178 protein-coding genes, 3 tRNA genes and 3 pseudogenes (1 of these 184 running past the window's edge) are annotated in these 198,376 nt (G+C 71.6%); 61 read left to right on the top strand and 123 right to left on the bottom strand.

Annotated elements, in window-relative coordinates; translation table 11 throughout:
- From ASG96_RS09595 to leuC, 3 genes are all read right to left on the bottom strand, one after another.
- Window positions 1-429: HU family DNA-binding protein (locus ASG96_RS09595; protein ID WP_200962670.1), on the bottom strand; the 429-nt coding region annotated here is incomplete at its 3' end.
- A gap of 286 nt (window positions 430-715) precedes the next feature.
- Window positions 716-1,309 (bottom strand): 3-isopropylmalate dehydratase small subunit, encoded by a 594-nt coding sequence (gene leuD / locus ASG96_RS09590; protein ID WP_056753761.1) that lies wholly within the window; start codon window positions 1,307-1,309, stop codon window positions 716-718.
- Window positions 1,310-1,312: 3 nt separating this feature from the next.
- Window positions 1,313-2,758, bottom strand: a complete 1,446-nt coding sequence (leuC, locus tag ASG96_RS09585; RefSeq protein ID WP_057587815.1) for a 3-isopropylmalate dehydratase large subunit — start codon at window positions 2,756-2,758, stop codon at window positions 1,313-1,315.
- A gap of 154 nt (window positions 2,759-2,912) precedes the next feature.
- Between leuC and ASG96_RS09580 the strand changes: the two genes are divergently transcribed.
- The 3 genes from ASG96_RS09580 (at window position 2,913) to fgd (ending at window position 5,934) form a co-directional block, all read left to right on the top strand.
- On the top strand, window positions 2,913-3,665 hold the full coding sequence (locus ASG96_RS09580; RefSeq protein WP_020142814.1) for an IclR family transcriptional regulator: 753 nt from the start codon (window positions 2,913-2,915) through the stop codon (window positions 3,663-3,665).
- A 178-nt stretch (window positions 3,666-3,843) separates the two neighbouring features.
- The gene (locus tag ASG96_RS22640) at window positions 3,844-4,845 is read left to right on the top strand and encodes a L,D-transpeptidase family protein (RefSeq protein ID WP_082588540.1); all 1,002 of its coding nucleotides are present in this window, start codon (window positions 3,844-3,846) and stop codon (window positions 4,843-4,845) included.
- Window positions 4,846-4,926: 81 nt separating this feature from the next.
- A complete protein-coding gene (gene fgd / locus ASG96_RS09570; RefSeq protein ID WP_057587814.1) occupies window positions 4,927-5,934 on the top strand; it encodes a glucose-6-phosphate dehydrogenase (coenzyme-F420) in 1,008 nt (335 codons plus the stop codon).
- Here fgd and ASG96_RS09565 read toward each other — a convergent pair.
- Complete coding sequence (locus ASG96_RS09565) at window positions 5,927-6,463, bottom strand: DUF4188 domain-containing protein (protein ID WP_057587813.1); 537 nt, start codon at window positions 6,461-6,463, stop codon at window positions 5,927-5,929. The two genes, fgd and ASG96_RS09565, sit on opposite strands and share 8 nt — an antisense overlap.
- Before the next feature lie 72 nt (window positions 6,464-6,535).
- Here ASG96_RS09565 and ASG96_RS09560 point away from each other — a divergent pair, with 72 nt between their 5' ends.
- Window positions 6,536-7,186 carry a MerR family transcriptional regulator gene (locus ASG96_RS09560; protein ID WP_057587812.1) on the top strand — a complete coding sequence of 217 codons (651 nt, stop codon included), beginning with the start codon at window positions 6,536-6,538 and terminating at the stop codon, window positions 7,184-7,186.
- A gap of 50 nt (window positions 7,187-7,236) precedes the next feature.
- Window positions 7,237-9,402, top strand: coding sequence for a bifunctional lysylphosphatidylglycerol flippase/synthetase MprF (locus ASG96_RS09555; RefSeq protein WP_056753746.1), 2,166 nt, complete (start codon window positions 7,237-7,239; stop codon window positions 9,400-9,402).
- Between the two features lie 96 nt (window positions 9,403-9,498).
- Here ASG96_RS09555 and ASG96_RS24470 read toward each other — a convergent pair.
- From ASG96_RS24470 to ASG96_RS09520, 8 genes and pseudogenes are all read right to left on the bottom strand, one after another.
- Window positions 9,499-9,900, bottom strand: a pseudogene (locus tag ASG96_RS24470) (alpha/beta-hydrolase N-terminal domain-containing protein); the annotation flags it as partial.
- A 130-nt stretch (window positions 9,901-10,030) separates the two neighbouring features.
- Window positions 10,031-10,103, bottom strand: a tRNA-Glu gene (locus ASG96_RS09550).
- A 91-nt stretch (window positions 10,104-10,194) separates the two neighbouring features.
- Window positions 10,195-10,266, bottom strand: a tRNA-Gln gene (locus ASG96_RS09545).
- A gap of 57 nt (window positions 10,267-10,323) precedes the next feature.
- A complete protein-coding gene (locus tag ASG96_RS09540) occupies window positions 10,324-11,079 on the bottom strand; it encodes an HAD family hydrolase (protein WP_056753744.1) in 756 nt (251 codons plus the stop codon).
- Entirely contained in the window at window positions 11,076-11,732 is a 657-nt protein-coding gene (locus tag ASG96_RS09535) for a GNAT family N-acetyltransferase (RefSeq protein WP_056753740.1), read from the bottom strand. Before ASG96_RS09535 ends, ASG96_RS09540 begins: the two co-directional genes overlap by 4 nt.
- Before the next feature lie 11 nt (window positions 11,733-11,743).
- A complete protein-coding gene (gene gltX / locus ASG96_RS09530) occupies window positions 11,744-13,369 on the bottom strand; it encodes a glutamate--tRNA ligase (protein ID WP_255359555.1) in 1,626 nt (541 codons plus the stop codon).
- A gap of 33 nt (window positions 13,370-13,402) precedes the next feature.
- The gene (locus ASG96_RS09525) at window positions 13,403-14,182 is read right to left on the bottom strand and encodes a fumarylacetoacetate hydrolase family protein (protein ID WP_056753735.1); all 780 of its coding nucleotides are present in this window, start codon (window positions 14,180-14,182) and stop codon (window positions 13,403-13,405) included.
- A 41-nt stretch (window positions 14,183-14,223) separates the two neighbouring features.
- Window positions 14,224-15,684 (bottom strand): hypothetical protein, encoded by a 1,461-nt coding sequence (locus tag ASG96_RS09520; protein WP_057587811.1) that lies wholly within the window; start codon window positions 15,682-15,684, stop codon window positions 14,224-14,226.
- Between the two features lie 70 nt (window positions 15,685-15,754).
- Here ASG96_RS09520 and ASG96_RS09515 point away from each other — a divergent pair, with 70 nt between their 5' ends.
- From ASG96_RS09515 to ASG96_RS09505, 3 genes are all read left to right on the top strand, one after another.
- Complete coding sequence (locus ASG96_RS09515; RefSeq protein ID WP_057587810.1) at window positions 15,755-16,639, top strand: hypothetical protein; 885 nt, start codon at window positions 15,755-15,757, stop codon at window positions 16,637-16,639.
- Between the two features lie 45 nt (window positions 16,640-16,684).
- Window positions 16,685-16,969, top strand: coding sequence for a hypothetical protein (locus ASG96_RS09510; protein ID WP_057587809.1), 285 nt, complete (start codon window positions 16,685-16,687; stop codon window positions 16,967-16,969).
- An 80-nt stretch (window positions 16,970-17,049) separates the two neighbouring features.
- A complete protein-coding gene (locus ASG96_RS09505) occupies window positions 17,050-17,367 on the top strand; it encodes a hypothetical protein (protein WP_057587808.1) in 318 nt (105 codons plus the stop codon).
- Between the two features lie 668 nt (window positions 17,368-18,035).
- On the opposite strand, the gene ASG96_RS09495 is transcribed toward ASG96_RS09505, so the two are convergent.
- From ASG96_RS09495 to ASG96_RS09480, 5 genes and pseudogenes are all read right to left on the bottom strand, one after another.
- Window positions 18,036-19,652 (bottom strand): hypothetical protein, encoded by a 1,617-nt coding sequence (locus ASG96_RS09495; RefSeq protein WP_057587807.1) that lies wholly within the window; start codon window positions 19,650-19,652, stop codon window positions 18,036-18,038.
- Window positions 19,653-19,791: 139 nt separating this feature from the next.
- Window positions 19,792-19,958: pseudogene (locus ASG96_RS24155) on the bottom strand (transposase); the annotation flags it as partial.
- A gap of 204 nt (window positions 19,959-20,162) precedes the next feature.
- Complete coding sequence (locus ASG96_RS09490; protein ID WP_082591706.1) at window positions 20,163-21,683, bottom strand: HNH endonuclease signature motif containing protein; 1,521 nt, start codon at window positions 21,681-21,683, stop codon at window positions 20,163-20,165.
- 81 nt (window positions 21,684-21,764) lie between these two features.
- Entirely contained in the window at window positions 21,765-22,154 is a 390-nt protein-coding gene (locus tag ASG96_RS09485) for a VOC family protein (RefSeq protein WP_057587805.1), read from the bottom strand.
- 186 nt (window positions 22,155-22,340) lie between these two features.
- Entirely contained in the window at window positions 22,341-22,898 is a 558-nt protein-coding gene (locus ASG96_RS09480; protein ID WP_057587804.1) for a TetR/AcrR family transcriptional regulator, read from the bottom strand.
- Window positions 22,899-23,022: 124 nt separating this feature from the next.
- Between ASG96_RS09480 and bioB the strand changes: the two genes are divergently transcribed.
- From bioB to bioD, 4 genes are read left to right on the top strand one after another with little or no spacing between them, the layout of a single operon-like run.
- Window positions 23,023-24,099, top strand: coding sequence for a biotin synthase BioB (gene bioB, locus ASG96_RS09475; RefSeq protein ID WP_057587803.1), 1,077 nt, complete (start codon window positions 23,023-23,025; stop codon window positions 24,097-24,099).
- Window positions 24,092-25,432 (top strand): adenosylmethionine--8-amino-7-oxononanoate transaminase, encoded by a 1,341-nt coding sequence (gene bioA / locus ASG96_RS09470; RefSeq protein ID WP_057587802.1) that lies wholly within the window; start codon window positions 24,092-24,094, stop codon window positions 25,430-25,432. The genes bioB and bioA overlap by 8 nt, the downstream gene beginning before the upstream one ends.
- Window positions 25,429-26,727 carry an 8-amino-7-oxononanoate synthase gene (locus ASG96_RS09465; RefSeq protein ID WP_057587801.1) on the top strand — a complete coding sequence of 433 codons (1,299 nt, stop codon included), beginning with the start codon at window positions 25,429-25,431 and terminating at the stop codon, window positions 26,725-26,727. Before bioA ends, ASG96_RS09465 begins: the two co-directional genes overlap by 4 nt.
- Complete coding sequence (bioD, locus tag ASG96_RS09460; RefSeq protein ID WP_057587800.1) at window positions 26,720-27,442, top strand: dethiobiotin synthase; 723 nt, start codon at window positions 26,720-26,722, stop codon at window positions 27,440-27,442. Before ASG96_RS09465 ends, bioD begins: the two co-directional genes overlap by 8 nt.
- Here bioD and cimA read toward each other — a convergent pair.
- The 13 genes and pseudogenes from cimA to ASG96_RS09395 form a co-directional block, all read right to left on the bottom strand.
- Entirely contained in the window at window positions 27,421-29,001 is a 1,581-nt protein-coding gene (gene cimA, locus ASG96_RS09455) for a citramalate synthase (protein WP_157610763.1), read from the bottom strand. The two genes, bioD and cimA, sit on opposite strands and share 22 nt — an antisense overlap.
- 343 nt (window positions 29,002-29,344) lie before the next feature.
- The gene (locus tag ASG96_RS09450; protein ID WP_056753695.1) at window positions 29,345-30,076 is read right to left on the bottom strand and encodes a gamma-glutamyl-gamma-aminobutyrate hydrolase family protein; all 732 of its coding nucleotides are present in this window, start codon (window positions 30,074-30,076) and stop codon (window positions 29,345-29,347) included.
- A gap of 47 nt (window positions 30,077-30,123) precedes the next feature.
- Window positions 30,124-30,891, bottom strand: coding sequence for a 3-oxoacyl-ACP reductase (locus ASG96_RS09445; RefSeq protein WP_057587798.1), 768 nt, complete (start codon window positions 30,889-30,891; stop codon window positions 30,124-30,126).
- 65 nt (window positions 30,892-30,956) lie between these two features.
- Window positions 30,957-32,330: an aldehyde dehydrogenase gene (locus ASG96_RS09440; protein WP_056753690.1), complete on the bottom strand. Its 1,374-nt coding sequence runs from the start codon at window positions 32,328-32,330 to the stop codon at window positions 30,957-30,959.
- Entirely contained in the window at window positions 32,327-33,694 is a 1,368-nt protein-coding gene (locus ASG96_RS09435; RefSeq protein ID WP_057587797.1) for a glutamine synthetase family protein, read from the bottom strand. Before ASG96_RS09435 ends, ASG96_RS09440 begins: the two co-directional genes overlap by 4 nt.
- Window positions 33,695-33,713: 19 nt before the next feature.
- A complete protein-coding gene (locus ASG96_RS09430) occupies window positions 33,714-34,442 on the bottom strand; it encodes a FadR/GntR family transcriptional regulator (RefSeq protein WP_255358548.1) in 729 nt (242 codons plus the stop codon).
- 31 nt (window positions 34,443-34,473) lie between these two features.
- Window positions 34,474-36,966 (bottom strand): FAD-dependent oxidoreductase, encoded by a 2,493-nt coding sequence (locus ASG96_RS09425; protein WP_057587796.1) that lies wholly within the window; start codon window positions 36,964-36,966, stop codon window positions 34,474-34,476.
- On the bottom strand, window positions 36,963-37,817 hold the full coding sequence (locus ASG96_RS09420) for a choline kinase family protein (protein WP_235506425.1): 855 nt from the start codon (window positions 37,815-37,817) through the stop codon (window positions 36,963-36,965). Before ASG96_RS09420 ends, ASG96_RS09425 begins: the two co-directional genes overlap by 4 nt.
- Before the next feature lie 98 nt (window positions 37,818-37,915).
- A complete protein-coding gene (locus ASG96_RS09415) occupies window positions 37,916-39,508 on the bottom strand; it encodes an amino acid permease (protein WP_056754674.1) in 1,593 nt (530 codons plus the stop codon).
- Window positions 39,509-39,701: 193 nt separating this feature from the next.
- Window positions 39,702-40,519 (bottom strand): annotated as a pseudogene (locus ASG96_RS09410) (HAD family hydrolase).
- A gap of 18 nt (window positions 40,520-40,537) precedes the next feature.
- Window positions 40,538-41,635, bottom strand: a complete 1,098-nt coding sequence (locus ASG96_RS09405) for a branched-chain amino acid aminotransferase (RefSeq protein WP_056753676.1) — start codon at window positions 41,633-41,635, stop codon at window positions 40,538-40,540.
- A gap of 130 nt (window positions 41,636-41,765) precedes the next feature.
- The gene (locus ASG96_RS09400) at window positions 41,766-42,830 is read right to left on the bottom strand and encodes a 3-isopropylmalate dehydrogenase (protein ID WP_056753673.1); all 1,065 of its coding nucleotides are present in this window, start codon (window positions 42,828-42,830) and stop codon (window positions 41,766-41,768) included.
- Window positions 42,831-42,972: 142 nt separating this feature from the next.
- Window positions 42,973-43,053 carry a 3-isopropylmalate dehydrogenase gene (locus ASG96_RS09395; RefSeq protein ID WP_081633825.1) on the bottom strand — a complete coding sequence of 27 codons (81 nt, stop codon included), beginning with the start codon at window positions 43,051-43,053 and terminating at the stop codon, window positions 42,973-42,975.
- Between the two features lie 304 nt (window positions 43,054-43,357).
- On the opposite strand from ASG96_RS09395, the gene ASG96_RS09390 reads away from it, so the two are divergent.
- Window positions 43,358-44,647, top strand: coding sequence for an AI-2E family transporter (locus tag ASG96_RS09390; RefSeq protein WP_057587795.1), 1,290 nt, complete (start codon window positions 43,358-43,360; stop codon window positions 44,645-44,647).
- 39 nt (window positions 44,648-44,686) lie between these two features.
- Here the strand turns inward: ASG96_RS09390 and serA are convergent, their stop codons facing one another.
- Entirely contained in the window at window positions 44,687-46,270 is a 1,584-nt protein-coding gene (gene serA / locus ASG96_RS09385) for a phosphoglycerate dehydrogenase (RefSeq protein ID WP_056753667.1), read from the bottom strand.
- A 304-nt stretch (window positions 46,271-46,574) separates the two neighbouring features.
- On the opposite strand from serA, the gene ASG96_RS09380 reads away from it, so the two are divergent.
- The gene (locus ASG96_RS09380; protein ID WP_056753665.1) at window positions 46,575-47,339 is read left to right on the top strand and encodes an SDR family oxidoreductase; all 765 of its coding nucleotides are present in this window, start codon (window positions 46,575-46,577) and stop codon (window positions 47,337-47,339) included.
- A 73-nt stretch (window positions 47,340-47,412) separates the two neighbouring features.
- Here the strand turns inward: ASG96_RS09380 and ilvC are convergent, their stop codons facing one another.
- The 3 genes from ilvC to ASG96_RS09365 are packed head-to-tail and all read right to left on the bottom strand — an operon-like array spanning window position 47,413 to window position 50,882.
- Window positions 47,413-48,441, bottom strand: a complete 1,029-nt coding sequence (ilvC, locus tag ASG96_RS09375; protein WP_056753662.1) for a ketol-acid reductoisomerase — start codon at window positions 48,439-48,441, stop codon at window positions 47,413-47,415.
- A 57-nt stretch (window positions 48,442-48,498) separates the two neighbouring features.
- A complete protein-coding gene (gene ilvN / locus ASG96_RS09370) occupies window positions 48,499-49,011 on the bottom strand; it encodes an acetolactate synthase small subunit (protein ID WP_056753659.1) in 513 nt (170 codons plus the stop codon).
- A gap of 2 nt (window positions 49,012-49,013) precedes the next feature.
- A complete protein-coding gene (locus tag ASG96_RS09365) occupies window positions 49,014-50,882 on the bottom strand; it encodes an acetolactate synthase large subunit (protein ID WP_057587794.1) in 1,869 nt (622 codons plus the stop codon).
- Window positions 50,883-51,206: 324 nt separating this feature from the next.
- Between ASG96_RS09365 and ASG96_RS09360 the strand changes: the two genes are divergently transcribed.
- The 3 genes from ASG96_RS09360 to ASG96_RS09350 are packed head-to-tail and all read left to right on the top strand — an operon-like array spanning window position 51,207 to window position 53,311.
- Window positions 51,207-51,890, top strand: coding sequence for a GNAT family N-acetyltransferase (locus ASG96_RS09360; RefSeq protein WP_057587793.1), 684 nt, complete (start codon window positions 51,207-51,209; stop codon window positions 51,888-51,890).
- On the top strand, window positions 51,887-52,879 hold the full coding sequence (locus ASG96_RS09355) for a GNAT family N-acetyltransferase (protein WP_057587792.1): 993 nt from the start codon (window positions 51,887-51,889) through the stop codon (window positions 52,877-52,879). Before ASG96_RS09360 ends, ASG96_RS09355 begins: the two co-directional genes overlap by 4 nt.
- A 9-nt stretch (window positions 52,880-52,888) precedes the next feature.
- The gene (locus tag ASG96_RS09350) at window positions 52,889-53,311 is read left to right on the top strand and encodes an SRPBCC family protein (protein ID WP_057587791.1); all 423 of its coding nucleotides are present in this window, start codon (window positions 52,889-52,891) and stop codon (window positions 53,309-53,311) included.
- A 124-nt stretch (window positions 53,312-53,435) separates the two neighbouring features.
- Here ASG96_RS09350 and ASG96_RS09345 read toward each other — a convergent pair whose 3' ends face one another.
- A complete protein-coding gene (locus ASG96_RS09345) occupies window positions 53,436-54,254 on the bottom strand; it encodes a phytanoyl-CoA dioxygenase family protein (protein WP_056753643.1) in 819 nt (272 codons plus the stop codon).
- Window positions 54,255-54,381: 127 nt separating this feature from the next.
- Here ASG96_RS09345 and ASG96_RS09340 point away from each other — a divergent pair, with 127 nt between their 5' ends.
- Complete coding sequence (locus ASG96_RS09340; protein ID WP_056753639.1) at window positions 54,382-55,212, top strand: AraC family transcriptional regulator; 831 nt, start codon at window positions 54,382-54,384, stop codon at window positions 55,210-55,212.
- A gap of 110 nt (window positions 55,213-55,322) precedes the next feature.
- Here the strand turns inward: ASG96_RS09340 and ilvD are convergent, their stop codons facing one another.
- From ilvD to ASG96_RS09320, 4 genes are all read right to left on the bottom strand, one after another.
- Window positions 55,323-57,023: a dihydroxy-acid dehydratase gene (ilvD, locus tag ASG96_RS09335; RefSeq protein WP_056753635.1), complete on the bottom strand. Its 1,701-nt coding sequence runs from the start codon at window positions 57,021-57,023 to the stop codon at window positions 55,323-55,325.
- A 78-nt stretch (window positions 57,024-57,101) separates the two neighbouring features.
- On the bottom strand, window positions 57,102-57,635 hold the full coding sequence (locus ASG96_RS09330; protein ID WP_235506424.1) for a histidine phosphatase family protein: 534 nt from the start codon (window positions 57,633-57,635) through the stop codon (window positions 57,102-57,104).
- Between the two features lie 46 nt (window positions 57,636-57,681).
- Window positions 57,682-59,745, bottom strand: a complete 2,064-nt coding sequence (locus ASG96_RS09325) for a YhgE/Pip domain-containing protein (protein WP_056753630.1) — start codon at window positions 59,743-59,745, stop codon at window positions 57,682-57,684.
- Window positions 59,742-60,350: a hypothetical protein gene (locus ASG96_RS09320; RefSeq protein ID WP_157623047.1), complete on the bottom strand. Its 609-nt coding sequence runs from the start codon at window positions 60,348-60,350 to the stop codon at window positions 59,742-59,744. The genes ASG96_RS09325 and ASG96_RS09320 overlap by 4 nt, the downstream gene beginning before the upstream one ends.
- Window positions 60,351-60,458: 108 nt before the next feature.
- Between ASG96_RS09320 and ASG96_RS09315 the strand changes: the two genes are divergently transcribed.
- Window positions 60,459-61,088 (top strand): TetR/AcrR family transcriptional regulator, encoded by a 630-nt coding sequence (locus ASG96_RS09315; RefSeq protein ID WP_082588537.1) that lies wholly within the window; start codon window positions 60,459-60,461, stop codon window positions 61,086-61,088.
- Between the two features lie 29 nt (window positions 61,089-61,117).
- Here the strand turns inward: ASG96_RS09315 and ASG96_RS09310 are convergent, their stop codons facing one another.
- Genes ASG96_RS09310 through ASG96_RS09300 form a run of 3 tightly spaced genes read right to left on the bottom strand, consistent with a single transcriptional unit; the run spans window position 61,118 to window position 63,485 of the window.
- Window positions 61,118-61,414: a MoaD/ThiS family protein gene (locus tag ASG96_RS09310; RefSeq protein ID WP_056753624.1), complete on the bottom strand. Its 297-nt coding sequence runs from the start codon at window positions 61,412-61,414 to the stop codon at window positions 61,118-61,120.
- A 17-nt stretch (window positions 61,415-61,431) separates the two neighbouring features.
- Window positions 61,432-62,514, bottom strand: a complete 1,083-nt coding sequence (locus tag ASG96_RS09305; protein WP_056754667.1) for a sialidase family protein — start codon at window positions 62,512-62,514, stop codon at window positions 61,432-61,434.
- A gap of 14 nt (window positions 62,515-62,528) precedes the next feature.
- Window positions 62,529-63,485, bottom strand: a complete 957-nt coding sequence (locus ASG96_RS09300) for a 2-hydroxyacid dehydrogenase (protein WP_056753621.1) — start codon at window positions 63,483-63,485, stop codon at window positions 62,529-62,531.
- Window positions 63,486-63,559: 74 nt separating this feature from the next.
- Between ASG96_RS09300 and ASG96_RS09295 the strand changes: the two genes are divergently transcribed.
- From ASG96_RS09295 to ASG96_RS09285, 3 genes are all read left to right on the top strand, one after another.
- Window positions 63,560-64,219, top strand: coding sequence for an MOSC domain-containing protein (locus tag ASG96_RS09295; protein ID WP_056753619.1), 660 nt, complete (start codon window positions 63,560-63,562; stop codon window positions 64,217-64,219).
- 40 nt (window positions 64,220-64,259) lie between these two features.
- On the top strand, window positions 64,260-65,438 hold the full coding sequence (locus tag ASG96_RS09290) for a sorbosone dehydrogenase family protein (protein ID WP_056753616.1): 1,179 nt from the start codon (window positions 64,260-64,262) through the stop codon (window positions 65,436-65,438).
- A 107-nt stretch (window positions 65,439-65,545) separates the two neighbouring features.
- The gene (locus tag ASG96_RS09285) at window positions 65,546-66,256 is read left to right on the top strand and encodes a DUF937 domain-containing protein (RefSeq protein WP_056753613.1); all 711 of its coding nucleotides are present in this window, start codon (window positions 65,546-65,548) and stop codon (window positions 66,254-66,256) included.
- A gap of 140 nt (window positions 66,257-66,396) precedes the next feature.
- Here the strand turns inward: ASG96_RS09285 and gatB are convergent, their stop codons facing one another.
- The 3 genes from gatB to gatC form a co-directional block, all read right to left on the bottom strand.
- The gene (gatB, locus tag ASG96_RS09280) at window positions 66,397-67,944 is read right to left on the bottom strand and encodes an Asp-tRNA(Asn)/Glu-tRNA(Gln) amidotransferase subunit GatB (RefSeq protein ID WP_056753610.1); all 1,548 of its coding nucleotides are present in this window, start codon (window positions 67,942-67,944) and stop codon (window positions 66,397-66,399) included.
- A gap of 1 nt (window position 67,945) precedes the next feature.
- Window positions 67,946-69,475, bottom strand: coding sequence for an Asp-tRNA(Asn)/Glu-tRNA(Gln) amidotransferase subunit GatA (gene gatA, locus ASG96_RS09275; protein ID WP_056754665.1), 1,530 nt, complete (start codon window positions 69,473-69,475; stop codon window positions 67,946-67,948).
- A gap of 118 nt (window positions 69,476-69,593) precedes the next feature.
- Complete coding sequence (gene gatC / locus ASG96_RS09270) at window positions 69,594-69,890, bottom strand: Asp-tRNA(Asn)/Glu-tRNA(Gln) amidotransferase subunit GatC (RefSeq protein WP_056753607.1); 297 nt, start codon at window positions 69,888-69,890, stop codon at window positions 69,594-69,596.
- A gap of 193 nt (window positions 69,891-70,083) precedes the next feature.
- Here gatC and ASG96_RS23780 point away from each other — a divergent pair, with 193 nt between their 5' ends.
- From ASG96_RS23780 to ASG96_RS09255, 3 genes are all read left to right on the top strand, one after another.
- Complete coding sequence (locus ASG96_RS23780) at window positions 70,084-70,725, top strand: hypothetical protein (protein ID WP_200962669.1); 642 nt, start codon at window positions 70,084-70,086, stop codon at window positions 70,723-70,725.
- Window positions 70,726-70,803: 78 nt separating this feature from the next.
- Window positions 70,804-72,048, top strand: coding sequence for a glycosyltransferase (locus ASG96_RS09260; RefSeq protein WP_056753606.1), 1,245 nt, complete (start codon window positions 70,804-70,806; stop codon window positions 72,046-72,048).
- 52 nt (window positions 72,049-72,100) lie between these two features.
- Complete coding sequence (locus ASG96_RS09255) at window positions 72,101-72,760, top strand: TetR/AcrR family transcriptional regulator (protein WP_157610761.1); 660 nt, start codon at window positions 72,101-72,103, stop codon at window positions 72,758-72,760.
- Window positions 72,761-72,840: 80 nt separating this feature from the next.
- On the opposite strand, the gene ASG96_RS09250 is transcribed toward ASG96_RS09255, so the two are convergent.
- The 6 genes from ASG96_RS09250 to ligA all read right to left on the bottom strand — a co-directional run bounded on the left by ASG96_RS09250 (window position 72,841) and on the right by ligA (window position 80,284).
- A complete protein-coding gene (locus tag ASG96_RS09250; RefSeq protein ID WP_157610759.1) occupies window positions 72,841-73,860 on the bottom strand; it encodes a branched-chain amino acid ABC transporter permease in 1,020 nt (339 codons plus the stop codon).
- Complete coding sequence (locus ASG96_RS09245) at window positions 73,857-74,726, bottom strand: branched-chain amino acid ABC transporter permease (protein ID WP_056753604.1); 870 nt, start codon at window positions 74,724-74,726, stop codon at window positions 73,857-73,859. Before ASG96_RS09245 ends, ASG96_RS09250 begins: the two co-directional genes overlap by 4 nt.
- Before the next feature lie 141 nt (window positions 74,727-74,867).
- The gene (locus ASG96_RS09240) at window positions 74,868-76,112 is read right to left on the bottom strand and encodes an ABC transporter substrate-binding protein (RefSeq protein WP_056753601.1); all 1,245 of its coding nucleotides are present in this window, start codon (window positions 76,110-76,112) and stop codon (window positions 74,868-74,870) included.
- A 144-nt stretch (window positions 76,113-76,256) separates the two neighbouring features.
- Complete coding sequence (locus tag ASG96_RS09235; protein ID WP_200958551.1) at window positions 76,257-77,051, bottom strand: ABC transporter ATP-binding protein; 795 nt, start codon at window positions 77,049-77,051, stop codon at window positions 76,257-76,259.
- Entirely contained in the window at window positions 77,044-77,808 is a 765-nt protein-coding gene (locus ASG96_RS09230; protein WP_235506423.1) for an ABC transporter ATP-binding protein, read from the bottom strand. Before ASG96_RS09230 ends, ASG96_RS09235 begins: the two co-directional genes overlap by 8 nt.
- 328 nt (window positions 77,809-78,136) lie before the next feature.
- Window positions 78,137-80,284 carry an NAD-dependent DNA ligase LigA gene (gene ligA / locus ASG96_RS09225; protein WP_056753596.1) on the bottom strand — a complete coding sequence of 716 codons (2,148 nt, stop codon included), beginning with the start codon at window positions 80,282-80,284 and terminating at the stop codon, window positions 78,137-78,139.
- 128 nt (window positions 80,285-80,412) lie between these two features.
- Here ligA and ASG96_RS09220 point away from each other — a divergent pair, with 128 nt between their 5' ends.
- Both ASG96_RS09220 and ASG96_RS09215 read left to right on the top strand, forming a co-directional pair.
- Window positions 80,413-81,924 carry a long-chain fatty acid--CoA ligase gene (locus tag ASG96_RS09220; protein ID WP_056753593.1) on the top strand — a complete coding sequence of 504 codons (1,512 nt, stop codon included), beginning with the start codon at window positions 80,413-80,415 and terminating at the stop codon, window positions 81,922-81,924.
- Window positions 81,925-82,139: 215 nt separating this feature from the next.
- The gene (locus ASG96_RS09215; protein ID WP_235506422.1) at window positions 82,140-83,372 is read left to right on the top strand and encodes an Ig-like domain-containing protein; all 1,233 of its coding nucleotides are present in this window, start codon (window positions 82,140-82,142) and stop codon (window positions 83,370-83,372) included.
- Window positions 83,373-83,455: 83 nt separating this feature from the next.
- On the opposite strand, the gene ASG96_RS09210 is transcribed toward ASG96_RS09215, so the two are convergent.
- Complete coding sequence (locus tag ASG96_RS09210; RefSeq protein ID WP_056753587.1) at window positions 83,456-84,436, bottom strand: methionine synthase; 981 nt, start codon at window positions 84,434-84,436, stop codon at window positions 83,456-83,458.
- A 121-nt stretch (window positions 84,437-84,557) separates the two neighbouring features.
- On the opposite strand from ASG96_RS09210, the gene ASG96_RS09205 reads away from it, so the two are divergent.
- On the top strand, window positions 84,558-85,445 hold the full coding sequence (locus ASG96_RS09205; protein WP_235506421.1) for a GNAT family N-acetyltransferase: 888 nt from the start codon (window positions 84,558-84,560) through the stop codon (window positions 85,443-85,445).
- Here the strand turns inward: ASG96_RS09205 and ASG96_RS09200 are convergent.
- Genes ASG96_RS09200 through ASG96_RS09190 form a run of 3 tightly spaced genes read right to left on the bottom strand, consistent with a single transcriptional unit; the run spans window position 85,420 to window position 88,655 of the window.
- Window positions 85,420-86,343 carry a GNAT family N-acetyltransferase gene (locus ASG96_RS09200; protein ID WP_057587790.1) on the bottom strand — a complete coding sequence of 308 codons (924 nt, stop codon included), beginning with the start codon at window positions 86,341-86,343 and terminating at the stop codon, window positions 85,420-85,422. The genes ASG96_RS09205 and ASG96_RS09200 overlap by 26 nt on opposite strands.
- A gap of 18 nt (window positions 86,344-86,361) precedes the next feature.
- Entirely contained in the window at window positions 86,362-87,468 is a 1,107-nt protein-coding gene (gene mnmA / locus ASG96_RS09195; RefSeq protein ID WP_056753582.1) for a tRNA 2-thiouridine(34) synthase MnmA, read from the bottom strand.
- Entirely contained in the window at window positions 87,465-88,655 is a 1,191-nt protein-coding gene (locus ASG96_RS09190; protein WP_082591705.1) for a cysteine desulfurase family protein, read from the bottom strand. Before ASG96_RS09190 ends, mnmA begins: the two co-directional genes overlap by 4 nt.
- Window positions 88,656-88,843: 188 nt before the next feature.
- Here ASG96_RS09190 and ASG96_RS09185 point away from each other — a divergent pair, with 188 nt between their 5' ends.
- Complete coding sequence (locus tag ASG96_RS09185) at window positions 88,844-90,355, top strand: S8 family serine peptidase (protein WP_056753577.1); 1,512 nt, start codon at window positions 88,844-88,846, stop codon at window positions 90,353-90,355.
- Window positions 90,356-90,423: 68 nt separating this feature from the next.
- Window positions 90,424-90,897: a hypothetical protein gene (locus ASG96_RS09180; protein WP_056753573.1), complete on the top strand. Its 474-nt coding sequence runs from the start codon at window positions 90,424-90,426 to the stop codon at window positions 90,895-90,897.
- A gap of 95 nt (window positions 90,898-90,992) precedes the next feature.
- On the opposite strand, the gene ASG96_RS09175 is transcribed toward ASG96_RS09180, so the two are convergent.
- Together ASG96_RS09175 and ASG96_RS09170 are read right to left on the bottom strand one after the other, a co-directional pair.
- The gene (locus tag ASG96_RS09175) at window positions 90,993-91,967 is read right to left on the bottom strand and encodes an electron transfer flavoprotein subunit alpha/FixB family protein (protein ID WP_056753570.1); all 975 of its coding nucleotides are present in this window, start codon (window positions 91,965-91,967) and stop codon (window positions 90,993-90,995) included.
- Window positions 91,968-92,003: 36 nt separating this feature from the next.
- On the bottom strand, window positions 92,004-92,795 hold the full coding sequence (locus tag ASG96_RS09170) for an electron transfer flavoprotein subunit beta/FixA family protein (protein ID WP_056753567.1): 792 nt from the start codon (window positions 92,793-92,795) through the stop codon (window positions 92,004-92,006).
- 248 nt (window positions 92,796-93,043) lie between these two features.
- Between ASG96_RS09170 and ASG96_RS09165 the strand changes: the two genes are divergently transcribed.
- The gene (locus ASG96_RS09165; protein WP_056753565.1) at window positions 93,044-93,838 is read left to right on the top strand and encodes an SDR family oxidoreductase; all 795 of its coding nucleotides are present in this window, start codon (window positions 93,044-93,046) and stop codon (window positions 93,836-93,838) included.
- A gap of 37 nt (window positions 93,839-93,875) precedes the next feature.
- On the opposite strand, the gene ASG96_RS09160 is transcribed toward ASG96_RS09165, so the two are convergent.
- The 3 genes from ASG96_RS09160 to ASG96_RS09150 all read right to left on the bottom strand — a co-directional run bounded on the left by ASG96_RS09160 (window position 93,876) and on the right by ASG96_RS09150 (window position 95,597).
- Window positions 93,876-94,223: a hypothetical protein gene (locus ASG96_RS09160; RefSeq protein WP_056753559.1), complete on the bottom strand. Its 348-nt coding sequence runs from the start codon at window positions 94,221-94,223 to the stop codon at window positions 93,876-93,878.
- 82 nt (window positions 94,224-94,305) lie between these two features.
- On the bottom strand, window positions 94,306-95,085 hold the full coding sequence (locus ASG96_RS09155) for an enoyl-CoA hydratase/isomerase family protein (RefSeq protein WP_056753556.1): 780 nt from the start codon (window positions 95,083-95,085) through the stop codon (window positions 94,306-94,308).
- A complete protein-coding gene (locus ASG96_RS09150; protein WP_056753554.1) occupies window positions 95,085-95,597 on the bottom strand; it encodes a hypothetical protein in 513 nt (170 codons plus the stop codon). The genes ASG96_RS09155 and ASG96_RS09150 overlap by 1 nt, the downstream gene beginning before the upstream one ends.
- Before the next feature lie 78 nt (window positions 95,598-95,675).
- Between ASG96_RS09150 and glgX the strand changes: the two genes are divergently transcribed.
- On the top strand, window positions 95,676-97,841 hold the full coding sequence (gene glgX, locus ASG96_RS09145; protein WP_056753552.1) for a glycogen debranching protein GlgX: 2,166 nt from the start codon (window positions 95,676-95,678) through the stop codon (window positions 97,839-97,841).
- Between the two features lie 127 nt (window positions 97,842-97,968).
- Here the strand turns inward: glgX and glgP are convergent, their stop codons facing one another.
- Window positions 97,969-100,557 carry an alpha-glucan family phosphorylase gene (glgP, locus tag ASG96_RS09140; protein ID WP_057587789.1) on the bottom strand — a complete coding sequence of 863 codons (2,589 nt, stop codon included), beginning with the start codon at window positions 100,555-100,557 and terminating at the stop codon, window positions 97,969-97,971.
- A 308-nt stretch (window positions 100,558-100,865) separates the two neighbouring features.
- Between glgP and ASG96_RS09135 the strand changes: the two genes are divergently transcribed.
- From ASG96_RS09135 to ASG96_RS09110, 6 genes are read left to right on the top strand one after another with little or no spacing between them, the layout of a single operon-like run.
- A complete protein-coding gene (locus tag ASG96_RS09135; protein WP_057588375.1) occupies window positions 100,866-102,884 on the top strand; it encodes an alpha-1,4-glucan--maltose-1-phosphate maltosyltransferase in 2,019 nt (672 codons plus the stop codon).
- Between the two features lie 3 nt (window positions 102,885-102,887).
- Window positions 102,888-104,594, top strand: coding sequence for a maltose alpha-D-glucosyltransferase (treS, locus tag ASG96_RS09130; RefSeq protein WP_056753542.1), 1,707 nt, complete (start codon window positions 102,888-102,890; stop codon window positions 104,592-104,594).
- On the top strand, window positions 104,594-106,021 hold the full coding sequence (locus ASG96_RS09125) for a hypothetical protein (RefSeq protein WP_057587788.1): 1,428 nt from the start codon (window positions 104,594-104,596) through the stop codon (window positions 106,019-106,021). The genes treS and ASG96_RS09125 overlap by 1 nt, the downstream gene beginning before the upstream one ends.
- On the top strand, window positions 106,018-108,300 hold the full coding sequence (gene glgB, locus ASG96_RS09120; protein WP_056753538.1) for a 1,4-alpha-glucan branching protein GlgB: 2,283 nt from the start codon (window positions 106,018-106,020) through the stop codon (window positions 108,298-108,300). Before ASG96_RS09125 ends, glgB begins: the two co-directional genes overlap by 4 nt.
- A complete protein-coding gene (gene pgm / locus ASG96_RS09115; protein ID WP_057587787.1) occupies window positions 108,297-109,943 on the top strand; it encodes a phosphoglucomutase (alpha-D-glucose-1,6-bisphosphate-dependent) in 1,647 nt (548 codons plus the stop codon). The genes glgB and pgm overlap by 4 nt, the downstream gene beginning before the upstream one ends.
- Window positions 109,940-110,431 carry a hypothetical protein gene (locus ASG96_RS09110; RefSeq protein ID WP_057587786.1) on the top strand — a complete coding sequence of 164 codons (492 nt, stop codon included), beginning with the start codon at window positions 109,940-109,942 and terminating at the stop codon, window positions 110,429-110,431. Before pgm ends, ASG96_RS09110 begins: the two co-directional genes overlap by 4 nt.
- A 32-nt stretch (window positions 110,432-110,463) precedes the next feature.
- On the opposite strand, the gene ASG96_RS09105 is transcribed toward ASG96_RS09110, so the two are convergent.
- From ASG96_RS09105 to ASG96_RS09070, 8 genes are all read right to left on the bottom strand, one after another.
- Window positions 110,464-110,901 (bottom strand): hypothetical protein, encoded by a 438-nt coding sequence (locus tag ASG96_RS09105; protein WP_157610757.1) that lies wholly within the window; start codon window positions 110,899-110,901, stop codon window positions 110,464-110,466.
- Between the two features lie 217 nt (window positions 110,902-111,118).
- The gene (locus ASG96_RS09100) at window positions 111,119-112,066 is read right to left on the bottom strand and encodes a tetratricopeptide repeat protein (protein WP_057587785.1); all 948 of its coding nucleotides are present in this window, start codon (window positions 112,064-112,066) and stop codon (window positions 111,119-111,121) included.
- A gap of 14 nt (window positions 112,067-112,080) precedes the next feature.
- Window positions 112,081-113,073, bottom strand: coding sequence for a hypothetical protein (locus tag ASG96_RS09095; RefSeq protein WP_235509121.1), 993 nt, complete (start codon window positions 113,071-113,073; stop codon window positions 112,081-112,083).
- Between the two features lie 222 nt (window positions 113,074-113,295).
- Window positions 113,296-113,799, bottom strand: a complete 504-nt coding sequence (locus tag ASG96_RS09090) for a GNAT family N-acetyltransferase (protein ID WP_057587784.1) — start codon at window positions 113,797-113,799, stop codon at window positions 113,296-113,298.
- The gene (locus ASG96_RS09085) at window positions 113,792-114,106 is read right to left on the bottom strand and encodes a thiamine-binding protein (RefSeq protein WP_056753523.1); all 315 of its coding nucleotides are present in this window, start codon (window positions 114,104-114,106) and stop codon (window positions 113,792-113,794) included. Before ASG96_RS09085 ends, ASG96_RS09090 begins: the two co-directional genes overlap by 8 nt.
- Before the next feature lie 50 nt (window positions 114,107-114,156).
- Window positions 114,157-115,173 (bottom strand): GNAT family N-acetyltransferase, encoded by a 1,017-nt coding sequence (locus tag ASG96_RS09080; protein WP_057587783.1) that lies wholly within the window; start codon window positions 115,171-115,173, stop codon window positions 114,157-114,159.
- A 55-nt stretch (window positions 115,174-115,228) separates the two neighbouring features.
- The gene (gene meaB / locus ASG96_RS09075; protein ID WP_056754640.1) at window positions 115,229-116,194 is read right to left on the bottom strand and encodes a methylmalonyl Co-A mutase-associated GTPase MeaB; all 966 of its coding nucleotides are present in this window, start codon (window positions 116,192-116,194) and stop codon (window positions 115,229-115,231) included.
- 19 nt (window positions 116,195-116,213) lie between these two features.
- Complete coding sequence (locus ASG96_RS09070) at window positions 116,214-117,419, bottom strand: acetyl-CoA C-acetyltransferase (RefSeq protein ID WP_057587782.1); 1,206 nt, start codon at window positions 117,417-117,419, stop codon at window positions 116,214-116,216.
- A gap of 137 nt (window positions 117,420-117,556) precedes the next feature.
- Between ASG96_RS09070 and mce the strand changes: the two genes are divergently transcribed.
- The gene (mce, locus tag ASG96_RS09065) at window positions 117,557-117,997 is read left to right on the top strand and encodes a methylmalonyl-CoA epimerase (RefSeq protein WP_056753518.1); all 441 of its coding nucleotides are present in this window, start codon (window positions 117,557-117,559) and stop codon (window positions 117,995-117,997) included.
- Window positions 117,998-118,006: 9 nt separating this feature from the next.
- Here mce and ASG96_RS09060 read toward each other — a convergent pair whose 3' ends face one another.
- Window positions 118,007-118,810, bottom strand: a complete 804-nt coding sequence (locus ASG96_RS09060) for a polysaccharide deacetylase family protein (protein ID WP_082588531.1) — start codon at window positions 118,808-118,810, stop codon at window positions 118,007-118,009.
- A 46-nt stretch (window positions 118,811-118,856) separates the two neighbouring features.
- Complete coding sequence (locus ASG96_RS09055; protein ID WP_057587780.1) at window positions 118,857-119,516, bottom strand: DUF998 domain-containing protein; 660 nt, start codon at window positions 119,514-119,516, stop codon at window positions 118,857-118,859.
- 302 nt (window positions 119,517-119,818) lie between these two features.
- Between ASG96_RS09055 and ccrA the strand changes: the two genes are divergently transcribed.
- Together ccrA and ASG96_RS09045 are read left to right on the top strand one after the other, a co-directional pair.
- A complete protein-coding gene (ccrA, locus tag ASG96_RS09050) occupies window positions 119,819-121,159 on the top strand; it encodes a crotonyl-CoA carboxylase/reductase (RefSeq protein ID WP_057587779.1) in 1,341 nt (446 codons plus the stop codon).
- Between the two features lie 113 nt (window positions 121,160-121,272).
- Window positions 121,273-122,667 carry an AI-2E family transporter gene (locus tag ASG96_RS09045; protein WP_235509120.1) on the top strand — a complete coding sequence of 465 codons (1,395 nt, stop codon included), beginning with the start codon at window positions 121,273-121,275 and terminating at the stop codon, window positions 122,665-122,667.
- On the opposite strand, the gene ASG96_RS09040 is transcribed toward ASG96_RS09045, so the two are convergent.
- The gene (locus tag ASG96_RS09040; protein ID WP_082591800.1) at window positions 122,664-123,668 is read right to left on the bottom strand and encodes an NAD(P)-dependent oxidoreductase; all 1,005 of its coding nucleotides are present in this window, start codon (window positions 123,666-123,668) and stop codon (window positions 122,664-122,666) included. The genes ASG96_RS09045 and ASG96_RS09040 overlap by 4 nt on opposite strands.
- Window positions 123,669-123,712: 44 nt before the next feature.
- Between ASG96_RS09040 and ASG96_RS09035 the strand changes: the two genes are divergently transcribed.
- On the top strand, window positions 123,713-124,291 hold the full coding sequence (locus ASG96_RS09035) for a TetR/AcrR family transcriptional regulator (RefSeq protein WP_057587777.1): 579 nt from the start codon (window positions 123,713-123,715) through the stop codon (window positions 124,289-124,291).
- Between the two features lie 83 nt (window positions 124,292-124,374).
- On the opposite strand, the gene ASG96_RS09030 is transcribed toward ASG96_RS09035, so the two are convergent.
- Window positions 124,375-124,683, bottom strand: a complete 309-nt coding sequence (locus ASG96_RS09030; protein ID WP_057587776.1) for a hypothetical protein — start codon at window positions 124,681-124,683, stop codon at window positions 124,375-124,377.
- 16 nt (window positions 124,684-124,699) lie between these two features.
- A complete protein-coding gene (locus tag ASG96_RS09025) occupies window positions 124,700-126,478 on the bottom strand; it encodes a 3-hydroxyacyl-CoA dehydrogenase family protein (protein ID WP_057587775.1) in 1,779 nt (592 codons plus the stop codon).
- Between the two features lie 84 nt (window positions 126,479-126,562).
- Here ASG96_RS09025 and nucS point away from each other — a divergent pair, with 84 nt between their 5' ends.
- Window positions 126,563-127,258 carry an endonuclease NucS gene (gene nucS, locus ASG96_RS09020; protein WP_057587774.1) on the top strand — a complete coding sequence of 232 codons (696 nt, stop codon included), beginning with the start codon at window positions 126,563-126,565 and terminating at the stop codon, window positions 127,256-127,258.
- Window positions 127,259-127,313: 55 nt separating this feature from the next.
- Here nucS and ASG96_RS09015 read toward each other — a convergent pair whose 3' ends face one another.
- From ASG96_RS09015 to murA, 5 genes are all read right to left on the bottom strand, one after another.
- The gene (locus ASG96_RS09015) at window positions 127,314-127,997 is read right to left on the bottom strand and encodes a DNA alkylation repair protein (RefSeq protein WP_235509119.1); all 684 of its coding nucleotides are present in this window, start codon (window positions 127,995-127,997) and stop codon (window positions 127,314-127,316) included.
- A gap of 5 nt (window positions 127,998-128,002) precedes the next feature.
- Window positions 128,003-128,350 carry a hypothetical protein gene (locus ASG96_RS09010; protein WP_056753493.1) on the bottom strand — a complete coding sequence of 116 codons (348 nt, stop codon included), beginning with the start codon at window positions 128,348-128,350 and terminating at the stop codon, window positions 128,003-128,005.
- 20 nt (window positions 128,351-128,370) lie between these two features.
- The gene (locus ASG96_RS09005; protein WP_057588374.1) at window positions 128,371-130,389 is read right to left on the bottom strand and encodes a protein meaA; all 2,019 of its coding nucleotides are present in this window, start codon (window positions 130,387-130,389) and stop codon (window positions 128,371-128,373) included.
- Between the two features lie 103 nt (window positions 130,390-130,492).
- Window positions 130,493-130,852, bottom strand: a complete 360-nt coding sequence (locus ASG96_RS09000; protein ID WP_056753491.1) for an STAS domain-containing protein — start codon at window positions 130,850-130,852, stop codon at window positions 130,493-130,495.
- A gap of 194 nt (window positions 130,853-131,046) precedes the next feature.
- Window positions 131,047-132,333, bottom strand: coding sequence for a UDP-N-acetylglucosamine 1-carboxyvinyltransferase (gene murA, locus ASG96_RS08995; protein WP_056753489.1), 1,287 nt, complete (start codon window positions 132,331-132,333; stop codon window positions 131,047-131,049).
- 66 nt (window positions 132,334-132,399) lie between these two features.
- On the opposite strand from murA, the gene ASG96_RS08990 reads away from it, so the two are divergent.
- Window positions 132,400-133,044, top strand: a complete 645-nt coding sequence (locus tag ASG96_RS08990; RefSeq protein WP_057587772.1) for a cob(I)yrinic acid a,c-diamide adenosyltransferase — start codon at window positions 132,400-132,402, stop codon at window positions 133,042-133,044.
- A 204-nt stretch (window positions 133,045-133,248) separates the two neighbouring features.
- Window positions 133,249-133,941, top strand: coding sequence for a hypothetical protein (locus ASG96_RS08985; protein WP_057587771.1), 693 nt, complete (start codon window positions 133,249-133,251; stop codon window positions 133,939-133,941).
- Window positions 133,942-134,145: 204 nt separating this feature from the next.
- Here the strand turns inward: ASG96_RS08985 and ASG96_RS08980 are convergent, their stop codons facing one another.
- Window positions 134,146-134,583: a DUF2550 domain-containing protein gene (locus tag ASG96_RS08980; protein ID WP_056753484.1), complete on the bottom strand. Its 438-nt coding sequence runs from the start codon at window positions 134,581-134,583 to the stop codon at window positions 134,146-134,148.
- Between the two features lie 8 nt (window positions 134,584-134,591).
- Window positions 134,592-134,867: a F0F1 ATP synthase subunit epsilon gene (locus ASG96_RS08975; RefSeq protein WP_056753482.1), complete on the bottom strand. Its 276-nt coding sequence runs from the start codon at window positions 134,865-134,867 to the stop codon at window positions 134,592-134,594.
- Window positions 134,868-134,985: 118 nt separating this feature from the next.
- Here ASG96_RS08975 and ASG96_RS08970 point away from each other — a divergent pair, with 118 nt between their 5' ends.
- Complete coding sequence (locus ASG96_RS08970) at window positions 134,986-135,423, top strand: hypothetical protein (RefSeq protein WP_200962668.1); 438 nt, start codon at window positions 134,986-134,988, stop codon at window positions 135,421-135,423.
- A gap of 90 nt (window positions 135,424-135,513) precedes the next feature.
- On the opposite strand, the gene ASG96_RS08965 is transcribed toward ASG96_RS08970, so the two are convergent.
- The 15 genes from ASG96_RS08965 to ASG96_RS08885 all read right to left on the bottom strand — a co-directional run bounded on the left by ASG96_RS08965 (window position 135,514) and on the right by ASG96_RS08885 (window position 151,737).
- Window positions 135,514-136,893, bottom strand: coding sequence for an NAD(P)/FAD-dependent oxidoreductase (locus ASG96_RS08965; RefSeq protein ID WP_057587770.1), 1,380 nt, complete (start codon window positions 136,891-136,893; stop codon window positions 135,514-135,516).
- A 1,944-nt stretch (window positions 136,894-138,837) separates the two neighbouring features.
- The gene (atpD, locus tag ASG96_RS08950) at window positions 138,838-140,298 is read right to left on the bottom strand and encodes a F0F1 ATP synthase subunit beta (protein WP_056753470.1); all 1,461 of its coding nucleotides are present in this window, start codon (window positions 140,296-140,298) and stop codon (window positions 138,838-138,840) included.
- A 27-nt stretch (window positions 140,299-140,325) separates the two neighbouring features.
- On the bottom strand, window positions 140,326-141,264 hold the full coding sequence (locus ASG96_RS08945) for a F0F1 ATP synthase subunit gamma (protein ID WP_056753468.1): 939 nt from the start codon (window positions 141,262-141,264) through the stop codon (window positions 140,326-140,328).
- A gap of 104 nt (window positions 141,265-141,368) precedes the next feature.
- On the bottom strand, window positions 141,369-143,000 hold the full coding sequence (gene atpA / locus ASG96_RS08940; RefSeq protein WP_056753466.1) for a F0F1 ATP synthase subunit alpha: 1,632 nt from the start codon (window positions 142,998-143,000) through the stop codon (window positions 141,369-141,371).
- Between the two features lie 69 nt (window positions 143,001-143,069).
- Window positions 143,070-143,882 carry a F0F1 ATP synthase subunit delta gene (locus ASG96_RS08935; RefSeq protein WP_056753463.1) on the bottom strand — a complete coding sequence of 271 codons (813 nt, stop codon included), beginning with the start codon at window positions 143,880-143,882 and terminating at the stop codon, window positions 143,070-143,072.
- A complete protein-coding gene (locus tag ASG96_RS08930) occupies window positions 143,882-144,484 on the bottom strand; it encodes a F0F1 ATP synthase subunit B (protein WP_057587767.1) in 603 nt (200 codons plus the stop codon). The genes ASG96_RS08935 and ASG96_RS08930 overlap by 1 nt, the downstream gene beginning before the upstream one ends.
- A gap of 56 nt (window positions 144,485-144,540) precedes the next feature.
- The gene (atpE, locus tag ASG96_RS08925) at window positions 144,541-144,750 is read right to left on the bottom strand and encodes an ATP synthase F0 subunit C (protein WP_020142944.1); all 210 of its coding nucleotides are present in this window, start codon (window positions 144,748-144,750) and stop codon (window positions 144,541-144,543) included.
- A 126-nt stretch (window positions 144,751-144,876) separates the two neighbouring features.
- Window positions 144,877-145,659: a F0F1 ATP synthase subunit A gene (gene atpB, locus ASG96_RS08920; RefSeq protein ID WP_056753459.1), complete on the bottom strand. Its 783-nt coding sequence runs from the start codon at window positions 145,657-145,659 to the stop codon at window positions 144,877-144,879.
- Window positions 145,660-145,807: 148 nt separating this feature from the next.
- A complete protein-coding gene (locus tag ASG96_RS08915) occupies window positions 145,808-146,074 on the bottom strand; it encodes an AtpZ/AtpI family protein (RefSeq protein WP_200958549.1) in 267 nt (88 codons plus the stop codon).
- Window positions 146,075-146,088: 14 nt separating this feature from the next.
- Window positions 146,089-146,598 carry a hypothetical protein gene (locus ASG96_RS08910; protein WP_056753457.1) on the bottom strand — a complete coding sequence of 170 codons (510 nt, stop codon included), beginning with the start codon at window positions 146,596-146,598 and terminating at the stop codon, window positions 146,089-146,091.
- Window positions 146,599-146,742: 144 nt separating this feature from the next.
- Window positions 146,743-147,840: a glycosyltransferase family 4 protein gene (locus tag ASG96_RS08905; RefSeq protein WP_056753455.1), complete on the bottom strand. Its 1,098-nt coding sequence runs from the start codon at window positions 147,838-147,840 to the stop codon at window positions 146,743-146,745.
- 45 nt (window positions 147,841-147,885) lie between these two features.
- Complete coding sequence (gene glyA / locus ASG96_RS08900) at window positions 147,886-149,163, bottom strand: serine hydroxymethyltransferase (protein WP_057587766.1); 1,278 nt, start codon at window positions 149,161-149,163, stop codon at window positions 147,886-147,888.
- Between the two features lie 48 nt (window positions 149,164-149,211).
- Entirely contained in the window at window positions 149,212-150,129 is a 918-nt protein-coding gene (locus tag ASG96_RS08895) for an L-threonylcarbamoyladenylate synthase (RefSeq protein WP_056753450.1), read from the bottom strand.
- 65 nt (window positions 150,130-150,194) lie between these two features.
- Window positions 150,195-151,046: an SDR family oxidoreductase gene (locus ASG96_RS08890; protein ID WP_082591799.1), complete on the bottom strand. Its 852-nt coding sequence runs from the start codon at window positions 151,044-151,046 to the stop codon at window positions 150,195-150,197.
- Between the two features lie 13 nt (window positions 151,047-151,059).
- Entirely contained in the window at window positions 151,060-151,737 is a 678-nt protein-coding gene (locus ASG96_RS08885) for an NADPH-dependent F420 reductase (RefSeq protein WP_057587764.1), read from the bottom strand.
- A 132-nt stretch (window positions 151,738-151,869) separates the two neighbouring features.
- Here ASG96_RS08885 and ASG96_RS08880 point away from each other — a divergent pair, with 132 nt between their 5' ends.
- A complete protein-coding gene (locus ASG96_RS08880) occupies window positions 151,870-152,460 on the top strand; it encodes a TetR/AcrR family transcriptional regulator (protein WP_057587763.1) in 591 nt (196 codons plus the stop codon).
- A 1-nt stretch (window position 152,461) separates the two neighbouring features.
- Complete coding sequence (locus ASG96_RS08875) at window positions 152,462-152,644, top strand: hypothetical protein (RefSeq protein ID WP_057587762.1); 183 nt, start codon at window positions 152,462-152,464, stop codon at window positions 152,642-152,644.
- Window positions 152,645-152,675: 31 nt separating this feature from the next.
- On the opposite strand, the gene prmC is transcribed toward ASG96_RS08875, so the two are convergent.
- The 3 genes from prmC to rpmE all read right to left on the bottom strand — a co-directional run bounded on the left by prmC (window position 152,676) and on the right by rpmE (window position 154,934).
- Entirely contained in the window at window positions 152,676-153,545 is an 870-nt protein-coding gene (gene prmC / locus ASG96_RS08870; RefSeq protein WP_057587761.1) for a peptide chain release factor N(5)-glutamine methyltransferase, read from the bottom strand.
- Complete coding sequence (gene prfA, locus ASG96_RS08865) at window positions 153,542-154,630, bottom strand: peptide chain release factor 1 (protein ID WP_057587760.1); 1,089 nt, start codon at window positions 154,628-154,630, stop codon at window positions 153,542-153,544. Before prfA ends, prmC begins: the two co-directional genes overlap by 4 nt.
- A gap of 88 nt (window positions 154,631-154,718) precedes the next feature.
- Window positions 154,719-154,934, bottom strand: a complete 216-nt coding sequence (gene rpmE / locus ASG96_RS08860) for a 50S ribosomal protein L31 (RefSeq protein WP_026863931.1) — start codon at window positions 154,932-154,934, stop codon at window positions 154,719-154,721.
- Between the two features lie 241 nt (window positions 154,935-155,175).
- Between rpmE and ASG96_RS08855 the strand changes: the two genes are divergently transcribed.
- The gene (locus tag ASG96_RS08855; protein WP_157610753.1) at window positions 155,176-156,159 is read left to right on the top strand and encodes a hypothetical protein; all 984 of its coding nucleotides are present in this window, start codon (window positions 155,176-155,178) and stop codon (window positions 156,157-156,159) included.
- Here the strand turns inward: ASG96_RS08855 and ASG96_RS08850 are convergent.
- The 11 genes from ASG96_RS08850 to ASG96_RS08800 form a co-directional block, all read right to left on the bottom strand.
- Window positions 156,116-158,383 carry a cell wall metabolism sensor histidine kinase WalK gene (locus ASG96_RS08850; protein WP_057587759.1) on the bottom strand — a complete coding sequence of 756 codons (2,268 nt, stop codon included), beginning with the start codon at window positions 158,381-158,383 and terminating at the stop codon, window positions 156,116-156,118. The two genes, ASG96_RS08855 and ASG96_RS08850, sit on opposite strands and share 44 nt — an antisense overlap.
- A complete protein-coding gene (locus tag ASG96_RS08845; RefSeq protein ID WP_057587758.1) occupies window positions 158,380-159,828 on the bottom strand; it encodes a glycosyltransferase family 2 protein in 1,449 nt (482 codons plus the stop codon). The genes ASG96_RS08850 and ASG96_RS08845 overlap by 4 nt, the downstream gene beginning before the upstream one ends.
- Complete coding sequence (locus ASG96_RS08840) at window positions 159,825-160,883, bottom strand: HEAT repeat domain-containing protein (protein WP_057587757.1); 1,059 nt, start codon at window positions 160,881-160,883, stop codon at window positions 159,825-159,827. The genes ASG96_RS08845 and ASG96_RS08840 overlap by 4 nt, the downstream gene beginning before the upstream one ends.
- Window positions 160,884-160,896: 13 nt before the next feature.
- Window positions 160,897-161,298 carry a response regulator transcription factor gene (locus ASG96_RS08835; protein WP_056753414.1) on the bottom strand — a complete coding sequence of 134 codons (402 nt, stop codon included), beginning with the start codon at window positions 161,296-161,298 and terminating at the stop codon, window positions 160,897-160,899.
- Between the two features lie 116 nt (window positions 161,299-161,414).
- Window positions 161,415-163,562, bottom strand: coding sequence for a transcription termination factor Rho (rho, locus tag ASG96_RS08830; protein ID WP_057587756.1), 2,148 nt, complete (start codon window positions 163,560-163,562; stop codon window positions 161,415-161,417).
- Window positions 163,563-163,833: 271 nt separating this feature from the next.
- Window positions 163,834-164,811 carry a homoserine kinase gene (locus ASG96_RS08825; protein ID WP_056753408.1) on the bottom strand — a complete coding sequence of 326 codons (978 nt, stop codon included), beginning with the start codon at window positions 164,809-164,811 and terminating at the stop codon, window positions 163,834-163,836.
- 4 nt (window positions 164,812-164,815) lie between these two features.
- Window positions 164,816-165,910 (bottom strand): threonine synthase, encoded by a 1,095-nt coding sequence (gene thrC / locus ASG96_RS08820; RefSeq protein ID WP_057587755.1) that lies wholly within the window; start codon window positions 165,908-165,910, stop codon window positions 164,816-164,818.
- Window positions 165,910-167,226 carry a homoserine dehydrogenase gene (locus tag ASG96_RS08815; protein ID WP_200962667.1) on the bottom strand — a complete coding sequence of 439 codons (1,317 nt, stop codon included), beginning with the start codon at window positions 167,224-167,226 and terminating at the stop codon, window positions 165,910-165,912. The genes thrC and ASG96_RS08815 overlap by 1 nt, the downstream gene beginning before the upstream one ends.
- An 85-nt stretch (window positions 167,227-167,311) precedes the next feature.
- Window positions 167,312-168,730: a diaminopimelate decarboxylase gene (lysA, locus tag ASG96_RS08810; protein WP_057587754.1), complete on the bottom strand. Its 1,419-nt coding sequence runs from the start codon at window positions 168,728-168,730 to the stop codon at window positions 167,312-167,314.
- A 2-nt stretch (window positions 168,731-168,732) separates the two neighbouring features.
- Window positions 168,733-169,527, bottom strand: a complete 795-nt coding sequence (locus ASG96_RS08805) for a DALR anticodon-binding domain-containing protein (protein WP_056753399.1) — start codon at window positions 169,525-169,527, stop codon at window positions 168,733-168,735.
- A 140-nt stretch (window positions 169,528-169,667) separates the two neighbouring features.
- Window positions 169,668-169,739: transfer RNA gene (locus tag ASG96_RS08800), tRNA-Arg, on the bottom strand.
- A gap of 108 nt (window positions 169,740-169,847) precedes the next feature.
- On the opposite strand from ASG96_RS08800, the gene ASG96_RS08795 reads away from it, so the two are divergent.
- The 3 genes from ASG96_RS08795 to ASG96_RS08785 all read left to right on the top strand — a co-directional run bounded on the left by ASG96_RS08795 (window position 169,848) and on the right by ASG96_RS08785 (window position 172,141).
- Window positions 169,848-170,675, top strand: a complete 828-nt coding sequence (locus ASG96_RS08795) for a class I SAM-dependent methyltransferase (RefSeq protein ID WP_200962666.1) — start codon at window positions 169,848-169,850, stop codon at window positions 170,673-170,675.
- 37 nt (window positions 170,676-170,712) lie between these two features.
- Window positions 170,713-171,438: a class I SAM-dependent methyltransferase gene (locus ASG96_RS08790; protein WP_157610751.1), complete on the top strand. Its 726-nt coding sequence runs from the start codon at window positions 170,713-170,715 to the stop codon at window positions 171,436-171,438.
- A gap of 85 nt (window positions 171,439-171,523) precedes the next feature.
- Window positions 171,524-172,141 (top strand): hypothetical protein, encoded by a 618-nt coding sequence (locus ASG96_RS08785; protein WP_057587752.1) that lies wholly within the window; start codon window positions 171,524-171,526, stop codon window positions 172,139-172,141.
- 29 nt (window positions 172,142-172,170) lie between these two features.
- Here ASG96_RS08785 and ASG96_RS08780 read toward each other — a convergent pair whose 3' ends face one another.
- Window positions 172,171-173,208: a hemolysin family protein gene (locus ASG96_RS08780; protein WP_057587751.1), complete on the bottom strand. Its 1,038-nt coding sequence runs from the start codon at window positions 173,206-173,208 to the stop codon at window positions 172,171-172,173.
- Complete coding sequence (locus ASG96_RS08775; RefSeq protein WP_057587750.1) at window positions 173,205-174,596, bottom strand: hemolysin family protein; 1,392 nt, start codon at window positions 174,594-174,596, stop codon at window positions 173,205-173,207. The genes ASG96_RS08780 and ASG96_RS08775 overlap by 4 nt, the downstream gene beginning before the upstream one ends.
- Window positions 174,597-174,842: 246 nt before the next feature.
- Here ASG96_RS08775 and ASG96_RS08770 point away from each other — a divergent pair, with 246 nt between their 5' ends.
- From ASG96_RS08770 to ASG96_RS08755, 5 genes are all read left to right on the top strand, one after another.
- Complete coding sequence (locus ASG96_RS08770; RefSeq protein WP_235509118.1) at window positions 174,843-175,904, top strand: ABC transporter ATP-binding protein; 1,062 nt, start codon at window positions 174,843-174,845, stop codon at window positions 175,902-175,904.
- Window positions 175,901-176,704 carry an ABC transporter permease subunit gene (locus ASG96_RS08765; protein ID WP_056753380.1) on the top strand — a complete coding sequence of 268 codons (804 nt, stop codon included), beginning with the start codon at window positions 175,901-175,903 and terminating at the stop codon, window positions 176,702-176,704. The genes ASG96_RS08770 and ASG96_RS08765 overlap by 4 nt, the downstream gene beginning before the upstream one ends.
- A 214-nt stretch (window positions 176,705-176,918) precedes the next feature.
- Complete coding sequence (locus ASG96_RS08760) at window positions 176,919-180,815, top strand: multifunctional oxoglutarate decarboxylase/oxoglutarate dehydrogenase thiamine pyrophosphate-binding subunit/dihydrolipoyllysine-residue succinyltransferase subunit (RefSeq protein WP_057587748.1); 3,897 nt, start codon at window positions 176,919-176,921, stop codon at window positions 180,813-180,815.
- 180 nt (window positions 180,816-180,995) lie between these two features.
- Entirely contained in the window at window positions 180,996-181,172 is a 177-nt protein-coding gene (locus tag ASG96_RS23775; protein ID WP_020142973.1) for a DUF6104 family protein, read from the top strand.
- A gap of 4 nt (window positions 181,173-181,176) precedes the next feature.
- Complete coding sequence (locus tag ASG96_RS08755; protein ID WP_057587747.1) at window positions 181,177-182,016, top strand: GDSL-type esterase/lipase family protein; 840 nt, start codon at window positions 181,177-181,179, stop codon at window positions 182,014-182,016.
- Here the strand turns inward: ASG96_RS08755 and ASG96_RS08750 are convergent.
- Complete coding sequence (locus ASG96_RS08750) at window positions 182,009-182,437, bottom strand: hypothetical protein (protein WP_235506417.1); 429 nt, start codon at window positions 182,435-182,437, stop codon at window positions 182,009-182,011. The genes ASG96_RS08755 and ASG96_RS08750 overlap by 8 nt on opposite strands.
- A gap of 346 nt (window positions 182,438-182,783) precedes the next feature.
- Between ASG96_RS08750 and ASG96_RS08745 the strand changes: the two genes are divergently transcribed.
- Complete coding sequence (locus ASG96_RS08745; RefSeq protein WP_020142976.1) at window positions 182,784-183,032, top strand: WhiB family transcriptional regulator; 249 nt, start codon at window positions 182,784-182,786, stop codon at window positions 183,030-183,032.
- Window positions 183,033-183,146: 114 nt separating this feature from the next.
- On the opposite strand, the gene ASG96_RS08740 is transcribed toward ASG96_RS08745, so the two are convergent.
- Together ASG96_RS08740 and ASG96_RS08735 are read right to left on the bottom strand one after the other, a co-directional pair.
- The gene (locus ASG96_RS08740; RefSeq protein ID WP_056753370.1) at window positions 183,147-184,634 is read right to left on the bottom strand and encodes a sensor histidine kinase; all 1,488 of its coding nucleotides are present in this window, start codon (window positions 184,632-184,634) and stop codon (window positions 183,147-183,149) included.
- Window positions 184,635-184,899: 265 nt separating this feature from the next.
- The gene (locus ASG96_RS08735; protein WP_235509117.1) at window positions 184,900-190,068 is read right to left on the bottom strand and encodes an NAD-glutamate dehydrogenase; all 5,169 of its coding nucleotides are present in this window, start codon (window positions 190,066-190,068) and stop codon (window positions 184,900-184,902) included.
- A 199-nt stretch (window positions 190,069-190,267) separates the two neighbouring features.
- Here ASG96_RS08735 and ASG96_RS08730 point away from each other — a divergent pair, with 199 nt between their 5' ends.
- From ASG96_RS08730 to ASG96_RS08720, 3 genes are all read left to right on the top strand, one after another.
- Entirely contained in the window at window positions 190,268-190,579 is a 312-nt protein-coding gene (locus ASG96_RS08730) for a hypothetical protein (protein ID WP_056753367.1), read from the top strand.
- Window positions 190,576-191,067, top strand: a complete 492-nt coding sequence (locus ASG96_RS08725) for a hypothetical protein (RefSeq protein ID WP_057587745.1) — start codon at window positions 190,576-190,578, stop codon at window positions 191,065-191,067. The genes ASG96_RS08730 and ASG96_RS08725 overlap by 4 nt, the downstream gene beginning before the upstream one ends.
- An 85-nt stretch (window positions 191,068-191,152) precedes the next feature.
- Entirely contained in the window at window positions 191,153-191,650 is a 498-nt protein-coding gene (locus tag ASG96_RS08720; RefSeq protein ID WP_057587744.1) for a DUF2505 domain-containing protein, read from the top strand.
- Window positions 191,651-191,740: 90 nt separating this feature from the next.
- Here ASG96_RS08720 and pruA read toward each other — a convergent pair whose 3' ends face one another.
- The 8 genes from pruA to ASG96_RS08680 form a co-directional block, all read right to left on the bottom strand.
- Window positions 191,741-193,369 carry an L-glutamate gamma-semialdehyde dehydrogenase gene (gene pruA / locus ASG96_RS08715; protein WP_056753359.1) on the bottom strand — a complete coding sequence of 543 codons (1,629 nt, stop codon included), beginning with the start codon at window positions 193,367-193,369 and terminating at the stop codon, window positions 191,741-191,743.
- Window positions 193,370-193,475: 106 nt separating this feature from the next.
- Complete coding sequence (locus ASG96_RS08710; protein ID WP_056753356.1) at window positions 193,476-193,874, bottom strand: DUF4870 domain-containing protein; 399 nt, start codon at window positions 193,872-193,874, stop codon at window positions 193,476-193,478.
- A gap of 149 nt (window positions 193,875-194,023) precedes the next feature.
- Entirely contained in the window at window positions 194,024-194,737 is a 714-nt protein-coding gene (locus tag ASG96_RS08705; RefSeq protein ID WP_057587743.1) for an SGNH/GDSL hydrolase family protein, read from the bottom strand.
- 60 nt (window positions 194,738-194,797) lie between these two features.
- A complete protein-coding gene (locus tag ASG96_RS08700; RefSeq protein ID WP_057587742.1) occupies window positions 194,798-195,739 on the bottom strand; it encodes an alpha/beta hydrolase in 942 nt (313 codons plus the stop codon).
- 120 nt (window positions 195,740-195,859) lie between these two features.
- Entirely contained in the window at window positions 195,860-196,462 is a 603-nt protein-coding gene (locus ASG96_RS08695) for a TetR/AcrR family transcriptional regulator (RefSeq protein ID WP_056753347.1), read from the bottom strand.
- 62 nt (window positions 196,463-196,524) lie between these two features.
- The gene (locus ASG96_RS23605; protein WP_162260182.1) at window positions 196,525-197,832 is read right to left on the bottom strand and encodes a phosphotransferase; all 1,308 of its coding nucleotides are present in this window, start codon (window positions 197,830-197,832) and stop codon (window positions 196,525-196,527) included.
- Between the two features lie 9 nt (window positions 197,833-197,841).
- Entirely contained in the window at window positions 197,842-198,282 is a 441-nt protein-coding gene (locus ASG96_RS08685; RefSeq protein ID WP_056753345.1) for a hypothetical protein, read from the bottom strand.
- Window positions 198,282-198,376: the final stretch of a wax ester/triacylglycerol synthase family O-acyltransferase gene (locus tag ASG96_RS08680; RefSeq protein ID WP_056753343.1), read on the bottom strand. It continues 1,327 nt past the right edge of the window; the window shows 95 of its 1,422 coding nt (coding positions 1,328-1,422); its start codon lies beyond the right edge, outside the window; it ends in the stop codon at window positions 198,282-198,284. Before ASG96_RS08680 ends, ASG96_RS08685 begins: the two co-directional genes overlap by 1 nt.

Raw genomic sequence — 198,376 nt, 5'->3', positions numbered from 1 at the left:
CGCAGCAGCCTTCGTCGTCGTCTTCTTCACCGCAGCCTTGGCCGGAGCGGCCTTGGTCGCCGTCTTCTTCGCCGTCGTCCTCGTGGCCGGAGCCGCGGCCACCGAGGTTCCGGCAGAGGCGCGCGAGGCGGCCGACTCGGTCTTCGACAGCTTCTTGGCGCCCGACACGACCTCCTTGAAGTTCGTGCCCGAACGGAACTTGGGGACGCGGGTCTTCTTGATCCTCACGGTCGCCCCCGTCTTCGGGTTGCGGCCGGTGCGCGCGGCGCGGTCGGCCCGCTCGAAGGTGCCGAAGCCGGTGATGCCGACCTTGCCACCCTTGGCGACCTCGCGGATGACGACGTCGAGGAACGCCTCCAGCGCGTCGGATGCGACCTTCTTGCTACCGAGCTTGATCTCGAGCGCGTCGATCAGTTCTGCCTTGTTCACGTCTTCCCCTCCAGAGGACTGTCGGCGTCAGGCGACCCGACGATGAGCGTCCGGAACCGGTCCGGCTACCTCCTGACGTTAGGCCGCTGCGCGAGGCACGTCCATCACCGGTCGGTGGGTTTTTCGTTGTGTCGCAAGGAGTTTGACGGGTTCTGAGCGGATCCTGAGGGCCTGGGGGACGCCATGGACCGCGCCCGAATCGTCCGGATATGGAAACGGATCCCCTTGTCAGACAAGGGGATCCGTGGACCATCACACGTCTCAGGGGCGCCGGCGAGGCCGCCCGTCAGGCCGGGGTGGTGACCGGCTTGTGGCTCGGGCGGTGCGACTCGAAATCCGCGACGAGATCCTCGTGTCGCAGGGTCAGGCCGATGTCGTCGAGGCCCTCGAGCAGCCGCCAGCGGGTGTAGTCGTCGATCTCGAAGGGTGCCACGATCTCGCCGGCGTGGACCGTGCGGCCCACGAGGTCGACCGTGATCTCGGCACCGGGACTGTTCTCGAGGTACTTCCAGATCAGCTCGACGTCGTCCTGCGACACGATGGCGGTGAGCAGGCCCTGCTTGCCGCTGTTGCCCCGGAAGATGTCGGCGAAGCGGGAGCTGATGACGACCCGGAAACCCCAGTTCATCAGGGCCCACACCGCGTGCTCGCGGCTCGACCCCGTACCGAAGTCGGGACCGGCCACGAGGACCGAGCCGTCGGCGTACACCGGGTTGTTGAGGACGAAGGACTCGTCCTTGCGCCAGGCGGCGAAGAGCCCGTCCTCGAAGCCCGTGCGCGTCACGCGCTTGAGGTACTCGGCGGGGATGATCTGGTCGGTGTCGACGTTGCTGCGTCGCAGCGGGACACCGACGCCGGTGTGGGTCTCGAACGCGTCCATGGCTCAGGCCTCTCCGGTGGTGGCGGATGCCAGCTCGCCCTGCGGTCGGCCGGCGGTCTCGAGGTCGGCAGGGCTCGACAGGGTGCCCCGGACCGCGGTGGCGGCCGCGACGAGCGGGCTGACGAGGTGGGTGCGGCCTCCCTTGCCCTGCCGCCCCTCGAAGTTGCGGTTGGAGGTCGAGGCGCTGCGCTCGCCCGGGGCGAGGGTGTCGGGGTTCATCCCGAGGCACATCGAGCAGCCGGGGAGGCGCCACTCGGCGCCGGCCTCGGTGAAGACCTTGTCGAGACCCTCGGACTCGGCCTGCAGGCGCACCTTGGCCGATCCGGGGACCACGAGCATGCGGACTCCGTCGGCGACGCGGTGGCCCTGGACGACGGTGGCCGCTGCCCGGAGGTCCTCGATGCGCCCGTTGGTGCACGAGCCGACGAAGACCGTGTCGACCTTGATGTCGCGCAGCGGCGTGCCCGGCTCGAGGCCCATGTAGGCCAGGGCGTTGGCTGCGGCGAGCCGGTCGCTCTCGTCGGCGAACTCCTCGGGGTCGGGCACCGAGGCGGAGAGCGGCAGGCCCTGGCCCGGGTTCGTCCCCCACGTGACGAAGGGGGTCAGGGCGGACGCGTCGAGGTCGACCTCGGCGTCGAAGACGGCGTCGTCGTCGGTGCGCAGCGCGGTCCACTCGGCGACCGCGGCGTCCCAGTCGGCGCCGGTCGGGGCGTGCGGGCGCCCCCGGAGGTAGTCGAACGTCGTCTGGTCGGGCGCGATCATCCCGGCGCGCGCGCCGGCCTCGATCGACATGTTGCAGACCGTCATCCGGGCCTCCATCGACAGCGCCTCGATGGCGTCGCCGCGGTACTCGATGACGTAGCCCTGGCCACCGCCGGTGCCGATCTTGGCGATGACGGCCAGGACGATGTCCTTGGCCGTGACACCCTCGGGCAGCGCGCCGCCCACGTTGACGGCCAGCGTCCTGAAGGGCTTGAGGGGCAGGGTCTGGGTGGCGAGCACGTGCTCCACCTCGGACGTGCCGATGCCGAAGGCGAGCGCCCCGAAGGCGCCGTGGGTCGAGGTGTGGCTGTCGCCGCAGACGACCGTCATGCCCGGCTGCGTCAGGCCGAGCTGGGGGCCGACGACGTGCACGATGCCCTGGTCGGCGTCACCCATGGGGTAGAGGCGGACACCGAACTCCTCGCAGTTGCGACGGAGCGTCTCGACCTGGATCTTCGACACGGGGTCGGTGATCGGGCCGGGCGTCGTGGGGACGTTGTGGTCCTCGGTCGCGAGCGTGAGGTCGGGTCGACGCACGGGCCGGCCGGCGAGGCGCAGCCCGTCGAACGCCTGAGGGCTGGTGACCTCATGGAGGAGGTGGAGGTCGATGTAGAGGAGGTCGGGCTCCCCCTCGGCGCGACGGACGACGTGCGCGTCCCAGACCTTCTCGGCGAGTGTCCCTGCCATGACTTCCCTCTGACTTCCCTCCGCGGCGGCGTTTCCGGTGGTCGAGCGCGTGCGCCATCAAGGACCTGGTCGCGACATCGCTCTTCCGTCAGCGTGGACCTTTTGTGGGCCCGGTGGATTGACGTCTCAGTGCCTGAGACGTCAGTATCAGTGCATGGACAACTCTTCAGGGGTCGGTGTTCTCGACAAGGCCGCCACGGTGCTCGGCGCACTCGAGGCCGGTCCGGCCACCCTCGCCCAGCTCGTCGGAGCCACCGGGCTCGCCCGCCCCACGGCCCACCGCCTGGCGGTCGCTCTCGAGCACCACCGCCTCGTCTCGCGTGACATGCAGGGACGCTTCGTGCTGGGCCCGCGCCTCGGCGAGCTCGCCTCGGCCGCCGGTGAGGACCGGCTGCTCGCGGCCGCCGGCCCGGTGCTCGGCGCCCTGCGCGACCACACGAACGAGAGCGCGCAGCTCTTCCGCCGCCAGGGCGACCAGCGCATCTGCGTCGCGGCCGCCGAACGGCCCGTCGGCCTGCGCGACTCGATCCCGGTGGGCGCGACGCTGTCGATGCTGGCCGGCTCGGCCGCACAGGTGCTGCTCGCGTGGGAGGAGCCCGACCGGCTCCACCGCGGCCTCCAGGGCGCGGCCTTCACGGCGACCGCGCTGTCCGGCGTCCGCCGCCGCGGGTGGGCCCAGAGCGTCGCCGAGCGCGAGGCCGGGGTCGCCTCGGTCTCCGCGCCGGTACGCGGCCCGTCGGGTCGCGTCGTCGCCGCGGTGTCGATCTCCGGACCCATCGAGCGCCTCTCGCGCCAGCCCGGTCGGCTGCACGCCGCGACGGTCGTCGCCGGCGCCAACAAGCTGACCGAGGTGCTGCGTCGCCACCACGCGATGCAGCAGCAGCAACAGCAACAGCACAACGCCTGACCCCTCCTGACCCCGCTCGCCTCCCGACAACGTCGTCGGGACCGGCCGGCCGTGCACAACGGATCGGTCACGATCCGGATCCACACCCCGTCTCGGACAACCTTTCCGGGGGTGTTCGCGTCACCCTCAGTGCAGTGCACCGTCGCACGGCACGTCGCATTCCGGACAAGGGGTCACGATGCAGACAGCCACCTCGCCGCTCCAGTCGCCCCCGAGGCGACGGACCTCGGGCGGCCAGCGCCGCGCCCTCCTGGTGAGCGCCGCCGTCGCCCTCGTGGCCGCGACGACGGCCTGCGGCCCGGACCAGGGCACGGGCGTGGCGGGCACCGACGTCAACGAGGCCGTCGTGGGGTCCAGCTCGTCGGGCACGCCAGCCCCGACGACGAGCGAGCAGGCCGCCGAGACCACCACCGGGACCCCCACCGTGGGGTCGAGCGCCACCCCCTCGTCGACCCCGACCACCGTCACGCCGACGGCTCCCGCGCAGACGGCCAAGCCGACCGTCGAGCCGAAGCCCACCCCGGTGCCCGTCATCGTGCTCCGCGCCGGCGACACCGGCCCCAAGGTGCGCTCCCTGCAGGCGCGGCTGCGCCAGCTGCGCTGGTTCGACGGCGACGTCAGCGACCGCTACGGCTCGAGGACGACCGCCGCGGTGCGCGGCTTCCAGGCCAAGCGCGGCTTCGACGCCACCGGCACCCTCGACGAGCGGACGTGGGACAAGCTCGTCTCGATGACGCACCGCCCGACGGCCGACGAGCTCGCCAACGTCAAGCCGAAGCCGGCCGAGCCCACCGGATCGATGAGCTGGGACGTCGACGAGCGCTGCCTGACCGGTCGCGTCATGTGCGTCAGCAAGTCGACCAGGCACCTCACCTGGGTCGTCGACGGCGTACCGCAGTACGGCTTCGACGTGCGCTTCGGCAGCGACGAGCTGCCCACCCGCGAGGGCGTCTTCTCCGTCTACCTCAAGAAGGTCGACGTCATCTCGAACCTGTACCACACGCCCATGCCGTACTCGATGTTCTTCTCGGGCGGCCAGGCGGTGCACTACTCCTCGAACTTCGCCCGCCTCGGCTACACCGGCGCCTCGCACGGCTGCGTCAACGTGCGCAACAAGCCGCTGCTCGTCCAGCTCTACGGCGAGGTCCGCATCGGCGACAAGGTCGTCGTCCACTGGTGACGCGTCCGGACCGCCCGGAGCGCCACGAGCGGCCGGTCGTAGGCTGACGGGGTCACTCCCCCACGGCCCGAAGGAGTCGGTGTGCTCAAGGTTGGTTGGAAGGCGTCCGCGGAGCAGTTCGGTCCGCGCGACCTCGTCACGTTGGCCACCCGGGCCGAGCAGGTCGGGCTCGACTCGGCCTTCATCTCCGACCACTCCCAGCCGTGGCGCCACCAGCAGGGGCACGCCCCCTTCGCGATGAGCTGGCTCGCGGCGGCCGGCGAGCGCACGGAGCGGATCCAGCTCGGCACGTCGGTCATGACGCCGACGTTCCGCTACAACCCCGCGGTCGTGGCGCAGGCCTTCGGCACGCTCGGCGCGCTCAACCCGGGCCGCATCGTCCTGGGCATCGGCACCGGAGAGGCCCTCAACGAGGTCGCCGTCGGCGCCGCCGGCTCCCCCTGGCCGGAGTTCAAGGAGCGTTTCGCACGGCTGCGCGAGGCCGTGACGCTCATGCGGAGGCTGTGGACCGAGGAGCGCGTCGACTTCGAGGGTGACTACTACCGGACCCACGCGGCGACGGTCTACGACCGCCCCGAAGCGCCGATCCCCGTCTACGTCGCCGCGGGCGGCCCCCTCGTCGCGAGGTATGCCGGCCGGTCGGGTGACGGGTTCATCTGCACCTCCGGCAAGGGCCGCGAGCTCTACGAGGACAAGCTGCTGCCCGCAGTCGACGAGGGACTGGCCAAGTCGGACCGCACCCGCGACGACATCGACCGCATGATCGAGATCAAGCTGTCCTACGACCGGGATGCCGAGCAGGCCCTGCACAACGTGCGCTTCTGGGCGCCGCTGTCGCTCAGCGCCGAGCAGAAGCACGGCGTCGACGACCCGGTCGAGATGGAGCGCCTGGCCGACGAGCTGTCCGACGAGGAGATCGCCAAGCGCTGGATCGTGACGAGCGACCCGGCCGAGGCCGTCGACGCCGTGCGGCAGTACGTCGACTGGGGCTTCAACCACGTCGTCTTCCACGCACCCGGCCACGACCAGGCCCGGTTCCTCGAGCAGTTCTCGGCCGACGTGCTCCCCGGGCTGCGCGAGCTCAGCTGACGGCGCCCTCCGGAGTGGTGCCGCCGGCGGCGACGTCGCGACGGGCGATCCGGGCGTGCCGGCGTCGGCTGCGGTCCTCGGTCAGGCCGAAGGCCTTGCCGAGCCCGGTGGGCGGCATCCCGACGTAGAGGCTCTCGTGCGCGCCGGCCGGCACGGCATACGTCTCGTGCCAGATGCCGACGGCGCCGGTGGCCCTGCGGCTGCGGCGGTAGAACGCCGTCCACGCGGGTCGGTGGCGGCGCTCGGGGTCGTTGGCATAGGCGTACACGGACTCGACGTCGCGCCAGTACTGCACGAGCGTGGGGCCTCGTGCCCCGATGAGGGTGCGGGCCTCGAGGAAGCCGAGGTCCGGACCCTCCCCCCGCGCCGCGGCGGCCTTGGCGGCATACAGCTCGGTGAGCATGCCGGGCATGGCGGCGAACACCGGGCCCCAGAGGTCGGGGCGCCAGGGGTGGTTGACCCGCATCCCGATGAGGAAGACGGCGAGGTCGCCGTCGTGGGTGTGGCTGGTGTGGACGAAGCCGGTCATGACACGCCTCTCGGATAGTGATGCTATCCAAGTTTGGACAGTCATACTATCCAAAGTCAAGGAGGAACTCCCATGCGCATCTCAGAGCTGGCCGAACGCACCGGCGTCAGCATCCCCACGCTGAAGTACTACCTGCGCGAGGGCCTGCTCCACGCCGGCGAGGCGCAGGGCGCCACGCGTGCGACCTACGACGCGAGCCACGTCGACCGGGTCCGCCTGGTGCGCACTCTCGTCGACGTGGGCCGTCTCTCGATCGACCGGGTGCGCGAGGTGGTCCGGTCCCTCGACGAGCCGCCGGCCAGCCGGCACGACCTCCTCGGCGCAGCCCACGAGGCGCTCCGTCCCCACGTCGCGGCCGCGGACCCGACACCGGAGGCGCTCGACCGGGTGCGCGCCCTCGGCCCACCCGGGTGCGAGCACTCCCCTGCCGGCCTGCAGCTCGCCCAGGCGCTCACGGCCGCCGGCGCCGCCGGGTGGAGCATCGACGACGCGACACTGTCCACGTGGCAGCGGGCCATGCTCTCCGTCGCCGAGACGGACGTCGCCCCGTCGCTCGCCTCGGCCCCACCGGAGGAGGCTCTGCGCTACGCCATCGTCGGCACGGTCCTGACCGACCCGGTGCTGCTCGCACTGCGCCGCGTGGCGCAGGAGTCGGTGAGTGCCCGGCGACTCGGACCCGGGCCCCCGGCGTCGCGCGGGCCTGCGACGAGCCCCGCGCACTAGCATCGCACCAGGTCCACCGCGGACCGGAGACCCGGGAAGGGGCCCCGCGCGTGACGACAGCTTCGACCGACCACGACTCGGACCCGGATCGCGCGGCCCGAGCTCTCGCCCTCGCCCGCCGCCTGCCCTTCACGCTCGCGGTGGTCGGCACCATGCTCCTCGTCGGGGTGGCGACCAGCACGCTGTGGAGCGCGCTGGAGGACCGAGACCTGCTCCACCACGTGGCCTACGGCCTCCCCGCCCTCCAGGACGGCCGCTGGTGGACCCCTGTCACGGGCGCTTTCTTCGCGCTCACCCCGGCGCAGTACCTCCCCGTGGCCGGCGGCGCCCTGCTCATGGTCGGCTGGTCGGAGTGGCGGCTCGGGACCCGTCGGGTCGCCGTCGCCGCCACCACCACCCACCTGGCCGGCGTCCTGCTCGCCTCGCTCTTCCTGCTCGTCGTCGGCGACACCGGATGGGAGTGGGCCGCCCGCCTCGCCGCGGAGCTCGACGCGGGGTTCAGCGCGGGCGCCCTCGGCGCGGTCGCTGCGGCGAGCGCCACCCTGACCCCGCCCTGGCGTGGGCGCCTGCGAGCCGTCGTGTCGCTCTACGCGGTCGTGGCCCTGCTCTACGTCGGTCGCCTCTGGGACCTCGAGCACGCCATCGGCATCTCGGTCGGGCTCGCCCTCGGGCCGGTCCTGCTCGGCCGCCGGCCCTCGCTCGCGCTGCCACGCTTCAGCCGACACGAGTGGAGGGTCGTGTCGTCGACCTTCTACGTCGTCAGCGCGCTCGTGCAGATCCTGCTCTACTTCACCCCGTCCGACGGGCCGCTCGGCGCGACGTCCGACGACACGGACGCGTTCGGCGTCCTCATCAGCGCGGCGATCTCGCTCCTGCTCGCCGACGGTCTACGGCGAGGGTCGCGTCGGGTGTGGTTCCTCGCGGGCGGCCTCGCGACCCTCTCCCTCCTGGCCCAGTCGCTGCTCATCGTCGTCGAGATCGTGGCCCCCGAGCAGCTCAACGGCGACGGTCAGGTCGCGACCTCCATCCCGGAGCTCGTCCTCAGCGTGCTCATCACTGTGCTGCAGCTCGCCGTCCTCGTGCTCGGCCGTTCCGCCTTCCAGGCCCGGTCACGCCGCAAGCGGCGCGCCCAGCTGGCCACCGGGGCCGACGACCGTGACATCGCGGTCAGCCTGCTCAAGGAGCACGGCGGGACGACCATGTCGTGGATGGGTACCTGGCCCGACAACCACTGGTACGTCCACCGGGACCCGTCCGGCGCGCCCGTGGGCTACGTCGCGTTCCAGGTCCACCGGGGCACGGCCATCGCTCTGGGGGACCCCGTCGCGGCCGACGCGCCGACGCGCGCCGTGGTGCTGCAGGGGTTCGTCGACGAGCAGGAGACGCACGGTCTCATCGTGTGCTTCTTCTCCGTGACGCAGGAGGTCGCCGACTGGGGAGAGTCCCACAGCCGCCGCGACGTGCTCGTGGCCGAGGAGGCGATCATCGACCTGCCCGGGCTCGAGTTCAAGGGCAAGTCCTGGCAGAGCGTCCGCACGGCCCTCAACCGCGCCACGAAGGACGGGATCACCTACCGCGAGGGGCGGCTCGCCGAGATGCCGAGGGGCCTGCTGACGCAGGTGCGCGCCATCTCCGAGCTCTGGGTGTCCGACAAGGGCCTGCCAGAGATGGGCTTCACGCTCGGGGGCGTCGACGAGGCCCTCGACCCCGACACGCGGGTCGGGCTGGCCGTCGACGCCGACATGACGGTGCACGGTGTCACGTCCTGGCTGCCGGTCCACTCCCCGGGCGGTGAGGTCCGCGGGTGGACGCTCGACGTCATGCGCCGGCTGCCCGACGGCTTCCGGCCCGTGACCGAGTTCCTCATCGCGAGCGCCTGCCTGTCCTTCCGTGAGCAGGGCGCGTCGTTCGTCTCCCTCTCGGGTGCCCCGCTGGCGCACTCCGGCGACGGCACTGTCGAGCGAGCCGCGCTGGAGCGCCTGCTCGACCAGCTCGGTGAGGCGATGGAGCCCCTCTACGGCTTCCGGTCGCTCGACAGCTTCAAGCAGAAGTTCCGGCCCAGGCACGAGCCGGTCTACCTCGTCTTCCCCGACGAGGCCGCGCTCCCGCGCATCGGGCTCGCGCTCACGTCGGCGTACCTGCCCGGAGCCTCCCTGCGCGACCTGGCGCGGGCCGGCCTCCAGTCCCGCAGGGACGATGCTCAGGCGTCCTTGTAGGGGCGCTTCTCGAGGACGGACGACAGCGCCGCCGTCTGCTCGGGAGTCCAGTCGGGTGGGTTCGTGACGGCGACCCACGACTCGAGGTTGGCCGTGGCCGACCATGCCGTAGAGGGCGCGGATCTCGTTCTGCCAGCCGACCTGGCGCCAGCCGGTGAAGACCGCCGCCCAGAAGCCGAGCCCCACGAAGATCGCCACGAGGACGCGGCGGGCGCGCCCGCGCACGCTGGGGATCCCCAGGTGGCGCCAGATGGCCTGGGTGCCGGCGCCGATGCCGTAGCCGATCATCACGGTGACACCGGAGGCCACCCCTTGCGCCATCGCGCCACGCGGCAGGAGCGACGGCAGCAGGGACAGCGCGAAGAACCACGCCGCCACGGTGAGGCCGACCCCCGAGAACGTCGGGTCGAAGACCCGGCGCGGAGTGCCGAGCGCCGGTCGCCACGACCGGTGTCGGGCGGTAACCGCCGGAGGGGCGACGACGGTCGGTGCGGTCATGCGGCTGCTGCTTGCTCGGCGTGCCCAAGACGAGCGTCAGCATAGGTGGGCCGACCGCGGGCCCCCTGACATGCAGGAAGACCCCGGTCCGTGTGGACCGGGGTCTTCCTCTGCTCTCTCGAGCATCACGTAGCCCCGACGGGATTCGAACCCGCGCTACCGCCTTGAGAGGGCGGCGTGCTAGGCCGCTACACAACGGGGCCGTGAGCGGTGCCGAGCGGACTCGGCACGAGAAGAAACCTTACCGTGAAGGCGGGATTTCTCCGAATCGGCCCACGTTGCCGTGAACCAGAGCTGGGGTACCAGGACTCGAACCTAGAATGACGGAACCAGAAACCGTAGTGTTGCCAATTACACCATACCCCAAGGGGTTTCACTCCGAGCCTGCCTCGCGGCCGGTACGGGGTGAACCGAATGGGAATACTACCGGTCCGTGAGCGGTGGCCCAAATCGGCGCTCGAGCACCACCGCGACCTCGTCCAAGCCACGCACGCGGGCGACCGCCTCGGGCGTCCCCCGCCCGGCCCGGTCGAGCCACACGGCACGCAGGCCGGCGGCCTGGGCACCGAGGACGTCCCACTCGATGCTGTCGCCGATGCAGACCACCCGCTCGGGCTCGGAGCCGAGCAGCCGGCACGCCTCGAGGTAGACGCGGGGGTCGGGCTTGCCGAAGCCCAGGGTGTCGGTCGTCACGACGACGTCGAACCGCTCGACGAGGTCGAGGGCCTCGAGCTTGATGCGCGTCGGCGCGTGCGCCGAGTTGGTCAGCAGGGCGACCGGCAGGCCCTGCCCGTCGGCCGCGGCCAGCAGTCCCGGCACGTCGGGGAAGAGGCGCTGCGAGCTGCGGAAGGCCGGGGCGTAGGCGTCCTCGAACGACCGGTGGGCCCCGTCGGGGACCTCGAGCCCGAACGCCACGGCCACCTCGGCCAGCCGGCCCGAGCGCATCGCGTCGAACGGGACGTCACCGGACGCGTAGCGCGGGAACCATCGCTCCGGGTCGTCGTAGTAGCGCTGGGCCATGGCGCGGTGGTCCCCGACGGGCCGGTGCGGCCAGATCGCGGCGGCCGCCTCAGTGCCGGCCGTGACCATCGCCTCCTGCGTGTCGACGATGGTGTCGTCGACGTCGAGCAGCACGGCGTGCACGCCGTCGAGGACAACGGCGAGGGACGGCGGGTTCACGGTTGGGGTCCTTCCACGGGGTCGAGCCCGAACAGGGGCAGCGCCGGCCGCACCCCGTCGATGCCGACCTCGCGGGCCCGGCCCGCCGCCTCCCAGGCCGCCCGCTCGAGCCGGACGTGCTGCAGCGTCTCACCCGAGTGCTCGAGCACGGAGCGACGGGTGTCGCGGTAGCCCAGGGCCCGCGAGACGCCCAGCGACGCGGCGTTGCCGACGACCGCCGAGCTGATCGCCGCCGTGGCTCGCAACGGACCGAAGGCCAGCGCGAGCACCGCCGCCCGCATCTGCGTTCCGAGGCCCCTCCCCCGCGCCGTGGCGACGAGCCACGACGACGAGTCGACGATGCGGTCCGCGCGCCAGTCCGGGCCCTCGAGCCACTGGGCACCGACGACGTCTCCGTCCGCGCGCACGACGAAGGGCAGCGCCCAGTCGTCGGGCGACCACATGCCGAGGGCGCGCCAGTAGCCCTGCGAGAGGACGGCCCGACGGTTCGCGGCGCCGTCGAGACCGGCATACGTCGTCGCGTGCGGGTTCAGCTCGAGGTCGTCGGGCAGGAGCGAGCACAGGGTCGGCAGGTCGGCCTCCGTCATGACGGTGAGGTCGAGGTCGGCCGTGCGCAGGCGGATGCCGTGCAGCGGCCAGGCCACCCTCTCCACCCGCACCCTCCTCAGAGCGAGTCGCGCAGCGACCGGAGACGGTTGAGCGTCGACGTCTTGCCGAGGATCTCCATCGACTCGAAGAGCGGCGGCGAGATGCGCGCACCCGAGACGGCCGTGCGCAGCGGACCGAACGCGAGGCGCGGCTTGATGCCGAGCCCGTCGACGATCGCCGCACGCAGCGCCGCCTCGATCCCCGCGGCGTTCCACGGGCTCCCCGTGCCGAGCACGCCCGTGCCGTGGTCGTCGATGTCGCCGAGCACCTTGAGGGCCGCGTCGAGGACGGCCGGGGCATCGTCCTTGAGCTGGGCGCGCGCATCCTCGTCGATGACGAGCTGGTCGTCGGCGACGAAGAAGGGGCGCACGAGCGCCGGCGCCTCGGTGAGCAGGGCCATGCGCGTCTGGATCAGCTCGGCGACGGACTTGAGACGCGCCAGCTCACCGAGCGACTGCGTCTCGCCGAGGACGCCGTCCGCGACGAGGTACGGCAGCAACCGGCTCGCGAACTCGCCCGCGCCGAGCGACCGGATGTAGACGCCGTTGAGCCAGTCGAGCTTCTTGAGGTCGAAGATCGGGCCGATCGGGTTGACCTTGCCCCAGTCGAAGGTGCGGCTGAACTCGTCGAAGGTGAAGACCTCGACGTCCGCACCCTCGGCGTCCTGCTGCGGCGGATAGGCAAGCAGCGCAAGGAAGTTCACGAGCGCCTCGGGGAGATAGCCCTGCTCGCGGAACCACGTGAGACGGGCGGCGGGGTTCTTGCGCTTGGAGATCTTGGACTTGTCGGTGTTGCGCAGCAGCGGCATGTGCGCGAACGCCGGCGGCTCGAGGCCGAGCCAGCGGTAGAGCAGCACGTGCTTCGGCGTCGAGCTGATCCACTCCTCACCGCGCACGACGTGGGTGATGCCCATGAGGTGGTCGTCGACGACGACGGCGAGGTGGTAGGTCGGGAAGCCGTCGGCCTTGAGGATCACCTGGTCGTCGGGGCGCGGCGCCGAGACCTTGCCGCGGATGACGTCGTCGAAGACGAGCGGTACGTCGTCGGGCACGAGCATGCGCACGACGGGCGTCTCGCTGAAGCCGGGCAGCGCTGCGCGCTCCTCGCGGGTCTTGCCCACGCACAGGCGGTCGTAGCCGGTCGGCTGCTTCGTCTTCTGCTGGACCTCGCGCATCTGGTCGAGGCGCTCCTTGGAGCACCAGCAGTAGTAGGCGTGGCCGTCGGCGAGGAGGCGCTCGACGTAGGGCCGGTAGGTGTCGAGGCGCTCGGACTGCCGGTACGGCGCGAACGGCCCACCGATGTCCGGGCCCTCGTCCCAGTGCAGCCCGAGCCACGCGAGGGTGTCGTAGAGCTGCGCCTCCGAGTCCTCACGGAAGCGCGCGCGGTCGGTGTCCTCGACCCGGAGGACGAACTGGCCACCCTGCTGCCGGGTGAAGGCGAGGTTGAAGAGCGACATGTAAGCCGTGCCGACGTGCGGGTCACCGGTGGGTGACGGCGCGACGCGCGTGCGCACCGGGCCGGAGCCGTCGGACGTCGAGACGCGAGGGGCCTCCTCGGTGCGGATCTCGACCTGGTCGCCGGCGTCGCCCTCGACGCTGACGGAGGAGGACGGCATACGTGTGCTGGTGCTGTTGTCGCTCATGGTGCGACCCAGCCTAGTGGGAGCCTGAAAGGGTCAGCGACGCACGAAGGTGTTGGTCAGCGACCCGATGCCCGCGATCTCGACCGTGACCTGCTGGCCCGCCTCGACGAGCCCGACGCCGGCCGGCGTACCGGTCAGGATGACGTCGCCGGGCAGCAACGTGAAGGCCGCCGAGGCGTACTCGATGATGGTCGCGATGCCGTGGATCATGTCGGCGGTCGTGCCGTCCTGCTTCACCTCGCCGTCGAGCGTCGTGACGATCGACAGGTCAGCGGCGTCGAGCTCGGTCTCGACCCACGGTCCGAGCGGGCAGCTCGTGTCGAAGCCCTTGGCACGGGCCCACTGTCCGTCGGTGCGCTGCCAGTCGCGCGCCGTCACGTCGTTGGCGATGGTGTAGCCGTAGATGCACTCGGCGGCGTCCTTCGCCCTGACGCCCTTGGTGATCGTCTTGATGACGACGGCGAGCTCGCCCTCGTAGGAGATCTCGCTGCTGCCGGCCGGTAGGACGACGGGGTCGAAGGGTCCGACGACGGCGGTGTTGGGCTTGAAGAACATCATCGGCTCGGCCGGGGCCTCGCCGCCCATCTCCTTGGCGTGGTCGGCGTAGTTCTTGCCGATCGCGACGATCTTGGAGCGCGGGATGACGGGTGCGAGCAGGCGGACGTCGTCGAGCATGACGGGCGGTTGCCCGCTCGGCTGGAGGCCGACGTAGAGCGGGTCGCCGGCCAGCGGCGTGATCACCTCGCTGCCGGGGTCGCCCTGGACGATGCCGTATGCCGGGTCGTCCCCGGTCGTGAACCTCGCGATGCGCACGCGCCCACCCTACGACGGGAGCCGCTCCCCGCGGAGGGCGGTCAGCGCGGCCAGACGATGGTGACGTCGGCAGGCGAGCCGGGCTGCCCGCTGGGGCGGGTGCGGTACTCCGGCACGCCCACGCAGGTCCACAGCAGTCCGGCGACGTCGCTGCCCAGCAAGTGTGCGAGGTCGGAGTCGCGGAAGGTCATGCCCGACGCGGCCGCGCCCAACGCGTACGCCATGAGGTGGAGGCGGCCCTCGGCGAGGCCCGCGAGCAGCTGGGCCTCGCGGTAGCCGTGGTCGTCGAGGTCGGCCAGGCGCGCGCCGCTCATGGCGACGAAGGCCGCGTCGCGGGCGAGTCCCTGCTCGAGGGCGGCCCTGAACAGCTCGTCGCGGACGGACGGCTCGTCGAGCGGGCGCACCGGCGAGGAGAGGTCGGGCCACCGGTGGATGCCGGTCGGCACATCGCCGACGGCGCTGACGCCGAGCCAGTGCGGCACGTCGATCCCGCGCAGCGAGGCGCCCATCGCGTCGACGAGGACGTGGCGCGGCAGGGAGCGATCCGGGTGCAGGCGGCGGATGGAGCCCTTGCTGACGACGACGGCGTCGGTGCTCGGGCCACCCTCGGAGGTGAGCTCGACCGGCGCGCCGCGCCCGAGCTCGGCGCCGAGGGCGCGCTGCTCCCCCGCGCGCTGGGCGGCCGTGACGAGCGGGAACTCGAGGCCGTCGGCGTCGTGGTGGCCGGACATCGGGTCGCCGGTCAGGTGGACGGCCGGGTTGCCGGGGCCGAGGGCCACGAGGGCGACGGGGAACTCGTGCACGCGGTCGGCGCCGACGAGGGCAGCCACCTCGGCGTCGGGGAAGGCCGTGAACAGGCGCGCGGTCACGCCGGCCGAGTCGGCAAGGGCGAGCGTCTGGGAGAGCATGGTGCCGGCGTCCCAGTAGACGTGGCGGAAGCCGCGCTCGCGGTAGCGCCAGCCGGTGCGCCACGGCACCCCCGTGACGACGACGGTCACGGCGTCGCCCGACGGCGGGGGGCCGAGGACGACGAGGGCGTGCGCCTCCGGGTCGTACCAGTGCAGGCCGGGTGCCAGGCCCTCGATCCGGGCGCCGCGCGGGACCGCGACGTAGAGCTCGAGCGGGAACCGCGCGCCCGCAGACCCCGCGGCGCGGAAGAGCATGAGCCCGCCGTCCGGGCGCGTGGTGCGCCGCGTGACTCCGGACGAGAGGTAGAGCAGGCGGGCCAGCGCGGGGAGGTCGAGGCCGCTCGGCTCGACGTCCGCGGTGCCGGCGAGCACGGCCGTGGCAGGGGCCGTGGACGCAGGGAGGTCGGTCGGCAGCAGGACTCGGCGGAGGTCGTCGTCGTAGCGCTTGTAGGACTGGGGGCGCCGCGTCAGGTCGTTGGGCACGAGGTCCTGCACGAGCCGGTCGTCGTCGGGGACCTCCATCCACTCCCGCTCCGGGGTGTAGCAGGTCAGGCGGTGCAGCAGGTGAGTGGGCCGCTCGGCGTCCGGTGCCATGAGGCCATCCTGCCCTCGCGGTGCTGGTGCGCGGTGGGGTTCGCCGCCGCGAGTCGCCTACCCTCGTGGGGTGCAGGTCCTGGACGAGCCGGAGTGGCGGGAGCGGACGGCGGCGCACGAGGCGCACGTCGACTCCGCGACAGCGGCGCACCTGGCCCGCCGCCGCGACCATCGCAAGCACCCCGTCGAGGACTTCCTCTTCACCTACTACTCCTTCAAGCCCGCTCAGCTGCGTCGCTGGCACCCGGGGGCGGGGACCGCACTCGGCGGAGCGGCTCAGGCTCCGCACACCGGCTGGCGCTTCTACGCCGAGGAGGCGGGCCTCGTCCACGTGGACGTCGAGGCCTTCACGGCGGCGCGGGGCGACACGCTGCGCTTCGTCCGCGAGCTGCTCGTGCGCACGGCAGGACGGTCGGCCCGCTTCGGCTGCTTCGGTCTGCACGAGTGGGCCATGGTCTACCGGCTCGACCCGTCCGACGTGCGGCACTCGGGATGGCCGCTGCGTCTCGGCGCCTCGGGCACCGACGCCGTCGTCGAGAGCCATCAGGTGGCCTGCTCGCACTTCGACGCATACCGCTTCTTCACGCCCGCCGCCCAGCCGCTCAACGCGCTGGCGCCGACGCGTGAGACCCAGACCGCCCTCGAGCAGCCCGGCTGCCTGCACGCCGGCATGGACCTCTACGGTCGCGTAGGAGTCAATTTGGTGCCGGCCATTTCCAGCGACCTACTGATGGACTGCTTTGAGCTGGCCCGCGACATTCGCTCTTTGGACATGCGTGCTTCTCCATACGACCTGCGCGATCTCGGCTACGAGCCGGTGTCCATCGAGACCGCAGAAGGCAAGGCCACCTATGTCGCGGAGCAGCGTGCGTTTGCCGAACGCGGCCAGGTACTGAGGGAGCGCTTGATCGCTGTGTGCGACGACATCTTGCAAACCGCCCGAGACGGGACTTGATCGCAATGCGGCATGAGAGTGCGGTTCGTGGATTAGCCTCGCGACGTGGCAAACGAGTATCGGTGCTTCCACTCGCGCACTCCCGAGGAGCAAGAGCCCGACGGCATCGATCCGGACATGATCCTGGAAGGCGTTGTCGCCTGCCAGCACGTCTACGGCATCGGCGTGTACGTCCCTGAGCAGGAGGTATGGGGCCACGTAAACGTCACTGCGATGGGTGTTGCCCGCGTCCGTGAGAACTTCGTGGACCACCCCGCGATCGGGACGCACCTCCGGCTGCAAGTCCTGGGCAGGACCCCCAACGGACAGCTCCGCCTGGCGGTCATCTAGCAGCACGCTCTTCGTCCCGGTCGCACGGGGAGCGGCATGATCGAGCGACCGCGTGATCCGGTCGAGGCTACGATCCCGTCATGGCGGCGAAGGGGTACTCGGCCGAGAAGGATCCGATGTGGGCTCAGCTGGGCATCACCAACCCTTCGACGCTGGCAAACATCACGCTGAGCGCGAAGAGGGACCGGCGGGTTGCAGCCACCATCGCAGCTGGTTTCTACAACAACGTCATTGTGTTCTTCGACATGCTAAGCAGCCGCGACCGCAACAACCTTCCGCCCATGAATCTGGACGGCCCATTGCTCGTCGACGGTTACAGCGAGAACCCGGACATGCCGAAGCCTGTCGACGCTTCGTATGCCAAGGCCGCCCTGGAGCGGCTGCGCGAGAGGCGCTGAGTCAGAGTCCAAGGCCGATGTCCGCACATCGGCATGAGGGGACGACTCCTTCCACGAGTTGTGCCTCCGGAATGCACGCCAGGATGGACCTCTACAAGTGGGCTCACAAGCTCGTGCCGGCAGTGTCGAGCGACATCGTCATGGACTGCTTCGAGCTGGCCCGCGACATCAGGGCCCTCGACATGCGGGCGGCGCCGTACGACCTGCGCGAGCTNCTACGAGCCCGTGCGGATCGAGACCGCCGAGGGCAAGGCGGAGTATGCCGCCGCGCAGCGCGGCTTCTCCGTCCGCGGTCAGGTGCTGCGGGAGCGTTTGATCACTGCTTGCGACCGCATTCTGCAAACCCCCTGAGATTCGACGCGATCGCGCAACGGGGCAGGACCGGACGATGGGTCTTCGGCCGTCAGGACTGGCAGTCCACCGCCACGACGCGGGGGCCGGACCCGAAGCGGCCCTCGTCAACCGCCACGGTGGCGAACTGGATGGGTACCACCGGTGACCGCGAGGGGTGGCGCTCGGTAGGTGGCAGTAGGCAGTCCGGCCATCCTCCGTCGTGGCTGTCCCCTCCAGCGTCGACCCAGCGCGGGACGTAACCGCGTGCGCAACGGTTCAGCGAGCCAGTGAATACGCACGCCTAAAACCCGCGCTCGAACGCTGGGAGCCGGGGCCTATCTCACCCCGGGGTGCTTCTCCCGCCAGGCGGCGGAGGCCGGTGTCGACAGCCATTCCTCGGAAGGGATCAATTGGTCGACGCCGTAGTAGACCGCGGCGCAATTGCCGGCCCAGTCAGGAGAGGTGGTGTAGCGGAACGGCTCGGTCGAGCCGGCAATCGGAGTAGGTGTGAACCGGACGATGCGCTTGCCCTCGCTGATCTGTCGCTCGACGGCTTCGTTGTTCGTGTCCCAGGCCTCGGCGCGGACGGTCATCTCGTGTACGAGCGCGGTGTTCCGCGGCACGATGGACCCCAACCACACCGTGCTGAACAGGGCCGACCCCCCGAGTAGCGCCGCCATGGCCGGAACCGCCAGGTTCCGCTGGCCGCCGCTGACGCGGCGGCCCAGCCAGTAACCGGCCGCGGCACCGTAGAGGGCGGCGGTCACGATGGCGGGGATCAGGAAGCTCGTCCAGGCGCGCTCGTACGTCCAGCCGTTGGGTCCGTAGCCATGCCGCAACCCGGCGATGACGCCGAACGATGCGATCACCACCAGGACGGCCGGAAGCATCACCACGAGCAGCTTGCGCAGAAGGGTCCACGAGCCGCCGGCGAACGGCAGCGACGTCCTGCGCAGAGCCGCGCTGCTGGCGAGCAGACCGACCATGAGCCCGGCGACGATCGCTGCGTAGTACGCGGGCTGGGACAGGATCATCTCCCAGGTGTTGAGCCATTGATGAACGGCCCCCGAGAGGCCGCGGACCGACAACAGCGACGGCTGTTCGTGCTTGTACGTCCCTTCGGTCCGCATGCGCTGGCCGGGCGAGAAGTACAGGACGGCGAATCCGGCGAGCATACCCATGAGCCACACAGCGATCCACGTGATCGGGAAGCGCGTCCGGCGGTCGCGCCACCCCAGCAGGGCAAGCAGCAGTGCCGTCCCCGCATAGACGCCGCTGACCACGAAGAACGCCTCGCCGAGCGATCCGATCACGAAGCCCATCAGCAACGCGAGCACGACCGCCGTGACTCGCACCCACCGCCGCGGGCTGCGTGCCGCGACCATGAGGATGATGACGTTCCAGATGCCCAGGATCGCCGGGAGCGTGTGCGTGACGGTGGCAGCCGGCCAATAGAGGATCTGGTACACCACGTTGCCGGCGAAGAACGTGAGCGCCGACACGACGACCGCCAGGAGCCCAGCCGCCGCCGCGGGCCATCGCCACTGCAGGTGGCGCAGCGCCAGGTACAACATGGTGAAGATCCCGACTGTCAGCGTGACGATCAGGACGAACGGCAGCACGCGAGCGCCACGGAGCCCGTCCGCGAAGAGCAGAACCTGGCCCACGTGGTAGGCCAGCCGGCCGTTCACCTTGAAGTAGTAGTAGTCGATAAACCCTAGTGAGCCGTAATCGCGGATCCGTGCCGCCGCGCACCAGTCATCCGCCGCCAGGCGAACGGCCGGGCTGGCGAATGCGCCCAGCGCGAGCAAGTGCACCGCGACGATGGCGGGCGGAAGCATCAGCAGCGCCCACAGCCACGGCTGCCGCCGGCTTCGGCCGGATGACCGCTCGTCGTGGGCGACCGACGTTTCTGTGGCGCGCTCGGCCTCGGCAGAGGCGGAAGAACTCATCAGATCGGGACCCCATCGACAGACTTGCGGCATCGAGCAGGACGTGACGGACGTGAACCGGCGGACATGTTACCCCACAGCGAAACCGGCTCATCCGGATTGAGGGTGTAGCGAAGGCATCGTGAAAGGAAACGCGGAACTAGGGCGTGTCTCCCGGTTCTCGTAGCCAGGTGATGATCCCGCTGAGGACGGCGCCGCCGCGGTAGGTCGGGGCGAGCTTGTCGTACCTTGTGGCTAGGCCGCGCCACTGCTTGAGGACGTTGAAGATCGCTCGATGACGTTGCGGCCCTTATCCGCCTCAGGGTCGAAATGACGAGCATTCCGTCTGCGTCACTCAGCGACACGGTCTCTCCAGGCGTGGCGATCACGACGTCACACAAGACGTGCCTGTCCCTCGACATGCGGGCGGCGCCGTACGACCTGCGTGAGCGNCTACGAGCCCGTGCGGATCGAGACCGCCGAGGGCAAGGCGGAGTATGCCGCCGCGCAGCGCGGTTTCTCCGTCCGCGGTCAGGCGCTGCGCGCCCGACCCGTCGAGGCGATCGACCGTGCCACCCCGGCCGAGACCGCTCCCCGGTCCTGACCGGGGAGCAGGGGTGGGGCGTGAGAGGTGTAGGTGTGCCCGGTCGGTGTGGTGGTGCGTACGGCGTGGGGTGCGCCGGGTTGGCAGGTGGGGAGTGTCTCGGCCGTGAAGCCGGGGAGCTGCTTGGTGTGGTTGCACCGCACGCACACGCCTTGGCCGTTGGTGTCGGTGGTGGGTCCGCCCTGGGCGTGGTCCCGGACGTGGTCGACGTGCCGGGCGGGGGCGTCGCACCAGGGGGTGCGGCAGGTGCCGACGTCGCGGGCGAGCAGGTAGCGGCGCAGCCCACCGTCGAAGGTGCGGCGGGTGGAGTCCATCGCGACGAGGGTCCCCGTGGCGGGGTGCGAGTAGAGCCGCCGCAGCCAGACCTGCGCCTCGTCCGAGCCTTGGGCGTGGCCTGGACCTGATCCGACGAGCAGGGTGCGGGCCCAGGCGGCAGGGACGGTGCCGTAGCCGGCGAGCTGTGCGGGGGTGGCGTCCCCGGCGAGCAGGGCCCGATCGCTCATGACGAGCTGGACCTCGACCGGCACGGCGTCCGCGGCAGCCTGCCCGGTGATGCGGGTGACGAAGGTGTCGGCCATGACCTGGCCCTTGCCGCGCTCGTCCCCGGCCGCGCGGGCGGTGTCGGCGGCAGCGGTGAGCGCGGCGTGCGCGGCGACGGCCTGCGCGACGGGGAGCAGCGCCGTGACGTAGGCCATCGTGTCCGGCGCGGGGCGGATCGTGACGCGTCGCTCGGACTCGGCCCTCACGGCGCGGGCCATGACGGAGGCAGCGTCGACCCGGTACGCGACAGCCCGGACCCGCCGGGCGAGCTCGCGGTCGCCCAGGGACCCGACTCTCCCAGCCGTCCCACCCGTGTCACTCAACGGTCCGACGACCTCCGCGTCGACGAGAGAGCGCTGCTCGCTGGTCAGGCTCGCGGTCTCGTTCACGACGAGCTGCGCCCGCCACTCGCTCAGCTCGCCGGCCTCGAGTGCGGCCAGAGTGTGAGGCAGGTCCCGGGTCAACGTCAGAGCGAGCCGCACGTGCGCCGCTCCGCGGACCGGTGACTCGTGCCGGGCGAGCGCGACCTGCGCCGCCACCCCCGTCATCCCCGACGGCCGCCGACTGCGCCGTGGCGCTGCCGGCTGCCGGCCGCTGTGACCAGTGCCGTCGTCGTCGAAGGACGCCGCAAGCGCCTGCGCCCGCGCTGCCCGCCACCCGTCGAAGTCACCGGCGTCGGAGCACTCTCGGGCCCGCTCCCGCCACGCCTGCGCGACTCGCTCCTGGGAGTCCACGAACGCCGCGGTGACGCGCACCTGAGCCGCTGCCACCGCGGACTTCACCCGCTCGAGCACGGCGAGCTGGTCGACCCGCTCCTGGTCCGAATCACCACCGGCCCCGACCCGTGACAACACCGGAAAGAGGGCCTCCAAGCCCTCCGCCGTCACTGCCGCTGCATCATCGAACATGGGTTCGATTCTACGCGATTCCGACCCCCGGCCCCAGGTTTTCTACAGCGCCAATTCGACTGACGCCGAACGAAATCCACGTCAGTCGGAGTCGTCGACATAGAGGCAGAACGGGTGGCCCGCGGGGTCGAGCAGGACGCGCACGTCCTCCTGCGGCTGGAACTCGGCGAGCTCCGCCCCGACCTCGACGGCATGCGCCACGGCGGCCTCGAGGTCGTCCACCTCGAGGTCGAGGTGGAGCATCATGATCGGCTTGCCGGGCTCGCTCGGCCAGATCGGCCGCACGTAGTTCGGCTCCGTCTGGAACGAGAGGTTGTAGCCGGCGGTCTCCGAGGGCGCGAGCGTGGCCCACGCAGGGTTGTCCTTGTAGAGCGTCCAGCCGAGCAGGCGCTGGTAGAAGTGCGCCAGCTCGGAGGCAAGCGGGGCGTCGAGCACGACGCCGAACCAGTGCTTCGTCGTTCGTAGCGGCATCGGACCAGCATGCCAAGACCGAGGCCACAGGAGCCGCGAAGAAGCCCGAGAACGGTGTATCAGCGGTGCCGCCACCGACTCTGAGGGGTGTCGGCGAAGGTCCAGGCACGCGCGTCGACGATCCCCACCCTTCAGGGGTGGTGCTGGGCGGGGCCTGGACCGCCCAGCACTTGCCGGCCCCGGCGCTCAGCCGGACGCCGCGAGGCCCCGGACGATCACGGAGAGCCCGACCTCGAACGCCTTGGCCTCGGTCGTCGCATCAGGGGCCGGGAGGTCCGGGTCGACGGAGGCTGCAAGAGCCCGATCTTGCTGTCCTGCAACAGATCCCAGGATGTGGTGCACCACGAGGGCCGCCACCTCGTCGCGCTCGGCAGCGGGCGCTCCGGCGTCGTGGACGAGGCGCGCCAGGTCACGGAGGGCTCGAGCGGCACCCGGCTCGACGGCATACGCGAGCCCGACGACGTCGGCGGCGTCGGGCACCTGCACGAGCGCCTCGCGCACGGCCACGGCGAGACCGACGAGCGCCTCGGCCGGCGGCCGGTCGACCGGCACGGGTGGGATCTCGGCGAGCAGCACGTCGGACACCTCGACGAGGAGCTCCTGCTTGTTCGCCACGTGCCAGTAGAGCGCGCCCGGCGCGACGCCGAGCTCGCGGGCGAGACGGCGCATCGACAGGTCGCCGAGGCCGTAGCGGCGCAGGAGGTCGACGGCGGTCGCGACGACCTGGTCCCGGCTGAGTGCCACGCGCTCCCCCGCCCTCGGCGCACGAGCCCCCTGCGGACCCGCGTTGACAGCCGAGCCGAGCGACTCGGCATACTGAACACCGTTCAAGTTGAACACCGTTCAACGCCGCGCGCAAGGAGCCCGCATGACCCGCCGATTCGACGACCTCGCCGACGCCGTGCTCGCCGGCACCCCGGTCACCACCGACGACGCCCTCGACGTCCTCCGCGCCACGGACGACGAGCTGCTGGCGGTCGTCGCGGCAGCAGCACGCCTGCGCCGCAAGCACTTCGGCAACACCGTCAAGGTCAACTACCTCGTCAACCTCAAGTCGGGCCTCTGCCCCGAGGACTGCCACTACTGCTCCCAGCGTCTCGGCTCGCAGGCCGACATCCTCAAGTACACCTGGCTCAAGCCCGACGAGGCGATCGAGCAGGCCTCCGCCGGACTACGCGGCGGCGCGACGCGGATCTGCATGGTCTCGAGCGGACGCGGCCCGACCGACCGCGACGTCGAGCGCGTGGCCGGGATGGTCGGCGCGCTCAAGCAGGAGCACCCCGATGTCGAGGTCTGCGCCTGCCTCGGCCTCCTCAAGGACGGCCAGGCGGAGCGGCTGCGCGACGCGGGCGTCGACGCCTACAACCACAACATCAACACGGCCGAGTCGCACCACGACGACATCGTCACGAGCCACACCTACGCCGACCGCGTCGACACCGTGACGAAGGCCAAGGACGCCGGTCTCTCGCCGTGCTCCGGCCTCATCGCCGGGCTGGGCGAGACCGACGAGCAGCTCGTCGAGGCGCTCTTCGCGCTCCGGGAGCTCGGATCGGACTCGATCCCCGTCAACTTCCTCATGCCCTTCGACGGCACCCCGCTCGAGGGCACGTGGGACCTCACTCCGGGACGCTGCCTGCGCATCCTCGCCATGGCGCGGATCGTCTGTCCCGACAAGGAGATCCGCATCGCCGGAGGTCGCGAGATGCACCTGCGCTCGCTCCAGGGCCTGGCCCTGCACGTCGCCAACTCGATCTTCCTCGGTGACTACCTGACGTCCGAGGGCCAGGCCGCGGAGGCCGACCTCGAGCTCATCCGCGACAACGGCTTCGTCGTCCTCGGCGCCGACGAGCCCTCGGCCGACCCGGCCCGTCCCGCGGCGACCACGCACGACCCGGCCAAGCGGCGTCGGGGGGCCGGGACGGACCTCCCCGCCAATGCCTGAACCGCTCGGCTCGCCGCTCGCGGCCCGCGACCGCGGGCTCGTGTGGCATCCCTACGCACCGCTCGACGGACCCGAGCCGTATGCCGTCGAGGGGGCCTCGGGCGTTCGCCTGAGGCTCACGTCGCCGGCCGGCGAGCGTTTCGAGGTCGTCGACGCGATGGCGTCGTGGTGGTGCGCCGTGCACGGCTATCGGAACCCGGCCCTCGACGCGGCCGCGCACGAGCAGGTCGACCGCTTCAGCCACGTCATGTTCGGGGGGCTGACGCACGAGCCGGCGGTCCGGCTCGCCGAGCGCCTCACGGCGATGGCGCCCGGGCCCATGGCACACGTCTTCTTCGCCGACTCGGGGTCGGTCTCGGTCGAGGTCGCCCTCAAGCTCGCGCTGCAGTACCAGGCGGCCCGTGGACGTCCGAACCGCCAGCGGTTCCTGACGGTCCGCGGCGGCTACCACGGTGACACGTTCGCCGCGATGAGCGTGTGCGACCCCGTGGACGGCATGCACTCGGCCTTCCCCGGCATCCTGGCCCGCCAGGTCTTCGCCCCGGGGCCGCCCGCCGCCCGCCTCGCCACGACGGCCACCGGCGAGGAGCACTGGGAGACAGACCGGTCCGCGCTCGACGCGTGGGCGTCCGAGGTGCGCCACCTCGCCCGGACGCACGGCGACGAGCTCGCGGCAGTCGTCGTCGAGCCCGTGCTCCAGGGCGCCGGAGGCATGCACGTCTACCACCCCGACTGCCTCCGACTGCTGCGCGACGTGGCCGACGAGCACGGCCTGCTCCTCGTCGTCGACGAGATCGCGACGGGCTTCGGTCGCACCGGGCGGCTCTTCGCCTCCGAGTGGGCCGACGTCGCTCCGGACGTCATCTGCGTCGGCAAGGCCCTGACCGGTGGATACCTCTCTCTCGCAGCGGTGCTCACGACCAGCGCCGTCGGGGAGGCGATCACGCGGTCCGCCTTCCGGGCCCTCCTGCACGGGCCCACCTTCATGGCCAACCCGCTCGCCTGTGCGGTGGCCAACGCATCCGTCGAGCTCGTCGAGAGCACCTGGAAGGACCACGTCCCCCGCGTCGGACGCCTGCTCGCCGAGCACCTCCTGCCCGCTGCTGCCCTCCCCCAGGTCGCCGACGTGCGCACCCTGGGCGCGGTCGGTGTCGTGCAGCTCACGTCCCCCGTCGACGTCGTCGGCGTCACCCGTGCCGCGCTGCAGCGAGGCATCTGGGTCCGCCCGTTCCGTGATCTCGTCTACACGATGCCTCCCTACGTCTGCACCAACGACGACGTCCGGCTCATCGCCCAAGGCGTCGTCGAGGCCGTCGCGGAGGTCCACGGATGAGCGACTGGGACGCGTGGCTGGCCGAGCGCTCCGACCTCCGGGCCGAGCGCGGCACCGAGCGCTTCGACCCCGTGCTCCGTCTGGGCGGGCGAGGCGCCGGTTCGCGTGACCCGCTCGACCTCGCCTCGAACGACTACCTCGGGCTGTCCCGTGACGAGCGGGTCGTGGCGGCTGCCCGTGAGGCGCTCGACCGGTACGGGACGTCGGCGACCGCCAGCCGGCTCGTCACCGGCACGCTTCCCGTCCACCGTGACCTCGAGGCCGCCCTCTGCGGGCTCACCGGCCAAGCGAGCGCGCTCGCCTTCTCCACCGGGTATGCCGCAAACCTGGGGGTGCTCACGGCGCTCAGCGGGCGGGGGGCCGAGATCCTGCTCGACGCCCACGCCCACGCCTCGCTCCACGACGCGGCCCGCATGTCGCGCTCGCCCTACTCCACGTTCGCCCACAACGACGCTTCAGCGCTCGAGCGGGAGCTCGCTGCCCGGCCGGACCGGCGGGTGGTCGTCGCGGTCGAGTCCATCTACTCTGTCCTCGGTGACGCCGCGCCCCTGCGGGCTCTCGTGGAGGTCTGCCACCGCCACGGCGCCCTGCTGGTCGTCGACGAGGCGCACGGCATCGGGGTGGCCGGGCACGGGCGCGGACTCGTCCACGAGCTCGGTCTCGTCGGGGCCCGGGACGTCGTCGTGACGCTGACCCTCTCCAAGGCTCTCGGCTCGCAGGGCGGCGCGGCGCTCGGGTCGACCACCGTGCGTCACCACCTCGTCAACACCGCGCGCAGCTTCATCTTCGACACGGGCCTCGCGCCCGCCTCCGCGGCTGCGGCCCGCGCGGCCGCGGACCTCGTCGCCGACGACCCGGCTCTGGCGGCCTCGGTCCGGGCCAACGCCGGCACCATCGCGACGATCTGCGGCATCGAGCAGGCGGCCGGCGCCGTGCAGTCCCTGCCGATGCCGTCACCGAAGAGCGCCGTCGCCGCGGCCCTCGACCTGCGGGCCCAGGGTGTCCTCGTCGGATGCTTCCGACCACCGAGCGTCCCCGACGGCGTGTCCCGGCTCCGCATCACGGCGCGCGCCGACCTCGCCGGGGACGACCTCTACCAGGCGGCGCGACTCGTGGCCCGAGCCGCCGCGATTCACGGCGGACCACCCGTCGCCGGTACCGTCGAGGGGCCACGGGCAGGGGACGCTCCCTCCCCCGTCCGTGGCCTCCCGTCGGTCGCGGCGGTCGAGGGCACGCAGGGGCCGGTGCCCCCGTCCCCGCTCGCGTCGATCCCACCGCGCGGCGACGATGACTGAGCCCCTGCCGGCGGGGCAGGCCCGACGGCCCCGGGTCCTCGTCGTCACGGGCACCGACACCGACGTGGGCAAGACCGTCGTGACGGCGGCGGTCGTCGCCACGGCACGAGCAGCGGGACTGGGCGTGACGGCATACAAGCCCACGCAGACGGGCGTCGCACCCGGCGAGCCGGGCGACATGGCCGAGGTGGAGAGGCTGACGGGCGTCACGACGGTCGAGGGAGTGCGCCTTCGGGCACCCATGGCGCCGAGGCCGGCCGCCGCCCTCGAGCACGCCGTCCTGCCCACGCTGGCCGAGCACGTCGCACGCGTCGCCCACCTGGCGGCCGGGCACGACCTCGTCGTCGTCGAGGGCGCGGGTGGCCTGCTCGTCGAGCTCACGGACGACGGCGAGACGCTGGCCGACCTCGCCGCAGCTGTCCCCGACAGTGGCGTGGTCGTCGTGGCGCGGAGCGCCCTCGGCACCCTCAACCACACCATGCTGACGCGAGAAGCGCTGTCACACAGAGGAGTCCGTCAGCTCGGGATCGTCATCGGCGCGTGGCCCGAGCACCCCGATGTCATCGAGACGACGAACCGCGACTACCTCGGCGCCCTTCCCGAAGGGCTCCTCGGCGCCGTCCCCCTCGGCGCCCCGCAGCACGACGCGCCTGCGTTCGGCGCAGCTGCCCCTGGCTGGCTCCCCGGACTGGCTCAGCGCCTCGGCACACCCTGACGAAGCAGGCCGTGCACGATCCCGTCGGTGAGGGCGCGCCACGACGCGGCGAGGATCGAGCCGGCGACACCTATGGTGTCCCACGACGTCTCGCCGTCGGACGTCTCGATGAGCACGCGCGTCACGGCGTCGGTGCCGTGCGAGGCGTCGAGGATGCGCACCTTGAAGTCGATGAGCTCGATCTTCTCGATCTCGGGGTAGGCCCTTGCCAGCGCCTCGCGGAGGGCGTGGTCGAGGGCGTTGACCGGGCCGTTGCCCTCGCCGGTCGCGATGAGGCGTGAGCCGTCGGCGCGCAGCTTGACGGTCGCCTCCGACGTGGCGTCGCCCTCGCCCGACGAGTCGGTGATGACCCGCCACGACTCGACCTCGAAGTAGTCGGTGCAGCCCGGCTCGAGGGCCTCGCGGAGCATCAGCTCGACGGTGGCGTCGGCGGCGTCGAAGGTCCACCCGCGCAGCTCGAGGTCCTTGACCTCGGCGAGCACGGCGGCGACGACGTCGGGCCGGTCCGACAGGTCGAGGCCGGCCTCGCGGGCCTTGAGCTCGATGCTCGCCCGCCCCGCCATGTCGGAGACGAGGGTGCGCATGCCGTTGCCGACGAGCGCCGGGTCCATGTGCTGGTAGAGGTCGGGGTCGACCTTGAGGGCGCTGGCGTGCAGCCCCGCCTTGTGCGCGAACGCGCTGGCGCCGACGTACGGCTGGCGGCTGTAGGCGGGGACGTTGGTCACCTCGCTGATGGCGTGCGCGATGTGCATGGCCCGGCGGAACGAGTCGCGCTCCATGGCCTCCAGTCCGAGCTTGAACTGGAGGTTGGCGGCCACGGTGAGCAGGTCGGCGTTGCCGGTGCGCTCGCCGTAGCCGTTGACGGTGCCCTGCACGTGCGTCGCACCGGCGCGCACCGCGGCGACGGAGTTGGCCGCCGCGCAGCCGGTGTCGTTGTGGCAGTGGGCGCCGACGCGGGCGCCGGTCGAGGCGATGACGTCGGTGACGACCTCCTCGACCTGGTGCGGAAGCATGCCGCCGTTGGTGTCGCAGAGCACGACGACCTCGGCCCCCGCCTCGTGCGCGGTGCGCACGACCGACAGGGCGTAGTCGCGGTCGAGGTGCCAGCCGTCGAAGAAGTGCTCGCAGTCGAGGAAGACGCGGCGCCCCCCGCCGACGAGATGGCTGACCGTGTCGCGGACCATCTCGAGGTTCTCCTCGAGCGTCGTGCGCAGCGCCCGCTCGACGTGGCCGGTGTGGGACTTCGCGACGAGGCACACGACGGACGCCCCCGAGTCGACGAGGGCACGCACGAGGGGGTCCTCCGCCGCGACCCCGCCGGCGCGACGGGTGGCCCCGAAGGCGGCGAGGGTCGCGCGGCGCAGGTCGAGCTCGGTCCGTGCCCGCTCGAAGAACTCCGTGTCCTTCGGGTTGGCACCGGGCCAGCCGCCCTCGATGAAGTCGACCCCGAGATCGTCGAGCAGCCCGGCGATGGCGAGCTTGTCCGACACCGAGAGGTTGAGCCCCTCCTGCTGGGCGCCGTCGCGCAGGGTGGTGTCGTAGACGTGCAGCGCTTCCATGGCCTTCATTGTCCTCGATCTCGGGGGTTCGGCCGACCGCCTGTTCTGGGGGCGGGCGACGCGGGTGTGGTGTGCGGCCCGGTCTCTTCTCGTGGTCGCGGCAGCCGGGGTGGTGGCCTTCGCGGTGTCTCCGTCGGGGTGGTTCGGGAAACAAAAAGACCCCCCAGGGTTGGGAGGTCTGCGCGACGAGGGGTGCTCGTCGCGCTATTCGATAATGAGGGTGCCGGTGGGCACGGGTCGCTTCATCACACGCTCACGGTAGGGCTCGCGAAACATCGGCGAAACACCACGTCCGGATCGTGGACCGGGTGTCTCACCCGGAGGGCACCAGGGCACCCGGCCGTCAGGGTGACGGGCGCCGCTGCCGGGTGACGACGGCGGCCTCGACCAGGGCCCGGAAGAGCCGCAGGTCGGTGCCGACCTCCGGGTGCCACTGGACCGCGAGCCGGAAGAAGGCGCTCGGGTCCTCCATCGCCTCCAGCGTGCCGTCGTCGGCCCAGGCGGACGCCTCGTAGCCCGGGTGGGTCAGGACCGACTGGTGGTGGTAGCTCGGCACGTCGGCCTCCTCGCCCAGGATCGCGGCCAGCCGGGTCCCCGCGACGGTGCGCACGGGGTGGATGCCGTACGTCGCGGGCGCGGGCGAGTGGTCGTGGTGGCCGACGCGGTCGGGGACGTGCTGCTCGAGCAGACCGCCCGCCCCGACCGCCATGACCTGCATGCCCCGGCAGATGCCCAGGAGCGGCACGTCCACCAGGGCGGTCGCCCGCGCGATCGCGAGCTCGGTCGAGTCCCGGTCGGGTCGCGACGCCTGCACCGAGGAGTGCCGCTCGTCGGCGTACAGCTCGGGTGCCACGTCGACGCCGCCGGCGAGGATGACGCCGTCGAGGCGCTCGACGATCTCGATGGCGGTCCCGTCGTCGGCGTCGGGGCGCGGCGGGATGACGACCGCGATCCCGCCCGCGTCCTCCACCTGCCGGACGTAGCGGTGCGGCACGAGCGTCCCGGGCACGTCGACCCAGCGGCCCCACGAGGCCCGCTCGACGTATGCGGTGATCCCGATGACCGGACGACCCATGACGACGACCTCCTACGCAGCCTCCGACAAGTCTCTCTCAGTGCCTCTCAGAGCGGCGTGACATAGGCGCCCGAGATCCCGCCGTCGACGAGGAAGGTCGAGGCGGTGACGAAGCTCGACTCGTCGGAGGCGAGGAAGAGCACGGCGTTGGCCATCTCCTCCGGCTCGCCGAAGCGGCCCATCGGCACGTGCACGAGGCGCCGTGCGGCGCGCTCCTCGTCCTTGGCGAAGAGCTCCCGGAGCAGCGGCGTGTTGACCGGGCCCGGGCACAGGGCGTTGACGCGGACCCCCTCGCGGGCGAACTGCACGCCGAGCTCGCGGGACATCGAGAGCACGCCGCCCTTGCTCGCGCTGTAGGAGATCTGCGACGTGGCGGCGCCCATGACGGCGACGAACGAGGCCGTGTTGATGATCGAGCCCTTGCCCTGTTCGAGCATGTAGGGCAGGGCGGCCTTGCAGCAGAGGTAGACCGACGTGAGGTTGACCTCCTGCACCTTGCGCCAGGCGTCGAGGTCGGTGTCGAGGATGGAGTCGTCCTCGGGCGGGCTGATGCCGGCGTTGTTGAAGGCGATGTCGACCGAGCCGTACGTCTCCTTGGCCGTGCGGAAGAGCGTGTCGACGTCCTCCTTGCTCACGACGTCGACGCGCACGAAGGTGCCGCCCACCTCCTCGGCGATGCGGGTGCCGTTCACCTCGTCGAGGTCGCCGATGACGACCCTGGCGCCTTCCTCGGCGAAACGCCGCACGGTTGCGAGACCGATGCCCGAGCATCCGCCCGTGATGACCGCAACCTTGCCGTCGAGCCTGCCTGCCATGTGGATGTCCTTCCAACCAAGTGGATCTGCGTGATGAGTGGGTCGACCGCCGGCCGGTCTGCCGTTCAGTCGGTCGAGATGAAGACGTTCTTGACCTCGGAGAACGCATCGAGCGCGTCGGGGCCCAGCTCGCGCCCGATCCCGCTCTGCTTGAACCCGCCGAACGGGGTCGAGTAGCGCACGCTGCTGTGGGAGTTCACCGAGAGGTTGCCGGCCTCGACCCCGCGCGCGACCCGGAGGCCCCGGCCGATGTCGCGGGTCCAGATGGACCCCGAGAGACCGTATGCCGTGTCGTTGGCCTTGGCGACCGCGTCGGCCTCGTCGTCGAACGGCATGACCGCGACGACCGGCCCGAAGACCTCCTCCTGCCAGACCCGGTCGGTCGTCGAGCGCGGCAGGACGACGGTGGCGGGGTACCAGTAGCCGCTGCCGTCGGGGGCGTCTCCCCGGAAGGCGACGTCGACGTCCTCGGTGGCGTCCTCGACGTAGGAGCGCACGGTGTCGCGCTGGCCGGCGCTGATGAGCGGACCCATCTCCGCGGCCTCGTCACGGGGGTCGGTGACGACGACGCCGCGCACCGCGGTCTCGAAGTGCTCCATGAAGGTGTCGAAGACCGTGCGCTCGACGAGGATGCGGCTGCGGGCGCAGCAGTCCTGGCCCGCGTTGTCGAAGACCCCGTAGGGGGCCCGCGCGGCGGCCAGCTCCAGGTCGGAGTCGGCGAAGACGATGTTGGCGCTCTTGCCGCCGAGCTCCAGGGTGACGCGCTTGACCTGGTCGGCGGCGCCCCTCATGATCCGCTGGCCGACCGCCGTCGATCCGGTGAAGCAGACCTTGCGCACGTCGGGGTGCGTGACGAACCGCTCGCCGACGACCGTGCCCTTGCCGGGGACCACGGTGAAGACACCCTCGGGGATCCCGGCCTCGAGGGCCAGCTCGCCGAGCCGGACGGCGGTGAGCGGCGTCAGCTCGGCAGGCTTCAGGACGACCGTGTTGCCGGCGGCCAGGGCCGGCGCGAAGCCCCAGCCGGCGATCGGCATGGGGAAGTTCCACGGGACGATGATGCCGACGACGCCGAGCGGCTCGCGGAACGTCACGTCGATGCCGCCCGCGACCGGGATCTGTCGGCCGAAGTGCCGCTCGGGGGCCCCGGAGTAGTACGCGAGCACGTCGCGGACGTTGCCCGCCTCCCAGCGCGCGTTGCCGATGGTGTGCCCGGCGTTCTCGACCTCGAGCAGGGCGAGCTCCTCCTGGTGCTCGCCGACGAGGTCGGAGAAGCGGCGCAGCAGGAGCGAGCGGTCGGCCGGGCTCACGGCCCGCCAGGCGGGGCTCGCGGCCGACGCCCCGGCGATGGCGGCGTCGGTCTGCTCGAGCGAGGCCAGTTCGACGGTGCGGACGACCTCCTCGGTCGCCGGGTTGATGACGTCGTGCGTGGTGGTCACAGTCGCTCGAATCCTCTCCTGCGCTCCCAGTCGGTGACGGCGGCGTTGAAGGCCGTGATCTCGACGTCGGCGGCGTTGACGTAGTGGTCGACGACCTCGTCCCCGAAGGCCGCCCGGGCCACGGTCGACCCGGCGAGCAGGTCCCGCGCCTCCTGCAGGGTCGTCGGCACGCGCGGCTTGTCCGACGTGTACGCGTTGCCCTCGAGGGCCGGCTCCAGCTCGAGCTCGTTCTCGATGCCGTGCAGCCCACCGGCGAGCATGGCCGCGACGGCGAGGTAGGGGTTGAGGTCGCCGCCACCGACACGGTTCTCGACCCGCAGGCCGGCGCCGTGACCGACGACGCGCAGCGCGCAGGTGCGGTTGTCACGCCCCCAGGCGACCGCGGTCGGGGCGAAGCTCGCCGACGCGAAACGCTTGTAGGAGTTGATGTTCGGTGCGTAGAAGTACGTCAGCTCGCGCTGCGTCGCGAGGATGCCGGCGAGGAAGTGCTCGAACATCGCGCTGTGCCCGTGCTCACGGTCGTCGTCGACGAAGACGGTCTCGCCGTCGAGGCCGCGCAGCGACAGATGGATGTGGCACGAGCTGCCCTCGCGCTGGTCGAACTTGGCCATGAAGGTCAGCGACTGCCCGTGGTGGGCCGCGATCTCCTTGGCGGCGTTGCGGTAGACGACGTGGTTGTCGCACGTGCGCACCGCCTCGTCGAACAGGAAGCCGATCTCGTGCTGGCCGTAGTTGCACTCGCCCTTGGCGCTCTCGACGACGGCGCCCGCGGCATACATCTCGTTGCGGATCTCGCGCAGCAGCGGCTCGACGCGGTCGCCACCGAGGATCGAGTAGTCGACGTTGTAGCGGTTCGCCGGCGTCAGGCCGGTGTAGTTCGCGTCCCACGCCTGCTCGTAGGACTCCTGGAAGACGATGAACTCGAGCTCGGTGCCGCAGTGCGCCGCCATCCCGAGGTCCGCGGCCCGGTCGACCTGCGCCTTGAGCACCGACCGGGGCGACTGCGCGACGGCGCCGCTGCCGTCGAGCCACGTGAGGTCGCACTGCACGGTCGCGGAGTGAGGACTGCCGGGAGTGCGGCGCAGCGTGTCGAGGTCGAGGTCGAAGAACATGTCGCCGTAGCCGCGCTCCCACGAGGAGATGGCGTAGCCGTCGACGGTATTCATGTCGACGTCGACGGCCAGCAGGTAGTTGCAGCCCTCGGTGCCGTCCTCGAGCACGTGGTCGAGGAAGTAGTGGCCGTGGAGGCGCTTGCCCTGCAGGCGGCCCTGCATGTCGGTGAAGGCGACGACGACGGTGTCGATGTCGCCCGACTCGATCTCCTCGCGGAGCCGGTCGAGCGTGAGCGTGGGTGTGGGCGCCATGTCGTGCCTTCCTGTCGTCTCAGCCGATGAGGCCGCGGAGCAGTGCGGAGGTGGCATCGCAGTGCTCCTCCATGACCGCCCTGGCTCGTTCCGCGTTCCCGCCGAGGATGGCCCCGACGATCTGGTCGTGCTGGGCGTTGGAGTGCTCGATGTTGCGCCGGAGCACCGGGATCGCCATGAGCATGTCGTGCAGGGCCGCCTGCGACCGTGTGACGGCGTCGATCAGCATCGGCGAGCCCGAGAGCGTCGCGACCGCCAGGTGCAGTCGGGAGTCGGCGACGCGGTGCGCGGCAGCGTCGAGGGCCTGGTCCACCTCGGCGAGGCAGTCGGTGAGCCAGGCCCGCTGGTCACCGGCGAGCGGCTGCGTGGCGGCGAGCCAGGCGGCGCCGGGCTCGACCACGCGGCGGAAGGTCAACGCGTCGCGCATCGCCGCGCCGCTGCGCACGAACGCTCCGGTCGTGCTCGACGGGAGCTCGGCCGCATCGGTGACCCAGGTGCCGCCGCCACGACCGCGTCGGGTCAACACCAGCCCCGAGTCCCGCAACGCGGCGATGGCCTCGCGCAGGGTGTTGCGACTGACGCCGAGACGTTCGGCCAGCTCACGCTCGGGGGGCAGCTGCTCACCTCGGGCGAAGACCCCGAGCCGGATGGCGGTGGCGAGCTGCTCGACGGTGCCCTCGAAGACGTTGCCGGACGCGGGGCGCAGCACGACGTCCGGCAGGGACGGCTGTCGTTCGGCTGCGCTCACGTGTCGATCCAATACCGTCACCTCCACCTCGTCAATGGTCTGAGAAAGAACCAAAGTGCGTGTCGGACGCCGCCCGGCCGAGTCGTAGCCCGTGCGGGTCGAGCGGCGGTCGGAGGCCGACCGTGAGGGGGTGGCGATCCCCTGCCACGTCGACCGTCCACTCCCCCGTGCGTACCCACTCGCCCGTCGCCTCGCCCGCCTGCCGGTCACCCACGAGCGCCAGCCCGACGCCGGCCCCGACGGTGGCACCCCAGGCAGCGCTCGTCACCTGGCCCACGGGCCGCCCGTCTCGCAGCACGAGCTCACCACCCCACGGGTATGCCGTCGGGTCCCCCACGACGAACGACACGACACGTCGCGGCGGGGTCACGGCCCGGGCGGCCTCGACGGCCGTGCGTCCGAGGAAGTCGACGTCCGTGGCGAGCTTGCAGGCGAAGGTCAGCCCCGCCGCCACCGGGCCGGTCTCGGTCGTCAGCTCGCGCCCGAACGCGCGGTAGCCCTTCTCGAGCCGCATCGCCTCGATGGCGTAGTAGCCGGCGGCCCGGATGCCGAGGTCGGCCCCGGCCCGGAAGAGCTCGTCGTACACGCCGGCCGCGAGCTCGGTGGGCACGTAGAGCTCCCAGCCGAGCTCGCCGACGTACGTGATGCGCGTGGCCCGCACGAGAGCCGACCCGAGACGCACCTCGCGGCTCGTTCCGAACGGGAACGACCCGTCGTCGAAGGGGTCGTCCGACACCGTGGACAGCAGGTCGGCCGAGCGCGGTCCCATGACGCCCAGGACGGCATACGCGCTCGTGACGTCGACGACGCTGGCATCGACACCGACGGGCACGTGACGCCTCATCCAGTCGAGGTCACGCACGGTGGTCGCCGCGCTGCTGACGACGAGGAACTCCCGCTCTCCGGTGCGCGTCACGGTGACGTCCGACTCGTAGGTGCCGCCCTCGTTGAGCATCCCGGTGTAGACGGTCCGGCCCACCGGCACGGCGACGTCGGCGGTGCAGATCCACTGCAGCGCACTCTCGGCGTCCGCGCCGACGACGACGTACTTCGAGAAGGACGTCTGGTCGAAGACGGCGACCGCCTCGCGCGTCGCCCGCTGCTCCGCGACGCACCAGTCGACCCAGGTCGGCCGCTCCCACGAGTAGTCGATCGCTGGCGAGTCACCCTGGGGCGCAAAGACGTTGGCCCGTTCCCAGTGGTTGCGGGTGCCGAGGACGGCGCCTTGCGCGACGATCCTGTCGTGCAGCGGCGAGAGCCGCTGCGGGCGCCCCGTCTCGGGCTCGCGGTTCGGCCAGGGCACGGCGTAGTGCAGGCCGAGCATCTCGACGACCCGCTCTCGGAGCCAGGCGTCGTTGCCGGCGAGCGGCGAGAAGCGCCGGATGTCGGCACCGATGAGGTCCAGGGTCGGACGCCCCTCGACGACCCACTCGGCCAGGGCCCGGCCGGCTCCTCCCGCAGTCGCGATCCCCACCGAGTTGAAGCCCGCACCGACGAAGAAGCCCGGCAGCTCCGGCGCCTCCCCGATGACGAACTGGTTGTCGGGCGTGAAGCTCTCGGGACCGTTGTAGAACTTGCGGATCCCCGTCTCGGCGAGCACCGGGAGTCGGTGGACCGCACTCTCCATGAGCACCTCGAAGTGCTCCCAGTCCTCGTCGAGCAGCGCGAACTCGAAGGGGTAGGGGATGCTGTCGGGCGACACCCACGGCTTCGCAGCGGGCTCGAAACCGCCGACGAGGAGGCCACCGACCTCCTCCTTGACGTAGGTGTACCCGTCAGGATCCCGCAGCACCGGCAGGTCGCGGTGGACTCCCTCGACCGGCTCGGTCACGACGTAGAAGTGCTCCGCCGAGTGCAACGGGACGTTGACCCCGGCCATCGCGCCGACGGCCCGGGCCCACTGACCGGCGCAGTTGACGACGACGTCGGCCTCGACGTCGTCGTGGTCGGTGCGCACACCGGCGGCGCGGCCGTCGCGCGTCAGGACGCCGGTGACGCGGACCTGTTCGGCGATGCGCACCCCGAGCTGCCGTGCCCCCTTGGCGAGGGCCTGGGTCAGGTCGGTCGGGTTCGCCTTGCCGTCACCCGGGAGCCAGATGGCCCCGACGAGGTCGTCGACCCGGATGAGCGGGTAGCGCTCCCGGGCCTGCTCGGGCGTCAGCAGCTCGCAGTCCAGGTCGTATGCCGCCGCACTGGCCGCCGTGCGCCGCAGCGCGACCATGCGCTCCGCCGTGCGGGCCACGGTCAGGCCGCCGCAGACCCGGTAGCCGGTGCCGAGCCCGGTCTCCGCCTCGAGGCGCGAGTAGAGGTCGGTCGAGTACTGGACCAGGCGGGTGCCGGCCTCGCTCGCCCGCAGCTGCCCGACGAGTCCGGCGGCGTGCCACGTCGTGCCGCACGAGAGGCTCCCCTGCTCGAGGAGCAGCACGTCGGTGCGGCCGAGATGGGCCAGGTGGTAGGCGACGCTGGCGCCGATCACACCGCCGCCGATGACGACGATCTCTGCGCGAGAAGGGATCTGGGTCATCGCCGCGCTCCCGGGTCGTCACCCGCGCCGGCGTCGAGGAGATCGTCGAGACGACGGCTCGTCAGCAGGGCCGCGGCGGGCTCGAAGCGCTCCGTCGTGAACGCCCAGAAGTCGGCGTCGAGGTCGGACACCCCGTGCTGGATGGCGCCCCAGAGGGTCCAGGCGTACTGGCCGGCGAGCCCCCAGAGCTCGGCCCGCGCGAGCAACCGGTCACTGACACGGCCGTGGTAGGCCTCCACGAGCTCGACGAGGTGGTCGTGCCCGAGCCGCGACTCGCCCACGAGGTTGCCGAGCTCGAACGCGGCCTCGTTGGTGCCGGAGTACTCGTAGTCGATGATCCGGACGTCACCGCCGTCGTCGAGGAAGTTCGCGGCGAGCAGGTCGTTGTGGCACGGCACGAGCGGGTCCGGATGGACCCGCAAGGCCTGCTCGACGCGCCCCGCCGCGCTGTCCAGCAGCCAGTACCCCTCGGGGACCCGCAGTCGCCGCTCACGGACGATGGCGGCATACGACCGCTGGATGTCGAACATGTCGAAGCGCGAGGCGAACCGCGGGCCGGCGTGCAACCGCCGCAGGGACGCCGCGATGCGGCGCAGGTTGGCACCCACGTCCGCGGCGGCGTACGTGCGCCCCGGGAGGAACCCGACGACGAGGATCCCCTCTCCGGGGACGTAGTCGACGACCGGCGCACCCACGCCGGCCTGCGCCGCCGCGATCGAGTTGAGCCACTCGTGCTCGTGGTCGACGGCGAGGAGGGCGCTCGTCGGGGACGAGACGCGCACGACGACGTCGAGGTCGCCCGATCGCACCCGGTAGTTGTGGTTGGTGAGCCCACCGGGCAGTTCCGTCACCTCGCTCGGCTGTCCGGCGTGAGACAGCCGAGCGAGGGCGGTGGCGAGCTGGTCGGCCGGGCCGGGAGCGGGGCCAGGCCGTGCCCGCGGCTTCGTCGTCACTCGCTGAACGCGTCGACGACCTCGGGGTCGATGTTGGTCTTCGGACCCTTGAACCAGTGGCGGGCCGAGATCTGCCACCACACGCCGAGCACGAGGAGAGACCCCAGCGTGAGGATCGGCGCGTAGTTGACGAACTTCCACTCGAAGCCCTCGCTGAAGGGCACACCACCCGGCACGAACGGCAGGATGAAGTAGACCGAGATGATCGCGATCTCGATGACGGCGACGAGGTTCATCCACTTGTACTTGGATCCGTTGGTCCACGACCCGGGCACGAAGTCGTCGCCCATCTTCCAGCGCAGCCAGATCGGGATGAGGAACGCCAGGTAGAGGCCGATGACGGCCACCGAGACGACGGCGTAGAAGGCCGTGGGCACGATGAGCGGGGCCTCCTCGGTGCCCACGTTGACCTCGACGAGGGCAGGCAGCGTGATGATCGCGCTCACCACGCCGACGAGCATGACCGCGTTGGCCGGTACCTTCGCGCCGGTCAGCGTCGACCACAGGCGAGAGCCCGGCACGGCGCCATCGCGACTGAAGGCGAACGTCATGCGCGAGGCACTCGTCATGCACGACGTCGAGCAGAAGAACTGCCCGACCGCGGAGATCGTGAGGATCGCCGCCGCCCACTTCGAGTCCATCGCGTGCGTGAAGATGTAGGCCACTCCCCCGCCGCCCACGCCGGCGTTGTCGGGCTCGCCGTCCGCGCCGTCCGGAACGGCGAAGAGGAAGCAGAGCAACAAGATCCAGCCGCCGATGGCGGAATAGAAGATCGAACGCCAGATCCCTTGTGCCGCAGCCTTCGACGCGGCGGCCGTCTCCTCCGACAGGTGCGCGGAGGCGTCGAAGCCGGTGATCGTGTACTGCGTCAGCAGCAGACCGAACGGGACGACGAGGAGCCAGTACGTCGGTGAGCTCGTCGAGCCGTCGGCGTAGCCGGAGTTGTTGAACCTCTCGGTGAAGACGTAGGAGAAGCTCTGGTGGTTGTCGGGCACGACGATGAGGATGAGGATGATCGCCGCGGCGCCGACGACGTGCCACCACACCGAGACGTTGTTCATGATCGCCATGAGGTGGCCGCTGAAGATGTTGAGGACCGCGGCCGCGACGAGCACGACGAGGAAGATCCAGAAGACACGCGTCAGCGAGTAGCCGTCGGCATATCCCTTGGACCACGTGCTGAGGGCCAGGTCGATGAAGGTCGCACAGCCGTAGGCGACGGACGCCGTGACGGCGACGAGGCCGATGAGGTTGAGCCATCCGGTGAAGAAGCCGGCGCGTGCGCCGCCCATCTTGCTGGCCCACCAGTAGATGCCGCCCGAGGTGGGGTAGGCCGAGACGAGCTCGGACATCGTCAGACCGATGACGAGGATGAAGGCGGCCACGATCGGCCAGCCCCACGAGATCGCGATCGGGCCGCCGTTGTTGAAGCCCTGGCCGAACGTCGTGAAGCACCCGGCGAGGATCGAGATGATGGAGAAGGAGATCGCGAAGTTCGAGAAACCCGACCACGAACGGTCGAGCTCCTGCTTGTAGCCGAGTTCCGCCAGGCGGCGTTCGTCGTCGGAGAGACCAGTTGCCTGAGCCATGCCCTGCACTCCCATCTTCGGTATGAAGTTGGACCGATGCTAGCGCCGCGCATGGCGACCGAACAGACTTCGGAACGACCTCTTCTGTGCTGGGACAGGCGCATTTCCGACGCGTTTCACAGCGGTGACCGCCCCAAAGGAGCCACAACAGACCATTCGGACAGCAGACCCTGGCGCGGGAGACGTCGAGGCGTCAGAGACCGAGGGCCCACTCCAGGGTCCGCGCGACTCCGTCCTCGTCGTTGGACGCACACGTGCGTGTCGCCGCCGCGCGGACGTCGGGGTGGGCGTTCGCGACGGCCCACCCGACTCCGGCCCACTCGAGCATCGGGATGTCGTTGGGCATGTCTCCGAAGGCCCACACGTCCTCGGCCCGGATGTCGGCAGGCCGCACCACCGCACGAGTCCCGCCGCCTTGGTCACGCCCGGGGCCGAGATCTCGGCGAGGCCGCCGGTGCCCGAGTGCTGCACGAGGGCGCGGTCACCGAGCACCTCGGCCACCCGCGGGATCACCTCCTCCTCGGGCAGGTGATCGGTGCGGGCGAGCAGCTTGCCGACCACGGCCTCCGGCGGCAGGTCGTCGATGGGCGCGGGCACGAGGTCGGCCGGCACCCAGCGCGGGTGCAGCTCCGGGTAGTTCGGCTCGGTGTGCACACCGTCGCGGAGCTCGGCGCTGAAACCGATGCCCGGCACGGCGGCCCGCAGGTCCGCGACGATCTCGAGCAGCAGCGCTCGCTCGAGCGGGTAGGACGCGATGACGGTGCGCGTGCGCACGTCGTAGTCGAAGGCGCCGTTGGCACTGATGACGGTGCCGTCACCGCCGACGGCGTCGGCGAGCGGGTCGAGCCACCGCGGTGGACGTGCCGTGACGAAGACGACGCCGATGCCGGCGGACTCGACGTCGCGCAGCGCGGCACGCGTCCGCGGGGAGATCGCGCCGTCGGAGCGCAGGAGCGTCCCGTCGAGGTCCGTGGCGACGAGCCGCGGCCTCCGGACCGGGCTGTCATGCACGAACGCCGCTCCTGCTGCTCAGACGAGCTGGGTCAGCCAGCCGTGGGAGTCCTCGGTCCGGCCGTACTGGATGTCGAGGAGCTTGGCGCGGACGGCCTCGGCGTAGCGGTCCTCGTGGCCGTCGCGCCGGTGGTCGACGGAACCGCCTTCCCAGCGCAGCTCGCCGACCGGGGTGACGACGGCAGCCGTGCCGCACGCGAAGATCTCGACGATGTCGCCGCTCGCCGCGCCCTCCTTCCACTCCTCGATCGGGATGCGCCGCTCCTCGGGCTCGAGGTCGAGCTCCTTGGCGATCTCGAGGATCGAGCTGCGGGTGACGCCCTCGAGGATCGTCCCGGTGAGCTCGGGCGTGATGATGCGCCCGTCCTTGGTGACGAGGAAGAGGTTCATGCCCCCGAGCTCCTCGATGTACGTCTGGGTCGAGGAGTCGAGGAAGACGGCCTGGTCGCAGCCGTGCTCGATGCCCTCGAGCTGGCCGGCGAGCGAGCTGGCGTAGTTGCCGCCGCACTTGGCGGCTCCGGTGCCACCCTCACCAGCACGGGCGTAGTCGGTCGAGATCCAGAGGGTGACGGGCTTGAGGCCACCGGAGAAGTACGCGCCGGCCGGGGAGGCGATGACCGAGTACGTGACCTGCTGGGCCGGTCGCACGCCGAGGAAGGCCTCCGAGGCGAACATGAAGGGGCGCAGGTAGAGGCTCTTCTCCCCCGCGTCGCCGGCCGGCACCCAGGCCTGGTCGACGCCGACGAGCTGGCGCAGGGACTCGATGAAGTCGGCCTCGGGCAGCTCGGGCAGCGCGAGACGGCGGGCCGAGCGGGCGAAGCGGGCCGCGTTGGCCTGAGGGCGGAAGGTCCAGATCGAGCCGTCGGCGTGACGGTAGGCCTTCATGCCCTCGAAGATCTCCTGGGCGTAGTGGAGCACCGCCGCGGCCGGGTCGAGCTGGAAGGGACCGTAGGGGCGGACCTGCGCGTCGCCCCAGCCGCCGTCGGCGGTCCAGGTGGCGACGACCATGTGGTCGGTGAAGGTCTTGCCGAAGCCGGGGTTCTCGAGGATCTCGGCGATGCGCTCGGGCGACGTGGCGTCGTCGCGGCGCGTCACCTCGAAGGACAGCTGGGTCATGACAAACCTCCAGGAGCAAAATCAGCGGTGATCCGAATGTCAGGCTATCGCCCACATCGTGAGACGCAGAAGTGGCCCCTCCCCGACGGGGAGGCGCAGGTTTGCCTTCCGGCCGGCCCGGGCGCCCCCGTCAGAGGCGCGAGACGACCGCGTCACCGACGGCCGTGGTGCTGCGGGCGGCGGCGCCTCGCTCGGCCAGGTCGGCGGCGACGGCGGCGTCCACGCGGGCGGCCTCTGCGTCGAGGCCGAGGTGGGCGAGCAGCATGCCGACCGAGAGGATGGCCGCGGTCGGGTCGGCCTTGGACTGGCCCGCGATGTCCGGGGCCGAGCCGTGGACGGGTTCGAACATGCTCGGGGTCGTGCGAGCCGGGTTGATGTTGCCCGACGCGGCGAGCCCGATCCCGCCGGCGATGGCGGCGGCGATGTCGGTGAGGATGTCTCCGAAGAGGTTGTCGGTGACGATGACGTCGAAGCGCCCGGGGTCGGTCGCCATGAAGATCGTCGCTGCGTCGACGTGCTGGTAGGCGGTCTCGACGTCGGGGAACTCGGCACCGACCTCCTCGACGGTGCGGCGCCAGAGGTGCCCGGCATACGTGAGGACGTTGTGCTTGTGCACGAGAGTCAGGTGGCGACGCGGTCGGGCCTGGGCGCGGGCGAAGGCATCGCGGACGACGCGCTCGACGCCGTAGCGGGTGTTGACGCTGACCTCGGTCGCGATCTCTGCCGGTGTGCCGACGCGGAGGGCGCCGCCGTTGCCGGTGTAAGGCCCCTCGGTGCCCTCGCGGACGACGACGAAGTCGATGCCGTGTGGCGCGACTCGCGCGACGTCCAGCGGGCTCGAGACCCCGGGGAAGAGCTTGGCCGGGCGCAGGTTGACGTAGTGGTCGAGGGCGAAGCGCAGCGGCAGCAGCACGCCCCGCTCGAGGACCCCGCTCGGGACGGTCGGGTCGCCGATGGCGCCGAGGAGGATCGCGTCGTGGCCGCGCAGCTCCTCCAGGACCGAGTCGGGCAGCGTCTCCCCGGTGGCGTGCCAGCGGCGGGCACCGAGGTCGTACTCGGTCGTCGCGAACGACGGACCGCCCTGACCTGTGACCGCCTCGAGGACCTTGAGACCTTCGGCGACCACCTCGGGACCGATGCCGTCCCCGCCGATCACGGCGATGGAGTACGCGTCCTTGACCAGCGTCTGTGCCATGCCGTCAGCCTAGAACTCGTCTTGTGATGTGGAATCTACGTCTCATTTGTTGAACGCATGACGAAGGCCCCTGCCGGTTCGGCAAGGGCCATCGTCATGAGTCGCGTTGCGGCCCAAGGGAACTCACATGGACTGGTGGAGCTCAGTCCTCGGTGTGACCCTGGTCGCGCAGGTCCATCGACTCCTGCAGGGCCTGACGGGCGGCCTTGGCGTCTTCGCTCATGGTGATCACGTTCTTTCGAGTTGCGTGCGTCTGGGTGGTCTCAGGTGGCTCCAGCCCGGGTGGGCGAACCGGTCAGCAGGAGGGTGCGCGGGATCTCCGCGGCGAGGTGCTGACTACCTGGACTCGCCGCGGCTGGGAATAAGTACGACCTGCCGCGTCATGCGTTTCACGGTACGCCGGGCTACCCATCGGTAAAGGGGGTTTCCACTGGATGAGACGCGGTGTCCGCCATTCGTCCGGACCACCCCCGCGGATCGTGTCGCGCATCCCCCGCTCGTCCTGCCCGTGGCCGTAGGCTCGCCGCGTGAGCGCCGACCACCCCGACGCGACGGCCGCCCCCTCCGGCAGCACCGCTCGCCACCACGCCGAACACCCGGACCACCGGGCCGCCGCCTCGCGCGCCCGGCACACCAGCCACGCCGTGCCCGGGGTGCCCTTCGACGACGGGGCGCGGTGGATCGCGATAACGCCCGGCAACGCCCGCCGCATCATCGTCACGGTCTTCGTCGCGATCGTGCTGCTCTCCGTGGCGACGTGGGCCTTCCACGCGATGGGCAGCTTCCTCTTCCTGCTGCTGCTCGCCTGGCTGCTGTCGATCGCGATGGAGCCGGTCGTGCTGTGGCTGAGCAAGCGCGGCATGAAGCGCGGGCTCGCCACCGGGCTGACGATGCTGGGGATGCTCCTGCTCTTCGCCGGCCTCGCCGAGCTCTTCGGCCAGGTCTTCGTCTCGCAGCTCTCCCAGCTCGGGTCGCAGCTCCCCTCGGCGATCACCTCGGCCATCGACCGGATCAACTCCACGTTCGGCACGCAGTTCGACATCGAGCAGATCCAGAAAGCGGTGAGCCTGACCCCCGACAAGCTCGGCGAGCTGGCGGGCAAGTACGGCGGCGGCATCATCGGGATCTTCGGCTCGGTCATCACCTTCCTCTTCGACGCCCTGACGATCCTCGTCTTCGCCTACTACTTCTCCGCCGACAGCCCGCGGCTGCGCCAGACCATCGGGTCGTGGCTGCCCCAGCGCTACCAGCGCGTGTTCATCACCGTGTGGACGATCTCGGTGGAGAAGACCGGCGGCTACGTCGTCTCCAAGCTCGTCCTGGCCTCGCTCTCGGCCGTCTTCCACGTCGCGTTCTTCTGGTTCATCGACGTGCCGTTCTGGCTGCCCCTCGGCATCTTCGCCGGCATCGTCGGCCAGTTCATCCCGACGATCGGCACGTACATCGGCGTGGCGCTGCCGGCCCTCTTCGCCCTCCTCGACAAGCCGATCAACGCCGTGTGGATCGCCGCCTTCGCGACCGTCTACCAGCAGCTCGAGAACTACGTCTTCACCCCACGCATCAGCCGCCGCACCATGGACGTGCACCCGGCCGTCGCGCTCGGGTCGGTCATCGCCGGTGCCGCCCTCTTCGGGCCGATCGGCGCCCTCATCGGCATCCCGATCGCCGCGGTCGCGCTCGCCATCGTCGACACCTTCAGCAAGCGCCACGAGCTCGTCCCCGAGCTCGCGGGCCTCGAGGCCGCCGACGAGGACGACGAGGACGACGAGGACGACGACGAGCCCGCCGACGACACGGACGCCGCGCGCCGCAGCTGACCGCCCCCACCTCGCGCCGGCGCGGCCGGCGGCCGTGGCTCAGTCCTGCAGGCCGATGACCGAGAAGGTCTTGGCCTCGATGACCTCCGAGAGCTCGGCCGCCAGTGCGGCAGGGACGGCGCTGTCGACGTTGAGCACGCCGATGGCCCGGTCGTCCTGACGCGAGACCTGCATGCCGCCGATGTTGATACCGGCGTCGCCGAGGATGCGGCCGACGGCGCCGATGACGCCCGGACGGTCGGAGTACTCGAAGACGAGCATGTGGTCCGAGAGCGGGACCTCGAGGTCGTAGCCGTTGACGCCGACGAGCTTCTCGACCATCTTCGGGCCGGTCAGCGTGCCCGAGACCGAGACGACCGAGCCGTCGGCGAGGGTGCCGCGCAGCGTCGTGACGTTGCGGAAGTCGCCGGAGTCGGGGTCGGTGACGAGGCGCACGACACACCCGCGCTGCTCGGCGAGGACGGGGGCGTTGACATAGGTCACGGGGTCCTCGACGACGTCGGTGAACAGGCCCTTGAGGGCGACGAGCTTCCACACGCTGACGTCGTGGGCCGTGATCTCGCCGCGGACGTCGACGTCGAGCTGGGCCGGCACGCTGCCGGACACGGCCGTGAAGATGCGACCGAGCTTCTCGACGAGCGGGATGCCCGGGCGGACCTCCTCGGCGATGAAGCCGCTGCTGACGTTGACGGCATCGGGGACGAGCTCGCCACCGAGGGCGAGGCGCACCGACCTGGCCACGGCGATGCCCGCCTTCTCCTGGGCCTCGTCGGTCGACGCGCCGAGGTGCGGCGTGACGACGACGGACTCGTGCTCGAAGAGCGGCGACTCGGTGGTCGGCTCGGTGGCGAAGACGTCGATGCCGGCGCCGGCCACGCGACCCTCGGCGATGGCCCGCGCGAGGGCGGCCTCGTCGACGATGCCCCCGCGCGCGGCGTTGACGATGCGTACCGACGGCTTGACCTTCGCGAGCGCCTCCTCACCGATGAGACCCAGCGTCTCGGGCGTCTTCGGCAGATGGATGGTGATGAAGTCGGACTGGGCGAGCAGCTCGTCGAGGCCGACGAGCTGGGCGCCGAGCTGACCGGCCTTGGCGGGCGACGCATAGGGGTCGTAGGCGACGATCTTCATGCCGAACCCCTTGAGCCGCTCGGCGACGAGGGCGCCGATGCGGCCGAGGCCGACGACGCCGACGGTCTTGTCGAGCAGCTCGACGCCGGAGTACGTGCTGCGCTTCCATGCTCCGCCCTTGAGGGCCTGGTTGGCCGGGGCGATGTTGCGCGCCGTCGCGAGGAGCAGGGCCACGGCGAGCTCGGCCGCCGACGTGATGTTGGAGGTCGGTGCGTTGACGACCATGACGCCGGCCTGCGTGGCCGACTGGACGTCGACGTTGTCGAGGCCGACACCGGCCCGGGCGATGACCTTGAGGTGCTTCGCGGCGGCGATCGCCTCGGCGTCCATCTTCGTGGCCGAACGGATGAGGATCGCGTCGACGTCGGCGAGCGCCGGGAGCAGCTCGTCGCGGTTGGCCCCGTCGACCGAACGGACCTCGAAGTCGGGTCCCAGCGCCTCGATCGTGGCTGGTGACAGCTCTTCGGCGATGAGAACGACGGGCTTGCTCACAAGGGAATCCCTTCCGGACGGGGCGGGGCCCACACGCACGACAGGGGGCGCGGGCCGTCGGCGGCACCGCGATGTGCCGTCGGCGAGTCTAGGCCGTCGCACTCGTAGAATCACGACATGTAACCAACATGTGAACAACAGGTCGAGCCCGGTCGCCGTATCAGTGGCTGGAACGTCGATCCCGTATGCCGGACCGTCCCGGCGCGCGTCCCGCCGGGTTGGCGGTGCCGCCCGGGGCGACCCGACGGGATCCCGGACCGCCGGAGCGTTGCGTGCTGCCCGGGCGGCACGTCAGGGTGGGGTCATGCGCATCATCGTGACGGGGGGCGCCGGCGACCTCGGGTCCCGGGTCGTCCGCGAGCTCACGGCTCGCGGGCACCAGGCGGTGCCGGTGAGCCGGCGGACCGGGGTGGACCTGACCACCGGTGACGGACTCGACGCCGCCCTCTCGGGCGCCGACGCCGTCGTGCACTGTGCCGACGACACGTCGCGCGGGGACACCGTCACGGTCTACGGGACGCGACGGCTTGCCGACGCGGCCGCCGACCGAGGGGTGCACCTCGTGCACATCTCGATCGTCGGCATCGACGACCACCCGATGGCCTACTACCGACGCAAGCTGCGCGCCGAGCAGGGCATCGAGGCGGCCGGCGGCCCCGCGACGGTCCTGCGCGCCACCCAGTTCCATTCCCTCGCAGCCTTCTTCGCCCGCACGCTGAGCACCGGACCGATCACCGTGACGATCGGTGACACGGCCTTCCAGCCGGTCGACACGGACTTCGTCGCCGGACGCCTCGCCGACCTCGCATCGGGAGCGCGCCCGACGGCATACGCCAGGGCGACGGACGTCGCCGGCCCCGACGTGCTGACCGTGGGTGAGCTCGCGACCCTGCTGCGCGCGCACCGGGGCGCCTCCGCCCCGAGAGTGGTGCGCCTCCCCGCCATCGGCGGCGTGCTCCGGGCGTTCGCCGAGCGTCGCAACGTTCCCTTCCCGGGTGACGCCCAGACCGGCGGCCCCACCTTCGCCGCCTGGCTGTCCACGCAGCCGGACCGCCTGAGCGGCCGCTGAGGGCCGTCGGCGTCGACGCGAACGGCCGGCGTCCCCACGAACGGGACGCCGGCCGTCGGGCCGTGAGGTCGGGTCAGCGCGCCGCGCTGCCCTCGACGTAGTCGGAGTCGGTCTGCTTGACCCAGGCCATGAGCTTGCGCAGCTCGCGGCCCGTGCCCTCGATGGGGTGCTGGGCACCCTTCTCGCGCAGCTGCTTGAACTCCGGTGCGCCGGCGTCCTGGTCGTCGATGAAGCGCTTGGCGAAGGTGCCGTTCTGGATGTCGCCGAGGACGGCCTTCATGTTCTCCTTGACGTGCGGGTCGATGACGCGCGGACCCGAGACGTAGTCGCCGTACTCCGCCGTGTCGGAGACCGACCAGCGCTGCTTGGCGATGCCGCCCTCGATCATGAGGTCGACGATGAGCTTGAGCTCGTGGAGGCACTCGAAGTAGGCGACCTCGGGCTGGTAGCCCGCCTCGACGAGCGTCTCGAAGCCGTACATGACGAGCTGGCTCGCACCGCCGCAGAGGACGGCCTGCTCACCGAAGAGGTCGGTCTCGGTCTCCTCGGTGAACGTCGTCCTGATGCCACCGGCACGCAGGCCACCGATCGCCTTGCCGTACGCCTTGGCGAGGTCCCACGCGGTGCCCGACGCGTCCTGCTCGACGGCGAGGAGCACGGGCACCCCACGGCCGTCGGCGAACTCGCGGCGCACGATGTGGCCGGGACCCTTGGGGGCGACCATGAGCACGTCGGCGTCGGCCTCGGGCTTGATGTAGCCGAAGCGGATGTTGAAGCCGTGGCCGAAGAGGAGGGCCGCGCCGTCCTTGAGGTTGGGCTGGATGTCGTTGGCGTAGACGGTCCGCTGCACCTGGTCGGGAGTGAGGATGACGACGAGGTCGGCCTCCTTGACGGCGTCGGCGACCGACGTGACCGTCAGGCCCTCGGCCTCGGCCTTGGCCTTGCTCTTGCTGCCCTCGGCGAGGCCGACGCGGACGTCGACGCCGGAGTCGCGCAGGTTGAGTGCGTGGGCGTGGCCCTGGCTGCCGTAGCCGATGACGGCGACCTTCTTGCCCTGGATGATCGACAGGTCGGCGTCGTCGTCGTAGAACATCTCGGCCATGGTGGCCTTCTCCTTCGGTTGCGGTGTGCGGTGGGTCTGGTGGTGGTGTCGCGGGCGTCAGGCGCTGCGCAGGCTGCGGTCGGTGATCGAGCGTGAGCCACGGCCGACGGCGACCATGCCGGACTGGACGAGTTCCTTGATCCCGAACGGCTCGAGCACGTCGAGCAGGGCACGGAGCTTGTCGGAGGTGCCCGTCGCCTCGATGACGATCGCATCGGTGGTCACGTCGACGACCTTGGCCTTGAACAGCTGGATCGTGTCGATGACCTGGCTGCGGGTGGCCGGGTCGGCGCGGACCTTGACGAGGAGGATCTCGCGCTGCACCGAGGCGTGCGGGTCGAGCTCGACGACCTTGAGCACCTCGATGAGCTTGTTGAGCTGCTTCGTCACCTGCTCGAGGGCCGCGCCCTCGACCTCGACGACGACCGTGATGCGCGAGATGTCGGGCAGCTCGGTCGGGCCGACGGCGAGGGAGTTGATGTTGAAGCCGCGACGGGAGAAGAGGGCCGCGACCCGCGTCAGGACGCCGGGCTTGTCCTCGACGAGGACCGACAGGGTGTGCTTGCTCATGATCAGTCCTCCCGCTCCCAGACCGGCGCCTCGTGGCGGGCGGCCTGGATCATGTCGTTGCTGACGCCTGCCGGCACCATCGGCCACACCATGGCGTCCCGGTGCACGATGAAGTCGATGACGACGGGACGGTCGTTGGTCTCGAGCGCCTGCTTGATGACGGCGTCGACCTCCTCGGGCGTCTCGGCGCGCAGGCCGAGACAGCCGTACGCGTCGGCGAGCTTGACGAAGTCGGGCACGCGCTGGTTCATCGGCTGGAGGTCGGTGTTGGAGTAGCGCTCGTTGTAGAAGAGCGTCTGCCACTGCCGCACCATGCCGAGCGAGCTGTTGTTGATGATCGCGACCTTGATCGGGATGTTGTTGATGACGCAGGTCGCGAGCTCCTGGTTGGTCATCTGGAAGCAGCCGTCGCCGTCGATGGCCCAGACGGTGCGCTCGGGCTCGGCGACCTTGGCGCCCATGGCTGCCGGGACCGAGAAGCCCATCGTGCCGAGACCACCGGAGTTGATCCACGCGTTCGGGCGCTCGTACTTGATGAACTGCGCGGCCCACATCTGGTGCTGGCCGACACCCGCGACGTAGGTCGCCTCGGGACCCGTGAGCGCGCCGATGCGCTCGATGACGTACTGCGGCGAGAGCGTGCCGTCCTCGCTGTCGGTCCAGCCGAGCGGGAACGTCTGTTTCCAGTCGGCGACCCGCTCGCGCCAGGCGGCGTAGTCCCATGCGTCGGGGCCGGCGTCGGCGGTGGCGCGGTCGAGCGTCACCTGCTCGATGAGGTCCTTGATGACCTCGCCCACGTCACCGACGATCGGCACGTCGGCGATGCGGTTCTTGGAGATCTCGGCCGGGTCGATGTCGGCGTGGATCACCTTGGCCTCCGGGGCGAAGGTCGACAGCTGGCCGGTGACCCGGTCGTCGAAGCGCGCCCCGAGCGTGATGAGGAGGTCGGACTTCTGCAGGCCAGTCACCGCGGCGACCGTGCCGTGCATGCCGGGCATGCCGAGGTTGAGCGGCTCGCTGTCGGGCACCGTGCCCCGCGCCATGAGGGTCGTGACGACGGGGATGCCCGTGAGCTCGACCAGGCGGCGCAGGGCCTCGCTCGCGCGGGCCCGGACGACCCCACCGCCGACGTAGAGGATGGGCCGCTTGGCCGCGGCCATGAGGCGGGAGGCCTCGCGGATCTGCTTGCCGTGCGGGCGCAGCACCGGGCGGTAGCCGGGCAGGTCGATCTGCGGCGGCCAGCTGAAGGTCGTCGTCGCCTGGAGCGCGTCCTTGCTGATGTCGACGAGGACGGGACCCGGGCGGCCGGTGCTCGCGATGTGGAACGCCTCGGCGATGGCCTGCGGGATCTTGGCCGGGTCGGTCACGAGGTAGTTGTGCTTCGTGATCGGCATCGTGATGCCTCGGATGTCGGCCTCCTGGAAGGCGTCGGTGCCGATGGCGGCACTGGCGACCTGCCCGGTGATCGCGACGACGGGCACGGAGTCCATGTGCGCGTCGGCGAGCGGGGTCACGAGGTTCGTCGCGCCGGGGCCCGAGGTCGCCATGCAGACCCCGACCTTGCCGGTCGCCGACGCATACCCCTCGGCCGCGTGGCCGGCGCCCTGCTCGTGGCGCACGAGGATGTGGCGGACCTTCTTGGAGTCGAGCATCGGGTCGTAGGCCGGGAGGATCGCACCACCGGGGATGCCGAAGACGGTGTCGCAGCCGATGGCCTCGAGGGAGAGGACGAGCGCCTGCGCCCCGGTGACCTCACGGGCCGGCGTGACGGGCCCGACGGGCTCGACGGGCTTGGCCTCCGCCGCGGGTCGGGGACGGGCCAGGGAGGCCACGTCGGCGGGCGAGGGCGCCTGCTTCGTCGTGTCGCTCACGATCTCTTCCTTGTCTCGAGCACTGCGTGGTGATGCCGGTTCGGCCTGACTCAACCCACAAAAAAACCCTTCGGTCCCGCGGTGGGACGGAAGGGAGCGCGCTGACCGTTCGAGCTGGTCGGCGCGCTAGGGAAGTACGAGGAGTCGGGCCACGTGACAACCGTCCTACCAAGCCCCAGCGGTGTCAATCGACCATCTCGGGCGTCTCAACATGTGACCTCGTGATCTCACCCACTGTCACCCCGCGGTGTCGCGCCTCCCTGCCGGCACCCGCGCGCGAAAGTCGGTTGTCGTCGGCGCGGGCGGCTCGGGACACTGACCGGCATGACGAGCACCGTTGCCGACCTCCTGCCCGCTCTCGGCCTGCGGGTCGTCGCGGGACCGGTCGAGCTGCGGGGCCTCGGGGACGACGACCTCGGGGCGCTCGCCGACCTCGCCGCCGCAGGTATCCACGCCGAAGACCGGATGCCCTTCTACCACCCGTGGACCGACGCCGAGCCCGAGGCGCTGCGGCGCCAGGTCGCGCAGTACCACTGGCGCTGCCGGGCGGACTTCTCCCCCGCCTCCTGGGACCTCAACCTCGGCGTGTGGCACGAGGGCACGCTCGTCGGGACGCAGGGGTTCTCGACGCGCGACTACCTCGTCACCCGTACGGGCGAGACCGGCTCCTGGCTGGGGATGGCCCACCAGGGCCGGGGCATCGGCACCGCCATGCGCCGGGCGATCTGCGCACTCGCCTTCGACCACCTCGACGCCGAGGAGGTCACGTCCGGCGCCTTCACCGACAACCCGGCCTCACTGGCCGTGAGCCGCAAGGTCGGCTACCACCTCGGCGGGCAGACCCGGCTGCGCCGACGCCAGGGCGAGCTGGCCGTCAACCAGCAGCTGGTGCTGCGACCCGACGACCTCGTCCGCGGCGAGCACCCCGTCACGGTCGAGGGCCTGCCGGCCTTCCGACGCGCCATCGGCCTCGACACCGACACCCCTTCCCCCGAGGAGACCTCATGAGCACCGACACCTCGAGCGACCCGACCACCCGGACGGGTCCGCACGCACCGGTGGAGCTGCACCTGCCCCGGACGGCGGCGACCCTGAGGAGCCGCCCGTTGACGCGGGAGGACGCGCCCGCGGTCACGCGGCTCATGGCGGCGTGCGAGCAACACGACGTGGGTGAGGTCCTCATCGAGGAGGCCGACATCGTCGGCGACTGGCAGCGACCGGCGTTCGACCTCGCCACGCAGTCGATCGGCGTCGTCGACGGGGAGCGCCTCGTCGCGTACGCCGAGGTCTACAAGGGGCGCTGGGCGGACGCGGCGGTCGACCCGGCCCACCGCGGGCTGGGCATCGGGACCGCGCTGTCGCGCTGGACCCGCACCGTCGGTGCCCGCGACGGCGGCACGATCGTCGGCCAGCCGGTCCCCGGCGACTCCCCCGGCGAGCACCTGCTCTCGTCGCTCGGCTACCGCACGCTGTGGACCTCGTGGGTCCTCGAGCTGCCGGCCGGGCAGGCGATCGAGCCGCAGCCCGTTCCGGACGGGTATGCCGTCCGCGAGCCGCGCGACGAGGACGACCTCCGCGCCACGTGGACCGTCAACGAGGACGCCTTCCTCGAGTGGTCCGATCGCGAGCGCGCGACCTTCGAGGAGTGGACCGCCAACGTCTCGCGTCGACCCGGCTACGAGCCGTGGCAGCTGCGGCTCATGGTCGACGCCTCCGACGACGTCGTCGGCATGGCCTTCGTCGTCGTCTCGAACGGGTGCGCCTACGTCGACAAGCTCGCGGTGCGGCGAGACGAACGCGGCAAGGGGCTGGCCCGGGCCCTGCTCGTCGACGCCTTCGAGGTCGCCCGGACCCACGGTGGTGAGCGCTCCGAGCTGTCGACCGACTCCCGCACCGGCGCACTCGGTCTCTATGAGAAGGTCGGCATGCAGGTCACGTCGGTGTGGCGCCACTGGGCGGCCGACGTGACGCCGGGACCGGTGGCCGACGAGGCCTGAGGAGACGCCGTGGAGCAGCACACGAGCATCGACATCGACGCCCCCGCCGCACGCGTCTGGGCGGTCGTGCGCGACGTCGAGCGCTGGCCCGAGTGGACCGCTTCGGTGCGCTCGGTGACGCTGCTCGACGAAGCGATGCGCGTCGGGGCGCGGGCCCGCATCGACCAGCCGAGGATCCCGACGACGGTCTGGACGGTCACCGGACTGACCGAGGGGCACGACTTCACGTGGGAGGCGAGCGGGCCCGGCACGCTGACGACCGGTCGCCACGGCGTCGAGGCCACCGGACCCGGCACCTGCCTGGCGACGCTCTCGATCACCCAGTCGGGCTGGCTCGGCTCGCTCGTCGGGCGCGGCTACCGCTCGCTCACCGAGCGCTACCTCGCCATGGAGGCCGCCGGCCTCAAGGCCCGCGCCGAGTCGGGCGACTGAACAGAGTCGGCGAGAACCCCTGGCCCCAGCTCGGCGAACCCCCACCGACGCAACACACCGAGTAAGTCCCGACGCACCGGGATCGGATGCCGGTGCGTTGTGACCTGCTCGGTGTGTTGCTGAGTCAGCGGGTCAACACGGGGTTGGCCGGCGACGCCGCGACGTCACCCGGTGCGAGACCGGGCAGCCACGAGGCGAGGTCGTTCGCCTGGGCCGGGTTGGCCGGTTCGAGGACCGACAGGCCGTCGGCGAACCAGATGACCGTCATGACCTCGCGCATCCGGCTCGAGGAGTTGCCGAGAGCCTTGTGCACGGTCCAGCCGGAGTGGAAGGACGCGTCACCGGCGCGCATCGCCACCGGTTCGTCGACGACGAGTCCGCGCTCGGAGACGAGTCCGTCGAAGTGCTCCTCGGACGCGTCCGAGATGCCGATGTCGCTGAGCGGCCCGTCGACGTGGCTGCCGCTGGCGAAGGCCAGCCCGCCGTGGGCGGGCGTGATGTCGACGAGCGGCATCCACATCGTCAGGCACCGGGAGCCGTCGAGCGGCCAGTACATGGCGTCCTGGTGCCACGGCGTGTAGCCCCCGCCCGGCTCCTTGAAGAGCGCCTGGTCGTGGTAGAGCCGCACCCGCGGCACGCCGAGCAGGCGTGCGGCGACGTCGGCGAACCGCGTCGCCATGACGAAGCGGGCCACCGCCTCGTCGTGCCGCCAGAGGTTCATCACCTGCAGGAACGCCATGCCGTAGCTGTCACGCTCGGCGAGGGGCCGCGTCTCGGTGCTGAGGCGCTCGACCGTCGCAGCCACGGGCCCGCGGTACGCAGCCGCCTCGTCCTGCGTCGCCACCTGTGTCAGGCGCACGTGGCCGTTCGTGCGGTACGCCGCGACGGCGTCGTCGCTGACGGGGTATGCCGTGGTGAGCGCGGGCAACAGGTCGGTGGGCATGGTGTCGCTGGTCCTCCGTGGATCGTGAACGACCCGAGTGGTCGTCGTGGAGTCCAGCACACCAGCCGGTCCCTCGCACGACCCGGAACGTCGTGGGCATAGGGGAACGATCTGGTTCGATGACCTCATGGACGATCAGAGGAGGCACGCCGCCTCGCGGGTCCCTGCAGGTCGCCTCGGCGAGGTGCTCGTGGCCGGGGGCATCACGGGCGGAAGCGGCCTGCCGGTCGGCACGACACGGAGGCACCCGACGTGGGGCCTCACCTTCGTCACGGCGGGCACGGGCCGCTACCGCGACGGGCTGCACGACGAGGCCGTCGGGCCGGGCACGCTCGTCGTCGTCCACCCCGGCCATCCGCACTGGTACGGCGCCGACCGGGGTGGCTGGGACGAGGTCTTCGTCGTGTTCGACGGGGTCGCGTTCGAGCTCGCGCGCCGACGCGGGGCGCTCTCCCCGACCCGACCGCTCGTCCACGGGCTCCCGGTCACCCGGTGGGGTCACCGCTTCGGGACCTACGGGGAGCGGACCCGCCCGCGCACCGTCGAGGGTCGCGACGCCGAGGCCCTCGACCTGCTCACGGCGCTGCTCGAGGCGAGCGCCACCGCGGCCGACCCGAGTGGTCCGCGCGAGCCCGATCGACGCAGCTGGCTCGACCGGTCCGTCGAGCTCCTCGACCGCGACCTCGCCGAGCCGCTCGACCTCCGGGCCGTGTCCGCGCAGGTCGGCATGGCCTATGAGACGTGGCGGCGCCGGTTCCGGTCCGAGACCGGCACCAGTCCGTACGCCCACCGGGCCGCGCGCCGGCTCGAGGCCGCGACCGACTTGCTCGTCCACACCGGGCTCGGCACCCGGGACATCGCGGCCGCGACCGGCTTCAGCGACGAACGGCACCTCATCCGGCGGTTCCGCGAGCACACGGGACTGACGCCCCGCGCCTTCCGCGACGCCGGCCACTGACCCGGCCACACGGCATACGCCCTCCGCCTGCAACACACCGAGGACGCGCGGACGCACCGGGATCGGATCCCGGTGCGCCGCGACCTGCTCGGTGTGTTGCGGGTGAGTCGTCAGCCGCAGACGGCCCCGCGGCTCGCGCTGCCGACGAGCTTGCGGTACTTCGCGAGCACGCCGCGCTGGTACTTCGGCTCGGGATGCGTCACCCCGGCGGCCCGGCGGCGGCCCATCTCCTCCTCGTCGACGAGCACGTCGAGCGTGCCGTTCGCGACGTCGAGGCGGATCGTGTCGCCGTCCTGGACGAATGCGATGGGCCCGTCGTCGACGGCCTCCGGTGCGACGTGTCCGACGCAGAGACCCGTCGTGCCGCCCGAGAAGCGGCCGTCGGTGAGGAGCAGGACGTCCTTGCCCAGGCCCGCGCCCTTGATGGCGCCGGTGACGGCGAGCATCTCGCGCATGCCCGGGCCGCCCTTGGGGCCCTCGTAGCGGATGACGACGACGTCGTTCTTCTGGAGCGAGCCCCGCTCGACGGCGTCCATCGCGGCGCGCTCCCCGTCGAAGACGCGGGCGGTGCCCTCGAAGACGGACTCGTCGAAGCCGGCCGACTTCACGACGGCTCCCTCGGGGGCGAGGGAGCCGGTGAGGATCGTGAGGCCGCCCGTCTGGTGGATCGGGGTCGCCATCTCGCGGATGACCCGCCCGTCGATGTGCGGCGGGTTGATGTCGTCGAGGTTCTCGGCCATCGTCTTGCCCGTCACCGTCAGGCAGTCCCCGTCGAGCAGACCCGCCTCGAGGAGCGTCTTCATGACGACGGGGATGCCACCGATGTGGTCGATGTCCTTCATGACGAAGCTGCCGAAGGGCTTGACGTCGGCCAGGTGCGGGACCTTCGCGCCGATGCGACGGAAGTCCTCGATCGTGAGGTCGACCTCGGCCTCGTTCGCGATGGCGAGCAGGTGGAGCACGGCGTTGGTCGAGCCACCGAACGCCATGACGACGGCGATGGCGTTCTCGAAGGCCGGCTTGGTCATGATGTCGCGGGCCGTGATGCCGCGACGGAGCAGCTCGACGACGGCCTCGCCCGACTTGCGGGCGTACATGTCGCGACGCCGGTCGGTGGCCGGCGGCGCGGCCGACCCGGGGATGGACATGCCGATCGCCTCGGCGACGGCGGCCATGGTGTTGGCCGTGTAGAAGCCGCCGCAGGCGCCCTCACCCGGGCAGATGGCGCGCTCGATGGCGTCGACGTCCTCGAGCGACATCTTCCCGGCGGCGCACGCCCCGACCGCCTCGAAGGCGTCGATGATCGTGACCTCCTTCTCGGTGCCGTCGGAGAGCTTGGCGATGCCGGGCAGGATCGTGCCGGCGTAGAGGAAGACGGACGCCAGGTCGAGGCGCGCGGCGGCCATGAGCATGCCCGGCAGCGACTTGTCGCAACCGGCGAGCAGCACCGAGCCGTCGAGGCGCTCGGCGCTCATGACCGTCTCGACGGAGTCCGCGATGATCTCGCGGGAGACGAGGCTGAAGTGCATGCCCTCGTGGCCCATCGAGATGCCGTCGGAGACGGAGATCGTGCCGAACTCCAGCGGGTAGCCGCCTCCGGCGTGGACACCGTCCTTGACCGCCTGGGCGAGCCGGTCGAGCGAGAGGTTGCAGGGCGTGATCTCGTTCCACGAGCTCGCGACGCCGATCTGGGGCTTGGCCCAGTCGTCGTCGCCGAGGCCTACGGCCCGGAGCATCCCCCGCGCGGCGGTCTTCTCGAGACCGTCGGTGACGTCGCGGCTGCGGGGCTTGATGTCAGGCGTCTGCGTCATGGCTGCAGCATAGAACCGTGTCCGCTGGGTGGACACCGCATCTCACGGCCTGAGCCCTTCGAGGCACGACGCCTGGGGTCAGTCGTCGTGCCCGCGGCTGACGTGGAAACGCGCCAGGGCACAGGACCCGAGGTCGAGATCGGCCCACTCCCCCGCGTACCGGAGGACCGCGAGCCCGCTCGTCACGAACCCCTCGCCGAGCGCCTCGTGCGCCTCCCGGGAGCCCTCGCCGTCGGTGAGCAGGCTGGTCAGCTGGGCCATCGTCGGGTTGTGCCCGACGACGAGGACCGTCGCCATGTCGCCGGCGTCCTCACGGACCGTCTCGAGCGTCTGCTCCGACCCTCCGAGGTAGACGCTGCGCCGGAACTCGACGAACTCGGTGTGCGCACCGCCGCGGCACGCCTCCTCCCACGTCTGGCGGGTGCGCTGCGCGGTCGAGCAGATGACGAGGTCGGGCACGAGCCCCTCCGCATGGAGCCACTTCCCGGCCGCCTTGGCGTCCCGGCGACCGCGAGCGGCGAGCTCGCGGTCGTGGTCGGGCTTGCCCGGCCCCTCCTCGGCCTTGCCGTGCCGCATGAGGATGAGGGTCTTCTCTCTCGAGGCGCTGCTCATGGTTCCGAGCATGCTCCGGACGCGGGCTCTTGTCAGCCCGGACGGGTCAGAGGCTCAGCTCGGGCCTGATCCGCGAGGGGGTCCACACCCGCGACCGCCGGGCCGCGATCGTCGAGACCGCCAGCGCGCCCACGAGGTAGGCCGCGAGCACTCCGAGGTCGCCGAGGACGGGTCCGAGGTCGGCGCCGTACATGAGGCGGCGCAGCCCGTCGATCGCATAGGTCATGGGCACGACGTGGTGGATCGCCTGGAGCGGTCCGGGCAGCGTCTGCCACGGGAAGGTGCCGCCCGCGCTGACGAGCTGGACGACCATGAAGACGAGCCCGAGGAACTTGCCGACGGCGCCGAGCCGGGCCGCGAGCGCGTGCAGGATCGCGACGAAGGTCATGGAGACGAAGCCGAGGAAGAGCAGGGCGAGCACCGGGTGCGCGACCCGGATGTCGAGAGCCATCGACACCACGAGGTAGAGGGCGACGGTCTGCACGATGCCGACGGCGACGGGCGCGAGCCAGCCACCGAGGGCGGTGCGCAGCGACCGCTGGCTCGTCGCGAGCGCACGGGTCGAGAAGGGCCGCACGAGCAGGAACAGCGTGTAGGCACCGATCCACAGCGCGAGGCTGAGGAAGAGCGGGGCCAGCCCGGCGCCGTAGGTGCCCGCCGCGGCCATGCTCGCCGACGACACGTCGACCGGGTCGCCGACGGTGGCGGCGACGGCCCGGCGCTGGGCGTCGGTGGGGTCGGGCACCGCGTCACGGCCCTTGGCGAGCTGCGTGTGCAGGTCCGTCGCGCCGGCCGCGAGCCGGCCGAGACCCGTCCTGAGGTCGGCGACCCCGGCCGCGAGCGAGTCACCGCCCGAGGCCGCCCGGGCGGCGCCGGTCTGGAGCTGGGCCGAGCCCGCGACGAGCGTGCCGAGGCCGCTCTCGAGGGTCGCCGTGCCGTCGCGGAGCGCGCGGGAGCCGGTGGCGGCCTTCGAGATGCCGTCGGTCAGGGCGGGCGTCGCGTCGGCGAGCTGCCTGGCGCCGGCGGCGACCTGGTCGGCACCGGCGGAGAGTCGGTCGAGGTCGCCGGAGGCCGACTGGATGCGCCCGTCGGCGGTGTCGACGAGCCCGTCGATGGTGTCGAGACGGCTCTCGACGAGGGCCAGCTGGGCCTCGTCGAGACCGGCGCCCTGCAGCTCGTCGAGCAGACGTGCGCGCTGGGTCGTGAGGTCGCCCTGGAGCGTCGTCGAGATGCCGGCGACCTGTTGCCCGACCGCCGCGACCTTCTGGTTGCCGGCCGCGACCTGCGCGGCGCCGTCGGCGAGGCGATCGGACTGGGCGGGGAGCGACCGCGTGCGGGACTCGAGGGTACCGAGACCCGAGGCCAGGCTGGTCGCGCCGGAGTGCAGCCGCTCGGCGCCCGACAGCGCCTTCGCCGCCCCCGTGTGCAGGGCCGTCGCGCCCGACGCGAGGTCGTGCAGCCCCGAGGCGAGCGACCGCGCTCCGGTCGCCGCCTGCGCCGCGCCGTCGTCGGCCTTGACGAGCCCGGCGCGAAGCTTCTCGGACCCGTCCACGGCCTTGCCGAGGTTGTCGTGGATCTGGTTGAAGCCGATGAGGAGGCGGTCGGCCGCCTTCTCGCTGACCTGCGAGGCGACCGACGAGCTCACCTGCTTGATGACGGTGTTGCCCATGATCGTCGTCATGTAGTTGTTGGCGTCGTTCGTCTCGAGCACGACGTTGGCCCGCCGGGGCGTGAAGTCCGCGGTCGCCGCGAGGTCTGCGGAGAACGTCGAGGGCAGCAGAACCGCGAACGAGTAGCGCCCGTCGTGCACCCCCTGGAGGGCCTCGGCCCGCGAGACCTTGTGCCAGTCGAACGACTTCGACCCGACGAGGTGGTCGGCGACCTCGTCACCGACATCGAGCTTCTCGCCGGTCGACAGGGTCGTGCCCGTGTCGTCGCTGGCCACCGCCGCGGGGACCTGCGGCAGGGCGGCATACGGGTCGTGGTTGGCGTAGAGGTAGAGCCCGCCGTAGAGCGTGGGGATGAGGGCGAGCGCGACGACGCCGAGCCGGGCGAGGCGCGACGACGTGAGTCGGCGCAGCTCGGCGAGGGCCAGTCGGATGGGGTTCATGCGGTCACTCCGTCGGAGGTCAGGGGTCGCAGGGTCGTGGCGATGGCGGGCGAGCACAGCGCGACGACGGTGAGGCCCGTGTCGGCGAGGGCACGCGCGGCCTCGAACCACTCGTAGGGGTCGCCGCCGTGGCGGTCGGGGCCGGCGAGCACGACGACGCGGACCCGGGGGTGCCAGGAGCCCAGCTCGAGCAGCAGTCGGGTGCGCAGCCCGGGCCGGAGGCTCTCCCAGCGGCGGCCGGCGAGGTCGGTGAGGTCGCGGTCCTCGAGGAAGGCGGCGACGTCCTTGCGGGCGGAGGGACGCTCGGCGAGCGCCAGCTCCTCGGCGACGACGGCTCGCAGCGGGAGGGCGTCCTCGGGCGCGGTGACGTCGGGGACGTCGACGAGGCGGGTGCGCAGCTGGAGGTGCGACCGCTCCGACGTGCCGCCGATGCTGATCGAGCCCGTGAGCAGGTCGACGCGGCCGCCGATGGCGAGGGCGAGGGCCACCTGGCCGACGCCCGGGTCGATCCCGACCACGGTGACCTCACCGGCCGGGGCGACGAAGTCCACGCCCTCGACGAACGGCTCGTGCGTGCCCTCGATCGACACGTTGCGCGCGGTCACCTGGCGCTCGTTCACTGCTGCACTTCCCTTCGACGGGGCGATCCCGTCTCGATACGAGTATGCATCCAATACGCACCCGTATTCAATTCGAGGGCGTATCCTTGGCGTATGCCGTCCACCACAGCCCCGATGCCGAGCGCGCCCCCCATCACGGCCCGTCGACGGGCCACCCGCGACCGGGTGCTCGCCGCAGCGAGCGAGGTCTTCGCGGAGCGCGGCTTCCACGGCGCCAGCGTCGAGGACATCTGCGAGCGCGCCGGCTTCACGCGCGGCGCGTTCTACTCGAACTTCAGCTCGAAGGACGACCTCGTCGTCGAGCTGTCACAGCGCCACTCCGAGGCGCTCGTCGAGCGCATCCGGCGCGCGAGCAAGCGCGAGCACGCGAGCGCCGACGAGGTGCTGCGCGACGTCTTCGCGGCGCTCGCCGACGACAGTCGGAGCAAGGAGCGCTGGCTCGTGCTCACGACGGAGTTCACCCTCCACGCCATCCGCGACGCCGAGGCCCGACGCGCCTGGGCCGCGCAGCAGCGCCGCGTCCGTGACGAGCTCGTGGCCGTCGTCGACGAGGCGGTGTCGCGGCAGGGTCTGACGCTGCCCATCTCCACCGAGCTCTTCGTGCGCGCGGCCATCTCGCTGGCCCAGGGGTCGATGACCCAGCGCCTCGTCGAGCCTCGGTCACTCACCGTCGGCGAGCTCGAGCGCACCGTCCTCCCGATCCTCCTCGGCGTGGACGCCTGACGCCCGGACGCGAGGTCTCTCGGGCAGCGTCAGCCCCCGGAGACGGCGTTGATGATGTGCACGCGGGCGCCGGCCGGGACGGGCGCGCCGACACCCTCGCCGCGCGTGGCGTCCTCACCGTTGACGAAGACCTTGACGTGCCGGCGGATCTGGCCGCGCTCGTCGCGCACCTTCCCGTCGAGGATGCGATGACCCGAGAAGGCCCGGTCGAGCAGCTCGGCCACCGTCTGGGTCTCGCCCGGGGACTCGACCTCGATCTCCGCCACACCACCCACGAGGTCGCGGAGCATGCCCGGGAGGATGACGCGGACGGGAGCGGACGGCATACGGAATCCCTTGGGTGTCAGGCGAGCTGGGCCGCGCGCACGACGAGCACGTCGGGCAGCTGCGTCGCGATGCGCTGGAAGGAGTCACCCTCGTCGGCCGAGGCGAAGACGTCGCCGTTGCGGGTGCCGAGGTAGACGCCGACGGGGTCGGCGGTGTCGAGCGAGGCCGCGTCGCGCAGGACGCACGTGTAGCTGTGGTCGGGCAGCCCGGTCGCCTGCTGGCGCCACGTCGCACCGGCGTCGTCGGACCGCTGCACCTGCAGCTGGGCGTCGGGCGGGATGCGCTCGCCGGCGTCGGCGACGGGCACGACCCAGACGACTCCCGCGCGGCGCGGGTGGGCGAGGACCGTGAAACCGAAGTCGGTGGGCAGCCCGTCGGCGATGGAGTCCCACGTCGCGCCGTTGTCGTGCGATCGGTAGACGCCGTTGTGGTTCTGGGCGAAGAGCTCCCCCTCGCCCTGGCCGCGGGCCACCTTGTGCACGCACTGGCCGTACTCGGGGTACTCGTTGTCGGGCATGAAGCCGGCCCGGATGCCGGGGTTGCTCGGCTCCCACGTCTCGCCGCCGTCGCCGGAGCGGTAGACGCCGCCCGCGCTCATCGCGACGAGCACCGACTCCGGGTGACCGGGCTCGGGGACGATCGTGTGCACCGCGCCGCCGCCGAAACCCGGCTCCCAGGTCGGGCGGTGCGGGTGGTCCCACAGGCCGCGGACGAGCTCGTAGTGCTCCCCGCGGTCCCGGCTCTTGAAGAGGGCGTGCGGCTCGACCCCGGCCCACACGACGTCGGCGTCGTTGGGGTCGGGCGTCAGCTGCCAGACCCGCTCGAGCGCGGTGTCGGTGTCGGCTGGGAACGCCAGGGCGCGCTCGGCGCTCTCGGTCCACGTGCGACCACCGTCGGTGGACGCCTGGACGGTCGGTCCCCAGTGCCACGACTTGACGCCCGCCAGCACCGTGGAGCGACCCTCGCGGGTGTCGACGGCGACGGAGGCGACCTCGCTCATGAGGAAGTGCGGCCCCTCGAGGGTCCAGTCCTGCCGGTCGGTGCTGCGGACGATCCAGAGCCCCTTGCGCGTGCCGATGGCGACGATGGTCTCGGTCATGTTGACAGTGTCCACTATGTCTGTGGGGCAGACAAGGGTCCGGCGACGGCGTTGTCGACGAGCTCACCGGCGAGCAGCGCCTCGACCTGTCGGCGCACGAGTGCGATGGCGCGGGGGCGCATCGCGTCCGTCGCACCGCCGACGTGCGGCGTGATGAGGACGCCGGGCGCGGTCCACAGCGGGTGGTCCTCCGGGAGCGGCTCCGGGTCGGTCACGTCGAGCGCGGCGCGCAGCCGCCCGGCCGTGCACTCGGCCACGAGGGCGTCGGTGTCCACGACGGGGCCCCGGGCCACGTTGACGAGAAGGGCACCGTCCGGCATACGGCCCAGCAGCGACGCGTCGACCAGTCCGCGCGTCGAGTCGGTGAGCGGCACGATGACGACGACGACGTCGTGGTCGGGCAGCAGGTCAGGCAGCTCGTCGATGCCGTGCACGTGCGGCACCAGCTCGTCGCCCGCACGCGCCCGCGAGGCGACCGCCGTGAGCGTGACCTCGAAGGGCGCGAACCGGCGGGCGATCGCCCGTCCGATCCGGCCGTAGCCCACGACGAGCACACGGCGGTCGGCGAGCGCCGAACGCAGGCGCAGCGGCTCCCAGTGCCTGCGTCCCTGCGACCCGACGAGCTCCGGGATGTCGCGGATCGAAGCCAGGGTCAGCGTCAGGGCGAGCTCGGCCGTCGACGCGTCGTGAACACCGGCCGCATTGCAGAGCGTGACGCCGTCCGGGAGCTCGCCGACGAACTGCTCGTAGCCGGCGCTCTGCAGCTGGACGACCTCGAGCGCGTCGAGGCCCCGGGTGACGTCGGCGAGGCCGAGCTTCGTCATGTACGGCATGACCGCGAAGCGGATCTCGGCGCCGCGCGGGTGGGGGCGCTCCATGTCCCAGACGACCGCGTCGACGCCCTCGAGGTCAGCGAGGGCCTCGACGAACGCGGAGTCGGGGACGGACACGACGAGGGGATGAGCAGCCATGGAGCCACGCTAACGAAGGCCGGGTCGCCGGCCGGGAGCCGGTCCAGCACGTCGCCGATAGGCTCGGTGGAGTGATGACCCACCCCCACGTCCTGGCGCTCGGCTCGGGCCGACGGACAGCCCCGTCCGGGGGCGGACGCCCCACCGCCATCGACAAGCGGCCGGTCGCGTCGTTCGAGGTGCGCGACCCGGGCCCCAAGCACGGGGGCCTCGGAAGCGGCGTCGTCGGGGACGAGATCGGCAACCCGAAGCACCACGGCGGCACGCTGCAGGCCGTCTACGCCTACCCGCGCGAGGACCAGGAGTTCTGGGAGCAGCAGATCGGGCGACCCATCGCCCCAGGCGGTTTCGGCGAGAACATCACGACCGTGGGCATCGGGACGACGCACGCCCTCGTCGGCGAGCGGTGGCGGATCGGCGACGTCGTGCTGCAGGTCGAGGTGCCGCGCATCCCGTGCAGCACGTTCGCCGCGCACATGGGTGAGCCTCGCTGGGTGCGCCGCTTCACCGAGGCCGGGCGCACCGGCGCCTACCTCTCGGTCGTCACCCCGGGGCTGGTGCACGCCGGCGCGCCCATCGAGGTCGAGCGGCCCACCCACGACGTCGACCTGCTCCTGCTCTTCCGCGCCCTCACCGGCGACCTCGCCGCCGCGAGAAGGGTCGTCGTGGCGGACGTGGTCCACCCCGACGTCCGCGACGGGCTGCTGGATACGCTCGGGCGACGCGGCGGCTGAGCCACCGCGGTCCCGGGCGCCCGGTGGGACACAATGGGGTATGCCGCACTCCTCCCGATCGGTAGGCCGCGCCCTCCTGGGCGGTGTCTTCGTCGCGCTGGTCACGGCCGCGTGCTCGACGGCCGAGCCCTCTGCCCCCTCGACGGGTCCCGGGACGAGCGGGTCGACGACCCTCACCACGACCACCGAGGCCGGAAGCAGCACCTCGACGTCGGCGACCCCCACGACCACACGCCCGCCGGCGGCCCAGCCCGCCGGACCGGTGACCCTGCTCGGCGGGCTCGACATCGCCTGGTCGGTCGCGGTGCTGCCCGACGGCAGCGCCCTCGTCAGCGAGCGCAACACCGGGCGGATCCACCACGTGCCCAAGCCCGGCTCCGGGGGCAAGGCCACCGTCGCCGGGAGACTGCCGATCACCCGCACCGAGGGCGAGGGCGGCCTGCTCGGCCTCGCCGTTCCGGAGGACTTCGACGCCGACCCCGTCTTCTACGCGTACTACTCCACCGAGAGCGACAACCGCATCGCCGCCGTGCCGTGGCGCGACGGGACCATCGGCGAGCCGGTCGTCATCTTCGCCGGCATCCCCCGCGGGCGGAACCACAACGGTGGTCGCATCGCCTTTGGCCCGGACGGCTACCTCTACGTCGGCACGGGCGAGGCCGGCGACACGTCCCTGTCGCAGAACCTCGACTCGCTCGGCGGGAAGATCCTGCGCATCACCCCCGACGGCGACCCTGCCCCCGGCAACCCCTTCGGCGGCTCCCCGATCTGGTCCTACGGCCACCGCAACGTGCAGGGCCTTGCCTGGGACAGTCGGAAACGCCTGTGGGCCAGCGAGTTCGGGCAGAACACGTACGACGAGCTCAACCGTATCGAGCCCGGCAAGAACTACGGCTGGCCCGAGGTCGAGGGCCGTGCCGACAACCCCGACTACGTCGACCCGGTCGCCCAGTGGGCGACGTCCGAGATGTCACCGAGCGGCATCGCCGTCGGTCCCGACGGCGCCGTCTACATGGCGGCCCTGCGCGGACAGTCGGTCTGGCGCGTGCCGGTCAACGCCGACGGGTCCGTCGGCACGCCCACCCGACACCTCCAGGGCACCTACGGCCGCATCCGCGACATCCGTTTCGTCGACAACCGGGCGTGGATCACGACGAGCAACAACGACGGCGCCGACCGGCTCATCTCACTGCCGTCGCCCGCAGTCGGCGTCGGCTGACGCTCCTGGCCCATCGGTGACCCGTGGACCTGCCGCCGGTGCCGACACGTGGCTAGCCTGACGGGCAGGGTCGGCACCGGCGCCACCCACGAACAGGAGGGGCACCCATGGGTTCGTACGACGAGATCCTCGACCAGGTACCGATCGACCAGCTGGCGGGCCAGCTCGGGGTCGGCAGCGACGAGGTGCGCCAGGCGGCGGAGAACGCCCTGCCCGCCCTCCTCGGCGGTCTGCAGGCCAACGCCGGCGACCCTGCCGGCGCCGACTCGCTGCTCTCTGCCCTCTCCGACCACCAGGGCTCGATCAACGGGCTCGACGACGTCGACGAGCAGGACGGTCAGGCCATCGTCGGCAACATCTTCGGCGGCAGCACCGACCAGGTCGTCACCCAGCTGGGCGGCCTGGGCGGGTCGTCCGGGAGCCTCGTCCAGAAGCTGCTGCCCATCCTCGCCCCGATCGTCATGTCGTGGCTCGCCAACAAGCTGGGTCAGGGTGGCCTCGGCGGGATGCTCGGTGGCGGCTCGGGCTCGACCGGCTCGACCGGCTCGACCGGCTCGACCGGCTCGACCGGCTCGACGGGTGCGGGAGCGACCGACGGTGGCCCGCTCTTCCCCGGCGGCGTGGGCGCCGACAGCGGGCCGGTGCAGGCTCCGGGCAGCGCGACGTCGACGGGCGCGGCGTCCGGTGGGTCGAACCCGCTGCAGGACATCCTCGGCCAGGTGCTCGGTGGCGGCTCCGGCTCGTCCGGCGGCAGCGGCGGGGCGGGTGACGTCCTCGGCGGCCTGCTGGGCGGACTCCTCGGCGGCGGCAAGCGCTGACCCCAACCGTCGAGAGGCCACCCGTGGCCCCCTGACGCACGTCGAGAGGCCAGCTCGAGCCCACGTACGTGGGCCTGAGCTGGCCTCTCGACTGCGCTGGGGCGGCCGAACGTGGCCTCTCGACGGTTGGGGCGGGCGGGTTACTGGAGCTTGGCGAGGATGAGCTCGCGGGCCTTGCCGGCGTCGGCCTGGCCCTTCATCTCCTTCATGACCTGACCGATGAGCGCGCCCGCGGCCGCCACCTTGCCGTCGCGGATCTTGGCCGCGACGTCGGGGTTGGCCTCGATGACCTTGTCGACGGCCGCCTCGAGGGCACCGTCGTCCTGGACGAGCTCGAGCCCGCGGGCGTCCGCCACGGCCGTGGGGGTGCCCTCGCCGGCGAGCACGCCGTCGAGCACCTGACGGGCCATCGAGTCGTTGAGCCGGCCCGAGGCGACGAGGCCGTCGAGCTCGGCGACGTGCGCGGGCGTCAGGCCCAGCCCGGCGGCATACGTCACGATGTCCTGGCCCTCGGCGTTCGCGCGCCGTGACGGCTCACCGAGCCACCACTTCCTCGCGGCAGCCGCACTCGCGCCCGCCGCCACGGTCTCCTCGATGAGCTCGACCGCGCCGGCGTTGACGACGTCGCGCATCTCGAGATCGCTGTAGCCCCAGTCGGACTGGAGCCGCTTGCGGCGCAGTCCCGGGGGCTCCGGCAGCGTGCCGCGCAGGGCATCGACCGTCTCACGGGTCGGGGCGACAGGCACCAGGTCGGGCTCGGGGAAGTAGCGGTAGTCCTCGGCGTCCGACTTGACGCGGCCCGACGTCGTGATGCCGGTGTCCTCGTGCCAGTGCCGGGTCTCCTGCAGGATCGAGCCACCGCCGTCGAGGATCGCCGCGTGGCGCGAGATCTCATAGCGCACGGCGCGCTCGACCGACCGGAGCGAGTTGACGTTCTTCGTCTCGGTGCGGGTGCCCAGCGGCACGGCGAGCTGCTCCTCGCTCAGCGGGTCACCGACGTGAGGCCGCAGCGACACGTTCGCGTCGCAGCGCATCGAGCCCTGCTCCATCTTGACGTCGCTGACGTCGAGGGCGCGCAGCAGCTCGCGCAGTGCCGAGACGTACGCCTTGGCGACCTCGGGCGCGCGCTCCCCCGCCCCGACCATGGGCTTGGTGACGATCTCGATGAGCGGGATGCCGGCGCGGTTGTAGTCGACGAGCGAGTGGTCGGCGCCGTGGATGCGGCCGGTCGCGCCGCCGATGTGCAGCGACTTGCCGGTGTCCTCCTCCATGTGCGCGCGCTCGATCTCGACGCGGTAGGTGCTGCCGTCCTCGAGCTCGACGTCGAGGTGTCCCTCGAAGGCGATCGGCTCGTCGTACTGCGAGGTCTGGAAGTTCTTGGGCATGTCCGGGTAGAAGTAGTTCTTCCGGGCGAAGCGGCACCACTCGGCGATCTCGCAGTTGAGCGCCAGGCCGATGCGGATGGCCGACTCCACGGCCTTCTCGTTGACCACGGGCAGCGCACCGGGCAGCCCGAGGCAGACCGGGCAGACCTGCGAGTTGGGCTCGGCGCCGAACTCCGTGGGGCAGCCGCAGAACATCTTGGTCGCCGTGTGGAGCTCGACGTGGACCTCGAGGCCCATCACCGGGTCGAACTTCCTCATGGCCTCGTCGTAGTCCATGACGGCGTCGGTCGCGACGGTGGTCATGTCAGGCTCCCTTCGCTGCAGCGGCGACGCCCAGCTCGGGCGCGCGGTCGAGGATCGGACCGCCCCAGCGGTCGACGAGCGCGGCCTCGAGGGCAGCGCCCACGGAGTAGAGCCGCTCGTCCTTCGTGGCCGGGGCGAGGATCTGGATGCCGGCGGGCAGCCCGTCCTCGTCGGCGAGACCCGAGGGGATCGACATGCCCGGCACGCCGGCGAGGTTGGCCGGGATGGTGGCGATGTCGTTGAGGTACATCGCCATCGGGTCCTCGAGCTTGTCGCCGAGCTTGAACGCCGTGGTCGGCGCGGTGGGGCTGACGAGGACGTCGACCTTGTCGTACGCCGACGCGAAGTCCTGTGCGATGAGCGCGCGGACCTTCTGGGCCGAGCCGTAGTACGCGTCGTAGTAGCCGGAGCTCAGGGCGTAGGTGCCGAGGATGATGCGCCGCTTGACCTCCGGGCCGAAGCCGGCGTCGCGCGTCGCCGCCATGACCTGCTCGGCGCTCGGGGCGTCGACGCCGTCGGGCTGCACGCGCATGCCGTAGCGCATCGCGTCGAACTTCGCGAGGTTGCTCGACGCCTCGCTGGGGAGGATGAGGTAGTAGGCCGCGAGGGCGTACTCGAAGTTGGGGCAGCTGACCTCGACGACCTCGGCACCGAGCTCCTGCAGGAGGGCGACCGACTCGTCGAAGCGGGCCCGCACGCCGGGCTGGTAGCCCTCGCCGCCGAGCTCCTTGACGACACCGATCCTCATGCCACGCACGTCGGCCGCGCGGGCTGCCTCGACGACGGGCGGGACGGGGGCGTCGATCGACGTCGAGTCCATCGGGTCGTGGCCGCCCATGACGGCGTGCAGCAGCGCGGTGTCGAGGACGGTGCGCCCGCAGGGGCCGGCCTGGTCGAGGGAGCTCGCCAGGGCCACGAGGCCGTAGCGCGAGACGCCGCCGTAGGTGGGCTTGGTGCCGACCGTCGCGGTGACGGCCGCGGGCTGACGGATGGAGCCACCGGTGTCGGTCCCGGTGGCGAGCGGCGCCTGGAACGACGCCAGCACCGAGCTCGAGCCACCGCCCGAGCCGCCGGGGATCCGGTCGAGGTCCCACGGGTTGTGCGACGGGCCGTAGGCGGAGTGCTCGGTCGAGGAGCCCATCGCGAACTCGTCCATGTTCGTCTTGCCGAGGATCGGCAGGCCGGCCTGGCGCAGCTTCGTGACGACCGTCGCGTCGTAGGGCGGGACCCAGCCCTCGAGGATCCTGCTGCCGCACGTCGTCGGCAGGCCCTTCGTCGTCATGACGTCCTTGACGGCGATCGGCACACCGGCGAGGGCCCCGAGGGTCTCGCCGGCCCGGCGCCGGTCGTCGACGGAGCGGGCCTGGGCGAGCGCCCCGGCTCCGTCGACGTGGAGGTAGGAGTGCACCTGGCCGTCGACGGCCACGATCCGGTCGAGGTGCGCCTGGGTCACCTCGACGGAGCTGATGGCTCCGCTCGCGAGTGCGTCGGCGAGGCCGGCGGCGGTGGCCCTCGTCAGGTCAGTTGGCAGGTCGGTCACGTCAGTGCCTTCGGTTCGTAGCTGCGACAACGGGTTTCGTGGTGCCCGTCACCGGGCGGGCGTATGCCGGGTGCTCGGCCCGGCGGCATACCTGGGCGTGGTGGGTGGCTCAGTCCTCGTCGAGGATGCGCGGCACCGAGAAGCGCTGCTGCTCGGCCTCGGGCGCCCCGGCGAGCACGGCCTCGGCACCGAGGCTCGGGCGCACCACGTCGGCTCGGGTCACGTTGGTCAGCGGCATCGGGTGCGACATCGGGGCGACGCCCTCGGTCGGGGCCTGCTGGACCTTGGCCACGGACTCGAGGATGACCCCGAGCTCACCCACCATGCGGTCGAGCTCGGCTTCCGAGAGCTCGATGCGGGCGAGGCCGGCCAAGTGGGCTACGTCGTCGCGGGACAGGGATGACATGCGGGCCAGTCTATGGGGCAGCCCTCGGGGCCCGGACCACCCGTCCGGGTGCCCCGGGGCGGCAGCGCCGGTGCCCTTCGGGTGTCCCGCCCGGCGACGTCGCCGGCGAAGTCGTCGCGTCGTGGGCGTGTCCTGCGGGACGGGTGGCTCGTTGACCACACCGGACCCACGAACCGCCCAAGGAGAACCCTCGATGACGAGCCCGGCCACCCCGACCACCACGACGCCCGAGCGCACGGAGACCGTGGCGCCGCCTCCCGCCCCGGCCGGCGAGCCTGCGGTCCGCACCCACACCGGCTCGCCCGCCGCAGCGCCCGCCGAGGCTTCGACAGACGCGCCGGCGGATGCACCGACGGATGCGCCGACGGATGCGCCGACGGATGCGCCGGCGGACGCGCCGGCGGATGCACCCACCGACGCACCGACCGACCGGGCGGCGGCCAAGGCCGAGATGGCGGACGTCGCCCCTCGCGCGCGCCGCTCACCGGACGTGGGGGCGGGCGCCCGCCGGGCCGCACACCTCACCGGGGCCGGCATCACACGGCTGCGCACCCTGCTCGCCGAGATCGCGTGGCTCTCGTGCCTGCTCGCGGCTACGGCGCTGCTGCTCGGCGCCGTGCTCGTGGTGCTCGATGCCAACACCCGCAACGCGCTCGTCGTGGCCGTGCTGCGCGCCGCGGACTGGGCCGACCTCGGCGTCTTCAGCCGGACCGCGGGCGTCAAGCAGTTCAGCGGCGACAACGCCGTCGTCAAGAACACCGTCACCAACTGGGGCCTCGCCGCGGTGGCATGGCTCGTGGTGGGGCGGGTCGCCCGCCGCATCCTCACACCCTGACGGTCCGCCGACGTGCGTCAGGCAGGCTGAGCTGCGCTACGCTTCTTTTGCTAACACTGTTCGCAAAGGAGTGGTCGCGTGAAGGTCCTCATGCTCGCCCCGGGCACTCGCGGAGACGTCGCCCCAGCCGCCGGCCTCGGCAGGTCGTTTGTCGACGACGGGCACGACGTGACGATCGTCGCGGGGGCGGAGTACGCGCGCCTCGTGGTCGAGGCCGGCTGCACGCACGTCGGCTTCGACGCCCCGATGACGCTGCCCGAGCCGTCGGACCCCGACTCGTCCGAGGGGCGGAAGGGGCCGGGTGTCGCCGCCTACCTCAGGGTGCTCCGTTCCTACATGGAGGACGCCGCGACGGCCGCCCTCGCGGCTGCCCCGGGTGCCGACGTCGTCCTCACCAACGCGATCTCGCCCTACGGCCACGACATCGCCGAGCACCTCGGGGTGCCGTCGGCCGCGGCCCTCCTCCAGCCGGCCGAGCCGAGCAGCGCGTACCCGCCGGTGATCGCCAGCCGGCGCGACCTGGGTCCGGCGAACCGGCTGGCCGGACGCCTCGCCGAGCGTGTGCGCACGCCGTACGACCCCGCCTGCGCCCGGGTGCGTTCCGAGCTCGGCCTGCCTGCTGAGAGCCGCGCGCACGCGCAGCGGCGACGCCGAGCGGCGAGCCTGCCGGTGCACCACGGCATCAGCCCGGTCGTCCTCCCACGACCGAGCGACTGGTCGGACCGGCTGAGCCTCGACGGCTTCTGGTGGCCGGCGCCGTCGGCAGCCGGAACGCCGGGAGCCGCACTGGCCGAGACCCTGGCCTCGGGTCCGCCACCGGTCGTCGTCAGCCTCGGCAGCCTCCCACCGGGTGGCGCCGTCGTCCGCGCGGTCGCCGATGCGGTGCGCGGCACCGGGCTGCGCACCGTCCTGCAGGGCGAGGCTCTCGACGCCACCGCGAGACACCTGGAGGACGAGCTCGGCCCCGACCGGGTCCTCCGTGTCGGGGACGTGCCGCACGTGTGGCTCCTCCCCCGTGCGGCCGCCGTCGTGCACCACGCCGGTGCCGGCGTCACCGCTGCCGCCCTCCGGGCCGGCGTCCCGTCGGTGCCCCTGCCGATGCACACCGACCAGCCGTTCTGGGGGCGCCGGCTCGTGGCCCTGTCCGCCGGCACCGCACCCGTCCCCATGACGCGGGTCACCGGCGAGGTGCTGGCAGCTCGCATGACCGAGGCCGTGACGTCGCGCGCACTGCGCGACGGTGCGGCGGCCGTCCGCGACGCGATCGCCCACGAGGACGGCACGGCGCCGTTGCGGGCCTGGTTGGAGCGGGTCGGCGCATGACTGGGCGGACCCCGGCGCGGGTCGGCGCGCCGACGGCGGCGAGACTCGACCGGTGAGCGACGAGGTCATCTGGATGCGGCGGGACAACTCCACCGTGGGCCGACCGGCACGACTCACGCGTGAGGCCCTGACGCGGGCGGCCGTCCGCGTGGCCGATGCCGAAGGCCTGGCAGCCGTGACCATGCGCAGCATCGCCTCGGAGCTGGGCACCGGAGGCGGCTCGCTGTACCGGCACGTCACCGGCCGCGACGAGCTGGTCGATCTCATGGTCGACCACGTCGCGGGTGAGTACGTGCTCGAGGCACCGACGGGTGACGCGATCGCGGACCTGACCGCGCTCGCGCTGCAGGGACTGGCCATCCATCGACGCCATCGCTGGCTCGGTGACGTCGTGGCGACACCCGTCCTCGGGCCCCATGGCCTTGCCCTGACCGAGCACGTCCTCGCAGTGCTCGAGAGACACCCGGCCGCCGACGGTCGGAAGCTCGTGGCCTTCGCGACGATGAACGCCCTCACGACCGCCTACGCCAGGTCCGGCCACAGCGACCAGGACCCGGCGCGCGCCCGGGGGCAGGCGGCCTACGTCGCGCACCTCGTCGCCGAAGGACGCCTCCCGCGCCTTGCCGCTCTGCGCCCGGAGGTCGGCGTCGAGCCCGACGAGGTCTTCCCGGTCATGCTGCGGCGGGTCCTGCGAGGGCTGCTCGACGACTGACCCGACGCCTCGCACCCCACCGGTTCGAGGTATCCGCGCCGACAGAACCAACGCGCGGATACCTCAAGCCGGTGAGTCGCTCAGTCCCGGCTCCTGCGACGCCGCTCCAGGACGTAGCGGCGCAGGACGTTGCGCCCGGTGCCCCAGATGCCGTGGCGGAAGAGCAGGACGATGACGACGAAGATCGTGCCGGTGATCAGCCCGATGCCCTCGAAGCCGGAGCTCGCGAGGTAGTCCTCGAGCGTCACGACGACGCCGGCGCCGACGAGGCCACCCCAGAGGGTGCCGATGCCGCCGAGGACCGTGATGAGCACGACCTTGCCCGACGTCGTCCACATCAGCTCCTGGAGGGATGCGAACTGGTGGCTCACCGCGAAGACGCCCCCGGCGAGACCCGCGAGGCCGGCCGAGATGATGAAGGCCGTGATCTTGTAGCGCTCGACGTCGTAGCCCAGCGCCCGGGCCCTGGCCGGGTTGTCGCGCACTGCCGTCAGCACGCGGCCGAAGGGCGAGTTGACGACCCGCCAGGCGAGCACGATCCCGACGAGGATCATGGCGGCACCGACGTAGTAGAAGTAGAACGGGTCGGTCTCGACGGCCTCGATGCCGAAGAAGTTCCTCGGGATGCCCTGCAGGCCGTTCTCGCCGCCCGTGAGGTCACGGGCCTGGTTGGCGATGAAGTAGATCATCTGCGCGAAGGCCAGCGTGACCATGGCGAAGTAGATGCCGGTGCGCCGGACGGAGAGGTAGCCGATCGGCCACGCGATGACCATCGCGAAGACGGCGCCGCCGACGACCGCGACCGGGAACGGCACACCCCAGTGGGTCGCGATGAGGCCCGTGCAGTAGGCCGAGCCGCCCCAGAACGCGGCGTGCCCGAAGCTGAGCAGCCCCGTGAAGCCGAGGAGCAGGTCGACGCTGATCGCGAAGAGTCCCCAGCAGAGGATGTCCATCGCGACGGGCGGGTAGATCCAGTACGGCAGCATCACGAGCACGGCGAGGCCGGCCAGGAGCATGACGTAGCGCAGCGGGTTGCGCCGCGACAGGATCGAGGGCTGGGCCAGGTCGACGTCGACCTTGGCGGTCATCTGCTCGCTCATGCGACCTCCTCTCGTCCGAAGAGCCCCGAGGGCCGGACGAGAACGACGATCGCCATCAGCACGAAGATGACGATCTGGGCGTACGTGGGGGCGTAGGCGATGCCGTAGGCCTCGACGAGTCCGACGAGGAAGCCCGCGACCACCGCCCCGAGGATCGATCCGAGGCCGCCGATGACGACCACGGCGAAGAGGATGATGATGAAGTTGCTGCCCATCTCGGCGGTGATCGCGCGGGTCGGCGCGGCGAGCACGCCGGCGAGGCCGGCGAGCGCGATGCCGAAGCCGAAGACGGGCGTGACCCAGAGGCCCACGTTGATGCCGAGGGCCCGGGTGCGGTCGGGCGACTCGGTCGCGGCACGCACGATCATGCCGATGCGCGTCTTCGTCAGCAGCAGACCGACGGCGACGCACACGACGACCGAGAAGAGACAGGCGAAGATCGCGTAGACCGAGAGGTTGACCGACCCGACCGTGACCTGGCCGCCGAGTCCGGCCGGCACCTGGTAGGGCAGACCGGACACGCCGTACCGCTGCTTGACGGCCTCGACGATCACCAGGGTGAGGCCGAAGGTGAGCAGGAAGTTGTAGAGCGGGTCGAGCTCGAGCAACCAGCGCACGAGCAGGCGCTCCATGAGCACGCCGAAGCCGAACATGAGGATCGGCACGATGACGAGTGCGGCCCAGAAGCCGACGTTCAGCTCGGCGAGCAGGACGGCCGACAGAACGGCGCCGAGCATGTAGCAGGCGCCGTGGGAGAAGTTGACGACCCCGAGGACACCGAAGATGACGGCGAGGCCCAGCGCGGACAGCGCGTAGAAGCCGCCGGCGGCGAGCCCCTGGAGGGTGTACTGGATGAATTCGCTCATGTCTCTCGCTCGTTCGCGTTCGATCGGGCCGGGTGGACCGGGCTGGGCCGGTGTCCGTGGCCGTATGCCGTCCGGCGCGGCCCCGTGGGACGCGACCGGACGGCACACCGGCGCAGAGCGCCGGCTCCAGCCATCGGCAGGTCAGCTCATCGAGCAGGCGGGGTTGGCCTCGCCGTAGGCCTCGGCGGCCGGGATCGTCTTCTCGATGTCCTCGTAGTCCCACTCCTCCGGGGCGGAGCTCTTGACCTTGGCGAGGTAGACGTCGTGCGTGACGGCGTGGTCGGCCTTGCGGACCTCGCCGTTGCGCAGGAAGACGTCGTTGATCTTCTTGCCCTCGAGCTTGCCGACGACGGCGTCCGCGTTGTCCGTCCCGGCCTCCTGGACGGCCTCGAGGTAGTTCATCGCGGCCGAGTAGTTCGCGGCGTGGGCGAACGACGGACGGGTGTTCGTCTTCTCCTTGAAGCGGTCGGCCCACTTCTTGTTCTGCGCGTCGAAGTTCCAGTACCACGCGTCGGTGAACTGCGTACCGGCGAACTGGTCGACGCCGAGCGAGTGGATGTCGGTGATGAACATCAGGCCGACCGCGAGCTGGACCTTGCCCTTGAGCGAGCTCTGGTTGAACTGCTTGACGAAGTTGATGAGGTCGCCACCAGCGTGCATCGAGCCGATGACATCAGGGTCGCCCTCGCCGGCCTTGGTGATGAAGGTGGCGAAGTTGTCGCTCGGGAAGGGCGAGGCGATCGACTGGCCGACGGTGCCGCCCGCGGCGGTGATCTCCTTGGTGAAGGACTTGTTCATGTCCTGGCCGAAGGCGTAGTCCGGGTAGACGATGTTCCACTTCTTGCCGCCGGCCTTGGTGATCGTGCCGGCGGTGCCGCGTGCCAGGACGCCGGTGTTGTACGCCCAGTGGAACGTGTACTTGTTGCAGCTCGCGCCGGTCAGCGCCGTCGTGCCCGCGCCGATGTTGATGTAGAGCTTCTTCTTGTTCTTGGCCTGCGTGGCGACGGCGAGGGCGGCAGCCGAGTTCGGCACGTCGAGGATGATGTCGGCCTTCTGGCGGTCGTACATCTCCTGCGCCTTGGAGTTGGCGATGTCGGCCTTGTTCTGGTGGTCGGCCGTGACGACCTCGATGTCCTTGGCGACGGCCTTGTCGCCGTACTTGGCCTTGTAGTCCTCGATCGCCATCTCGATGGCGACCTTGCTGTTGGGACCGGACAGGTCCTTGTAGACGCCCGACTGGTCGTTGAGCAGGCCGATGACGACCTTGTCGTCGGTGAGCTTGCTCGAGCCGCCGGACTGCGGGCCGCCGGCCCCTCCGCACGCGGCGAGCGCGAGCGACGCGGTCGCCGCGATGGCGACGGTGCCCTGAACTGTCCTGCTACGCATGTCCCCTCCTGGGGTTGTGTCGAGATGTGACGGGTGTGTGACGGGGTGACGCGGGGTGGGGCCGTGTGACGCGATGGACGCGAAGGCGTCCTGACGCTGGCGTGGTGCGCCCGGCGGTGCTGCGGCCGGGGCCGTGGACGGGGGCTACATCCCGAGGTAGGTGAGCAGCTCGCCCTCGCGGGCCTTGAAGTCGTCGTTGCCGAGGTGCTCGACGACCTTGCCCTGCGCGAGCAGGTAGTGGCGGTCGGCGACGGCCCTGGCGAACGTGACGTTCTGCTCGACGAGGAGGACACCGACCCCCTGGCCCTTGATCTCGCGGATGATCTCGCCGATGCGCTGCACGATCACGGGGGCCAGGCCCTCGCTCGGCTCGTCGAGCAGCAGCAGTCGGGAGCCCATCCGCAGCACCCGGGCCATGGCGAGCATCTGCTGCTCGCCGCCCGACAGCTTGGTGCCGGGGAAGTCACGCCGCTCGTGGAGCACCGGGAAGAACTCGTAGACCCGCTCGAGCGGCCAGGCGTCCGCGTGGACGACGGGCGGCAGGAGGAGGTTCTCGGCGACGGTGAGGCTCGCGTAGATGCCGCGGTCGTCGGGGACCCAGCCGATGCCGGCGCGCGCGCGGGCGTCGGCCGAGCGCTTGGCGAGGTCGGTGCCGTCGAGGGTGATCGTGCCCTCGGTCTGTCGGTGCAGGCCCATGACCGAGCGCAGCAGGGTGGTCTTGCCGGCACCGTTGCGTCCGACGAGGGTGACGACCTCGCCGGGGGCGACGTCGATGCTGACGTCGGTGAGGACGCGGGCCTCGCCGTACCAGGCGGACAGGCCTGCCACCTCGAGCATCCGGGACGGGCCGGGCTCGGCACCCGCCGTCGACCCGGCGCCCGAGAGCGAGGCCTGCTCCGTGGTCGTCGTGCCGGCCGTGTCGGTCGTGTCGTCACTCATGGGCTGCTCCGAGGTATGCCGTGATGACCCTCTCGTCGGCGCGCACCTGCTCGTAGGGTCCCTCCGCGAGCACCTGCCCCGACTGGAGCACGGTGACGCGGTCGGCGAGCGAGCCGACGACGTGCATGTTGTGGTCGACGAAGACGACGGTGCGGCCCGCCGCCAGCTGCTTGACGAGCGCGATGGTGCGGTCGACGTCCTCGATGCCCATGCCGGCGGTCGGCTCGTCGAGGAGCAGCAGCTTGGGGTCGAGGGCCATCGCGATGGCGAGCTCGAGGGCGCGCTTCTGGCCGTAGGCCAGGGACGAGGCCGGTGCGCCGGCGCGGTCGGCGAGCCCGACCTGCTCCAGCAGCTCCATGGCCCGGTCCTTGAACGTCGACATGCGGGTGACCGAGCGCCACCACTGCTTGCCCATGCCGGTCGGGCTGGCGAGCGCGAGCTCGAGGTGCTCGCGCAGCGTCATCGCCTCGAAGAGGCTCGTGATCTGGAACGAGCGCGCGATGCCGAGCGGCGCGATCTGCTCGGGATCCATACCGGTGATGTCCTGGCCGTCGAAGAGCACGGTGCCGGACGTCGGGGACAGGAAGCCGGTGAGCAGGTTGAACAGCGTGGTCTTGCCCGCACCGTTGGGTCCGACGAGGGCATGGACCGTGCCGCGGGTGACCGTGAGGTCGACCTCCGAGACGGCCCGGAAACCGCGGAACTCCTTGGTCAGGGCCCTGGTCTCGAGCAACGGGGTACCCGTCAAGACCTGCACCTCCTCGTGCGTCGCGCTCTGGTGAGCATGGTGTCGGGCCGTGCCGGTCGGATCTGACCAGCGATGTCGACCCCGGAGAGTCCGGGAAACTTCGGCAAAGCCTAGGAGGGCAGCCCGGCGAAAGGACGGTGGGGACCCACACACCTGGACGGGTTCTGTGGGGTCGGCACACATGAGTCGGTGCAGCCGTCGGTCGACCGGTCGTGCGGCGCGCGAGGCGACGGGCCTCACCGGTTGGCGGTGGCCGGCCCGGTCCCGACGAGCCGGACCTCACGCTCGTCCAGGACCCGCTCGCGGAGCTCCGGGCACGTGCCCTCGACGGGCAGGATCACTCGGGCGAGCCCGTCTCGAGGAGTCGCCGGAAGCCGTCCTCGTCGAGGATCGTGAGACCCAGCTCCTCTGCCTTGGCCGCCTTGGACCCGGCGTTGGCGCCGATGACGACGTAGTCGGTCTTCTTCGAGACCGACCCGGAGGCCTTGCCTCCGCGGCCGATGATGGCCTCCTTCGTCTCGTCGCGCGAGAAGCCCTCGAGCGATCCGGTCACGACGACGGTCTTGCCCTCGAGCGTGCGCTCGAGGGTCGTGTCGACCTCGTCGGCCATCCGGACGCCGGCGTCGGCCCACTTGCGCACGATCTCCTGGTGCCAGTCGACCTCGAACCAGGCGGTGACGGCCTCGGCGATGACGCCGCCGACGCCCTCGGCCTGCGCCAGCTCCTCGGTCGACGCGGCGCGGATCGCGTCCATCGAGCCGAAGTGGGTGGCCAGGGCCCGCGCCGCGGTGGGCCCGACGTGGCGGATGGAGAGGGCCACGACGACGCGCCAGAGCGGCTGCGACTTGGCCTTCTCGAGCTCGGTGAGCAGCTTGTCGCCACCGGCGGACAGGACCCGGCCGTCGACGACGCGCTCGGCGGGGTCGGTCTTCTTGGCGGCCCTCGTGTAGAGCGGCACCTGCGCGAGCGTGTCGCGGGTGATGCCGTACTCCCCCGCGTGCGGGCTGTCCCGGCCCGGGGCGAAGAGGTCGCCCTCGTCGGTGATGACGCCCGACTCGAGCAGCGCGATCGAGCCCTCCCAGCCGAGGGCCTCGATGTCGAGACCGCCGCGTGCGGCGAGGGCGAAGACCCGCTCGCGCAGCTGGCTCGGGCACGAACGCGTGTTGGGGCAGCGGATGTCCTTGTCGCCCTCCTTCTCGGGGGCGAGCGGCGTGCCGCAGGCGGGGCAGTCGGTCGGCATGACGAAGGCGTGCTCGCTGCCGTCGCGCAGCTCGACGACGGGGCCGACGATCTCGGGGATGACGTCGCCCGCCTTGCGCAGCACGACCGTGTCGCCGATGAGCACGCCCTTGCGCTCGACCTCGTACGCGTTGTGCAGCGTCGCCTGCTCGACCGTGGAGCCGGCGACCACGACGGGCTCCATGACGCCGTAGGGCGTCACCCGTCCCGTGCGCCCGACGTTGACCCGGATGTCGAGGAGCTTCGTGTTCACCTCCTCGGGCGGGTACTTGAAGGCGATGGCCCACCTCGGCGCCCTCGACGTGGCGCCCAGCTGGCGCTGGAGGGCCACCTCGTCGACCTTGACGACGATGCCGTCGATGTCGTGGGCCCGGTCGTGGCGGTGCTCGCCGTGGAAGGTCACGAACTCCTGCACGGCCGCGATGTCGGGCAGGACGCGCACCTCGTCGGACGTGGGCAGACCCCAGGCGCGGAGGGCGGCATACCCCTCGCTCTGGCGCTCGATGTCGAAGCCGCGGCGCGCGCCGATGCCGTGCACGAGCATGCGCAGCGGTCGGCCGGCGGTCACCTTGGGGTCCTTCTGGCGCAGCGAGCCGGCGGCGGCGTTGCGCGGGTTGGCGAAGGGCGCCTTGCCCGCCTCGACGAGGCCCGCGTTGAGGTCGGCGAAGGCCGCGGTCGGGAAGAACACCTCGCCGCGGATCTCGACGAGCTCGGGCACGTCGTCGCCGGAGAGCCGGTCGGGGATGCCCTCGATGGTGCGCACGTTGTTGGTGACGTCCTCACCGGTGCGGCCGTCACCGCGGGTCAGGGCGCGCACGAGGCGGCCCTTCTCGTAGAGGAGGTTGATGGCGAGCCCGTCGATCTTGAGCTCGGTGAGGTAGTGGGCGCCGGCCCCGACCTCGCGCTCGACGCGCTCGGCCCACGTCTGCAGCTCCTCGAACGAGAAGGCGTTGTCGAGGCTCAGCATCCGCTCGACGTGGTCGACGGTCTCGAACCCGGTCGCGAAGGACGCGCCGCCGACGTTCTGCGTCGGGCTCTCGGGCGTGCGCAGCGACGGGTGCTCGTCCTCGAGGGTGTTGAGCCGTCGGATGAGGGTGTCGTACTCGCCGTCGCTGATCGTCGGCGCGTCCTTGACGTGGTAGGCGAACTGGGCCGCGGCGGCCTGCTCGGCGAGCTCGGCCCACTCCTGGTGGACCTCGGTCGGGACGTCGTCGGTGACGGGCGTGGGGCCGGTGCTCTCGCTCACGCGCTCATCCTGCCAGCCGGCCCCGACGGTGGCCGACCGATGACACTCGTCACGTGGCGGCGGGTCTGTTCACCGGGCGACCCAGCAGTGACAATGGGCCGGAGCCCGCCCCCTGCGAAGGAGCAGAGATGACCAACCTCGCCGCCAACCTCACCGCCACCGCGGCCCGCGTCCCCGACAAGGTGGGCATCAAGCTCGACCAGATCGAGCTCTCGTGGTCGGCGCTGCACCGCGCGGCGGCGGCGGTGGCCGGGCAGCTGCGCGCTGCGGGTCTCGAGCCCGGCGACCGCGTCTCGCTCATCCTGCCCAACGTGCCGGCCTACCCCGTCGCCTTCTACGGCTCGCTCCTCGCCGGCGGTGTCGTCGTGCCGATGAACCCGCTGCTCAAGTCGGGCGAGATCCAGTACTTCTACGAGGACAGCGGCGCGCGCTTCAGCTTCGTGTGGCCCGACTTCGCCGACGAGGCCGGCAAGGCGGCGGCCGAGACCGGCACGCGCCTGGTCGTCTGTGGCCCCATGGGACCGGCGGACGGACAGTTCGACGCGTCCGAGACGGCCGGCGCGCCGGTGCTCGAGCCGGTCGAGCGCGCCGACGACGACACCGCCGTGATCCTCTACACGAGCGGCACCACCGGCAAGCCCAAGGGCGCCGAGCTGACGCACTTCAACCTCCACCGCAACGCCGAGCGCTCGGCGACCGACATCATGCAGATCACCGAGGACGACGTGATCATGGGGTGCCTGCCGCTCTTCCACGTCTTCGGGCTCACGTGCGGTCTCAACACCTCGGTCCAGCGCGGGTGCACCCTGACCCTGATCCCCCGCTTCGACCCGGCCAAGGCCATCGAGGTCCTCGGGCGCGACCACGTGACGATCTTCCAGGGCGTCCCGACGATGTATGCCGCCATCCTCAACCACCCGAACGCCGACGAGGCCGACACGAGCAGCCTGCGCACCTGCGCGTCCGGCGGCTCCGCGATGCCGGAGGCGGTCATGAAGGCGTTCGAGCAGAAGTTCCACTGCCAGATCCTCGAGGGCTACGGCCTCTCCGAGACCTCTCCCGTCGCATCCTTCAACATGCCGGACAAGCCGACCAAGCCGGGCACCATCGGGCGGGCGATCCCGGGCTGCGAGATGAAGCTCATCGACCTGGACGGCAACGACACCCCGGCCGGCGAGATCGGCGAGATCGCGATCCGCGGCGAGAACATCATGAAGGGCTACTGGAACCGGCCCGAGGCCACGAAGGAGGCCATCCCCGACGGGTGGTTCCGCTCGGGCGACCTCGCGACCGTCGACGACGAGGGCTACTACACGATCGTCGACCGCAAGAAGGACCTGATCATCCGCGGCGGCATGAACGTCTATCCGCGCGAGGTCGAGGAGGTGCTCTACACGCACCCGGACGTGCTCGAGGCAGCCGTCGTCGGCGTGCCCGACGACCTCATGGGTGAGGAGGTCGGCGCCGCCGTGGTGCTCCGTCCCGGCTCGACCGCGACCCTCGAGGACGTCCAGACCTACGTCAAGGAGCGCCTCGCGGCCTACAAGTACCCTCGCCGCATCTGGTCGCTCGACGAGCTGCCGAAGGGTCCGACCGGCAAGATCCTGCGTCGCGAGGTGCGTCCGCGCACCGCCTCCTGACGGGCCGCGCAGGCCCTCGGGCGAGCCCGCCACGACGTCCGGACGGCCTCTCCCGGCAGATCAGCGGCTCGGGCGACACGCGACGGTTTGGACGCGCCGCACGTTTTGGAGTATTGCCCCCGTATCGGTGACACTGGAGCAGGGTCACTATCGACGTGCCGCACCCCGCCCCGCCCTGGGGCGCCCGGCGTCGCGTCTGCGAAGGGTATTCACGCGTGAAGTTGAGCATCCGTTCCGCCGCAGTCTCGGGGATGGCCGTCCTGGCCATGCTCGGCGTCACGGCCTGCAATGCAACCGCCACGGCCGACAACGGCAAGCCCGCGAGCTCCTCCTCGTCGGCGCCCGGTGAGACCTCGTCGCCGGCGCCCACCCCGACCACCGACCCGGTCGTCTTCAAGACCACCCCGGCCGACGAGTCCGAGGACGTCTCGGTCGACACGCGGGTCACCGCCTCGGCCGAGAAGGGCACGCTCAAGAAGGCCTCGCTCTCCTACAAGAGCAAGAAGGGCAACCGCATCCCCGTCGACGGCACCCTCGACGGCGGCAGGTGGACGGCGGGCGACCTGCTCGAGCCCGGAGTCAAGTACACCCTGGCCCTCGAGGCCGAGGACGCCGACGGCAAGACGACTGAGTCGACGCAGACGTTCCGCACCTCGAACCTCACGCTCGACGACCAGGTCTACGTCGCGATCTCGCCGCGTGACGGCGGCACGGTCGGCATCGGTATGCCCGTCGTCGTCCGCTTCGACCTGCCGGTCGTCGACAAGGCGAGCTTCGAGAAGCACATGAAGGTCACCTCGACCCCGGCCCAGGCCGGCTCCTGGTACTGGCTCAGCTCGCGTGAGGCGCACTGGCGCCCCAAGACGTACTGGAAGGCCGGCACCAAGGTGCACGTCGAGGCCGACCTCAACGGCGTCCCCGCGGGTGGCAACCGCTACGGACAGATGTCCCGGACCTCCGACTTCACCATCGGCCGCGCCGTCGTCGCCAAGGTCAACCTCAAGACGGACCAGATGGACGTCTTCATCAACGGCAAGTGGGTCAAGCGCATCCCGGTCACCGGTGGCCGCGACGGCTTCACGACCCGCTCGGGCGTCAAGGTCATCATGGACAAGCAGACCAACATCACGATGCGCGCCGAGACCATCGGCCTCAAGAAGGGCGACACCGGCTACTACGAGGACACCCCGGTCAAGTACGCCATGCGCGTCACGAACTCCGGCGAGTTCCTCCACACGGCCCCGTGGTCCGTGGCCGACCAGGGCCACCGCAACGTGAGCCACGGCTGCACGGGCATGAGCGACGCCAACGGCAAGTGGCTCTACGGCCAGATGCAGATCGGCGACGTCGTCGAGACGACCGGCACCAACCGTCCCATGACGATGGGCAACGGCTACTCCGACTGGAACCTCAGCTGGGCCAGGTGGACGTCCGGCTCCGCGCTCTGAGCCGAGCCACCGAGACCGACGAGGCCGGTCACCCTCCGGGGTGACCGGCCTCTGGCGTGTCCGGGACCCGTCGCAGGGGACGGTCAGCCGGCGCTGCGCTCCTCGAGCTCGCGGGCCGTCTCGACCGCCGCGCGCTGGACGGAGCGGGCGACGTCCGGTGACACGGTGGCGAGACCACAGGCCGGCGTGACGACGACGTCGGCGAGGGACCTGAGGGGCAGCCCGGTCCGGGTCCAGGGCGCGACGAGGTCGGCGGCGAGGTCCTGCGGCCGCGTGCGGCTGCCGTCGGTGGGCACGACGCCGGCGTGGAGGCGTATGCCGTCCTCCACCGCGACGGCGATGCCCTCCCACTCGCGCGGGCGCAGCAGTGAGGTGTCGAGCGACAGCGCGGTCGGTGTCGTCGCGCGCAGCAGGGGCAGCGGCGGGCCCGCCGCACAGCAGTGCACGACCGTGTCGCCGTCGTGCGCCCCGAGCACCGTCAGCAGGCCGGCCGCGGCGACCTGCGGGTCGAGGCTCGGCAGGCGACCGAAGCCCGACGAGGTCGGCAGCCGGCCGGCGAGCACGGTGGGGAGGCTGGGCTCGTCGACCTGGAGGACGACCTGCGCGCCTGGGACGAGGCTGCGCACCGTCGCGACGTGGAGGCGTACGCCCTCGGCGAGCGACTCGACGAGGTCGCGGCTGGCGCCGTCGTCGACGATGACGCGCTCGCCGCGCGAGAGCCACACGTTGGCGGCGAGGGTCCACGGCCCGACGACCTGGAGCTTGAGCGGGCCGGTGTGCCCGTCGAACGCCTCGGCCAGCTCGTCGAGGTCCTCGCGCAGCAGCGCTGCCGTCCGGGAGGCGTCCCGACCGGGCCGGTCGACGAGCCTCCAGCCGATGGGCTGCAGGTCGACCGGCAGCTCGACGAGCAGGCCCGCCGTGCGGCCCACCATGTCGGCGCCCGGCCCTCGTTCGGGCAGCTCCGGGAGGTAGGGCAGGTGGCCGTCGAGGATCTCACGCACCTGTCGCAGCGCGTCGCGCACCGAAGTGCCTGGCCAGGAGCCGATGCCGGTCGCGAGAGTCACCGCGCCAGCCTAGGCGTAGCCCACCCGGGGCCGGCACGGCGCGGGGCCCGCCGGGCGTCGCCATCGCGTTCACCCGGACGGAACACCGCACCGCCGTCGAGCCGGCGCTAGCGTGGCGCCCGTGCGACGACACGACTTCTCCGGACCCGACGACGTGCGCGCGATGCAGCAGCTCGCCTCGCGGCTGTGGTCGCCGACGAGCCGTTTCCACCCCGGCCAGCTGGCGTGGAGCCGCTACCACCGGCCCGTCGACCCGAGCGCCCTCGACGAGGGCGAGGCCATCGCGGTCTGGACCGACGGCGACGAGGTCCTCGGCTTCGGCTGGGCCGAGGCGCCGGACTGGCTCGAGCTGCAGGTCGACCCGTCACGGCCCGACGTCGCGGCGGACGTCGTCGACTGGTTCGAGGAGGCGAGCGACGCCGAGACCCAGTCGGCCCTCGTCATGGAGGGCGACGTCGCCGAGCGGGCCCTCGCCGCAGCAGGATTCGCGCCGCAACCAGACGAGCCGTACTTCACGCACCACACCGTCGACCTCGCCGACCTCCGCCCGGCGCCGACCGTGCCGGGCTACCGCTTCCGCCACGTCGAGCCGCACGAGGCCCGCTCACGGGCTGCGGTCCACGCAGCCTCCTGGTCCGAGTTCGGGCCGTCGAAGGTCGACGAGCAGGCCTACGAGCAGCTCATGGCGGCATGGCCCTACCGCCCCGACCTCGACTGGGTCGCCGTCGACGCCGACGGCACCATGGTGGCCTCGGCGCTCGTGTGGCTCGATCCGGCCTCCGGAGTCGGTCTCGTCGAGCCGGTGGGGTGCGTGCCCGAGCACCGTGGTCGCGGGCTCGCGGGCGCGGTGACGTCGGCGGCGCTGCGCCGGCTCGCGGAGGTGGGTGGTTCGGTGGCACAGGTGAGCCCGCGCGGGGACGACGGCTACCCGGGTCCGCAGCGGCTCTATCGCTCGTTGGGCTTCCGTCCGCGCGCCCGCACCGTCACGTGGACGCGCTCGCTGGACTGAGCTCGACCCGCATCTCGTGCTGCGCCAGCTCCTCGACCATCCCCACTGCCCCGAGTCCGGCGACCAGGGGTGAGCCCTCGGGCTCGTTGACGACCCGGCAGGTCGCCCCGGCGTACTCCCGTGCCAGCCCTCGGGCGAGCCGGTGCGCGGCCCTGTCGTCGCGTGCGGCCGCGGCAAGCACGGCGACCCGCTCGGGCGACGGGCGCAGCAGGAGCATGCCGTCCGCCTCGTCGCCCGCCTGCGGCGCCGTCCCGCTCCCCGGCCCGGTCGACAGGACGACGAGGCCCGGGTCGAGGCCCAGGTGCGTCGGCTCCCGGCCCCACGGAGCCCGGTGGTGGCCGCTGATCGCCGCCATCCCCCGGACGGAGGCCTCGACCTCCGTGGCGCGAGAAACGAGCACCCGACCCGGCGTCTCGGGCGGGTCCCCCGCCATCGTCGTGGTGTCCAGGGGGCCCGAGAGCACGAGCAGCCGTCGACGGACCGTGAAGCCGGCCCGCTCGTAGACGCGGCGCGCCCAGTTCTGCGTCAGCACCTCGAGGTCGACGAACGCCACCCCCGACCGCCGCGCGACGTCGAGCTGCTCGTCGACGAGGCGCCCCGCGACGCCGTGCCCGCGGTGGGACGGGGCGACGCCGAAGCCACCGATCCAGCCACGCTCCCCCGCCGCGGCGTCTGAGGTCTCGACCGGGCGAGCCCCCAGCAAGGAGAGGGCGATCGGTCGACCGCCGTCACGGAGGACGACGGACCTCCCGAGGTCGATCGACCCAGTCTCGACGTGCGCCTGCAGGCCCGCGGCGTCACGGGACACGTCGACGAAGTAGCCGGCATACGCGGCGTTCCACGCCTCGACGAGCGCGTCGGTCGTCACGGTCGACGCGGCGACGCTCTCGATCGACATCGTCAGGGCTCGCTCGGATCAGCCGACGGGGGTGCGCTCGAGCCGGGACGCGGCGATCGTGGCCGACCCGACGACCCGGGTCCCCTCGTAGAGCACGACGGACTGCCCCGGTGCCACGCCCCGGACGCGCCCGTCGAGCCGCACCTCGACCCGGTCGCCCTCGGCCCACGCCGTGGCGGCGTACTCCTCGCCGTGAGCGCGCACCTGCGCGCCGACGTGCACGACGCCCTCGGGCGCCGGACCGCACCACCGGGCGTGGTCGCCCGTGATGGCGTTGACACCGAGCAGGTCGGCGGCGCCGACGACGACCTGGTTGGTGTCGGGGCGCACCTCGACGACGTAGCGCGGCTCGCCGTCTGCGGCGGGCCGCGAGAGTCCCAGCCCGCGCCGCTGGCCGACCGTGTAGGCGAAGGCTCCCGCGTGGTGCCCGACGACCTCACCGGCCGTGTCGACGATGTCGCCGGGTGCCTCGCCCAGCTCTCGAGTCAACCAGCCGCGGGTGTCGCCGTCGGCGATGAAGCAGATGTCGTGGCTGTCGGGCTTCTTCGCGATGAAGAAGCCCCGCTCGGCCGCCTCCTCGCGGATGCGCGGCTTCGTGGTGTCGCCGAGCGGGAAGAACGACCGGGCCAGCTGGTCGGCGTCGAGCACGCCGAGGACGTAGCTCTGGTCCTTGGCCGCGTCGACGGCGCGGTGCAGCTCGCGGCGCACTCCCCCGTGCCCGTCGTCGGCCTGCACCACCTGGGCGTAGTGGCCCGTGGCGACCGCGTCGAACCCGAGCGCGACCGCCTTGTCGAGCAGGGCCGCGAACTTGATCTTCTCGTTGCAGCGAAGACACGGGTTGGGCGTGCGGCCCGCGGCGTACTCGGCACGGAAGTCGTCGACGACGTCACGCTTGAACCGGGCCGCCATGTCCCACACGTAGAAGGGGATCCCGAGCACGTCGGCCACGCGCCGCGCGTCACCGGCGTCCTCGATGGTGCAGCAGCCGCGCGCCGACTCCCGCAGCGTCGCGGCGCTCTGGCTCAGGGCGAGGTGCACGCCGACGACCTCGTGCCCGGCGTCGAGCATGCGGGCCGCGGCGACCGCCGAGTCGACGCCACCGCTCATCGCCGCCACGACCCTCACGACGCGGTCGCCTCCCGGGCGCGACGGGCCCGCTCGATTGCGGCTGGCAGCGCCTCGATGAACGTGTCGACGTCGGCCTGGGTCGAGGTGTGGCCGAGCGTCAGGCGCAGGGCACCCCGCGCGTCGCTCTCGGCCACGCCCATCGCGAGCAGCACGTGGCTGGGCTGGGGCACCCCGGCCTGGCAGGCCGAGCCCGTCGAGCACGAGACGCCCGCGGCGTCGAGCAGGTAGAGCAGCGAGTCACCGTCACACCCGGGCACGAGCAGGTGCACGTTGCCGGGCAGGCGGCGCACGCCGTCACCGCGCTGCCACACCCCGGACGGCCGGATGTCCGGCGCGAGCGCCATCGCGCGCTCGATGAGGTCGTCGCGCAGGGCCACGAGCCGGGCGGACTCGGTCTCGATCGACGCGGTGGCCTCGACGAGTGCGGTGGCGAAGCCGACGATGGCCGGTGTGTCGAGCGTGCCCGAGCGCACTTGCCGCTCCTGTCCGCCGCCGTGCGTCAGCGCGACGAGCCTCGCGTCGCGGCGCACCACGAGGGCGCCGACCCCGATGGGGCCGCCGAGCTTGTGCGCGGTGACCGACATCAGGTCGGCGCCGCTGGCCTCGAAGTCGACGGCGAGGTGTCCCGCGGCCTGCACGGCGTCGGTGTGGAACGGCACCCCGAACTCGTGCGCGACCTCGGCGAGGGCACGGACGTCCTGGACGGCCCCGACCTCGTTGTTGGCCCACATCACCGAGACGAGGGCGACCGAGTCGGGGTCGGACTCGATGGCGGCGCGCACGGTCGCGGGCTCGACGACGCCGTCGGGCGTGCACTCGAGCCAGGTGACCTTGGCGCCCTCGTGGGCGACGAGGAAGTCGACGCAGTCGAGGACCGCGTGGTGCTCGGTGGCGCCGACGAGGAGACGCACGCGCGCAGGGTCGCGGTCGCGTCGGGCCCAGTAGGTGCCCTTGACGGCGAGGTTGTCGGACTCGGTGCCACCGGAGGTGAAGACGACCTCGGAGGGGCGGGCACCGAGGCAGCGGGCGATCTTCTCGCGGGACTCCTCGACGGCCAGGCGCGCGGCGCGTCCCGTGCGGTGGAGGGAGGAGGCGTTGCCCACGACCGCGAGCTGCTCCGTCATCGCCGCGAGGGCGGCAGGGAGCATCGGCGTGGTCGCCGCGTGGTCGAGATAGGCAGTCACCCACCGATTCTAGGACGCCGACGGGCCTCGGCCGGACCGCCGTCGGACGGGCCGGGTGCCCTGCTCGGGTGCCATGGCGTATGCCGTCCGGCCGGCTACTCGTCCGTAACCTCACGCGGGGACCCCTCGTTGGTCAGGCACGTCGCCGCCCCCCACCGTCGCGGGGTGGCCCAGCAGAGAGGGATCTCATGCGAACGACCACCTCCCGCCGCCTCCGTCTCGGGGCCGTGACCGTGGCAGCCGCCACGGCCCTGACGTCCGCCGCCGTGGCCGCGTCCGCCTCGGCCGCGCCGGGAGCGGGCCCCACCGGGGCCGTGAGCGGCCTGTTCGGCTCGACCGAGTCCAAGGCCCCGCTGTCGACCTGGCTCGCGAAGCACTGGTCGACCCTGTCCACCGTCAGCCCCACGACCGTGCTGGTCCATGCCGCTGACGTGTCGACCGCACGCCGGGCAGCCACCGCGTCCGGCCTCGCGGTCCGCGACACCTACGACAAGATCGGCGTGGTCGTCGCAGCCGGCCTGCCGGTCCAGATCGACGCCGTGCGGTCAGTCCCCGGCGTCACCTACGTCGAGGGCAACCAGCCCATCGACATGTTCCTCTCGACGTCCAACACGGCCACGCGTGGCTCCGAGGCACGGGCGACCCTGACGGGGGCGAACGGCACGGCCCTCGACGGCTCCGGCGTCAGCGTGGCGGTCATCGACTCGGGCGTCGACCCGACCCACCCGTTCCTGCAGAACGCCGACGGCACGTCGGCCGTCGTGAAGAACCTCAAGATGGTGTGCGACCCCCTCGAGCTGATCCCCTGCCGGCCCGTCGACGCCGGCAGCCTCGACACCGACCTGCTCGCCGCGGGCGGCCATGGGATGCACGTCTCCGGCATCGTCGCCGGGCGCGACGTCACGCTGGCCGACGGCACGAGGATGCACGGGGCGGCCCCGGGCGCCAGCATCGTCAGCCTGAGCACCGGTGCCGTGCTGCTCATCGTCGGCGCCGACTCCGCGCTCAACTGGGTCCTCGAGCACCACGCCGCGCCCTGCGGCGCCGGTGTCCCCGCCAGCACCTGCCCGCCGATCAAGGTCACGAGCAACTCCTATGGGCCCACGGGCGGCGGCGAGTTCGATGCCAGCTCGGCGACGGTCAAGCTGCAGCGGGCCCTCGTCAGCGAAGGCGTCGTGTCGGTCTGGGCCAACGGCAACGATGGCGGCGACGGCTCCGCCGACCTGTCCAACCCTCCGGGCCAGGACCCCACGGGCGGCATCATCTCCGTCGCGTCGTACAACGACCAGGACACCGGCACGCGCAGCGGCACGGTCAGCGACTTCAGCTCGCGGGGCCGGGCCGGGCAGTTCGCCACCTACCCCGACATCTCGGCCCCGGGTGAGGGCATCACGTCGTCGTGCCGCATCTACCTGCCGATCTGCACGACCGGCGGCGACCCGCGCAACAACGGCGACTACAACACCATCAGCGGCACCTCGATGGCCACGCCGCACATCTCGGGCATCGTCGCCCAGCTCTTCCAGGCCAACCCGAGCGCGACGCCGGCCCAGGTCGAGGCCGCCCTCAAGGCCACGGCCTGGAAGTACGCCGACGGGGCCGCCTACGCCAGCGACCCGGCCGGCAACGGCACGACCTCGTTCGACAAGGGGCACGGCCTCGTCGACGTCGTCGCGGCGGCCACGGCCATCCGTCCCTGAAGCAGCTCGTCACCTCGCACCACCCCGTCCACCCCACGCACGGGGCCGGTCTGCCTATGATCGGCCCCATGGGTGGCAGGCACGAGGGCACCGGTGGGAGCCGGCTGCGCGCGCCCGCTGTGCACCGGGCCGTCGCTGCCCTGGCCTGCCCCGTCATCGGCTACTTCGTGGCCCGGCTGCTCGTGCGGCTCGTCCCGTCGCTGCCCGCGACGGTCACGTATGCCGTGTGCCTGGCCCTCGCGCTCGCCCTCGGCTGGCGGGCGTGGTCGGCCCGCATCGACCTCGGGACCAAGAGCCTGCGCGTGCACAACACCCTCATGACGACGACGATCGACCGGCGCGACGTGCGGCGCGTGTCGTCGAGCGGACGCCTCGAGTGGCGTCGGGGCCAGGGGCGCCCCGTGCGCCTGCCGTCGGAGGCGCTGCGCGGGGCGTGGTGGACCCTCGGGACGGGGCGTTCGGCCTACGCCTTCAACCGGCAGCGGCTCGAGAGCTGGACCCGGCTGTCGGCGCGCCTCGACCTCGACTCCGAGGCCGCCTGAGTCCGCACCACGTGACGCTGCGGGCACGACAGCGGCCCCCGACCACGACGGGTCGGGGGCCGCTGTCACGCGGGGTCACGGCCCGGCGCGGGGGCTCAGTCCTTGGCGGCCGTGATGGCCTCGGTGGCCTGCGGGAGGACGGTGAAGAGGTCTCCCACGACACCGAAGTCGACGAGCTCGAAGATCGGGGCCTCGTTGTCCTTGTTGACGGCCACGATCGTCTTGGACGTCTGCATGCCGGCGCGGTGCTGGATGGCACCGGAGATGCCGCACGCGACGTAGAGCTGCGGGCTCACCTGCTTGCCGGTCTGGCCGACCTGTGAGGTGTGGGGGTACCAGCCGGCGTCGACCGCGGCGCGCGAGGCACCGACGGCGGCGCCGAGCGAGTCGGCGAAGTCCTCGACCTTGGAGAAGTCGCCGCCGGTGCCGCGGCCACCGGAGACCACGATCGCGGCCTCGGTCAGCTCGGGGCGGCCGGTGGCCTGCTTCGGCTTGGACTCCGTGATCTTCGCGCCCTTGGCCGCCTCGGACGGCGTGAAGTCGACGACCTCGTCGCTCATCTGACTGGCCGCACCCGCGACCTCCTCGGGGGCGGCCGAGTTGGGCTTGACGGCGACGATGGGCGTGCCCTTCGTGACCGTGGCCGACACGGTGTAGGAGCCGGCGAAGACCGACTGCGTCGTCGCGACGCCGCCGCTGCCGTCACCAGTGGCCTGGACGTCGACGGCGTCGGTGATCAGGCCCGACTCGGTCTTGACGGCGAGACGCGCGGCGATCTCCTTGCCCTCCGGCGAGGACGGCACGAGGACCGCGGCCGGGGACGTCGAGGCGACGAGCTGCGCGAGCAGCTCGGCCTGCGGGACGACGAGGTGCTCGAGCACCTCGGGCGACTCGACGCGGTAGACCTTCTCGGCGCCGAAGCGGGCGAGGGTCTCCTTGGCGGCGTCGAAGCCGGAGCCGACGAAGACGGCGGACGGCTCACCGAGGCGGCGGGCGATCGTCAGCAGCTCGGACGTGGTCTTGCGGACCTTGCCCTCGACGTGGTCGACGAGCACGAGTACTTCAGCCATGGTGCGGATCTCCTTTGCTGGCTGGGAAGGGGCAGGTCAGACGAACTTGCGCTCGGTGAGGAACGCGGCGAGCTTGCTGCCGCCGTCGCCCTCGTCGGCGACGATCTCGCCCTGGGAGCGCGGCGGGCGGGCGGCGAAGGACTCGACCTTCGTCCAGGCGGCGTCGAGGCCGACCTGCGCGGCGTCCACGCCGAGGTCGGCGAGGGTCCACTGCTCGACGGGCTTCTTCTTCGCGGCCATGATCCCCTTGAACGAGGGGTAGCGCGGCTCGTTGATCTGGTCGGTGACCGAGACGAGGGCCGGCAGCGTGGCGGTGATCGTCTGGGTCGAGGCGTCGCCGTCGCGGCGGATCGTCGCCGTGGTGCCCTCGACGGTGAGCTCGGACGCGAACGTCACGGCCGGCAGGCCGAGGCGCTCGGCGAGCATCGCGGGGACGACCCCCATGCTGCCGTCGGTCGAGGCCATGCCGGTGACGACGAGGTCGACAGCCGTGTCAGCGCCGATCTTCTTGATGGCCTCGGCGAGGACGAGCGAGGTCGCGATGGCGTCGGAGCCGTGGATGGCGTCGTCGTTGACGTGCACACCCTTGTCGGCGCCCATCTGCAGGGCCTTCTTGATGGCGTCGGCAGCGGCGTCGGGGCCGACCGTCAGGACGGTGACCTCACCCTCGCCGGCCTCGACGATCTTGAGGGCCTCCTCGACGGCGTACTCGTCGAGCTCCGACAGCAGACCGTCGACGTTCTCGCGGTCGGTCGTGTTGTCAGATGCGTTGAACGTGCGCTCGGCCTGGGCGTCCGGCACGTGCTTGACACAGACGACGATGTTCATGGGTGAACGTCCTCTTCCGTTGCTGGTGGTGGTGCTCATGGAACTGCCGGAGGTCGCTCCGGCACTGCCGTCCATCCTCTCACTGAGCGCCCGCTCAGTCCGCACGCCCGTGGCGTGACGCTCACCACCAGACCGTCGACGTATGCCGTCCGCCATCTCGCAGGGGCGACCGCAGCCACGGGTCGCCGCCGGACGCCGTCGCCAAAACGGTTTGTCGACGGGCACATCCCGTGCAGAGGATGGGGCGCATGTCGCACACCACCGCTGACCGTCCGGCCCCGCGCGTCGCCCTCGTCACCGGCGTCGGGAGGCGGCGCTCGATCGGGTCCGAGCTCGCGCTCGGGCTGGCCGCCGACGGGTGGGACCTCGCCCTCGGCCACTGGCAGCCGTACGACGAGAGACTCGGCTACGAGCGAGGCACCGACGACCCCGCCGCCGTCGCCGAGGAGTGCCGGGCGCTGGGTCGTCGGGTCGAGCTGCTGCCCGGTGACCTCGCGGACCCGGCCGTCCCGGAGGCCCTCGTCGCGGCGTCGACCGATCGGCTCGGCCCCCTGACCGGGCTCGTCATGTCGCACTGCGAGTCGGTCGACAGCGGGATCCTCACGACCTCGCTCGAGAGCTGGGAGCGGCACTACGCCGTCAACGCCCGCGCCACCTGGCTGCTCGTCCGCGCGTTCGCCGAACGGCTGCCGGAGCAGCCGCCGGGTGGGCCGCCGGCCGCGCACGTCGTGGCCCTAACGAGCGACCACACGGCGCACAACCTGCCCTACGGCTCGAGCAAGGGCGCGCTCGACCGCATCGTCATCGCGGCGGCGATCGAGCTGGCCGACCGCGGGGTGCGGGCCAACGTCGTCAACCCCGGGCCCATCGACACGGGCTGGATGGACGAGCGGATCCGGGCGCTCGGGGTGGCCGACACCCCGGCCGGGCGGCTCGGCACGCCACGGGACACGGCGGACCTCGTGCGCTTCCTGCTGTCGGAGCAGGGCGGGTGGATCAACGGCCAGCTCCTCCTCAGCAACGGCGGCTTCAGGACCTCCTGACCACGACCGCGCCGTGGCGCACTCCCGCGCCGACAGGTCAGGCGGGGTCGGTGTCGGCGGCCTCGACGACGTGGAAGGCCGGCTCCTCGTAGGGGTGGGCGGCCCGGAGCGCCGCCACGACGTCGGCGCGGCGGGCCCGCTCCAGCGTGACCTCGACGCGGTTCTCGGAGACCTTCTCGAGCTCGCCGACGGCGCCGATGGTCGGGTTCGCGCCCTCGAGGGGCCGGAACTGGCCGGTGCCGCGGGTGACGAAGGCGCAGTCGCGGTAGTCACCGACCGCCCCCGCCCCGGCGTCGAAGAGGGCCCGCAGCAGGGCGTCGGTGTCGCCCACGGGGACGTAGACGACGAGGACGTCGAGGGGGCCGCGTCCCACCGGCGCGGTCACGGTCGGCTCCCCCGGATGCGCTCGAGGCGGACCCACCGGCACCGGCCCGGCGAGCCCGCCTCGATCGGCGGACGGGTGCGGGTCATCGACCCTCGAACTGCGCCTTGCCGGGACCGTGCTCGACGAACGAGGACATCCCGATCTCGCGGTCCTTCGTCGCGAAGAGCGACGCGAAGAGCAGCCGCTCGATCTCCAGGCCCGTCTCGAGGTCGACCTCGAGACCCCGGTCGATGGCCTCCTTGGCAGCGCGGACGGCATACGACGCCGCTCCGACGAAGGTGGACGCCCACGCGCGGGACGCGGTGTAGACGTCGACGGCGGGCACGACCTTGTCGGCGAGGCCGATGGCGAGCGCCTCCTCGGCGTCGACGAAGCGGCCGCTGAAGATGATCTCCTTGGCGCGCGAGGCGCCGACGAGCCGCGAGAGGCGCTGCGTGCCGCCCGCGCCGGGGATGATGCCGAGGAGGATCTCGGGCTGGCCGAGCTTCGCGTCGTCCGCGACCACGCGGAAGTCGCACGCGAGGGCGAGCTCGCAGCCACCACCGAGCGCGTACCCGGTGATCGCGGCGATGACCGGCTTGGGGATGCGTGCCACGGCGCTGATCGAGCTCATGAGCGGACCGGAGCGCTCGACCATGTCGGTGTACGACATCGTCTGCATCTCCTTGATGTCCGCCCCGGCCGCGAAGACCCGCTCACCGCCGTAGACGATGACGGCCTTGACGTCGGTGCGCGCGGTCGCCTCGGCGGCGGCCTCGCGGATCTCCTCCTGGACCTGGACGTTGAGGGCGTTCATCTTCGGCCGGTCGAGGCGGATCGTGCCGATGCCGTCCTCGACCTCGAGCCGGACGAACTCGCCCATCAGGCGTCGCCGGGCGTGCCCGCGGGCGCGTCGTCGATCGGCAGCCAGGACTGGAAGAAGAAGCCGACGCTCTGGAGGATGTGGTTGACCGACAGCGGCACGAGGATGTCGAGGTCGGCGTTCGGGGTGACGACGTGCTCGGCGGACACGACGAGGCTCTCCTGGACGAGCGAGAGCTTGACGATGTTGAGCTGCATCGTCAGGTCGTTGCAGCGGGCGAGGCGCTCGTTGCGGTCGGACGAGACGGGCTCGGCCAGCTGCCACTGGCCGAAGAAGCGGACGAGGGCGAGGTCGCCCTCCGCGACACGGGCGAAGAGGGTGGTGCTCGTGCCCTGGTCGTCCACGATGGCGAACTCGAGGTCGCCGTCGCCGTCGATGCTCGCCTCGATGCCGAGGCCCTTCAGGACGTCGAGGATGCGGTCGCGCACGGGCGCGTCACTGACGGGGGCTCCGTTGGGGCCGGCGTCGGGGGCGCTCGGCATGAAGTTGGGCAGCGAAGTCGGATCGGTCATGCGCCAACCGTAACGAGACTGCGCGGCGAGGTCGATCCGGCCCGTGCGTGTGATCGCCCACCCCCTACGCTCAGACACATGTGCCCGCCCCCTCCCGCGACGCCCGACCTGCCTCCCGAGCTCGGGGTCAGGCTCACCGCCGACGGGGCGCAGTTCGCCGTCTACGCCGGCCACGCCCGGGGTGTCGAGGTCTGCCTCTTCGACACCGCCGCCGACGGCAGCGAGACGGAGCGTCGGGTGCCGCTGCGCCACCGGGCGCACGGGACGTGGTTCGACACGGTGCCCGGGGTCGGGGTCGGGCAGCGCTACGCCTTCCGCGTCGACGGCGACTGGGACCCCGACCGATCCCTCCTGCACAACCCGGCCAAGCTGCTCCTCGACCCCTACGCCCGGGCCATCGAGGGCGGGGTGCACCTCGACCCGGCCGTCTACGCCCACCACGTGGGCCCGGACCTGCGCGGTGACCTGTGGGTCCGCGACGACCGCGACTCGGCGCCGCACCTGCCGCGCTGCGTCATCGTCGAGGACGAGTTCGACTGGGGCACTGACGATTTCCCGCGACGCTCGCTCACCGAGTCGCTCATCTACGAGGTCCACGTCAAGAACGCCACGAAGCTGCACCCGGGCGTCCCCGAGGCCCTCCGGGGAACGTATGCCGGCCTGGCCCACCCCGCCTTCGTCGACCACCTGCTCGGGCTGGGTGTCACCGCGGTCGAGCTCCTCCCGGTCCACACCTTCACGCACGAGCCCGACCTCGTGCTGCGCGGGCTGACGAACCACTGGGGCTACAACACGCTCGGCTTCTTCTCGCCGCACGCCGCCTACGCGTCGACAGCGGACCCGCAGGGCGCGCTCGACGAGTTCAAGACGATGGTCAGGGACCTCCACGCCGCCGGGATCGAGGTGCTCCTCGACGTCGTCTACAACCACACGGCCGAGAACGCCCGCGAGGGGATGACGCTCTCCTGGCGCGGGCTGGACCAGCGGGCGTACTACCGCGTCGACGGCCGCGGCCGCGACATCGACGTCACCGGATGCGGCAACACCCTCGACCTCACCCACCCCGTCGTCTCGCGGATGGTGCTCGACTCGCTGCGCTACTGGGTGCAGGAGTTCCACGTCGACGGCTTCCGTTTCGACCTCGCCGTCGCCCTCGGTCGCGGCAGGGACGACGGCTACGACCGCGACCACCCCTTCCTCGTGGCGCTGCGCACCGACCCCGTGCTCTCCCGCGCCAAGCTCGTGGCCGAGCCGTGGGACCTCGGTCTCCACGGCTGGCGCACCGGGCAGTTCCCGCCGCCCTTCTCGGAGTGGAACGACCGCTACCGCGACGCGACCCGCACCTTCTGGCTGCGCGACCTGGCCGCCTCCGCGTCGGGCGGTGTCGGCCACGGCGTCCGCGAGCTGGCGACGCGCCTGGCCGGGTCCCAGGACCTCTTCGACCACCATGACCGCGGCACCATCGCCTCGGTCAACTTCGTCACCGCCCACGACGGCTTCACGCTCGCCGACCTCACGTCCTACGACACGAAGCACAACGGCGCCAACGGCCACAGCGGTGCGGACGGGTCCAACGACAACCGGTCGTGGAACCACGGCGTCGAGGGTCGCACCGACGACCCCGACATCACGGCGGCGCGACGCCGCACGATCCGCAACCTGCTCGGCACGCTCCTGCTGTCGACGGGGGTGCCGATGGTCAACGCCGGCGACGAGGTGGGGCGCAGCCAGCGCGGCAACAACAACCCCTACTCGCAGGACAACGAGATCAGCTGGATGTCGTGGGACCTCGAGCCCTGGCAGGAGGACCTCCTCGCGACCACCCGGCACCTCGTCCGGCTGCGTCACGAGCACCCGGTGCTCCGGCAGCGGGCGTTCTTCTCCGGCAGGCAGGTCCACGCCGACGGTTCGACGGACCTCGCCTGGTTCGCCGCCGACGGGCTCCCCATGGAAGAGCGCTGGGACGGCCCGGCCGCGCACGTGCTCCAGGCCCTCTACGAGGGCACGCGGCTCGCTCAGCAGTCGGTGCTCGTCGTCGTCAACGGGGCGGCCCACCCGGCCGAGGTCACGCTGCCCAAGGCCCCCGGCGCGACGGCATACGACCTGCTCTGGGACAGCGCCGACGACCGACCCGCTCCCCCGGGCGATCCCGTCCCCGCGGGCACCACCATCACGATGCTGGCCGCGTCGATGCGCGTCTGGAGCTCGACCGACGGACGCCCCTCGGTCGCAGACCTCGCCTGAGCCGGGCGGCATCGTCGCTCGCGCCTCCCGGTGCGCCGCGCAACGGTCGCCCGTCGGCGCCCGACCCTGACGCACGGAAGAGCCCGGACCCTGTGGGTCCGGGCTCTTCTCGTGTCCGGTCGGTGCCTCAGGCGTTGCGCGCCAGACCCAGCTCGGCCGGGCCGGCCAGGCCGGCGTGCTGGGGCACGACGCGGACGCTGTAGCCGAACGAACCGGTGCGGCGCAGCGGCTGCGAGCCGGCGAACTGGTGCCGACCGTCCTGGTAGGACTCGACGAGGTGGAGCGGGGCGACCTCCACACCCCACAGCTCGTCGACGTCGTTGACGTGGCCGTGGACGAGCTGGACCTCGACGTCGTCGGGAGTCAGCCCGTCGAGCGCGACGTAGGCACGCAGGTCGAGGACGTCGCCGATCTGCGGCGAGTCCGACAGGCCCGACGGCTCGACGTGCTCGACCTTGACCTTCGGCCAGGCGGCGCGGATCTTCGTCTTGTAGGCCGCGAGCTCCTTGGCACCGGCGAACTCCGAGCCCGCGACCGAGCGACCGGCACCGGCCGCGGGGCTGTAGAGCTGCTCGGTGTAGTCCTGCACCATGCGGCTCGCGAGCACCTTCGGGCCGAGCGTCTTCAGGGTGTGGGTCATCATGTCGATCCAGCCCTGCGGCAGGCCGGCGGCATCGCGGTCGTAGAACTTCGCGGCGACGTCGTTCTCGATGAGGTCGTAGAGCGCCGAGGCCTCGATGTCGTCACGCCGGTCGGCGTCCTCGACCCCGTCGGCCGTCGGGATGGCCCAGCCGTTGCGGCCGTCGAACCACTCGTCCCACCAGCCGTCGAGGATCGAGAGGTTGAGACCACCGTTGAGCGCGGCCTTCATGCCGGACGTACCGCACGCCTCGAACGGGCGCAGCGGGTTGTTGAGCCAGACGTCGCAGCCCGGGTAGAGGTGCTGGGCCATCGCGATGTCGTAGTTGGGCAGGAAGACGATGCGGTGGCGCACCTCGGGGTCGTCGGCGAAGCGGACCATCTCCTGGATGAGGCGCTTGCCGGTCTCGTCGGCGGGGTGCGACTTGCCGGCGATGACGAGCTGCACCGGACGCTCCGGGTGGAGCAGCAGGCGCTTGAGCCGCTCGGGGTCGCGGAGCATGAGCGTGAGGCGCTTGTAGGTCGGCACGCGGCGGGCGAAGCCGATCGTCAGCACGTCGGGGTCGAGGATGTCCTCCACCCAGCCGAGCTCGGCGTCGCTCGCGCCACGCTTCTGCCAGGAGGCCTTGACGCGACGGCGGGCGTCGGCGACGAGCTTCTCGCGCATCTCGCGCTTGGTCGACCACACGGCGTCGGCGGGCACCTCGTCGATGCGGTCCCAAGCGTTCTCGCCGGCGATGTCGGCCGTGCCGAGGTGCTTGCGGGCGACGTCGTAGACGGCGCGGTCGACCCACGTCGGGGCGTGGACACCGTTGGTGATGCTGGAGATCGGGACCTCGACGTCGTCGAAGCCCGGCCACAGGCCGTCAAACATCTCGCGGCTCACGACGCCGTGCAGCTGGGACACGCCGTTGGCGCGCTGCGCGAGACGCAGGCCCATGACGGCCATGTTGAAGATGCCCGGCTGGCCACCCTCGTAGTCCTCGGCCCCGAGGGCGAGCAGCCGCTCGACCGGCACGCCGGGGATGGCGTTGGCGCCGCCGAAGAAGAGGTTGATCTTCGCGGCGTCGAAGCGGTCGATCCCGGCGGGCACCGGCGTGTGCGTCGTGAAGACGGTCGCCGCCCGGACGGCCTCGAGCGCCTCGTCGAAGGTCAGCCCGTGGTCGCGGACGAGCTCGGTGATGCGCTCGACGCCGAGGAAGCCGGCGTGGCCCTCGTTGGTGTGGTAGACCTCCGGCGTCGGGTCGCCGGACAGTCGCGACCAGAGGCGCAGCGCGCGGACGCCGCCGATGCCGAGGAGCAGCTCCTGCTCGAGGCGGGTGTCGCCGCCGCCGCCGTAGAGCGACTCGGTGACCTTGCGGGTCTGCTCGTCGTTGCCGGGCACGTCCGAGTCGAGCAGCAGCAGGGGCACGCGGCCGACCTGCGCCTTCCAGACGTGCGCGTGCAGCTGGCGACCGGCGGGCAGGCTGACGGTGACGACAGCGGGCGTGCCGTCCTCCTCGCGCAGCAGCGACAGCGGGAGGCCGTCGGGGTCGAGCACCGGGTAGGTCTCGACCTGCCAGCCGTCGCGGTTGAGCGACTGCTTGAAGTAGCCGGTCTTGTAGAAGAGCCCGACGCCGACGATGGGCACGCCGAGGTCCGACGCGGTCTTCAGGTGGTCGCCGGCGAGGATGCCGAGACCGCCGGAGTACTGCGGCAGCACGGACGTGATGCCGAACTCGGGGCTGAAGTACGCGATCGCGGCGGGGGCGGCCTTGCCGGCGACCTCCTGCTCGCGGCTCCACGACTGGTACCAGCGCTCGTCGGAGAGGTAGTGGTGCAGGTCCTCGTTGGCGGCCACGACGCTGCCGACGACGTCGTCGTCGGCAGCCAGGGAGGCGAGCTCGTCGGAGGACAGGCGGGACAGGAGCTTGACGGGGTCCTCACCGGCCTGCGCCCACTTGCGGGGGCTGATGCTCTCGAACAGGTCGCGGGTCGGCGGGTGCCAGGACCAGCGCAGGTTGCTCGCGAGGACGCCGAGTCCCTCGATGCGGCTCGGCAGGACGGTACGGACGCTGAAGCGACGGATGGCCTTCACAAGGGGACAGCATAGGGGTCTCCATGTCGGCTTCTTGCAACCCTTGCAGCGAGGTTTCACCCACCGGACGGACGCGCACCGCCTCATGGGCCAAACGCTGCAACTTCGATACGGTCGATCACGTGACTGGCTCAGCGAAGAAGCCCCGTTCCAGCAAGCCGAACCGCGTGCGCAGCGCCGCCCCCCAAGCACCACGACGCGACGATGCCACCCCGACCGCAGACACCGCGTTCGTCGACGACACCGAGGCAGGAGCGGTTCACCTCGCCCCCGACCACCCCGTGAGCGCCCCGCCCACCGTCGAGGGCATGCCGGGTGGCGCCCTCCCGATGGGACGCATCCCCGTCAGCGACGTCCGCCCGCTCGTCGACGGGGGCACGCGCCCGGCGAAGTCGGTCGTCGGCGAGGAGTTCACCGTCCGGGCCAAGGTCTTCCGCGAGGGCCACGACGCCGTCAACGCGACGGCCGTGCTCACCGATCCCGACGGCACCGACCACTACTTCGCGATGCACAGCGTCAACCCCGGTCTGTCCGAGTGGGCCGCCACCGTCGTCGCCGACCGCGAGGGCTGGTGGACCTACCGCGTCGAGGGCTGGTCCGACCCCTACGCGACGTGGGTCCACGACGCCGGCATCAAGATCGCCGCCGGCGTCGACGAGGACCTCATGTGCGCCGAGGGCGTCCGCGTGCTCGAGCGCTTCGCCGACGCCGTCCGCGGCCTCGGTGTCGACGCCTCCGAGATCGACAAGGGCGTCGTCGCCCTCAGCGACAACCGGGCCCCCGCCGCCCACCGCTTCGGAGCGGCGACCTCACCCGAGATCACGGGACTCGCCGCGCTCGTGCCGCTGCGCGAGTTCGTGTCGACCTCACCGGCATACACCCTGCTCGTCGAGCGCGAGCGCGCGCTCTACGGCGCCTGGTACGAGATCTTCCCCCGCTCCGAGGGGGCGCACCGCGACGAGAAGACCGGCGACTGGGTCTCCGGGACCTTCCGGTCCGCAGCGAAGCGGCTGCCCGCGATCGCCGACATGGGCTTCGACGTCGTCTACCTGACACCGATCCACCCGATCGGCACGACGGCGCGCAAGGGTCGCAACAACACCCTCACCGCCCAGCCCGGCGATCCCGGATCCCCTTATGCCATCGGCTCGCCCGACGGGGGGCACGACGCCCTCCACCCCGACCTCGGGACGTTCGACGACTTCGACTACTTCGTCGCCGAGGCGCGCCGCGTCGGCATGGAGGTGGCGCTCGACATCGCGCTCCAGGCCTCTCCTGACCACCCGTGGGTCCAGACGCACCCCGACCTCTTCACGACCCGGGCCGACGGCACCATCGCCTACGCCGAGAACCCGCCGAAGAAGTACCAGGACATCTACCCGCTCAACTTCGACAACGACCCCGCGGGGTCCTACGCCGAGGTGCGCCGGGTCATCCAGGTCTGGCTCGACCACGGCGTGCGCATCTTCCGCGTCGACAACCCCCACACCAAGCCGGTCGCCTTCTGGCAGTGGCTGATCGCCGACGTCGCCCAGGAGCACCCCGACACGATCTGGCTGTCCGAGGCGTTCACGAAGCCGGCGATGATGCACCACCTCGCCAAGGCCGGCTTCCAGCAGAGCTACACCTACTACGCCTGGCGCAACGCGAAGTGGGAGCTCGAGGAGTACGGCACCGAGCTCGCCGGCGAGGGCACCGGGTCGGCCTACATGCGACCGGCGTTCTGGCCGACGACGCACGACATCCTCACCCCTTACATGCAGTACGGCGGGCCCACCGCGTGGAAGCTCCGCGCCGCGGTCGCCGCGACGATGTCGCCGACCTACGGCATCTACGCCGGCTACGAGCTGATGGAGCACGTCGCACGCCCGGGGGCCGAGGAGCAGATCGACAACGAGAAGTACGAGTACAAGGACCGCCAGTGGTACCTCTACGAACCGGGCGGCCCCCTCGAGAGCCGCTCGCTCGCCTGGTACCTCAAGCGGCTCAACGACATCCGCGGCTGGCACCCCGCGCTGCACTGGCTGCGCAACCTGCGCTTCCACGCGGCCGACGACGAGAACGTCATGGTCTTCAGCAAGACCCGCGTGGTCGACCGGGCCACCGGCGAGCGCGACACCGTCCTCGTCATCGCCAACCTCGACCCGCACGCCACCCGTGAGACGTGGGTGCACCTCGACATGGAGGCACTGGGTATGGCCACGTGGTCGACGTTCGACGCGCACGACCACATCACGAACCAGACGTGGGAGTGGCGCCAGGACAACTTCGTGCGGCTCGGTCCCGACTCCGAGCCCGTCCACATCATCCACGTGAGGAGCCACTGACGCATGCAGGGCCTCAACCTGTCCCAGCCCGGCCTGAAGCACGACCCGCAGTGGTTCAAGAAGGCGGTCTTCTACGAGGTGCTCGTCCGCGCCTTCGCCGACTCGAAGGGTTCTGGCGCCGGTGACTTCACCGGCCTGATCAACCGGCTCGACTACCTCCAGTGGCTCGGTGTCGACTGCCTGTGGCTGCCGCCCTTCTACGCGTCTCCGCTCCGGGACGGCGGCTACGACATCGCGGACTACAAGGCGGTCCTGCCCGAGTTCGGGACGCTGCCCGAGTTCACCGAGCTCGTCTCGCAGGCGCACGCCCGCGGCATCCGCATCGTCACCGACTTCGTCATGAACCACACGAGCGACCAGCACCCGTGGTTCCAGGCGAGCCGCGCGGAGCCCGACGGTCCCTACGGCGACTTCTACGTCTGGTCCGACACCGACGACGGCTACGACGACGCGCGCATCATCTTCGTCGACACCGAGGTGTCCAACTGGACATTCGACCCGGTCCGCCGGCAGTTCTTCTGGCACCGCTTCTTCAGCCACCAGCCCGACCTCAACTTCGAGAACGAGGCCGTGCAGGAGGCGATGTTCGACATCGTGCGCTTCTGGATGGACCTCGGCATCGACGGCTTCCGTCTCGACGCGGTCCCCTACCTCTTCGAGGAGGAGGGCACGAACTGCGAGAACCTCCCGCGCACACACGAGTTCCTCGCCAGGCTGCGCGCCATGGTCGACGCCGAGTACCCCGGCCGGATCCTGCTCGCGGAGGCCAACCAGCCGCCCGCCGAGGTCGTCGACTACTTCGGCTCCGAGGAGGCGCCGGAGTGCCAGATGTGCTTCCACTTCCCGGTCATGCCGCGGCTCTACTACTCCCTCCGCGAGGAGACCGCCGCGCCGATCATCGACGTGCTCGCGGACACCCCGGCCATCCCGAGCGGCACGCAGTGGGGCACCTTCCTGCGCAACCACGACGAGCTGACGCTCGAGATGGTGACGCCCGAGGAGCGGGCCGCGATGTACGGCTGGTACGCCCCCGACCCGCGCATGCGCGCCAACGTCGGCATCCGACGCCGGCTCGCTCCCCTGCTCGACAACTCACGGCCCGAGATCGAGCTCATCCACGCGTTGATCCTGTCGCTGCCGGGGTCGCCGTGCCTCTACTACGGCGACGAGATCGGGATGGGCGACAACATCTGGCTCACCGACCGCGACGCGGTGCGCACCCCGATGCAGTGGACCCCCGACCGCAACGCCGGCTTCTCGAGCGTCGACCCGGGCAAGCTCTACCTTCCGGTCATCTCGAGCCTCGTCTACCACTACAACAACATCAACGTCGAGGCGCAGATGGCCTCCTCGGCCTCCCTGCTCCACTGGGTACGCGGCATGCTCCAGGTCCGCGGACGCCACCCCGTCTTCGGGCTCGGCGACTTCACGGTGGTCGAGGCCGACAACGACGCCATCCTCTCGTTCACGCGCACGATGGAGGCCGACGGCAACGAGCCCGGCGAGGCCGTGCTCTGCGTCAACAACCTCTCGAGCCGACCGCAGGCCGCGACGATCCAGCTCCCGGAGCACCTCGCGGGCCGCGAGCTGATCGACCTGTTCGGCGGCAGCGGCTTCCCCTGGGTGGCGAGCGACGGCCGGGTCACGCTGACGCTCGGCTCCCGCGACTTCTTCTGGCTCCGCCTGCGGGGCGGGGAGGACCACGGCTGATGGCCATCGTGCACAAGGGCGCGTCGATCGTGCCGACCAAGACCGAGATGGTCACCGAGTGGATGCCGCGCCAGCGGTGGTACCACGGCAAGGGCCACGTGCCGCAGCTGCGCCGCGTCGGCGGCTTCCGCTTCGAGGACCCGGAGGGCGAGGTCGGGTGCGAGACTCTCCTGCTCGCCGACGAGGCCGTCGCCCCCGCTGTCGTGTACCAGGTGCCGCTCACCTACCGCGCCGCCCCGCTCGACGGCGCCGAGCGCGCCCTGCTGGGCACGATGGAGCACAGCGTCCTCGGCACGCGCTGGGTCTACGACGGACCGCACGACCCCGTCTACGTCTCCCAGCTCATGGCGACGATCCTCGGGTCCGGCGTCTCCGACGAGGCGCAGGCGTCGGTGGGCAGCAACGCCCTCGCCACCGGCTCCTCGACGGGCCATGCCGAGGGCTCCGTGTCGTCGTCGACCGTGCTGACCGGCGAGCAGTCCAACACCTCGATCATCTGCCGCATGGCCGCCCCCGGCGGCGGCCCGGCCGAGCCGGTCATCGTCAAGGTCTTCCGCACCCTCCAGGACGGCGACAACCCCGACGTCATCGTGCAGTCCGCCCTGACCGAGGAGGGCTCCGACCGCGTCCCGATGGCCATCGGCCACCTGGCGGGCGCCTGGGACGCGCCGACCGGTGGCCCGGAGATGCGCGGCCACCTCGCGTTCGCGCAGGAGTTCATCCCGGGCGTCGAGGACGCCTGGCGGGTGGCGCTCGTCGCGGCCGCCTCGGGCACGGACTTCACGGGCCGGGCCCGCGACCTCGGCGTCGTGACCGCGCAGATCCACACGGCTCTCGCGCACTCGCTCGGCACCCACGAGGTGACTCCCGAGGCCCGCGAGGCGGTCGTGACGTCGATGCACCAGCGGTATGCCGCCGCCGTGGCCCTCGTGCCCGACCTCGCGTCCCGCTCGGCCGCCGTCGAGCGCGTCGTCGCGTCCGTGCGCGACGTCCACTGGCCGCCCCTGCAGCGGATCCACGGCGACTACCACCTCGGCCAGGTGCTCGACGTGGCCGAGCGCGGGTGGGTGGCCCTCGACTTCGAGGGTGAGCCGCTGCGCCCGCTCGCCGAACGCGTCCGCCCTGACCTCACGGCGCGCGACGTCGCCGGCATGCTGCGCTCGTTCGACTACGCCGCCGGCTCCGTCGCGCTGGCCGAGTCGCCCGTCGACGCGACGGCCTGGGCCGCAGCCTGCCGCACCGCCTTCCTCGACGGGTACGCCTCCGTCGCAGGTGCGCCCGACGCCGACGCCCAGGCCCTGACGCGCGCGCTCGAGCTCGACAAGGCGCTCTACGAGGTGGTCTACGAGGCCCGCAACCGGCCCTCGTGGCTGCCGATCCCGCTCGGCGCCGTCGAGCGACTCACCACCGAGGAAGGCACGCCATGACCACCGAGACCGCCCACGGTCCCTCCCTCGACGATGCCGCCATCACGGCGTTCCTCCAGGGCCGCAACGGCCAGCCGCACGACCTGCTCGGCCACCACGTCGGCCCGGGCGGCCTGACGATCACGGCCTACCGTCCGTTCGCGACGCGCGTCGGCGCCCGGCTCGACTCGGGCGAGCGGGTCGACCTGCAGCACGTCCGCGACGGCATCTGGTCGATGACCTCGCCCGACTTCGGCACGACGCACGACTACCGCCTCCTCGTCGAGTACGGCGACGGCGTCGAGCACGAGCAGGACGACCCCTACCGGTTCGCCCCGACGCTCGGCGAGATCGACCGCCACCTCATCAACGAGGGACGCCACGAGCAGCTGTGGACCGTCCTCGGGGCGCACGTGCGCCAGTACCCGGGCCCTCTCGGTGACGTCTGGGGTGTCTCCTTCGCCGTGTGGGCGCCACGCGCCAAGGCCGTCCACGTCATCGGCGACTTCAACGACTGGGACCGCCGCTCGCACCCCATGCGGGCGCTCGGCGAGAGCGGCATCTGGGAGCTCTTCCTGCCCGGCGCCCAGGAGGGGATGAACTACCAGTTCGCCGTGCGCGGCCCGGACGAGCTCGTCCGGCTCAAGAGCGACCCGATGGCGCGGATGACGGAGGTCGCGCCCAAGCAGGCGGCCATCGTCACCGAGACCCACTACGACTGGCGCGACGACGACTGGATGGAGCGCCGCCGCACGAGCAACGCCCACCAGGGACCGATGAGCATCTACGAGGTCCACCTCGGATCGTGGCGCCAGGAGCTCGGCTATCGCGGGCTCGCCGAGCACCTCGTCAACTACGTGCGCGACCTGGGGTTCACCCACGTCGAGCTCCTCCCCGTCATGGAGCACCCGTACGTCCCGTCGTGGGGCTACCACGTCACGGGCTACTACGCGCCGAGCTCACGCTGGGGGCGACCCGACGACTTCCGCTTCCTCGTCGACGAGCTGCACCGGGCCGGCATCGGGGTGCTGCTCGACTGGGTGCCCGGGCACTTCGCCACCGACGAGTGGGCCCTCGCGCGTTTTGACGGCCTGCCGCTCTACGAGCACCCGGACCCCCGCAAGGGCTGGCACCCCGAGTGGGGCTCCAACATCTTCGACTACGGCCGGCCCGAGGTGCGCAACTTCCTCGTCGCCAACGCCATCTACTGGCTCGAGGAGTTCCACCTCGACGGACTGCGCGTCGACGGCGTGGCCTCGATGCTCTACCTCGACTACGCCCGCGACGCCGGGGCGTGGGTGCCCAACAAGGACGGGGGGCGCGAGAACCTCGAGGCCGTCGAGCTGCTCAAGGAGACCAACGGCACCGCGTACAAGCGGGTCGGCGGCATCGTCACGATCGCCGAGGAGTCGACGACGTGGCCGGGCGTCACGAAGCCGACCAACGAGGGCGGCCTCGGCTTCGGCTTCAAGTGGAACATGGGCTGGATGAACGACTCGCTGAAGTACCTCGGCGAGGAGCCCATCTACCGCAGCTACCACCACGGCAAGCTGACCTTCTCGCTCATGTACGCGTTCGACGAGAACTTCGTGCTGCCGATCAGCCACGACGAGGTCGTCCACGGCAAGGGCTCGCTGCTGCGCAAGTCGCGGGGTCCGCGCGAGGAGCAGGTCGCGACGCTGCGGGCCTTCCTCGCCTACCTGTGGTGCCACCCCGGCAAGCAGCTGCTCTTCATGGGCTGCGAGTTCGGGCAGGAGTCCGAGTGGTCCGAGGGCCGCAGCCTCGACTGGTGGCTGCTCGAGCAACCGCTCCACTACCGCGTCCACAACCTCGTCAAGGACCTCAACGGCCTGTACCGGGGCAACCGTGCGCTGTGGGAGCTCGACGCCGACCGCTCGGGCTTCGAGTGGCTCGAGGCCGACGACGCGGCCCACAACACGTTCTCGTGGCTGCGCTTCGGCACCGGCGACCGGGCAACCGACGCACCCGTGGTCGCGTGCGTCATGAACTTCAGCGGCGAGACGCAGCAGTCCTACCGGATCGGCCTGCCGCGCGGCGGGAGGTGGACGGTCGTCCTCGACACCGCGGGCTACCACCCGGACGCCCCGAGCAGCACCGGCATCGTCGTCGAGGCACGCGAGGAGGCCTGGCACCAGCAGCCGTATGCCGCCGACCTGACGGTCCCGCGCCTGTCGACCGTCTGGCTCGTCCCCGTCGACGAGCCCACCGCCCCGGACCTCCCCGCCGGGACCGGCTCGGGCGACGACGCCGTCCCGACGACGAACGGAGACCCCTCATGACCCACCCACGCGCAGGCCAGCCGGCCGAGGCGCAGGACCTCGTCGACGTCGACGCCCTCATCGGGGCCTACTACGACCGGCACCCCGACGTCGACGACCCCGACCAGCAGGTCGCGTTCGGGACGTCGGGCCACCGGGGCTCGAGCCTGCGCACCGCCTTCAACGAGGACCACATCCTCGCCACGACGCAAGCGATCGTCGACTACCGCGTCTCGCAGGGCTTCGACGGGCCCCTCTTCATCGGTCGCGATACGCACGGGCTGTCCGAGCCCGCCTGGCGCTCGGCCCTCGAGGTGCTCGTCGCCAACGGGGTGCAGGTGCTCGTCGACGACCGGGACGGCTTCACGCCCACCCCCGCCGTCTCCCACGCCATCCTGCGCGCCAACCGCGGGAAGGCTTCGGGGGCAAGCGGTCTCGCCGACGGCATCGTCGTGACGCCGTCACACAACCCGCCGGCCGACGGCGGTTTCAAGTACAACCCGCCGCACGGCGGCCCGGCCGACACCGATGCGACGTCCGTCATCGCCACGCGCGCCAACGACCTGATCCGCGGTGGCCTGACGGACGTCAAGCGGGTCCCCTTCGACAAGGCGAGGGACGAGGCCGGCTCCTACGACTTCATGGGCACCTACGTCGACGACCTCCCGAACGTCGTCGACCTCGCGCGCATCCGCGAGGCCGGCGTCCGCATCGGCGCCGACCCGCTGGGTGGCGCGGCCGTGGCCTACTGGGGCGAGATCGGCGAACGTCACGGCCTCGACCTCACCGTCGTCAACCCGCGCGTCGACCCCCAGTGGGCGTTCATGACGCTCGACTGGGACGGCAAGATCCGGATGGACTGCAGCTCCCCGTCCGCGATGGCCTCGCTCATCCACGCCAAGGACGCCTACGACATCTCGACGGGCAACGACGCCGATGCCGACCGGCACGGCATCGTCACGCCCGACGCGGGTCTCATGAACCCCAACCACTACCTTGCCGTCGCCATCCAGTACCTCTACGGCGGGGCCCGGCCGGACTGGCCCGCGACCACCGCCATCGGCAAGACCCTCGTGTCGTCCTCGATGATCGACCGCGTCGCGTCCGACCTCGGCCGGACGCTCCTCGAGGTCCCGGTCGGCTTCAAGTGGTTCGTGCCCGGGCTGCTCGACGGCTCGGTGGGCTTCGGCGGCGAGGAGTCCGCCGGCGCGAGCTTCCTGCGCCGGGACGGCGCGGTCTGGTCGACCGACAAGGACGGCATCCTGCTCGCGCTGCTGGCCTCGGAGATCCTCGCGGCCACAGGCAGCACCCCCAGCCAGCACTACGCCGAGCTCACCGCGCGACACGGCGACCCGGCATACGCCCGCATCGACGCGGCTGCGTCACGCGAGGAGAAGGCCAAGCTCGGCGCCCTCTCCCCCGACGACGTGACGGCCGAGACCCTTGCGGGCGAGCCGATCACGGGCAAGCTGACCGAGGCGCCGGGCAACGGGGCCAGGATCGGCGGCCTCAAGGTGACGACCGACAGCGCCTGGTTCGCCGCGCGCCCGTCGGGCACCGAGGACGTCTACAAGATCTATGCCGAGTCCTTCCAGGGCGCCGAACACCTCGCGCGCGTCCAGGCCGAGGCCAAGGACGTCGTCTCGGCGGCCCTCGGAGGATGAGCGAGGCCGGCCCCGACCCGGCCCGGGGCCGGCTCTTCCTCGTCACCGGTCCCGACGCCGTCGAGCGCGTCGCCGTGGCGGTGTCACTGGCGCGAGCGCTCGACCGGAGTGCCGTCGTCGACGGCGAGGTGATCGACGGCATGCTCGTGTCGGGGCGGATGCCCACCGACGGCCCCCTGACCGCCGAGCGACTCGGCCAGCTGCTGCTGCGGTGGTCGGCGGCGCTCGCTGCGGCGGAGACCTTCCAGCTCGAGGGCTTCGACGCCGTCGTCACCGATGACGTGCAGGGCGCCCATCTCGAGGACTTCCTCGACCTCGCCGCCCCCGAGACGGTCCATCTCGTCGTGCTGCGGCACCCGTCGCTCGCGCCCGACACCCCGCGTTGGGGACTCTGGGTCGACGATGACGACCGGTCGGCCGAGGAGACGAGCACGCACGTCCTGGACCACCTGGACGACACCCGGGTCGTCACCGCCGAGCCGGGCTGACAGCTCAGCGGCGGCTCGGCGGTGACGTGCGCTCAGAACGGCGGGGTCACTCCGCACGCCTCGAACGACCCGACGATCGCTCCGCCGTAGGCGTCGAAGAGGTGATCGATGCCCTTGCCGTCGCTGTGGAGCCACTCGTTCTTGTTCTTGGCCCCGATGACGCCGTCGCTCCCTCGGGCGCCCTTGACCATCAGCGTGAAGGTCAGCGGCGATCCGGTTGCGGAGTAGGCCTCGTAGATGCAGGCGCCGTCCTCCTCCGAATAGAGGCCGGCGGCCACGTCACCGGCAATCAGGTCCGCGATGGCGATCGTGACCCACGCCTGCGAGTGGCTGCCCGCACTGGCGTTCCCCTGCTCCGAACGACTGGCGTTGAAGCACTCGTGCGCCCAGGCCCCCACACCGGATCCGGCGACCAGCATTCCCGAGAGTGCGAGTGCGCCCATGGCGCGGCCTGCAACTCGTCCCATCATGATTTTCACCCTCCAGGCAACGTCCGCTCCCCGAGCGGCCCCTGTGGACCGAACGACGTCCTTCGATGGTGACCCATCCGGACACTGGCGTCAGCAGATATCCCGAATCGGTGGTCCGCAGCGGCCATCCAGCCGCGGCTGGATGGCCGTCGAAGAGCGGGCGACGTGGTGACATCCGTTCAGCCACGGCTGGATTGCCGGCCCGGCGCGCGACCGCTCAGAAGAGAGCGCTCATGAGCGACTTGCGGGCCTTGACGACCCTTTCGTCGCTCGTGCCGACCACCTCGAAGAGCTCGACGAGGTGCTCGCGAGCCGTGTTGCGGTCGGCGTCAGCCGTGACCCGCACGGTGTCGATGAGGCGCATGAAGGCGTCCTCGACGTGGCCGCCGAGCAGGTCCAGGTCGGCGACGAGGATCTGCGCGTCGACGTCGGTCGGGGCGGCGGCCGCTGCGGCTCGAGCCGCCTGGAGGTCGGCGCCGTGCGTGCGCTGCATGAGCCCGACCTGGGCGAGGCCGAGCTTGGCGTCGGTGTCGGCGGGGCTCTGCGCGAGAGCCTCGCGGTAGGCAGCGGCGGCCCCGTCGAGGTCGCCCGACTCGATGGCGTCGAAGGCCTGCTGGTGCAGCGGGGGCAGCGGCTGCTCCTCCTGCGCCTCGTCCGCTGCCGCCGGGGCGTCGTCGCCCACTGTGACGGTGCCGGTGACCCCGTGCTGCCCCGCGAGCTGCAGCACCTGGTCGATGACGGCCGTGACCTGCGCCTCGGGCTGCACGCCCTCGAAGAGCGGTACCGGCTGGCTCTGCACGAACGCGAAGCTCACCGGGACGGCCTGGACCTGGAAGGCCTGCAGGATCGTGGGGTTCGCGTCGACGTCGACGGTCACGAGCTGGAAGCGACCCGCGTAGCGGCGGGCCACCGAGCCGAGCGTCGTGACGAAGTCGGCCGACTCCTGCAGTCGTGGCGACCAGAGCACCATGACGACGGGGTGCCGGTCGGACGCGGCGATGACGTCGCGGATCGAGGCGTCAGTGCCCTCGATGACGAGGCCGGCACCGTCCGCGGTGGTGGAGGCCGCGCCGGAGGCGGGGCCAGCCGGCTGGGCCGGACGCTTGAGCGATGACAGGTCGACGGCACCGCGAAGTGCTGCTGCGGTGAATGGCTGGTGACTCATAGATCAATCCTGCCTCACCGACCCGAGCCGGCGACGAGCTGGTCCGATGCGGCGACGATGCGCGCCGGCCCGGACGCAGGGATGACGATGGCGACGATCTCGTTGGAGGTCAGGTTGGCCTCCGTCGTGATCTGCTTGATGCCGGTCAGGAGCGTCAGGTCCTTGGCCGGCGTCAGCTTGACGGGCGTCCGCATGGCGATGGCGTCGTTGCGCACGAGGTGGGCGAAGACGATGGCGCCGTTGCCGTCCTTGAGGCGCAGGCCGCCGAGGACGCCCTTGGGCTCGTGCTCCTGGGTGAAGGCGCCCTGGTTGTTGAGGGCCTGCGACTGGGCGCGAGCCGACTGGCGCAGCTGCTCCGAGAGCGGGTCGTCGGCCAGCACCTTGGTCGTCGTCGGGTCGGGGTACTTCACCGAGGCCGCGAACGCCGAGACGACGTCGTCGGGCTTGGCGCTGAGGCCCTTGCCGTCCGCGATGGCGGCCGAGCCGTCGCTCGTCGGGTCGAGGGCGTCGAGCTTGGCGTCCGGGAGCATCGGCGTGACGGCCGCCGCCTTGAACCCCGTGCCCGACGTGTCGCCGACGAGCAGCACGAGGACGGCGGCGCCGGTCTTCTTCAGGGTCGTCTGGGCGAGCACCTGGGCCGGGTTGTCCCCCGCGCGCGAGAGGGCGAGGACCTTGACACCCGTCGTGGCCAGCTCGGCATCGGCCTTCTCCGCAGCGGTCCGCCCCGGGAGCGTCTTGGCGTACGCGTTGGCGGACTGGAGCGCGGCGCCGACGAAGGCCTTCTGCCGTGCTGCCCGGCCTGCCGCCGTGGCGTCGAGCGACGACGTCGCCGCAGCCCTGACCGCCGAGGCTGCGGAGCTGTCCGCGACGTCCGCGGCGACCACGGGGGTGACGGAGACGCCGGTGCCGGCGGTGCCGTCGTCGGAGTTGCCGGTGCAGGCAGAGAGCATGGCAGCGCAGGCGAGCGCGGCGGCAAGAGCACGTCGACGAGTCGCGGTGCGGGGCATGGAAGAGCCTTTCGATGACACAGGGGGACCGGCCGATCACGCTCGGCCGCGACCCACGATACGCACGGACCGTGCTGCTTCCCCAATCCGCGGTAGCGGCTCGCCGAGGACATTTCCGGACACTACCGACGCGGATCGTGCACGGGCGCCCTCCCCGTGTCAGGCCGGTCACGTCGGGGTTCTGCGCCCTCTGCCCGTCATGCGCAGAGTGTCCTGCACCCGTCAGGCGCGACGGACCATCCGGATCTCCGGGGTGCCGGTCGCCGGGTGCACGTCACGCCCGCCCTCGTCGACGAAGCCGCGGCGTGTGTAGAAGGCCCTGGCCCGTGCGTTGCCCTCGATGACCCAGAGGGTCGCGTCGCGGTCGCCCACGAGGCGGTCGAGCAGCTGGTCCGCCAGGCCGGTGCCACGAGCGCGCGCGGCGAGGTTGACGGCATACAGCTCCCACTCGGTGGGGGCGTCCTCGTCCCGGGTCGGGCCCGCACTGCCGAACCCGGCGAGGCGTCCCTGGGGGTCGACGACGACGAGCGTGCGCTCGGGCGCGTCCTCGGGCCGGGCGGCGCTCTCACGCCAGCGGTCCGCGCAGCGCTCGTCGCTCAGCCCGTCGAGGTAGTCCGCCGGCATGACACCGGCGTACGCGTCGCGCCAGACCGCCATGTGCACCCGGGCGAGCTCGTCGCAGTCCTCGGGCGCGAGCGGTCGGAGCTCCCAGTCGCCGTCAGTCATCCTGCTGACGGCCGAGCGCATCCTCGAGCCGATCGAGCTTGCCGTCGAGCTCGCCGGTCCAGCCCGGACGGATGTCGGCCTTGAGCACGAGCCCGACACGCGGCGAGGTCTCCGCCAGCACGTCGCAGCACTGCTTCACGACAGCCATGCACTCGTCCCACTCCCCCTCGATCGTCGTGAACATCGCGTCGGTGCGGTGCGGCAGACCCGAGTCGCGCACGACGCGGATGGCTCGGGCGACGGCGTCGGACACCGATCCGGTGTCGTCGGCCGCGACGGTGGGGGCGACGGAGAAGGCGATCAGCATGACCCCACCGTATGCCGCCGCCGTCCTCGTCGCCCGGCCGCCCCGGCTGCCTATCCGGCCAGGAAGGACTTCTTCATCGTGAGTGCCTCCTCGATGATGGCGAACCCCAGGTCCTTGTTGATCTGGACCATCCACGGGTTCTGCTCGTCGTTCATGGTCTGCACCGAACGGCGTTCCGGCGCAAGGCGGGCCAGCTCCCTGAGGTTGGCGACCTTGACCGCCATGCCCAGCCGGTGGCCGCGGTGCTCAGGCAGGACGAGCGTGCCCCACTGGAAGACGACGTGGGGGTCGCCGGTGGGCACGGACAGGTCCGTGTAGGCGGCGACGACGCCCGTCTCGCGGTGGACGGCGACGGCCGTGATGACCGTGCGCCCGGTGTCGCGCTGGTGGTCGAGCATCGTCTGGTAGTCCTCGACGGTCATCGACTCGGGCTCGAACTCGACGTCGCCCGTGGGGGCGTCGAGGATGAGCCGGTTCGAGGCGTCGCACACGCCCTGGCGGAGCTCGTGCGGCACGCCGTCGACGTACACGCTCAGCTCGTAGGCGTCGCCCATCGCCTCGGCGGCGCGACGCTCGTGGTGGTCCATGACCTGCGGCTCGACCGGCAGCGGGAGCGAGCGCACGATCTCGACGCTCGACACGGAGAAACCGCGCTGCAGGGCGAACTCGCGGTCCGCGTGCGACTGACGGTCGCCGACCGGTACGAAGACCTCGGCCAGCAGCATCTCGCGCCCGGCGGCCCTGGCCCGCTCCTCCAGCCACTCGACGAGGGCCGACCCGACCCCCTGTCGGCGGTGCTGCGGGTCGACCTCGACGTGCGACCAGCACTTGTCGAGGTTGTCGCGCTCGGGGAAGAAGACGAGGGCCCAGCCGACGGGCGAACCGTCGACGACGGCGACCGCGCCCTCCTGCCGCTCCCCCGGGAACTGGAAGCGCACCATCTTGAGGAACTCCTCCTCCGTGCGCTGGATCGGTTGCACGCGGGACACGGACTCGCTGCGCGTGGCCACGCCGAAGAGCTCCTTGAGCATGACGTCGTCGTCATGGTCGAGCGGGATGATGTCCATCCCTCGACGGTGACACCGCGGCGTCCGCGGCGCCATCGATTTACCGGGCCGCGCCTCAGGTGCCGAGCTGCTCGACGAGACGGTCGGCGGCGGCATAGGGGTCGGTGCGACCGGCGAGGACGTCACGGGCCAGGGCTGCGACCCCCTCGTGTCCCCCGACGTGGCCGAGCCGGGCGCGCAGCGCCGTGAGTGCGATGGTCTCGATCTCGTCGGCCGCGCGGCGCTCGCGGCGCCGCACGAGCTCGCCGTTCTCCTCGAGGAAGGCGCGGTGCTTGTCGAGCGCGTCCATGACCTCGTCGATCCCGACCTTCTGTGCCGCAACGGTCTTCACGACCGGCGGGCGCCACAGACCCGGCTCGCTGCGGTCGCCCAGCGAGATCATGTGGCGCAGGTCGCGGACGGTCGCGTCGGCGCCGTCGCGGTCGGCCTTGTTGACGACGAACACGTCGCCGATCTCGAGGATGCCGGCCTTCGCGGCCTGGATGCCGTCACCCATGCCGGGTGCGAGCAGCACGACCGAGGTGTCGGCGAGGCCGGCGATCTCGACCTCCGACTGCCCCACGCCGACCGTCTCGACGAGGACGACGTCGCAGCCGGCCGCGTCGAGCACCCGGATGGCCTGCGGTGTGGTGAACGACAGCCCGCCGAGATGCCCACGCGAGGCCATCGACCGGATGTAGACCTCGGGGTCGAGAGCGTGGTCCTGCATGCGGACCCGGTCGCCGAGGAGCGCGCCGCCGGAAAAGGGTGAGCTCGGGTCGACGGCGAGCACGCCGATGCGCAGGCCACGCTCACGGAAGGCGCCGACGAGCGCGGTCGTCGTCGTCGACTTGCCGACACCCGGGGAGCCGGTGAGACCGATGACCCACGCGTTGCCGCTGTACGGCGCGAGCGCCGCCATCACCTCGCGGAGCGACTCGTGGCCGTCCTCGACGAGGGAGATCAGCCGGGCGACGGCACGCGGCGAACCCGCCCTGGCCGACTCGACCAGGGCGGGGACGTCGACGGATCGGCGTGCCACGCGGAGGGTGCCCGAGCGATCAGGCGGACGCGGGGACGCGGACGATTAGGGCGTCGCCCTGACCGCCGCCGCCGCAGAGTGCGGCCGCGCCGACGCCGCCACCCCGGCGCTTCAGCTCGAGCGCGAGGTGCAGGGCGATGCGGGCACCGGACATCCCGATCGGGTGGCCGAGCGCGATGGCGCCGCCGTTGACGTTGACCTTGTCGATGTCGATCCCGAGCTCCTTGGCCGAGGCGAGGCCGACGGCCGCGAAGGCCTCGTTGATCTCGACGAGGTCGAGGTCGGCCGGCGTGATGCCCTCCTTCTCGCAGGCGCGGGCGATGGCGCGGGCCGGCTGCTGCTGGAGCGTCGAGTCGGGGCCGGCGACGACGCCGTGGGCACCGATCTCGGCGAGCCAGGTGAGGCCGAGCTCCTCGGCCTTCGCCTTGCTCATGACGACGACGGCCGCTGCGCCGTCGGAGATCTGCGAGGCGGAGCCGGCGGTGATGGTGCCGTCCTTGCTGAAGGCCGGACGCAGCCCGCCGAGCGAGGCCGTCGTCGTGTCGGCGCGGATGCCCTCGTCGTTCCTGAAGACGACCGGGTCGCCCTTGCGCTGCGGGATCGAGACGCTGACGACCTCGTCGTCGAAGAGGCCGTCCTTCCACGCCTTGGCGGCGAGCTGGTGGCTGCGCGCCGAGAACTCGTCCTGCTCCTCGCGCGTGAAGGCCTGGTCGCCCGTGTTGGCCTGCTCGGTGAGCAGCCCCATGGCCTGGTCGGTGAAGGCGTCCCAGAGGCCGTCGAAGGCCATGTGGTCGCGCATCGTCACGTCGCCGTACTTGTAGCCCTCGCGCGACTTCGTCATGAGGTGCGGCGCGTTGGTCATCGACTCCTGGCCGCCGGCGACGACGACGTCGAACTCGCCGGCGCGGATCAGCTGGTCGGCCATGGCGATGGCGTTGATGCCCGAGAGGCAGACCTTGTTGATCGTCAGGGCCGGGACGGTCATCGGGATGCCGGCGGCGTGGGCGGCCTGGCGAGCCGGTATCTGGCCGGCGCCGGCCTGCAGCACCTGGCCCATGATGACGTACTCGACCTGCTCCGGGGCCACGCCCGCCTTCTCGAGAGCGCCCTTGATGGCGACGCCACCGAGGTCCGATCCGGAGAAGTCCTTGAGCGAGCCGAGCAGCCGACCCATGGGGGTCCGGGCACCGGCGACGATCACGGAGGTGGGACGGTCAGCAGTCATGGGTGAAGCCTCTTCCGACGTCATTTGGGGGTGTCCCGACAACTGTAGACGGGGCCCCGCGGGGCCCGCGAGGAGCATGACCAAGCGCACACGGCATACCCGTGCCGTCTGCCGTGACGCCGCCCTACGTTGGGAGCATGAGCGCGACTCCCGCCCCCCTCTTCACCCACATCGACCACGTCGGCATCGCCGTGCCCGACCTCGACGCCGCCATCGCCTTCTACGAGGGGACCTACGGCATGAGGTTGCTCCACGAGGAGACCAACGCGGAGCAGGGTGTCCGCGAGGCGATGATGGGCGTCGGCGACTCCGGGTCGTGCATCCAGCTGCTCGCGCCGCTCTCCCCCGAGTCGACGATCGCGAAGTTCCTCGACCGCAGCGGCCCGGGCATCCAGCAGCTCGCCTACCGCGTCACCGACATCGACGCCGTGTGCGCGACGCTGCGCGAGCGCGGCCTGCGCCTGCTCTACGACACCCCGAAGCGCGGCACGAGTGACAGCAGGGTCAACTTCATCCACCCGAAGGACGCCGGCGGGGTCCTCGTCGAGCTCGTCGAGCCCTCAGGCACCGCGCACTGACTCCCGATGTCAGCGCGGACGGCCGGCCGCGACGAGCTCCTGCACCGGCACTCCCCGCAGGCCTGCACCCCGGAGCCTCTCGAGAAGAGCCGGCAGGGCCTCGACCGTGCGTGAGCGGTCGATGTCCTGCGGGTTGGGGCCCACCACCCGCCCCCCGTCGTGGGCCAGGACGACATCCCCCCGACGAAGACCTGCACCGATCTCGTCGCCGGCGGCTCCCGGCCCGTCCCGCAGCGCCGACTCGAGGCACGTACTCCAGAAGACCGACCGGAGACCCAGGCCGCGCGTCGTGGCTGCGACCGCCCGGGACGTCCACCCACGTGGAGGGCGGACCAGCTCGGCAGCGCTGCGGTCGAAGGCCTGGACCGCAGCCGCGCCCCGGCGGAGCTGGTCGCTGACCGTGGCCTGGTCCACCCGGTCGAGCCAGAGATGGTCGTGCGTGTGGTTCGCCAGACGGTGTCCTTCCGCGACGATCCGCGCCGCAAGATCAGGATGCGCCTCGACGTTGCTGCCGACCGCGAAGAACGTCGCACGACATCCGAACTCGCGCAATCTGTCGAGCACGGCAGGGGTGTAGCGGGGATCCGGCCCGTCGTCGAAGGTCAGGGCCACCCACGGTCGCGTCGTCGCGACCCGGGTGATCCCGTGCGGGTCGACGTCGTGCCGGAGGGCCGGACTGTCGGTCTCGCGGCCCGGACCGCCGGGATGGAGCGCCTCGTCGACCCGTGGCCACGCGACGAGTGCGCACAGGCTCGCCGCGCCGAGCACGACCGACCGCCTCGACACGGTCTCGAACACGTCCCCTGACTGCACGGCGACAGTGTGACGCAGGCACCCGTGGGCGCGCAGGGTGTTGCGGTCAGGTCGCGGTCGGCTCGTTGACGTGTCGACGGGTCGAACGAGCCAGCGCCCAGGCGACGACGGCGAGCCACGGGTAGGTCGGCCACAGGGCGAGGCGCTCGAGCCCCCCGACCCACGTCGGGCTGCCGAGCCGCAGACCGAACGCGACGGCCGCCGCGAGCATGAGGCCGCCGAGAACGAGGCCCGACACGGCGACGGCCCGGGGCACGGCGCCCGACCTCCGCAGCGCCTCGGCGGTGGCGAGGACCGCGAGCGGCTGCAGGACGAAGACGGGCAGCGCCACGACGACGTGCCACCCCGGCCGGCGGTCGACCGGCGCGAGCCCGACGGCGGCCGCGAAGAGTGCCGAGACGACCCAGAGCCACACCGTCGCGAGCGCCCATCTGCCAGGACCGAGCCGGGGTCGCAGCAGGACGGCTCCCGCCGCCCGCAGGAGGCCGAAGACGACGAATGCCACGTCGAGGGCCACGTGCCCGGGCGAGCACACGTCGACGACCGCCCCCGCGTGTCCGGGGGCGCAGGTCAGCATCCCGAGCGCGCTGATCGTGTCGTCGCGGAGGCTGTACGCCGCCGAGGCGCCCGCAGCCACGAGCAGCTCGACGAGCAGGTAGCCCGGCTGCACGAGCCAGCACCCGAGACCCGCCGTCGTCCGTCGCACGCGCCGACCGTATCGGCCGCCCGCCGCACCAGCCCCGGCACCGCCGGCCCCGCGCGCGGATGGACCGGACCGTCGGACCGCCACCACGTGCGCGCCGGCGCCCGTCGACGCTCGCCGGCGACACGGCATACGACGTCGTGGCGGTCCGTCGGAGCGGCCGCCCACGTCGCATCGCCCTCGTGACCCAGGTCACCTGTGGTGGCCGTCTCAGAAGCGGCTACCCGCGGGTCACGTCTCGCTACGTTCGTTGGCACACCGCCCACGTTCGATTCACCAATGACGCTGCGACGTAAGGACCTTCAATGCAGGCCATCCGCGACGCCATCCTCTCCGGCGACCGCACCCAGGAGACCTACGCGAACATCGAGATCCCCGGGACCTACCGGGGCGCGACCGTCCACAAGGACGAGGTCGGCATGTTCGAGGGTCTCGCCACGCGCGACAAGGACCCGCGCAGGTCGCTGCACATCGACGAGGTCCCCGTGCCCGAGCTCGCGCCGGGCGAGGCGCTCGTCGCCGTCATGGCCAGTGCGATCAACTACAACACCGTCTGGACCTCGATCTTCGAGCCGGTCTCGACGTTCGGCTTCCTCGAGCGCTACGGCCGCATGTCCGAGTTCTCCAAGCGCCACGACCTGCCCTACCACGTCGTCGGCTCCGACCTCGCGGGCGTCATCCTGCGCACCGGCCCCGGCGTGACGAAGTGGAAGCCCGGCACCGAGGTCGTCGCGCACTGCCTGTCCGTCGAGCTCGAGGACGCCGAGGGCCACAACGACACGATGCTCGACCCGCAGCAGCGTATCTGGGGCTTCGAGACGAACTTCGGCGGCCTCGCCGAGCTCGCGATCGTCAAGGCCAACCAGCTCATGCCCAAGCCCGGCCACCTGACGTGGGAGGAGGCCGCCTCGCCCGGCCTCGTCAACAGCACGGCCTACCGCCAGCTCGTCTCCAAGAACGGCGCGGCGATGAAGCTCGGCGACCGCGTGCTCATCTGGGGTGCGTCGGGCGGCCTCGGCTCCTACGCCACCCAGATGGCCCTCGCGGGCGGAGCGACCCCGATCTGCGTCGTCTCCTCGCCCGAGAAGGCCGAGATCTGCCGCGCCATGGGCGCCGAGCTCATCATCGACCGCAACGCCGAGGACTTCCGCTTCTGGAACGACGAGGGCACCGAGCAGAACCCGCGCGAGTGGCAGCGCCTCGGCAAGAAGATCCGCGAGCTGACCGGCGGCTACGACGTCGACATCGTCTTCGAGCACCCCGGCCGCGAGACGTTCGGCGCGAGCGTCTACGTGGCGCGCAAGGGCGGCACCATCGTCACGTGCGCGTCGACGTCGGGCTACATGCACGAGTACGACAACCGCTACCTCTGGATGAACCTCAAGCGCATCGTCAGCTCGCACTTCGCCAACTACCGCGAGGCGTGGGAGGCCAACGAGCTGGTCAACCGCGGGCTCATCCACCCGACGCTGAGCAAGTCGTACACGCTTGACGAGGTCGGCCAGGCAGCGCTAGACGTCCACCAGAACGCCCACCAGGGCAAGGTCGGCGTGCTGACGCTCTCCCCCGAGCCCGGCCTCGGCGTCACCGACCCCGAGAAGCGCGCGGGCTTCGAGTCGGCGATCAACCGCTTCGCCAACCAGTGACCGGCGCGCACTCCGTCCCACCGACCTGCGGGACGCCTCGCGAGGTGTCCCGCGGGCTGACACGCCACGCTCGACCCGAGCCCGCACGAGCCGCCTGACGTAGGCTCGCGGGCGTGAGCATCTGGGGACGGTGGACGCGGTACCGCCGCGCCCAGCGCGCCCGGATGGACGAGTTCCGGGCCCGCGACCTGGGCTTCGACGAGCAGGCCTCGCGGGCGGCGTACGGCGGGCTCGAGCCCTCCCGCACCGATCAGCCCGATCAGCCCGATCACGCCGAGCAGCCCGAGCAGGACCTGCTCGCGAGCACCCTCCCGCTCGCCCCGTCGGACGCGGGACGGGGCACCCCGCCGCCACCCGGCGGTGACCTCCCGCCGCCCGGCCCCGTCGCGCCGGAGAAGGCGCAGGCGCCGACCGGAGGAGGCAAGCGCGGCAAGGGCGCCCGCCGCGACTTCGGTCCGAGCGGCACCCCGTTCAACCGGCAGTCGCCCTTCTACATCGGCTTCGTCGGCGCCATCGGCGTGCTGACGGCGTATGCCGTCGTGCAGGCGGTCGGCCGGCTCGGCACGGTCATCACGCTGCTCGTCATCTCCTTCTTCCTCACGCTCGCCCTCAACCCCCTCGTCGAGGCGCTGGCCCGTCGCAACCTCCGTCGCGGCTGGGCCGTCACCATCGTCTTCCTCGCCGTGCTCGCGGTCTTCGCGCTCGTCGGATGGGTCGTCATCCCGCCGGTGGCCGAGCAGGGCAGCGAGCTCGCGACGAACGCGCCGCGGCTCTTCGACAACCTCCTGGCAAACCCGTGGGTGCAGGACGTCGACCACCGCTACCAGCTCGTCCAACGCATCCAGGAGGAGGTCAGCAAGCGCGTCGCCGACGGCAACCTGTGGGCCGGCGTCTTCGGGGGCGTCCTGGACGCGGGCAAGGTCATCGCGACCGGCGTCTTCAGCGGGTTGACCGTCCTCGTCCTCACCCTCTACTTCCTTGCGTCCCTCCCGGCGGTCAAGCAGGCGGCCTACGCCCTCGTGCCGGCCACCCGGCGCCCGCGCACCGTCTCGCTCTCCGAGGAGGTGATGCGTCGGGTCGGGTCGTACGCCATCGGCCAGGTCGCCGTCGCCGCGATCAACGCCTTCTTCGCCTGGATCATGATGAGTCTCATCGGGCTCCAGTTCGCGGCGGTGCTGGCGGTGCTGGTCGGCTTCCTCGGGCTCATCCCGATGATCGGCGCGACCCTCGGGGCGACCGTCGTCGCGATCGTCGCCTTCTTCGACGAGCCCAAGAAGGCGCTCATCGTCATCATCTACTTCATCGTCTACCAGCAGATCGAGAACTACGCCGTCATGCCGCGCATCATGCAGCGGACCGTGGCGGTCCCGGGTGCCGTGACGGTCGTCGCCGCTCTCGCGGGGGGCGCCCTGCTCGGCATCCTCGGCGCGCTGCTCGCGATCCCGTTCGCCGCGGGCGCGCTGCTGCTCTACGAGGAGGTCCTCGTCCCGCGCCAGCGCCGGCACTAGGAGCCGGCGTCCCCCGAGGGCGTATGCCGTGTGCCCGGGGAGGTGTCGTGCGGTGACCTCCCGGCCGGGCTGGGGTCGCGGCCCTCGAGGGCGGTGACGACGGCGGCCATGTCGAGCGCACCGAGCCCGGCGGCCTCCGAGGCGCGGAAGAGCTCGCGGGTCGCGTCGAGCAGCGGGCTCGCTGCTCCCACGGCCCGGGCCGCCTCGGCGATGAGCCGGGTGTTCGTGTGGACGTCGCGGACCGCGGCCTGGGCCTCGAAGTCGCGCGCCACGAGCTTGGCGAGCTTGACGGCCGACACCGCGCTCGCCATCGGACCGGAGTCGAGGGCCTGCCGGAAGACGTCGAGGTCGAGGTCGAGACGGTCGGCCAGGTGGTAGGCCTCGGCCAGCCCCGCGACCATGGTGCAGAGGTAGAGGTTGACGGCGAGCTTGGTGCCCGTGCCCGCAGGGACGGACCCGCAGCGCAGGACCTCGCGACACATCGGGGCGAGCAGCGGCTCGACACGGTCGAGCACCGTCGGTCGACCGGCGGCGAGGGCGACGAGCTCCCCGCGCTCGGCCGGGATGCGTGAGCCCGAGACCGGCGCCTCGACGTAGTCGCCGCCGGCAGCCTCGACGTCACGACCCAGCCCCGCCGAGAAGCCGGGCGAGGTCGTGCCGAGGTGCACGACCGTGCGGCCCCGCACCATCCGGGTGAAGACGTCACTCCCCCGCTGCAGGACCTCGTCGACGGCGGACTCATGCGCGAGCATGAGCAGCACGACGTCGCTGGCGTCGAAGAGTGCTGCGGGCGAGCTGCGCACCACGGCACCCAGCGCTGCAAGGTCCGATGTGGGCTCCGGCGACCGGTTCCACACGGAGAGAGGGACACCCGCACGACGCAGGTTGGCTGCCATGGAGTGCCCCATGATGCCGAGACCGACGAACCCGACTCGAGCCTCCACGGCGACCTCCAGCCAGTCGTGCCTACTATGACAACCGTCATAGTAGCGGTGAATCATGACGACTGTCATAGTCGAGTCATCACCCGAGCACCGGAGGCGACATGTCAGCCAGCACCCGCGGACACCGCGAGCGCATCGTCTACGAGACCGCCCAGCACCTGCGCCGCGCCGGGGTCGGTGGCACGGGCCTGCGGCAGGTCGCCGCCGACGCCGGCGCCCCGCGTGGGTCGCTCCAGCACTACTTCCCCGGCGGCAAGGACCAGCTCGTCGGCGAGGCGCTCGGCTGGGCCGGCACCTGGGCTGCGGCACGCGTCGAGGAGCACGTCGCACGGATGCGGCGTCCGACCCCGGCGCGGCTCTTCGCGGCGATCGCCGAGGACTGGGCGGCCGACCTCGAGTCGCGTGACTACGAACGAGGCTGCCCGGTCGCCGCCGCGGTCGTCGACTGTGCGGACACCAACGCCACCGTGCGGGAGGCTGCGGTCTCGGCCCTGCAGACGTGGCAGCGCCCGATCACCGCAGCCCTCGTCGCGATGGGCCGTGGACCTCGACGGGCGCAGGCGCTCTCGACCCTCATGCTGTGCGCACTCGAGGGGGCCATCGTGCTCGCCCGAGCCCAGCACGACACCGCTCCCCTGCGCCTCGTGTCGCGCGAGCTGGCCCCCGTCCTCGACGCCTGACGCCCTCACGCCCCGACGCCCTCCACGGTTCGATGTATCCGGCGGTCACGGGTGACCGCCGGATACATCGACCGGACGAGTCGTCAGCGGTAGGCGTTGCCGGGCGGACGGGCGTCTCGGCGCTGCCAGCACCCGGTGTGCCAGTGGCGCCGGTCACCGAGCCCGCCGACGCCCTCGGCCGGCCACGCGACCACGTGCGGCAGACCCGGCGGGATGTCCTGCTGGCAGCCCGGGCACAGGTAGTCACGGGTGGCGGACGCGCCGCTCACCGAGCGCACGGTCCAGCGCGTGCCGGCATACGACTCCTCGCGCGTCGAGCCACCCTGGATCCGCGTCACGTCGAGCGGCACGTGCGCGCGCGTGTGCTTGCTGGGACGACGACGCGAGGGCATGGCTCCAGCGTAGGTGTCAGGCGTACGTGCGGAAGCCACGTCCCGTCTTGCGGCCGAGGTAGCCGGCGGTGACGAGGTGCTCGAGCAGCGGCGCCGGGGCGTAGCCACGCTCGCGGAACTCGAGGTAGAGCTCGCGCTCGATGGCGAGGGACACGTCGAGGCCGACGACGTCGAGCAGCTCGAACGGGCCCATCGGCAGGCCGCAGCCGGTCTTCATCGCGGTGTCGATGTCGTCGGCCGTCGAGTAGTTGGCCTCGAGCATCTTCACGGCGTCGTTGAGGTAGGGGAAGAGCAGGGCGTTGACGATGAAACCGGCCCGGTCGCCGCACATCACGGCGTGCTTGCCCACCGTCGCACAGAGGGCCTGCACCGTGGCGACGACGTCGTCGGCGGTCGAGACCGTGTGCACGACCTCGACGAGCCGCATCACCTGTGCCGGGTTGAAGAAGTGCATCCCGATGACGTCCTGCGGGCGCTTGGTGGCCGCCGCGCACTCGACGACGGGCAGGGAGCTCGTCGTCGTGGCGAGGATCGCGCCGGGGCGGCAGATCTCGTCGAGGTTCTCGAAGAGCGCGCGCTTGACCGTGAGGTCCTCGACGACCGCCTCGACGACGAGGTCGACCTGGGCGAGGTCCTCGAGGTGCGTCGTGCCGCGCACGTGGGCGAGCGCCGCATCGCGGTCCTGCTCGGTGGCCTTGCCGCGCTGGACGGCCTTCTCGAGGCTCCTGGCGAGGGCCGAGCGCAAGGCCTCGACCTTGGCATCGCTGCGCGCCACGAACGTCACGTCGAGGCCGGCCTTGGCGAAGACCTCGACCATGCCGGTCGCCATCGTGCCCGAGCCCACGACGCCGACCGTGCGGATCGGACGCGTCCCGGCCGCGGAGTCCGCCGGGGCCGCGGGCGTCAGCGCGTCGTCGACGACCGCCGAGCTGCCGGGCGCGGCGTACGTGTAGAAGCCGCGGCTGCTCTTGCGGCCCTTGAGCCCGGCGCTGACCATCTGCTTGATGATCGGGCTCGGGGCGTGCAGGCGGTCGCGGCCCTGCTTGTACATCGTGTCGAGGATCTCGTAGGCGGTGTCGAGGCCGATGAGGTCCATCAGGGCGAGCGGGCCCATGGGGTAGCCGCAGCCGAGCTTCATCGCGGCGTCGATGTCCTCGCGCGTGGCGTACTTGCTCTCGTACATCGCGACGGCGTGGTTGAGGTAGCCGAAGAGGAGGGCGTTGGCGATGAAGCCCGCCTTGTCGCCGACGATGACGGGCTTCTTGCCCAGCCGCTCGGCGAGCGCCTTGACGTCCTCGAAGATCTCGTCGCTCGTGATGACCGTCTTGATGACCTCGACGAACTGGAGCACGGGCGCCGGGTTGAAGAAGTGCATGCCGACGACGCGCTTGGGGTTGATCGTTGCGACCGCGATCTCGGTGACGGGCAGCGAGCTCGTGTTGGTCGCGAGGATCGCGTCGTCGGAGACGATCGCGTCGAGCCTGGCGAAGATGTCCTTCTTGAGGTCGAGGTGCTCGGGCACGGCCTCGACGACGAGCTGGCACTCCTTGAGGTCGGCCATGTCGCTCGTGAAGAGGACCCGCGCATGGAGCGCTGCCTGGTCCTCGGCAGACAGCTTGCCGCGGGAGACGGCGCGGTCGGTCGAGTGCTGCAGGACGCCCTTGCCCTTCTCGACCGCCTCGTCGGTGACCTCCACCGCGACGACGTCGATGCCGTTGCGTGCGAAGACCTCGACGATGCCGGCACCCATGGTGCCGAGTCCGATGACGCCAACCTTGGTGAACTCACGAGCCATGGGTGGAGTCTCGCAGAGGGTGTGCGCCGCCCACACCCGCCCGGGGCGTGACGCTGCCCACGCGCGCTCCTCTAGGGTGGTCCGGTGCGTCTCGTCATAGCCCGGTGCAGCGTCGACTACGACGGTCGGCTCACCGCCCACCTCCCGCTCGCGACCCGGCTCCTCGTCGTCAAGGCGGACGGGTCGGTGCTCGTCCACAGCGACGGCGGCTCCTACAAGCCGCTCAACTGGATGTCGCCGCCGTGCACGATGGCCGAGGTCGAGCCCGACGAGGGGCAGACCGCCGACGGCATCATGGCCGTCTGGCGGGTGCAGCACGCCAAGAGCGAGGACCGCCTCACGGTCCTCATCCACGAGGTCCTGCACGACTCGGACCACGAGCTCGGCGTCGACCCGGGCCTCGTCAAGGACGGTGTCGAGGCCCACCTGCAGCGCCTGCTCGCCGAGCACATCCACACCCTCGGCCACGGCTGGTCGCTCGTGCGCCGCGAGTACATGACGGCCATCGGTCCGGTCGACATCCTCGCCAGGGACTCGGCCGGCACCAGCGTCGCGGTCGAGATCAAGCGCCGCGGCGAGATCGACGGCGTCGAGCAGCTGACCCGCTACCTCGAGCTGATGAACCGCGACCCGCACCTCGCGCCCGTGACCGGCGTCTTCGCCGCCCAGCAGATCAAGCCGCAGGCGCGCACACTGGCCGAGGACCGCGGCATCCGCTGCGTCGTCCTCGACTACGACGCCCTCAAGGGCATCGACGACGCCGAGTCGCGTCTCTTCTGACCCACCGAGGGCGTATGCCGGGTGGCGGGCCCTCCGACCTGGCTCGCTCTCGCGGTCACACCCAGCGTGACCGCACCTCGGGCGCCAGCTTCTCGACGGCCAGACGCACGACGGGCCTCTTCATCTGCCCCGCGTGCTCGTCGAGGAACTCCGACACGCGCGCCGCGTCGTGGACGCCGGCGTGCTTGAGGAAGATCCCGACCGGCTTGTGCACCAAGGGATCCGGGTCGGCACAGAGCAGCGCTGCGACGTCGAAGCCCGCCTCGAGGTCGTCGGTGCCGAGGAACCCGAGGGGCGCCGTCATGGCGGTGCGCCGACGCAGCGGCTCCGGCGAGACGGCGAGGTCGTGCAGCAGGTGCTTGTCGCGACCGACGAGCCAGAGCCCGACGACCCGGGGCGCTGCACGGTCGACCATGTCCCACGTCGTGATGCGGTCGTGGTGGCCGAGGTAGGTCCGCGCCAGCGTGCCCCGCTCGTGGTGGCCGGGACGCTTGCGCCTGGCCTTGAAGTCCAGGATGCACATGGCCGCCATGCGCGGCTCGAACGCCGGATGGGCCAGCAGCCGCACGACCTCGGCCAGGGGCAGGCCCGTGTGCCGCTTCGCGACGGCGAAGAGCGTGCCCATCCGCACCCCGAAGGCCTCCTCGTCGGGCGTGAGTCGCCCCCGCACCGCGGCGAGCGCGTCCGGGGATCGCTCGGCCTCGAGCTCGGCGACGACGACGTCGGCGGTCGCCGCCACCGCCATCAGGACAGGCCCTCGATCGGCTGTCGGGTGACCCCGTCGGCGTCGACGAGGAGCAGGACCGGGTCGGTGTCGTCGCCGCCGCGCACGACGACGACGGTCTCGCCGCGGTGCCGGTCGACGAGCTCCTCGAGGCCCGACGTGCCGTCGTGCAGGTCGCCGTGGCCGAGGTGCGAGGGGACGCCGAGGTCGTCGGCCAGCGACTCGACCGGGCCGGTGTCAGGGACGTCGTCGGCGGCATACACCGCCTGGACCTTCTCGAGGTGGATCGTCGAAGCGAGCCACGGGACGTCCGTGAGCGCCGGTGGGTTGACGACGATGATGCGCGCGGCGCACTGCAGGTCGCTCATACCTGCGACGCTACGCCTGCTCAGGCGGGCGCGGACTCGAGGGGTGCAAGACCACGTGCGGCACGGATCACACCGACCATCTCGCCCATGATGTCGTTGAGCCCGAAGTCCTTCGGCGTGAAGACCATGGCCACCCCGGCAGCCCGCAGCGCCGCGGCGTCGGACTCGGGGATGATGCCGCCGACGATGACCGGCACGTCGCCGGCACCCGCCTCGCGCAGCCCCCGGAGCACCTCGGGGACGAGCTCCATGTGCGAGCCGCTGAGGATCGAGAGCCCGACGAGGTGGACGTCCTCGGCGACGGCGGCCGCGACGATCTGCTCAGGGGTGAGCCGGATGCCCTGGTAGACGACCTCGAAGCCGGCGTCGCGGGCCCGCACCGCCACCTGCTCGGCGCCGTTGCTGTGGCCGTCCAGGCCGGGCTTGCCGACGAGGATGCGCAGCTTCTCGCCGAGCTCCTCGCCGGTGCGGGCGACGAGCTCACGGACGTGGGACAGGGCGTCGCCGGGCTCGCTCGAACCGACCCCGACCGAGCCGGACACCCCGGTGGGGGCGCGGTACTCCCCGAACCGCTCGCGCAGCGCGCCCGCCCACTCCCCCGTCGTGACGTCGGCGCGGGCGCAGTCGAGCGAGGCCGCCATGAGGTTGGCGTCCGACGCCGCGTCGGTGCGCAGGCGCTCCATGGCCGCCGCGGCCCTCGCCCGGCGCTCGGGGTCGGCGTCACGGGTCTTGCGCCACTCGCGTACGGCCTCGGAGGCGTGCCGCTCCACGTCGGCGTCGACGGTCTGGATCGCCGTGTCGAGGTCGGCCGTGAGCGGGTTGGGCTCGGTGGTCTCGAAGCGGTTGAGACCCACGATCACCGCCTCGCCGGACTCGATGCGACGGCGACGCTCGGCGTGCGAGGCGACGAGCGCCGACTTCATGTAGCCGGACTCGACCGCGGCGACCGCACCGCCCAGCTCCTCGACGCGGGCCATCTCGGCCTTGGCCCCCGCGACGAGCTCGGCGACCTTGGCCTCGACGACGACCGACCCGGCGAAGAGGTCGTCGTGCTCGAGCAGGTCGGACTCGTAGGCGAGCACCTGCTGCATGCGCAGGCTCCACTGCTGGTCCCACGGCCGCGGGAGGCCGAGCGCCTCGTTCCACGCCGGCAGCTGGATCGCGCGGGCGCGCGCGTCCTTGGAGAGCGTCACGGCGAGCATCTCGAGGACGATGCGCTGCACGTTGTTCTCGGGCTGCGCCTCGGTGAGGCCCAGGCTGTTGACCTGCACGCCGTACCGGAAGCGCCGGGCCTTCGCGTCGGTGACGCCGTAGCGCTCGCGCGTCAGCTCGTCCCAGAGCTGCACGAAGGCGCGCATCTTGCACATCTCCTCGACGAAGCGCACGCCGGCGTTGACGAAGAACGAGATCCGGGCGACGACGCTCGCGAACTCCTCGGGTGGCACCTGCCCCGAGTCACGCACGGCGTCGAGCACCGCGACCGCGGTCGACATGGCGTACGCGATCTCCTGCACGGGCGTCGCCCCGGCCTCCTGCAGGTGGTAGCTGCAGATGTTGATCGGGTTCCACTTCGGGATCTCGCGCACCGTGTAGGTGATCATGTCGGTGATGAGCCGCAGAGACGGAGCGGGCGGGAAGACGTAGGTTCCCCGGGAGAGGTACTCCTTGATGATGTCGTTCTGCGTCGTGCCGGCCAGGGCGTGCACCCACGTGGCGGGGTCCTCGCCGGCGGCCTCGGCCTGGCGCTCGGCCGAGACCTGGTAGAGCGCGAGCATCCACATCGCCGTGGCGTTGATCGTCATCGAGGTGTTCATCTCGCGCAGCGGGATCGCCTCGAACAGCGCCGCCATGTCGCCGATGTGGCTGATCGGGACACCGACCTTGCCCACCTCGCCGCGCGAGAGCACGTGGTCGGGGTCGTAGCCGGTCTGGGTCGGCAGGTCGAAGGCCACGGAGAGCCCGGTCTGCCCCTTGGAGAGGTTGCGACGGTAGAGCGCGTTGCTCGCAGCGGCACTCGAGTGGCCGGCATACGTGCGCATGACCCACGGTCGGTCGGGCGTCACCCGGGCGTCCGGCTGCGGCGTGCTCTCCGTCGAAGACATGGCTCGACGGTAGCGGCGGGGTGCAGCTGCGGGGAGGCGCTCAGGCGGTGAGAGGCGCCACAGTCAGGGCGGGGTGGCGCGGGGCGAGGATGCGCTCGAGCCGGCAGCCGCGCAGCAGCCGCGTCGTGCGGTCGCTCGCGTCGACGAGCAGCAGCCGCCGGTCGGCGCGGGTGGCCCGCCGGTGGAGGTGGACGATGACGCCGAGGCCCGTGGCGTCGCCGATCTCGGCATCGCCGAGGTGCAGGCGCAGCTCGCCGGGCCCCTGGATGATGACCGCGTGGATCGCGTCGCGGATGTCGGGCACCGTGTGGACGTCGAGACGCCCCTCGATGATGACATCGTGGCCGTCGGGTGCCTCGAGCACTCTGACCGGACCCCTGCGGTGGGTGTTCAGCGTCATGTAGACCCCTCTCAACGCTGTGCCGTCACCATGATGACGCCTCAGCCAGCCAGAACGTTGCCCCTAGGAGTCAAGAAGTGGTCAAGAAAATACGAACATCGAGCGAAGAACGTCGCGACGTTCCGTGCGAGCCCTGAGCGCTCCCGACAAAACGGACGTTCCGCGGCGCCGACCTCCGGGAGCGGGTGGCCGACCTACTCGAACGGGGGCTCGTCGTCGGGCTCGCGCGTGACGTCGGCACCGAGTGCACGCAGGGCCTGCTCGAAGCGCGGGTAGCCGCGGTCGATGTGGTGCACGCCGCTCACGAGGGTGTCGCCCTCGGCCACGAGGCCGGCGATCACGAGGGCCGCGCCGGAGCGGATGTCGCTGCTCTCGACCGGGGCACCGGAGAGCATCGGGACGCCGTGGGTCATGACATGGTGCCCGTCGATCTGGGCATCGGCCCCGAGACGGGCCAGCTCCTGGACCGTGCGGAAGCGGGCCTCGAAGAGGTTCTCGGTGACCATCGCCGAGCCGTCCGCGACGGCGTTGTAGGACAGCGCGAAGGGCTGCAGGTCGGTCGGGAAGCCCGGGTAGGGCAGGGTCGCGACGTCGAAGGCTCGCGGGCGTCGCTCGACGGCGGAGACCCGGAAGCCGCGGCCGGTGACCTCGACGTGGCAGCCGGCCTCCTCCAGGGCGCCGAGGGGGGCCCTCAGGTGCTGGGCGACGCCGCCGACGACCTCGATGTCGCCGCGCGTCGTGGCGGCCGCGAAGGCCCAGGTGCCGGCCGCGATGCGGTCGGACACGACCGCGTGCCGCGTCGGGGCCAGGGCGTCGACGCCGTGGACGGTGATGCGCGACGTGCCGGCACCCTCGAGGCGGGCGCCCATCGAGACGAGCATCTCGGCGATGTCGATGATCTCGGGCTCCTTGGCGACGTTGTCGATCGTCGTCGTGCCGCGGGCCAGGACCGCCGCGGTGAGGATGTTCTCGGTGGCGCCGACGCTCGGGAAGTCCAGCCGGATGTCGGCGCCGCGCAGACCGTTCGGAGCGGTGGCGACGAGGTAGCCGTGCGTCACGTGAACCTCAGCCCCCAGCGCCTCGAGACCGGCGGCGTGGAGGTCGAGCCCGCGCGAGCCGATGGCGTCGCCACCGGGTACGGCGACGTCGGCCTCCCCCACCCGGGCGACGAGCGGACCGAGCACGGAGATGGAGGCCCGCAGTGCGCGTACGAGCTCGTAGTCGGCGCGGTGACCGATGCGCTCGGGCACGTCGAGGACGACGACCCCGGCGGCCGGGTCATAGTCGACGCCCACACCGAGGCGGCGGAGCAGCTCGGCCATGATCGTCACGTCGGCGATGGCCGGGACGTTCGTCAGGGTCGTGCGGCCCACGGCCAGCAGCGCCACGGCCATCAGCTTGAGGGCACTGTTCTTGGCGCCGACGACGGCGACCTCGCCCACGAGGTGGGCACCACCGACGACCCGGAATCGCTCTCTCACCCACCGAACCCTATCGGGGCGCCGACCGACCGACGGACCCTCCGGCGCGGGTGAGAGAGTGGCCCCATGGTCAACCTGACGCGGATCTACACGCGCACCGGCGACGACGGCACGACGAGCCTCGGCGACTTCTCGCGGGTCAGCAAGAACGACGCCCGACTCCACGCGTACGCCGACTCCAACGAGGCGAACGCCGCCATCGGCATCGCGGTCGCGTGCGGGGACCTGCCGGAGGAGGTGAGGGTCACCCTGCAGCGCGTGCAGAACGAGCTCTTCGACGTCGGCGCCGACCTGTCGACGCCGCTGCGACCGGCCTACGACTACCCGCCCCTGCGCGTCGAGCAGCCCTGGATCGACGACCTGGAGACCGACTGCGACCACTACCTCGAGCAGGTCGAGAAGCTCAGGTCGTTCATCCTCCCCGGAGGCACGGCGGGCTCGGCCCACCTGCACCTCGCGACGACCATCGTGCGTCGCGCCGAGCGCTCCGCCTGGGCGGCCGTCGACCAGCACGGCACCGAACCCGCGCCCGAGGGCACCGACGCGAAGGGTGTCGGCGGCGTCAACGTCCTCACCGCGAAGTATCTCAACCGCCTCTCGGACCTGCTCTTCATCCTCGCCCGCATCGCCAACAAGCCGATCGGCGGCGACGTGCTGTGGCAGCCCGGCGGCGGCCGCGTCGAGAAGCCCGAGCGCGCGAAGAAGCACTGACGCGACACGGTCCGGCCCTCGGCACCCTGGCCGCGCACGAGGTCGCGCACTCGGCCGCGCACTCGGTGTCGCCGCGCCGCAGCCGACGCGCGATCACACGCCCGACCACGGCGTCGTCCACACCCCCCAAACGCCTGACGCGCACCGTCCACACCGTCGCTGCGGAGGCGCGACCGACGCCTCGCCGGCGCGCATGCTGCTCGGGTGGACCCCAGACTCCCCGGACCGCTGCACGAGCTCGCCCTGCACCAGCTCGGCGTCCTGACCCGACGACAGCTCCTCGAGGGCGGTCTGACGCAGGCCCAGCTGCGCACGAGGCTCGGGCGAGAGTGGCGGCTGGTCCTTCGGGTCGTCGTCCTGCTGTCCAACGGAGTTCCCTCCGAACAGCAGCGGTTGATGGCCGCCCTGCTCTTCGCCGGGCCGAGAAGCTGGCTCGCAGGCTCCTCGGCCGCAGCGGTTCACGGGATCGCGGGACGTGCGGTGTCCAACCCGATCCTGGTCCTGGTCCCCACTCCCCTGCGCTCCCGAGCTCACGCGTGGGTCCTCGTCCGCAACACGACGCTGCTCGACGAGCCCATCTACCGGCGCGGCCCGCTCCGCCTCTCGTGTCCTGCCCGTGCGGCCGTCGACGCCGCAGCTGCCGCACCGTCGGACGAACAGGCACGAGCCGTCCTGGTCGCCGCGGCCCAGTCTCGCAAGGCACGGCTGAGCGACCTCGCCCGTCGGCGCGACGCCGCACTCGATCCGCTCGCGACCACGCTGGGTCCGGGCGCGGATCGAGACGGCCTATCGCGAGGCGCGGGCGTCAGGGGTGCGCGCGAATGTCGTGGCGACCCCACGCGACCCCTGGCTGGGAGTTCGACCCGTCACGCGACGGTCGTCCTAGGACGACCCTGAGCTGTGATGCTGCGCGAGATCACGCAGTTCGGGTGGCCAAGACGCCGCAGGTGCGCGATCTCGTCCGCGACCAGCGAGCGGGGCGGGCGGGTCAGGCTGGACGGGCGGGACGAGCGGGGCGGGCGGGGCGGGACGGGCGCGGCGGGGCCGGGCGGACGAGCGGACGGGCGGACGGGCGGACGGGGCGGCCGGGCGGACGTGGCCTCAGGCGACGTTGACGTTGTAGCCGGGAGGCGCGGCTTCCTGCCACGACCGCAGTGCGGTGTAGGCCGGGCCCTGCAGGGCCAGCTCGAAGTCGCTGTCGCCGTCGCTGCACGGCACGCGGTTCGCGTCGGGCAGGAGCGGGATCGAGTCGCTGCCGTGGAGCGGCTCAGGGGCCTCGAGCAGCAGGCGCTGGCGCAGCCAGCGGTGCTTCGGGCGCACGGAGACGCCCCCGAGGGCGTACCACTCGAGGGCGTTGTCACCGAACCGGATGAGCCCGAGGCGCCAGCGGTCGGACTCCGAGCGGCGCATGCCGCACAGCGTCAGGGGCAGGCCTTTCGCGATGTAGCGGCGGCGCAGGAAGGTCGTGGCGAGGACGGCCACCGCGACCACCAGCAGCGTGCCGATCACGATCTCGGTCGAGACGAGAACGGACGGCACGCGGGACCTCAGCTCGTCTGCAGTGAGGAGGCGTCGACGTGCTCGGCGACGATCGTCACCACGTCGGAGTCGACCGAGAGGAACCCGCCGTCGACCGTCACGGTGCGACGCTCGCCCTCGAGGGACTCGATGGAGACCTCGCCCTCGACGAGGACTCCGAGCAACGGCGCGTGGCCGGGCAGGATGCCCAGCTCGCCCGAGATGGACCGGGCGCGTACGAACTTGGCCTCGCCCTCCCAGACCTTCCGGTCGGCGGCAACCATCTCAACCTTGAGCGAACTCACGTTTCCTCCGGATCGTGGGGGTGTGATCTGCAGTTTAGTGCCTCTGCAAGGATGCTCCGTACGCGAGGTGGCGCAGGCCGCTCGCGCCGATTCCCCACCCTCCACAGGAGTCCTATCCATGAGCACAGCCGTGTCCGACGCCCTCCTCGAGCCGACCCGCCGCCCGGTGGCCGTCGAGACCCTGACCGACGTCATCGACGCCGAGGTGGCCGACAAGTCCGGACTGGGCGGCGCCGCCGTCAAGGCCGGTTACGCCGCCGCCAAGAAGCTCGGTGGCAACTTCGTCACGAGCGCCACCGACCGCCTGCTCCCGCAGTTCGCGAGCGCCCTCGACCCGTTCTGGGCCACCAAGGGCGAGTCGTCGTTCGGGTCGCACCTCGCGGCCCAGCCCGACGCCGCGGCCGACGCCCTCCTCGCGGTGACCGACGCCAAGGCCGCCAACACCTCGCACGGCTCGGCCGCCAAGGTCTACGGCTCGCTGCGCGGCAAGGCCAAGGGCCACGTCGTGGCGGCGCTCCCCCGTCTCGGCGCCGCCGTGGAGCGTCTCGTCCCCTGACGCGTCGCCCGCTGCGCGGGTCCACCGAGCACGTATGCCGCCGGGCCGGCTCCCCTCGAGGAGCCGGCCCGGTCGTGTGCCCGGGGACGGTCAGGAATCGTCGTGCGGGCGGTCCTCGGCGAGGCGCGGCAGCTCGGGGCCGTACTCGTCGCCGAGGTCGGCGATCGCCTGTCGGGCGAACACCTGCTGCTCGGTGACGACGCGCTCGGAGCGGCCGCGACCGATGAAGGTGACGACCCAGTGCAGCAGCGTCGTGATGCGGTGCTTGAAGCCGATGATGTAGACGAGGTGGACGGCGAGCCACAGGATCCAGGCGAAGAACCCGCTGAACTGCGCCTTGCCCACCGACGCGACGGCCGAGAACCGCGAGATCGTGGCCATCGATCCCTTGTCGAAGTACTCGAACGGGCCCTTCGGCTCCCGCCCCTCGAGCCGTCGCACGATCTGCTCCGCCGCGTAGCGGCCGCCCTGGATGGCGACCTGGGCGACCCCGGGCAGGCCCTTGAGCGCCATCATGTCGCCGACGACGAAGACCTCGGGGTGACCGGGGAGCGTGAGGTCGTCCTGGACCTCGACGCGGCCGGCCCGGTCGAGCCGCGCGCCGGACTGGTCGGCGATCTGGCGTCCGAGCGGCGACGCACTCACGCCCGCGGCCCAGACCTTGCAGACCGACTCGATGCGCTCGCGGCTGCCGTCGCCGTGCTCGACCTCGATGCCGGTCGAGTCGACGTCGACGACCTTCGCGCCGAGCCGCACCTCGACGCCCATCTCGGTCAGGCGCTTGACGGCGCGGTCGCCGAGCTTCTCCCCGAACGAGCCGAGCACCGAGGGCGCCGCGTCGAGGAGGACGACTCGGGCCTTGGTCGGGTCGATCCGGCGGAAGTCGCGCTTGAGGGTGCGCCGCGCGAGCTCCGAGATCTGGCCGGCCATCTCGACACCCGTGGGTCCGGCACCGACGACGACGAACGTCATGAGACGGTCGACCTCGGCCTGCGTCGAGGCCAGCTCGGCGAGCTCGAAGGAGCCGAAGATCCGGCCGCGCAGCTCGAGGGCGTCGTCGATCGACTTCATGCCCGGGGCGTGCCGCGCGAAATCGTCGTTGCCGAACCACGACTGGCCGGCGCCTGCGGCGACGATGAGCGAGTCGTAGGGCGTGACCGTCCGACGGCCGACCGCCGAGTGGGTCACGGTGCGCGCCTCGAGGTCGATCGTCTCGACGTCACCGAGCAGCACCTGCGCGTTGTCCTGCCGGTGCAGCACCTCGCGCGTCGAGGGAGCGATCTCGCCCTCGGAGAGGATGCCGGTCGCCACCTGGTAGAGCAGCGGCTGGAAGAGGTGGTGCGTCGTGCGGGCGATGAGGGTCACGTCGACGTCGGCGCGCTTCAGCTTCTGCGTGCTGAACAGTCCGCCGAAGCCCGATCCGATGACCACGACCCGGTGGCGCGGGGCCTGCTGGGTGGGCGTGCTCACGATTCTCCTTGTCCTAGAGCTGTCCTGGAGCTGTCCTCGAGCTGTCCTGCTCTGAGGTGCTGGGCTCGTCGGCGCTGACGGCTCCACATCAGTCAACACCGTGGGTGCTACCCACATGCCCCGTCGGCGACACCGGAGGCGCCCAGGGGGTGCGGTCCTCGTCACACGGGCGGTGCCGGGGAGTCACGGGGCATCCCCGTCGCGCCTCAGGACGACGAGCTGCGAGCTCTGCGACACGACGCGGTAGTGGGCGACCACCCAGTCACGCAGCGGGTCCGGGTCGTCGACGTAGCGGTGGTGGCCGTAGCCGGGCCAGAAGTCTCGTGCCGCCACCACGCACTCCGGCACGCGTCCGGAGCGCTGCATCCAGTGCAGCACCTGCTGGCTGGTCGAACCGAAGAAGTCCATCCAGACGATGGGGGTGTCGAAGCGGAGGTCCGCGTAGAGGAACGCCGCGGGGTGGACGTAGTCGAGGGCGCCGTCGCCAGGGCGCGCGCAGGCCTGCACCGCCTGCTGGTTGGCCTGCAGGTCGGCGCGGTGCTGCTCGGTGGTGCGCAGGCCCGCGAAGGCTCCGTCTGGGGCGTCCGCCACGAGCGCGGCCGGTGGTCCGTCGCGGAAGCTGTTGAGGGCGTGGACGGTCCCCAGCCCGGCCAGCAGCAGCCCGGCGACGGCCACCTTGGCCGGCCGGGTGCCCACCCACACGAGCGTGGCCACCGTCACCGCCAGCAGGCCCGGGGCGAGCACCGCCCCGGTCGCGCCCCAGACGGGCCCCGAGGAGGTGAAGGCCACGAGGAAGGGCATCCCGACGAGGGTCGGGGTCAGCCCGAGAGCGGCCAGGCGCGCCACCGGACCGCGGTCCCGCGCCGAGACGACGAGCACGGGGAGGAGGACGACGACGAGGACGCTGCCGAGCAGCGGGGTGAGCCACGACAGGACCGTGAACGTGGTGGCCGTGACACCGCCCTGGAGCGCTTGGACCGTCACGGCCGCCACGGCCAGCAGGACGAGCGGCAGCCGCAGACGGCGGGCGGCCGGCACCGCGGCGAGCAGTGAGAGCGGGACGGCCAGCAGCACCCNGGGCGAGCCGGTCCCACCGGCTCGGGCGGTTGGCCTGGTACGCGTCGGTGAACGACATGGTGTCGGACACGTTGGCCACCCCCCAGACCGCCACGGCGACGACCCCGACGACGACGGCGACGACGAGCACCCCGGTGCCGACCGCCAGCACACCGGGTCTCGCCCTCACGGTGCGGAGGACCGCGGTGGCGCTCGCGGCCGGGGACGGCACCCACCTCGACGGCGACACGTCGAGGCGCGAGAGCAGCACGGCGAGCACGGCCAGTAGCGCCGCCCCCGCCGGCGCCGTCACCGGGTGGCTCACCGCCCCCAGCGCGGTCGCCGCCCCTGCCGACACGGCATACGGACGCGCACAACGCACGCACCGGACGTTCGCCCCAACGCCGCAGGACACCGCGAGGAGGTACATCAGCGCCGGCGTCGTGTTGTACGACACGACCTGCTGGTTGTATGCCGCCGGGACGAGCGCCACGGCCAGCGCGCACGCGCTCGTCCCCCGACCGAACGCCGGCGCGATCGCGCGCCAGCACACCGCCCCGACGCCGGCGCACACGAGGACGAACCACACCCGGGAGGCGAGGACGATCCCGTCGAGCCCGACGACGTGCTGCCACGCCCACACGAACGGGACCGCCGGCCAGGCACCGAGCACCTGGACGTTCATCTCGTCCCGGAACGGGACGTCACCCTGCGCGAGACGCAGCGTCAGCTCGACGGCGTGCGAGCTGTCGCTGAGGTCGACCCCGTAGCGGGCGCGGACGATGGAGGCAGCCAGCACGGCCACCGCGAAGATCGGCACCTGGAGACGACGAACGGGGAGGGCCCAGAGGGCACCTCCCCGTCGTCGGGTGAGTCGATCCATCCAGGTCAGAGGTTCTTCTGGATCTCCGCCCACTGGCGCTCGACGTCGTCGAGGCCACCGCACATGAAGAAGGCCTGCTCGGCGACGTGGTCGTACTCGCCGTCGGCGATCTTCGTGAAGCCCTCGATCGAGTCGGCGAGCGACACGGTCGAGCCCTCGATGCCGGTGAACTGCTTGGCGACGTAGGTGTTCTGCGACAGGAAGCGCTGGATGCGACGAGCGCGGTTGACGAGGATCTTGTCCTCTTCGGAGAGCTCGTCGACGCCGAGGATCGCGATGATGTCCTGCAGCTCCTTGTTGCGCTGGAGGATCGACCGGATGCGCACGGCCGTGTTGTAGTGGTCGGCCGCGATGTAGCGCGGGTCGAGGATGCGCGAGGTCGAGGACAGCGGGTCGACGGCCGGGTAGATACCCTGCGACGCGATGTCCCGCGAGAGCTCGGTCGTCGCGTCGAGGTGCGCGAACGTCGTGGCCGGGGCCGGGTCGGTGTAGTCGTCGGCCGGCACGTAGATCGCCTGCATCGAGGTGATCGAGTGACCACGCGTCGAGGTGATGCGCTCCTGGAGGGTGCCCATCTCGTCGGCGAGGGTGGGCTGGTAGCCCACCGCGGACGGCATGCGGCCGAGGAGGGTCGAGACCTCCGAGCCGGCCTGCGTGAAGCGGAAGATGTTGTCGATGAAGAGGAGCACGTCCTGCTTCTGGACGTCGCGGAAGTACTCCGCCATCGTCAGCGCCGACAGGGCGACGCGAAGACGCGTGCCCGGCGGCTCGTCCATCTGGCCGAACACGAGGGCGGTCTGCCCGAGGACGCCCGCCTCCTCCATCTCGACCATGAGGTCGTTGCCCTCACGGGTGCGCTCACCGACACCGGCGAACACCGACACACCACCGTGGTCACGGGCGACACGGGCGATCATCTCCTGGATGAGCACCGTCTTGCCGACACCGGCACCGCCGAAGAGGCCGATCTTGCCACCCTGGACGTACGGGGTCATCAGGTCGATGACCTTGATGCCCGTCTCGAACATCGTGGTCTTGGACTCGAGCTGGTCGAAGGCCGGGGCCTTGCGGTGGATGCCCCAGCGCTCCTTGACCTCGATGGTCTCGCCCTCGGCGAGGTTCATGCACTCGCCGGTGGTGTTGAACACCTTGCCCAGGGTCACGTCACCGACGGGGACGGTGATCGGGCCACCGGTGTCCTGAACGGCCGAGCCGCGTACCAGACCGTCGGTCGGCTGGAGCGAGATCGCGCGGACCATGTTGTCGCCGATGTGCTGGGCGACCTCGAGGTTGATGCGCTTGGTCTCACCGGCGAGGGTGACCTCGGTCGTGAGCAGGTTGTACTGCTCGGGCATGCCGTCGACGGGGAACTCCACGTCGACGACCGGGCCGATGATGCGGGAGATGCGTCCGACGCCGCCAGCGGGCGGGGCCGTCCACGTGGTGTCGCTGACAGTTGCAGTCATGGTGGTCTGCTTCCTTACCTGTGGGCGTTACTTCTTGGCGTCCGCGAGGGCGTTGGCGCCGCCCACGATTTCGCTGATCTCTTGGGTGATGCCGGCCTGGCGGGCCTGGTTGGCGAGGCGCTGGTAGGTCTTGATCAGCTCCGTCGCGTTGTCGGTGGCCGACTTCATCGCCCGCTGGCGGGCGGCGAGCTCGGAGGCCGCCGAGCTGAGCAGCGCGGTGAAGATGCGGTTGCGGACGTACTTCGGCAGGAGCAGGTCGAGGACCTCGGACGCGCTCGGCTCGAAGGAGTACTCCGGCGGGATCTGGCCCTCCTCGTAGCGGTTCACGCTGAGGTCCAGGCTCTCGTCGTCGCCCGCCTCGTCGGCCTCCACGACCTCGAGGGGCAGCAGGCGCAGCACGAACGGGTCCTGCCGGACCATCGAGCGGAAGCGGGTGAAGACGACGTGGATCTCGTCGTGACCGCCCTCGTCGGTGTCCTTGAGGAAGTCGGCCGTGATGCGGTCGGCGATCTCCTTGGCGTTCTCGAACGTCGGGGCGTCCGAGAAGCCGGTCCACTCGGCGGCATAGTCGCGCTTGCGGAACTTGTAGTAGCTCACGGCCTTGCGACCGACGAGGTAGGGCACGACCTCCTTGCCCTCCGCGGTCAGCTTGGAGATGAGCTCCGCGCTCTCCTTGATCGCCGCGACGGAGTAGGCACCGGCAAGTCCGCGGTCCGCAGCGATGATGACGACGCCGGCCCGCTTGGCGGTCTCCTTCGCCGTCGTCAACGGGTGGTCCTCGTTCGTGTTGGTCGCCACCGCGGACACGGCGCGCGTCAGCGCGGTCGTGTACGGCATCGCCTCGGTGGCCCGCTGGCGGGCCTTGACGACGCGTGCGGCCGCGATCAGCTCCATCGCGTTGGTGATCTTCTTGATGGAGTTGACGGACTTGATGCGCTGGCGGTAGATCCGCATCTGCGCTCCCATGTGCTCCGCCTCTCTTGGTCTCTTAAGTCTGTGGTTGCCTGCAGGGTGGGCTCACGCCCGCTCCCGTATGCCGCCCGGCTGGCCGGGCGGCATACGGGATCTGGTCACTTCTGCTTGACGATCTTCGCCTGGGTGATCTGGTCGTCGGCGATCTCGTCGAACTCCTCGTTGCCGGCCTCGAGGCCGTCCCTGCCGGTGCCCCGGAAGGTGAACTTGACCTCGTCGACCACCTTGGACAGAGCCGTCTCGGTGTCCTCGTCGAGCTTGAGGGTCTCGCGGATCGTCTGGAGGATCTTGCCGTCACGCCGCAGCGTCTCGAGCAGCTCGGACTCGAAGGTCCGGACGTCCTCGACGGCGACGTCATCGAGCTTGCCGGTCGTGCCGGTCCAGATCGAGACGACCTGCTCCTCGACGGGGTACGGCGAGCTCTGCGGCTGCTTGAGCAGCTCGACGAGCCGGGCACCACGGGCGAGCTGGGCGCGCGAGGCGGGGTCGAGGTCGGAGGCGAACATCGCGAACGCCTCCATGGCGCGGAACTGCGCGAGGTCGAGCTTGAGTCGACCGGCGACCGACTTCATGGCCTTGATCTGCGCGGCACCGCCGACTCGGGAGACCGAGACACCCACGTCGATGGCCGGACGGACGTTGGCGTTGAACAGGTCGGCCTGCAGGTAGATCTGGCCGTCTGTGATCGAGATGACGTTGGTCGGGATGTACGCCGAGACGTCGCCCGCCTTGGTCTCGATGATGGGCAGACCCGTCATCGACCCGTGGCCGAGGTCGTCGGACAGCTTGGCGCAACGCTCGAGCAGGCGCGAGTGCAGGTAGAAGACGTCACCCGGGTAGGCCTCACGGCCCGGCGGGCGGCGCAGCAGGAGCGACACGGCGCGGTAGGCCTCGGCCTGCTTGCTCAGGTCGTCGAAGACGATGAGGACGTGCTTGCCCTGGTACATCCAGTGCTGGCCGATGGCCGAACCGGTGTAGGGCGCGAGGTACTTGAAGCCCGCCGAGTCGGACGCGGGAGCCGCGACGATCGTGGTGTACTCCAGCGCGCCGGCCTCTTCGAGGGTGCCGCGGACCGACGCGATGGTCGAGCCCTTCTGGCCGATGGCGACGTAGATGCAGCGGACCTGGGCGTCGGGGTCACCGGACTCCCAGTTGCGCTTCTGGTTGATGATCGTGTCGATCGCGACCGTGGTCTTGCCGGTCTGGCGGTCGCCGATGATGAGCTGGCGCTGACCGCGGCCGATCGGCGTCATCGCGTCGATCGACTTGATGCCGGTCTGGAGCGGCTCGTGCACCGACTTGCGCTGGACGACGTTGGGCGCCTGCAGCTCGAGGGCGCGACGCCCCTCGGACGTGATGTCGCCGAGACCGTCGATCGGGTTGCCGAGCGGGTCGATGACACGGCCGAGGAAGTCGTCACCGACCGGGACCGAGAGGACCTCGCCCGTGCGCTTGACGGTCTGGCCCTCCTCGATGCCGGCGAAGTCACCGAGGATGACGACGCCGATCTCGTGGACGTCGAGGTTCAGCGCGAGGCCGAGCGTGCCGTCCTCGAACTGGAGCAGCTCGTTGGTCATGGCCGAGGGAAGACCCTCGACGTGAGCGATGCCGTCACCGGCGTCGGTGACGCGGCCGACCTCTTCGCGGGAGGCCGCGCCGGGCTCGTAGGACTGGACGAACGAGTCCAGAGCGTCCCGGATCTCCTCCGGACGGATCGAAAGCTCCGTCATGTCAGATCTTCTCCTCGGTTTCGACCCGCAGGACGGGCCGGTGGTTGATCACAGCTGGTGGTGGGTGCCTCAGGCACCCATGGCCCGGCGGGCCGCGTCGAGCTTGCGGATGACGGTGCCGTCGATGAGCTCGTCACCGATCTCGACCTTGACCCCGCCCATGACCCGGGGGTCCACGACGGTGTTGACGTGGACCGTGCCGCCATAGATGGCAGCCAGGCCCGCGGCGAGGCGGGCGCGGTCGTCGTCGGTGAGCGGGACGGCCGAGGTGACGGTGGCCGTCTGCTGCTCGCGGCGGCGCGATGCCGTCTCGAGGTACCTCTCGAGGACCCGGTCGAAGCGCAGGCCGCGCGGGGCGACCACCGCCTGACGGGCGAGCACGAGCGTCTCGGGGGCGACCTTCTCCCGCAGGAGCGACGACACGAGGTCGGCGCGCTTGTCGGCGGGAGCCTGTGCGTCGGCCAGGGCCGTGCGCAGGGCCGCGTCGGCGGCGACGATCCGCTCGAAGCGGAACAGCTCGTCCTCGACGCGGTCGGCACGGTCGCCGGCCTCGGCCTGGGCGATGACGGCCTCGACGGCATACGACTCGACCGTGTCGGTCAGGTCACGCTCGGAGCTCCAGCGCTGCGCGAAGGCACCCTTGAGCACGACCAGCGCCTCGGCGCTGACCTTGCCCGCGAAGAGCCGCTCGGCGAGCTGGGCCTTGTCGGCGCCCTCGCGGGACGGGTCGGCCACGGCGCGACGCAGGGTCGCGCTGCCGTCGATGACGGCGATGACCGCGAAGAGCTCCTCGGCCAACCGCGAGCGGTCGGCACCGGCAGCAAGGACGCCGGTGAAAGCCTCGCGGCTCGCCGCCGCTGCTGCGCGTGAGGGTCCCTGCATCAGGCGTCCCCGCCCTGGCTGCCGGCGGCGCCGCCGACCTTCTCGCGCACGACGTCGCCCGACTCGAGCTCGGCGAGGAAACGCTCGACGATGCCCTTCTGACGGGTCTCCTCGTGGAGGGACTCACCGACGATCCGGCTCGCGAGGTCGGTCGAGATGCGGCCGACGTCGCTGCGGAGCGAGACGACCGCCTGCTGGCGCTCGGCCTCGATCTGCTTGTGCGACGTCTCGGAGATCCGAGCCGCCTCGGAGGCCGCGTGCTCGCGCATCTCGGCGATGATCTGCGCGCCCTGGGCCTTGGCGTCCTCACGGATGCGGGCGGCCTCGGAGCGAGCCTCCACGAGCTGCGCCTGGTACTGCTCGAGCGCGGCCTGGGCCTGCGCCTGGGCCTCCTCGGCCTTGTTCATCCCGCCCTCGATCGCAGCAGTGCGTTCGGCGTAGATCTGCTCGAGGCGCGGCACGACCTTCTGCTTCACGACGACGTAGAGGATCGCGAAGCACGCCAGACCGAAGAAGAACTCGAGCGGGTGCGGGATGATCGGTGCCGCGGTGGCCCAGAAGCCGCCCTCGCCGCCCTCGGCGGTCACGGTCACTGCTTGCATGAGGTTCTCCTAGAGAGAAAGACGATCGGTGCTTCGGGCTGCCCCGGAAAGGGGCGTCAGCCCTTGAAGACGAACGCGAGCGCGATACCGAAGATGGCGAGCGCCTCGGTGATGGCCATGCCCAGGAAGGCGATCGGCTGCAGCATGCCGCGAGCCTCGGGCTGACGGGCGACGCCGTTGATGTAGGCGGCGAAGATCAGACCGACACCGATACCGGGGCCGATGGCGGAGAGGCCGTAACCGAGGATGGCGATGTTGCCAGTCATGTTTATTCCATTCCTTCTTGTCTTGTCCGGCTGGCGGTTACCAGACGGGCGGGGGCGAAGCTGGGGTGTGGTGCTCGTGCGGTGGTGCAGTTCGTGGGGCGCCGGAGGCGCAAGGAGACCGCGGCCTCAGTGCTCGTCGGCGACCGCGCCGCCGATGTAGAGGGCGGCCAGCAGGGTGAAGACGTAGGCCTGGAGGAACTGGACCAGGATCTCGAAGAGCGTCATGACGAAGGCGAAGATCCACGTGACGCCGCCGGCGATGACGAGGATGCCGCCGTTGGTGAGCATGTACCAGCCACCCGTGATGAACAGGACGATGAGGATGTGGCCGGCGAACATGTTGCCGAAGAGTCGCAGGGCGAGGGTGACCGGGCGCGTGAAGAGGTCGGTGATGAGCTCGAGGAAGAAGATCGCGGGGATCATCGCCTTGGGAAGACCCGCGGGCACGAGCGACTTCCAGTAGCCGATGAAGCCGTGCTTGCGCATGCCGACGACGTGGAAGACGACCCAGACGATGAGCGACAGCGCGATCGGGAAGCCGATACGGCTCATCGTCGGGTAGCTCATCGGCGGGATGACGCCGAACAGGTTGTTGACGAGGATCGTCGTGAAGAGCGCGAAGAGCAGCGGGACGAACCGCATGAACTCCTTGCTGCCGATGAGGTCCTTGGCGATGCCGTTGCGCACGAGGCCGTAGACGGCCTCCGTGCCCATCTGGCCGCGGCCGGGCACGAGAGCCTTCTTCTTCGTCGTGGCGAGCAGGAACCACGCGACAAGGCCGGTGGCCAGGACCATGAGCAGGATCGGGCGGGTGATCGCGAACGGCCCGTCGGTCCCGAAGAGGGGCTGCCAGAACTCCTCGATGCCGGGGGCGGTGTAGTCCGTCGGGGCGGCGGCCACGATGCTCACGGGTTACTCCTTTGTAGGTTCTGGGCACTTCGGCTGACGACCTGCGTCAGGGATGGAGAGTCGGTGCTCGGGAGCGGGCTCCCGGTGGGGCTCCAGGTCGGCGGGCCGGCGGGCGACGCGCTGACGTGCGGCACGGGGGCCGTCGGGCTCAATGGGTACCGTATCGGAACCAGATCAGGTAGAGCGACAGGGCCATTCCACCTACGATCCCTACCCCGACGAGCCAGGTCGTGCCCAGCCAGTGGTCGGCCAAGGCACCGAGACCGCCGTAGATGAGCGGACCCGTGAGCATGTACGCGACGGCACGCCAGGCGGAGTCCTGCTCTCGGCTGTTGAACCGCCGCAGCTCCTCGGCCTTGTCCTCGGCGGTCGGTTCGGTCGGCTCCGACGGCTCGGGCGTCGTGGGTGTGGTCATGTCGACCTCCGGTGTCACGGCTCATCACGCGGCTCCCGGTGGGGATCCGCCTCGGGCGCCGCGTCGGCCGACGTCTCGGACGTGGCGTCGAGCGAGGCCGCGCCGTCGGGGTCGTACGCGAAGATCCTCAGCCGCTTGTAGGCGCGCATCTCGAAGAAGAGCCAGACGACGGCGCACACCGTGATCGACAGGCCGATCGCGAAGCCCGAGGCCCACGTCACGTCGCGCAGGGCGAACATGACGACGCCGAGCACCAGCACCTTGAAGGTGTAGGTGGCCATGACGATCATCATCGTCGTCGTGGGCGGCAGGTCGGCCGTGCGCTTCATGACGAGGAGCGTCAGGCTGAAGAAGAAGAGGACGATCGCGGCGCCGAGCGCAGCCGACCAGGCGGCCTTGGGGCTCGAGAAGAGCCCGACCACGACGCAGACGAGACCGGCCACGGCCGTCGGCAGCAGGGAGCCCCGGAGGAGCTGCGCGAAGGCATCTGACTGTGATGCGTCGCGTGCCGGTGTGGCGCTCAAGAAAACCTGCCTGGGTGCGTCGTGAGGCGTAGTGCGGGCGGGGTTCGGGCTGATCCGGATGATGCTCGGATCGGTTGTGCGGAAAGGACTTCCGAGCTCCTGTGGTGGTCTTCCCAGACTCCCCTCAGGTGCTTGTGAATGCTATCACAAGCGTTCGGACGGCCTCCACCGCGGCAGCCAGACGGTGAGCACGACACCCATCGCGGCGGCCGCCCCCACGACCGCGAGCGGACGGGGGCCGTCCCAGATGACGAAGGACACCGAACCGAGGGCCACGATGGCGGCCCACAGGTAGAGGATCAGCACGGCCCGGCGGTGGCCGTGGCCGATGCGCAGCATGCGGTGGTGCAGGTGCATCGCGTCGGGATGCCACGGTCGCTGGCCCGCGCGGGTCCGTCGGACGACGGCCAGCAGCATGTCGAGCAGCGGCAGCAGCAGCACCGCGAGCGGGACGAGGATCGGCAGGAACGCGGCGGAGACGTCGTTGGCGCTGACCTGTCCGGGGTCGACGTTGCCCGTCAGGGTGATCGTCGCCGCCGAGAGCAGCAGGCCGAGCGTCAGCGCCCCGGAGTCGCCCATGAAGAGCCGGGCCGGGTGGAAGTTGTGCGGCAGGAAGCCCGCACAGCACCCGACGAGGGCGGCCGAGATGAAGGTCGCCGTGGAGAAGACGTTGGCCGGGACGAACGAGCGGGAGACGATGTAGCTGTAGACGAAGAACGCGAAGGACGCGATGCCGACGACACCGGCGGCGAGCCCGTCGAGCCCGTCGATGAAGTTCACGGCGTTCGTCGACGCGATGACGACGAGCACCGTGAAGAGCACGAGCACGGGTGTCGGCAGGATGGTCGTGCCGAAGATCGGCAGCGACAGCAGCTGCACCCCGGTGTAGGCCATCAGGCCCGCGGCGAGCATCTGTCCCGCCAGCTTCGTCAGCCAGTCGAGCTCGCGGATGTCGTCGAAGGCCCCGAGCAGGCACACGATGCCGGCGGCGACGACGACGCCGAAGATCTGCTTCGTCGAGAAGAGCGTGCCGAGGTAGGGCAGCGCCCGCGCCACGAGTGCTGCCGCGACGAAGCCGATGTAGATGCCCACTCCCCCGAGCCGCGGGATCGGCGTCTTGTGGACGTCACGCTCCCGGACCGCCGTGAAGGCGCCCGTCGCCACGGCGAGGCTCCGGACGAAGGGTGTGGCGAGGTACGTGACCGCAGCGGCCACGATGAGGACGAGGACGTACTCGTGCACCTACCGACCTTCGCTCGGGCGCCGACGCTGGCGAGTGGGAATGACTCAGCGAGGGTATGCGGGGAAGCGCGTCACGAGGTCGGTGACCTCCGCGCGCACGTCCTTGCTCACCGCGTGCTCGGGGTCGGCGTCGCCCTGGGTCACGGCCTTGTGGATGAGCGTGGCGATCTGCTTCATCTCCTCCAGGCCCATGCCCTGGGTCGTGACCGACGGCGTGCCGACCCGGATGCCCGAGGCGATGTTGGGCTTCTGCGGGTCGAAGGGGATGGCGTTCTTGTTGAGCACGATGCCGGCCGCGTCGGCCCGCTCCTCGGCCTCCTTGCCCGTGACGCCGACGCCCTGGAGGTCGAGCAGGGACAGGTGGGTGTCGGTGCCGCCCGTCGTCGGTCGGATGCCGACCTCGAGCAGGCTCGCCGCGAGCTGCCGGCTGTTGGCGATGACGTCCTTGGCGTACTGGGCGTACTCGGGGGTCGCGGCCTCCTTGAAGTTGACCGCCTTGGCCGCGATGGTGTGCATCTGCGGACCGCCCTGCATCATCGGGAAGATCGCCTTGTCCATCGCGGCGGCGTGCTCGGCCTTGCACACGAGGGCGCCGGAGCGGGGACCACGCAGGACCTTGTGCGTCGTGAACGTCACGACGTCGGCGTACGGAACGGGCGACGGGATCGCCTTGCCCGCCACGAGACCGATGAAGTGGGCGGCGTCGACCCAGAGGATCGCGCCGACCTCGTCGGCGACCGCTCGGAAGCGCTCGAAGTCGATGAGCCGCGGGATGGCCGAGCCACCGGCACAGATGACCTTGGGACGGTGCTCGCGGGCGAGCGCCTCGACCTGGTCGTAGTCGATGTCCTCGCTCTGCTTGTCGACCCCGTAGTGGACGGCGTTGAACCACTTGCCGGAGAAGGAGACCTTCGTGCCGTGGGTCAGGTGGCCTCCCATCGGCAGCGCCATCGCGAGGATGGTGTCGCCGGGCGCCATGAAGGCGCCGTAGACAGCCTGGTTGGCGCTCGCGCCGGAGTGGGCCTGGACGTTGGCGTGGTCGGCCCCGAAGAGTGCCTTGGCCCGCTCGATCGCGATGGTCTCGGCCTTGTCGACCTCGGAGCAGCCGCCGTAGTAGCGGCGACCCGGATAGCCCTCGGCGTACTTGTTGGACAGCGTCGACCCGAGGGCCGTCAGCACGGCGGGCGAGCTGATGTTCTCGCTCGCGATGAGCTGCAGTCCGCCGCGGATGCGGTCGAGCTCGGACAGGAGCACCCCCGCGATGTCGGGGTCGAAGGACTGCAGGGCACCGAAGTCGGAGCCGTAGAACGTGTCGTCAGCCATGGGAGTTCTCCGGGTGGGTCGGGAGTGGGGCGCGAGCGCGAGCCAACTCTATTGCGTCGTGCTGGAGCTGTCGGACGGCCGTTCGGTCGTGGACACGTCGTGCCACTCCCCGAGCGTCTCGGGCTCGTCGGACGGCTCGGGCACGTCGGACGTCTCGGGCACGTCGGACGCCTCGGCGGCGGCCGACGTCACGGACGGCTCGGGCTCGGCGGACGTCTCCGCGACGACCTCGGGAGCCGACTCGGTGACGGGGTCGGTGACGGGGTCCGCGGCGGGCGTCGCGTCGGCCTCGGCGGCCGGCTCGGCGTCGGGCTCGGGAGCCTCGAGCACCGGCTCGGGCACGAGGGCGGCGTCGAGCTCGTCCTGGGCGATGGCGCCGACGCGGAGCGTCACCGGCGTCTCGCCGGTGCAGTCGACGATCGTCGAGGGCTGCCCCTCCCCGGCGGGACCGCCGTCGAGGTAGACCCCGACGGACTCGCCGAGCATCCCCACGGCCTCCTCGACCGTGCGCGCGGCCGGGTCTCCGGTCGTGTTGGCGCTCGTGACCGCCATCGGACCGATGTCGCCGAGCAGTTCGAGCGTGATCTCGTGGTCTGGCACGCGCAGTGCCACCGTGCCGTTGGTCTCGCCGAGGTCCCAGTGCAGCGACGTCTGCGCCTTGAGGACGAGCGTCAGCGGGCCGGGCCAGAACTTCTCCATGAGCCGCTGGGCGTAGTCGGGGACCTGCGTCGCGAGGCCCTGGGCCGTGCGCGCGGTCGGGATGAGGACCGGCGGCGGCATGTCGCGACCGCGGCCCTTCGCCGCCAGGACGGAGGCGACGGCGGTGGCGTCGAAGGCGTCACAACCGATGCCGTAGACCGTGTCGGTCGGCAGGACGACGATCTCGCCTCGTCGGACGGCCGATGCTGCCGCCGGGATGCCCTCGGCGCGCCCGTCGGGGTCGGTGCAGTCGTAGCGCTCGCTCACGGGCAGAGCCTACTGGCGTCGGCAGCGCCGGCCGTCGCCGCTCCCCGCCACACCGACGGGAGGCGTCACGCCGTGCCGGATGGCGCCAGCCCGACGAGCTCGGCCGAGACGCTCCAGAGCCGGGCCGCCATCGCCGTGTCGTGGGACGCCCGGGACGAGTCCTTCACCCGACCGTTGGCGAAGTACCGGCCTGAGACGTGCTCGAGCTCGGGTGAGGACGCGAGGAGCACGGGCGTGTCGGCACCGCGGTCGGGGCTCTTCATGAAGGGCCGGACGACGGGGAGCATGAGCCGCATCCACCGTCCCGAGTCCTCCTGCGCGAAGGCGGTCCGGACGACGCCGGGGTGCAGGACGTTGGCCGTCACCCCGGTGCCCTCGAGACGTCGGGCCAGCTCGTAGGTGAACATGACGTTGGCGAGCTTGGACTGGTTGTAGGCCCGCTGCCCGTTGTAGCCCTGCCGACCCTGCAGGTCGTCGATGTCGATGCGGCCCATGGCCTGCGCGCCCGACGAGACGGTGACGACGCGCGCCGGGGCGCTCGCGCGCAGCCGGTCGAGGAGCAGGTGCGTGAGCAGGAACGGCGCGAGGTGGTTGACCGCGAAGGTGCGCTCGAGGCCGTCCGCGGTCTCGTGCCGGGTCGCCCAGTAGCCCCCGACGTTGTTGACGAGGACGTCGAGGCGGGGGTACGCCGCGAGGACGCGTTCCGCGAGCGAGCGCACGTCGCGCTGGGCGGAGAGGTCGGCGAGGAAGACGTCGACCTCTCCGCCGGAGTCGCGCAGCCGCTCGGCCGCGGCGTCGGCGCGGGCGCCGTCACGCCCGACCAGCCCGACGCGCGCCCCGAGACCGGCGAGGCGGGCGGCCGTGGCCAACCCGATCCCACCGGTCCCGCCGGTGACCAGCACGGTCCGCCCGGCCATGGGACCCGTCATCTCAGCGAACGATCTTGACGTTGAACGACGCGGTGCCGAGGGCGCCCATGAGGCGCAGCCACACGGGAAGGAGCATCTCGGTGCCTCGCGCCGTGGTGATGTCGCCGATGTCGATGACGTCGGTGTGCCCGAACGACTGGAGCAGCTCGGTCACCACGGCCTTGGCCGCCCCGTCGTCGCCGGAGACGAAGACCGACGACTCCTCGCCGAGGTTCTTCGGGTTGACCATGAGGTCGGCGGTCAGCGTGTTGAGCGTCTTGACCACCCGGGCCTGCGGGAAGGCACGCTGCACCTGCTCCCCGAGCGAGTCGGTGTCCTTGACGAAGAGGGTGGGCGGGAAGCCCTGGGAGAAGTCGAGCGGGTTCGAGATGTCGATGAGCACCTTGCCGGCCAGGTTGTCGGCCCCGGCCAGCTCGAGCGCGGGAAGCGCGCCGTGCCCGCTCGTGGCGTTGATGACGAGCTCGGCCCCGGCCGCCGCGTCGGCGAAGGAGACGAGCGGGACCTGCCGGTGGTCCGCGGCCCACGCAGCGTACGGCGGGTTGCCCATGCCGTCGGGCTCGGTGGGCGCGAGGGTGGACTGCGGGTCACGCGTGCCGACGGCGACCTCGTGGCCGAGACCGTGGAGGCGGGCGGCGATGGCCTGGCCGACCATGCCGGTGCCGAGGACTGCGATCTTCATGGGTGCTCCTGGTGCTGTTCCGATGGATGGGGGTAGACGAACCTGTCTACCTTGTGACCGAAACTAACAGACAGATCTGTCTATGCGCAAGGTACACTCGGGACGTAGCCGTTGCACCAGCCGAGGAGCCCGATGTCCACCGCCACGCCGACCCGCCCCAGCGCCGCTCGCGAGCGCATCCTCGACACCGCCTTCTCGCTCTTCTACGCGCGAGGCATCCGCGCCGTCGGGGTCGACCTGATCATCGCGGACTCGGGCGTGGCCAAGGCGACCTTCTACAAGCACTTCCCCTCGAAGGACGACCTCGTCGTCTCCTACCTCGACAAGGTCGACGGCGTCTGGACGGGGCAGCTGCACGCCGCGGCCCTGGCCGCCGGCAACGAGCCGGCAGCCCAGCTGGTCGGCCTGTTCGACGCGCTCGGCACCGCGTGCCGCCGCGAGGGATACCGGGGCTGCGCCTTCATCAACGCGGCCGCGGAGTCGCAGCCGGGCACACCGGTGCACGATCGCACGGTCGCCCACAAGGCTGCGGTCCTGGCCTGGGTGCGGGACCTCGCGGAGCAGGCCGGCGCCCGCGACCCGGCAACCCTCGCCAGGTCACTGACCCTGTTGCTCGACGGCGGTCTTGCCAGCGGTTCGCTCGATGCCGACCCCGAGGCCCCCGCAGTGGCCAGGGCCTCGGCGCGCGCGCTCGTGACCGCCGCAACCGGCTTCGCGGCCTGACGTGCGCTCCCCCATCTTCGACCCGACGCCGCCCGCCTCGACGCGGCGGCGGCAGCGGGCAACCGCGCAGGGCCGCATCAGGTCACCACGACGCGACGTGGTCGATCTCGACCGTGCCGGTGAGGCCCTCGCCTCGGTGCTCGACCAGCAGACCGTCGACAAGATCGTCGTGCGGATGCCCTGAGAGGTGAATGCCGCCGCGACGTCGCGACGGCTCAGCCCGCGCGGCGGGCGGTCGTGACCCGGGGTCGGCCGGACAGGTCGACGTGGTCGCCGACGTCGGCCCACTCCCCCGTCGCCGAGAGCCGGCGAGGCAGGCTCTCGCCCTGGGAGTCGGCGTGCTCCACGAGCACGAGACCGCCGGGTCGGAGCAGCGAGGCGGCGACTCGCGCGACGGCGAGCGGGATGGCGAGCCCGTCCTCGCTGCCGCCGTAGAGCGCGACGGCGGGATCGTGGTCGCGGACCTCGGGGTCGACGGGCACGGCACCGACCGGGATGTAGGGCGGGTTGACCGTGACGACGTCGACGACGCCGGTCCAGTCCTCGAAGCACGGCAGCGTCGCGTCCCCCTGCGCGAGGGCCACGTCGAGACCCAGGCGGTCGCGGTTGGCCACCGCCCAGGCGTACGCGTCGGGCGACAGCTCGAGCCCGCGCACCTCGGTGCCCGGACGCTCCGCCTTGACCGACAGGGCGATCGCCCCGGAACCCGAGCAGAGGTCGGCGACCCGGACCGGAACCGCACCGGCCGCGAACAGCCGGTCGACCTCACCGAGGGCGAGGTCCACGAGCACCTCCGTCTCGGGCCGCGGCACGAAGACCCCCGGGCCGACCGCCAGCGTCAGCCGCCGGAAGTGGGCCCGGCCCGTCAGGTGCTGCAGGGGAACCCGGCCGGCGCGCTCGTCGACGAGGACGGCATACGACTCCGGGAGCGTGCGCCCGCCGAGCACCATCAGCCGACGGACCTCCGCGGGGTCGACGTCCAGGACGTGGGCCGCGAGCTCGACGGCGTCGACGTCGGCGGAGGCCACCCCCGCGTCGCGCAGCCGCGCGGCGGCGGCCCGCACCCCGTCACGCAGGTCGGTCACGCGCGCGACCCGTCGTCGGCGAGCGCCGCGAGCTTGGCGGCCTCGTCGGCGTCGAGCGCCGACTGCACGACCGGGTCGAGGTCGCCGTCGAGCACCGAGTCGAGGTTGTACGCCTTGTAGCCGGTGCGGTGGTCGGAGATCCGGTTCTCGGGGAAGTTGTAGGTGCGGATGCGCTCGGAGCGGTCGACGGTGCGCACCTGCGACCGTCGGGCGGCGCTCGCCTCGGCGTCCGCCTCGTCCTGGGCCAGCTGGTGCAGCCGGGCACGGAGGACGCGCATCGCGGCCTCCTTGTTCTGCAGCTGCGACTTCTCGTTCTGGCACGACACGACGAGACCGGTCGGCAGGTGCGTGATGCGCACCGCGGAGTCGGTCGTGTTGACGCTCTGGCCGCCGGGGCCGCTGCTGCGGTAGACGTCGATGCGCAGGTCGTTGGGGTCGATGGTCACCTCGACCTCCTCAGCCTCCGGCATGACGAGGACACCGGCCGCCGACGTGTGGATGCGCCCCTGGCTCTCGGTGACGGGCACCCGCTGGACCCGGTGGACGCCGCCCTCGTACTTGAGGCGTGCCCAGGGGCCCTCCCCCAGCCCCGGTGCACCCTTGGCGCGTACCGAGACCCGGACGTCCTTGTAGCCGCCGAGGTCGCTCTCGGTCGCGTCCTCGACCGCGGTGCGCCAGCCCCGCTGCTCGGCGTAGCGGAGGTACATCCGCAGCAGGTCGCCGGCGAAGAGAGCCGACTCGTCGCCGCCCTCGCCGGCCTTGACCTCGAGGATGACGTCGCGGTCGTCGTCGGGGTCCCGCGGCACGAGCATGCGGCGCAGGTGCTCCTCGGCGGCCGCGAGACGGGCCTCGAGCGAGGGCACCTCCGCGGCGAACGACTCGTCGTCGGCACCGAGCTCGCGGGCCGCCGCGAGGTCGTCACCGGCAGCCGTCCACTCACGGGCGGCCGCGACGGTGGGCGCCAGGGCGGCATACCGCTTGTTCAGGGTGCGGACGAGGTCCTGGTCACCGTGGACGGCGGGGTCGGCGAGCTGCAGCTCGAGCTCGGCGTACTCGTCGAGGATCGACTGGACGGATTCGAGCACGGTGGGCCCTTCGGCTCAGGGGACGGTCGGGGTAAGACGAACGCCGGCTCCCGACGACCGAAGTCGTGGGAGCCGGCGTGCGGGAGACCTACTTGGCGGCCTTCTTGCCGTAACGGGCCTCGAACCGGGCCACGCGGCCACCGGTGTCGAGGATCTTCTGCTTGCCCGTGTAGAACGGGTGGCACTGCGAGCAGACGTCGGCAGAGATCTTGCCGGACGTCTCGGTGCTGCGCGTGACGAACGTGCTGCCACAGGTGCAGGTCACCGTGGTCTCGACGTACTCGGGGTGAAGGTCCTTCTTCAACGTTGTCTCCTTGAGGTAGTCGGCCGGGTCGGTGTCATCGCTGCTCACGCTGGGGAGCTGCTCTCCCGTGAACCGGTCCAAAGGAAGAGTGTGCCAGAAAGGCGCACCTCCTCCCAAACGCACGGGAGGCCCTCGGCATTCCCCCACGCGACCCCTGGAGAGCCGGGCCCGACGTGCATCGATCCGGGCCCGTCCGGTGTCTTCATCGGCGACGGGACGGACCGGCGACGGGGAGGCACTCATGGAGGTCAGCGGCAGAGTGGCCGGCCGCCGCGCGGCGGTGGCCGGAGCGGTCGCCGTGCTGCTCGCGGCCACGGCCTGCTCGGGCGCGGACTGCGCCTTCGACGACTGTCCCGACGTGCCTGCCGCGCAGGTCGGACGCCTCACCGGCACCGACCCGTCCGGCGCCGTCCGCTGGACGACGCCGGTGGCCGACCTGCTCTCCGAGCCCCCGGTCGTCAGCAACGGGCACGTCGTCGTCGTCGGCTGTCACGCCACCCACGTCGTCGACGTCGCCTCCGGTGCCGTCTCGACCCCGACCGACCTCGCCCACGTCATCGGCGTCGTCCAGGGGTATGCCGTCGGGACACCTGCCGAGGGCGACGCGATCGTGACCGCCGAGCGGCTCGACGGCGCCCCGGGCGGTTGGTCGTGGCAGGAGTCGCCGCTGGACGAGGACGCGGACCGGGGCTACCGCTCGTCGGCCGTCGTCACCCGCGGCGGGATCGTCGGGGTGCGGGGTCGGTCGCTCGTCGCCTGGTCACCCGGGTCCGGCTCGCGGGACTCCGTCGAGGTCCCGCTCCCCGTCGGGGCCTGGCGCCTGGAGCCCCTCGCGGCGGCCGACGAGACGCACGTCGTCGTCCCCGGCTCTGACGGCTCGGTCCTCGGCGTGGATCTCGGCTCCCGCTCGGTGACCTGGCGCTCGCTCCCGACCCGCCCCGACGCCCCCGCGGGTGTCAGCGTGCGGCTCGTGGGCCGCGACGTGGTCGTCGAGGTGTGGTACCCACGGACGACGGCTGCGGCGGTCACGGGCGAGGCCGTCTGGGTCACGGAGCGCTGGTCGCTCGACGCACGCACGGGCGCGGCCCGCTCACCCCGGACGACGAGCACCGGGACGCGATCGACGAGGCACTCGACGCCGTCCCCGACGGTGCTGCACGACCCGGCGACCGGATGGACGGTCACGCAGGGACTGCGCGAGCGCCCGAGAGGTGGCTGCTTCTGAGGGCCGGGCGACCACGCCGGGCGTCGCCGGCCCGCCACCGGCACCCGCCTCGCGCCCGGGTCACCGCCGCGCCGGGACGGCGGCCGGCTGGGCGACGGAGCACGACCTGCATCGTGGTCCCCTCCCCCTCGACCGAGGCGATGACGAGCTCGCCGCCGTGGCCCTCGACGATGGCGCGCACGATCGCGAGGCCGAGCCCCGTGCCGGGGATGGCCGCGGCCGTGGCGTTGCCGGCCCGGAAGAAGCGCTCGGACAGGCGCGCGAGGTCGGTGGCCGGGATGCCGATGCCGGTGTCGTGCACCGAGATGATGGTGGAGTCCCCGGCGCGCTCGGCCGACAGGAGGACCTTCCCTCCTTCGGGCGTGAACTTCACGGCGTTGGAGCCGAGGTTGATCAGGGCCCGCTCGACCTGGCCGCGGTCGACCCGGACGACGAGGTCGTCGGGCACGTCGGTGCAGAGCAGCCGCACGCCCCCCGCGGCCGCCACGGGCTCCATGGTCTCGGTGACGGTGCGCAGCAGGTGGTGCACGGCGACCTCCTCGGACACGGCCTGGAGCCCGCTGACCTCGATCTTGTTGAGGACTAGGAGGTCCTCGATGAGCCCCCGCAGCCGGGTGGCATTGCGCCCGATGATGTCGAGGGCCACGTGCTGGCCGTCGGAGACGTCGCCGAAGTCGCCGTCGACGAGGAGCTCGAGGTAGCCGCTGATCGACGTCAGCGGGGTGCGCAGCTCGTGGCTGACGGTCGCCATGAAGTCGGTCTTCTGGCGGTCGAGCTCGGTGAGCCGCCGGACCTGTTCGTCCTGCATCTGCGAGAGGCGCAGCGCGACGATCGACTGGGCGGCGATGGCCGCGCACTGCTGCGCGGCCTGGATCTCGTGCCGGTGCCAGCGCCGCGGGGCGCTCACCATCATCACCGACAGGATGCCGAGGCCCCGGCCGCCCGTGCCGACCGGGAGCATGAGCAGCGAGCGGGCGCCGGTGGCCCGGTGGAAGGCTCGTGCGCGCTCGTCGTCGTAGGCCTGGTGCGCCAGGAGGTCACCGAGGTCGAAGAAGCCGACGTCGCGGCGCAGCTCGTCGTTGACGGCCCCCACCTGCTGCGCGAGGGAGCGCGGGAGCGGCGGGAGGTCGGGCAGGTCGTCGGTGTGCCACTGGAGTCGGTCCTCGATCGTCTGGCCGTCCTCGCCGAGCGTGTAGAGCAGGACCCGGTCGGCGCCCAGACCGGCACCGAGCTTGGTCGTGACCCGTTGCAGCGCCTCGTGGACGTCGACGGCCGACCGCGCGCCCCGGCCGACGTCGAGCACGAGCTCCTGCATCTCGAGGACGGCGGCCTGCTGGTCGACGAGCCGGGCGTTGGCCCGGGTCAGGTCGTTGAAGTCGCGCGCGAGCATGCGGACCTCCAGCGCCCCCTCCTCCTGGTTCGCCATCGCGATGACGTCCTCCTCGGCCTGCCGGCGCACCACCTCGCGCAGGCGGGCGAGCGGGAGGCCGACGGCGCGGTCCATCCCGAAGCCGGCAGCGATGAGGACGAGCACGACGACCGCGGCGACGGCGATGATGACGCCCGAGGTGACGCCGGTCGCCTCGCGCGACTCCACGCGCGCGGCGTCGCGCTGGGAGCGGATGGAGGCCTCGATCGCGCTGTTGGCCCGCAGGAACGAGGCGTATGCCGTCTCGACGCGGGTGCGCTGCTGCGTCTGCTGGGTGGTCGGCGTGGCACCCGTGGCGCCGGGCGCCGGGCCACCGGGCGTGCCGGGAGGCGCATCGGTCGGGGCTGCCGTCGGGGGTGCGCTGGGAGCGTCCTCGAGCGAGGCCGCGGCGGCCGTGAACCAGGCCTCGACGGCACTGCGCTGCGTCGCGCTGAGCGCCGCGAACCGGGCCCGGTCCTCCGCCGCGAGCTCCTGGCTCTGCGTGCCCGCCTCCACCTCGTCGAGCTCCTGCTCGACCCGGGTGCGCAGCGACAGCGGGTCGAGCGGTGCCGGGGCGCCGACGACCCCCTCGCGCCAGGCTCCCTCGGCCCGGGTCATGTCGAGCAGCACGGCGCTGTTGGCCTCGCGGGCGGGCCCGAGCGCCAGTGTGAGGGCCCGTACCGCGGCACCCTGGGAGTGGATCGTGGCGACCGAGATGACGGCGCCGATCGGCACGAGCACGACGAGGATGCCGATGAGCAGCCGGATCTGGCTGCCCACCGAACGCCTCGAGACGGCCGGCAGCCCGCCCGTCACGCAGGGTCCTCGTCGAAGCCCGTGCGGGTCATGACACCCCAGACGTGCTTCTTCCCGCGCAGGCTCGACCACCACCCCTCGAGGCGCCACCACACGGTGGCCTGGCGGTAGCCGATGTTCTCGAGGACGGACGCGGCGATCGTCTGCCAGATGGCCCGCCACCGGTCGTGCTTGTGGAAGGCCCACTCGTCGACGGCCATCGCCGAGAGGGTCACGAGCACGGCATACCCGTAGGCGAGCACGAGGAAGAGGATCGCGAAGGGCACGTTGACGATGCCCAGGGCCAGCGCCAGCGGCACGATGATGATGCCGAAGAGCTCGAGCAGCGGCGCGAAGAGCTCGAAGAGCCAGTAGTACGGCAGGGCGAGCCAGCCGACCCGGCCGTACTTGCGGCGGAAGAGCATCGAGCGGTAGGCCCAGAGCGTCTCCCAGAGACCGCGGTGCCACCGACGGCGCTGGTTGCGCAGCACCTTCGCGGTGACGGGGACCTCGGTCCACGACACCGGCTCGGGCACGAACTCGATAGAGTAGTCACGTCCCTCGTCGCGCAGCCGCTTGTGGATGCGCATGACGAGCTCGAAGTCCTCGCCGATGCTGTTCGGGTCGAGGCCGCCGACCTCGACGACGACGTCGCGGCGGAAGAGCCCGAAGGCACCGCTGATCAGGATGAGGCCGCCGAGGCGCGACCACCCGGTGCGGCCGAGCAGGAAGGCGCGGAGGTACTCGACGAGCTGGATGCGCGGCAGCCAGGTCTGCGGCATCTCGACGCGCACGATCCGGCCCGAGACGACCCGGCTGCCGTTGACCGGTCGGATGGCCCCGCCGGTCGCGACCATGCGCGTCGGGTCGTCGGCGAAGGGACGGGTGACGTGGAGCAGCCCGTCGGGCTCGAGGATCGAGTCACCGTCGATCATCGCGACGAGCGGCTCGCTCGCGGCGTTGATGGCGACGTTGATCGCCTCGGAGCGCCCGGAGTTCTCCTTGCGGACGACGACGAGGCGGGTGCGCCCGTCACGCGGGACGTAGATGCCGAGGACCTTGGCCCGGATCGGGATCTCGTGGGGTAGCTCGCGAGGCACGTGGACGAGGTCGAAGGCCTCCTCGAGACGGGCGAAGGTCTGGTCGCTGCTCCCGTCGTCGACGACGACGACCTCGTGCCGCGGGTAGCGCAGCGTGAGGAACGACTTGACCGCCATGACGATGCCGGCCTCCTCGTTGTAGGCGGGGACCAGCAGCGAGACGCCCGGCGCGAGGCCGGCGCCCTGCCACGCCACGGCCGTCGATCGCCGGCGCTGCTGGGCGCGGAACTCGAGGTAGGCCAGCCCGATGAGCACGAGCAGCGAGGTGTTCATGAGGACGAAGTAGATGATGATCGGGACCGCGGTGACGTCCATGATCCACAGGACGAAGGACCGCAGGCCCGAGGCGATGCCGTCCCAGCTCATGCAGACGCCTTCTGCAGGCTGGCGAGCAGGCGTGCGGTGCGCACGGCCGGGTCGTCCCCGTGTCCCTCGAGGGCGTCGCGTCCGTCGGGACCCATCGACAGCAGGGCGGTCGCGGCCAGCTCGGCCAGGCGCGGGTCCGAGTCGGCGAGCAGGTGGGCGAGCGCCGGGATCGCCTCGGCCTCGCCGAGCTCGCCCAGGGCGACGACGCAGGCCCGGCGCAGGGCCAACGGCTCGGACGGCACGCAGTGGCGCACGAGGATGCCGACGTCCTCAGCACGACCGAGGCGGCCGATGGCCGTGGCGCTCGTCTCGCGGACCGTGAGGTCGGGATCGGCGTCGAGCAGCTGCCGCAGCTGGGGCAGCCCACGCGTGAAGCTGCGCTCGCCGCTGAGGTGGGCGGCGACCATGCGGGTGCGCGCGTTGGCGTCGGCCATGCCGTCGCGCAGCACCTCCGAGATGCCGACCCCCATCGACTGCAGCGCCTCGGCGGCGGTGGCGGCCGGGAGTCCGCGCTCGGGCGCGCCGATCGCGGCGAGCACGGGGCCGGCGGCCGCCGGGTCGCCGATGAGGCCGAGCGCGTAGGCGGCGCTGTTGCGCACCTCGACCGACTCGTCCCCGAGGGCCTCGACGAGCAGCGGGACCGTGTGCCCGGCGCGGGCGAGACCCAGCAGCTGGGCGGCCCGGGCGCGCTTGACGGTGGAGCGGCTCGACATGTCGGCGACCGCCGCGTCGACGGCGCCGTGGACCTCGAGCACGTGGACGAGCTGCTCGGCGGGAACGCCCCGGATCTTGGTGAGCATCTCGACGATGTTGCGGTCGAGCACGGTGCGCGAGACCCCGGTCGCCCAGGTCAGCTCCTCGGCGGCCGCACCGTCGTCGTCCTCGCCCGAGGCCACCGTGATGAGCGGCGGCCGCAGAGGGGACAGCAGCATCTCGTCGCGCTGGTTGCGACTGTGCCGTCGCGCGCGCACGGCCACGACGGCGAAGATCAGCAGGACGCAGGCCCCGAGGACGACGACCGTCGCGCCGACGAGCAGCGCCGCACCGATGATCACGAAGCCCCGCCGCTCATCGCGCCCGGGCGAGCATGCCGTTGACGCGGTGGAGCAGCTCTCGGGGGCTGAACGGCTTGATGACGTAGTCGTCGGCGCCGACCGCGAAGCCGGTGTCGACGTCGGAGTCACGCGACTTGGCGCTGAGGAGCAGCACGGGCACCGACGAGAACTCGCTCTCGCGGATCTTGCGGAGGACGTCGATGCCGGACAGGCCCGGCATCATGACGTCGAGCACCGCCAGCTGCGGCGGGTCGGCGGCGAACGCCTCCCAGGCGCTGATGCCGTCGGGGACGGCCTCGACGGCATACCCCGCCTGGGTCAGCTTGAACTCGACGAGGTCTCGGATGTCGGCGTCGTCGTCGGCCACGAGGACACGGACGGGGCTGGCATCGGGGTCGCCGGCAGGCGCAGACATGGTTCTCCATGGTGAATTCGGGGTGATGCGTCCATTTTAGGAACATTTGACCCGAATAGCCCATGAAACGCCGAAAGGGGCGGCGCCGATAGGCGCCGCCCCCTCCGAGTGGGCGGTCAGGACTCGTCGTCGAGCTTGGAGCCGCTCGTCTGCTGGACCTGGGTGAGGAACTCGTAGTTCGTCCGCGTCTTCTTGAGGCGGTCGATGAGCAGCTCGATGGCCTGCTGCGGGTCGAGCGCGGCGAGCACGCGACGCAGCTTCCACATGATCTTCAGCTCCTCGCTCGCGAGGAGGATCTCCTCGCGACGCGTGCCGGAGCTGTTGATGTCGACGGCCGGGAAGATGCGGCGGTTGGCGAGCTCGCGGTTGAGGCGCAGCTCCATGTTGCCGGTGCCCTTGAACTCCTCGAAGATCACCTCGTCCATCTTCGAGCCGGTCTCGACGAGCGCCGTCGCGAGGATGGTGAGCGAGCCGCCGTTCTCGATGTTGCGCGCCGCGCCGAAGAACTTCTTCGGCGGGTAGAGCGCAGCCGAGTCGACGCCACCGGAGAGGATGCGCCCGCTCGCCGGGGCGGCGAGGTTGTAGGCGCGACCCAGCTTGGTGATCGAGTCGAGCAGCACGACGACGTCGTGACCGAGCTCCACGAGACGCTTGGCGCGCTCGATGGCGAGCTCGGCAACCGTCGTGTGGTCCTCGGCGGGCCGGTCGAAGGTCGAGGAGATGACCTCGCCCTTGACGGCGCGCTGCATGTCGGTGACCTCCTCGGGACGCTCGTCGACGAGGACGACCATGAGGTGGCACTCGGGGTTGTTCGTCGTGATCGCGTTGGCGAGGGTCTGCATGATCATCGTCTTGCCGGCCTTGGCCGGTGCGACGATGAGGCCGCGCTGGCCCTTGCCGATCGGGGCGACGAGGTCGATGATGCGCGTCGTCAGCACGTTGGGCTCGGTCTCGAGCCGCAGCCGCTGCTGCGGGTAGAGGGGCGTCAGCTTGCCGAACTCGACGCGCTTGGCGGCCTCCTCGGGGCTCTGCCCGTTGACCGTGTCGAGGCGCACGAGAGCGTTGAACTTCTGGCGCCCGACGTTGCCCGAGGGCTGCTCGCCGTCACGCAGCGCCTTGACGGCACCGGTCACCGCGTCGCCCTTGCGCAGGCCGTTCTTCTTGACCATGCCGAGCGGTACGTAGACGTCGTTCGGACCGGCGAGGTAGCCGGAAGTGCGGACGAACGCGTAGTTGTCGAGCACGTCGAGGATGCCCCCGACGGGCACGAGCACGTCGTCATCGCCCACCTGCAGGTCGGCGTCGTTCCAGTCCTGTCCACCCTCACGGCCACGACCGCGCTTGCGGTCCCGGCTGCGCTGGCGGTTGCGGCTGCGTCGGCTGCCACCCTCGTCGTCGTAGGGCGACTGCTGGCCCCGGTTCTGGTCGTTCGCGTCGCCCTGGTGGCGGTCCTGCTGGTGCTCGCCCTGGCGGTCCTGCTGGCGGTCCTGCTGGCGGTCCTGCTGGCGCGGCTGCTGACGGTCGGACTGCTGACCGCGGTCGGACTGCTGGCCGCGGTCGGACTGCTGGCCGCGGTCGGACTGCTGGCCGCGGTCGTTCTGCCGGTCGCCCTGCTGACGGTCCTGACGGTCCTGCTGGGGTGACTGCTGACGGTCGGACTGCTGGCCGCGGTCGCCCTGCTGGCGGTCCTGGCGCTCGCCTCGGCCGCCCTGCTGGCGCTCGCCCTGCTGGCGCTCGCCCTGCTGGCGCTCGCCCTGCTGGCGCTCGCGCTGCTGTCCCCGTCCGCGGTCGCGCTGGCGGTCGTCGACCTCGGAGGCCTGCTGGTCGTCGGCATCGGGGCGCTCGGAGGACTGGGCGTCGGGCGCGTCGGCACGGGTCGTCCGGCCCTCGCGTGCGCCGCGGGCGGCTCGCTCGGCGCGGGGGGCGCGATCCTCGGCCGGGGCGTCGCCCCGGTCCTGGACCCGGTCGTCGCCGCGGTCCTGGCCGCGGTCGTCGGTGGCCACCGCGGGGGCGGGTGCCTCGGCAGGCGCCTCCGTGGTCGTGGCCGATCCGGCGGGACGGCTGGACCGGCGCGAGGCACGTGCCGGTGCCGCCTCGGTGGCGGCTGCGGCGTCGGAGCCCGTCGGGCTCGGCGCCGCGGCGGGGGCGGACGAACCGCCGGACTGCCGGGCCTTGATCGCCTCGACGAGGTCGCTCTTGCGCATCTTGGTCGTCCCGGTGATGCCCATCGACGACGCGACGCCCTTGAGCTCGTCCAGCTTCATGGCCGACAGGCCAGAGAGCGGACGGGTGGTTGTTTCTGACACGAAGGATCCTTCCCCCTCGTTTGCGGCCCGGGACATTCCAGCGGGCCGGACTTGGACCAGGTGACCTGGCCGTCTGAGATCCACTTCGGCGCAGAACGCGCCCAGAGACAAAGGATTTCGCCTCAGTGTGGGGGTGGTGCACCGGCCTGCGGTCTCGCGGCGTGTGGTGCGGGCTCAGGATACCACCCGAGGGCCGTCGGACGGGTGAAGGACGTCCCGGATGTCGCCGTTAGCGCGCGTGCACCGTGGCCCCGTACGCCGGGACCGCGGGCGTGAGCCGCTGCCAGCCGGCCGCCAGGTGCCCGGCCTGCACCTCTGCGGCGACCTCACGCGTCGTGAGGACGAGGACGCTCGGCCCGGCCCCGGACACGACGGCCGCGTGCCCCTCGGCACGCAGCAGGTCGACGAGCTCCATCGTGGCGGGGTAGGACGGGCGCCGCGCCTCCTGGTGGAGCCAGTCACGCGTCGCGGCGTGCAGGTGCGACGGGTCGGCCGTGAGGGCGTGCACGAGCAGGGCCGCGCGTCCGGCACCGGCCGCGGCGGCCGCGAGCGGCACGGTGGCCGGGAGGACGGCGCGGGCCGTACGCGTCGCGAGCTGCGTCTCGGGGACGAAGATCACGACCTCGACGTCCGGGTGCGGGGCGAGGCAGGCGGTCACCGTGCGCTCGCCTCGGTCGAGCCCGGTGCCGTCCGGCATCCAGCTCACCGTCAGCCCGCCGACGGCGCTGGCCGACGCGTTGTCGGGGTGCCCCTCGAGCTCGCTCGCCCAGTGCGTCGCCAGCCCGAGGTCGACGGGCACGGTGGCACCGGGAGCCGGCCACACGGCATACGCGCCCTCGTCAACGCCCAGCGAAAGAGCCTGTGCGGCAACGACGCCCGCAACGATGGCCGTCGCCGACGAGCCCAGCCCGCGACTGTGCGGGACGCCGTTGGTGGCCTCGATTCGCAGGCCTGCCGGGGGCTCGACCCCGAGGGCGCGCCACGTGTGCTGCATGGTCGCGTGCACGAGGTGGCGCTCGTCGGTGGGCACCTCACCCGCACCCTCGCCGGTGACCTCGATGACGAGGCCGGCGGACTCGGACGTCGTGACGACGTAGGCGTCCCAGAGACCGAGGGCCAGGCCGATGGAGTCGAAGCCGGGACCGAGGTTGGCGCTGCTCGCGGGCACTCGCACGCTGACGGAGCGGCCCGCGGGCACCCGGTTCACGCGGTCAGTCCTCGAGGCCGAGAGCCTGGGCCGCCGTGAACGCGTCGACGGAGACACGGGTCGGCACGACGTCGCTCCCGTCGGCGGTGCGGAGCGCCCACTGGGGGTCCTTGAGGCCGTGGCCGGTGACGGTGCAGACGATGCGCGCGCCCGACGGGACGAGGCCGGTGGCGTGGCTCGCCAGCAGACCCGCGACCGAGGCGGCCGAGCCGGGCTCGACGAAGACGCCCTCCTGCGACGACAGGTAGCGGTGCGCCTCGAGGATCTGCTCGTCGGTGACGGCGTCGATGCGGCCGCCGGACTCGTCGCGGGCGGCCACCGCCTGCTCCCAGGACGCCGGGTTGCCGATGCGGATGGCGGTCGCGATGGTCTCGGGGTGGTCGACGGGGTGGCCGAGGACGATCGGCGCCGCGCCGGCCGCCTGGAACCCCCACATCATCGGCAGGTGCGTCGCCGGACCGGCCGGCGCGTCGGTGACGGGCTCGGCGAGGTACTCGCGGTAGCCGCGCCAGTAGGCCGTGATGTTGCCGGCGTTGCCGACGGGAAGGCAGTGGATGTCAGGGGCGTCGCCGAGCGCGTCGACGACCTCGAAGCTCGCGGTCTTCTGCCCCTCGATCCGCGCCGGGTTGACCGAGTTGACGAGCTCGACGGGGTAGGCCTCGGCAAGCTTGCGGGCGAGCGTCAGACAGTCGTCGAAGTTGCCGTCGACCTGGAGCAGGGTCGCCCCGTGCGCGATCGCCTGGCTCAGCTTGCCCATGGCGATCTTGCCGTCGGGTACGAGAACGCCGCACGTCATGCCGGCCTTCGTCGCGTAGGCCGCGGCCGACGCGCTCGTGTTGCCCGTGCTCGCGCAGATGACTGCCTTCGCGCCCTTGCGGGCCGCGACGCTGATCGCGGTCGTCATGCCGCGGTCCTTGAACGAGCCGGTGGGGTTGAGGCCTTCGTACTTGAGGTGGACCTCCGCGCCGACCCGCTCGGAGAGCTTCTCGGCGTGGATGAGCGGAGTGCCGCCCTCGTGGAGCGTGATGACGGGCGCGCCCTCGAGCATGGGGAGGCGGTCGGCGTACTCGCGGATCACTCCGCGCCACTGGTGGGCCATCACGAGCCTTCCACGCGCATCACGGAGTTGACACCACGGACGACGTCGAGCGTGCGCAGTCGCTCGACCGTGGACGAGAGAGCGGCGTCGCTCGCGGAGTGCGTGACGATGATGAGGTTGGCGCGGGCGCTCTCGCCGTCACCCGCGGGGACGAGCTGCTGGCGCACCGTCTCGATCGACACGTCGTGGTCGGCGAAGGCCGCCGCGACCTGGGCGAGCACACCGGAGCGGTCCTCGACGTCGAGGCTGATGTGGTACCTCGTCCAGGCGTCGCCCATGGTCAGGACGGGCAGGTCGGCATAGCTCGACTCCCCCGGCCCCAGACCCCCGCCGACACGGTGGCGCGCGACGGCGACGAGGTCACCGAGCACGGCCGAGGCTGTCGGGTCACCCCCGGCGCCCTTGCCGTAGAACATCAGCTCCCCGGCCGCATCCGCCTCGACGAAGACGGCGTTGAAGGCCTCACGGACCCCGGCGAGCGGGTGCGACCGCGGGATCATCGCCGGGTGCACGCGCACGCTGACGCCCTTGTCGGTGCGCTCGCAGATCGCGAGGAGCTTGACGACGGAGTCCATCTCGCGGGCGGCGGCGACATCGGCAGCCGACACCTCGGTGATGCCCTCGCGATAGACGTCGGTGCCCGAGACCCGGGTGTGGAAGGCGAGCGAGGCCAGGATGGCGGCTTTGGCCGCGGCGTCGAAGCCCTCGACGTCGGCCGTCGGGTCGGCCTCGGCGTAGCCGAGGGCCTGCGCCTGCTCGACCGCGTCGGCGAACCCGGCACCCGTCGTGTCCATCTTGTCGAGGACGTAGTTCGTCGTGCCGTTGACGATGCCGAGCACCTTGCGCACCTCGTCGCCGGCGAGGGACTCGCGCAGCGGGCGCAGCAGCGGGATGGCCCCGGCGACGGCGGCTTCGTAGTAGAGGTCGACGCCGTGTGCCGCGGCCGCGGCGTAGAGGGCGGGCCCGTCCTCCGCGAGGAGCGCCTTGTTGGCCGTGACGACCGACGCGCCGTGCTCCATGGCACGCAGGATGAGCGATCGGGCCGGCTCGATGCCGCCGATGACCTCCACGACCACGTCGGCCCGGGTCACGAGGTCCTCGGCGTCGGTCGTGAAGAGGGCCGGGTCGACCCCGAGGGACGCCCGGTCGCGGCCGGCGCGACGCACCGCGATGCCGACGATCTCGAGCGGCGCCCCGACGCGGGCCGCCATGTCGTCCGCGTGCTCGGTGAGCAGGCGCGCGACGGCTCCGCCCACGACGCCGGCCCCGAGGAGGGCGACGCGCAACGGCTGGGGGTCACTCACGGCGCTGGTCACGGTGCGAATCCTGCCGTCTGTCCGGGTGCTGGACGGTCATTGTTTCGCGATCCGGACATCGGTGACGCAGGATCTGCAGAACGCATCAGAGGTCGAGGGCGAGCAGGTCGTCGATCGTCTCGCGCCGGACGATGGCCCGGGCCACCCCGTCACGGACCGCCACGACGGGCGGCCGGGGCGTGTGGTTGTACTGGCTCGACAGGGAGCGGCAGTAGGCGCCGGTGCCGGGGACGGCGATGAGGTCGCCCGCGGCGACGTCGGCGGGGAGGAACTCGTCCTTGACGACGATGTCGCCGCTCTCGCAGTGCTTGCCCACGACGCGGGCGAGCACGGGGGGCGCCGTCGAGGCGCGGCCCGCGACCGTGCACGAGTAGTTGGCGTCGTAGAGGGCGGTGCGGACGTTGTCGCTCATGCCGCCGTCGACGGAGACGTAGACGCGCTGGGCGCCCCCGTCGAGGTCGACGGGCTTGACGGTGCCGACCTCGTAGAGCGTGAAGGTGGTGGGTCCCGCGATGGCACGACCGGGCTCGACGGAGATCCGCGGCACGGCGACCTGCTCGGCGCGGCACTCGCGCTCGATGATCTCGGCCATCCCGGCCGCGAGGTTCTTCGGCGGCAGGGGGTCGTGCTCGGTCGTGTAGGCGATGCCGAAGCCGCCGCCCAGGTCGAGCTCAGGCAGCTCCACGCCGAGGTCGCGGGCGATCTGGGTGTGCAGGCCGATGATGCGCCGGGCGGACACCTCGAAGCCGGCGGTGTCGAAGATCTGCGAGCCGATGTGGCTGTGCAGGCCGAGCAGGCGCAGCGACTCCGGCTTGTCGAGGATGCGACGCGCCGCCTCGAAGGCGTGACCGCCCGACAGGGACAGACCGAACTTCTGGTCCTCGTGCGCCGTCGCGATGAACTCGTGCGTGTGGGCCTCGACCCCGACCGTGACGCGGATGAGGACCGGCGCGACGACCCCGAGCTCGGTGGCGACCGCGGCGACGCGGTCGATCTCGTCGAAGGAGTCGATGACGATGCGGCTCACGCCGTAGTCGAGGGCGTCGCGGATCTCGGCGACGCTCTTGTTGTTGCCGTGCAGGCCGATCCGGTCGCCGGGGACACCGGCCCGCTTGGCCACCGCGAGCTCGCCCCCCGTGCACACGTCGAGGTGCAGGCCCTCGTCGTGGACCCACCGCGCGACCTCGGTGCAGAGGAACGCCTTGCCGGCGTAGAACACGTCGGCGCCACCCGACAGGCCGTCGAACACCTCGGCATACGTCTGCTTGAAATCCCTTGCGCGCGAACGGAAGTCGTCCTCGTCGATGATGTATGCCGGCGTGCCGAACTCGCGTGCCAGCTCGGTCACGCTCACCCCACCGACCGTGAGGGCGCCGTCGCCCCCCCGCCCGACGGACGTCGCCCAGAGCGACGGGACGAGGGCGTTGACGTCGACGGGGGTCTGGAGCCACGCGGGGCCGCGATAGCCCTCGGCGTGCAGCGCTCCGGCTTCGTGTGCGCGCATGCCTACATCCTCTCCGGGGCCGCCGCCCCGAGGCGGGTCAGTCCATTGCGCAAGACGATGCGGACCGCCTCGGCGAGGAGCAGCCGGGCACCGTGGACCGACTGGGGGTGCACCCCCACGACGGTCGGCCGGACGGGGTGGTCCCACGCATCGGCGAGCGCTGCGAGGTCGATCACGGCGCGCCGCTGCTGGACCTCGTCGTCGGCATGCGTCGCGAGGCGCTGCGGCAGGTCGGCGAGGGCGACGAGGAGATGGCGCTCGGCCACGTGCGTCAGCTCGCCGAGCCGCGTCGAGGGACGCCGGTCGACGCCCGCGGCCTCCGCGTTGCGGATGATGCGGCACAGCCGGGCGTGGGCGAGCTGCGCGGTGCGGACGGGGTCGTCCGCGGCCCGGACACCCGGCGCCTCGACGACGTCGTGCCGGGACCCGCCCGCCGCGAGGGCGTAGTGGTCCTGCTGCTCGATCACGAGCGGGACGATCGCGGAACGCGCGGAGTCCTCGAGGGTGAGGGCGATGAGCCCCGTCGGCGCGACCTCGACCGCGGCCACCGGCTTCTGGCGGGTCAGGCCCTGGGCGAGCACGCGCGCCAGGTCGCGCGGCTCGATGTCGATCTGGGGAGCCCAGCGCTGGGCCACCGGCGTCACCCAGTCGGCGACGACCCCGGCGACCCTGGTGTCGGTGGGCCGGAAGAGGGGACCGACGGGGGGTCCGGCCTGCGCCTCGTCGGGCAGCTCCCCCGTCCGGGCCGCCTGCGCGGCGACCTCCTCGAGGAGGGCGCGCAGCTGCTCCGGCGTCATGGGGCGAGTCTACGAGTGCCCCCGACAGGACTCCGACGTCCTCCTCGTTCGTCGGGGGACGACTCCCCGACGCTGAGGGGACATGAAAGGGCCCAGCCCTGGACCGCGCTTCGCGTCGGTCCGTGACTGGGCCCGGAGTGTGCCCCCGGCAGGATTCGAACCTGCGCTCCCGCCTCCGGAGGGCGGTGCTCTATCCCCTGAGCTACGGGGGCGGCACGCACTTTCGTGCGCCCGGTGAGATTAGCAGCAGACCGGCGCCGACGCTCAATGCACCCCCGCCCCGGCACCCTCCCGGCCCGTGCGACTGCCACGATGGCGGCGTGACGCCCCATGAGGACATCGACTGGTCCACCCCCGAGGTCGCGGCCCACTACGACGAGCTGCCGCTCTGGTCGGCGCCGTTCGGGCTCATGCTCCTCGACCGGGTGCCCCTGCGCCGCGGCCAGGTCGTCGTCGACGTCGGCGCCGGCACGGGGTTCGTCACCGTCGAGCTCGCGCAGCGCTGCGGACCCGAGTCGCACGTCACCGCCGTGGACCCGTGGGCTGCGGCGATGGAGCGCCTCGCCGACAAGGTCGCCTTCCTCGGGCTCGCCAACGTCGACCTCGTCGTCACCCCGGCCGAGCGGCTCCCCCTGGCCGACGCGTCCGTCGACCTCGTCGTCTCCAACCTCGGCATCAACAACCTCGACGACCCCGCAGGCGTCCTCCGGGAGTGCGCACGGGTGTTGCGCCCCGGCGGGGTCCTCGTGACGACGACGAACCTCGTCGGCCACATGGAGCAGGTGTATGCCGCCTACCGGGGAGTGCTGTCCGAGCTCGGTCTCGAGGCACACCGGCCCGCCCTCGACGCGCAGGAGCAGCACCGGGCGACCGTGGAGTCGGTGTCCGCCCAGCTGGCCGAGGCCGGTCTCGAGGTCGTCGACGTCGCGACGGACACGTTCCGGATGCGCTTCGCCGACGGTCGGGCCCTGCTCGCCCACTGGTTCGTGCGGCTCGGCTTCGTGGCGGGTTGGCGCTCTGTCGTGCCGGAGCCGGAGGGCGACCGCGTCCTCGACCTCGTGGCGGACCGACTCGACGCCGTCGCCGCCGAGCAGGGCGCCCTCGAGCTCACGGTCCCGATGGCGTGCGTCTCGGCCGTCCGTCGTTAGCGCCCCGCACGGGGCCGTCGTCGGTCAGACTGCGTCGATGCAGCCCACCATCCGACGTCTCGTCAGGGACGCCGCTCGACATCGCCCCGTCGGCCTGGCCCTCGGGGCAGTGAACCAGCCCTACTGGACCGCGCGCTGCTACGGAGGCACCGACAAGACGACGCACGGCTACCTGCCGTTCTACGCCCGCTACCTCGGGCCCATCCGGATGCGGCGCAACGTCGTCGTCGAGATCGGCGTGGGCAACTACGAGTCGCCGGTGCCGGGCGGGTCGCTCAAGCTGTGGCGCGACTACTTCCCGCGCTCGGTCGTCGCGGGGATCGACATCGCCCCCAAGGTGGTCGAGCTCGGGTCGAGGGTGCGGTTCTTCCAGGCCGACCAGTCCTCGGCCGACGACCTCGCCGGTGTCGTCGACGCGCTCGGCGGCCGGCTCGACGTCGTCATCGACGACGGGTCCCACGTCGGCGAGCACCAGTGGACGAGCTTCCGGGCGCTCTTCCCCGCGGTGGCCCCCGGAGGCTGGTACGTCCTCGAGGACCTCTCGACGAGCTACTGGCCCGACTTCCGCGGGATGATCCCCGCCGACTCCACGACGGCCGTCGGCCTGCTGGCCGCCCTCGTGAGCGACGCGCAGGTCGACGACCCGATCTACGTCGACCACGCGGACTGGGGGCCACGGCCCGACGTCCTCGTCCAGCCCGACATCGCCGAGGTCCACGTGCACCCGGGAATCGCCTTCATCCGCAAGGCCGCTCGCGCCTGACCACGGCAGGCACGCCCCCTGAGGGCTCGTACGCGTGTGGCTGAGCGAGCAGGCCACCGTGGCAGGGCACGTGCCACGATGAGGCGTGCTCATCTCCAAGCCCGTCGCCGACGCCATCCGAGCCGGCACCGTGACGCAGGCCTTCCGCCGATGGGACGCCCCACGCGTCAAGGTCGGCGGCGTGCAGCTGACCCCGGCGGGGCTGGTGCGCTTCGACGCCGTGAGCCGGGTGCGCGACCCCGACCGCCTCACCGAGCGCGACGCGCGGACGGCGGGTGTCAAGGACCTCGCCACCCTCCGGAAGTTCCTCGCCCCGAGGGAACTCAAGCCGTCCCCACGCGGTGGGCGCGGCGGCGACACGGTCTACCGCATCCGACTCAGCTGGGCCGGCGAGGACCCGCGGATCGCCCTGCGCGAGAGCATGCCCGACGACGAGACCCTGGGCGACATCGCAACCCGGCTGCACCGGCTCGACGCCCGTCCGACGGGGGCGTGGACCCGCGAGATCCTCGAGTGGATCCGGGACAACCCGCACGTCGTCTCCAAGGAGCTCGCGGCCCTGCGCGGCGTCGAGCTGCTCCCGATGAAGGTCGACATCCGCAAGCTCAAGGCCCTCGGCCTGACCATCAGCCACGACGTCGGCTACGAGCTGTCACCGCGCGGCGCGGCATACCTCGACTGGCTGGAGCGCCGACCGGACTGAGGAGGTGCGCTCCGGCGCGGCACCACCGCTCAGCGCTGGGTCGTGTCGGTGACCTCGCCGACGAGCTCCTCGAGGACGTCCTCGAGGAACACGACGCCCTTCACGGCGGCGTCGTCGTCGATGACCCGCGCGAGGTGGGCCCCGGTCAGCTGCATCGTGGCGAGTACGTCCTCGATGTCGTCGTCCTCGCGCACGGTCGCGAGCCGGCGGATCCGCTTGGGCGGGATCGGCTGCTCGTGCCGCTCGTCGTCGGCATAGAGGATGTCCTTGAGGTGGAGGTAGCCGGCGATCTCGCCCGCTGCGTCACGCACCGGGTAGCGCGAGAAGCCCTGCTTGGCGACGAGCCGCTCGATGTCGGCGGGCGTCGCGCCCAGCTCGACCGTCGTCAGCGACCGCACGTCGACCGCCACCTCGCGGGCCCGCTTGTCGGAGAACTCGAGCGTCTTGGAGACGAGGCCGTGCCGCTCCTCCTCGATGAGGCCCTCACGGCGGGACTCACCGACGATGTGGGCCACCTCCTCGACGGTGAACGCCGACGTGATCTCGTCCTTGGGCTCGACCCGGAAGAGACGCACCAGGCCCTTCGCGACCGTCTCCATCGCGTGGATGATCGGGCGCAGGGCGCTCGCGATGAAGAAGAGCGGCGGCACGAGCGCGAGCGCCGCGCGGTCGGGCCCGGCGATGGCGAGGTTCTTCGGGATCATCTCGCCGACGACGACGTGCAGGTAGGACACGATGAGGAGCGCGAGCGCCAGCGCCACGCCGCTCGCCCACGCGTCGGAGAGGCCCCAGCCGTGGAAGATCGGCTCGAGCAGGTGGTGCAGGGCGGCCTCGGCGAGCGCCCCGAGACCGACCGAGCACACGGTGATGCCCAGCTGGGCGGTCGCGAGCATCGACCCGAGCCGCTCGAGCGCCAGCAGGCACGACTGCGCCCGCTTGCTGCCGGCGTCGGCCATCGGCTCGAGGGTCGAGCGGCGCACTGCCATGGCCGCGAACTCGGCGCCGACGAAGAAGGCGTTGCCGAGGAGGAGGAACACCGAGACGAGGTAGACCCAGGCGCCGCTCACGAGCGGTCCCCCGGGGCCCCGGCGGACGGCATACGCCCGGTGGGGCCCGCCGTGTCGGCCGAGCCCACGTCGGCGACTGCCTGGGGCAGCGACTCCGGGTCGGGCACGAACCGCAGGCGGTCGACCCGGCGCCCCTCCATGCCCACGACGTTGATCCGCCAGCCGGGCAGCCGCACGACGTCACCCACGACGGGGACGCGGCCGAGGCTCGTCATGACGAAGCCGCCCATCGTCTCGTAGGTCGACCCGTCGGGGACGTCGGCGTCGAAGGCGTCACGCACCTCGTCGGGGCGCCAGAGGCCGGGCACGGTCCACGACCCGTCGATGAGCTCACGACCTCCCTGGCGGCTGCGGTCGTGCTCGTCGGACACCTCGCCGACGATCTCCTCGACGACGTCCTCGAGCGTGACGATGCCCGAGGTGCCGCCGTACTCGTCGACGACCACGGCCATCTGGAAGCCGCCCTCGCGCAGCTCGCGCAGCAGCGGGTCGAGGCGGATCGTCTCGGGCACGACGAGGCGGTCGGACATCAGGGCCGAGACCGGGACGTCCTTGCGGCGCTCGTGCGGCACCGCCATCGCCTTCTTGACGTGGACGACGCCGTCGATGTCGTCCCAGTCCTCGCCGAGGACCGGGAAACGCGAGTGACCGGTGCGGCGCGAGAGCCGCAGGACGTCGTCGGCGGACTCCTCGCGGTGGATGCCGGTGCAGCGAACGCGCGGGGTCATGACGTCGTCGGCCGTGCGCTCGCCGAAGCCGAGCGAGCGCGTCAGCATCCGCGCGGTCGTGATGTCGAGGGTGCCGGCCTCGGCCGATCGCTGCACGAGGCTCGCGAGCTCCTGCGGCGTGCGCGCCCCCGACAGCTCCTCCTGCGGCTCGATGCCGAGGGAGCGCAGGAAGGCGTTGGCCGAGCCGTTGAGCACGACGATGAGCGGCTTGGCGACGACGGCGAAGACGCGGACCGGCAGCGCGACGACCTTCGCCGTCGCGAGCGGTGCGGAGATGCCGAGGAACTGCGGCAGCAGCTCGCCGAAGACCATCGAGAAGATCGTCGCCAGCAGGAGCGCGAGAGCGCTCGAGACCGCGTCGACCATGCCCGGACCGAGGCCCAGGGCCTCGAGGGGGCCAGCGACGAGGACCCCGATCGAGGGCTGGGCGAGGTAGCCGACGACGAGGGTGGTGATGGTGATGCCGACCTGGGCCGCCGACAGCTGGGTCGAGAGCTGCTTGAGCGACTGGAGCACGACGCGGGCCCGCGAGTCGCCCTCGTCGATGGCCCGCTGGACGGTGGGCCGGTCGAGGGCCACGAGGGAGAACTCCGCCGCGACGAAGAGCGCGGTGCCGGCGGTGAGCAGGACCGCGCCGAGGACGAGGAGCCACTCGGTCACGGCCGCGCCGCCCGTCCGGTCCTGCCGACGGTGTCGGGAGGGGTGACCTGGCTGGTGGCGGGGGTGGCCGGCCCCTGGTCGCGAAGGGAGGTCATGGTGCGCCCAACTATAGGGAGGCGCCGCCCCCCGCGGCGGGCCGGACCGCCCTCGCTGACCTCCGTGTGGAGAGCGTGGGCGGTGTGGTTGAGTTGGGCCCATCACGGCGGGGCCGTGACGCCCGCGCGGGCCGACGGAGGGAGCACGGTGGTGCACGGACGACCGGAGTTCACCGGACGCATCGAGGTGCGCGGGCTGACGAAGCGGTTCGGCTCCCTCACCGCCGTCGACCACCTCGACTTCGACGTCGAGCCGGGGCGCGTGACCGGGTTCCTCGGGCCCAACGGCAGCGGCAAGACCACCACGCTGCGCATGCTGCTCGGCCTCGTGCGCGCCACGGCCGGCACGGCGACGATCGACGGCCACCGCTATGCCGAGATCGCCAACCCGCTCACCGTCGTCGGGTCGGCCCTCGAGGCGACGAACTTCCACCCCGGTCGGACGGGGCGCAACCACCTGCGGGTGCAGGCCGCCGTCGCCGGGGTCCCCGACTCGCGAGTCGACGAGCTGCTCGAGCTCGTGGGCATCCCGGCCGCCGCGCGCAAGCGTGCGGGCGGCTACTCGATGGGCATGCGCCAGCGGCTCGGCCTCGCCGGCGCCCTGCTCGGCGACCCGCGCGTCATCATCCTCGACGAGCCGGCCAACGGCCTGGACCCCGAGGGCATCCGGTGGCTGCGCGGCTTCCTGCGCCAGCTCGCCGACGAGGGCCGCACGCTGCTCATCTCGAGCCACATGCTCTCCGAGGTCGAGCAGACGGTCGACGACGTCGTCATCATCGCCAACGGCCAGCGGGTCGCCCAGGGCACCGTCGCCGAGCTGCGCGGCGAGCCCACGGCGTACGTCCGCACGTCCGACCCCGACCGCCTCTCGGAGGCGCTGCGCGGGCGCGGGCTCTCGGTCACGCCGAGCGGGCGCGGGCTGCGCGTGACGACCGAGGACCTCGCCGTCGTCGGCGACGTCGCCCACGCCAGCGACGTCGCGATCCACGAGCTGCGCAGCGAGCAGACCCACCTCGAGGAGCTCTTCTTCAACCTCACCGAGGACGAGGCGCACCGCAACCGCCTCCTCGGTCTCGACGCCCCCGCGGCGGGTGGGGTGCCCGGCGACCTGCCCCCGCCGAGCGGGCCCCCGATCGACCCCGCCCTGCTCGTCGAGCCCACTCCGCCGGCGCCCCCCGCCGACCACACCGACCACGAAGGAGACGCGCGATGACGGCGGCGGTGAGAGCCGAGCTCCGCAAGCTCTTCACCACCCGCCTCTGGTGGGGCATGGCCATCGCCGTGTTCCTCAGCGGTGCGGCGTTCGCCGTCCTCTTCGCGTTCGTGTTCACGAGCGACGCCCTGCGCGGGCCCCAGGCCGCGGCGGCTCCCACCACCGACGTCGCCATCTCCAAGGCCGTCTTCACGGGCGGCCTGCAGGTCGGCTACCTCCTGACACTGTCGATCGGCGTGCTCACGATCGGCTCGGAGTACCGCCACCAGACGATCACCGCGACCTTCCTGGCGATCCCCCGGCGCGGTCGCGTCATGGCCGCCAAGGTCATCTCACTGTTGGCGATCGGCGTGCTCTACGGGCTGCTCTCGCTCGCGGGCGCGGTCGGCGCGGGCACCCTCGTGCTGACCTCCAAGGGTGTCGCCCCCTTCGCCGACCCGGCCATCTGGCGCACCCTCGCGCTCTCCCTGCTCGTGCTCGGACTCTGGGCCCTCATCGGTCTCGGCGCCGGAATCCTCATCCCCAACCAGGTCGCCGCGCTGCTCATCTCCGTCGCCGTGGCGTGGATCGTCGAGCCGGTGCTGGGGCTCGTGCTCGCCCTGACCGACTGGGGCAAGAGCATCTCGCCCTACCTCCCGAGCCGCGCCACGAGCGCCATGCTCGAGCAGACGAGCGGCGGCTTCGACGGCCAGCCGGTCGACCAGCTCTCCTGGTGGGCGGGCGCGCTCGTGCTCATGGCGTATGCCGCCGTGATGGCCGGGCTGGGGACGTGGCGCACGCTGCGCGCCGACATCAGCTGACGGCTGACCCCCTGGTCCGCGGCCCCTTCGGCGGCCTGTCGGCGAACGCCCCCGGACGGGACCCGTGGCGCCTGCCGCGCGGACGTGACGAACGCCTCGCTGCCCGACGGGCTCGACATCCGAGCCCCCGTCCGGTATCGGACCATACGGGTCTAGGCTTGACCCCTGTATAGGCAACGACGCACCCGAGCCAAACGAAAGAGGCGCATTCGCCGTGTCCGATCAGTCCACGTCCGGTGACCCGATTGCAGCATTCGGGCCGAACGAATGGCTCGTCGACGAGCTCTACCAGCAGTTCCTGACCGACAAGTCGTCGGTCGACAAGGCCTGGTGGGGGTTCTTCGAGGACTACCGGCCGGGTGAGGCCGACGCGAGCGCGGCCCCGGGCCGCACGGCGACCGCGACGAAGACGCAGACCCAGAAGACCGGTACGCCTGCGGCCAACGGGTCGGCCAACGGTGCCCCGGCGAAGAGCCCCGCGCCCGCTCCCGCTCCGGCGGCGAAGAGCACGCCGGCGGCAGCGCCGGCCCCCGCCGCAAAGGCCCCGGCCGCTCCGGCCGCTCCGGCCGCTCCGGCCGCTCCGGCGGCCAAGGCCGAGCCCAAGAGCGAGCCGAAGAGCGAGCCCAAGGCCGAGCCGACCGCCGAGGCCCCGAAGCCGCGTGACATCCCGGCCGTCAAGGGCACCGGCCCGGTCAACGACGACCGGGTGACCCCGCTGCGTGGCGCGTCCTCGCGCGTCGTGTCCAACATGGAGGTCTCGCTCACCGTCCCCACCGCGACGAGCGTGCGCGCCGTCCCGGCCAAGCTGCTCATCGACAACCGGGTCGTCGTCAACAACCACCTGGCCCGCTCGCGCGGCGGCAAGGTGAGCTTCACGCACCTCATCGGCTACGCCATGGTCAAGGCCCTGGCGCTGATGCCCGAGATGAACAACGGCTTCACGGAGAAGGACGGCAAGCCCGCCCTCGTCGTGCCGGCCCACGTCAACTTCGGCCTCGCCATCGACCTGCAGAAGGACGACGGCAGCCGCACGCTCGTCGTGCCGTCGATCAAGTCGGCCGAGGAGATGGACTTCGTCCACTTCTGGACCGCCTACGAGGACATCGTCCGCAAGGCCCGCGGCAACAAGCTGACGGTCGAGGACTTCCAGGGCACGACGATCTCGCTGACCAACCCCGGCGGCATCGGCACCGTGCACTCGGTCCCGCGTCTCATGAAGGGCCAGGGCGCCATCATCGGCGTCGGCGCCCTCGACTACCCCGCCGAGTGGCAGGGCGCGAGCAACGAGACGCTCAACAAGAACGCCGTGAGCAAGATCCTCACGCTCACCTCGACCTACGACCACCGGATCATCCAGGGCGCCCAGAGCGGTGACTTCCTGCGGATCATCCACCAGCTGCTCCTCGGCGACAACCGCTTCTACGACGAGATCTTCGAGTCGCTGCGCATCCCCTACGAGCCGATCCGCTGGATCCAGGACGTCGACTCCTCGCACGACGACGACATCAACAAGGTCGCCCGCGTGCAGGAGCTCATCCACGCGTACCGCGTGCGCGGCCACCTCATGGCCGACACCGACCCGCTCGAGTACAAGCAGCGCCGGCACCACGACCTCGACGTCACGACGCACGGCCTGAGCCTCTGGGACCTCGACCGCACCTTCGCGACCGGAGGGTTCGGCGGCTACCCGTTCCTCAAGCTGCGCAAGATCCTCGGCATCCTGCGCGACTCGTACTGCCGCACGGTTGGCATCGAGTACATGCACATCCAGGACCCCGACCAGCGCAAGTGGATCCAGAACAAGGTCGAGCGGCCCTATGAGAAGGCCAACCGCGACGAGCAGATGCGGATCATGCGCCGCCTCAACGCCGCCGAGGCCTTCGAGACCTTCCTCCAGACGAAGTTCGTCGGGCAGAAGCGCTTCTCGCTCGAGGGCGGCGAGTCCGTCATCGCCCTCCTCGACCGGATCCTGTGCCGCGCCGCGAGCGAGAACCTCGACGAGGTCTGCATCGGCATGCCGCACCGTGGCCGCCTCAACGTGCTCGCCAACATCGCCGGCAAGTCCTACGGCCAGATCTTCCGCGAGTTCGAGGGCACCCAGGATCCCAAGTCGGTCCAGGGGTCGGGAGACGTGAAGTACCACCTCGGCACCGAGGGTGAGTTCGTCTCCGAGGACGGCAGCAAGACCAAGGTCTACCTCGCCGCCAACCCCTCGCACCTCGAGGCCGTCAACCCGGTGCTCGAGGGCATCGTCCGAGCCAAGCAGGACCGGCTCAACCTCGCGGGCGAGTCGTTCACCGTCCTGCCCGTGCTGATGCACGGTGACGCGGCCTTCGCCGGCCAGGGCGTCGTCGCCGAGACGCTCAACCTCTCGCAGCTGCGCGGCTACCGCACCGGCGGCACGATCCACGTCGTCATCAACAACCAGGTCGGCTTCACGACCTCGCCGAGCAGCTCGCGCTCGTCGGTCTACTCGACCGACGTCGCGCGGATGATCCAGGCACCGATCTTCCACGTGAACGGCGACGACCCGGAGGCCTGCGTACGCGTGGCCGAGCTGGCCTACGAGTTCCGCCAGGAGTTCAACAAGGACGTCGTCATCGACATGGTGTGCTACCGCCGACGCGGTCACAACGAGGGCGACGACCCGTCGATGACGCAGCCGCTCATGTACAACCTCATCGAGGCCAAGCGCTCGGTCCGCAAGCTCTACACCGAGTCGCTGATCGGCCGTGGCGACATCAGCGTCGAGGACGCCGAGGCCGCGCTGCGCGACTACCAGCAGCAGCTCGAGCGGGTCTTCGTCGAGACCCGTGAGGCCAAGAAGGCGCAGGCCGGTGCCCCGGCCGTCCCCCGCGACCGCGACTCCGACGCCCCCGACAACGCCGGTCTCGAGCGGCCGACCGCGCAGGTGCAGGACGACGAGGCCCCGGTGCGTTCGGCCACCGAGACGGGCGTCCCGGCCAGCGAGATCGTCCACATCGGCGAGACGTTCGCGAGCCCGCCCGACGGCTTCACGATCCACCCGAAGCTCAAGCAGCTCATGGACAAGCGCGCCCAGATGGTGCACGAGGGCGGCATCGACTGGCCGATGGCCGAGCTGCTCGCCTTCGGCACGCTCCTCAAGGAGGGCACCCCGATCCGGCTCGCCGGGCAGGACAGCCGCCGCGGCACGTTCGTGCAGCGCCACGCGGTGCTCATCGACAAGGACAACGCGGAGGAGTGGACGCCGCTCCTCTACCTCGGCGAGGGCCAGGCCCGCTTCTGGGTCTACGACTCGCTCCTGTCTGAGTACGCCGCGATGGGCTTCGAGTACGGCTACTCCGTCGAGCGCCCCGACGCGCTCGTGCTCTGGGAGGCGCAGTTCGGCGACTTCGGCAACGGCGCGCAGACGATCGTCGACGAGTTCATCTCCAGCTCCGAGCAGAAGTGGGGCCAGCGCAGCTCCGTCGTGCTGCTCCTGCCCCACGGCTACGAGGGCCAGGGGCCGGACCACAGCTCGGCGCGCATCGAGCGCTACCTGCAGCTGTGCGCCGAGAACAACATGACGGTCGCCTACCCGTCGACGGCCGCGAGCTACTTCCACCTGCTGCGCCGTCAGGCGTACGCCCGTCCGCGCACGCCGCTCGTCGTCTTCACGCCGAAGTCGATGCTGCGCAGCAAGGCGGCGGCCAGCCCGGTCGAGGCGTTCACGCAGGGCGGTTTCCAGCCGGTCCTGGCCGACCACGAGGGCGTGACCCAGGACGTGACGCGCGTGCTCTTCGCGAGCGGCAAGATCGTCCACGAGCTCGACGCCGAGCGCGAGAAGCGTGGCGACACCTCGACGGCTGTCATCCGCGTCGAGCAGCTCTACCCGATCCCCGAGAAGGAGATGACCGACGCCGCGGCGAGGTACCCCGGTGCCGAGCTCATGTGGGTCCAGGACGAGCCGCGCAACCAGGGCGCGTGGCCGCTCATGGCGCAGTGGCTCCACGAGGACCTCTGCGACCTGGGCGAGACCCGCCCCTGGCGCGTCGTGGCCCGCAAGGCCGCGGCCTCCCCGGCCACCGGCTCCTCGAAGAAGCACGCGGCCGAGCAGGCCGAGCTCATGGAGCGCGCGTTCGGTCGCTGAGCCGGCGTCCGCCCGCCCGGGCGACCGAGCACCCGAGGGACCCCGCCACGACGGCGGGGTCCCTCGCTGCGTCCCGGGCGTGACGGCATACGCGGGCGTGTCTTCACAGCACGCGGGCGATGTGCCCGGTCCTCGGCCCGCCTCCGCCGACCCCACCCCGGCACGCGATAACCTCCCATCGTGTACTTCACCGACAGGGGCATCGAGGAGCTGGCGGCGCGTCGCGGCGAGGACGAGGTCACCATCGAGTGGCTCGCCGAGCAGCTGCGCACCTTCGTCGACCTCAACCCCGAGTTCGAGGTGCCGGTCGAGCGACTCGCGACGTGGCTCGCCCGACTGGACGACGACGAGGACTGAGCACGTGAGCGACCGCAGCGACAGGGCCGAGACGCACGCCGACGCACCGAGGGAGCCCTACGGCGTGGGCCCCGCCTACCCCTCGTCCCACACCCAGTTCACCAACGACGCCCCGGGGCGGTATGCCGCCGCGTCCGCTCCCGAGCCCACCGCACCCACCGCGCCTGCCGCCCCCGCGGAGTCCGCTGTCGACGCCGCACCGGCCGAGGACCCGTACTACGCGCCGAGCGCCGAGTTCACGGTCGCCGACGGGATCCGCGACGTCGGGATGGTCTTCGTCGGCGCCTCGATGACCGCCGGCTACGGCGACCCCAAGGGTCTGGGCTGGGTCGGGCGCGTCGTCGCCCGCACGCAGCACCCCGACCTCGACCTCACCGCGTACAACCTCGGTGTCCGGGGCAACACGTCGGGCGACGTCGTGGCCCGCTGGGGCGCCGAGTGCCACCCCCGCTGGAAGGGCCGCGCCGAGCGCCGGCTCGTGCTCAACGTGGGCATCAACGACGTCGTGTCGGGCATGACGATGGCCCGTTCGCGGCTCAACCTCGCCAACGTCCTCGACGAGGCGACCAACGCCGGGATCGGCGTCTTCGTCGTCGGCCTGACGCCAACCCTCGACGACGAGATGAACCGCAAGATCGAGGCGCTGGCCGAGGCCCAGGCCGACGTGTGCTCGCGCCGCGGCATCACCTACGTCGACTGCTACCGGCCCCTCGCCACGCACGACCAGTGGATGGCCGACCTCGCGGCGAGCCCCGACCGGGCGCATCCCGGCCAGGCGGGCTACGGCCTCATCGCGTGGCTCGTGCTCCACAACGGCTGGAACGACTGGCTCTCGCTCAGCTGACGACGTCCGTGTCGCGCTCGTCGTCCGTGTCGGCGTCGGCGCGGCGCCGCGGCGCCGCCACCGCGGCCACGATGCTCGCGACCGCGACGAGCCCCACGGCCAGGGCCACCGGTGTGCGGTCCGACTCGTGGAGCGACCACGCGACGGGCAGCAGGAGCGCGTTCCAGAGCACCGTGGGCGTGCGCGGCCAGTCCGCGGCGCGTGCCCAGCCCCGGGCGAGCGCGAGCAGACCCAGTCCGAAGACCAGGATGAGGGCTCCTGAGGTCGCCGCCCTCGTGACGTCGTCTGTGGCGCCCGTCACCATCTCGTAGACGTAGAAGGCGGCGAAGCCGAGGACCGCGAGGGCCTCGAGGAGCGTGAGCAGCCCTGCAGCACGGTGCGATCCGCGCACCTCGCGGCTCGGGGAGGTCGATGAGGTCACCCCGCCAGCCTAGCGATCCGTCCGCTGCGGGCCGTCCGTGCGGGTGGTGGGGGCGCCTGACGGCCCCGAGGTCTGGAACTGGGAGCCGTCTGCCGATAGACTCAATCCTTGGTGTGATCGGCGCCCAAGGCGTTGAACATGACATGGTTGCTGGTCACACTGGTTCATGGCCCTCAACGCGTACGGAACAACTTCGTGCGCGTTTCCGTTGGTCAGGGGGTCATCACCCCGTGCACGACGACACCATGACTTGGCTCCGACAACGACGCTGGCGCCCCGAGCACAAGCACCGCGACCGACACCCGGCGTCGGTGCGAACCGACATACATGAAGGAGCACGATCCACATGGATTGGCGCGACCGCGCTGCCTGCCTGGAGGCCGATCCGGAGCTGTTCTTCCCCATCGGGAACACCGGCCCGGCCATCCTGCAGATCGAGGAGGCGAAGGCTGTGTGCCGGACCTGTCCGGTCATGGACACCTGCCTCAAGTGGGCCCTCGAGACCGGCCAGGATGCCGGCGTGTGGGGCGGCCTCTCCGAGGACGAGCGCCGAGCCCTGAAGCGCCGCAACGCGCGGGCCCGCCGCGCAGGCTGAGCCCCCGCACGACCACCGTCGTCGAGCCCGGTGACCGTCAGGTCGCCGGGCTTTTGGCTGCCTGCGTATGCCGTCGCGTGGCGACCGGTCCTGGCGTCCCCGGCGGCGCGGGGCTCAGGAGATCGGGCGGAGGCTCGCGGTGAACCGGGCCCGCGTGCCGTGCGGCACGACGGCCTCCCACGAGATGCGGCCCTGGAGGTCGCTGACGAGCGACTGGACGATCTGGGTCCCGAGGCCCGACCCCGGACGCCGCGCGGGGTCGATGCCCTTGCCATCGTCCTCGACCGCGACCGCGACCATCTGCTGGCCCCGCTCGTCGGTCTGCCGGTCGATGAAGATGCGCACCTCTCCCCCGGCGTCGCCGAGGCCGTGCTCGATGGCGTTCTGGACGAGCTCGCTCATGATCATGGCCAGTGACGTCGCGTCCTCGGCGCGCAGGCGCCCGAACGACCCCTGGGTGACGGTGTGGACGGGCGCGCCGTTCGCCGACACCTCGACGACGGCGTTGAGCCCGCGCTGGGCGATGGTGTCGAACTCGACGGTCTCGTCGAAGCCCTGGCTCAGCTGGTCGTGGACCATGGCGATGGTCCCGACCCGGCGCTCGGCCTCGGCGAGCGCCACCTTGGCCTCGCCGTCGGGCAGCCGGCGCGACTGGAGTCGGAGCAGGGCGGCCACGGACTGGAGGTTGTTCTTCACGCGGTGGTGGATCTCGCGGATCGTCGCGTCCTTCGTCATGAGCTCGCGCTCCCGCCGGCGCAGCTCGCCGACGTCGCGCATCAGCACGATCGCCCCGAAGCGCTGCCCCGCCTCGGTGAGCGGGATCGCGCGCATCGAGACGGTCGTGCCGCCCGCGACGACCTCGGTGCGCCACGGCTGGCGGCCGGTGACGACGAGCGGCAGCCCCTCGTCGACGGGGTAGGACTCGCGGACGTTGTCGGTGACGATCTGGGCAAGGCTCGCCCCGACCACCTCGCCAAGGTGCCCGAGCCGGTGGAGGGCGGAGACGGCATTCGGGCTGGCGTAGGTGACGATGCCGTCGACGTCCAGCCGGATGACGCCGTCACCGACGCGGGGCGCGCCGCGGCGCAGGCCGGTCGGGGCGCCGCTGTGCGGGAACTCTCCCCCGGTGACCATGCGGCACAGGGCGTCGGCGGTGGCGAGGTAGGTCAGCTCGAGGCGGCTCGGTGTGCGGGTGGTCCAGAGGTTCGTGTGGCGCGTCAGGACGGCGACGACGTGACCGCCGCGGACGACGGGGATGTACTCCTCGCGCACCGACTGGTCGGCTCCGTGCTCGTGGGGGACGACGACCTGCCGCACCCGCAGGATGCGCTGCTCGGCAGCCGCCTCGTCGAGCAGGTCACGGGTGCGGCCGGGATCGGCGACGCGGCCGACCTGGTCCTCGACGAAGACGAGCTGGCCGGTCGTCGGGCGCACGTGGGCGACGGCCTCCCAGCGGTCGCTGATGGACCGGACCCAGAGCACGAGGTCGGCGAAGGAGAGGTCGGCGACGAGCTGCCAGTCACCGACGAGCAGGTGCAGCCACTCGACGTCGTGGTCGGGCAGGTTCGTCCGCCCGCGCAGGAGCTCGCTCAGGGTTGCCACGTCCCGAGCCTAGTGAGCCGCGCCGGCCCCGCGTCGCGCGGGCGTCGGGGTCGGGAGCGAGGCATGGCGGCGCTCGCGGCGTGGAGCGTCGGCGGGAGTATGCCGTGACGCTCGCTCCCAGCGTCCGCTCCCGCCTCCGATGCCGCTCCCACCACCACGCCTCGTGCCCTGACCCCACCTGCTCGGGCCCCGCTCGCGCGGGTCGAGGTGATGCGTCGCGACCCGGCGCGACGGCACACCTCGACCCGCGGGTCCGGGCGTCAGCTCAGCTGCGGGAGCCGGCGGTGGCGCGAGGTGCCACCTTCTTCGCCGGCGCCTTCGTCGTCGCGGTCTTCTCCGCCGGCTTGGTCGCCGCCTTCTTCGTCGTCGCCTTCGCGGCCGACTTCTTCGTCGTCGCCTTCGCGGCCGACTTCTTCGTCGTCGCCTTCGCGGCGGCCTTCTTCGTCGCCGGCTTCGTCGTCGGCGTCGGCTGCTCCGAAGACGAGGACGAGGTCGGCGCTGGAGCCGGCGCACCCGAGGAGGCCGGCTTCGTCACGGTGCGCAGGGTGCGCAGCGCGACCGAGAGCGCGGCGATGCCGGCGTGGCTCATCCGCTCGATGCCGCCGAGCGCGGCGCGGGCCCGGCCGAGCGCGTCGGCGTTGAGCTCGGACCACTCGGTGAGGCGGGCTCCGGCGTCGTGACGCGGGTTGCTCACCTCGAGCACCGACCGGGTCAGGCTCTCGAGGACGGCGTAGAGGTCGTCGCGCAGCGCACCGCGTGCCATGGCGTCCCAGCGGTCGTCACGCGGCAGCATCGTGACCCGCGTCAGCATCGCGTCGATCGAGAAGGTCTCGGACGTCAGGAAGTAGACCCCGACGACCTCGTCGAGCTTCTCGCCGGTGTCCTCGGCGATCTCGATGCAGTCGAGCAGCGAGTAGAGGTCGAGCAGCGACGCCGCGGCGAGCGCGAGCTCCTCCGGCACACCCTTGCCCTCGAGCTCGCTGGCCCGGCGCTGCAGGCGCCTGCGCTCGCTGCCCTGGAGCAGCTCGGCGATGCGACCGGAGAAGGACTCGATGCCGGGGCGGAAACGTGCCACCTCAGCGGCGATGTCGAGCGTCGCGGGACGGGACGTGAGGAACCAGCGGACCGAGCGGTCGATGAGGCGACGGAACTCGAGGTAGAGCGCCGTCTGCGCCCCGGTGCTCACGACGTTGTCGGTGGCCTCGACGCCGCGGACGAACCCGGCGAGGTCGAACACCTCACGACAGACGACGTAGGCACGCGCGACCTGCTCGGGGGTGGCGCCCGTCTCCTCTCCCGCCCGGTAGGCGAAGGTGATGCCGCCGCGGTTGACCATCGAGTTCGCCACCGCGTTGGTGATGATCTCGCGGCGCAGCGGGTGCGCGCCGATCTCCTCGGCGTACTTGCCGCGCAACGGCTTCGGGAAGTAATCGGCCAGCGTCGACTCGAACCACGGGTCGTCGGGCAGGGCCGTCGTGATCAGCTGGTTCTTGAGGTAGAGCTTCGCGTAGGCGACGAGCACCGAGAACTCCGGCGACGCCAGGCCGAGCCCGTCCTTCTGGCGGCGCGCGATCTCGGCGTCGCTCGGGAGGAACTCGAGCGAGCGGTCGAGGTCGCCGTTGGCCTCGAGGAACTGGATGAGGCGCTCGTGCACGCCGAGCATCGCGTGCTGCTGTGCGCGGGCGTTGCCGAGCAGGACGTTCTGCTCGTAGTTGTCGCGGAGCACCTGCTCGGCGACCTCGTCGGTCATCGAGGCGAGGAGCGTGTTGCGGCGCTTCGTCGTCAGCTCGCCCGAGCGGGTCAGCTCGGTGAGCAGGATCTTGATGTTGACCTCGTGGTCGGAGGTGTCGACGCCGGCGCTGTTGTCGATCGCGTCGGTGTTGACCCGGACCCCCGCGAGCGCCGCCTCGATGCGGCCGAGCTGGCTCGCCCCGAGGTTGCCGCCCTCGCCGACGACCTTGCAGCGCAGGTCGCTGCCGTTGACGCGGATCGCGTCGTTGGCGCGGTCGCCGATCTCGGAGTTGGTCTCGGCGGCGGCCTTGACGTAGGTGCCGATGCCGCCGTTCCAGAGCAGGTCGACGGGCGCGAGCAGGATGGCCTTCATGAGGTCGGCCGGCGTCATCGACTTCGTGCCGGAGCGCAGCCCCAGCGCGGTGACCATCTCGGGGCTCACCGGCACCGACTTGGCCGAGCGCGGGAAGATGCCGCCGCCCTTGCTGATGAGCTTCTCGTCGTAGTCGGCCCACGACGAACCGGGCAGGTCGAACATCCGCCGGCGCTCGGCGTACGAGCGGGCGGCGTCGGGGTCCGGGTCGACGAAGATGTGCCGGTGGTCGAAGGCCGCGAGGAGGCGGATGTGCTCCGAGAGGAGCATGCCGTTGCCGAAGACGTCACCGCTCATGTCGCCGACGCCGACGACCGTGAACTCCTGGGTCTGGGTGTCGACACCGAGCTCGCGGAAGTGGCGCTTGACCGACTCCCACGCGCCGCGGGCCGTGATGCCCATGCCCTTGTGGTCGTAGCCGGCCGAGCCGCCGGACGCGAACGCGTCGTCGAGCCAGAAGCCGTAGTCCGCCGAGAGGCCGTTGGCGATGTCGGAGAACTTCGCCGTGCCCTTGTCGGCCGCGACGACGAGGTAGGTGTCGTCCTCGTCGTGGCGCACGACCCGGTGCGGCGGCACCGCGGCACCCGAGACGAGGTTGTCGGTGAGGTCGAGCAGCCCGGAGATGAAGAGCTTGTAGGACGCGATGCCCTCGTCCATCCAGGCCGCCCGGTCGACGGCCGGGTCGGGCAGCTGCTTGGCGTAGAAGCCGCCCTTGCTGCCGGTCGGCACGATGACGGCGTTCTTGACCATCTGCGCCTTGACGAGACCGAGGACCTCGGTGCGGAAGTCCTCGCGCCGGTCGGACCAGCGCAGGCCGCCGCGGGCCACCTTGCCGAAGCGCAGGTGCACGCCCTCGACCCGGGGGCTGTAGACCCAGATCTCGAACATCGGCCGCGGCGCCGGCAGGTCGGGGACCTTCTTGGGGTTGAGCTTGAGCGAGACGTACGACTTGGCGCGGCCGTTCTCGTCGGGCTGGTAGAAGTTCGTGCGCAGGCTCGCCTGGATGACGCCCAGCAGGGCTCGCACGATGCGGTCGTGGTCGAGGCTCGCGACGTCGTCGAGGGCTTCCTTGATGGCCGTCACGACGCGCTTCTGACGGGCGGCTCGCTTGTCGTGACCCGCCTCGGTGTCGGGGCAGGCGTCCGGGTCGAAGCGCGCCTCGAAGAGCTCGACGAGACTGCGGGCGATGCCGGTGTTGGCGACGAGCGCCGACTCGACGTAGTCCTGCGAGAAGGTCGAGCCGGTCTGGCGGAGGTACTTGGCGACGGTGCGCAGGATGACGACCTGCCGCCACGTCAGCCCGGCCGCGAGCACGAGCGCGTTGAAGCCGTCGGACTCGGCCCGACCGTCCCACACGGCCCGGAACGCCTCCTCGAAGCGCTCGCGGACGTCGCCGGCGAGGGTCGCGTCCCCGGACCCCCACGTGCGGGCGTCGGCACACAGCCCGAAATCGAAGATGTGCAGCGTGCGGCGGTCGGGACCGGGCACCTCGTAGGGGCGCTCGTCGGTCACCTCGACGCCGAGGTGGGTGAAGAGCGGCAGCACCTGCGTCAGCGAGAGGTCCGCACGGCGGTAGAGCTTGAAGCGGCGCTCGCGCGGGTCGTCGGACGCCGGGTCGTCGTAGAGGTGCAGCCCGGTCGTGCGGTCGCCGTCACCGAGCGCGTCGATGCGGTCGAGGTCCTCGACCGCGGTCTCGACGTCGAAGTCCTCCTTGTACGCCTCGGGCAGGGCCTTGGCGTACGCCGCCATGGTCCGTGCCGCACCCTCGAGCCCACGTGCCTGGCCGAGCGCCTCCGAGAGGTCCTCGTCCCACGTGCGGGTCGCGTCGATGACGCGCTTCTCGAGGGCGACCTCGTCGATGTCCGGGATGTCGGTGCCGGTCGGCATCCGCACGACGAAGTGGAGGCGGGCGAGCGTGGACTCGCTGACCCGCGTCGTGTTGTCGATGTTCTCGCCGCCGAAGGCCTCGAGCAGGATCGCCTCGATGCGCAGGCGCACGGTCGTGTTGTAGCGGTCGCGGGGCAGGTAGACGAGGCAGGAGACGAAGCGGCCGAACTCGTCGCGGCGCAGGAAGAGCTTGGTCTTGCGGCGCTCCTGGAGGTGCAGCACGCTCGTCGCGATCTCGGCCAGCTGTGCCGGGCTCGTCTGGAAGAGCTCGTCGCGGGGGTAGGTCTCGAGGATCTGGAGGATGTCCTTGCCCGAGTGGCTGTCGGCGCTGAGGCCGGTCAGGCGCAGCACCTCCTGCGCGCGCACGTCGAGCAGCGGGATGTCGTGGATGGTGTCGTTGTAGGCGGCCGAGGCGTAGAGGCCCAGGAAGCGCTGCTCGCCGACGCACTCGCCGCGGGCGTCGAAGCGCTTGATCGAGATGTAGTCGAGGTAGACGTCCCGGTGGACCGTCGCGCGCGAGTTGGCCTTGGTGATGATGAGGATGGTGGAGTCACGAGCGGCCCGGCTGGCAGCCGGCGTGAGCACGAGTCCCTTTCCGGCAGAAGGCCGGTCGTAGCGCAGCAGTCCGAGCCCGGTGCCCGGGACCTGGCGCGACACGTCCTTGCCGTCCTCGTGCGCGAGGGAGTACTCGCGGTAGCCGAGGAAGGTGAAGTTGTTGTGCGCGAGCCACTCGAGGAAGCGGCTGGCCTCGCGCGCCTGGTGGGGGTCGGTGCCGGGCGGCGTCGCCGAGCGCAGCTCGCTCGCGATGGTGAGAGCGTGGGCGCGCATCTTGGGCCAGTCCTCGACGGAGTCGCGGACGTTCTCGAGGACGTGGCGCAGGCGGGCCTCGACGTCGGGCAGGGCGTCGGCTGGCAGCCGGTCGATCTCGAGGTGCATCCACGACTCGCGGACGAGCCCGACGGAGCTCGACTGCACGGTGGTCGAGCCGTCGGTGATGACCGACATGAGCTCGCCCGTGATGGTGCGGGACACGGTCATCTGCGGGTGCACGATGAGGTGCACGCCGCGGTCGAAGCCGCCGAGCGCGGCGACGACGGAGTCGACGAGGAAGGGCATGTCGTCCACGACGATCTGGACGACCGTGTGTCCCGTCGACCAGCCCTCGTCGTCGGCGGTCGGGTTGAACACGCGCACGTTGAAGGTGCCGACCTGGCGCTCCTGGGCGAAGGCTCGGTGCTCGGTGGCGATCGTCGCGAGCTCGCGCGCCGGGCGGGCCAGCAGGTCCTCGGTCGCGACGAGACGGTAGTAGGCGAGGAGGAACTCCTCGAGCTCACGGGACGCCGTCCCGCCGGATCGGCCTCGACCCCGTCGAGGGGGAGGCGCCACTGCCGCGGCAGCGGCCTTCATGACGTCGATTCGAGACTGTTCGAGTGACGCTGACATGCGGTAGTCGGATCCTCACCGTGTGGCCTGTGCGGCGACACGTCGTTGTGCCGCGCATCTCACCATGTGAGCCTATCCCCGTCCGCGCCCGCTCCCGAACCACCCCCGCCGGGCACCGCGCGGCTGGGACTCGAGCGACGGACGGGACACCCGGTGGAGAACTCCCGGCGCCCGAGCGGGCAGTCCCTAGAGTGGTCCCATGACCGAGGGGAGCCGGGTGCCGGGCGCTGCGGACCCCGCGACGCTCCGGGCCCTCGCGACCGGGAGGTCGACGACGCGGACCCTCTCCGACGACCTGCTGACGCACCTGCCCGACCTCGGCGACCTGCCCACGCAGCGCGCCCTGGACACCTGGGTCGAGCAGGCGGCCGACACGCTCCGAGCCCTCTCGGAAGCCCTCGAGGAGCGGCTGCTCGACCTCGGCGCCGCACCCGACCGACCCCGCGAGGGCGCCGACGACGGCGGATCGGACGCACCGGGACCCGCGACGCGGTCGGGTGACTCCCGATGAGCCTGTCCCCAGGCGACCCCGGCTCGACGTCGGCCCTCGGCGGCGCCCTGCGCACGCAGGCCGGTCGGCTCGCCGACCTCGTCGTCGACCTCGACGCGGCCGCCCGACGGGCCGGGCGCACCGGCTCCCCCGACCCCACGGGCCACGAGCGCGACCTCGTGACCCGCGCCGCCACCGAGCTCGACCGCGTCGGCGGCCTGCTCCAGTCGTGGACCACCACCGCCGTCGAGTCGGCGGCCCGCGTCCGCGCCCTCGAGCCGGCCCTGACGCGCTGCGACCTCGTCGTCGACGGCCGGCTCGTCGTCGAGCGCGCGGGCCCCAGCCGGGTCGAGCCCGGCGAACGCCTCGCCGAGCGCGATCGCCTCCAGGAGCTGCTCAACCGCGTGACGGCGGTGCGCTCGCGCGAGCTGGCCCGCCTGCGGCGCGAGCTCGAGACGTCAGGCACGACGCTGGCCGCGCTCTCCGACCGCGCCCGCTCCGGCCTCTGAGCCGCCACCCCCGGACGTGGCGACGTGACCCGTCGGACGGCGTACGTCCTCGGGGTGCGGCGGGCCGTGCAATAGCGTGTCGGCCATGAAGATCTCCGAGACGATCACGTATGCCGCCCCGCCCGAGACCGTCTACGCCATGGTCTCCGACGTGGCCTTCCAGGAGCGCAAGTGCGTCGAGGCCGGCGCGCACCGGCACGAGGCCGCCGTCAGCCCCGCCGGGGACGGAACGCGCGTCGTGACGAAGCGCGACCTCCCGGCCGACGACCTCCCCGACTTCGCGAAGTCCATCGTGGGCTCGACCCTCTCGGTGACCGAGACCTACGAGTGGGGTGGAGCCGGCGGCGACGGCTCGCGTTCGGGCACGCTGACGGTCGAGGTGGCGGGCGCGCCGGTCGCCATGCGGTCGACGATCCGCCTCGCCCCCTCGGGGAGCGGCACGCAGATCACCATCGACGGCGACCTCAAGGCGTCGATCCCGCTGTTCGGCGGCAAGGTCGAGAAGGCCGCAGCCCCCGCGGTCATCGACGCCATCCGCAGCGAGCAGCGCACCGGCAACGCCTGGCTGTCCGGGCGCGCCTGACCCGCTGCCCGCCACGACCGTGGCGTCGACACGCGGCTGGGCCCGCCTCCTGACGGAGACGGGCCCAGCGGCATACGCGCCTCGGGAGGGTCAGCCCATGTGCGGGTAGGTGTGGTTCGTCGGCGGGACGAACGTCTCCTTGATGGAGCGGACGCTCGTCCAGCGCAGCAGGTTCTGTGCCGCGCCCGCCTTGTCGTTGGTGCCGGACGCGCGGCCGCCACCGAACGGCTGCTGGCCGACGACGGCACCGGTCGGCTTGTCGTTGACGTAGAAGTTGCCGGCGGCGAAGCGCAGACGCTTCGTGGCGTCGGCGATGACGCGACGGTCCTGGGCGATGATCGAGCCGGTGAGGCCGAAGGGCGCGAAGCGCTCCATCTGGTCGAGCACCGCGTCGTACTGGGCGTCGGGGAAGACGTGCACCGACAGGATCGGGCCGAAGTACTCGGTGCGGAAGGACTCGTCGGCGGCGTCCTTGATCTCGAGCACCGTCGGGCGCACGAAGTAGCCGACCGAGTCGTCGTAGGTGCCGCCGGCCACGACGTCGATGCCCGTGGTCGCGTGAGCCCGGTCGATGGCGTCCTTGTGCTTGGCGAACGCACGGTCGTCGATGACGGCACCCATGAAGTTGGACAGGTCGGTGACGTCGCCCTGCGTCAGGCCGTTGGTGATGTCGACGAGGTCGCCCTTGATCTGCTTCCAGACCGACGCCGGCACGTAGGCACGCGAGGCGGCCGAGCACTTCTGGCCCTGGAACTCGAAGGCGCCACGGATCATCGCCGTGCGCAGGACGGCCGGGTCGGCGCTGGGGTGGGCGAGGATGAAGTCCTTGCCGCCGGTCTCGCCGACGAGGCGCGGGTAGGTGCGGTAGCGGTCGAGGTTGGTGCCGACTTCGTGCCACAGGTGCTTGAACGTCGGCGTCGAGCCGGTGAAGTGGATGCCGGCGAGGTCCTCGTCGCGCAGCGCGGCCTTGCTGACGTTGATGCCGTCGCCGGTCACCAGGTTGATGACGCCCGGCGGCATGCCGGCCTCCTCGAGCAGCTCCATCGTGAGCTGCGCCGCGAGCTGCTGCGTCGGGCTCGGCTTCCAGACGACGGTGTTGCCCATGAGCGCCGGGGCGGTCGGCAGGTTGCCGGCGATCGCCGTGAAGTTGAACGGCGTGATCGCGTAGACGAAACCCTCGAGCGAGCGGTAGTCGGAGCGGTTCCAGATGCCCTTGGCGTTGAGCGGCGGCTGCTGCTCGAGGATCTGGCGGGCGAAGTGGACGTTGATGCGCCAGAAGTCGATGAGCTCGCACGCGGCGTCGATCTCGGCCTGGTAGGCCGTCTTGCTCTGGCCGAGCATCGTCGCGGCGTTGAGGCGGGCGCGCCACGGTCCGGAGAGCAGCTCGGCGGCCTTGAGCAGGATCGCGGCGCGGTCGTCGAAGGACAGCTCGCGCCACATCGGGGCGGCGGCCTTGGCGGCGTCGACGGCCGCCTGGCCCTCCTTGACCGTGGCGTTGCGCAGCGTGCCGAGGACCTTGCGGTGGGCGTGCGGCTGGCGCACGGCGACCTTGCGGCCGGTGCCGGTGACGCGCTCACCGTTGATCGTGTGGGGTAGCTCGGTCTGGGTCGACCCCAGCTCGGCGAGGGCGACCTCGAGCGCGGCTCGCTCGGGCGAGCCCGGTGCGTAGTCGAGCACCGGCTCGTTGGCCGGTGCGGGCACGTGGGTCACGGCGTCCATCAAGTTCTCCTGCGGTTGGCACGGGGCTTCGCCCGATGAAGGCGAGTGGGGTGGTCCGCCTCGTGGGCGGAGCCACCCCATCGTTCCATGCCTGCCGCAGTGCCCGTCAGTGCAGGACGGGGATGCCCCACGGGTAGCGGAAGGACTCACCGCGGCTGGCGGCCATCGCCGCCCGGATGTGGAACCACAACGCGGCCACGACGGCGACGATCCACACGATGACGGCCACCGGGATGAGGATCACCGTGAAGAGCATGACCCAGCCGACGATGATGGCGGCCCAGACGGCGAGGTTGAAGTTGAAGGAGTCGGCGGCGGCCTTGCGGACGAACGCGCTGCGGTCCTTGTAGATGGCCCAGATGAGCAAGGGGCCGACGAAGCTGAGCCAGCCGACGGAGATGACGGCGGCGACGATGGCGGCCAGGTGGCCGAGGACGGCCCACGTGCGCTCTTCGCTCGTCGGCGCCAGGGACTGGCCGGACGGGTGAGGGATCGGTTGTGTCATGACCCCATCGTGGCGCGACCCCGAGCCGTTCCGCTGCTGGGGAGCACCCTGATCCGACCCTGAGTCACCCTGACCCGCGGCGACGACCGTCGGGTGGGTCCGGGAGGGCCGCGCGCCCCGCGATCGCCGCGCGTGGGTGCTGGCGGGGTTCAGGCGTGGGCGCCCACGGTGTCCTCGGCGTCGAGGGAGCAGACCTCGCTGGCGGGGTCGGCGATGCCGATGGTCGACAGGAGGGTCAGCGTCAGCTCGTGGTGGCCGCGGGCACCGGGGTGGAACGTGTCGTCGAGCCACCCGGCGGGCGCCACGTCCTCACCGGCGTCGGACGCGGCGGACTCCCACGCGGCAGCGTGGTCGACGACGAGGACGCCGAGGTCGCGTGCGACCTCGCGCACCGCCTCCGCGTAGAGCGCGATGAGACGGGGCCCGCGTCCGCCGTCCTCGAGCACCGGCGGCGGCGTCTGGAGGACGACGGTGGCACCGACGTCGCGGGAGCGCTGGACGATCTGGTCGAGGCGGTAGCGGAACGCGCGCACCCCGTCCTCTCCGGCCAGGATGTCGTTGGTGCCGAACATCACGAAGACGACGTCGGGCGCGAAACGCCCTGCACGCCAGTGGAACTCGGGCAGGAGGTCCTCGGTGGTCGCCCCGGACACCCCGGAGTTGATCACCGCGTCACCACGACGCCCGAGCTCACCGCGTACGCGCTCGGCGAAGTGCTCGACGTAGCCGCGACGGCCGTGCGTGTGCACGACGCCCTGCGTGATGCTGTCGCCGAGGAAGACCCAGGTCACGGGCGGTCCCGAGAGGATCTCGCGGAGGCGGTCGGCATCGCGGCGGGCGTACTCGTCAGCGGTGAAGTCCATCCGCGCAAGGTAACAAGGGATGACGCGGCTGCGACTCCCCCGGACCAGCACGTGGGACGGTCAGGCCGCGCCGGCGCGGGTCTGGGTGCCCACGCCCGAGGCGCCGTCGGCGACCTCGTCGGCGAACGGCTGGGGCCGGTCGTCACCGTGCAGGCTGGGCTCCACCGGGAGCCGGTCGACGAAGCGTGCCACCGCTCCCCCGACGGCCGCGTCCGCGAGCACCCGGCGGTGCCCGAGCCCGGCGGTCGACAGCAGCTGCGCCCCGGGCCAGGACTGCACGAGGCGGGCGGACGGGGCGTGCGGCACCTCACGGTCGAGCAGGTCGTGGACGACGAGCAGCTCGGGCCGCTCGCGGCGCTCGAGCGCGGACGCGATCCTCACGAGGTCGAGCTCGTCGGGCGCGTAGCCGGTGCGGAGGTGGATGCGCTCGACGAGCCGGCGGGTGGTCCGCTCACCCAGGCCCAGCTCGCTCGTCAGCTGGACGAGCAGGTCGGGTATGCCGCTCGGCGGGGCGATGAGCACGAGCCGCTCCGCCGCGAGCCAGCCGTCACGGATCGCGAGCAGCGCGGACAGGGCGCCCATCGAGTGCGCGACGACGGCGCGCGCCGGCCCGAAGCGTGCGGCGACGGCGTCGAGGGAGCGACCGAGCTCGACGGCGTCGGAGGACCCTGCGCCGTGGACACCCGGGTCCGAGCGGCCGTGGCTGAGCCCGTCGAAGGCGACCACCTGCATCCCGCGGTCGAGCAGGGGCGCGACGAGCGGCGTCAGCTGCTCGAGGCTCCCGCCCCAGCCGTGCACGAGGTAGACGACCGGGCCATCGCCCCAGGTCCAGCCGCGGACGGCGCGACCCCGGAGCCCGACCTCGAAGGCTGATCCGAGCAGCTCCCGCACCGGGGTGGCCGTGGTGACGACCGCGGAGGGCGCGGGTCGCGGGGACCCGAGCCGGAACCAGAGACGCTCGGCGACGTGCGCTGCGACGCCCGGGGCCACGGGCTCGGCCACGCGAAGACCGGTTCTCACAAACGACCGAACGATCGTGCTTTTCTCTGACGACACGAAGACCATGATGACTCCTGGACTGGCAGTGGGTTGGGTGGTCGGACGGCGGACGTGCCGTCGGGTTCAGGCCGACCTGGCGACGGGCCGGCAGTCGTCGACGAGGCGGTCGAAGGCCCGCCGAGCACGCTCCTCGGCCCGGCCGTCGCGCATCAGACGACGTGCATGGTGGTGGGCGAGCACGATGCCCTCGAGCTCGTAGCCGAACTGCTCGGGATCGACGTCGTCGCGGAAGTGCCCCTCGCTCACGGCGGTGCCGACGATCATGGTCAGGGACTCGAGCTTGTCGCGCTCGGCGCGCACGAGCTCGTCACGGACCGGCCCCTCCTGGTCGTCGAACTCGCTTGCTGCGTCGACGAAGATGCAACCCCCGGCGTAGCCGGTGGACTGCCACGTGATCCACCGGTCGAAGAACTCACGCACCCGCGGCTCGCCGCGGGGTGTCGCCACGGTCGGGCGCATGACGACGTCGGTGAACCGGTCGCGGGCGTGCTGGAGCACCTGGACCTGGAGCGACTCCTTGGACGCGAAGTGGGCGTAGAGACCGCTCTTGCTCAACTTCGTCGCCGCGGCGAGCGTGCCGATGGTGAGACCTCCGAGCCCGACGAGGGACGCGAGCTCGGTCGCCTCGTCGAGGATCGCCGTCTTGGTGCTCTCACCCTTGCTCATGCACTCATAAAAGCACGATCGTTCGGTTCTTGACAAGAGCCTGGTGGGATCGCGACAACCCGTCAGGCGTCGCGCCACCACAGCAGACGCGAGAGCACGGCCCCGACGGCACGCTCGACCGCCGTCGACGGCTCACCCGAGAGCCCGATCCCGGGCGGTGCCGCGCCGTGGTGGACGGCGAACCACGGTGCGAGCGCATACCAGTCCCGGGCCCGCGCCCGCGTGTCGTGGTCCACTTCGGACGCCACGGCCTCCACGAAGGCGGCGGACGTCGCGTTGAGGGCCCAGGCGAGGTCCACGGCGGGGTCGGTGACCCGGGCGGCGCCCCAGTCGATGACGCCGGACAGGCGCCCGTCACGGGCGAGGACGTGCGCGGGCACGAGGTCGCCGTGGCAGAGGGCCTGGGCACCGACCGTGGAGACGCGGTCGAGCAGCGCCTCACCGGTCGCTCGGAGGTCGGGCGGCAGCAGGGGCAGCACGACGTGCCGGAAGCCCTCCGCCCGCGCAGCCCGCTGGACGTGGTCGTCCGCCGCCGACGGGCAGCCGGCGTCCGCGGCCAGGGGCAACGGCGTGGCATGGAGCGCCGAGAGGAAGGCCGCGAAGACATCGCCGTCCTCGGACGTCAGGTGTCCCGGGTCGACCGCCTCTCCCTCGACGAGGACGTGCCGCACGCGCAGCGGCTCACGGTCGAGCACGACCGGTCGAGGCACCTCCACGGGCAGGCCGTCCCCGATCGCCGGGAGCAGGACCGCCTCGGCGAGCAGGGCGGTCTCCACCTCGGGGCGGCGCGCGGTGCGGTCGACCCAGCGCCGCTCCACGAGCGTCGCCACGGTGTCCCACCCCTGCGGGAGCGGGACCCGGTCGGCGTTCCACGCGCGCACGATCGGCGACCAGACCGCCACGCTGTCGGGCACGATGCTCCCCGGCTGGTCGTCGAACCGGCGCACCAGCTCCTCGACGGTCACCCACTCCCCCCACGACACCTCCTCTGGCTGCCACCGGATCGGACCGTCCCACGTCACGACGAACCGGAAGGCGCGGTAGCGGGTGTGGTCGTCCGCGTAGTCCGCGACCCCGAGCGGCTCGAGCCGGACCCCGGAGACCCCGAGCTCCTCCTCCACCTCGCGCACCGCGCCCCGCGACGGGTCCTCCCCCGCCAGGACGACCCCACCGGCCGCGAGGTCGAGCAGACCCGGGTAGACGTCCTTCGTCGTGGTGCGCCGGTGGACGTACACGCGCCCCAGCGGGTCTCGCACGACGATCGAGGACGCCGCGTGGCGCAGGTTGCGGGCACGCATGACCGAGCGCGGCGCCGACCCCGCGACCTCGCCGGCCTCGTCGTAGAGCGCGACCACCTCGTCGTCGGCCATGGGGCGAGCTCAGCCGAAGAAGGAACGGACGTCGTCGAGCTCGGTGACGTCGTACCAGAGCAGCTCGTCCGCCTCCTCGTCGACACCCCCCGTGACCTCGTCGTCGAGGTGGAAGGAGGCGACGCGCGAGAGCGGTACCGGCGACGTGAGCACCACCTTCGACACGGGCGCACCGTCGCGCGGTGCGACCCACGAGGCGTCGGCGTCCGCCGACGCGACGACCCGTCGGTCCGAGCGCGTGGACCGCAGCCCGGCCGCCGCCTCCACCGCATCGCTGAAGGCGGCGTACTCGAGGTCCTCGACGTCGAGACCCGGCGCGGCCTGCTCGAGGCGCGACGTGACGGCATACGCCGTGCGCGGGGTGCCCGGTCCGGCCGCGAGCGCCCCCGTGCCGGCGAGCTCCTCGAGGCCCGCACGGCCCAGCGGCACGTAGACACGCACGACCGGCATCAGGACTCCCTCCCGCTCGTCAGCTCGGCGAGCGACTCGACGATCGACTGGCCGAGCACGTCGACGTCCGGCATCGCGTCGCGGTCGGCGTTGA

Source organism: Terrabacter sp. Soil810 (genome assembly GCF_001429645.1).
Taxonomy (GTDB): domain Bacteria; phylum Actinomycetota; class Actinomycetes; order Actinomycetales; family Dermatophilaceae; genus Terrabacter.
This window is presented reverse-complemented; position numbering and strand designations above follow the sequence as displayed.

Excerpts from the sequence above, each read along its gene's own strand:
- ASG96_RS23780 (WP_200962669.1), top strand. The coding sequence starts at position 70,084 with ATGACGAGCCCGGCCACCCCGACCACCACGACGCCCGAGCGCACGGAG.
- ASG96_RS08805 (WP_056753399.1), bottom strand. The coding sequence starts at position 169,527 with ATGACGCCGGAGCAGCTGCGCGCCCTCCTCGAGGAGGTCGCCGCGCAG.
- gatB (WP_056753610.1), bottom strand. The coding sequence starts at position 67,944 with ATGACCACCGTCGCGACCGACGCCGTCATGGACTACGACGAGGCCATG.
- ASG96_RS09360 (WP_057587793.1), top strand. The coding sequence starts at position 51,207 with ATGACGAGCACCGTTGCCGACCTCCTGCCCGCTCTCGGCCTGCGGGTC.
- ASG96_RS08730 (WP_056753367.1), top strand. The coding sequence starts at position 190,268 with ATGACCGAGGGGAGCCGGGTGCCGGGCGCTGCGGACCCCGCGACGCTC.
- ASG96_RS09490 (WP_082591706.1), bottom strand. The coding sequence starts at position 21,683 with ATGTTCGATGATGCAGCGGCAGTGACGGCGGAGGGCTTGGAGGCCCTC.
- ASG96_RS09135 (WP_057588375.1), top strand. The coding sequence starts at position 100,866 with ATGCCGGGTGGCGCCCTCCCGATGGGACGCATCCCCGTCAGCGACGTC.
- glyA (WP_057587766.1), bottom strand. The coding sequence starts at position 149,163 with ATGGCTGACGACACGTTCTACGGCTCCGACTTCGGTGCCCTGCAGTCC.
- ASG96_RS09235 (WP_200958551.1), bottom strand. The coding sequence starts at position 77,051 with ATGAGTGACGACACGACCGACACGGCCGGCACGACGACCACGGAGCAG.
- bioB (WP_057587803.1), top strand. The coding sequence starts at position 23,023 with ATGACCCGCCGATTCGACGACCTCGCCGACGCCGTGCTCGCCGGCACC.
- glgX (WP_056753552.1), top strand. The coding sequence starts at position 95,676 with ATGTGCCCGCCCCCTCCCGCGACGCCCGACCTGCCTCCCGAGCTCGGG.
- ASG96_RS09520 (WP_057587811.1), bottom strand. The coding sequence starts at position 15,684 with ATGGCACCGGACGCCGAGCGGCCCACTCACCTGCTGCACCGCCTGACC.
- ASG96_RS09085 (WP_056753523.1), bottom strand. The coding sequence starts at position 114,106 with ATGCTGATCGCCTTCTCCGTCGCCCCCACCGTCGCGGCCGACGACACC.
- ASG96_RS09110 (WP_057587786.1), top strand. The coding sequence starts at position 109,940 with ATGAGCGAGGCCGGCCCCGACCCGGCCCGGGGCCGGCTCTTCCTCGTC.
- atpE (WP_020142944.1), bottom strand. The coding sequence starts at position 144,750 with ATGACTGGCAACATCGCCATCCTCGGTTACGGCCTCTCCGCCATCGGC.
- ASG96_RS08710 (WP_056753356.1), bottom strand. The coding sequence starts at position 193,874 with ATGACACAACCGATCCCTCACCCGTCCGGCCAGTCCCTGGCGCCGACG.
- lysA (WP_057587754.1), bottom strand. The coding sequence starts at position 168,730 with ATGCGCGCACACGAAGCCGGAGCGCTGCACGCCGAGGGCTATCGCGGC.
- ASG96_RS09095 (WP_235509121.1), bottom strand. The coding sequence starts at position 113,073 with ATGCCCCGCACCGCGACTCGTCGACGTGCTCTTGCCGCCGCGCTCGCC.
- ASG96_RS08790 (WP_157610751.1), top strand. The coding sequence starts at position 170,713 with ATGCAGCCCACCATCCGACGTCTCGTCAGGGACGCCGCTCGACATCGC.
- ASG96_RS08705 (WP_057587743.1), bottom strand. The coding sequence starts at position 194,737 with ATGGACTTCACCGCTGACGAGTACGCCCGCCGCGATGCCGACCGCCTC.
- ASG96_RS08880 (WP_057587763.1), top strand. The coding sequence starts at position 151,870 with ATGTCCACCGCCACGCCGACCCGCCCCAGCGCCGCTCGCGAGCGCATC.
- ccrA (WP_057587779.1), top strand. The coding sequence starts at position 119,819 with ATGCAGGCCATCCGCGACGCCATCCTCTCCGGCGACCGCACCCAGGAG.
- glgB (WP_056753538.1), top strand. The coding sequence starts at position 106,018 with ATGACCACCGAGACCGCCCACGGTCCCTCCCTCGACGATGCCGCCATC.
- treS (WP_056753542.1), top strand. The coding sequence starts at position 102,888 with ATGCAGGGCCTCAACCTGTCCCAGCCCGGCCTGAAGCACGACCCGCAG.
- ASG96_RS09090 (WP_057587784.1), bottom strand. The coding sequence starts at position 113,799 with ATGACTGACGGCGACTGGGAGCTCCGACCGCTCGCGCCCGAGGACTGC.
- ASG96_RS09165 (WP_056753565.1), top strand. The coding sequence starts at position 93,044 with ATGTCGCACACCACCGCTGACCGTCCGGCCCCGCGCGTCGCCCTCGTC.
- ASG96_RS08930 (WP_057587767.1), bottom strand. The coding sequence starts at position 144,484 with ATGCAAGCAGTGACCGTGACCGCCGAGGGCGGCGAGGGCGGCTTCTGG.
- ASG96_RS09080 (WP_057587783.1), bottom strand. The coding sequence starts at position 115,173 with ATGGACATCATCCCGCTCGACCATGACGACGACGTCATGCTCAAGGAG.
- ASG96_RS09285 (WP_056753613.1), top strand. The coding sequence starts at position 65,546 with ATGGGTTCGTACGACGAGATCCTCGACCAGGTACCGATCGACCAGCTG.
- ASG96_RS09300 (WP_056753621.1), bottom strand. The coding sequence starts at position 63,485 with ATGGCTGCTCATCCCCTCGTCGTGTCCGTCCCCGACTCCGCGTTCGTC.
- ASG96_RS08885 (WP_057587764.1), bottom strand. The coding sequence starts at position 151,737 with ATGAAGATCGCAGTCCTCGGCACCGGCATGGTCGGCCAGGCCATCGCC.
- ASG96_RS09240 (WP_056753601.1), bottom strand. The coding sequence starts at position 76,112 with ATGCGTAGCAGGACAGTTCAGGGCACCGTCGCCATCGCGGCGACCGCG.
- ASG96_RS23605 (WP_162260182.1), bottom strand. The coding sequence starts at position 197,832 with ATGGCCGACGACGAGGTGGTCGCGCTCTACGACGAGGCCGGCGAGGTC.
- ASG96_RS09505 (WP_057587808.1), top strand. The coding sequence starts at position 17,050 with ATGGCGGCGAAGGGGTACTCGGCCGAGAAGGATCCGATGTGGGCTCAG.
- ASG96_RS09070 (WP_057587782.1), bottom strand. The coding sequence starts at position 117,419 with ATGACTGCTGACCGTCCCACCTCCGTGATCGTCGCCGGTGCCCGGACC.
- ASG96_RS08915 (WP_200958549.1), bottom strand. The coding sequence starts at position 146,074 with ATGACCACACCCACGACGCCCGAGCCGTCGGAGCCGACCGAACCGACC.
- bioD (WP_057587800.1), top strand. The coding sequence starts at position 26,720 with ATGACTGAGCCCCTGCCGGCGGGGCAGGCCCGACGGCCCCGGGTCCTC.
- ASG96_RS08970 (WP_200962668.1), top strand. The coding sequence starts at position 134,986 with ATGAGCACAGCCGTGTCCGACGCCCTCCTCGAGCCGACCCGCCGCCCG.
- pgm (WP_057587787.1), top strand. The coding sequence starts at position 108,297 with ATGACCCACCCACGCGCAGGCCAGCCGGCCGAGGCGCAGGACCTCGTC.
- ASG96_RS09355 (WP_057587792.1), top strand. The coding sequence starts at position 51,887 with ATGAGCACCGACACCTCGAGCGACCCGACCACCCGGACGGGTCCGCAC.
- ASG96_RS09330 (WP_235506424.1), bottom strand. The coding sequence starts at position 57,635 with ATGAGCAGCGCCTCGAGAGAGAAGACCCTCATCCTCATGCGGCACGGC.
- gatC (WP_056753607.1), bottom strand. The coding sequence starts at position 69,890 with ATGTCATCCCTGTCCCGCGACGACGTAGCCCACTTGGCCGGCCTCGCC.
- ASG96_RS09220 (WP_056753593.1), top strand. The coding sequence starts at position 80,413 with ATGACCAACCTCGCCGCCAACCTCACCGCCACCGCGGCCCGCGTCCCC.
- atpD (WP_056753470.1), bottom strand. The coding sequence starts at position 140,298 with ATGACTGCAACTGTCAGCGACACCACGTGGACGGCCCCGCCCGCTGGC.
- thrC (WP_057587755.1), bottom strand. The coding sequence starts at position 165,910 with ATGGCCCACCAGTGGCGCGGAGTGATCCGCGAGTACGCCGACCGCCTC.
- ASG96_RS09395 (WP_081633825.1), bottom strand. The coding sequence starts at position 43,053 with ATGAGCGAAGACGCCAAGGCCGCCCGTCAGGCCCTGCAGGAGTCGATG.
- ASG96_RS09025 (WP_057587775.1), bottom strand. The coding sequence starts at position 126,478 with ATGGCTCGTGAGTTCACCAAGGTTGGCGTCATCGGACTCGGCACCATG.
- ASG96_RS09150 (WP_056753554.1), bottom strand. The coding sequence starts at position 95,597 with ATGACCGATCCGACTTCGCTGCCCAACTTCATGCCGAGCGCCCCCGAC.
- ASG96_RS08855 (WP_157610753.1), top strand. The coding sequence starts at position 155,176 with ATGGAGGTCAGCGGCAGAGTGGCCGGCCGCCGCGCGGCGGTGGCCGGA.
- ASG96_RS09105 (WP_157610757.1), bottom strand. The coding sequence starts at position 110,901 with ATGATGGGACGAGTTGCAGGCCGCGCCATGGGCGCACTCGCACTCTCG.
- ASG96_RS08735 (WP_235509117.1), bottom strand. The coding sequence starts at position 190,068 with ATGTCAGCGTCACTCGAACAGTCTCGAATCGACGTCATGAAGGCCGCT.
- ASG96_RS09245 (WP_056753604.1), bottom strand. The coding sequence starts at position 74,726 with ATGAGCGAATTCATCCAGTACACCCTCCAGGGGCTCGCCGCCGGCGGC.
- ASG96_RS09005 (WP_057588374.1), bottom strand. The coding sequence starts at position 130,389 with ATGCGCACGTATGCCGGCCACTCGAGTGCCGCTGCGAGCAACGCGCTC.
- rho (WP_057587756.1), bottom strand. The coding sequence starts at position 163,562 with ATGAAGCTGGACGAGCTCAAGGGCGTCGCGTCGTCGATGGGCATCACC.
- ASG96_RS09435 (WP_057587797.1), bottom strand. The coding sequence starts at position 33,694 with ATGGCGCCCACACCCACGCTCACGCTCGACCGGCTCCGCGAGGAGATC.
- ilvD (WP_056753635.1), bottom strand. The coding sequence starts at position 57,023 with ATGACGCAGACGCCTGACATCAAGCCCCGCAGCCGCGACGTCACCGAC.
- ASG96_RS08685 (WP_056753345.1), bottom strand. The coding sequence starts at position 198,282 with ATGCCGGTCGTGCGTGTCTACGTGCCGCTGGGCCGTGCGGGCCTCGAG.
- ASG96_RS09445 (WP_057587798.1), bottom strand. The coding sequence starts at position 30,891 with ATGGCAGGCAGGCTCGACGGCAAGGTTGCGGTCATCACGGGCGGATGC.
- ASG96_RS09100 (WP_057587785.1), bottom strand. The coding sequence starts at position 112,066 with ATGAGTCACCAGCCATTCACCGCAGCAGCACTTCGCGGTGCCGTCGAC.
- ASG96_RS09425 (WP_057587796.1), bottom strand. The coding sequence starts at position 36,966 with ATGACCCAGATCCCTTCTCGCGCAGAGATCGTCGTCATCGGCGGCGGT.
- ASG96_RS08720 (WP_057587744.1), top strand. The coding sequence starts at position 191,153 with ATGAAGATCTCCGAGACGATCACGTATGCCGCCCCGCCCGAGACCGTC.
- ASG96_RS09200 (WP_057587790.1), bottom strand. The coding sequence starts at position 86,343 with ATGTCGATCGAGAGCGTCGCCGCGTCGACCGTGACGACCGACGCGCTC.
- ASG96_RS09035 (WP_057587777.1), top strand. The coding sequence starts at position 123,713 with ATGTCAGCCAGCACCCGCGGACACCGCGAGCGCATCGTCTACGAGACC.
- ASG96_RS09400 (WP_056753673.1), bottom strand. The coding sequence starts at position 42,830 with ATGGCACAGACGCTGGTCAAGGACGCGTACTCCATCGCCGTGATCGGC.
- ASG96_RS08890 (WP_082591799.1), bottom strand. The coding sequence starts at position 151,046 with ATGGCCGGGCGGACCGTGCTGGTCACCGGCGGGACCGGTGGGATCGGG.
- ASG96_RS08990 (WP_057587772.1), top strand. The coding sequence starts at position 132,400 with ATGGTCAACCTGACGCGGATCTACACGCGCACCGGCGACGACGGCACG.
- ASG96_RS09170 (WP_056753567.1), bottom strand. The coding sequence starts at position 92,795 with ATGAACATCGTCGTCTGTGTCAAGCACGTGCCGGACGCCCAGGCCGAG.
- ASG96_RS09125 (WP_057587788.1), top strand. The coding sequence starts at position 104,594 with ATGGCCATCGTGCACAAGGGCGCGTCGATCGTGCCGACCAAGACCGAG.
- ASG96_RS09325 (WP_056753630.1), bottom strand. The coding sequence starts at position 59,745 with ATGAACCCCATCCGACTGGCCCTCGCCGAGCTGCGCCGACTCACGTCG.
- ASG96_RS09155 (WP_056753556.1), bottom strand. The coding sequence starts at position 95,085 with ATGGGCGAGTTCGTCCGGCTCGAGGTCGAGGACGGCATCGGCACGATC.
- ASG96_RS09040 (WP_082591800.1), bottom strand. The coding sequence starts at position 123,668 with ATGATTCACCGCTACTATGACGGTTGTCATAGTAGGCACGACTGGCTG.
- ASG96_RS09315 (WP_082588537.1), top strand. The coding sequence starts at position 60,459 with ATGCCGTCCACCACAGCCCCGATGCCGAGCGCGCCCCCCATCACGGCC.
- ASG96_RS09310 (WP_056753624.1), bottom strand. The coding sequence starts at position 61,414 with ATGCCGTCCGCTCCCGTCCGCGTCATCCTCCCGGGCATGCTCCGCGAC.
- ASG96_RS09405 (WP_056753676.1), bottom strand. The coding sequence starts at position 41,635 with ATGACCCAGCTGTCCTTCGAGGTGACGCGCCGCGACGACGCCACGTCG.
- ASG96_RS09345 (WP_056753643.1), bottom strand. The coding sequence starts at position 54,254 with ATGCCCACCGACCTGTTGCCCGCGCTCACCACGGCATACCCCGTCAGC.
- ASG96_RS08765 (WP_056753380.1), top strand. The coding sequence starts at position 175,901 with ATGACGGCGGCGGTGAGAGCCGAGCTCCGCAAGCTCTTCACCACCCGC.
- ASG96_RS09000 (WP_056753491.1), bottom strand. The coding sequence starts at position 130,852 with ATGACGCTGAACACCCACCGCAGGGGTCCGGTCAGAGTGCTCGAGGCA.
- bioA (WP_057587802.1), top strand. The coding sequence starts at position 24,092 with ATGCCTGAACCGCTCGGCTCGCCGCTCGCGGCCCGCGACCGCGGGCTC.
- mce (WP_056753518.1), top strand. The coding sequence starts at position 117,557 with ATGAGCGCGACTCCCGCCCCCCTCTTCACCCACATCGACCACGTCGGC.
- ASG96_RS08695 (WP_056753347.1), bottom strand. The coding sequence starts at position 196,462 with ATGAGCAAGGGTGAGAGCACCAAGACGGCGATCCTCGACGAGGCGACC.
- ASG96_RS09010 (WP_056753493.1), bottom strand. The coding sequence starts at position 128,350 with ATGAGCGACCTGCAGTGCGCCGCGCGCATCATCGTCGTCAACCCACCG.
- ASG96_RS08835 (WP_056753414.1), bottom strand. The coding sequence starts at position 161,298 with ATGTCTGCGCCTGCCGGCGACCCCGATGCCAGCCCCGTCCGTGTCCTC.
- ASG96_RS09580 (WP_020142814.1), top strand. The coding sequence starts at position 2,913 with ATGGACAACTCTTCAGGGGTCGGTGTTCTCGACAAGGCCGCCACGGTG.
- ASG96_RS22640 (WP_082588540.1), top strand. The coding sequence starts at position 3,844 with ATGCAGACAGCCACCTCGCCGCTCCAGTCGCCCCCGAGGCGACGGACC.
- ASG96_RS08945 (WP_056753468.1), bottom strand. The coding sequence starts at position 141,264 with ATGGGAGCGCAGATGCGGATCTACCGCCAGCGCATCAAGTCCGTCAAC.
- ASG96_RS09415 (WP_056754674.1), bottom strand. The coding sequence starts at position 39,508 with ATGGCTCAGGCAACTGGTCTCTCCGACGACGAACGCCGCCTGGCGGAA.
- gltX (WP_255359555.1), bottom strand. The coding sequence starts at position 13,369 with ATGAGCGACAACAGCACCAGCACACGTATGCCGTCCTCCTCCGTCAGC.
- ASG96_RS08725 (WP_057587745.1), top strand. The coding sequence starts at position 190,576 with ATGAGCCTGTCCCCAGGCGACCCCGGCTCGACGTCGGCCCTCGGCGGC.
- ASG96_RS09565 (WP_057587813.1), bottom strand. The coding sequence starts at position 6,463 with ATGACCGGCTTCGTCCACACCAGCCACACCCACGACGGCGACCTCGCC.
- ASG96_RS09180 (WP_056753573.1), top strand. The coding sequence starts at position 90,424 with ATGGGTGGCAGGCACGAGGGCACCGGTGGGAGCCGGCTGCGCGCGCCC.
- ASG96_RS09030 (WP_057587776.1), bottom strand. The coding sequence starts at position 124,683 with ATGCCCTCGCGTCGTCGTCCCAGCAAGCACACGCGCGCGCACGTGCCG.
- ASG96_RS08935 (WP_056753463.1), bottom strand. The coding sequence starts at position 143,882 with ATGCAGGGACCCTCACGCGCAGCAGCGGCGGCGAGCCGCGAGGCTTTC.
- ASG96_RS09185 (WP_056753577.1), top strand. The coding sequence starts at position 88,844 with ATGCGAACGACCACCTCCCGCCGCCTCCGTCTCGGGGCCGTGACCGTG.
- ASG96_RS09305 (WP_056754667.1), bottom strand. The coding sequence starts at position 62,514 with ATGACCGAGACCATCGTCGCCATCGGCACGCGCAAGGGGCTCTGGATC.
- ASG96_RS08745 (WP_020142976.1), top strand. The coding sequence starts at position 182,784 with ATGGATTGGCGCGACCGCGCTGCCTGCCTGGAGGCCGATCCGGAGCTG.
- ASG96_RS09295 (WP_056753619.1), top strand. The coding sequence starts at position 63,560 with ATGACCCACCCCCACGTCCTGGCGCTCGGCTCGGGCCGACGGACAGCC.
- pruA (WP_056753359.1), bottom strand. The coding sequence starts at position 193,369 with ATGGACGCCGTGACCCACGTGCCCGCACCGGCCAACGAGCCGGTGCTC.
- ASG96_RS09175 (WP_056753570.1), bottom strand. The coding sequence starts at position 91,967 with ATGGCTGAAGTACTCGTGCTCGTCGACCACGTCGAGGGCAAGGTCCGC.
- ASG96_RS09560 (WP_057587812.1), top strand. The coding sequence starts at position 6,536 with ATGCGCATCTCAGAGCTGGCCGAACGCACCGGCGTCAGCATCCCCACG.
- ASG96_RS09485 (WP_057587805.1), bottom strand. The coding sequence starts at position 22,154 with ATGCCGCTACGAACGACGAAGCACTGGTTCGGCGTCGTGCTCGACGCC.
- ASG96_RS09250 (WP_157610759.1), bottom strand. The coding sequence starts at position 73,860 with ATGAGCGAGCAGATGACCGCCAAGGTCGACGTCGACCTGGCCCAGCCC.
- ilvC (WP_056753662.1), bottom strand. The coding sequence starts at position 48,441 with ATGGCCGAGATGTTCTACGACGACGACGCCGACCTGTCGATCATCCAG.
- ASG96_RS08845 (WP_057587758.1), bottom strand. The coding sequence starts at position 159,828 with ATGAGCTGGGACGGCATCGCCTCGGGCCTGCGGTCCTTCGTCCTGTGG.
- leuC (WP_057587815.1), bottom strand. The coding sequence starts at position 2,758 with ATGGCAGGGACACTCGCCGAGAAGGTCTGGGACGCGCACGTCGTCCGT.
- ASG96_RS09495 (WP_057587807.1), bottom strand. The coding sequence starts at position 19,652 with ATGAGTTCTTCCGCCTCTGCCGAGGCCGAGCGCGCCACAGAAACGTCG.
- cimA (WP_157610763.1), bottom strand. The coding sequence starts at position 29,001 with ATGGAAGCGCTGCACGTCTACGACACCACCCTGCGCGACGGCGCCCAG.
- leuD (WP_056753761.1), bottom strand. The coding sequence starts at position 1,309 with ATGGACGCGTTCGAGACCCACACCGGCGTCGGTGTCCCGCTGCGACGC.
- ilvN (WP_056753659.1), bottom strand. The coding sequence starts at position 49,011 with ATGAGCAAGCACACCCTGTCGGTCCTCGTCGAGGACAAGCCCGGCGTC.
- atpA (WP_056753466.1), bottom strand. The coding sequence starts at position 143,000 with ATGACGGAGCTTTCGATCCGTCCGGAGGAGATCCGGGACGCTCTGGAC.
- ASG96_RS09340 (WP_056753639.1), top strand. The coding sequence starts at position 54,382 with ATGGACGATCAGAGGAGGCACGCCGCCTCGCGGGTCCCTGCAGGTCGC.
- ASG96_RS09465 (WP_057587801.1), top strand. The coding sequence starts at position 25,429 with ATGAGCGACTGGGACGCGTGGCTGGCCGAGCGCTCCGACCTCCGGGCC.
- ASG96_RS09380 (WP_056753665.1), top strand. The coding sequence starts at position 46,575 with ATGCGCATCATCGTGACGGGGGGCGCCGGCGACCTCGGGTCCCGGGTC.
- ASG96_RS09290 (WP_056753616.1), top strand. The coding sequence starts at position 64,260 with ATGCCGCACTCCTCCCGATCGGTAGGCCGCGCCCTCCTGGGCGGTGTC.
- ASG96_RS09450 (WP_056753695.1), bottom strand. The coding sequence starts at position 30,076 with ATGGGTCGTCCGGTCATCGGGATCACCGCATACGTCGAGCGGGCCTCG.